This is a genomic window from Streptomyces sp. NBC_00989 (assembly GCF_045162655.1).
Lineage (GTDB): Bacteria > Actinomycetota > Actinomycetes > Streptomycetales > Streptomycetaceae > Streptomyces.
Genome location: NZ_CP108728.1, coordinates 5,819,774 through 6,048,219 on the forward strand (window position 1 = coordinate 5,819,774; position 228,446 = coordinate 6,048,219).

The window sequence follows — 228,446 nt, forward strand, 5'->3', positions numbered from 1 at the left end:
CGGCGCCGGCCGATACCGCCGCCGGGCAGCCCCGCACCGCGAACGGTGCCCGGTGGGCCCTGGCGGCCGCACTGCTCGGCTTCTTCGTGATGACGCTCGACGCCCTGATCGTCAACGTCGCGCTGCCCGAGATCGGGCGCGGCTTCGGCGGCGGGATGACGGGACTGCAGTGGGTGGTGGACGGCTACACGCTGATGTTCGCCGCGCTGCTGCTGTCCGCGGGGTCGGTGACCGACCGGATCGGTGCGCGACAGGCGTTCGGGGCCGGGCTCGTGGTGTTCACCGTCGCCTCGGCGGCCTGCGGCTTCGCACCCGACCTGGGCGTGCTGATCCTGGCGCGGCTGGTGCAGGGCGCGGGCGCCGCGGTGATCGTGCCGGCCTCGCTCGCGCTGATCCGCGAGGCGTTCCCCGACCCGGCCGCGCGTGCCCGGGCGATCTCCGTGTGGGCGATGGGCGGCTCGGTGGGCGCCGCGGCCGGACCGGTGCTGGGCGGTGTGCTGAGCGAACTCAACTGGCGGATGATCTTCTTCGTCAATCTGCCGGTCGGTGTACTGGCACTGTTCATGCTCACCCGGACCGCCCGCTCGCCCCGCCAGAGTGACGCCCCGTTCGACTGGACCGGGCAGATCGCCGCGGTGGCGGCCATGGGCGGCCTGACGTACGCGGCGATCGAGGCCGGCGCGGTCGGTGTGGGCGCGCCGCGCGTGCTGCTCGCACTGGCCGTCGCCATGACGGCCGCGGCGGTCTTCCTGGTCGCCCAGGCGCGCGGCCGCAACCCGATGGTGCCGCTGGAGCTCCTGCGCGCCCGGACGATGGCGCTCTCGGCGACCATAGGGTTCGCGCTCAACGTCGGCTTCTACGGGATGATCTTCCTGCTCGGCCTGTACCTCCAGCAGGAACAGGACCTGTCGCCGATGGCCACCGGGCTGGCGTTCCTGCCGATGACGCTGCTGACCGCGGTCGTCAGCCCGACGGCCGCCCGACTCGCCGCGCGATTCGGGCCGCGCATGCCGATCATCACGGGGCAGCTCCTGATGGCCGCAGGCCTGGTGATGCTCTGCGTTCCGCCGGCGTCGGCGCCCGCCTGGCTGCTGGTCCTGCTGATGATCCCGGTGGGAACCGGCGGCGGCCTCGCCGTACCGGCGGTGACCTCGCTGCTCCTCGACCGGATTCCCGCCCAGCGCGCGGGCACCGCGAGCGGCGTACTGAACGCCTCCCGCCAGCTCGGTGGCGCCCTGTCCGTGGCCGTCTTCGGCGCGCTGGTCTCGAACCACACCCACTTCCTGCACGGACTACGCACCAGCCTCCTGATCGCCGCACTGCTGGTGGTCCTGACCGCGGCGGCCTCCGTACTCCTCAAGGAGAAGACCTCATGACCGCGACATCGGCGACATCGGCCTGGACGAGCCAGGAGCTCGACAGCATCGAACGCGCGGAGGAACTGGAGATCGCGTCCCTGCGGCGCGGCGGCGAGCTGGGCAGCCGGCGGACGATCTGGGTGGTCAGGGTCGACGACGGCATCTACGTCCGCTCCGTCAACGGCCCCGGCTCCGACTGGTACCGCGGCACCCGGGCCCGCCAGGAAGGCCGTATCCAGGCTGGCGGGGTCGCCAAGGACGTCACGATCATCGACGCCGACGACAAGGTCAACGACGCCGTGGACGCCGCCTACCGGACCAAGTACGGGCACTACGCCGCGTACATCGTCAAGGCCATCACAAGCGCCGAGGCGAGCTCCACCACGATGCGTCTCGAACCCCGCTGACCGAATTCCCTTACGGATAACCGCAGTTGAACCAGAACCACCAGACCGGAGAAACCATGCTCACCGTCAACGCGTACGCCGCCACATCCGCCACCGAACCCCTGGTCCCGACCACCGTCGAGCGTCGTGACGTCGGCCCACACGACGTCCTCATCGAGATCAAGTTCGCCGGCATCTGCCACTCCGACATCAGTAACGCCCGCAGCGAGTGGGGCCCGTCGACCTACCCCCTGGTCCCGGGCCACGAGATCGCCGGCGTGGTCACCGAGGTCGGTGCCGAGGTCACCCGGCACTCGGTCGGCGACCGGGTCGGCGTGGGCTGCATGGTCAACTCCTGCCGTGAGTGCGAGTCGTGTCTACGGGGCGAGGAGCAGTACTGCCTCAAGGGCAACACCCTCACCTACGGCTCCGTCGACAAGGACGGCACGATCACGCAGGGCGGATACTCCACCCACGTCGTGGTGACCGAGGACTTCGTCGTAGGGATTCCCGAGGGCATCAACCTCGACGAGGCCGCCCCGCTGCTGTGCGCGGGCATCACCACCTACTCCCCGTTGCGGCGCTGGGGCGCGGGCCCGGGCAAGAAGGTCGCCGTCATCGGTCTCGGCGGACTCGGCCACATGGCCGTGAAGCTCGCACACGCGATGGGCGCCGAGGTCACCGTGCTGTCGCAGTCGCTGAAGAAGATGGACGACGGCCTGCGCCTGGGCGCTGACCACTACTACGCCACCAGCGATCCGGCGACCTTCGAGCAGCTGGCCGGCACCTTCGACCTCATCGTCAACACGGTCAGCGCGAAGCTCGACCTCGACGCCTACCTCGGCCTGCTGGCCGTGAACGGCGCCCTGGTCAACGTCGGCGCCGCCGCCGAGCCGCTGTCGCTCAACGTGTTCTCGCTGATCATGCGCGGCCGCTCCTACGCCGGTTCCCTGATCGGCGGCATCCGCGAGACCCAGGAGATGCTCGACTTCTGCGCCGAGCACGGCATCGGCTCCGAGATCGAGGTCATCCCGGCGGAGAAGATCAACGAGGCGTACGAGCGTGTTCTCGCCTCCGACGTGCGCTACCGGTTCGTCATCGACACCTCGACGCTGGCCTGACCCGCGGCCACGGCCACGTCGACCTGAGACCACCCCGTACGAGGAGCCGCGCCCCCGAAGCCCTCGTACGGGGTGCCGCGTGAGGGGCCCTGACACACCCTGGAACGTCGATTCCCGGCATGGCACGGTCTGCCGTGGTGCGAGAACAGTGACCAGGCTCGATGCTCGTTGAAGATCCTCCTGCACCCGCAGGAATCCGCCTCCCCGTGTCCCTTGCCCGCCCCGCAGACACAGCCGCACGAGAACCGAGGAGATGACCGGATGACCACCACCGCTCCCTGGACCGACGACGAACTCGACCGGGTCGGAGCGGCCGAGGAACTGGATGTCGCCTCCCGGCGGCCGGACGGCGAGCTGGGCAGCCGGCGCACCATCTGGGTCGTGCGCGTGGGCGATGGCATCTACGTCCGTTCCGTCAACGGCCCCACCTCGGCCTGGTTCCGTGGCACCCGAGCCCGTCACGAGGGCCGTGTCGAAGCGGGCGGGGTTGAGAAGGACGTGGCGTTCGAGGACGTCGACGGCGAGATCAACGACGCGGTCGACGCCGCATACCGCAGCAAGTACGGGCGCTACTCGGCCAACACCATCCAGCGCATCACGAGCTCCACCGCGGGCTCGACGACCATGCGGCTCCTGCCTCGCTGAACGCCGCAGGAGAAAAGCAAATGTGCACTGTCGACGCCCATGCCGCTCAGTCACCCGGCGAACCCCTCACTCCGACCACGGTCGGACGCCGTGATTCCGGCTCCCTCGACCGCGCGCGGTCGGTCATCCGACTCCTGACCCGGCTGAAAGACATCCCGTGATCGGTCTCGAACTCGTCGTGGTACTTGGCGTGGCGGTGCTCGTGGGCAACGCCGCTGGTGACCGCTACCGGATCGCCCCACCTGTCATGCTGCTGCTCTTCGGCGCACTGCTCGGCTTCGTGCCCGCGCTGCGCGAGGTGGAACTGCCGCCGGAGGCGGTGCTGCTCATCTTCCTGCCGGTGCTGCTGTACTGGGAGAGCCTGACCACCTCCCTGCGGGAGATCCGGCGCGATCTGCGCGGCATCATCCTGATGAGCACCGTGCTGGTCATCGGCACCGCCGGCGCGGTGGCAACCGTGGCACACCAACTGGGCCTGGCCTGGGGACCCGCATGGGTGCTGGGCGCGGCCGTGGCCCCCACCGACGCGACCGCCGTCGGCGTCCTCGCCAAAGCACTGCCCCGCCGCAACGTCACCCTGCTGCGCGCCGAGAGCCTCATCAACGACGGCACCGCGCTGGTGGTGTTCGGGCTGGCCGTCGGCATCACGGTCGGCGACGAACACTTCACCCTCCCGCACGTCACCTGGCTGTTCGCCGTCTCCTACCTCGGCGGAGCCGCGGCCGGAGCCTTCATCGCATGGCTGGTGATCAGGGCTCGGCGGGTCTTCGACGACCCGCTGCTGGGCAACGTCGCCATGATCCTCACCCCCTTCACCGCCTATCTCCTCGCCGAACTCATCCACGCCTCCGGCGTCCTCGCGGCCGTTTCCGCCGGGCTGATCATGAGCCAGGCCGGACCGCGCATGGCCGCCGCCGCGATGCGCCGCCAGGCGGAGGAGTTCTGGTCGCTGGCCACCTTCCTGCTCAACGGCTCCCTGTTCGTCCTCGTCGGCCTGCAGGCACAGGCGGCCGTACGCGAACTGCACGGCAGTGACCTCACCCGCGCCCTCATCGCCGTCGCGGCCGTCTCCGCCGTCCTCATCGCCGCGCGCTTCGCCTTCAACTTCACCGTCCCCTACCTGATCCGCCTCCTCGACCGCCGTCCCCAGCAGCGGCTGCGCCGCATGAACTACCGCGCCCGGGTGGTCACCTCGATCGCCGGATTCCGAGGCGCGGTCTCACTGGCCGTGGCCCTTTCGGTGCCGACGGCGCTCGACTCCGGCGTGCCCTTCCCGGACCGGGACACGATCGTCTTCGTCACCTCAGGAGTCATCGTCACCACCCTGGTCCTGCAGGGACTGCTGCTTCCGGCCGTGGTGCGCTGGGCCCGGCTGCCACGCGACACCTCGGTGGAGGAGGAGCGCTTCCTCGCCGAAACGACCGCCACGGAGGAGGCCCTCAAAGCCCTCCCCGCGCTCGCCGAGGAACTGAACACGGACCCGGCGGTCACCGAACGCATGCGCGAGGAGTACGAGACCCACCTGCTCGTCGTCCGTGCCGGGGACGGCGAGACCGACGACGAGGACGAGGACGTCCTGCGCCACGACCGGCACTACACCGCACTGCGTTTGGCCCTGCTGGCCCACAAACGCGCCACAGTGCTCCGCCTCCGCGACGACCACGAGATCGACGACACCGTGCTGCGCCAGGTCCAGCGCCGTCTCGATCTGGAGGAAGTACGGCTGTCCCGACGGCCGGCCGCCGAATGACCCCCATCAGGACAGGAGAAACCATGCCCGTATCCCCGGACGCGAACGCCCGCGACGAGGTCCTGGCCGCCTACCGCGCCCACCTGCGGGCGATGGCCGACGGCGACACCGACGCCCTGGACGACCTGCTCGACGACGGCTTCACCCTTACGCACATCACCGGATACCAGCAGCCCAAGGCCGAGTGGCTGTCCCAGATGCGGGCCGGCCAGTTCGTCTACCACCGCGTGACCGAGAAGAACGTCACCGTCGACGTGGAGGGCGACTCTGCCCGCCTCGTCGGCCGCATCGTCACCGAAGCGACGGTCTACGGCACCCACGCCGACTGGCCGCTGCAATTCATCATGGACTGGGCCCGGGGCGGCGAAGAGTGGATCGCCCTGCGCTCCGTGGCGACAACCTGGTGACCCCTGCGTGGCCAGCGTGCCGGGGCGAGGCACGACGGGCGGGTTCCTCACAGCTGAATGTCTGCACGGACCCGAGTACCTTCTAGTCCACATGGCGTCCGCCTCACCGAGTGTGACGCCCCGTCAGGAATAACGTCACACAACGCGAGGCGGGCCACGGCTTTCGTGAACCGTTCGGATCAGAGGTACTTGGCGTAGAAGTCCGTCAGCTTCGCGAGGACCTGCGGGACGAACTCCGGCTTGTCGTAGAGGTCGATGTGGGTGGCGCCGTCGATGACGAACACCTCCTTGGGCTCCTTCGCCTGGGCGACGGCCTCCTCGCTGAAGTAGCGGGTGTCCGCCTTGGAGCCGGCGATCATCAGCAGCGGCCGCGGCGAGATCGACTCGACGTGGGTGAAGGCGTCAAACGCCATCTGCTTGTCCAGGCTGGTGAAGACGTACTTCCCCGGCGCGTTGGGGTGATGCCCGCGGGGGGTGCAGTAGTAGTCGTAGCCCTCGCGGTACAGCTCCGGTGTGTCCGGCGTGATCTCGTCGGCGGACGCGGGCACGAAGTTGATCATGCGGAGGGGCACGCCCGCCGCCTCCTTGGTGCGCTGCTCGCCGATCTCCTTGAGCCGCTGCACGCGGAACTCCTCGGAGAACAGCCCGCGCGGCACGCCCTCACGGCGGGCCGAGCCGACGTTGAACGCGCTGACGGTGCCGACGGCCTTGATCCGCGCCTCGGTCTGCGCCGCGTTGACGGTGTAGCCGCCGCCCGCGCAGATACCCAGGGCGCCGATGCGGTCCGGGGCGACCTGCGTGTGGTTGCTGAGGTAGTCGACAGCGCAGCGGATGTCCTCGACTCGGTCGCCGGGGACCTCGTACAGGCGCGGCTCACCGCCGCTCTCGCCGTAGTGGGAGGCGTCGTAGGCCAGGGTGATGAAGCCCTGTTCGGCGAGCTTCTCGGCGTACAGGCCGGAGGTCTGCTCCTTGACGCCACCGAAGGGGTGGGTGGCGACGATGGCGGCATAGGTCTTGCTTTCGTCGAAGCCCGGGGGCAGGAAGAGGTTGCCCACGACCTGGTGCGTGCCGTGCGGGAAGCTGACCTTCTGGGTGGTGACGGCGTCGTTCTGGGTCATCGGGACAGGCCCTTCCTGGCGAGGAAGTCGGAGATCTGGTCGGCGATCTGGATGTTGTTGAGGTCCGAGAAGAGGAAGTGTGAGTTGCCGGTGATGCCGATCTCCGGGAGGTGGACGAGGGTGGCGTCGCCGCCGTGGCGGTTGAGGGCATCGACGAAGAGGCGGGCCATCGCGAGCCGGACGCGCCAGTTGTCCCTGCCGGCGATGTCGGTCGGCTCGATCGGGATGTTGTCGCCGTAGTAGACGACGATGGGGACCTTCGTCAGCCGCTGGAAGTCCTTCAGCGGTACGGCCTCGCCCGCGAGGGTGCCCGCGGAGCTCGGCATCGGGTCGGGTACTTCGCCCTCCGGGAAGACGAAGCCGCTGCCCGGCTCCAGCGCGACGACGGCCTTGATGTTCTTGTTCCTCATCGTCGTGTGCCAGCCGAAGCCGCCGGCGTGCGAGTGGGTGATGAGGATGCCCGGGCCGATCTCGTCGAAGAGCGCCGAGACTCCGTCGGCGAGGACCTCGCCGTCGATGGGGCCGGTGTCGGGGAGCATCGACCGGAAGAACTGCTCGCGCGCTTCCGGGCCCTGCGGGAACTGGCCGCCCGGGTAGGTGTCGGGCCACAGGCCGAACCGGAACTGGTTGTAGAACCACTGGTCGGACGTCGAGGCATCGGTGGCGGTACTCACCGTGGTCTGCCCGGCACTGCCCCGGCGCGGCTGGTCGAGGGTGTACACGGTGAACCGGCGGCGCAGGAAGAGGGTCTGGAAGCCTTCGCGCCCGTCCGGAGTGGTTCCCCAGCCGGTCCCGGACTGCTTGTAGCCGTGCCACAGCACCAGCGGCAGGGTGCGTGCGCGCACCGGCTTCTGGAAGAAGACACGGGCGTGGTCGCCGTGCAGCGTCTGGCCGGCGGGGTTGGTCGGGTTGCGGGGATCGAAGGTCCCGGGTGTGGTGATCACGGTGCCGCCGACCGCGAAGCCGCCCTGTTCCTGGATCGTCAGCGGTGCGGAACCACCCCGGCCTCCGCCCGCTCCGGATGCCTGCGCGTCGGTGGCCAGTCCGACCGCCGGTACCGCGGCGGCCGCGGTGAGCCCCATGACGATGTCTCTACGCTTCACGGCCGTTTCCTTCGTACTCGTCGTCACTTACGTGCTCGCCCCACTCGACGTCGGGCACGGCGGGATCTCCCGTGCTGTCCGACAGGGCGAGATGGGTCATGAAGTGGTCGGGGGCGGCACCGTGCCAGTGCCATTCGCCCGGGGGTGTGTGGACGGTGTCGCCGAGCCGCATCACCAGGACCTCGCCACCGCGGCTCTGCACCAGGCCGACGCCCTCGGTGACATGCAGGGTCTGCCCGAGCGTGTGCCGGTGCCAGGCGGTACGGGCGCAGGGCGCGAACCGCACCACGGCCGCCCGCACTCGTGAAGGCGCCTGGGCCTCCGTGATCGTGTCCACCCACACTTCGCCGGTGAACCGTTCCACAGGGGCCTTGGCCGAGGGCTTCCTGTCGAGGAACCTCATGGGACCCCGGCCCCGCTACTTCGTCTCGTCTTCGACGATGGCCTTGAGCTGGGTGAGCGCGCCCATCCCGCTCGGCCATCCGGCATAGAAGGCCAGATGGGTAAGGGCTTCGACGAGTTCGTCCCTGGTCAGCCCGTTCTCCAGCGCCAGCCGCAGATGGCTGTTCAACTGCTCGGGACGGTATGTCGCAGCCAGCACGGAGACGGTGATCAGGCTGCGATCCCGCGGGGACAGGCCCTCGCGCTTCCACACGTCACCGAACAGCACGTCGTCGGTCAACTGAACCATCTTCGGCGCGAGGTCACCGAGCAACTGCTGTGCCCGCGAGGGTTCCTGTGCCATGTGTGTGCCGCCCTTCTTCGTATTTCGTCTCGCGCTCGACGCCATCGGACGGCAGTGTCGGGCTCGATGCCCGCTGTACCACTTGAGCTGCGGCGGGCCGACCGACCCGCGCGTCGGCGGTCCGGCACCTCCGTGCGGGGGAGGGCGTGGCCTGCGCCTGAAAACTCAGCCGCTGCCCTGAATCACAGCTCCCGATTCGGTAACTTCGCGACGCGGCGAAGGTCCGGCGACCGGGGGCATTTCACGCGGATGACGTCGTTGCCCGGACAAGTGATCTTCGTTTCGCGTACAGCTTGCTCGACGCTGACGGCGCGTGACAGACCGTGCCGTGCCGGGGAGCAGCGTTCAGGGGCATGACAGGGCCCCTCAGAGGTTCGGCGGGCGAGCGCACACTGGTCGGTTTCACGTACCTGTTTCCCACCGCGACCGCATCCCGCGGCCTGGTCACCACCAGCGCGTTGCACTGCGCGCTCAATCAGGACAAGACCTGCAGCACGCCTTGGACGGAACTCCCGCCGAGCATCTGAGGGCAACACACAGGACCTGAGAGACACAGATCCCCCCATGCGTGTCTCCCTTGCCGGCTTCCCTTGTGCGTGTCTCGGCATCCCAGCCGGACAGGTCCCACTCGCCACGGGGTACTTGCGCAGGAGCCGACGCCACCACAACCGGCGCACATCCCTGTGCTGCTGAGCCTGGCCATTCCCCGCGCCCTGTAGTCAGGGACGGCCCTCCGAAGCGTCGCTATCCACTCCGTTCTTCCCTCCACAGCCCTGTCTCCGTCATCCGCTACCCGTTGCAATCAAGGGCAGCTTCCGGCCCTGGGTGCATACCCTCCTCGCCCAGGGATTGCGAGATACCAGGGCGAGACTGACAGACCCTACGGAAGAACCCGGTACGCCAGGTCAGCGCATTTGTGCCGAGCAACCAGCTCCGTCGCCGCCTTGGATGCACTGCTCTCCATGCCGTGCAACCCCATGTACTGCATGCGCAGCTCAGGCGGACCTCCACCGCGCTGGCCGGCCCTGTCCAGGCACAAGTCCTACGCCCACCAGAGCCTCCGGATCAGCCACCCATTACCCATGGCAAGCACAGAGGCCCCTTCCCAACGCGCCCTACCGCCTGACAGAGCAATTGACCCCGGCCATGACACTCACGACACAGGCCCCACGACAGGGCTACCTCTCCATGCACGATGGAAAGAACAGGGATCACCGGCTCAGGGAACAGAGAAGCATGAAACAAAAGGTAATTCCCCTTGCGGAAATTACCTCCGCACCACAGGACAGGGAATGCAAGCCGGACGAAGCAGTCCTGCCTTTCGAGCGAGACAGCGAAACGTTCCTCCACCCCAGACAGGCCTTGGATAACAAAACGGGAATTTTCGATAACGTTCGCGCAGGTAACCCGACAGGTAATTGACCTTGTCGCTACTTCGAGTGAAGCACCCCTTGCGATCGGGGTAACTTATGCACTCTCATAGGTAGGGTTCTGCAATGATCGAAACCCTTCCATGGGAAGAAGTAGCCGGGAATCCCGACAAGTACATCCAGCTCCTGGAGGAGAAGGAGGTCGAACTGCAGCGCGATACATTCAAGGTCCGCCAAGAGCTTCGCCTCGTACGTCAGGTAAAGAAGCAGATGCAGATCGCAGACGAGTGGCGGACAACAGGCATCCCCGAGCAGCGCCAGCCCGACACCGACTCCGAAGACGCCGAGACGACGGCAGCAGCCAGCGGTTTTCAGGTCGCGCCCCGTAAGACTCGCATCCTGCGGCTCATGGCCCAGGACCCTATGCGGCAGTGGAAAGCACTGGAAGTAGCCAACGCCCTCAACGAAGCGCACAAGATCAAGAGTGTTCGCGTGGCAGCGGATGAACTGGCAAAGGCCGGATCTCTGATCAAGCTCCCGAACGCCTTCTACCAGTACGCACCACCTCAGCAGCCTTAAACATAAGAAGGCCGCCACCAAGGAGTCCAGTCCAAGGTGACGGCCAACGGCGACGAACCCACCTAGAACCTTCCACAGCGCCGGATCAGTTCGTCACGTTGCATTTTACGAGCGGCCGAGGGCCGCCGGTAGCGCACGACGAAATATGGTCCTGCCCTTCGCCCGAAGGGATGACCGCCGCGATGTTCGCCTTCGAACAGCCATTCCGTGCCCCACGTCCGTATACCGGCGGCTCCCCGCAGCGGCCCGTTTCACACATTCCGCCCCGGCCACAGATCGCAATCCAGCGCTTTTTCGAGGTTGGCAATGGTCAGCAGGTCGGGCCACGCCTCACCGGCGAGCGCCTTGGCGATCGTGTAGCGGGCGACACCGCTCTCGCGCGACAACTGGGCGACGGACCAGCCCCGCTGTTCGAGCGCGGCCTTGAGCCGGGCAGCCACGGCCTGGGCGACCCGCGCCCCGTGATGCTCCTCCATGACGGCCTCAGGCCACACACCGCCGGCGCGGTACGCGCGCGGCGGCAGTCGGCGGGCATCTCCTTGGGGCATGAGGTGAAGTCTGACCCATCCGGTCCTCCCCGGTCGCGCGCGGCTGCTGCCACGGCTACATGTTATTCGAATAACATCCCTCCGGCTGGGGTGTTGGTTTGGCGACATGTGATGAGTCAGCGGATTGATGCCTACGGCCCGTCCGGCTCCCCCGCGGGGTGGAGCCGCGTCGGCGACGAAGTGCGCCGTGTCATCCGCCTCGCCGATCCCCTGCTGCCCTACCAAGCCCGTGAACTGCTCTCCGCGCTGGCTCAGTTGGCGCTCTTCTGCAACGGCGAGGGCCTTCCCGAAAAGGCCGAGGTGTGGCTCTCCCGGGAGGTGATCGAGAGGTTCATCGCGGTCGGCTGCCCCACCGTGAAGGACGGCACCCGCGGCAACTACCGGACCAGGCTCCTGCGGCTCAGCGAAATCGTCCTGGGCGGCGAATGCAGGACCGGGAAACCCGCCAAGCTGTCGGCCTCGGTTCCCAACAGCCCGTACAGCCGGACCGAGCTCGCGGACCTGTGGGGCTGGGTCGACGGACAGCCGACCGAGGAACTTCGCTGGGGCTGCAAGACACTCATGGCACTCGGGCTCGGTGTGGGCCTCGACTCACCGGAGATCATCCCGCTGCGCGTCCACGACGTCCGCAGAGCCCCAGGAGGTAGCGGCCCGGTCGTCGTGGCCACTCGCGGCCCCCGGAAGCGGGAAATCCTCTGCCGCCGTCCCTGGGAGGGGGTCCTGGCCTCCGCTGCCGACCGTCTTGAGACGGCGGGCGCCGCGCAGTATCTGTTTCGCCCCAACTCCTACAGCCGCGGCACCAACACCGTCACGAACTTCCTGGCCCGCGCCCAGCCCAGCCCGAACGTCCCGCGCCTCGTCATGGGCCGCCTCAGAGCCACGTGGCTGGCCGAACTCTTCGAAGAGCGGCTTCCCATCACCGTCATCGTGGCGGCGGCCGGCGTCGACACCCTCCACGGCCTCTCCCGCATCCTGCCGTTCCTGCGACCCGTCCCCGCCGAAGAAGCCGCCCGCCTGCTACGAGGCAGCCAATGACAGCGCCACGCAGTCAGCCGAGCGACCGCCACGAGCGCCTCCTGGCGATGCGCACCGAGCGCCGGTTCATCGACGACGCCGACGTCGAGGCCGCGATCGAGGAAGTCGACAACAGCCAACTCGTCCCCCTGCTGGAGGAGTTCGTCCACCTCCCGCGAGGCCGCCACCGCACCCTGCACCTCAGAAACCTCCTGATCGGCCTCCAGATCTGCACCCAGGACACCGGCGGCAAGATCGTCCTGGAACGGGTCACGGACATCCTGTACTTCCGCATCAGCCCGCGACTGCGCGCCCGGCTCGACATATCCGAGTACGAAGACCACGACCAGGGATTCGAGGCGGCATACGCCGTGGTCCGGCGAATCTTCCACGCGATGAAAGACGCGATGAACCCGTCCCCGCTGCCGCCCAACGGGCACCTCTCACGCGAGGAGGCGAACGCGCTGACGGCGGCAGCCGATGTCGTCGAGCTGGCGGAACGGGAGCGGCGTCTGGCCCTGTTCACCGAGTTCGTCCTGGACGCCTCCGTACGCCCTCTCCACAGCCTCCTGGCGGAGCTGGCGGAGGTCTCCATGGGTATCGACGCCACCCCTGTCCGCACGTTCTCCCGCGGCCGTGCCACGAACGGGCCCGAGCTCGCCACCGACCCCGACGCCGGCTGGTACGTACGCGACGGCGACCACCGGGACCCCGATGCATCGGTCTCCGACTCCATGCGCCCGCCTCCGCAGCCCGCCAAGAAGGGCAAAGCCCCGACCTCCAAGCGCAAGATGAAGACCTCGCTCAAGAAGAAGTATCTCTACGGCTACGACGCCCACCTCATCGTGACCCGTGACACCGAACACGACGCCGTGCTCCTCGACGACGGCACCCCGAACCCCGACGTCCTCCCGGCCCTCGTCCTCGGTGTCGCCCTCGACAAACCCGGGCAACGCCCCGCCTACAACGGCATGAAGATCCTCGACCGGCTCCAGGAACGTGGATACAAACCCGGCTACCTCGCCGGCGACCGCGCCTACAACAACTCCGAGCCCACGGAGTGGCAGATCCCTGTCCGGGCCATGGGCTACAAGCCCGTTTACGACTACCGGGGAGACCAGCTCGGCAAGCAGGGAGGAACGGAAGGCGCGATCCTCGTCGAGGGCCGCTGGTACTGCCCTTCCATGCCAAAGCCCTTGATCAACGCCACCATCGACCTGTACGCCGAACGCATCGACCGGGAGACCTGGGTCCGGCTGATCGCCGCCCGCCGGGGCTACCGCCTCATGCCGAAACAGAACGCCGATGACGACGGCTTCCAGCGGATGATGTGCCCCGCCGAAGCGGGAAAGGCCCAGTGCCTCATCAAGCCCCACACCCTGGGTCGCGGCATCCACCTCCCCCTTATCGACCCGAAACCCAGCCCAGCGGGCCCGGTCAAGGTCTGCCGCCAGAACGCCGTCACCGTCAGCCCGGAAGCCGGCGCCAAGCAGTGGCAGGTCCTGGAGTACGGCGGTCCGGAATGGCAGAAGGTCTACTTCCGGCTCCGCAACAGCGTCGAGGGTTACAACGGTTACGCCAAGAATCCCCTCGCCGAAGGCATCGAAGCCGCAGGCTCACGCCGCATCCGCGGCATCGCGGCCCAGACGATCCTCCTGGCCTTCCAACTCGCCCACGCGAACCGCCGCAAGATCAAGAAGTGGCTTGAGACGCTCGCACTCGGCGGTGAGCGTCCCCGCCGTCGTACGCATCACAGGCGGAAGACCGCAGAGCGCAAGGTCTGGACACCCACCGGACATCTGGCGCCGGCCTCCTGACCCCAGTCGGCACCACCCCAGCACCACCCGGAAAACAACCAGCAGCAACGAAGCAGGGCCCCGACCGTGAGATACCTCACCGCCGGGGCCCTGCCGCGTCCTCGTCCGAGCCATAGCCCGGCACACAAACGAGAAACGGGCTCTCACCATGACTTCCGTCACTGGCGAGAGCCCGTTTCGTCGGTTTCTCTCTGTGCGCGAGGGGGGAGTTGAACCCCCACGCCCTTTCGGGCACTGGAACCTGAATCCAGCGCGTCTGCCTATTCCGCCACCCGCGCATTGGGTGTGTCCTCGGGCCCTTCCCGCAAGGGGCTGGCGCCTTCCGACATGCAGAAGATTAGCACGGTGCACGGGGTGGATTCACATCCCTTTCCCCTGAGCAGGACCCTCCGCCCGCCCTGAGCAGAACCCCCCGAGCGAGGCCCCCGTCACCCTCCATCGGCTCTCACCTGCCCTCCTCACCCGCTCCTCCCGCGACCCCGGCCCCACCCGGCGAACAGCCGTCGAACACTCACCGAACACCCCCACCGCCCCCCCTACGTATCAACGTGGACCGGTTCACGTATCAACCTCGTACCGGTAACAGCCATCTCCCCAGGAGGCGGCCAAGGTCCACAGTCAGGTGCGGGACACTTGTCTGCGGCCCCCTCTACGATCCTGGGCAGGAGTACTGACAGGAGTAGTGGCAGAAGGAGTTCGACCGGGCCGACAAGGGGGAACCAGCCGATTTACCGGCGCGTGGATACGATCAGTAAGCAGTACCAAGGCAGTCAGCACGACAATCACCACGACAGCCGGCCCGGCGGTCGGTACGACAGCCAGTGCGGCAACGACGGAGGAGGTGCCCCATGGGAGTCCTGAAGAAGTTCGAGCAACGCCTCGAAGGTCTGGTCAACGGCACCTTCGCCAAGGTGTTCAAGTCCGAGGTCCAGCCCGTCGAGATCGCCGGCGCGCTCCAGCGGGAGTGCGACAACAACGCGACGATCTGGAACCGCGACCGGACCGTCGTACCCAACGACTTCATCGTGGAGCTGAGCACGCCGGACTTCGAGCGGCTCAGCCCCTACTCCGGCCAGCTCGGTGACGAGCTCGCCGGCATGGTGCGCGACTACGCCAAGCAGCAGCGCTACACCTTCATGGGACCCATCAAGGTCCATCTGGAGAAGGCGGACGACCTCGACACCGGTCTGTACCGGGTGCGCAGCCGTACGCTCGCCTCCTCCACCAACCAGCAGGCTCCCGGCACCCCCGCTCCGGCGGCACCGCCGGCAGCGGGACGGCCCGGCGGCTACGGCTATCCGGCCGCCGCCGCCGCGCCCGCGAGCGCCCCGCCTCCCATGCCGGCCGCACCGCCGCCCGGCGGCCGCGGCTCGGCGCCGTACCTCCAGCCCGCGCCCGCCGCCCCGGCGGCCGGGGTGCGGATGCGGTACTGGGTGGAGATCAACGGCGCCCGCCATCAGATCTCCCGCGCGACGTTGGTGATGGGCCGCAGCACCGAAGCCGACGTGCGGATCGACGACCCCGGCGTATCCCGCCGGCACTGTGAGATCCGGACCGGAACGCCCTCGGTGATCCAGGATCTCGGGTCCACCAACGGCATCGTGGTGGACGGGCAGCACACCACCCGCGCTACGCTCCGCGACGGCTCGCGGATCGTCGTGGGCAGCACCACCATCATTTACCGGCAAGCCGAAGGGTGAAGCGGGGGCAATGTCAGAGCTGACCCTCACGGTCATGCGGCTGGGTTTCCTGGCCGTACTGTGGCTGTTCGTGATCGTGGCCGTGCAGGTCATCCGCAGCGACCTGTTCGGAACGCGTGTCACACAGCGCGGCTCGCGACGGGAAGCCGGACGACCGCAGCAGCAGGCCGCCCGGCAGGCGGCGCCTCCGCAGCAGCGCCAGCAGCAGCCGAGCGGGGGCGGCCGGCAGCGCCGTAACGCCCCCACCAAACTCGTCGTCAGTGAGGGAATCCTCACCGGCACCACCGTCGCGCTCCAGGGCCAGACCATCACCCTGGGCCGGGCGCACGATTCGACGATCGTGCTGGACGACGACTACGCGTCCAGCCGCCATGCCAGGATCTACCCGGACCGCGACGGCCAGTGGATCGTCGAGGACCTCGGATCCACGAACGGCACGTACCTGGACCGGTCCCGGCTGACGACCCCCACACCGATTCCGCTGGGCGCGCCGATCCGCATCGGCAAGACCGTCATCGAGCTGCGGAAGTAGTACAGACAATGAGCGAGCGGAGCGAGCACGCAGCGGCGGACCGCCTGGCGGACCCCGGCGCGCTCCCGACCGGAGGGTGGGCACCGTGCGGATGTACCCGGAGCCGACGGGCGAGGTGCGCATGAGTCTGTCACTGCGCTTCGCCGCCGGATCGCACAAAGGCATGATCCGCGAGGGCAACGAGGACTCCGGCTACGCCGGTCCACGCCTCCTCGCGATCGCGGACGGGATGGGCGGCCAGGCCGCCGGTGAGGTCGCCTCCTCCGAGGTGATCTCCACCATCGTCTCGCTCGACGACGACGTGCCGGGCTCCGACATCCTCACCTCGCTCGGCACCGCCGTGCAGCGGGCCAACGACCAGTTGCGCATGATGGTCGAGGAGGACCCCCAGCTGGAGGGCATGGGCACCACGCTCACCGCCCTGCTGTGGACCGGGCAGCGCCTCGGCCTCGTCCATGTCGGCGACTCCCGCGCCTACTTGCTGCGCGACGGCGTGCTGACCCAGATCACCCAGGACCACACCTGGGTGCAGCGGCTGGTCGACGAGGGCCGGATCACCGAGGAAGAGGCCACCACTCACCCGCAGCGCGCGCTCCTCATGCGCGCGCTCGGCAGTGGCGACCACGTCGAGCCGGACCTGTCGATCCGTGAGGTCCGCGCCGGCGACCGGTACTTGATCTGTTCCGACGGGCTGTCAGGAGTCGTCTCCCACCAGACGATGGAGGACACCCTCGCCAGCTACCAGGGCCCCCAGGAGACCGTGCAGGAGCTGATCCAGCTCGCGCTGCGCGGTGGCGGCCCCGACAACATCACGGTGATCATCGCCGACGTCCTCGACCTCGACACCGGCGACACCCTCGCCGCGCAGCTGTCGGACACGCCGGTCATCGTCGGCGCGGTCGCCGAGAACCAGCTCCACCAGCACGACAACGGCATCATGCAGACCCCGGCCGGCCGCGCCTCCGGGCTCGGCCGCCAGGTGCCCGGACAGAACGGCGGGGGCGGCGAGTTCGGCCCGCCCGGCTCCGGAGACACCACCGGCTACGCCCCCGAGGGCAGCTTCGGGGACTACTCCGACGACGACTTCGTGAAGCCCTCCAGGGGCCGCAAGTGGTTCAAGAGATCCTTCTACACCGTGCTCGCGCTCGCGGTCATCGGCGGCGGCCTGTACGGCGGCTGGCGCTGGACACAGACGCAGTACTTCGTCGGCGCCAACGGCGAACACGTCGCGCTGTACCGGGGCATCAGCCAGGATCTCGCCTGGGTCTCGCTGTCGAAGGTGGAGAAGGACCACCCCGACATCGAACTCAAGTACCTGCCGCCGTACCAGCAGAAGCAGGTCAAGGCGACGATCGCCGAGGGCGGTCTCCAGGACGCCCAGAAGAAGATCGCCGACCTCGCCGTGCAGGCCTCCGCGTGCAAGAAGGAGTCCGAGCGCGAGAGTGCCGCCGGCAAGCCCGGTGGCACCACGGGAACCACCAGCACCTCGCTCACGTCCAAGGCCACGCCGAAGCCGTCTCCTTCGACCACGACTTCGACGTCCCCGTCCCCGACCCCGTCTGCGACTCCCAGCCCCGGTCCCAGCCTTTCGGAGGAAGAGCAGCAGGTCGTCTCGCAGTGCAGCAAGTAATAGGCAAGCCGTGAGAGGCCCCGTCACACGATGAGCAGTTCTACCAACACGCCGTCGCACCACACGTCCACGATCGGCTCCATCGGCGCACCGAGCCGGCGCAACACCGAGCTGGCGCTCCTGGTGTTCGCGGTCGTCATCCCGGTGTTCGCCTACGCCAACGTGGGCCTGGCCATCAACGACCAGGTGCCGTCCGGGCTGCTGAGTTACGGCCTGGGCCTCGGCCTGCTGGCCGGCGTCGCACACCTGGCCGTACGCAAGTTCGCGCCGTACGCGGACCCGCTGCTGCTGCCGTTGGCGACGCTGCTGAACGGCATGGGACTCGTCATCATCTGGCGGCTCGACCAGTCGAAGCTGCTCCAGTCCATCAACCAGGCGGGCAACGCGGCGCCGCGCCAGCTGCTGTACACCGCGATGGGCATCGGACTGTTCGCCGTCGTCCTGATCTTCCTCAAGGACCACCGCGCCCTCCAGCGCTACACGTACATCTCCATGGTCGGCGCGCTCGTCCTGCTGCTGCTGCCGCTGGTGCCGGGCCTCGGCGCCAACATCTACGGCGCGAAGATCTGGATCTCGGTCGGCGGATTCTCCATCCAGCCCGGTGAGTTCGCGAAGATCGTCCTCGCGATCTTCTTCGCCGGCTACCTGATGGTGAAGCGCGACGCGCTCGCCCTGGCCAGCCGCCGCTTCATGGGCCTGTACCTGCCCCGCGGCCGCGACCTCGGCCCGATCCTGGTCGTCTGGTTCATCTCGATCCTGATCCTGGTCTTCGAGACCGACCTCGGAACGTCGCTGCTGTTCTTCGGAATGTTCATCATCATGCTGTACGTCGCCACCGAGCGGACCAGCTGGATCGTCTTCGGTCTGCTGATGTCCGCGGCCGGCGCGGTCGGCGTGGCCAGCTTCGAATCGCACGTCCAGCAGCGCGTCCAGGCCTGGCTCAACCCGATGAAGGAGTACACGCTCAGCAAGACCGTCGCCGGGCACTCCGCGCAGTCGATGGAGGCCCTGTGGGCCTTCGGCTCGGGCGGCACGCTCGGCACCGGTCTCGGCCAGGGCCACTCGGACCTCATCCGGTTCGCCGCCAACTCCGACTTCATCCTCGCCACCTTCGGCGAGGAACTGGGCCTCGCCGGCGTCATGGCGATCCTGCTCCTGTACGGCCTGATCGTGGAGCGCGGTGTCCGCACCGCCCTCGCCGCCCGTGACCCGTTCGGCAAGCTCCTCGCCGTCGGCCTCTCCGGCGGCATGGCCCTCCAGGTCTTCGTCGTCGCGGGCGGCGTGATGGGCCTGATCCCGCTGACCGGTATGACGATGCCCTTCGTGGCGTACGGCGGTTCCTCCGTCATCGCCAACTGGGCCCTCATCGGCATCCTGATCCGCATCAGCGACACCGCCCGCCGCCCGGCCCCCGCGCCGGCCCCCAGCCCCGACGCCGAGATGACCCAGGTGGTCCGCCCGTCATGAACAAGCCCCTGCGCCGGATCGCGCTCTTCTGCGGCCTCCTGGTCCTCACGCTGTTGCTGCGCGACAACTGGCTCCAGTACGTCAAGGCCGACAGCCTCAAGGACGACGACAACAACCGCCGTGTCACGATCGCCCGTTACGCGACCCCACGCGGCGACATCATCGTCGACGGCGACCCGATCACCGGTTCCACCGAGACCAGCACCTCCGGGCTGAACGACCTGAAGTACAAGCGCACCTACAAGAACGGCGCGATGTGGGCGCCGGTCACCGGATACGCCTCGCAGGCCTTCGGCGCCAACCAGCTGGAGTCCATCGAGGACGGCATCCTCTCCGGCACCGACGACCGGCTCTTCTTCCGCAACACCCTCGACATGATCACGGGCAAGGCGAAGTCGGGCGGCAACGTCGTCACCACCCTCAACGAGGCCGCGCAGAAGGCCGCGTGGAAGGGTCTGACGAAGCAGGGCGGCAAGGGCGCGGTCGTCGCCCTCGACCCGTCCACCGGCAAGATCCTGGCGCTGGCGTCCTACCCGTCGTACGACCCGTCGTCGTTCGCCGGGAACTCCACCACCACGGACTCCAAGGCCTGGCAGAAGCTCCAGAAGAAGTACGACCCGGACGACCCGATGCTCAACCGGGCGCTGCGCGAGACCTACCCGCCGGGCTCCACCTTCAAGGTGGTCACCGCGGCCGCAGCCCTGGAGAACAACCTGTACTCGTCCGCCGACTCGGCGACCGACTCGCCGCTGCCCTACATCATGAAGGGCACCACGACCGAGCTGAAGAACGAGGGCAACATCCCCTGCAAGAACGCGACCATGCGCGTCGCGCTGCAGTACTCCTGCAACACGGTCTTCGGCAAGATCGGCTCGGACCTCGGCAACGACAAGATGCTGGCCGAGGCCAAGGAGTTCGGCTTCGACTCCGAGCAGTTCACGCCGATCCGCTCCAGCGCCTCGGTCTTCTCCGACAAGATGAACTCCTCGCAGACCGCGCTGTCCTCGATCGGCCAGTACAACACCGCCGCGACCCCGCTCCAGATGGCGATGGTCGCCTCCGCGGTCGCCAACGACGGCAAGCTGATGAAGCCGTACATGGTCGACAAGCTCCAGTCGTCGAACCTCGACACCATCGCGCAGACCGAGCCGGAGGAGTTGAGCCAGCCGCTCTCCTCGAAGAACGCGCAGGTCCTTCAGTCGATGATGGAGACGGTCGTCGACAAGGGCACCGGCACGAACGCGAAGATCAGCGGCGTCACCGTCGGCGGCAAGACCGGCACCGCGCAGCACGGTGTCGCCAACAGCGAGAACCCGTACGCCTGGTTCGTCTCGTACGCCAAGCTCCCCGACGGCAGTTCGCCGGTCGCCGTGGCCGTGGTCATCGAGGACTCCAGCGCCAACCGTGACGACATCTCCGGCGGCGGTCTCGCGGCCCCGATCGCGAAGAGTGTCATGGAGGCGGTCATCGACAGCAAGAAGTGACTCCGCTCACGTCCCCTTCACATCGGTGCACGTTGCGATACCGGTCCTGTATCGGGTGACGGGCTTGGCCAGGTCACACAAAGCCAGCCGGGTACGGTAGGCCCGGACGGCTAGCCTCCGACCGCACATCCGTGCGGGTCGGGACCGACGGAGAGGGCTGGTAGGGAACTATGGAAGAGCCGCGTCGCCTCGGCGGCCGGTACGAGCTGGGCCAGGTGCTCGGCCGTGGTGGCATGGCGGAGGTCTACCTCGCCCATGACACACGCCTCGGCCGCACGGTGGCGGTGAAGACGCTGCGCGTCGACCTTGCGCGCGACCCTTCCTTCCAGGCCCGGTTCCGCCGGGAGGCCCAGTCGGCCGCCTCGCTCAACCATCCCGCGATCGTCGCGGTCTACGACACGGGCGAGGACTACGTCGACGGGGTCTCGATCCCGTACATCGTCATGGAGTACGTCGACGGTTCGACGCTCCGTGAGCTGCTCCACAGCGGCCGCAAGCTGCTGCCGGAGCGCTCGATGGAGATGACCATCGGCATCCTCCAGGCCCTGGAGTACTCGCACCGCAACGGCATCGTCCACCGCGACATCAAGCCGGCCAACGTCATGCTGACGCGCACCGGCCAGGTCAAGGTGATGGACTTCGGCATCGCCCGCGCCATGGGCGACTCCGGCATGACGATGACCCAGACGTCCGCGGTGATCGGCACCGCCCAGTACCTCTCCCCGGAGCAGGCGAAGGGCGAACAGGTCGACGCCCGCTCGGACCTCTACTCGACGGGCTGCCTCCTCTACGAACTCCTGACCGTACGGCCGCCGTTCGTGGGCGACTCCCCGGTCGCGGTCGCGTACCAGCATGTGCGGGAGGAGCCGCAGCCCCCGTCCGTCTTCGACCCCGAGATCACGCCCGAGATGGACGCGATCGTCCTGCGGGCCCTGGTCAAGGACCCCAACTACCGCTACCAGTCGGCCGACGACATGCGCATCGACATCGAGGCCTGCCTCGACGGCCAGCCGGTCGCGGCGACGGCGGCGATGGGTTCGGTCGGCTACGGCGGCTACGGCGACGACCAGCCGACGACGGCCCTGCGCTCCGACGCCGGCGCCACGACGATGCTGCCCCCCATGAACCCGGACGACGGCGGCTTCGGCTACGACGACCGCCCCGACCGGCGCCGCCAGCAGAAGAAGAAGACGAACACGTCGACGATCCTGCTGGTCGTGGCGGCGGTCCTGGTGCTGGTGGGCGCGATCCTGATCGGGAAGTGGGCGTTCAGCGGGAACGGCGGCGCGGACAAACCGTTCGCGGCCCCGAACTTCGTCGGCCAGACCTACGCCAGCGCGCAGACCATGGCCGTCAACTCCGGTCTGAAGCTGGCGGAGCCCACCCGCAAGGCCTGCGAGAACGCGCCGAAGGGCAGCGTCTGCTCGCAGGACCCGAAGGCGAACACCGACGTCAACAAGGGCGACACCATCAACCTGGTCGTCTCGACCGGCGCCCCGAAGGTCGTCGTACCGAGTGTCGTCGGCCAGAGCTTCGACGACGCCTCCGAGACGCTCTCCGGCGACAAGTACCAGTTCAAGGTGGAGAAGAAGGAGAAGGTGTCCGGCGAGGACCCCGGCACGGTCCTGGAGCAGGACCCCGTCCTCGGCACGGAGGTCCAGAAGGGCACCACGATCACCCTGACCGTCGCGAAGGCCGAGGAGAAGTCCACGGTCCCGGACGTCAGCGGCAAGAGCTGTGACGACGCCAAGGCGCAGATGCAGCAGAACAACCTCGTCGGCAACTGCACCGAGGTGGCGACCACCGACACGAACCTGAACGGCAAGGTCGTCGCGACCACGCCGTCGGCCGGGACGCAGGTCGACAAGAACTCGTCGGTCAACATCCAGATCGGCAAGGTCTCCCAGACCCAGGTCCCGAACGTCGTTACCCAGACAGTGAAGAACGCCAAGCAGATCCTGCAGGAGAACGGCTTCAACAACATCCAGTTCGCCGACGGCAGCGATCAGAGCGACAACGCGATCGTGACCGGGATCGACCCGGGCGCGGGCAACGCGGTCGACCCGAGCAACACGACGATCACCCTCACCACCGTGGGCACCGGCAACAACAACGGCAACAACGGCGGTGGTGGCTTCTTCGGGGGCAACTCCGGATAGCGGCACCGGTACGACATGACGGAGCCCCGGCACCCTGAGAAGGGTGCCGGGGCTCTTTCGCGTCCGGCGCCACCAGGCCCAGTCGACAACCGATGCGGCCCAACTCCCTTGCGGCTCAAAGACGTTGGTCGAAAAACCGCTGGCACTAAATGATCTTTCCCGCATAGTCTCCAGCCGATCACAGCCCAACCAGGAGGAGAATCATGCGCAAGGTACTCGGAGCACTCGCGGCAACCGCCGCCATCGTCGCGTCCGGCGTTGTGTTCGCGCCCGCGGCGAGCGCCGCCGGCTACGGCTGTGCCGGATCGGAGATCGACACCTACCCGGTGAAGACCTCGGGAGGAACCCAGTACGCCACGATCCACCTGTACTTCGATTCTTCGACAGACAAGAACTGCGCGGTGACGGTGGTCACCGCCGCCGGCGGCTCCGGAACCTCCGAGACGACCATGGCGAGCATTTCGGAGTGTTCGGGAACCACCCTCAGCAGCTGCGTCGGTGGGGCGATCATCACCAAGGCCGACGTCGGAAGCTACGCGTCCTACGCAGGGCCGGTGACAGTCCCCGGAGGGGGCCACTGCGTTCTCGTGTCCGGTTCTCGCACGCACAACGGCGTGGTTGCCGGAAATCAGTACGGCCCTGTGCACTGCTGACCTCGGTCCAATGCCAGAGCCCCGGCACCCTGAGAAGGGCGCCGGGGCTCTTTCGTTCGTGCGGTGCGCTACGACCCTGCCGTCAGCGAAGCTCCTTCGGCGGTGTCCGCGCGCTGTCCACCTTGTCGACGCGGACCAGCTCGCCCCACACCACATACCGGTACCGGGACGTGTACACCGGCGTGCAGGTCGTCAGGGTGATGTAGTGGCCGGCCTTCTTCTTGCCGGACTCCGCGGGGATCTGGGCGAGGGTCTTGACGTTGTACTTCGAGGTCTCGGGAAGGATGTCGTAGACCTTGTAGACGTACCAGTCGTCCTTCGTCTCGAAGACGATCGGGTCGCCCTTCTTGAGCTTGTCGATGTTGTGGAACTTGGCGCCGTGGCCGTCGCGGTGGGCGGCGAGGGTGAAGTTGCCGTTCTTGCCGGTGGTGGGGAGGGCGGACTTGACCGGGTCGGTGTAGTAGCCGGCGACGCCGTCGTTCAGGACGCTCGTCTCGGTGCCCTTCTCGACCAGCACCTCGCCGTTCTTCATGGCGGGCACGTGCAGGAAGCCGATGCCGTCCTTGGTGTCGAGTGCGCCGGGGCCGGTGTCCTTGTCCTTGGACCAGTTGTTCCGGACCTTGTCGCCCTGTTTGTCGGCCGTGCGGTCGGCGACGACGTTCGTCCACCACAGGGAGTAGACGACGAACAGGCCGAGGATCAGGCCCGCCGTGATGAGGAGTTCACCGAAGAGGCTGACCGCCGTCGCGACCGGGCCGGTGCCGCGGGGGCGGTCCGGTGGGGGCGCGGGGGTGTCGGTCTGCTCGTCGGTGTCGTCGGTGGTCGCTGCCACGTTCATCTGCCCTTACTCGATGAGCGCATCCGGCTTGCCCTTGCTGCGCGGCCGTTCCTCGACCATCTTGCCCCAGACGATCAGCCGGTACTTGCTGGTGAACTCCGGCGTACAGGTCGTCAGCGTGATGTAGCGGCCGGGCTTGGTGAAGCCCGAGCCCTTGGGGATGGGGTCGATGACACTGGTGTTGCTCGGCGCCGTCACGGGCAGCGTCTTCGTCATCTTGTAGACGTAGTAGGTGGACTGGGTCTCCACCACGACCTCGTCGCCCGGCTTGAGCTGGTTGATGTACCGGAACGGTTCGCCATGGGTGTTGCGGTGCGCGGCGAGCGCGAAGTTGCCGGTCTTCGCGTCCGGCATCGCGGTCTTGAGGGAGCCCTCGCTGTAGTGCCCGACCATCCCCTTGTCGAGCACCTTCTTGTTGCTGACGCCCTCGGCGATCGGCGCCACCACGTCCAGCTTGGGGATGTGCAGGATGGCGAAGCCCTGCCCCGGCGAGAACTCTCCCGGAGCGCGCTTGCCGGTCGCCCAGTCGTTCTGCAGCTGACTCGCCTCGCTGCCGGCCTGCGCGTGCGCCCGTACGTTCGTCCACCACAACTGGTAGGTGACGAACAGCAGCATCAGCACGCCGGTGGTGATGAACACCTCGCCGATCGCCCGGCTCGCGACGACCGCGGCACCCGGCTTGTTCGCCCGCTGCCGCCGCCGCGCCTCGACCCGCGAGAGGCCCGTGCCGGCACGGGTTTCCGAGACCTCGGTGGTCTCCTCCGCCGCCCCGCCGGCCCCATGACGCCCGTGGCGCCCCTTGGCGGCCTTTCTCCGGGCCGCACGCCCGCCCGTCGGGGTTCCTGTGGCGGAGGGGGCGGATGGGGCGCCAGACGCCGATATGGACCGGCCGTGGCCCGTCCGCTCCGGCGAGAGGTCCGCTATCCGCAGCGCCACGGTCTCTTCGTCGATCGGACCGTACGGCACCCCGGGCGCACCCTGCGCCTGCGCGCCGTGCCACTGCTCGAACCCGCCCTGCTCCGCGTACGACTGCTCCCCGTACGCGGCCTCGGACTCGCGCTCGGGGCGCAGCGCGGTCACGCCGTGGCCCTGCCCACCACCGGGGCGAGCCCCGCCGACCTCGCCACGGCACCCTGGTCGCCGCACTCCACCAGCCAGTTGGCCAGCATCCGGTGCCCGTGCTCGGTGAGCACCGACTCCGGGTGGAACTGGACGCCCTCGACGGGCAGTTCGCGGTGGCGCAGGCCCATGATGATGCCGTCGTGCGTCCGGGCGGTGACTTCCAGCTCGGCCGGGACCGTACCCGGCTCGGCCGCCAGCGAGTGGTAGCGGGTCGCCGTGAAGGGCGAGGGCAGTCCGGCGAAGACGCCCTTGCCCTCGTGCTCGACGAGCGAGGTCTTGCCGTGCAGCAGCTCGGGGGCGCGGTCCACGACACCGCCGTAGGCCACCTGCATCGACTGCATGCCGAGGCAGACGCCGAAGACGGGTACGCCGGTCGAGGCGCAGTGCCGCACCATCTCGATGCAGACGCCGGCCTCCTCGGGGGTGCCGGGGCCGGGCGAGAGGAGGACGCCGTCGAAGCCGTCCTGGGCGTGCGTGGTCGACACCTCGTCGTTGCGCAGCACCTCGCACTCGGCGCCCAGCTGGTACAGGTACTGGACCAGGTTGAAGACGAAGCTGTCGTAGTTGTCGACGACGAGAATCCGTGCGCTCACTGGTTGTCCACCGTCACATCGTTGAAGGGCAGCAGCGGTTCGGCCCACGGGAAGACGTACTGGAACAGGATGTAGACCACGGCCAGGGCCAGCACGAGCGAAATCAACGCCCTCACCCACGCGTTCCCCGGCAGATGCCGCCAGATCCAGCCGTACATGCCGTCCCTTCCGTCGCGCCACGGCACCGGACTCACGCCGTACGTCACCAGACTAACGGCGCAGCGCGGCTGGTCTCCCGGCCTCCACAGGCTGTGTGGAGTCGAGATGGGCCCAGACGATCAGCCGGTGGCTGTGCCCCCACTCCGGATCGCACGTGGTCAGCGTGAGATAGCGGCCCGAGGCCGTGTACCCGGACTTACGTGGCACAGGATCGATCACCTCAATGTCGGTGGGAACGGTTTTGTAAGGCCCTTTGTCGATCCGATACGTGAACCAGGTGGTCCCGTCCGTCAGCACCACCGCGTCACCCGCACGCAGTTTCGGAAAGTTCACGAAGGGGTCGCCGTACGTCCGCCTGTGCCCCGCCACCGCGAAGTTGCCGACCTGCCCCAGCCGCGCGGTGTTCGCGTAGTGACCGAGCCCCTTCTTGAGGGTGCTCACGTCGGTGTCCTCAAGGACGGGCTTGTTCCACGTGAAACCAAGCCGCGGGATGTACATGATCGCGAAGGGCTTGCCGTCCTTGTACGCGGCCGGCCGCGCCGGAGCGGGCGAGGCGGCGGGCGCCGGTGCGGGGGATGCCTTGGGGTGCGCGGTCTGCTGCGACCACTGGTTCTGCAGCTGGTCGATCTGGTCGCTCATCGTGCGGTCGGCCTTCACGCCGGTCCAGAACAGCACGTAGACCACGAAGAGGACGATCAGGGTGCCTACGGTGATGAAGAGTTCGCTGACGCTCCTGACGATCACGCGCACCGGCAGCTCCCGTACGGCCGCTTACTCCACTGGCTTCTACTCCACTGGCTTCGCGTAGTGCAGATCCACTGTGCCCGAGTACCCGGGAAGAGTCACCGTCCCGTCGTCGGTCACTTTCCAGCCGAGCCCGTAGACGTCGACGTACACCTTGTAGTTCTGGATCGCCTTGGACGCCGTCAGCGCCGCCTGCAACTTCCCCGGATCCCCGACCGCCGTGATCTTGTACGGCGGTGAGTAGACCCGGCCCTGGAGGATCAGGGTGTTGCCCACGCAGCGCACGGCGCTGGTCGAGATCAGCCGCTGGTCCATGACCTTGATGCCCTTGGCGCCGCCCTGCCAGAGGGCGTTCACCACGGCCTGGAGGTCCTGCTGGTGGATGACCAGGTAGTCGGGCTGCGGCTCGGGGTAGCCGGGGAGCTTGGCGGTGGCGTTGGGCGGGGCGTCGTTCAGGGTGACGGTGACGGCCTTGCCCTTGAGCTGCTGCGCGCCCGCGGTCCGCTCCAGCTTGGTGAGCTTCTCGTCGTCGGCGCCCGTGCTGGTGTCGTCCTCCTTGCGGAGGGCGTCGACCTCGTCGCGCAGGACTCCGTTGGCGTCGTTCAGCCGGCCGTTCTTCTGGCTGCGGGCCTGGATCAGGTCGGACAGCTTCAGCAGGGAGGCGTCCGTACGGATGTTGGTGCCCTTGGCCGTGTTGAAACTGGTGAAGAAGATGAGCCCCGCGAGGGCGAAGACGGCCACCGTGAGAATCCGCATGGGACGGAAACGGCGGATACGGGCGGGACTGGTACCCGTCCCGGGGGAGTCGGCAGAATTGCTCAACGTACCCTTATCTCCTTCGGCGCCGCGGAAGCACTACGCTAACGGACGCCCGGGGGAGCACTCAGTGTCCCCTTGTACGCTGCCCCGGAGCCCGCCCCAGTTCCCTGCGCGGCCACGCAGCGCATCGACAGGAGAGACCCTCGTGCCGAAGTCACGTATCCGCAAGAAGGCCGACTACACGCCGCCGCCGGCGAAGACGGCGACCGCCATCAAGTTGAACAGCCGTGCCTGGGTCGCGCCGGTCATGCTGGCCATGTTCGTCATCGGGCTGGCCTGGATCGTCGTCTTCTACGTCACCGACGGTTCCATGCCCATCGACAGCCTGGACAACTGGAACATCGTGGTGGGCTTCGGCTTCATCGCCGCCGGGTTCGGCGTCTCCACACAGTGGAAGTAGCGGCACAAGCAGCGGTCGAAGCTGCGGCCACCACCCGGTGAACGCAGCTCTGCCCACGACTTTCCGCTGAGTTATCCACAGGCCAGAGAAGTATCCACAGCAGGCCTGGGGAAAAAGAACGACGATCTGTGGATAACCCACCGGGTGTTGACGCTGGTGTGACTGACACACCGGCAACCGCAAGCCTGTTCGCCCCCTGCCTGACCTGCATAAACACGGGTCAGCGACAGGGGGCACAGCTGTTCCCGCACGGTATGCACAAGATCCGCCACGCACTGTGGACAACGGTTTGATATCAGCTGAGCTGAGCCGTCCTGATCAGCGTCAACACCACGACGATCACGAGTACGACGGCACACGTCCCGTACTGGATCAGGGCCCGCCGCTCACGCGGGGCGTGCACCATCGCGTACCCGGTGATCACACCGGCGACGAGGCCGCCGATGTGGGCCTGCCAGGCGATGTTCGCCCAGCCGAAGGTGAAGATCAGGTTGATCACCAGCAGGGCGATGACCGGGCGCATGTCGTACCTGAGCCGGCGCATCAGAACCGCGGTCGCGCCGAACAGCCCGAAGATCGCGCCGGAGGCACCGAGCGAGGCCTGATTCGGAGCGCCGAGGAGATAGGTGAGCGCACTCCCCGCGAGGCCCGAGACGAAGTACAGGGCGAGATAGCGAGCGCGGCCGAGGGCCGCCTCCAGGGGGCCGCCGATCCACCACAGGCTCATCATGTTGAAGATGATGTGGATCGGGCTGGCGTGCAGGAACATCGCGGTCAGCAGCCGGTACCACTGCCCCGCGGAGACACCGTCGTACGGCGGGAAGCCGTTGTCCGAGACCTTGCCGACCAGGTCGAGATGGTCGGTGAACTGGTCACCCACCGTCAGCTGGACCAGATAGAAGGCGACGCAGAGACCGATCAGGATCTTGGTCACGAGCCGCGGATCCGCCGCCACCGTGCCACCGGCGATCGTGCGGGGCTGGGCCGCGGTCGGGGTGTGCCCCGTACCGGAGCCGCCGCGGACGCACTCGGGGCACTGGAACCCGACGGAGGCGCTCACCATGCACTCGGGGCAGATCGGGCGCTCGCAGCGGGTGCAGCGGACGCCGGTCTCACGGTCCGGGTGCCGGTAACAGACCGGCAGACTCTGGGCATCCTGGGGCCGCTGTTCCTCCGGGCCCTGCGGGCTGCCTGGCGCCTGGTCCATGGGGTCCCCTCAATCCTTCGTACGCAATGCACCGCCCCGCCCATCCTTACGGACGAGCGGGGCGTTTGGTTCCCGGCGGTAAGTCCTAGCGGGTCTCGACGACGACCGACTCGATGATGACGTCCTCGTCCGGGCGGTCGGTACGCGGGTTGGTCTTGGTGGACGCGATGGCGTCCACGACCTTCTGGCTCGCCGCGTCGGTGATCTCACCGAAGATGGTGTGCTTGCGGGTCAGCCAGGCCGTCGGGGAGACGGTGACGAAGAACTGCGAACCGTTGGTGCCCGGCCCGGCGTTGGCCATGGCCAGCAGGTAGGGCTTGTCGAAGCGCAGGTCGGGGTGGAACTCGTCCTCGAACTGGTATCCGGGGCCACCCGTGCCGTTGCCCAGCGGGTCCCCGCCCTGAATCATGAAGCCGCTGATCACGCGGTGGAAGACAGTGCCGTCGTAGAGCTTGGCCGCGGCCTTCACCCCGGTCTCGGGGTTGGTCCACACACGCTCGCCGGTGGCGAGCTCGACGAAGTTCTTGACCGTCTTGGGCGCGTGGTTCGGCAGAAGCCGGACTTCGATGTCGCCGAGGCTGGTCTTCAGGGTGGCGTAGAGCTGCTCGGCCACGATCTGCCTTCCGTTGTCTTCCTGTGACCCCCAGATCCTCGCACGCTCGCCGTGCCCCGTCGGCCGACGGCCTTCTCTCGGGGCAATTCCACAGGATCCGCTTGCGGAAAACCGGCCGAGTGGGTCCCGGACAGGGGCATGGGGCGGGGATCCGTGGCATTGTCGACGACAAGCTCCCGTTCCCCCGGATTCATCCGATATCGCACGTGATCGTGACCCGGATGCCCGCCCTCTACATGCCCCGTGGTCCGTTGGCATGCATGATCCGTAAATGGGTGGATAGACGAAATACCGTACCGCCACCGAGGAGGAGGAACCCCGTGACCCGCATCGACAGCGTGCGCTCCGCGACCGGTTCGGCGAAGGACAGCGTGCTGCACGCCGCGGAAGTGGTGGCGCCCTACGCCGACACGGCCAAGGACAGGGCTTCGTACTACGCCCATGAGGCTCGCGTACGACTCGCGCCCAAGGTATCGCTGGCCGCAGACCAGGCCCGCGTCCAGTACGACGCCCACGTCGTGCCGCGCCTGGAGCAGGCCCGCACTCATGTACCGCCGAAGGTCGACCAGGCCGCCCAGGAGGCCGCCGTCCGTACCCGCAAGGCTGCCCAGCAGGCCGCCGAGTACTCACGGCCCAGGATCGAGCAGGCGGTCGCCGCCGCAGGCCCGGTCAAGGACGAGGCCGCCGCACGCGGTGCGGCCGCGTTCGCCGCGCTGCGCGGCCAGGTCTCGCCCAAGGAGATCCAGAAGCTGGTCCGCAAGCACGAGCGGCGGGCGAGGGCCGGCCGGCTCGCGAAGGGGCTGGCCGTTCTGGGCATCCTGGCGGGCGGTGCTTTCGCCGCCTGGAAGTGGTGGGACAAGCAGGCCAACCCGGACTGGCTGGTCGAGCCGCCCGTCGCGACCGAGGTGCCCGAGTCGGGGCGACTCACCTCGGTGGACGGCACCGCCCAGGCCGTACTCGACCCCGAGGTCGAGGCCAAGCAGGCCGAGGACGAGGCCGCGGAGAACGACGAACAGCGCTGACGTCCGACGCACTTTCAACATCGCCGTGGGGCAGGAGACTTGAGGGTCTCCTGCCCCACGGCGATGTTTCACGTGGAACAGTCCCGGGCCCAGGCGAAGGTCCTGATTTCTTGATTTACGCAAGTTGCCGCGATGACGTTTGCAACGCCCCAGGTGTACAAGCAGCGCACAGACTCCCTTAACGGACCGCACACCCCTGATTACACGGCCGCATTCACACCAGCTCACACACCTCCCGCACACGCGGGCACACCATCCGCACATCATGCCGCCGACGGGTAGGACACCCCGCCGACTCCATCCGGTACCGATATTTGCGCAAACAACTGCAACGAAGAGTCGCCCCATACGTGACGCACGTCACCTCAAGGGCACAAAGAAACACCGGCCGGACGCCACTGAGGGCGACCGGCCGGTGCGGGATGTGGAGCCTAGGGGAGTCGAACCCCTGACATCTGCCATGCAAAGACAGCGCTCTACCAACTGAGCTAAGGCCCCGCTAGAGAAGCGTCCGACCGGCAGAACCACACACCGGCGGGCTTCGGGGACCAGCGTACCGGGTCACCCCGGGTATCTCGCAAAAACTTGGGGGTCCCGGTGAACGACCACTCTCCGTAAGATGCTCGGCGTGGTTCGCTAGAGCGAACCGCGGTTTTGGGGAAGCGATGGGGAGACGCAATGGACGCCGCACAGCAGGAAGCCACCGCCAGAGCGCGGGAGCTGCAGCGGAATTGGTACGGGGAGCCTTTGGGGGCGCTCTTCCGTAAGCTCATCGACGATCTTGGGCTCAACCAGGCTCGTCTGGCAGGGGTGTTGGGACTGTCCGCGCCGATGTTGTCCCAGCTGATGAGCGGTCAGCGGGCGAAGATCGGCAATCCCGCGGTGGTCCAGCGGGTGCAGTTGCTGCAGGACCTGGCGGGACAGGTCGCGGACGGCAGCGTGAGCGCGGCCGAGGCGACCGAGCGCATGGACGAGATCAAGAAGTCCCAGGGGGGCTCGGTGCTCAGCAACACCACGACCACGACGAGCAGTTCGGGAGCGCCCACGGTCAAGCGGGTGGTCCGCGAGATCCAGTCGCTGCTGCGCTCGGTGGCCGCCGCGGGCGACATCATCGACGCGGCGGACACCCTCGCCCCGACCCACCCCGAACTGGCAGAGTTCCTCCGGGTGTACGGCGCCGGCCGCACCTCGGACGCGGTCGCGCACTACCAGTCCCACCAGAGCTGAGCCCCACGGCCCGGCCGCCGATCGGGGGTTCGGCAGCCGGGCACGTGGCCGGCGAGGGGCACGAGGGGGTCGTGTCACTCACCGGCAGCACGTGCGGAACAGCCACGGGCAAGTGCCGCAAGAGGGAGTGCCACAAGGGGGAGTCGTATCGCTCGTCTCGGGGGAAGCAACGGGGGTAGCCGAAGGGGGAGGAGCAACGCACAGCCATGGGTGAGGTCTTCGCCGGCCGGTACGAACTGGTCGACCCGATCGGGCGCGGCGGTGTCGGCGCGGTCTGGCGCGCCTGGGACCACCGGCGTCGCCGCTATGTGGCCGCCAAGGTCCTGCAACAGAGCGACGCGCACTCGCTGCTGCGCTTCGTCCGGGAACAGGCGCTGCGGATCGACCACCCCCATGTGCTCGCACCGGCCAGCTGGGCCGCCGACGACGACAAGGTCCTGTTCACCATGGACCTGGTGGCCGGCGGTTCGCTCGTCCATCTCATCGGGGACTACGGCCCCCTGCCCCCCGCGTTCGTCTGCACGCTGCTCGACCAGCTCCTCTCCGGTCTCGCCGCGGTGCACGCGGAAGGTGTCGTGCACCGTGACATCAAGCCCGCCAACCTGCTCCTCGAAGCCACCGGCACGGCCCGTCCCCGCCTGCGCCTGTCCGACTTCGGCATCGCGATGCGGCTGGGCGAGGCACGCCTGACGGAGACCAACCTCGTGGTGGGGACGCCGGGTTACCTCGCGCCCGAGCAGATGATGGGCGCCGAACCGGACTTCCCCGCCGACCTGTTCGCCGTAGGACTGGTGGCCCTGTATCTGCTGGAGGGGGCCAAGCCGGATGCCAAGGCGCTTGTGCAGTACTTCGCGGAGCATGGGACCCCGGGGGCGCCCAAGGGCATTCCCGAGCCGCTGTGGCAGGTCGTGGCGATGCTGCTGCAGCCCGATCCGCAGGCCCGCTTCCGGACGGCCACGGGGGCGCGCAAGGCGCTCGCGGCGGCCGCGGAGCTGTTGCCCGAGCCCGGCCCCGACGACGAGTTGATCGAGATCTTCGACCAGATCGGGCCGCTTCCTTCGGAGTTCGCGCCCGCGGGTCCGCTGAAGCGGGCATCCGGGGTGGACACGGGGTCGACGACGACTCCCTCGTCGGCCGGGTCGCCCGAACCCGAGAACGACCTGGGCGCCGGTGTCAGCGGTGTCGGGAGCGTCAACGGCGAGGCTCCCGACTCGGCCTGGCCCGGCACGGACTCCGTACCCGTGGATCCGCGACAGGGCATCGTCTCCCAACCGACCCCAACTCCGGCTCCGCCGACTTCCCCTCCGCCGTCCCCGTCCCCGATGTCGGACACCGGCAGCTTCCATCTGCCGCCCCCGCAGGCCCCGTACGGACAACAGACGGACCAGGCACAGGCGGACCAGGCCCACCAGGGCGGCCGGTACCAACCGCCCATGCACCCCTCGTACGCCTCCCCCCACGACCTCACGCATGTCCTGTCCTCCCCCCAGCCGCGTGCTGATCCCTCTACTGCTTCATACACCGCTCAGGTCCCGCAGGTTCCACCGTCGGCGCCACCGGTTCCGCAGCACCGCGGCAGGCGGGCACGGCGCCGTCCCGGGCCGCCCGCGAAGGTGGTCGTCCCGGTCCTGCTGCTCGCGCTGGCCTGTTATGCGGTGGGGTTCTGGGCGCTTGCCCACGTCTGAGGAACGGGGGCCGACGGGGGCTACGGCGTGGCCGTCGAAGCCCGGCGCCTGGCCGACACCGTCCACACGCCGAGCGTCGCCAGCAGCACGGTGCCCGCGCCGATCCCGGCGACCGCGAGCACCTTCATCGCGGCGTCGCCGCCTCCCCCGACGCTCCCCGGCCCCGTCACGGCCGCCGCGCGGTCCTGTGCGGTGACGTCGAAGACGTTCCGGGGCTCGGGCCGGTCCACGTACCCGGGACCGGCGTGCTCCGTACCGGCGACGCGCACGCGCAACGTCACCGGGAACGGCCCCTGGCCGAAGTCGTCGGCCAGTTCCGCGTCGAGGTGCACGACGAGGTAGTACGACCCGGCGAAGCGCATCCCGTTCTCGTGGTCGACGACGGAGTAGCGGTTGCGGTACTCGACGGGCGGCAGGGGCTCCAGCGCCACCGACCTCTCGCCGCCCCGGTAACCGAGGCCCGCCTCGTCGACGGAGGCGCGCACGGGGTTGTAGAGCGCCAGGTCCAGCGCGCGGTTCACATAGCCGCTGCCGCCGTCCGTAGCGCCCAACTCGGCGGTGACGGACAGCTGTTGGCCCCAGTCGACCGGCACCTTGTAGAAGAGGGTCCGGCCGGGCCCGATGTCGTCCCGCCACGCGCCCTGTCCGACGGCGACCGCCCCGGCGAAGCCGGAACCGCCCGCGCGGTGCCGGGCCTCCCCCGTGACGGCCTCGGGCGACGCGGAGTTCCACTCCTGAGGTGCCTCGGTCGCGCCGACCTGTGCCAGCGAGGGTTCGGAGACCGCGGTGAGTTCCAGGCCCCAGGTGTCCGACGAGGAGTCCGACGCGTCGACCCGCTCGACGAGCACGTAGTACCTGCCGCCGCCCTTGCACAGGGCCTTGCCCGCCTCCCGCACGGCCCACGCAGCCACGGGGTGAGGACTCCGGCCGGCCCCGAAGGTGGCGCTCCGGTGCGTGCAGCCGGTGCCCTTGGAGTTCCGCATCGACACCTTGATGCCGTCGGTGGCGGCGACGGTGGTGCCCGCCGGGGGCACGGCGGTCACGGACACGTAGACGTTCGACGTGTCATCGAGATCAAGGCCGTAGTAGACACTGGCCCCCTTCGAGAGGGAACTCCGGTACGTCCCACCGGGTTTCAGGTCTACGGCGTCGGCGGTGCCGGTCGCTCCGTCGACGGCCCGGTCGCTCTGGTCGTAGCCATAGGAGCCGGCTGACCCGGCAGCCGTGGCGGGCCGGCCCGTGAGGGCGACCGTCGCGCACAGCACGGCGGTGAGGACCAGGACACGTCGTACGGCCCCAGCGACGGGCGTACGGCCGCCCTCTGCCCGCGTCCGCCACCACGCCGTACGCCGCCCCATCACGCGCCACCCCTCGTCGTTGCTCCGGACGTGGCCCATCCTGCCCCGCACGCGCGCGTGGCATCCGGGCAATCCGAGCGAGCGTCCGAAACTCCCGGGTCGTGGCGGCCGTACCGGCACAGGGGTGGGAGCGCAACACAAAGCCCCGACCGCCAGGCGGCCGGGGCTTGCTCAGAACTGGATCTCGGTACTCAGGAACCCGTGGGCACGGAGTCGGTCGCCTCCGTCCACAGGTCCTGCTCGGCGCGATCCGCCTGGATCTGGCGGTACACGAGGAGACCGCCGATGGCAGCCAGTGCGACCAGGAGAAGCTTCTTCACCGCGCGACCTCGTCTTTCTTTGACGTAGGGGGACCTCTGTCGCCCGACTATACACACCGACCGAGACCGATCGGTGACCTGCGTCCGAGGCCAACTCCCGCCCGGGACAACCCAGTAGGAGCGGACGCGACCGCTCCGATCGGAGGGTGATCACACCTCCACGGACGGTTACTTCGCCCTCCTTTCGCGCATCTTCAGCCGTTTTCTGGCCTCTTGCACCCATCCGAGTGGTGTTCATCAGAACATCGACGCGCCATGGGCGTCGGTCCACCACTTCGCGACCCCCATACACATCATGAGGAAAGTACGCAAATCGCCCAACCTGAAAGTGAGGGGCCATGGCCCAGATCAAGGTCATGAAGTTGTGGAACGCCTTCGTCACCGGCTTCCTGGCACTGTGCACGGCGCTCGGACTCATCACGGTCACCGCGACGGCCGCCGCCGCGACTCCGCGGACCGAGACGGCCAACACCAGCGCGGTCGCCCAGACGACGACACCGGCGCTCTCCCCCTGGACCTTCACCAGGTCCCTGCCCCCCACGATGAAGCAACGCATCCGCGCCGAGGCCCACGGCAAGTCCCCCAGCTGCCGCCACCGCCCGCCGACGGACACGGACGAGACCACGGAGACGGCCGACGCGACCGAGCCGGACCACGCCGAGCCGGCGGCACCGCTCCAGCGCTGACCTCAGTCCCTCCAGCACCACCCCGGGCCCCTTCAGCACCGACCTGCGCGCCGACACCCCGGCCCACGAGTCTGCCTGGCCTCACCTGACTTGCTCGATCTGCCCGACCTGCCCGACCGTCCGCCCTCTCTGACTCAGCGGCGAACTTGCGTACAAAGCTCCAGAGACAACACAAAGGACCCCGAAAACCCCTGGCCCATCACGGTCGGGGGTCTTCTGGCGTGCCCACGGCTCATCCTTCCCCGGCCCCACCGAACGGCCCGTCCGTGCGGACCAGAATCCCGGGGCAGTCCGGATCGACCACCCCTGTGTAGTGATTGGTCCAGAAGTCCCGCCGGGTGCGCGGCAGGGGCACTTCCACAAGCCGGCCGTCGTGGATCATCCACAGACCAAAGCAGTCGTCCTCCTCATCGTGGATCAGTACCTGAACGGTGTGCGGCGACGGCCAGGGCAGCGACTCGAGGTGTCCCAGCAGTCCGGCCCATCGGCTCCGTCGCACGAACTCGATGGCCCAACCGCCGAACATGCCGTGGCCGATGTCGACGAACACACCCGTCCACGGGCGCCTTTCGTCCCGCTCGGTCAGCGGTTTCATGACGTCTTCTGCGTCCCTGGCCAACACGACGACCTCGGCGAATCTGCTCATGGGCGAGTATCACCGGCCGCTGCGGGGGCACAGCAATCGAGTTTCGCCCCGAGCCTGAACCGTCCTCCCCGTGGACGCCAAAAACCCCCAACCGCAACCGGTTGGGGGTCTTCGTGCTGGTGGGGCTAACAGGATTTGAACCTGTGGCCTCATCCTTATCAGGGATGCGCTCTAACCAACTGAGCTATAGCCCCGCCGCGCTTTGCGGAGTGTGTCCCGCGCGCTGACTCCTGAAGATTAGCGCACGACATGGGCAGTCCCAAAATCGATAGTCACAGGACCGTCGGGAGGGGTTTCAACGCGCGTTCACCCGACTTCTCGCCCGTCCTGTCGTCCGCCTGCCTACTCGTCCTCGGCGAGCGTCAGCTCGATGCCGCCGACGAAGCCGGCGGAGAGGTTGTAGATGAACGCGCCGAGCGTCGCGAGGGCCGTGGCCAGGACGACGTCGATGACCGCGATGATCCCCGAGAACGTCAGGACGTGCGGGAGGGAGAGGAAGGACTGCAGGTCGAAGCCGTTCGACTCGTTCGAGCCGGTCGCCTCCGAGATCGTGCCGCCGACCGTCGAGAAGACCCCCATCGCGTCCATGACCATCCACAGCACCGCGGACGCCACGACCGTGCAGATGCCCAGCGCGATGGAGAGCAGGAAGCTGACCTTCATCACCGACCACGGGTCGGCCTTGGCCACCCGCAGCCGCGCCTTACGGGTGCGCGGCGCGGTACGCGCGCCCGTGCGAGGACGCCGTACGGCACCGCTCTGGGCGGCGGCGGGCGCCTGCGTGGGGTAGGCCTGCGGCGGGTGGTACGGCCCCGCGGCCTGCTGCGGCTGACGCTCCCCCGGCAGGGGCGAACCCGGCAGCGGGGACCCCGCGGGCGGCGTGGCCGGCGGGGCGGGCTGGGCCGGCGCCTGGCCCTGGGCCGGAGCCTTGGCACCGGGCGCGGCCGGGCCCGCACCGGCCGACTGCTGCTGGGTCTGCGGACCTCGGGTGTCCGTCACAGTTCCCCCCTGGGATCCATGCGTGTCGGACGCGTGCGCGTCCGCCTTCTTCACGTCGATCGCCCGCAGTTGGGTCGTGTGCGGATCTGTCGCGTTCGCGGCGGAGCCACGGCCGCCGCCGTCCGTGTCCGTACCGGTCGATCCGGCGCCCGTGGCTCCGCTCACGATGACTCTCTCCTCGTGCTACTCGTCCGAGGGTGCGTCACCCTCGTCCGTGCCGGTGGTCGCGACACCCTCGGTGGTCTCGTCGACGGCTTCGTCGCCGACGACTTCCTCCGCCTCGGATCCCGCCTCGGCGTTACGAGCGATACCGACGACGGCATCGCGCTTGCCCAGGTTGATCAGTTGGACGCCCATGGTGTCACGGCCCGTCTCCCTGACCTCGTTGACTCGCGTACGAATCACACCGCCGGACAGCGTGATGGCGAGGATCTCGTCGGTCTCCTCGACCACCAGCGCGCCGACGAGAGAACCGCGGTCCTCGACGATCTTGGCGGCCTTGATACCCAGGCCGCCGCGACCCTGGACGCGGTACTCGTCGACGGCGGTCCGCTTCGCGTACCCGCCGTCTGTGGCAGTGAACACGAACGTACCGGGTCGAACAACATTCATCGAGAGAAGCTGGTCGCTCTCGCGGAAACTCATGCCCTTGACACCGGAGGTCGCACGCCCCATGGGGCGTAGTGCGTCGTCCGTGGCCGTGAACCTGATCGACTGTGCCTTCTTGCTGATCAGCAGCAGATCGTCCTCGGACGAGACGAGTTCGGCGCCGATCAGTTCGTCGTCGGAACCGTCCTCCGTCTCACGGAGGTTGATCGCGATGACACCGCCGGAGCGGGGCGAATCGTAATCCTTCAGAGGCGTCTTCTTCACCAAGCCTCCCTTGGTCGCGAGGACCAGGTAGGGAGCCGCTTCGTAGTCGCGGATCGCGAGGATCTCGGCGATCGCCTCGTCCGGCTGGAAGGCGAGCAGGTTCGCGACGTGCTGCCCGCGCGCGTCCCGGCCGGCGTCGGGGAGTTCGTACGCCTTCGCGCGGTAGACGCGGCCCTTGTTGGTGAAGAACAGCAGCCAGTGGTGGGTCGTCGACACGAAGAAGTGGTCGACGATGTCGTCTTCCTTGAGCTTCGTGCCGCGAACGCCCTTGCCGCCGCGCTTCTGCGAGCGGTAGTCGTCCGCCTTGGTGCGCTTGACGTAGCCGCCGCGCGAGATGGTGACGACGATGTCCTCTTCGGCGATGAGGTCCTCGATGGACATGTCGCCGTCGAAGGGCACCAGCATCGTCTTGCGGTCGTCGCCGAACTTCTCGACGATCGCGGCGAGTTCCTCGCTGACGATGCCGCGTTGGCGGACCGGGGAGGCGAGGATCGCGTTGTACTCGGTGATCTTCGCCTGGAGTTCGTCGTGCTCCTGGATGATCTTCTGGCGCTCCAGGGCGGCCAGTCGGCGGAGCTGCATCTCCAGGATGGCGTTCGCCTGGATCTCGTCGATCTCCAGGAGGGCCATCAGGCCCGTGCGCGCGATGTCGACGGTGTCGCTGCGCCGGATCAGCGCGATGACCTCGTCGATGGCGTCCAGGGCCTTCAGGAGGCCACGCAGGATGTGCGCCCGCTCCTCGGCCTTGCGCAGCCGGAACTTCGTCCGGCGGACGATGACCTCGATCTGGTGCGCCACCCAGTGCCGGATGAACGCGTCCAGGGAGAGGGTCCTCGGCACACCGTCGACCAGGGCCAGCATGTTGGCGCTGAAGTTGGACTGCAGATCCGTGTGCTTGTAGAGGTTGTTCAGTACGACCTTGGCGACCGCGTCCCTCTTCAGGACGATGACGAGGCGCTGGCCGGTACGGGACGACGTCTCGTCACGGACGTCCGCGATGCCGCCGACCTTGCCGTCCTTCACCAGGTCGGCGATCTTCTGCGCGAGGTTGTCGGGGTTGGTCTGGTAGGGGAGTTCGGTGACCACCAGGCACTGGCGGTTCTGGATCTCCTCGACCTCGACGACCGCGCGCATGGTGATCGAGCCACGCCCGGTGCGGTACGCCTCCTCGATGCCCTTGCGGCCGACGACGAGCGCGCCGGTCGGGAAGTCGGGGCCCTTGATGCGCTCGATCAGCGCGTCGAGCAGCTCCTCGTGCGAGGCCTCGGGGTTCTCCAGGCACCACTGGGCGCCCGCCGCGACCTCACGGAGGTTGTGCGGCGGGATGTTGGTGGCCATGCCGACCGCGATGCCTGCCGAGCCGTTGATCAGCAGGTTCGGGAAGCGGGCCGGCAGGACGGTCGGCTCCTGGGAGCGGCCGTCGTAGTTGTCCGTGAAGTCGACGGTCTCCTCGTCGATGTCACGGACCATCTCCATGGACAGCGGCGCCAGCTTGCACTCGGTGTAGCGCATGGCGGCGGCGGGGTCGTTGCCCGGAGAGCCGAAGTTGCCGTTCGAGTCCACCAGCGGCATCCGCATCGACCACGGCTGCGCGAGGCGGACCAGCGCGTCGTAGATCGAGGAGTCGCCGTGCGGGTGGTAGTTGCCCATGACGTCGCCGACGACACGGGCGCACTTGTAGAAGCCCTTCTCGGGCCGGTAGCCGCCGTCGTACATGGCGTACAGGACGCGGCGGTGGACGGGCTTGAGGCCGTCACGGACGTCGGGCAGGGCTCGCGACACGATGACGGACATCGCGTAGTCGAGGTACGAGCGCTGCATCTCCGTCTCGAGCCCGACGGGCTCGACGCGCTGGGTGATGACGCCCTCTTCAGGCGTACTGGGAGTGTTCTCGTCGGCCATTGCTGGTGAAGATCCTTCCTGATGCGGTCAGCTGAGACCGACTCAGATGTCGAGGAAGCGGACGTCCTTGGCGTTGCGCTGGATGAACTGGCGGCGCGCCTCGACGTCCTCGCCCATGAGGACCGAGAACAGGTCGTCGGCCTGCGCGGCGTCGTCCAGGGTGACCTGGCCGAGGACGCGGTGCTCCTGGTCCATCGTGGTGATGCGCAGCTCCTCGGCGTTCATCTCGCCGAGACCCTTGAAGCGCTGGATCGAGTCTTCCCTGATGCGCTTGCCGCTCTGTCGGCCCAGCTCGATCAGGGCGTCGCGCTCACGGTCCGAGTACGCGTACTCGAAGTCGTCACGGCCCCACTTGATCTTGTACAGCGGGGGACGCGACAGGAACACGTGCCCGGCCTCGACCAGCGGCCGCATGAAGCGGAACAGGAAGGTCAGCAGCAGCGTGCTGATGTGCTGACCGTCGACGTCGGCGTCCGCCATCAGGATGATCTTGTGATAGCGCAGCCTGGCGATGTCGAAGTCCTCGTGGACTCCGGTGCCGAAGGCGGAGATCAGTGCCTGGATCTCCTGGTTCTGCAGGATCTTGTCGATCCTGGCCTTCTCGACGTTGAGGATCTTTCCCCGGATCGGGAGGATCGCCTGGTACTGCGGGTTCCGGCCGGACTTGGCCGAGCCGCCGGCGGAGTCACCCTCGACGATGAAGATCTCGCACTTGGTGGGGTCGTTCGACTGGCAGTCGGACAGCTTGCCCGGCAGGGACGCCGTCTCCAGGAGGCCCTTGCGACGGGTGAGGTCGCGGGCCTTGCGGGCCGCCACGCGCGCGGTGGCCGCCTGGATGCCCTTGCGGATGATGTCCGAGGCTTCGTTCGGGTTGCGGTCCAGCCAGTCGTTGAGGTGCTCGTAGACCGCCTTCTGTACGAAGGTCTTCGCTTCGGTGTTGCCGAGCTTGGTCTTGGTCTGGCCCTCGAACTGCGGCTCGGCCAGCTTCACCGAGATGATCGCGGTCAGACCCTCGCGGATGTCGTCGCCCGTGAGGTTGTCGTCCTTCTCGCGGAGCAGCTTCTTGTCGCGCGCGTACTTGTTGATCAGTGACGTCAGCGCGGCCCGGAAGCCCTCTTCGTGCGTGCCGCCCTCGTGCGTGTGGATGATGTTGGCGAAGGAGTACACACCCTCGCTGTAACCGCTGTTCCACTGCATCGCGACCTCGAGGGACAGGCTCTTGTCCTTGTCCTCCGCCTCCAGGTCGATGACGGTCGGGTGCACCACGTCCCCCTTGCGGGAGTTGAGGTACGTCACGTAGTCGACGATGCCGCCCTCGTAGTGGTACGTGACGGTCTTGACGTCGTCCTTCTCGTCCGCACCCGCCTCGTCGGCACCGGCCGTGGCCTTCGCCAGCTCGCGCTCGTCAGTGAGTTTGATGGTCAAACCCTTGTTGAGGAACGCCATCTCCTGGAAGCGCCGCGACAGCGTCTCGAAGGAGTACTCGGTGGTCTCGAAGATGTCCGGGTCGGCCCAGAAGGTGACCGAGGTGCCGGTCTCGTCCGTGGCCTCGTGCTGCGCGAGCGGGGCGGTCGGAACGCCCAGCTTGTAGTCCTGCGTCCAGCGGTATCCGTCCGTCCTGACCTCGACGGCGACCTTGCTGGACAGCGCGTTCACCACGGACACGCCCACGCCGTGCAGACCGCCGGAGACCGCGTAACCGCCGCCCCCGAACTTGCCGCCCGCGTGCAGCACCGTCAGCACGACCTCGATGGCCGGCTTGCCCTCGGACGGGACGATGCCCACCGGGATGCCTCGGCCGTTGTCGATGACGCGCACGCCACCGTCGTGAAGGATCGTGACGTCGATCGTGTCCGCGTGGCCGGCCAGCGCCTCGTCGACGGAGTTGTCGACCACTTCCTGCACGAGGTGGTGCAGGCCGCGCTCGCCGGTCGAGCCGATGTACATACCGGGTCGCTTGCGGACCGCGTCCAGACCCTCGAGCACGGTGATCGCGCTGGCGTCGTACGAGGCGGTGACCTCGCCGTTCGAGGTGTGAGACCCGCCGTTGGCGCCGGCGTCGGTGGACGGGATGTTCTCGTTGGGGTTGCCGGAATCGGCCACGAAGCGCCCTTTCTGGCACAGCACAAGCCAGGCTCAGGCTGGTGGCCGGAGCGGCTGCGGCGTGTTGCGTTGGTAAGCCTTAGTCAGCGTTGCTCGGTGTCTGTCCCACAAGTGGGGCGGGATTGGTTCCAGTCTACCGGTAGCGCCGACATGGATGGGGGTTTGCCGGTACCTGAGTCCTCATGTGCCGCCCTCAACCGGTCTCTCCCGACTCCCCATATACGGAACGGGGCTCAAAGAGGCTCACGGAGGCACTCAGCGCTTCCGGGTGTCAACCCTTTGCTACTCCGGGGTCAGGTCGGTATTCGCAACCGCGTCCGTTCACCCGCCGGAGCCCGCGCTGTGATGTCAGTCACCCATAGGTGTCGCCGGGACCCGTGCTGCCGGGAGCGCGCAGGGGACCGTAGCGGCGGGGCGGCCCACCGGGGCCGTTCACCTTGAGGAGCTTCACCGTGCCGTGCCCCAGGTCCTCGTTCAGCCGGGCCACCAGCTGCGGGGCGAGCAGGCGCAGGTTCGTCGCCCAGGCCGTCGAATCGCAGCGCACGATCAGGACCCGCTCGTCCTCGTCGTACTTCTCCGGAACGCAGTGATTGGCCAGGTCCTCGCCGACGATCTGCGGCCAGCGGCCCATCACCCCGCCCACCGCGGCCGGCGTCTCCCAGCCGCGCTCGTTCAGCAGCCGGTTGATCGCAGCACCGAGTGCCATCGGGTCGCGGCCGTCGGCGCGCGCGCCGGAGCGCAGACCACCGCGCCGCGCCTGCTTCTTCTGCTGCGCCGCGTCCCCACGCGCGCGTGCCTGTTCCTTCGCGGCGCGCAACGCCACGCGCGCGAGGTCGACGCCGGAGGGCTCGGCGGCCTTCTTGGGCGCGGGTTCCCCGGCCGGGGGCTGATCCGTCGTCATACGCGCTCCACCGCCCCCTCCGCCACGCTGTACCGCGTCCCCGCCAGGACGTGCGGCACGTCGTCGTCGACCGCCGCGGTCACCAGCACCTGCTCACCGGGCGCCACCAGCTCGGCCAGCCGCTCCCGACGCCGCGTGTCCAGCTCCGCGAACACGTCGTCGAGCACAAGCACGGGCTCGTTGCCCTCCCCTCGGAGCAGGTCGTACGACGCGAGCCGCAACGCCAGCGCATACGACCAGGACTCGCCGTGCGAGGCATACCCCTTGGCGGGCAACTGACCGAGTTTGAGAACCAGATCGTCCCGATGCGGTCCTACGAGGGTGACGCCCCGCTCGATCTCCTGCTTGCGCGCCTCCGCGATCGCCGCCATCAACTGCTCGTAGAGGTCCTCACGCGTGTGTGCCTCGCCGGGCGCCGACGGCTTGTACTCCAGGGCCACCGGGCCGCCACCGGGCGCCAGTTGCTCGTACGCCTTGTCCGCGAGGGGCTGCACCGCGGCGATCAGATCCAGCCGCTGGGCGAGCAACTCGGCCCCCACGCGCGCGAGGTGCTGATCCCACACGTCGAGCGTGGAGAGGTCCATCGACCGCCCGCCGTGCCGCCGCGCCAACGCGGCCGACTTCAGCAGGGTGTTGCGCTGCTTGAGCACCCGCTCGTAGTCGGAACGGACACCGGCCATGCGCGGAGAGCGCGCGGTGATCAGCTCGTCCAGAAACCGCCGCCGCTCCCCGGGATCACCCTTCACCAGAGCGAGATCCTCGGGCGCGAACAGCACGGTCCGTACGATGCCCAGCACGTCACGGGGTCTGACCTGCGAGGACCGGTTGATGCGGGCGCGGTTGGCGCGGCCGGGGTTCAGCTCCAGCTCGACCAGCTGCTGCCGCTCACCCTGCCTGACCTGCGCCCGGATGATCGCGCGTTCGGCGCCCATGCGGACGAGGGGAGCGTCGGAGGAGACGCGGTGACTGCCCAGGGTGGCGAGATAGCCGATGGCCTCGACGAGGTTCGTCTTGCCCTGCCCGTTGGGCCCCACGAACGCGGTGACGCCGGGGTCGAGCGGGACGTCGACCCCGGCATACGAGCGGAAGTCGGCCAGCGACAGATGCGTGACGTGCATGGTCGTTCGCCGACCTCCCCCAGGTTGTGGATCCACGGGCCGCGGCCTGTGGATCTGTGGATTACTTCGTCTCGACCGCGTGGCCGCCGAACTGGTTGCGCAGCGCCGCGATCATCTTCATCTGCGGCGAGTCGTCCTGGCGCGACGCGAACCGCGCGAAGAGGGAGGCCGTGATCGCGGGCAGCGGCACGGCGTTGTCGATGGCGGCCTCGACGGTCCAGCGGCCCTCGCCGGAGTCCTCGGCGTAGCCCTTGAGCTTGTCGAGGTGCTCGTCGTCGTCCAGGGCGTTGACGGCGAGGTCGAGCAGCCAGGAGCGGATGACGGTGCCCTCCTGCCAGGAGCGGAAGACCTCGCGGACGTCCGTCACCGAGTCGACCTTCTCCAGCAGCTCCCAGCCCTCGGCATAGGCCTGCATCATGGCGTACTCGATGCCGTTGTGGACCATCTTCGAGAAGTGGCCCGCGCCGACCTTTCCGGCGTGCACGAAGCCGAACTCGCCCTCGGGCTTGAGCGCGTCGAAGACGGGCTGGACCTTGGCGATGTTCTCGGGGTCGCCGCCGACCATCAGGGCGTAGCCGTTCTGAAGGCCCCAGACGCCGCCTGAGACGCCCGCGTCGACGAAGCCGATGCCCTTGGCACCCAGCTCCTCCGCGTGCTTCTCGTCGTCCGTCCAGCGGGAGTTGCCGCCGTCCACGACGACGTCGCCGGGCTCCAGGAGCTCCGCCAGCTCGTCGACGGTGGCCTGGGTCGGGGCGCCGGCCGGGACCATCACCCACACCACGCGCGGGCCCTTGAGCTTGCCCACAAGTTCTTCCAGGCTGTGGACATCGGCGAGGTCCGGGTTGCGGTCGTATCCGATGACGGTGTGGCCTGCGCGGCGGATGCGCTCGCGCATGTTGCCGCCCATCTTGCCGAGGCCGACGAGACCGAGCTCCATCAGTTGTTCCTTAGGGTGCGACGTGGCATGAAGGCACTTGCGTACCTGTGTCCGAGCCTAAACCCGGACGGTCATGCACACCTGTGGGCATACGCGCTCAGACGTATGCCCCGACCTGCGGTGGTCTCGTCGACGCCGATCAGCCGCTGAGGCGGACCGGCATGATCAGGTACTTGTAGGCCTCGTCCGCCTCGGCGTCCAGGGCCGGCTTGCCGCTGAGCAGCGCCGGCTTCGTGGAGGTCGTGAACGACAACTGGGCGACCGGGGAGTCGATCGCGCTCAGTCCGTCCAGCAGGAACGTCGGGTTGAAGGCGATCGACACGTCGTCGCCCTCAAGGTTCGCGTCGACCCGCTCCACAGCCTGTGCGTCGTCGCTCGAACCGGCCTCCAGGATCAGCACGCCCTGCTCGAAGCTCAGCCGCACCGGGGTGTTGCGCTCGGCGACCAGGGCCACGCGCTTGACGGCCTCCACGAAGGGGGCGGTCTCGATCACGGCGATGGAGTTGAACTCCGTCGGGAACAGCGAGCGGTACTTCGGGAGGTCGCCCTCCAGGAGGCGGGTCGTCGTACGGCGACCGGCGCCCTCGAAGCCGATGAGCCCCTCGCCCGCGCCGGAGCCGGACAGCGCCAGGATCACGCTGTCGCCGCTCGTGAGGGCCTTGGCGGTGTCCAGGAGCGTCTTGGCGGGCACCAGGGCGACCGCGGACGCCTCCGGGTTCTCCGGCTTCCACAGGAACTCGCGGACCGCGAAGCGGTAGCGGTCGGTGGACGCCAGCGTCACCGTGTCGCCCTCGATCTCGATGCGCACACCGGTGAGGACGGGCAGCGTGTCGTCACGGCCGGCCGCGATGGCCACCTGGGCGGCCGCCGAGGCGAACACCTCACCGGGGACGGTGCCGGTCGCGCCCGGCATCTGCGGCAGCGCCGGGTACTCCTCCACAGGGAGTGTGTGCAGGGTGAAGCGCGAGGAGCCGCAGACCACCGTCGCCCGTACACCGTCTGTGGAAATCTCGACCGGCCGGTTCGGCAGGGCGCGGCAGATGTCGGCGAGCAGTCGGCCGGAGACGAGGACCGTGCCCTCTTCCTCGACCTCCGCGTCGACCGACACGCGCGCGGAGACCTCGTAGTCGAAGCTGGACAGGCTCAGCTGCCCCTCCTCGGACTTCAGCAGGAGGCCGGCGAGGACCGGCGCCGGCGGACGGGCCGGGAGGCTGCGTGCCGCCCAGGCCACTGCCTCCGCGAGTACGTCGCGTTCCACCCGGATCTTCACTGTTGCCGCCTCCTGCTGTTGCCGGCGCTTCTCGGCCTGCGTGGCTTCGTCGTCTGTCTCGGTGTCGTCGGTCCCTGTGAGGGGAAGGACACCGGGGAACAGTCTGACGCACGGCACTGACAGTAGGTGCCTATCGGGGTCAAGTCGTGACGAGGGGCTGTCGGGCGACGAATCGCGAGTTGTGCACAGGCCCCGCTTCGAAACGGTTTCCCAGCTCTCTCTAGTTGCTAGTAGTAGTAGGGGCTGTGGATACCGTGGATAACCGCGTTTTCGCAGCTCAGGGCGGGAATTTTGTCCACCGACCCTGTGGGCGACGGCGGTGGACAACCTCGGGTTTCTGTGGAGAACGGAAAGTTCTGCACACCCCATGCACAGCCGAGGGCCACTTCTCCCCAGCACCGTCCCCAGCTTTACCCACCTTTCCCACAGCCCAACCCGGCACCTTCGTGTGACGCCTTTCACTCGACACGGTGAGGTGGCGCGTTGCGTTGCCGAACAGTGGACAGCGGTGTGGAGAAGCTGGAGATCGCTGGGGACAACCGGCCCCAGCCTGTGGGTTGTCGGTGGACAACTTGATCCACAGCCTGGGGATCAAGGATTCGTCCACAGCCTGTGGATATCTTTTGTCCACGAATCCACAAGCACTTGACCTGGTCTGATGGTCCCTCACTCACGGCGCCTGTGGACACGATCTGGACAACTTCACAGTCCCCAGGATGTGGACGGAAGAAAGTCGCCGAATCTGTGGAGGACGGCCGTAACCCGGCGGGTATTCGAACAGTTGGTGGCGGACCCGTGGGCGCGGAAGGACGGCGAACGTCGTCCGGATCGGCTCCGGAGAGGCGCCGGATCGACTTCGGAGGGGCCTCGGACCGCTTCGGAGCGGCTTCAGAGAGACCACAGACAGACCTCAGAGAGGCTCCAGGGCGGCACCACATCGGCTGCGCATCCGCTGTGGATCGCCTCCGGACGATTCCCTGATGCCGTCGGGACGTCTTCGGGACGCACTCTCCTCCCCGCCCGCAGAAGCGCCTTCCTCCCCCTCCGGGCGCCGTCCCGACCGCCTCCCGGCAAGCCGAAAGGCGCCCTGGGAGAGATCCCTGGGCGCCCTTCGGGTCGTAACTCCGCGGCTGTCAGCCGTTCTTGATGCGGTTGGTCAGTTCGGTGACCTGGTTGTAGATCGAGCGGCGCTCGGCCATCAGTGCGCGGATCTTGCGGTCGGCGTGCATGACCGTGGTGTGGTCGCGGCCGCCGAACTGCGCGCCGATCTTCGGCAGCGAGAGGTCGGTCAGTTCGCGGCACACGTACATGGCGATCTGGCGGGCCGTGACCAGCTGGCGGCCGCGTGAACTGCCGCACAGGTCCTCGACCGTGATGCCGAAGTAGTCGGCGGTCGCTCCCATGATCGCCGTCGCGGTGATCTCCGGTGTCGAGTCCTCGCCGCCCGGGATCAGGTCCTTGAGGACGATCTCGGTGAGACCGAGGTCGACGGGCTGCCGGTTGAGCGACGCGAACGCCGTCACCCGGATCAGCGCCCCCTCCAGCTCGCGGATGTTCCGCGAGATGCGGGAGGCGATGAACTCCAGGACCTCCGGCGGGGCGTTGAGCTGCTCCTGCACCGCCTTCTTACGAAGGATGGCGATACGGGTCTCCAGCTCGGGCGGCTGGACATCGGTGGTCAGGCCCCACTCGAAACGGTTCCGCAGCCGGTCCTCCAGCGTCACCAGCTGCCTGGGCGGCCGGTCGGAGGACAGCACGATCTGCTTGTTGGCGTTGTGGAGCGTGTTGAAGGTGTGGAAGAACTCCTCCTGCGTCGACTCCTTGTCCGCGAGGAACTGGATGTCGTCGACAAGAAGGATGTCCATCTCGCGGTACCGCTTGCGGAAGCTGTCGCCCTTGCCGTCGCGGATCGAGTTGATGAACTCGTTGGTGAACTCCTCCGAGCTCACGTACCGCACACGCGTGCCGGGATACAGGCTCCGCGCGTAGTGCCCGATCGCGTGCAGCAGGTGCGTCTTGCCGAGCCCCGACTCCCCATAGATGAAAAGGGGGTTGTACGCCTTCGCGGGCGCCTCGGCGACGGCGACCGCGGCCGCGTGCGCGAAACGGTTCGAGGCACCGATGACGAAGGTGTCGAAGAGGTACTTCGGGTTCAGGCGCGCGGTCGGTTCCCCCGGGCCCGCCGCCGGCGCGGGCTTGGAGCCCAGCGGTCCCGGACCGCCGCGGTGCACGTGACCGGAGTTGGCGGGCGGGTGCGAGTCGGACAGGTCGCGCCGCGCGTCGCGCTGGCTGTACTCCGCGCGGGACTTCTCGTACTCGGCCCGCGACTGTTCGTACTCGGCGCGCTGCTGCTCGTACGACGGACGCTCCATCGACTGCGGGCGGTAATCCTGCGCCGGCGGCGCGTACTGGTCCTGCTGCGACTGGTACGAGTCCTGCGGCGGACCGTACTTGTCCTTGGCCGGTGCCCCGTACTGGTCCTGGGACGGCGGTCCGTACTGGTCCTGCGGCGGCGACGCGTACGGGTCCCGCTCCGGGAAGCCGAGTCGCTGCTGCTGCCAGCCGTAGTCGTCCTGCGCGGGCCGCGGCCAGGCGCCCGGCTCGGGGCGCTGGTACTCCGACGGATAGGCGGGGCGGGCGGTGGGCAGCTGGTCGCCGGGGCCGCCCGGGAGCGGCTCGGCGCGATGACGGCCGTAGCCCCCCTCGTAGGGGTCCCGGCTCTGCTCGGGTTCCTCGTAGCGCCGCTGGGGCTGCGAGGGGGGTGCCGGCGGGCCGGGGGGCTCGCCCGCGGAGTCGTCGACGGTGATCGCGATGCGGATCGGCCGGCCGCACTCGCGGCTCAGCGTCTCGCTGACGATCGGGGCGAGGCGGCCTTCGAGGACGCCTTTCGCAAACTCGTTCGGTACGGCGAGCAAGGCTGTGTCGGCGACGAGTGCCAGGGGCTGGCAGCGCCGGATCCAGTGCTCGTCCTTGGTCTCGACACCCTGCCCACGCCCCTCACCGAGAAGTTGCTCCAGCACTCGTGGCCACACTGCGGCAAGATCGGCAGGTACGTCAGCCACAGGGCACGCTCTCTCACGGGTCCCACGAACGTGTGGTTCGCGGACGGGACGGGATGTACATCGGGTGGGGCGCTCGGGAAAAAGGTGTGGGGCGGGGGACAAAGGAACGAATCGGAGTCCAGCCACGGTAGTCAGGGCGACGGGTGCGGTTCAAGTTGTTGTCCCCAGCCTGTGGATAGTGTCTCCTCGTGACCCTTGGTTTGACCGGATGGCGTAGCCCCGCGTACCGTGACCAGGTCGAGTTGTCGATGGCTGCTGCCGCCTGCCTCCGATGGGCACAGATCGCTTCGAGGTGATCGGGAAGCGGTGCACTCGGGCGTTACTGCGAGCTACTCGTGGGCGCACGGTGACAGCCAGGCCGGCACCCGCCACCACCGATTTATTTCTGGAGCCCCCTCGTGAGCAAGCGCACCTTCCAGCCGAACAACCGTCGCCGGGCCAAGACCCACGGCTTCCGCCTGCGGATGCGTACCCGTGCCGGTCGCGCGATTCTCGCGAACCGTCGTGGCAAGGGTCGCGCCAGCCTGTCCGCCTGATCCCGATCAGGTCATGACGTCGTGCTGCCTACCGAGCATCGGCTGAGGCGGCGCGAAGACTTCGCGACCGCGGTACGACGGGGTCGCCGGGCCGGCCGCCCGCTTCTCGTCGTCCACTTTCGTAGCGGTGCCACGGACCCGCACGCGCCAGGGGAGAGCGCTCCCCCGACGCGTGCGGGTTTCGTCGTCAGCAAGGCAGTGGGCGGCGCCGTGGTGCGCAACAAGGTGAAGCGCAGACTCCGTCATCTGATGCGCGAGCGAGTCGCCCTGTTTCCCCCCGGTAGCCTGGTAGTCGTACGAGCGCTGCCCGGAGCGGGCGACGCCGACCATGCACAGCTGGCCCAAGACCTGGATGCCGCCGTTCAGCGGCTGCTGGGAGGGGGCGCGCGATGAAGTACCCGCTACTGGCGCTGATCAAGCTGTACCAGTGGACGATCAGTCCCTTGCTAGGGCCGGTCTGCAAGTACTACCCGTCGTGCTCCCACTACGGCTATACGGCCATAGACCGGCACGGTGCGATCAAGGGCACAGCGCTCACGGCCTGGCGCATCCTGCGCTGCAATCCGTGGTCGCTCGGCGGTGTGGACCATGTCCCACCGCGCAAGCGTCCGCGGTGGCACGAGATGCTGCGGGGCGCATGGCGCGCACGCAAGGGCGGGACCTCCGCCGCCGAAACGGCCACTGAAGGGCTGAGTCCTTCGAGCCCGGCCGCAGAGACACCGTCCCATGCCCAAGGAGCATGATTAGTGGACACGATTGCCAGTCTTTTCAGCTTCATCACGACACCCGTTTCTTGGGTCATCGTCCAGTTCCACTCGGTGTACGGGAAGGTTTTCGGTCCCGACACGGGCTGGGCCTGGGGCCTGTCCATCGTGTCCCTGGTGATCCTGATCCGCATCTGTCTGATCCCGCTCTTCGTGAAGCAGATCAAGGCGACCCGGGCCATGCAGACCCTGCAGCCCGAGATGAAGAAGATCCAGGAACGCTACAAGAACGACAAGCAGCGTCAGTCCGAAGAGATGATGAAGCTGTACAAGGAGTCGGGTACCAACCCGCTCTCCTCGTGCCTTCCCATCCTGGCGCAGTCCCCGTTCTTCTTCGCCCTGTACCACGTGCTCAACGGCATCGCGACGGGCTCGACGATCGGCGTCATCAACGACTCGCTGCTCGCCAGCGCGCGTAAGGCGCACATCTTCGGTGCCCCGCTGGCCGCGAAGTTCACGGACGGCAGCAGCAAGGTCGAGGCGCTCGGTGCCACGCTGACCGACGTCCGGGTCGTCACCGCGATCATGATCGTGATGATGTCGGCGTCGCAGTTCTACACGCAGCGCCAGCTGATGACGAAGAACGTCGACACCACCGTGAAGACACCGTTCATGCAGCAGCAGAAGATGCTGATGTACGTCTTCCCGGTCATGTTCGCCATCTTCGGCATCAACTTCCCCGTCGGTGTCCTCGTCTACTGGCTGACCACCAACGTGTGGACCATGGGCCAGCAGATGTACGTCATCCACAACAACCCGACCCCGGGTTCCAAGGCCCAGGCCGCTTACCTGGAGCGCCTCACCAAGCACGTCACGCACCACGAGAAGACCCGCAGCCGGGGCGAGAAGGCCATCGTCAAGGCGATCGTCTCCAAGGGCCGTGACCGCAACGAGTTCGAGCGCAAGTTCATCAACAGCCTCACCAAGGTGGGCCTCGTGGCCCAGCCCGACGGCACCGTGGCGAAGGGTGAGAGCACGGCTGTGGAGTCCGAGGACGGTACGCCGACCACGGCCACCACTCCCAGGCGTCAGCAGCCCAAGCGGCAGACCAAGGCCCAGCGCCAGTCCGCCGCCGCGAAGGCGGCCGACGAGAGTGCTGAGAACGCGGTCGAAGACGCCGAGCCGAAGACCTCGCTGACCAAGTCGGACGAGCCCGAGGACGCCAAGCCCGCCACCGCTGCGAAGAAGCCCGCCCCGAAGCCCGCCGGCGGTACCCGCAGCAAGGCCCAGTCCGGACAGCGCAAGGGTCCGCAGCGGCCCAAGTCCCCGTCCAAGAAGTAAGAAGGAGTCCATCCCGTGACGGAAGGCACCACCTCCGCCGCCGCTGCCGAGGGTGCAGACACCCTGTCCCGCCTGGAGCAGGAGGGCGAGATCGCGGCGGACTACCTCGAGGGTCTGCTGGACATCGCCGATCTCGACGGCGACATCGACATGGATGTCGAGGCCGATCGCGCCGCTGTCTCGATCATCAGCGACAGCAGCGGCCGTGACCTCCAGAAGCTCGTCGGCCGTGACGGTGAGGTGCTGGAGGCGCTCCAGGAGCTCACCCGCCTGGCCGTGCACCGGGAGACTGGGGACCGCAGCCGGCTGATGCTGGACATCGCGGGCTACCGGGCCAAGAAGCGCACCGAGCTCTCCGAGCTGGGCGCCAAGGCAGCGGCCGACGTGAAGAACACCGGCGAGCCGGTGAAGCTGAACCCGATGACCCCGTTCGAGCGCAAGGTCGTGCACGACGCGGTCAAGGCCGCGGGCCTGCGCAGCGAGTCGGAGGGCGAGGAGCCGCAGCGCTTCGTCGTCGTGCTTCCCGCCTGATCGGTTCCTACGTTCCACCGGCCCCGTCTGTTGAGCAGACGGGGCCGAACTTTGTCAGCCTGATAGTCCTGTAGTTCTGGTGGTCCTGATGGTCAGCGCCCAATGCGCTTTTGCGGTACGGAAGGACGGTCCCCCGTGACGGAGGCAGCGGAGCTTCCCCCCGCGCCCGAGCAGGCGCGCGAGGTGTTCGGCGATCGCTTCGAGGATGCGGTCCGATACGCCGAGCTGCTCGCCGACGCGGGTGTGCAGCGCGGCCTGATCGGCCCACGTGAGGTGCCCCGGCTGTGGGAACGGCACCTGCTGAACTGTGCGGTCCTCTCGGAGGTCGTGCCGGACGGAGTGACGGTGTGCGACGTCGGCTCCGGCGCCGGCCTCCCGGGCATTCCCCTGGCCTTGGTCCGCGAGGACATCAAGATCACCCTGCTCGAACCGCTCCTCCGCCGTACGACCTTCCTCACCGAGGTCGTCGAACTCCTGGGCCTCGACCACGTCACTGTCGTGCGAGGACGCGCCGAGGAGGTCATGGGCACCCTGCAACCGGTCCATGTGGTGACGGCCCGCGCCGTGGCTCCGCTGGAGCGACTGGCGACCTGGGGCATCCCGCTACTGCGCCCGTACGGCGAGATGCTCGCACTCAAGGGGGACACGGCCGAGGAGGAGCTCAAGAGTGCGGCGACCGTACTCAGCAAGCTCGGAGCCGTGGAGACGTCCATCCTTCATGTCGGCGAAGGCATCGTCGATCCGCTGTCCACGGTGGTTCGTGTCGAGGTCGGAGAGAGCCCCGGCGGGGTTCGCTTCGCGGCGAAGCGGGCCAAGGCGGCTCGTACAGGCCGCACCCGTCGGCGTCGTTAAGGCTGTCTCGGCGCTGAGACGGGTCGGTCTCAGCGCTTGAGGTGCGTCGGTGTCAGCGTGTGAAGCGCGTCGCTGATCCGCACTGACGACGAAACTTACTCCACACAAGCTGCCTAACCTACGCATGCCGGAGTGTCGCGGACAGTTCGGCCTCGGCTGCTGTGCATCGTGTTTCACGTGAAACGTCGCTCACTGCTACACGGCATCATCGGTCGCACTCGCGCCGCGGCCGAACCCCGCGACCGGAAGCCTCTCGGATCACTCGGAGAGGGCACGGAGTTGTCCACAGAGGTGGAATTCTCCACAGAACAACAGGCCTCACTGGTTCACGACCCTGAAGACATGGGAGGCTCTGTTCATTGCGAGCCTGAAGTCGAGGAGAGTGAATCCTTGCGGTCCGACGCCAACATCGCGGGACCGATGACCGATCCGGTCCCCGGTCCCCGTACCGAGTCGATGGGGGAGGATGTTTCACGTGAAACACCGCCCCCTATGGACGACACTCCCATCGGTCGTGCTGCCCAACTGGCGGTGGAAGCTCTAGGTCGTGCCGGCGAGGGCCTGCCACGTCCTGAGCAGACCCGCATCATGGTCGTCGCCAACCAGAAGGGCGGGGTGGGCAAGACGACGACGACCGTCAATCTTGCCGCTTCGCTGGCACTGCACGGTGCCCGTGTTCTGGTGGTCGACCTCGACCCACAGGGCAACGCGTCCACGGCACTGGGGATCGACCATCACGCGGAAGTTCCTTCCATCTATGACGTGTTGGTCGACAGCAGGCCTCTCTCCGAGGTCGTGCAGCCGGTCCCCGATGTCGAGGGTCTCTTCTGTGCCCCTGCCACGATCGATCTCGCCGGTGCGGAGATCGAGCTGGTATCCCTGGTGGCACGTGAGAGCAGACTGCAGCGGGCGATTCAGGCCTACGAGCAGCCGCTGGACTACATCCTCATCGACTGTCCGCCGTCACTCGGCCTGTTGACGGTTAACGCGCTGGTCGCCGGCGCGGAGGTCCTCATCCCGATCCAGTGCGAGTACTACGCGCTGGAAGGCCTCGGACAGTTGCTCCGCAACGTCGACCTGGTGCGGGGGCACCTCAACCCCAACCTGCATGTGTCGACCATCCTGCTCACCATGTACGACGGCCGGACGCGTCTCGCGTCCCAGGTCGCGGACGAGGTGCGCAGCCACTTCGGCGACGAGGTGCTGCGGACGAGCATTCCCCGCTCGGTCCGTATCTCCGAGGCACCGAGTTATGGGCAGACGGTACTGACCTACGATCCCGGATCGAGCGGTGCCCTCTCCTACTTTGAGGCAGCAAGGGAAATCGCGCTGAAGGGTGTGGGCGTCAGCTACGACGCACCGCATGCGCACATCGGCGCTCAGAGCGACCAGAGCATGGTGGAGGGCATCCAGTGAGTGAGCGACGGAGGGGTTTGGGCCGTGGGCTCGGCGCACTGATCCCCGCAGCCCCGACCGGGGAGAAGACGGTGGCGTCGGCCGCGATGGGGTCCGCGTCCCCGACGACCGTCCCGGTCATCACCGGCGACCGAGGGGTGGCCGCGGCGAAGGTCACCACACTGCCGCCGGTTTCCTACGACATGGAGGAGCCGTCGTCGAACGGCGCCGTGGAGACGTTCGCGCCTCCCATCGGTGCCCACTTCGCCGAACTGCCCCTCGACTCCATCACGCCGAACTCCCGTCAGCCGCGTGAGGTCTTCGACGAGGACGCGCTGCAAGAACTCGTCACCTCCATCAAGGAGGTCGGCCTCCTCCAGCCCGTCGTCGTACGGCAGATCGGCCCGACGAGCTACGAGCTCATCATGGGCGAGCGGCGCTGGCGGGCCTGCCGTGAGGCGGGCCTGGACGCGATCCCGGCGATCGTGCGGGCGACGGACGACGAGAAGCTTCTCCTGGACGCCCTCCTGGAGAACCTGCACCGCGCCCAGCTGAACCCGCTCGAAGAGGCGGCCGCCTACGACCAGTTGCTCAAGGACTTCAACTGCACGCACGACCAGTTGGCGGACCGCATCGGGCGTTCGCGTCCGCAGGTCTCCAACACCCTGCGTCTGCTGAAGCTCTCGCCGTCGGTCCAGCGCCGTGTCGCCGCCGGAGTCCTCTCCGCCGGTCACGCCCGGGCGCTGCTCTCCGTCGACGACTCGGAGGAGCAGGAGCGGCTGGCCCACCGGATCGTGGCCGAGGGGCTCTCGGTGCGGGCCGTCGAGGAGATCGTGCACCTGATGGATTCGCGGCCCCAGACTGCTCAGCGTTCCAAGGGACCGCGGGCTGGCGCTCTGGTCTCCCCGGCGCTGTCCGATCTCGCCACGCGTCTCTCTGATCGCTTCGAGACCCGGGTGAAGGTCGACCTGGGCCAGAAGAAGGGCAAGATCACTGTCGAGTTCGCCTCGATGGAGGACCTTGAGCGGATCCTCGGTTCGCTGGCTCCGGGCGAGGGCCCGGTCCTGCAGAGGAGCCTGCTCGACGACGAGTCGGAGGACGAGGCCTGAGCCGTCCTGTCGACGGCATGGGTTCTCGTCCGACCAGCAGAGCGGGTCGTGTCCGGTGTGTACCGGAACGCGGCCCGCTCTTTGCTTTCTGTCGGTATCGATGCAATCGCATCATGGATACGATGCGTTCGGGTATGGCACATCCACCTGGCAGCACCTCTTAGGGGAGGCGGGGGCCATGCGAACGGTGAGCCGCACCGGACTGGTGAGCGCGGGTCTGGGCCTGGGGGCGGTCGGCGGGTTCGTCGGCAGTCTGCTCAGGGAACGCAGCGCTCTGACAGCCGCCCGCGGCGCCGCGGGCGAAGGAAGCGAGGATCAGCCTTCATGGGGCGTCGGCTCGTACCGCTCACGCTGGACAACCTCCCGGACATTCCCAACCGTTGTCAGTCGTGCGTCTTCTGGGAGCTGGACCCCGTCAGAGGGCAAGCCGCGCTAAAGACAGGCACGGCGTCGGTGGAGAAGGAAGCCTGGATCTCCGCCGTCCTCCTGGACTGGGGCTCCTGCGGGCGGGTCGTCTACGTCGATGACGTGCCGGTCGGTTTCGTCCTCTACGCGCCTCCCGCCTACGTCCCCCGCTCGACGGCATTTCCCACGAGCCCCGTCTCACCGGACGCCGTGCAACTGATGACGTCGTTCATCATGCCGGGCTACCAGGGGCAGGGACTGGGCCGAGTCATGGTTCAGACGGTCGCCAAGGATCTGCTGCGGCGGGGCTTCAAGGCGATCGAGGCCTTCGGCGATGCGCACTCAAAAGAGGCGGCCTGCGTCCTGCCCGCCGATCATCTGCTCGCCGTGGGCTTCAAGACGGTCCGTCAGCATCCCACCTATCCACGGCTGAGGCTGGAGCTGCGTACGACGCTCTCGTGGAAGGAAGACGTGGAGATGGCGCTCGACCGGCTGCTCGGGGCCGTACAGAAGGAACCAGCGCTTCGACCGCTCTAAAGCGAAGAGGCCGACTCCACGGAGTCGGCCTCTTCGTGTTTCACGTGAAACACGGTTTCACGTGAAACATCACTTGCTGGCGATGAACTCGTCGAGGTCGCGAAGGATCGCGGCCTTCGGCTTGGCGCCGACGATGGTCTTGGCGACCTCGCCACCCTGGTAGACGTTCAGGGTCGGGATGGACATGACGCCGTACCTGGCGGCCGTCGCCGGGTTCTCGTCGATGTTGAGCTTGACGATCTCGATCTGGTCGCCGTGCTCGGCGGCGATGGCTTCGAGGGACGGAGCGATCTGGCGGCACGGACCGCACCAGGAAGCCCAGAAGTCCACCAGGACGGGCTTGTCGCTCTTGAGGACGTCCTCGTCGAAGGAAGCGTCGGTCACATTCTTCAGAGTGCCGGCCACGGCGGGCTCCTTAACTTGATCGTGCGGTGGGGAGGATGGGGGTCAGACGGTGGTCTTCGCGGGCTCCGCCTTCTCCTCGTCCGCGAGAGCGGAGAGGAAACGCTCGGCGTCCAGAGCGGCGGAGCACCCGGTGCCGGCAGCGGTGATCGCCTGGCGGTAGGTGTGGTCGACGACGTCACCGGCGCCGAAGACACCGGTCAGGTTGGTGTGGGTCGAGGGCGCCTCGACCTTCAGGTAGCCCTCCCCGTCCAGGTCCAGCTGGCCCTTGAAGAGCTCCGTGCGGGGGTCGTGGCCGATCGCGATGAACAGGCCTGTCACCGCCAGGTCCGAGAGTTCCCCGGTCTTCAGGTTGCGCAGCTTGAGGCCGGCGAGCTTGGGGTCGCCCTCGATCTCGGCGACCTCGCTGTCCCAGACGAACTTGATCTTCGGGTCGGCGAAGGCGCGCTCCTGCATCGCCTTGGAGGCGCGCAGGCTGTCCCGACGGTGGACGATCGTCACGGACTTGGCGAAGCGGGAGAGGAAGGTCGCCTCCTCCATCGCCGTGTCGCCACCACCGATGACGGCGATGTCCTGGTCCTTGAAGAAGAACCCGTCACAGGTGGCACACCAGGAGACACCCCGGCCGGAGAGCGCGTCCTCGTTCGGCAGGCCCAGCTTGCGGTGCTGGGAGCCGGTGGTGACGATGACGGCCTTCGCCTGGTGCACGGTGCCGGAGGTGTCCGTGACGGTCTTGATCTCACCGGTCAGGTCGACGGAGACCACGTCGTCCGGGATCAGCTCGGCGCCGAAGCGCTCGGCCTGGGCGCGCATGTTGTCCATGAGCTCGGGGCCCATGATGCCGTCCTGGAAGCCCGGGAAGTTCTCGACCTCGGTGGTGTTCATCAGCGCGCCACCGGCGGTGACGGCACCTTCGAACACCAGCGGCTTCAGCGACGCGCGCGCGGTGTAGAGCGCCGCCGTGTAGCCGGCGGGCCCGGAGCCGATGATGATCACGTTTCGGACGTCGCTCACGGCTTGGTTCCTCGTCTCTGGACTGCGTCAGTACGACCGGCGGGAGCCCCCTGTCGGAGCCTCCACACCACCCAACGGATCCTACGGGGCCCGCATTCCCGCTGTGTCCGGGCACACGGAGACGGCACACGGCAGGGAATCGCCACGGAGGATGGAGAGGAGGCGTCCGGACTCAGGAATGCGGGAACGACCGCGTCAGAAGGACCTTGCCAGGAGTGAATGTCTGGCTGCTCACGCAGGCCGCGTCGACGACGTAGGCCGTGACCCGGCTGTTGTCGGAAGCGTCGGGCAGCACCACGAGATAGGCGGCGGTCCCGTTGTAGGTGCCCTTCTTGAAACCGAGGACATCCGTGTTGCCACGGTCGACGCCCTGCCGGATGCAGTCCGGGATGGAGCCGGACGGCTCGATCAGGGTCTTGGGAGTCTTGATGGAAGACTCCGCGCCGCCGGGGTCGGACGCGACGTTCCAGGGCTTCTCGCTGTTGGCGCCCTGACTTGTGGACGACTTGGTGGAGAGAAGATCCGAGACCTCGCTCTGCAGCTTCCCCTTGGAGAAGGTGTCCGCAGAGCTGGTCGAGTTCCCCCGAGCCGTGTCGGACGACTTGTGGTCGCCCAGCGACTGGATGAACAGCGAGCCGGCTCCCAGAACGGCCGCGGTGAACACGGCTCCCAGGACGATCCTCCCGCGGCGTCCGACGCGCTTCCGTTCCTTGCGTTCCCTGTTGCGTCCGGGACCGGTCGCCGCGTGTGCGTGTCCTGACGGGCGATCCGTCGTAGGCGATGTTTCACGTGAAACATGCGTCCCGGTGTACTCGCCGTCCTCGTCCGATGTGGCTCGGGACGCACTCACCAATGTTGGCGCGGCCAGGGACTCGGGGGCGGTGGAACCCAGTAGGGCCTCCGCGGCGAGGGCTGCGTCGATGCGGCCCGCGATCTCGGCCGGCATGCGCGGTGGTCCGGGCAGGGTGCCCAGCAGACCCCGGATCTCCTCCAGCGAGTCGTGGACGTCCGCACAGAGTTCGCACTCGTCCAGATGCCGTCGTACCTCGGCTCCCCTGGACGGCGGGAGAAGGCCCTCGGTGAGGTCGGAGATCTCCGCGACGTCCGGGTGCCCGGCCGTGTCTGTCGTGGATGTCACGCTCGCCCACCTCCGCCCTTCACAGCAGCTGAATCGCTCGGCCCTGCATCCTTGGGACCCGCGTCGTGGGGTCCCGCGTCGTGGGGTCCCGCTGCCGGTGGGACGGATGTCCCCTGCGCCCGGTTCCGTCCTGCGCCCGGTTCCTTGCCGTCACCGGCTCTTTCCGGCCGTAGATGGGTGAGCAGCGGCAGCAGTCTGGCTCTTCCGCGGGCGCAGCGGCTCTTCACCGTGCCGGTCGGCACATCGAGGATCTGGGCGGCCTCGGCGACGGGGTAGCCCTGCATGTCCACGAGGACGAGGGCGGCACGCTGGTCGGGCGGGAGGGTGCCCAGGGCTTCCAGCAGTTGGCGGTGCAGGTCGTTGCGCTCCGCGGGAGCCGCAGCCGACTCGTGCGGTTCCAGGAGTTGTTCCAGGCGCTCGGTGTCGTCGACCGGGGACGTCTTCCTGGAGGCCGCCTTGCGGGCGCGGTCCAGGCAGGCGTTCACCGTGATGCGGTGCAGCCAGGTTGTGACGGCCGACTGGCCGCGGAAGGTGTGAGCGGCCCGGTAGGCGGAGACGAGGGCGTCCTGGACCGCGTCAGCGGCCTCCTCGCGGTCTCCCAGCGTGCGCAGGGCCACAGCCCAGAGGCGGTCGCGGTGCCGCCGGACGAGCTCGCCGAAGGCGTCCGGGTCGCCTTCGACATGGCGGGCGAGCAGATCCTGATCGCTCGTTCCGTCGTATCGGGCGCCTTCCGCCATCGGACCCCCTCCCCCTCCGGTGAGACGTCAGCCCGTGAACTTCACGTCGGTGATGGCCTGCTTGTAGCCGGCGTCGCTGTACCGGTCACTGGCTGCGTGCGGCAGAGCGGTGAGCCAGACAAGAACGTACCGGGTCTTCACGTGCTTGGTGACCTTCACCGTCGCACTGGTCCCGGTCGTCGTGACGGTGCCGATCTGCGTCATGGAATCCAGCGAGGAGGGCGACAACGAGTCGGACGCGTACAGCTTCACCGTCGTGTGGTCGCCGCTGTAGTAGAGCCCTATGGTCGCCGTGGAGACGTCCTGGGCCGAACCGAGGTCGTAGACGATGCCCACGCCCGGCTTGTACGGCGCGAGCACCGGGCCCCCTACGAAGCTGGAGGTCCGCCAGTACGTCGACGCGTCGCCGTCGTAGGTCTTGCCGACGTCGCCCGGATGCTGGGCGTCGCCCTTCGCCACGAACTCCTGGGCGTCCTGGATGGAGAGCGTCTTGACCGGCTTGGTCTTGTCGCCGCTCTTGTCGTTCCCGTCCGTCGTCTGCGTCTGCTTCGTGTCCTCGGACTTGTTGCCCTGGTCCATGAGTGCGTCCGCGAGCTGCCAACTGCCCAGGCCCAGCGCGGCGATCAGCAGCGCGGACACGGCCCACTTGAGGGCCTTGCCGGTGCGGCTCTGCAGCGGGGGCGGCGGAGTCGACAGGACTTGGGTGGCACCGGGATGCGCCGACGGGCGGCCGTACGTGCCCTGTTGGTACGTCGTGCGCTGGTACTCGGGCGGTGCGGTGAACGTCGGCTCCGGCGGGCGGATGCGGGGCATCTCGCCGATCGCCTTCACTAGTTCCTCCGGCGTGGTGCACGCCGACTCGTGCCGCGAGGCCGTGGCACCGTCGTTGGCGAGCGCGCGCATGGCGAGCTCCGACAGACCGCGGTGGACACCGGCACGCACCTGGTCGGGGGCGATGAGACCGACGCCCTTGGGCAGCCCGGACAGGCCGTAGGCGTCGTCTTCGTACGGCCAGCGCTGGGTGAGCGCCGCGTACAGCAGGGCGCCGATCGCCTCCGTGTCCGTGCGCTGCGGAGTGTCCGAACTGATGCCGCGCAGCGCCGCGTTGACGGCCAGACCGCGGATGCGCCACTGGCCGGACGAGGTGCGCAGCACGGCGTTCGGGTTCAGGCGCAGATGGGCGAGGCCCTCGCGGTGCGCTGCGGCCATGGCCGAGGCGATCTGACTGACCATCTGGTAGGCGTCGTGCACCTCCAGCGGGCCGGGGGCCAGAAGCGCCGTCAGTTCCGTGGCGTCGGGCAGCCATTCGTGCACGACGTAGACGAGGTCGTTCTCCTCCACGGCGTCCAGGACCTGGACGAAGCGGGGATCACCCAGCAGCGCCGAGGAGCGGGCCGCGGCCAGCACCGAGCGGGCCCTCGCATGGTCCGCGGGCAGGATGTGGACGCCGACGGCACGGCGGAGTTTCTCGTCCACCGCGCGCCAACTGCTGAAGCCGTCCAGACGGGTGACGCACTCTTCGAGGCGATAACGTCTGGCGAGCTTGTGACCGCTGTGCAGTTCGGGAGGCGAGGCCTTCTCGGTTTCCTCGATCCCGCCGCTCCCCTGTGCCTTGTCGCTCTCCGTGTCCCGCTCCGGGTTCTGGGCCACCCCGTCGGCCGTGGACTGGTCCGCCTTGGCGGTCAGCGGCTCGTCGCCGCTGTTGTCTGCCACGTCGACGGCAGCCGTGCTCCGTTCCGCCACCGTCGCTCCTGCCTCCCCATCCGTTGCACGCTGTCCGACGCCGAAACCAATTGTGCCCACAGTCTGCCGCTATGCACGACACACAGCGGCGGACGATGGTTGTGCGTGTGCCCCCGCCTCAACGCCCCAAGCGCCCGCGCACCATGCCCACGAGGGAGTTGAGCTCCTCGATGCGCATGCGGCGGGCCGCGACGTAAAAGATTCCGAGCAGTACGGCACCGCCCACCAGAAGGGCGGCGAACGAGCCGACGACCCCCTGGCCGAGCGTATGACCGATCCCGTAGCAGGCCGCACCACTGAGCAGTGCGGCCGGCACGGAGGCGATACAGAGCCGAGCGTACGTCCGCAGGACGCGCGCGCCGTCCAGGTCGCCGTTCAACCGCTTGCGCAGCCGGTTCCAGGCGACGCCGACACCGATGGCGTACGCGAGGCCGTACGAGGCCGCCATGCCGACCACGGCCCAGCGGGCCGGGAGGACGAAGTAGCAGGTCACTGAGGCGCCGGCGTTGACGGCGGCCACGATGACCGTGTTGTAGAAGGGAGTTCGGGTGTCCTCGTACGCGTAGAAGGCGCGCAGGACGACGTACTGCACCGAGTACGGGATCAGGCCGAGGGCGAAGGCCATCAGCATGAAGCCCATGTTGGTGGCCTCGCTGGTCCCCGAGGAACCGAAGATCAGGGTGCACATCGGGATGCCGAGCGAGAGCAGCCCGAAGGCGATCGGCACGATCGCCACAGCGGTCGTGCGCAGCCCCTGGGAGATGTCGTCGCGGACGGCACCTCCGTCGCCCTCCGCCGCCGAACGCGAGATGCGCGGCAGCAGCGCGGCCATCAGGGAGACGGTGATGATCGCCTGCGGCAGGCCCCAGATGAGCTGCGCGTTGGCGTAGGCGGCGAAGCCCGTGCCGTCGACCGGCGAGGACTTGCCCGCGGCGGTGGACAGTTGGGACACGACGATCGCGCCGGCCTGGTTGGCGAGGACGAAGAGGACGGTCCACTTGGCGAGCGTCGCGGCCTTGCCGAGACCGTGTCCGCGCCAGTCGAAGCGCAACCGCAGCCGGAAACCGGTCTCCCGCAGATACGGGATCATCGCGAGCGCCTGGACGACCAGGCCGAGCAGCACACCGATGCCGAGCAGCCGCTGGCCCTCCGGCGGGATGTTCGTGACCTTCATGCCGGAGTTCGCGGAGGTGCCGTACACCCAGATGAACATGCCGAGCGTCACGATGATGACGATGTTGTTGAGGACCGGGGTCCACATCATCGCGCCGAACTTGCCGCGCGCGTTCAGGATCTGGCCCATCACGACGTGGACGCCCATGAAGAAGATCGAGGGCAGGAAGTAGCGGACGAAGGTGACGCCCACCTCGTTGGCCGCCGGGTCGTTGGCCACCGAGTCGGACAACAGACGGATCAGGAGGGGCGCCGCGACGACCGCGAGGGCGGTGAGTGCGCCCAACGCCACCATGACGAGGGTCAGCAGGCGGTTGGCGAACGCCTCACCGCCGTCGTCGTCCTCCTTCATGGCACGCACGAGCTGCGGCACGAAGACGGAGTTGAGGCCACCGCCCACGGTCAGGATGTAGATCATCGTCGGCAACTGGTAGGCGACCTGGAAGGTGTCGCCCAGCATGCCGACACCCAGCGCCGAGACGATCAGCGCGGAGCGGACGAAGCCGGTCAGGCGGGAGACCATCGTGCCCGCCGCCATCACGGCGCTCGACTTCAGCAGACCGGTGGCCTTCCCGCCCTTCTTGGCGGCGGCCGCGGGCGCCGGTGCCGTCGGGGTGAGCTGCATCGTGGCGTCGGACATCGGCGCCGGGGACGGCGCGGTGGGCGCCTGGCCCGAGGGCGGTGCCGGGGACGGGCCGGGGACCGCCGGGGAGTCCATCTGCGGACGTCCTCCGCCCTGGCCCTGGTCCCGGAAGAGATGCGCGAAGGCGTCCGGCTCGTGGTGCTCCTCGCCGGCCCCGGTCACCAGGTCGTCCACGCCCACGAACTGGGTCGTCCGGGCGTCGTCGCCGTAGGGCAGGTACTGGGTCGGGCCCTCCGGCTCGGGCGCCGGGGTCTGCGCCCACACCCGGGGGTCCGGGGCGTAGGGGGACTGGGGCGGCTGTGCGTAGAGCGGGGGCTGCGGCTGGTACGTGCCCGGAGGCGGCGGAGGGTGCGCGGCGCGGTCGTAGAGCGCCTCGGCGACCGGATCCTGGGCGGAGAGGTCCTGCGCCCGGTAGGGGTCCTGGTCGTAGGCGTCCTGGAGGTACATGTCCGCGGGGGGCTGCGGCGGCACCTGGCCGTGTTCGGGCGGCGGACCCTCGGGGTAGCCCGAGCCGCCCGCGCCCTGACCGCGGTCACCGTCGTACGGCGCGTTCATGGTTACCCCACCTCATCGTCCCCGGGCCCACCGGCCACGACATCGCTCAACGGTCCACTCTCTCACCCGTGCCGGACGGGTCGGCGCTTTCCGGTGCGGTGTCCGGTGTCGGGTCACTCGGGTGCTCCGGGTCGTCTGCCCGGGGCGGAGTGCCTGACTCCTCCGTGAGACGGTCCTGGGGGCCGTCGGGGTTCTCCAGGCCGTCGGTTTCCTCGGCCGCCCCGTCGTCGGGTCCGTCGGGACCCTCTTCCTCTGCCTGGCGGGCGACGGCGCGCTTGCGGTGCGTGTACATCCGGAAGCCGGCGAGGACGAGCAGCAGGACACCGCCGCCGATGACCAGCATGACGGTGGCCGTGACCTCGGTGACCTTCACGTCGAAGTTGACGGCCTGCCCGTACTCCTGGCCGTCCTCTGTGTACAGCTGGGCGATCACGCCCACCTTGCCGTTGGCGTTGGCCGACGTGGTGAACTTCACGGACTGGCTGTGCCCGCCGTTGACCGTGACCTGCTGCTCCCAGTAGGCCTTGCCGCCGATCTTCAGCCGCGTGGGATTCGTCGAAGTGAGGCGCAGCACCAGGTGCTCGACGCCCTGCACCAGGTTGTTCTGCACGGTCACGGGGATCGTGGCGCTGCGGCCCGAGAGCTTGGTCTCGGACTTGTCGATCAGCTTCACCTGGTTGGTGAGGTCTTCGAGGTAATCCAGCACGCTCTGGCGGAAGTTCGCCGCCTCGCCCGCCTGCCCCCGCCACGACGTGGACATCTCACGGTTCATGGCCCGCCCGAACGGGGTCACGACCCGGGACTCGTCGGTGAGGATCACCCGGAAGTTGTCGAGCTTGTCCTGGGTGCTCGCGATCTGCTCGAAGGCCGACTTCGGCAGCTCCTGCTTGCGCTGCGAGGAGGGGTACGAGGAGGACGGCGGAATCTTCGTGGTGGCGTTCGGGTCGGGCTTGGCCTTGGCCGCCGCGGCGAGTCCCTGCGACTCGTCCCAGGTGCTGCCCTGGAGGGTCGTCAGCGCCTCGGCCATCGTCTGGGCCTGGCTTCCGGTCGGCATGCGCTGCGGGGCGACGACGATGCTGCGCTGCTTGTCCGTCTGCAGGTCGAGCGCCAGGCTCTGGGCCAGGAACCGCTGCTCGGCGAGCGTGGCGGCCCCGGCCGTCGTGAGGTCGCCCTCGAACGCCGTCGAGAGCCGTGCGTCCGCGACCACCGCCGTCGTACCGCCGCCGATGGGGCGGGCGGCGGAGGGCGTGTACGACAGGCCGCCGGTCTCCTGGAGGCTGTCGCTGCGGGCGATCACCTTGTCGGCGCCGGCCGAGGTGGCGACCTTGATGATCGACGGGTCCACGGCGCCGCTCACCGGCCACGCGAAGTCCGTGGTCGGTGTCACGTGGAGCACCGTCTCCACGGTGCTCGCGGCGACGTCCGTGGCGTCCTTGAGATGACTCAGCGAGCCGGTGACGCTGGTGCCGTTGTGGGCCAGGGACGCCAGGTCCGGGTCGGCGAAGGGGAGGGCGACGACCTCCTTGCCCGCGACCGCAGACTGCAGCTCGGCGAGCCACGCCTTGGCGACCGCCTGGTGGGTACCCGTCGTCGTGGTGTCGCCGTCACCCTGGATCTTGTAGCTGCTGGTCATCGCGTCGACCGAGGCCAGCAGGTCCGGGTCGATCACCCAGGTGACGTCGAGATCCTTGCCCAGCGACAGCATCTGGTCGAGGCGGCCGCCCGGGGCGAGCTCCTTGGCGAGGTCGTCGTTGAGGAAGACCGGAGTCTGCTGCTCGTTGGAACCCGTCTGCGCCGTCATGTGGACGCCGGAGACCAGCGGCCACAGATATGTCGTCTTCGTCTTCGTGTCCGCCTCGTCGGGCTGCCACGGCAGGAACGTCCGCTGGATGCCCAGCACCTGCTCCCACGGCTGCGCGGAGGTCTGGCCGGAGAGCGAGACACCGAGCGGGTAGACACCGTCGTCACCGAGGTCCAGCTTGTCGACCGGCACCGAGAGGGTGAAGGGCTCGGCGACGCCCGGAGTGAGCTTGGCGAACTTCTCGGTGTACTTGTCGTCGATCTCCGAGCCGTCGACGCCCTGGACGTAGTCGGTGCGCTTGGCGACGGTGTCGATCGCGGAGCGGGTGCTCAGCGCCTGTCCCAGGCGCAGGCCCACATGGGCGTCCGTGACCGTCTGCTTGCCGTTGTTCGTCATCGTCCCGGAGACGGTCAGGGTGTCCCCGTCCGTGGGGATGCTGGGGCTGAGCGTGTCCACGGAGACGGACACCGTCTGCGAGCCGGAGGCGGCCTGCGCGGACGTCTGCTCGTCCGCACCGGCGGGCGCGGCGGCGGACAACTGGAGGAGGCCGGCCAGCAGAGGCGCCCCGGCGAGCAGTACGCCGGTGCGCCGCAGCCACCGGCGGGCAGGTGAGGGACACGTCCCCTGGAAGTCTGCCGCCTCGGCCACGCGCTCGCCCGTCCCTCGTCATCGTCAGTGGTCGTCGCAATGTGCGTCCACGCATGGTAACGATGCGCGCTGAGGGGAAGTGCCGCGGACTGCTCCACAAGATCGGAGAACAGCACCGGACCGCCCCGTATGTGCCCGTATAAAGGGGAGCACTCATGTACGTCGCAAGGGCAGTGCTTGCACGGGTATCGGCGGACGTGTCCGTGCACATTTAATGGAGGCGCTCGCGGTGGCCGGGGCCACGTACCCTTTTCTGTTGTGCCGAACGCCAACGAAGACAACACCAGTGCCCTGAGCCAGGTGCAGCACCGCGCGGTGAGCGAGCTGCTGCGGGTGGCTCCCGTCGCCGACGACCTCGCCCGCCGCTTCCAGGAGGCCGGGTTCTCTCTCGCCCTGGTCGGCGGGTCGGTCCGGGACGCGCTGCTCGAGCGGCTCGGCAACGACCTGGACTTTACGACCGACGCACGCCCCGAGGACGTACTGAAGATCGTCCGGCCGTGGGCGGACGCCGTGTGGGAGGTCGGGATCGCCTTCGGCACCGTGGGGGCGCAGAAGGACGGCTACCAGATCGAGGTGACCACGTATCGGTCCGAGGCGTACGACCGCACCTCGCGCAAGCCTGAGGTGTCGTACGGCGACTCCATCGAAGAGGACCTCGTCCGGCGTGACTTCACGGTGAACGCGATGGCCGTCGCGCTCCCGGAGAAGGAGTTCATCGACCCCCACGGCGGCCTCGAAGACCTGGCGGCCCGGGTGCTGCGGACCCCCGGCACTCCCGAGGCGTCCTTCTCGGACGATCCCCTGCGGATGATGCGGGCGGCGCGCTTTGCCGCGCAGCTCGACTTCGAGGTCGCTCCCGAGGTCGTCGTCGCGATGACGGAGATGTCCGGGCGGATCGAGATCGTCTCGGCCGAGCGGGTGCGGGACGAGCTGAACAAGCTGATCCTCTCCGCACACCCCCGCAAGGGGCTGGCTCTCCTGGTCGACACCGGGCTCGCCGACCACGTCCTGCCCGAGCTTCCCGCCCTCCGTCTGGAGAGCGATGAGCACCACCGGCACAAGGACGTCTACGAACACACGCTGATCGTTCTGGAGCAGGCGATCGAACTGGAGGAGAACGGTCCCGACCTGACCCTCCGCCTGGCCGCCCTGCTGCACGACATCGGCAAGCCGCGCACCCGCCGTTTCGAGAACGACGGCCGGGTCTCGTTCCACCACCACGAGGTGGTCGGCGCGAAGATGACCAAGAAACGCATGCTGGCGCTCAAATACTCCAACGACCTGGTGAAGGACGTCTCGCGTCTCGTCGAACTCCATCTGCGTTTCCACGGCTACGGCACCGGCGAGTGGACCGACTCCGCCGTCCGCCGCTACGTCCGTGACGCAGGCCCGCTCCTCGGCCGCCTCCACAAGCTGACCCGCTCGGACTGCACCACACGGAACAAGCGCAGGGCCGCCGCGCTGTCCCGCGCGTACGACGGTCTGGAGGAGCGCATCGCCCAACTTCAGGAGCAGGAGGAGCTGGACTCGATCCGTCCCGACCTCGACGGCAACCAGATCATGGAGATCCTGGACGTCACACCGGGGCCGGTCATCGGCCGTGCCTACAAGTTTTTGCTGGAACTGCGGCTGGAGAACGGGCCGATGGAGCATGACGCGGCCGTGGCCGCACTCAAGGAGTGGTGGGCCTCGGAGAGCTGAGGTCGTGGAACGGGGTCATGTTTCACGTGAAACATGACCCCGGGACAGCATCAGGGGCGGTGTTTCACGTGAAACATGAGACACCGCCCCTCGCCACATCTGCCTTACTTCGAGTAGTCCTTCAGGCAGAGCAGGAAGTCGCTGCCCTTGCCGGTCTGGGTGTACTGGTACTGGAAGTCCTTGGCGGCCGCCGCGCACTTGGTGTCGGCCTCGGTTCGGGAGTAGTTGCCACTCACCTTGGCCAGCACGATGAACTCGGCCTTCGAGTCGCTGCACTTCACGACCTCGAGCTTCGGGTCGGTGTCGCTGGTACTGCCGCGGTGCATGCAGTCGCCGACCTTCGCGGTGTCCGCGTCGTTCTGGCTCGATATGTAGCTGAAGATGGCCGCACCGGCGGCGATCACGATGACGACGGCGAGCCGGATCATCTTGAAGCTGAACTTGCGCTTCGGCTGCGGGGGGACCGGAGCGTACGGGGCCGCGCCCTGGGGCGGGAAGCCGGGCTGACCGGGCTGCTGCGGGTAGCCGCCTTGGGGCGGGTACGGAGCCTGGGGCTGACCCTGCGGCGGGTACGGCGCCGGAGTCTGAGGCTGGCCGTAGGGCTGCTGGTCCTGGGCGTAGGGATTCGGGCCCTGGGCGTACGGGTTTGGGCTCTGAGGCGGCGGAGTAGTCACTGGGGTCCCCCCTGGAACGTGGACACATGGCACGACCTGACCCTTGGTCCGGCGTGCGGCATGATGCGAAATAAGACGCCCGTAAGCTACCTGCCCCCACTGACACTGCCGCGGCCCGGAGCGGCTCCGTATCAGTGATGTGACACTTTCCGGCGCTCAAAGCGGGCCATAGTCACAGCAACCGCTCCGTAGACGACGGCCACGGTGACCACCAGGGCCGCTGATCGACCGTCAGGGGGCAGCATCAGCGCGGCCATCGCGGCGGCGCCGACGAAAGCAACGTTGAACAGTACGTCGTAGACGGAGAAGATCCGGCCCCGGAAGCCGTCGTCGACGGAGAACTGCACGATCGTGTCCGTGGCGATCTTCGCGCCCTGTGTGGTCAGGCCCAGGACGAACGCTGCCGCCAGCATGGGGGCGGTGGTGAACGGGAGGCCGAGGGCCGGTTCCAGGAGTGCGGCGCCCGCGGCGCACGCCGCGATCCAGCGGCCGGGGCCGAGTCGTCCCGCGGCCCAGGGTGTCACCACGGCCGCCACGAAGAAGCCGGCGCCGGACACCCCCAACGCCAGCGCCAGCAGGCGTAGTCCGCTGTCCGGGGTCGAGGAGAGGGCGTACCGGCAGAGCATCAGCAGCAGGACCGTCAGGGCGCCGTAGCAGAAGCGCATCAGGGTCATCGCGGCGAGCGCCCAGACCGCCTCTCGGCGCTGTGGCGCGGCGAGATGGCGTACCGCCGCCGTCAGGTCCCGGGCGGTGCCGGCGAGTGCTGTGGCGAGGCGGGGGTGGGTCAAGGCGCGGTCGGGGCCGAGGAGTTCGGGGGCCATGCGCAGGGACGTGAGGGCCGCGCACAGGTAGAGGGCCGCTCCCAGCAGCACCACCGCGGCGTCGGTGTCCGCGACCAGCAGCCGTACGAGGAAGGCGAGGCCGCCGCCCAGCGTCGCCGCCAGTGTTCCGGCCGTGGGGGAAAGGGAGTTGGCGACGACCAGGCGTTCGTCGTCGACCACGCGCGGGAGGGCGGCGGACAGGCCGGCGAGGACGAAGCGGTTGACCGCGGTGACGCACAGGGCGGAGACGTAGAAGAGCCAGTCCGGGACGTGGCTCAGCATCAGGACGGCGGTGGCGGCGGCCAGCAGGGCGCGCAGCAGGTTGCCGTAGAGGAAGACCTGGCGGCGGCGCCAGCGGTCCAGGAGGACGCCCGCGAAGGGGCCGATGAGGGAGTACGGGAGGAGCAGGACCGCCATCGCGGAGGCGATCGCGGCGGCCGAGGTCTGTTTCTCCGGCGAGAAGACGACGTAGGCGGCGAGTGCGACCTGGTAGACACCGTCCGCGCCCTGGGAGAGGAGGCGTACGGCGAGCAGGCGCCGGAAGCCCTGGAAGCGCAGGAGGATGCGCAGGTCACGGACGACGGCCATGGGCACAGCCTCACATACGAGGAGGGTCCCCGGGCGGAATGCCCGGGGACCCTCGACGACCGAACCGGTAACGGGTCCTAGCGCTCGACCTCGCCCTTGATGAACTTCTCGACGTTGGCGTAGGCCTCGTCGTCGAAGTACTGGACCGGCGGGGACTTCATGAAGTAGCTCGACGCGGAGAGGATCGGGCCGCCGATGCCGCGGTCCTTGGCGATCTTCGCGGCGCGCAGGGCGTCGATGATGACACCCGCGGAGTTCGGGGAGTCCCAGACCTCGAGCTTGTACTCCAGGTTCAGCGGGACGTCGCCGAACGCGCGGCCCTCGAGGCGGACGTAGGCCCACTTGCGGTCGTCGAGCCACTGGACATAGTCCGACGGGCCGATGTGGACGTTCTTCTCGCCCAGGTCGCGGTCCGGGATCTGCGAGGTGACGGCCTGCGTCTTCGAGATCTTCTTGGACTCGAGGCGGTCGCGCTCCAGCATGTTCTTGAAGTCCATGTTGCCGCCGACGTTGAGCTGCATCGTGCGCTCAAGACGGACACCGCGGTCCTCGAACAGCTTCGCCATCACGCGGTGCGTGATGGTGGCGCCGACCTGGGACTTGATGTCGTCGCCGACGATCGGGACACCGGCCTCGGTGAACTTGTCCGCCCACTCCTTGGTGCCGGCGATGAAGACCGGGAGGGCGTTGACGAAGGCGACCTTGGCGTCGATGGCGCACTGGGCGTAGAACTTCGCCGCGTCCTCGGAACCGACGGGCAGGTAGCAGATCAGGACGTCGACCTGCTTGTCCTTGAGGATCTGGACCACGTCGACCGGTGTCTCGTCGGACTCCTCGATCGTCATGCGGTAGTACATGCCCAGGCCGTCGAGAGTGTGACCGCGCTGGACCGTGACGCCCTTGTTCGGGACGTCGCAGATCTTGATGGTGTTGTTCTCACTGGCACCGATGGCGTCGGAGAGGTCGAGGCCGACCTTCTTCGCGTCGACGTCGAACGCGGCGACGAACTCGACGTCACCGACGTGGTACTCGCCGAACTGGACGTGCATCAGGCCGGGCACCTTGGCCGCCGGGTCGGCGTCCCTGTAGTACTCGACGCCCTGTACCAGCGAGGCGGCGCAGTTGCCCACGCCGACGATGGCTACGCGAACCGAACCCATTCCGGTTGCTCCCTGTGTGTGCGAGGTGAGGCCCTGACTGGACCTCATGTGGTGGTTTCGTCGGACGGATCCGGCCCGGGGGTGGCGCCCCCGAGCCGGGGCAGGCCGCCCGACTCCCCAGATGTGCTGTCCTGCTGAGCGGAGCCTCCGGAGGCGGGACCCTTGAGGTCCCGTCCGGCTCGCTCGCTCTCGATGAGCTCGTTCAGCCAGCGCACTTCGCGCTCCACGGACTCCATTCCGTGGCGCTGCAGCTCAAGCGTGTAGTCGTCGAGGCGCTCGCGGGTCCGCGCCAAGGAGGTACGCATCTTGTCGAGACGCTCCTCCAGCCGGCTGCGGCGACCCTCCAGTACGCGCATGCGTACGTCGCGTGACGTCTGCCCGAAGAAGGCGAAACGAGCGGCGAAGTGTTCGTCCTCGTACGCGTCGGGCCCCGTCTGCGAGAGCAGTTCCTCGAAGTGTTCCTTACCTTCCGCCGTCAACCGGTAGACGATCTTGGCGCGACGTCCCGCGAGGGTGGCGGTAAGGGCGTCCTCGGGGGTGTTCCCCGTCTCCTCGATCAACCAGCCATTGGCGACCAGCGTCTTGAGGCAGGGGTAGAGCGTCCCGTAGCTGAACGCACGGAACACACCCAGTGACGTATTGAGTCGTTTGCGCAGCTCATAGCCGTGCATCGGGGATTCGCGGAGCAGGCCGAGGATGGCGAACTCGAGGATGCCTGAGCGTCGGCTCATCGTCGCCCCCTTCCTGTCCGCGGTCCGACCGTGACGGCCTTTATGCCGAGCTGATGTATCGACTCGATACATCCAGACGATAGAACGGCCTTCCGGATGCGACAAGTGGGGAGATGGTGACCGCCGTCACATCACTGATTCGTTGGAATCAAGTTGCCTGATTTGGGGTGAACTTCGGGGCTAAGCAGGTTTTGACGGTGCGTAGTCTGTGCGGCATGCACACCACCGGGAACCAAGTGACGCGTGGGGGCGTCGACGTCCCCGGTGCGGTACGGATGAATGCAGAACCGACCACATCCGTACTTCGGGGGGACCGGAAACTAGCCGCCGTTTCCAGGCGCGCACGGATGCGCCTGCCCGAGGAGTAATCGTTCGATGAGCGAGCACCGTCGCAAACCGCCGCAGCCGCAGGGAGGCGGACGTGCCGCGGCCCGACGCGGCCAGTCCGGACCGACCTCCGGCCGCCGCGCGGCACCGCGAGGCGCCACCACCGGGTCTCCCTCCGACTCCTATGGGTCGAACCCCGCAGAGCCGGGGGGTGAAGAGCGCCAGTTCGGCAGCCGCGCCGAAGCCCGTCGGGCTGCGCAGAGAGGCGGCGGCGGCCGTCGTAGAGAGCCCGCCGGTCAAGGTCCCGGCGGCCCGAACGGGCCCGGCCGGGGCAGAGGTCGCGCTCCCGCGCCCGGCAAGAAGCGGTTCATCGACTATCCGCGCTTCGACAAGTACGGATGGCGCCGCTGGATGCCCTCCTGGAGGCTTGTCTCCGGCCTGTGTCTGTTCTTCTTCGGCAGCCTGGTGGCTGCGGTCGGCGTCGGCTACGCCATGGTCGGCATCCCCAGCGAGAACACCGCGGCCAAGTCGCAGAACAACGTCTACTACTGGTCCAACGGCGATCAGATGGTCGCCACGGGCACCGGGGCGAACCGTCAGAACATCACCATCGCCCAGATCCCCGAGGCCATGCAGTGGTCGGTGATCTCGGCCGAGAACAAGAGCTTCTACACGGACTCGGGCGTCGACCCCATGGGCATCGCCCGGGCCCTCGCCAACATGGCCAAGGGCGGTCAGACACAGGGTGGTTCGACGATCACCCAGCAGTTCGTCAAGAACACCTACCTGAGCCAGGAACAGACGGTCACCCGTAAGTTCAAGGAGATGTTCATCTCCATCAAGGTGGGCACGCAGCTCAGCAAGCAGCAGGTTCTGCAGGGCTACCTGAACACCTCGTACTACGGCCGCGGCGCCTACGGCATACAGGCCGCCGCGCAGACCTACTACGGCGTGGACGCGGTCAAGCTGACGCCGAGTCAGTGCGCCTTCCTGGCGGCCCTGTTGAAGGGCCCGACGTACTACGACCCGATCGGCGCCACGAGCATCGACCCTGCGGCGGACGCCAAGTCCAACACCGCCCGCTCCAAGGCTCGTTGGAGCTGGATCCTCGAGCAGATGCACGACGACAAGCGCATCACCGACGCCGAGTACCAGACAGCCATCAAGAAGTACCCCATGCCTCAGGGCTTGAAGGCGACCAAGGGCATGACCGGCCAGATCAGCTACCTGGTGGACACGGCCAAGAAGTACGTCCTGAACCACTCGAACATCTCGCAGACCGAGTTCGACCAGGGCGGCTATCAGATCTACACGACCTTCCAGAAGGACAAGGTCAACGAACTGAGCGCGGCCGTGAAGAAGATCCAGAAGGACCGCATCGATCCGAAGAAGCGTGACCTGGACAAGTACGTCCAGTTCGGCGCGGCGTCGGTGGTGCCCAAGGACGGAGCGATCGTCGCCCTGTACGGCGGCGACGGCTACGAGAACGGCCACTTCACCAACAACGCCGACACCTCGGGTGTCCCGGTGGGGTCGACCTGGAAGCCGTTCGTGCTCGCCGCCGCCATGGAGTACGGCACGTACAAGACCGACGGCGTCGGTATCTCGCCGCTCAGCAAGTACAACGGCGACGACCATCTCAAGGTCAGAAACCAGGACGGCACGTATGTCCTGAACAAGGACAACTCGATCTTCTACCAGAACAACGAGAGCAAATACCCCTGGGGTTACATCACGCTCCGCAAGGCGATGGAGCAGTCCATCAACACGCCGTTCGTGCAGTTGGGCATGGATGTGGGGAACTCGAAGGTGCGGGACGTGGCCAAGGCGTCCGGGATACTGGACGACAGTTTCGCCACGCTGAACCCGTCCTTCGCCATCGGTACCTCGACCCCCAGCGCGATCCGGATGGCTGACGCGTACGCAACGTTCGCAGCGTCCGGCAAGCAGGCGGACCCCTACTCGGTGACGGCCGTGAAGCAGGGGGGACAGCCGGTGTCCGGTTTCGCCAAGCCGGCCGTGAAGCAGGTGATGCCGGAGAACGTGGCGAACAACGTCACGAACACCCTGGAGAACGTCATCCAGAACGGTACGGCCGAGAACGCGAAGGTTCTGGGCCGCTCGGCGGCCGGCAAGACCGGTACCACCGACAGCAACAAGTCGGCCTGGTTCGTCGGTTACACCCAGCAGCTCTCGACGTCGATCGCGATGTTCAGGGAGAACCCCAAGGACGCTCAGCTCCTCTCCATGAACGGCACGGCAGGCGTGGCGTCCATCCATGGTGGTGACATTCCGACGGCGGTGTGGACCGAGTACATGGAGGCCGCTCTGAAGGGGAAGTCCGACCCCGGCTTCCCGGACGCCACCAAGATCGACAAGGTGTCGAACGAGGACGGCGCTCCGACGCCCACTCCGACGCCCGTAGTGACGCCGAGCGAGACGCCCAGCGAGACGCCGAGTGAAACGCCCAGCGAGACGCCGAGCACGACACCTTCCGCGACCGAGTCGTGCCAGTTCAGCTGGCAGTGCAGCGACGACGGTGGCACCGACGGAGGCGCGACGTCCTCGCCGACGGACACGGCCACTGCTACCGAATCCAGTGGCACCAGTAGAGGCAGCGACAATGGGGGCATCTTCGGAGGCTCAACCGGCTAGCTGTCATATCGCCTATGAAGGGTGTTTCACGTGAAACACCCTTCATGGAATGTTTCACGTGAAACGAGGGCCGCCGCACCCACGAGGTGCGGCGGCCCTCGGCGTACACCTAGGTGCGTACGGCAGGATGTGCCCCATGCCCAGTGCAGAACTGACGCCCACGAGCGTGCACGAGCCGGATCCGGTACGGCCGACCAAGGACGACCAGGTCGCCGCCGCCGGTAGTGAACTGATCGGTGGCCCCATCGGCCGGCGTGCTCTCCTGGGGACGTCCTGGTGGACTCCCGTACGGGTCGTCGCGTTGGTGGCGATCGGTGTCTTCGCCCTCGGCCTGGTCCAGAAGGCGCCCTGCTACAACAGCGGTTGGTTCTTCGGGGCCAGCTCGCAGTACACGCACGCGTGCTACTCGGACATCCCGCACCTCTATCAGGGGCGCGGTTTCGCCGACGGGCTCGTGCCGTACTTCGACAAGCTGCCCGGCGACATGCAGTACCTCGAATACCCGGTGCTGACCGGTGTGTTCATGGAGGTGGCCGCCTGGCTCACACCGGGCAGCGGCAGCATCCAGCACCAGGAACAGTGGTACTGGATGGTCAACGCCGGAATGCTGATGGCGTGCGCGGCCGTCATCGTCGTATGCATCAGCCGCACGCACGCCCGTCGTCCCTGGGACGGCCTGCTGGTTGCCCTGGCGCCCGCCTTCGCGCTGACCGCGACCATCAACTGGGACCTGCTGGCGGTCGCTCTGACGGCCGCGGCGATGCTGATGTGGTCTCGGGGCCGTTCCCTCGCGTTCGGCGTCCTGTTGGGCCTCGCAACGGCCGCCAAGCTGTATCCCGTCTTCCTGCTCGGCCCGTTGTTCCTGCTGTGCTGGCGCGCGGGCAAGTGGCGGGACTTCGGGAAGGCGCTGGGAGGAACTGCCGTCGCCTGGCTGGCGGTCAACCTGCCCGTGATGCTCTTCGCCTTCGACGGCTGGTCGAAGTTCTACACGTTCAGTCAGGAACGGGGCGTCGACTTCGGGTCCTTCTGGCTGATCCTGGCCCAGAACTCCACCGACCCGCTCAGCACCGACACCGTCAACACGTTCGCCACCCTGCTGATGCTGCTGTGCTGCGGAGGCATCGCGGCACTCACGATGACCGCTCCGCGCCGGCCGCGCTTCGCCCAACTGGCCTTCCTGATCGTCGCGGCGTTCATCCTGACCAACAAGGTCTACTCGCCGCAGTACGTGTTGTGGCTGGTCCCCCTGGCGGTGCTGGCCCGGCCGAAGTGGCGGGACTTCCTGATCTGGCAGGCGTGCGAGGTGGCGTACTTCCTGGGGATCTGGCTGTACCTCGCGTACACGACCAGCGGAGACGCCCACAAGGGCCTGCCGACCGACGGCTACCACTGGGCCATCGGCCTGCACCTGCTGGGCACGCTCTACCTGTGCGCCGTGATCGTGCGCGACATCCTCATGCCGGAACGGGACGTGGTGCGCCTGGCGGGCGACGACGATCCCTCGGGAGGTGTGCTCGACAGGGCGGAAGACGTCTTCGTCCTCGGTGCCGCGGCACGTCCGGGGCGGCACGCGGCCCCCTTCGAGGGACCGCAGGTGGAGTGGGGCAGCGAGGGGCCGGCAGGCCGTTCGCTCTGAGCGAACAGGCGCCGACTGCGCACGGAGCGACCATGCGAAAGGCCGTACACGGAAGGTTCCGTGTACGGCCTTTCAGCTGTTCCGGAGGGGCTCAGCGGTCCACGATGCGGTCGAACTGCGTGGTGGTGTGCCGCAGATGGGCCACCAGTTCCTCGCCGACCTTCGGCTCCGCCGCTTCCACCGGCACGAACAGGATCGACACCTGCATGTGCGGTGGCTCGGCGAACCAGCGCTGCTTGCCGTCCCAGACGAACGGAGAAAGGTTCCGGTTGACCGTGGCCAGGCCCGCGCGGGCGACGCCCTTGGCGCGCGGCATGACGCCGTGGAGCGCCTTGGGGGCCTCCAGGCCCACGCCGTGCGACGTACCGCCCGCCACGACGACCAGATAGCCGTCAGAGGCCGCCTTCTGCTGCCGGTAGCCGAAGCGGTCGCCCTTGGAGACCCGGGTGACGTCCAGGACCGCCCCGCGGTACTGGGTGGCCTCGTGGTCCCCCAGCCACAGCCGGGTGCCGATACGGGCCCGGAAGCGGGTCTGCGGGAACTGCCGCTGCAGCCGGGCGAGTTCCTCGGCCTTGAGGTGGCTGACGAACATCGTGTGGAGCGGCAGCCGCGCGGCGCGCAGGCGGTCCATCCAGCCGATGACCTCCTCGACGGCGTCCGAGCCGTCGGTGCGGTCCAGCGGGAGGTGGATGGCGAAGCCCTCCAGGCGCACGTTCTCTATGGCCGAGTGCAGCTGCGGCAGTTCCTGCTCGCTGACGCCGTGACGCTTCATCGAGGACATCACCTCGATGACCACACGGGCACCCACCAGGCCGTACACACCGTCGATGGACGACACCGAGCGGATGACCCGATCCGGCAGCGGCACGGGCTCCTCGCCGCGGCGGTACGGCGTCAGCACCAGCAGGTCACCGCCGAACCAGTCCTTGATCCGGGCGGCCTCGTACGTCGTGCCGACGGCGAGGACGTCCGCGCCGAGCCGCGTCGCCTCCTCCGCCAGCCGCTCGTGCCCGAAGCCGTAGCCGTTGCCCTTGCAGACCGGGACGAGCCCGGGGAACTGCTCGGCAACGTGCTTGTGATGCGCCCGCCAGCGCGCGGTGTCGACGTAGAGCGTGAGCGCCATGGCCGGACCTGGAACCTTTCGGGTGGCTGCGGTGTATCAGAAGTATGGAAGCTGTCGACGTCATCGAAGCGAGGACCGTGAGGTCAGCGGCGCGACATGTAGATGTCGAGCGCCTTGTGGAGCAGCTTGTTGAGCGGGAAGTCCCACTCGCCGAGGTACTCGGCGGCCTGCCCGCCGGTGCCCACCTTGAACTGGATCAGACCGAAGAGGTGGTCGGTCTCGTCCAGCGAGTCGGAGATCCCGCGCAGGTCGTAGACGGTGGCGCCGAGCGCGTAGGCGTCGCGCAGCATCCGCCACTGCATCGCGTTCGAGGGCCGGACCTCCCGCCCGATGTTGTCGGAGGCGCCGTAGGAGTACCAGACGTGTCCGCCGACCACGAGCATCGTCGCCGCCGACAGGTTCACCCCGTCGTGCCGGGCGAAGTACAGCCGCATCCGGTTGGGGTCCTCGGTGTTGAGAGCCGTCCACATGCGCTGGAAGTACGACAGCGGGCGGGGCCTGAAGTGGTCGCGCAGCGCGGTGATCTCGTACAGCCGCTGCCATTCCTCGAGGTCGTGGTAACCGCCCTGGACGACCTCGACACCGGCCTTCTCGGCCTTCTTGATGTTGCGGCGCCACAGCTGGTTGAAGTTCTTGTGGACCTCTTCGAGGGAGCGGTTCGCCAGCGGCACCTGGTAGACGTAGCGCGGCTGGACATCGCCGAAGCCGGCGCCACCGTCCTCACCCTGCTGCCAGCCCATACGGCGCAGCTTGTCGGCCACCTCGAAGGCGCGGGGTTCGATGAAGTCGGCCTCGATGTCCCGCAGTCGCTTCACATCGGGGTTCTGGATGCCGGCCTTGATGGAGACGGCCTCCCAGCGCCGAATGATGACCGGCGGGCCCATCTTCACCGAGAAGGCGCCCTGGTGCTTGAGGTGGGCCAGCATCGGCTGGAGCCAGTCGTCCAGATTCGGCGCGAACCAGTTGATGACCGGGCCCTCGGGCAGATAGGCCAAGTACCGCTTGATCTTGGGGAGTTGGCGGTAGAGGACCAGGCCCGCGCCGACCAGCTCACCGGTCTTCTCGTCGATCCAGCCGAGGCTCTCGGAGCGCCACTCCGCCTTCACGTCAGCCCAGGCCGGGACCTGCATGTGGCTCGCCGAGGGCAGGCTCTGGATGAATGCCAGATGCTGCTCACGGCTGATGGTCCTCAGGGTCAGGCTCATTCGGGGCGCTCCTCGGGCTGGTGTGTCCCCATGGGTACAGGGGCTCCGGCTCTCGCGCCGAAGCCTACTGCGCCTTGCGAGCGCCCCGACTGGGCGTATGCAACCTTCGCCTCGGCCTGTTGGCCGCCAAGGCGTTCCGTGCTGTTTTACGCGGAGTTCGGACTACGGCGTCGGGGCCGTCAGCTTCTGGGCCGTCGGCTTTCGGGCCGTCAGCTGATGATGCCGCCGAACAGGCCGCCGTGCGCCATGCCGAGGAAGAATCCGACACCCGCGGCACCGAGACCCAGGATCAGGCCGAAGCGCTCCCTCGTCGTCTCGGAGATCCACTGCCCGTACGCGCCCGTGAGGATCCCCACCAGACCGGCCCATGAGCTGAGCAGATGCAGATTGTGGAAGAAGCCCGTGATGAACGCGGTCAGCCCGAGCACCACGGTCACCGCGAGCAGAGTGTCCTGGAGCGGATGGGGCTTGCCGTCGGTGGCGAAGAGAGAACCGGCGGTGTTGGGTCGCAATGCCTGTGCCATGTGGCACCTCCTGCGGAAGGCGGCGCATCGTCGCGCCGGACGCACCCGATGTGTACAGATTGACGCTCTCCGCCACCGGATTTCAACCGGAAGCCGGTGTGCGGGTACTCTGTACCCTCTGCACTGGTGTCTGCCCATGTCACGACTCGGAATCCCTGCGAAGGGCACCCGATGTCAGTGGCGGCTGTTTTACTGGCACACACTGTTGCTTACGCATCACAACCCTCCTGCCACGGATCGACCGTGGCCGTTGAGTCCAAAGGAGGTGGGTTCCACATGCGTCACTACGAGGTGATGGTCATCCTCGACCCCGATCTGGAGGAGCGCGCTGTCTCCCCCCTGATCGAGAACTTCCTCTCCGTCGTCCGTGAGGGCAACGGAAAGGTCGAGAAGGTCGACACCTGGGGCCGTCGTCGTCTCTCGTACGAGATCAAGAAGAAGCCCGAGGGCATCTACTCGGTCATCGACCTGCAGGCCGAGCCTGCGGTCGTCAAGGAGCTCGACCGCCAGATGAACCTGAACGAGTCGGTCCTCCGGACCAAGGTCCTCCGCCCCGAGACCCACTGAGCATCTAGCTCAGCTGGTCTCGGGATTCGAGTAGCAGCACCAAGCAGCCAGCAGCAAACCCGCCGAGAGGTTCCCCCATGGCAGGCGAGACCGTCATCACGGTCGTCGGCAATCTTGTCGACGACCCCGAGCTGCGCTTCACCCCGTCCGGTGCGGCGGTCGCGAAGTTCCGTGTCGCGTCCACTCCCCGCACCTTCGACCGCCAGACGAACGAGTGGAAGGACGGCGAAAGCCTCTTCCTCACCTGCTCGGTCTGGCGTCAGGCGGCGGAGAACGTCGCGGAATCGCTTCAGCGAGGCATGCGCGTCATCGTGCAGGGCCGGCTGAAGCAGCGGTCCTACGAGGACCGTGAGGGCGTCAAGCGCACGGTCTACGAACTGGACGTCGAAGAAGTCGGCGCCAGCCTGCGCAGTGCCACTGCCAAGGTCACCAAGACCGCCGGTGGCGCTCGCGGTGGCCAGGGCGGCGGCTTTGGCGGTGGCGGTGGCGGCGGTCAGGGTGGCGGCAGCTGGGGTGGAAACTCCGGCGGCGGTCAGCCGGCCGGCGGCGCTCCCGCCGACGACCCGTGGGCCACCGGCGCTCCTGCCGGTGGAAACCAGGGCGGCGGCGGTGGCGGCTGGGGTGGAAACTCCGGCGGCGCCAGCGGTGGCGGTGGCGGCGGCTACTCGGACGAACCCCCCTTCTAGGCCTTCGGGCCGAGGGTGGGTCGTACCCACACTTCTTGATCACACAGGAGATACACCATGGCGAAGCCGCCTGTGCGCAAGCCGAAGAAGAAGGTCTGCGCATTCTGCAAGGACAAGGTCCAGTACGTGGACTACAAGGACACGAACATGCTGCGGAAGTTCATTTCCGACCGCGGCAAGATCCGTGCCCGCCGCGTGACCGGCAACTGCACGCAGCACCAGCGTGACGTCGCCACGGCTGTGAAGAACAGCCGTGAGATGGCGCTGCTGCCCTACACCTCCACCGCGCGATAAGGGAAGGGTGACCGACTAATGAAGATCATCCTCACCCACGAGGTCTCCGGCCTCGGTGCCGCGGGCGACGTCGTCGACGTCAAGGACGGTTACGCTCGCAACTACCTGATCCCGCGGAAGTTCGCTATCCGCTGGACCAAGGGTGGCGAGAAGGACGTCGAGCAGATCCGTCGTGCTCGCAAGATCCACGAGATCCAGACCATCGAGCAGGCCAACTCCGTGAAGGCCCAGCTCGAGGGTGTCAAGGTTCGTCTGGCCGTCCGCTCCGGCGACGCCGGTCGTCTCTTCGGTTCCGTCACCCCGGCCGACATCGCTTCCGCGATCAAGGCTTCCGGTGGCCCCGAGGTCGACAAGCGTCGCATCGAGCTGTCTGCCCCGATCAAGACCCTGGGCGCCCACGAGACGTCCGTGCGTCTGCACCCCGAGGTTGCCGCCAAGGTCAACATCGAGGTCATCGCAGCCTGATCGCTGCACTCGGCACAGCTGAGAGAGGGGCCGCACCCGTTGGGGTGTGGCCCCTCTGCTGTGTTCGGGACGGGACACGGTCCCTGTGGTGGGTTCGGGATCAGACGCGGTCTGGCCCATGGTTGTGCATTCGGGGGCGGCGCTACGGCGCTCATGTTTCACGTGAAACATGACAGTGCGCGGTGTTTCACGTGAAACGGTCAGCGGGTCGCGCCCGTGACGACCCAGCGTCCCGAATGGGCACGCAGCAGGAGTGTCAGCATGCGCACCGCCATCATCAGGGTCATCGCTCCCCAAAGTGCGGTCAGTCCGGCGCCGAGGGTTGGTACGAGCAGGGCCACTGGAGCGAAGACGGCCAGGGTCACCACCATCGCGCCTGCGAGATACGGCCCGTCTCCCGCACCCATCAGCACTCCGTCCAGGACGAAGACGACACCGCAGATCGGCTGTGAGAGGGCCACCATGATCAAGGCGGGGAGGGCGGTGTCCTTGACGGTGGGGTCACTGGTGAACAGAGGGAGGAAAAGCGGGCGGGACAGGATCACCAGGAGACCGAGCACCACTCCGACGGCGATCCCCCACTGCACCATGCGACGGCATGCGGCTCGGGCGCCCTGTGGGTCGTTCGCGCCGAGGTAGCGACCGATGATGGCCTGGCCCGCGATCGCGATGGCGTCGAGTGCGAAGGCCAGCAGAGACCAAAGGGACAGGATGATCTGGTGCGCGGCGATGTCGGCGTCCCCGAGGCGGGCCGCGACGGCTGTGGCGATCAGGAGGATCGCTCTCAGGGAGAGCGTGCGCACGAGGAGAGGCGCGCCGGCCTGGGCCGAGGCGCGTATCCCCGAGGCGTCCGGGCTGAGAGAGGCGCCGTGTCGGCGGGCTCCGCGGATGACCACGACGAGATACACGGCAGCCATGCCCCATTGGGCGATGACGGTGCCCCAGGCGGAACCGGCGATGCCGAGGTCGGCGCCGTAGACGAGGCCTACGTTGAGGATGCCGTTGGCGACGAAGCCTGAGACGGCGACGTAGAGCGGTGTCTTGGTGTTCTGGAGTCCGCGCAGGACTCCGGTGGCCGCGAGGACGATCAGCATGGCCGGTATGCCGATGGAGGAGATTCGCAGATAGGTCGTCGCGTAGGGGGCGGCGGTGTCCGAGGCGCCGAAGAGGTCGATGAGGGCGGGTGCCGAAGGGAGGACGACGGCTATGACGGTGGCGCCGATCAGCAGAGCGAGCCAGATGCCGTCCATGCCCTGGCGGATGGCGGCCTGGAGATCACCCGCGCCGACGCGTCGGGCGACGGCCGCCGTGGTGGCGTAGGCGAGGAAGACGAAGACGCTCACGGCTGTCATCAGGAGGGCGGATGCCACTCCGAGTCCGGCGAGTTGTGCCGTGCCGAGATGGCCGACGATCGCGCTGTCGGCCATGACGAAAAGGGGCTCGGCGACGAGTGCGCCGAAGGCCGGGACGGCCAGCGTGACGATCTCTCGGTCGTGCTGTCGTCGGGTGGCCTTGGTGGCCGCGGGAGCCTGTGTCATGAGCACTAATCTAATCGTCCACAGGTAAGAGATGCAATTGCTTTGTGACCCTTACCTCCGATCTCGCCTCGTGTCCTCTCGCGCACTGTTCGAAGCGATCTTGGTCCGATGTGGAAAGTTTTTCTTCTGCACAGCCGGTGGATGGGAAAGATGCAGGTCAGATTGGTTGCGATGGAAGTGGCGAGGTCTTGTTCACAGGGCTGTCCACCGGGTCGTGCACAGGTTTTGGCAGGTTCTCCACAGCATCAGGGCCGTCGTCCACATGGCCTGTGGATAACCAGATTGGCTGACGGTGCCCGCGGGCCTACGGTGGACCGGCGCCTGCTCCCTGTGTCGGCCTGAGAAACATCACAAAACCGACGCGCCCGTACCGGAGTTGGGCGCTTCATTTGTCAGTGCCGTGCCGTAGAAATAAGGGGCACGGCGAGGTCCGCTCGACGGACGGGAGGAGGTGGCTCGGTGAGTATTTCCGAGCCCTTGGACGACCCGTGGGCCGAGAGCGGTCCAAGTGATCGTCTGCCCGCTTCCCGACGACGAGGTGAGGGAGGCCGCGGCCGGGACGAACAGCACGACCGCGGCAGGGAGGGCGGCGAGTGGGAGGGCGCGGGTTCGGCCTTCGAACGCGTGCCGCCGCAGGACCTCGATGCCGAGCAGTCCGTGCTCGGCGGCATGCTCCTGTCCAAGGACGCCATCGCCGACGTCGTCGAAGTCCTCAAGGGCCACGACTTCTACAAACCCGCGCACGAGACGATCTACCAGGCGATCCTCGACGTCTACGCCAAGGGCGAGCCGGCCGACCCGATCACCATCGCGGCCGAACTCACCAAGCGCGGTGAGATCAACAAGGTCGGCGGCGCATCGTATCTGCACACGCTCGTCCAGACCGTTCCCACGGCGGCGAACGCCGAGTACTACGCGGAGATCGTCCACGAGCGCGCCGTCCTGCGCCGCCTGGTCGAGGCCGGCACCCGCATCACCCAGATGGGATACGCGGCCGACGACGACGTCGACGAGATCGTCAACCGGGCCCAGGCCGAGATCTACGCGGTCACCGAGCAGCGGACCAGCGAGGACTACCTTCCGCTCGGCGACATCATGGAGGGCGCGCTCGACGAGATCGAGGCGATCGGCTCACGCAGCGGCGAGATGACGGGTGTGCCCACCGGGTTCACCGACCTCGACTCGCTCACCAACGGTCTGCACCCGGGCCAGATGATCGTCATCGCGGCCCGTCCCGCCATGGGTAAGTCCACACTCGCGCTCGACTTCGCCCGCGCGGCGTCGATCAAGAACAACCTCCCGAGCGTGATCTTCTCCCTCGAAATGGGGCGCAATGAGATCGCGATGCGCCTGCTGTCCGCCGAGGCCCGTGTCGCCCTGCACCACATGCGCTCCGGCACCATGACCGACGAGGACTGGACGCGGCTGGCGCGCCGGATGCCCGAGGTGTCGTCGGCACCGCTCTACATCGACGACTCACCGAACCTGTCGATGATGGAGATCCGCGCGAAGTGCCGTCGGCTCAAGCAGCGCAGCGACATCAAGCTGGTGATCATCGACTATCTGCAGCTGATGCAGGCCGGTGGCTCCAAGCGCCAGGAGAGCCGTCAGCAGGAGGTCTCGGACATGTCCCGAAACCTCAAGCTCCTGGCCAAGGAGCTGGAGGTCCCGGTGATCGCGCTCTCGCAGCTGAACCGTGGTCCCGAGCAGCGCACGGACAAGAAGCCGATGGTGTCCGACCTGCGTGAGTCCGGCTCCATCGAGCAGGACGCGGACATGGTCATCCTGCTGCACCGCGAGGACGCGTACGAGAAGGAGTCCCCGCGCGCGGGCGAGGCCGACATCATCGTGGGCAAGCACCGTAACGGCCCGACGGCGACGATCACCGTCGCCTTCCAGGGCCACTACTCACGCTTCGTGGACATGGCTCAGACGTGACCTGACGGCAACGGATGGCGGGTCCCAAAAGACTTGGCAGAATCTCACGGCAGTTGGCAGATGGACGGCAGGAATGCCACTGCCATGAGACTCGCAGTCGCGTGGGTGCTGCTGCTCAGCGCCTCGTCTCGTACCTGGTCAGGACCACGCCGCCGGAAAGCGTCCGCGTCTCCACCAGGTTCAGGTTCACCCAGCTGTCCAGCGCGGTGAAGAACGGTGTGCCGCCGCCCACCAGGACCGGATGGGTGGCGATCACGTACTCGTCGATCAGCCCGGCGCGCATGGCAGCCCCGGCGAGCGTCGCGCCGCCGATGCTCATCGGGCCGCCGTCCTCGGCCTTGAGCCGGGTGATCTCGGCGATCGCGTCACCGGTGACCAGGCGGGTGTTCCAGTCGACCTTGTCGATCGTCGAGGAGAACACCACCTTTGGTGTGTCCCGCCAGTTCCGCGCGAACTCGATCTCCGCCGGGGTGGCGTCGGGCTGCTGGTCACCGGTGGGCCAGTAGGAGCTCATCGCCTCCCACAGCTTGCGCCCGTACAGCGAAAGGCCAGTCGCCTGGTCGTGGTCGAGCCACCACTGGAACAGCTCGTCGCTCGGCGGTCCACTCCAGCCGATGTCGTCGCCGGCCGCGGCGATGTAGCCGTCCAGGGTCAGGTTCATGCCGTAGATCAGTTTCCGCATGGCCCAGCCTTCCGTCCGTGGGTGTCCGGTGTATGGACCAGAGCGGCGCGGGAAACTCATCGGTGCGCGATCTGGGCTCGCCGGTAGTCCTGGTGCTCGGGGCTCAGCGTGGTGTACTCGGCCGACTCGGACAAGCCGCCTGATCTCGACCTCGACCTCGACCTCGACCTCGACCTCGCGAGGAAATGCCACGGATTTGAGGCCGGTCATGGGTGACAAGGCCGTGAGCCCGCCGAGAACGTCCAGGTCACGCAAGATCGACATGTCACGAGTGGCGAGAGCCTGTGGCGACTGCCGACGGCTGCTCCGGTGCCGTGTCCTGAGAAATGTGCTCGACGTACGGCCGTCCCGCCGGATGGACTGGGGGCATGACGACATCTCAGGACGACTTGCTTCCCGGTACGCGCCGGGCGCTGCTGCATCGGATCGCCGTGGCCCAGGCCGACGGGCGGGCGCCGTCGTTGGTCGCGACGGTGGTGCGGGGCGGGCGGGCGGTGTGGCACGGCGCGCGGACCTCGGTGGACGGGCACGGGCCGGACGAGAACGTGCAGTACAGGATCGGCTCGATCACCAAGACGTTCACCGCCGTCCTGGTCCTGCGGCTGCGCGACGAGGGCGTCCTCGACCTCGGTGACCCGCTGGAGAAGCATCTGCCGGGCACCGGCGCGGGGGAGGCCACCATCGCCCAACTGCTCGCGCACACAGGCGGGTTGGCGGCCGAATCGCCCGAGCCCTGGTGGGAGCGGACGCCGGGTTCCCTGCGTCCGGAGCTCCGCGATGTGCTGGGTGACCAGCCTCTGCTGCATCCGGTCGGCCGCCGGTTCCACTATTCGAACCCCGGCTACACGGTGTTGGGCGCGCTCGTGGAGGAGCTGCGCGGTGCGCCGTGGGAGGACGTACTCCGGCGGGAAGTGCTCGAACCCCTGGGCCTCGGCCGTACGAGTGCTCAGCCGCAGGCGCCGCACGCGGGTGGCTGGGCGGTGCATCCGTGGGCCGATGCGCTGCTGCCGGAACCCGCTGAGGACCTCGGCCGTATGGCACCGGCCGGTCAACTCTGGTCCACCACCGGCGACTTGGCGCGGTTCGCCATCTTCTTGGCCAACGGAGACGACCGGGTTCTGAGCGCGGAGTCCGTACGGGAGATGCGGACCCCAGCGGCACCGGCCGAGGCGGCCGACGTCGTGGACGGTGCCGCCTATGGTCTCGGCCTACAGATCCAGCACCGCGATGGCCGGCTGCTCGTCGGCCATTCCGGATCGCTGCCCGGCTTCCTGGCGAATCTCACCATCAGCCTGGCCGACGACGTCGCGGCCGTCGTGCTGGCCAACTGCACCTCGGGTCCCCTGCTGTCATCGGTGGGCGCCGATCTCGTCCGGATCGTCGCCGAGGCCGAGCCGCGGATTCCCGAGCCATGGCGCCCGATGCCCGAAATCGACGTCGAGGCACTGGAGTTGGCGGGTCAGTGGTACTGGGGCACGCACGGTTTCGCCCTGCGGCTGACCGCTGACGGCGGGGCCTCACTGGAACCGCTGGCAGGCAGCGGCCGCCGTTCGCGTTTCCGGGCCAACGGTGACGGCACTTGGACCGGCCTGGAGGGCTACTACGCCGGAGAGCTCCTACGGCCCGTACGGCGCCCGGACGGTTCCCTGACCCACCTCGACCTCGGATCGTTCGTCTTCACGCGTCAGCCGTACGACGAGAGCGGTTCTGTGCCGGGCGGGGTGGACCCGGAGGGATGGCGGGGGATCCGCTAGCCGCTGCAGCCGGGGAGGCGTCGTGTTTCACGTGAAACATGTCGCCTCCCGCTATCGGCAGGACACCTCGCCTTCTTCAGAGCGGGAGCTTGAAGCCCACGTGTGAGGCGGTGAAGCCGAGCCGCTCGTAGAACCGGTGGGCGTCGGTACGGGTGACGTCAGAGGTCAGCTGAACCAACTGGCAGCCCTGGCGGCGCGATTCGGCGATCGCCCACTCGATGAGCTGTGTACCCAGGCCGCTGCCCCGCTCGTCCGCGTGGATGCGTACCGCCTCGATGATCGAGCGGGTGGCGCCCTTGCGGGACAGCCCCGGAATGACGGTGAGCTGGAGGGTGCCGACGACGCGGCCCTCACGCACGGCGACGACGAGATGCTGGTTCGGGTCGGCGGCCAGGCGGTCCAGCGCGGCCAGGTAGGGCGTCAGGTCGTCCGGTGACTCGCGCTCGGAACCCAGGGTGTCGTCGGCGAGCATGGCGACGATGGCGGGGACGTCCTCGGTGACTGCGGCCCGTATTTCAAGATCTCCCATGGCCACACCTTAGGCAGAGGGGTGCGGTGCGGGCCGGACCTACGCGGGCACGTTCATCGACTCCACGACCCGGACCAGTGGCGCCAGTTCGGGGTTCGTGGCCGCTGCGTCGAGTGCCTCGCGCAGGGCGGTGTCGTTGGTCGGGCGGGCCTCTTCGAGCAGCGTGAGGCCTGCCTCGGAAACGTTCGTGTAGATGCCCCGTCGGTCGGTCGGGCACAGGTAGCGCGCGAGCAGGCCGCGGTCCTCGAGCCGGGTGACCAGCCGGGTGGTGGCGCTCTGGCTGAGGACGACCGCGTCGGCGACCTGCCGCATCTGCAGATGGCCCCCGTCACCGTCGTGCTGTCGGCTGAGCACGTCGAGCAGCGAGTACTCACGCATGCTCAGGTCGTGCTTGGCCTGCAGGGCGCGCTCGATGTGCGTCTCGATCCCCCCGTGCAGAAGGGAAAGGGCGCACCAGCCCTGGGCGAGGGCGGTGAGTGCGGGGTCCGTCGCTGTCATTGGCGTTTCCTCCGTCCCGGAACGGCTGAACCCAGGATAGAGCACAGGTGAAATAGTCCGCGCTTGCATATAGCCCGCGTCTGCAACTATTGTGAACGCACGCAAAGCGCTCCTGCAATCTTCTGGGAAGGGTACCTCCACATGCCTCTCGCGCTTCTGGCCCTCGCGATCGGGGCCTTCGGAATCGGAACGACCGAGTTCGTGATCATGGGGCTGCTGCCCCAGGTCGCGGGTGACTTCGGGGTCTCCATCCCCACCGCGGGACTGCTGGTCACCGGCTACGCGCTGGGTGTGGTGATCGGCGCTCCGCTGATGACCGTGCTCGGCACCAAGGTGCCCCGCAAGCGGATGCTGATGCTGCTGATGGGCCTGTTCATCCTCGGCAACCTGCTCTCTGCCGTCGCCCCCAGCTTCTCCGTGATGCTGATCCGCCGCGTGGTCGCTTCGCTCGCCCACGGTGCCTTCTTCGGCATCGGCTCGGTCGTCGCGGCCGAGTTGGTCGCCCCGGACAAGAAGGCCGGAGCCATCGCGATGATGTTCACCGGACTGACCGTCGCCAATGTCATCGGCGTCCCGCTGGGCACCCTCGTCGGGCAGTCCGTCGGCTGGCGCGTCACCTTCGCCATCGTCGCGGGCCTCGGTGTGATCGGCCTGGCCGGTATCGCCAAGCTGGTGCCCGACCTGCCCAAGCCCGAGGGCGTACGACTGCGGCACGAACTGGCCGCCTTCAAGAACACCCAGGTCCTGCTCGCCATGGCGATGACCGTCCTCGGCTTCGGCGGCGTCTTCGCGGCCATCACCTACATCGCGCCGATGATGACCCACGTCGCCGGCTTCGCCGACGGCTCCGTCACCTGGCTGCTCGTCCTCTTCGGCCTCGGCATGGTCGGTGGCAACCTCGTCGGCGGCAAGTTCGCCGACCGCGCCCTGATGCCCATGCTGTACGTCTCGCTGGGCGCCCTGGCCGTCGTGCTCGCGCTCTTCACGGTCACCGCGCACAACAAGATCGCGGCAGCCGTCACCATCGCCCTCATCGGTGCCCTGGGCTTCGCCACCGTGCCGCCGCTGCAGAAGCGGGTCCTCGACCAGGCACACGGTGCCCCGACGCTGGCCTCCGCCGTGAACATCGGCGCCTTCAACCTCGGCAACGCGCTGTCCGCCTGGCTCGGCGGCATCGTCATCGCGGCCGGCTTCGGCTACACCGCCCCCAACTGGGTCGGCGCCGTCCTCGCCGCGGCCGCCCTGGTCCTCGCGATCCTCTCGGCCGCCCTGGAGCGCCGCACCAGCGCCCGTGGCGCCGTCGTCGCGGCCGGTACGCCGAGTGAGCAGCGGGCCGCTGTCCACCACTGACCCCGCCAGGCCGGAGCGGGGAGACGCGGGGCCAGGGCCGTCCCCATGCACCTGCGCCGACCTCGGCCGTCCGACCGACAGGCGGTCTCGGCCATCTGACCAACACCTGAAACAGCAACACACGCAAGGAGAAACCCTGATGAGCACCACTACCGCCGTGGCCCCGCTGACCATCCAGGACGCCGAAGCGCTCGTCGCCGAGGCCCGTCGTGCCGCGGAGGCCGCCGGAGTCACCGTGAGCATCACCGTGCTGGACGCGGGCGGCCATCTGCTCGCCTTCCGGCGGGACGACCAGGCCGTGCTGATCTCCGGGGAGACCAGCACCCGCAAGGCGTACACCGCACTTCAGCTGAACGCGCCCACCGCCGACCTCGTCGACGCCGTCCAGCCCGGAGGCCTCTTCCACACCCTGCCCACCGCGCTCGACCGGCCGCTGCTGTTCATCGCGGGCGGCATCCCCGTCCACCGTGAGGGCCGGCTGATCGGAGCGATCGGTATCGGTGGCGGTGCGCCCGCGCAGGACCACGGCTTCGCCCAGGCGGCCGTAGAGACGCTTGCCTGACGTTTGGCGATGACGGCAACGCCGGTTCCCGAACAGGTCGGGAGCCGGCGTTCCTCGTACCCGGAAGCTGTCAGCCGGCCGCGACCGTGAGTGGAGCGAACCGTCGTGTCCAGTCGCCGGGCAGCTCCGCGATGCCGTACGTCATCACGGTGTTGAAGGCGGAGGAGACTAGGCCGCGTTCCTTCGCCCAGGACAGCAGGTCTTCGTGGCGTACGTCGATGTCGGTGCGCAGGGGACGGTCGGTGCGGGCGGCGAGCGATGCGAGGAGGGCCTTCGCCGTATCCGTGTCCTGTGCGATCAGTGGGCCCACGACCTGGGTGTCCATGTTGGGCCAGGCGGCCGCGTAGCCGACGATCCGGCCGTTCTCCTCCGCCACCCTCAACTGATCGGCGAAAGCGGGCAGTCGCGCGATGAGGGGCGTGCGATCGGTGCCGAACACCGCCTCGTCCAGGCGCAGGATGCCGGTGAGGTCCTCGGCCGTGGCCGCACGGGTGGCGATCCCGGATTCCGATGCGTCAGGTGTGAAGTGCCCGAGCAGCATCTCGGCTCGGCCGGTCGCCTTGAAGCCGAGTTCCTCGTAGAGCGGGCGGCCGTACGGCGTCGCATGCAGGGTCAGTGGTGTGGTGCCCATCGCCGAGACCAGGTGCTGCATCAGCCGGCGTCCCACGCCCTGACGGGCGTACCGCTCGGCGACCAGAACCATGCCGATCGCAACCAGATCCGGACGGTCCTGTGGGCCGTACTCCGTGGTGACGCATGCCGCGAGGAGGCCGCCCTCCGGAGCGTCGATGCCGTAGCCCTTCCCGGCGCTGAGGAGGAAGCCCCACTTGTGTTCCTCGCGTGGCCACCCCCGGTCCTCGGACAAGTCGGCGCAGGCGAGGCGATCGCGGAGCGTCAGCCGGCGGATGGGCAGAGCGGCGAGGGAAGGAGTCGGCACGCAGGTCAGGCTGTCTGACGTGCGTTGTCGGCGTCCACCTGTTTCCGGTGAGACGTACGTGCTTTTGGCCATGTCGTGATCAGCGGCACAACGTACCGACAGAAGCCGGATGTTTCACGTGAAACACCGGCGAACGGCGAGCATCCGGCGGCCTCGCGGACGGTGCCACAGGTCCGCCCACTAACCTCGTGGCTCATGGTGAGACTTCATCTCTTCGACCTCGACGGCACTTTGCTGCACGGAACCAGCGCGCCCCTGGAGATCTCCCGTCAACTCGGTCTGGAATCCGAGACGGTGGAACTCGAGCAGGCGATCTCGGCCGGGTTGATCGGGCCACCGGAGTATGCAACCCGCGTGTACACACTGTGGGCGGAGCTCACCGAGGCGCATGTGGCGGCGGCCTTCGAAGAGGCCCCTTGGCTGGCGCGTATCCGTGAGGTCTGGGCCGAGATCAGGAGTGCCGGCGAATACTGCGCCGTCGTATCGCTCTCGCCCTCCTTCTTTGTGGAACGGCTCACGGGCTGGGGTGCCCACGCGGCACACGGATCGCTGTTCCCCGCCGTGCCGTTCACCGCGCCGTCCATGGACCTGGGCGGAGTTCTCAACTCCGCTGCCAAGGTGGTGATCGCGGATCGGCTGTGTGAGGAGTTCGGGGTGACGAGGGCGGACTGCGTCGCGTACGGCGACTCGATGTCGGACAAGGACCTGTTCGGAGCCGTGCCCGTCTCCGTCGCGGTCAACGCGGATCGGCATCTGTCAGGCCTCGCGACCCATTCCTATGAGGGGCGTGATCTGTGGGATGCCTACGAATTGGTGCGCGGCGCCCGGTAGTTGAGGGAATCGATGGTTCGCCCCTCCCCTTGTTCGCGGGGGAGTGAGGCGGCATTTGTGTGCGGAGCACGGGCCGGTAGGGTCGACTCCGGTTCTTGTCCGGATCTGGACGCCGCGCGAGAGTACTGCGGGCAATGTCACACTCTCGCCTTACTTGTCCGTACGCAGTGCGAATGTGGGTTGGATATGGCTGTATCGGCAGCTTGACCGAACGGGGAGAAACAAGCCGTCCGCGCGGAACGCACGAAGGTTCCGGCTGAGGAAGCGCGCAGACCGACCGAAAGATGTTCGAGGCGAGGCACACCATGGACGCTCCGACCACCGCGTCGGCCGACAACGGCACGTCCGGCGGCAGCGGCGGAGGCGGCTGGTTCACTCCGCGCAAGCAGCCGGAGGTGCCTCCGGGCGAAGAGCGTGGGAGGGCGGCGGGACGGCGTCCGGCCGTGTTGCGTCCAGTTCGCAGGGGCGCGGCAGCGGGGAGCAAAAAGCCTTCGCCCACGGAGAGTTCGGCTCCAGCGGGCTCAGCTGGCGAAACGGCGCCATCAACTCCACCGGCTCCGGGTGGCGACGCTGGCACGTCCCATCCGGACGGGCACGTCGCTCAGCGGGACGTAGCGCCAGGGCAGGAGCGAATACCGTTGGCCGTGACCGTCCAGCAGCACTCAACTCCCGTCCAGCCCATGGCTCCCCCCGCCCAGCCCATGGCTCCCGCCCCCGCGCCGGCAGCCCCCGCGCCTCTCGCACCGCAGCCCGCCGCACCCGCTCAGACCGTCGCCGAGGCACCCCCAGCCGCCCCCGTACCCGTGCGCCTGCCCGCTCAGCGTTCATCCGGCCCCGCCACCGAGAAGGCCTCGCCGGACGCCGTACTCATCCGCCGGACCATGACCGAAGTCGGCCCGGTGGCCGACAAAGTCACCTCGTACTTCTACGCGCTGCTCTTCGTGCGCCATCCCGAGCTGCGGTCGCTGTTCCCGGCCGCGATGGACACCCAGCGGGACCGGCTGCTCAAGGCGCTGCTCACCGCCGCCGAGCACATCGACAACACCGAGGTCCTCGTCGCGTATCTGCAGAACCTCGGCCGCGGGCACCGCAAGTACGGCACCCGGCCCGAGCACTACCCGGCCGTCGGCGAGTGCCTCATCGGCGCGCTGAACAAGTACGCCTCCGCCGTCTGGGACCCGGAGACGGAGGCGGCCTGGGTACGGGCGTACACGACGATTTCGCAGGTCATGATCGACGCGGCCGCGGCGGACGAACTGCGCGCCCCGGCCTGGTGGCACGCGGAGGTCGTCACCCATGACCTCAGGACCCGGGACGTCGCCGTCGTCACCCTCCGTCCGGACCAGCCCTATCCCTTCCTCGCCGGGCAGTACACGAGCCTGGAGACGCCCTGGTGGCCGCGGATCTGGCGGCACTACTCCTTCGCCTCGGCGCCCCGCTCGGACGGGCTGCTGACCTTCCACGTGAAGGCCGTCCCGGCGGGCTGGGTCTCGAACGCCCTGGTGCACCGCGCCCGGCCCGGTGACGTCATCCGGCTCGGGCCGCCGGCCGGCTCGATGACCGTGGACCACACCACCGACAGTGGACTGCTCTGCGTCGGCGGCGGCACCGGCATAGCGCCGATCAAGGCACTGGTCGAGGACGTCGCCGAACGCGGCGAGCGGCGACCGGTGGAGGTGTTCTACGGCGCCCGCACCGACCACGACCTCTATGACATCGACACGATGCTCAGGCTCCAGCAGTCGCATCCGTGGCTCACGCTCCGGCCGATCGTCGACCGGCAGGGGAACCTCCAACTCCCTGATGCCATACGCACGTACGGACCGTGGAACGAGTACGACGCCTACGTCTCCGGTCCGCCCGGAATGATCCGCAGCGGTGTCGACGCGCTGCGGGACGCCGGTTTCCCTTCGGAGCGCATACGGCATGACTCGGTCGAGGAGTTGGTGGCCGCCGGGGACTGACCCGGTGCCGGAGGCGTCAGCCCAGGTCGGGGGCGTGCATCGCGAGGACCCCTTCGATGTTGCCGTCCAGGTAGTGCCGTAGGGACAGGGGCACGAGGTGGACGGACGCGATGCCCACCCGGGTGAACGGCACTCTGACGATCTCGTACTCGCCGAGAGGCTCGTCCACTTCGGGGCCGTGGCGTAGCGCCGGGTCCATGGACTCCAGGTGGCAGACGAAGAAGTGCTGCACCTTGACGCCGGTCGAGGCCGCGTCCGCGCCGATGTGCTCGACGGTGTCCACGAAGCAGGGCACCACATCGGTGATCTTGGCGCCGAGTTCCTCGTACACCTCCCGGTGCAGGGCGTCGACGACGGTGGTGTCCCCGGGTTCGACCCCGCCACCGGGCGTGACCCAGTAGGGATCGACACCTGGCTTGGTGCGCTTGATGAGGATCAGGGCGTCGCCGTCGAGGAGAACGGCACGTGCGGTGCGCTTGACCACGGGTCGGACGGTCATGGGAGGAATGTGGCCCGGCTGGTTCCACGTGAAACATCGCACGACGTCACCTTGACGACTCGGAGCGTGATGTTTCACGTGGAACCAGCGGGTTCGCTACGGAACGCCGACAAAGTACCTGGTCAGCCCCAGTGGGCGGCAGCCCGCTGGAGCCACTCGTGGGCGCGGGCGATGTGCGGCATCGCGAGAGTGCCGGTGCGCACCACCAGGAAATACGTCCGCAGCGGCGGAACCGCGGGTTCGTGGAGCGGGACGACCTCGCCGCGTTTCAGTGCCAGGGCGCACAGATAGCGGGGCAGCACCGCGAGCCCGGCGCCCGCGGTCGCGCAGGCGAGGACCGCACGCAGGTCCGGCACGATCACGGTGCCCGGCGCGGGTGGGCGGGAGTCGAAGACAGAGGCCCAGTACCGGGAGACGAAGGGCAGTGACTCGTGGACCTCGATCACGGGGAGCTCGTCCAGGGCGGGCGCGTCCTTGGGGCCGAGCCTCGCGGAGTCGAGCTGCTCGGCCCGGTGCGGGGCGGCGATCAGGACGTGCTCCTCGTCGCAGAGCGTTGTCGCGGTGAGTAGAGCACCTCGCGGACGGGCCGTACTGATGGCCAGATCATGATGTCCGGCGGCCAGTCCCTCCAGGCTCTCCTCGGCGTTCCCGAAGGACGCCCGCAGCGCGAAGCCCTGGCCGTCGTCGCCGGTCAGCTCCGTGAGCGCGGGCAGCGCCCGCTCGGCGATGAACTCGGGGGGTCCGGCGAGATGCAGGGTGCGCAGCGAGGCGTCGTTGTCGGGGCCCGTCTCGGCTATCTCCACGAGGGCGTCGAGATGGGGTGCGGCCTTGTGCGCGAGTTCGTCGCCCATGGTCGTGGGGGTGACCCCGCGGGCCTGGCGCAGGAACAGGGGGCGGCCCAACTGCCGTTCCAGGGTGCGGATCTGGGACGTCACCGCCGGCTGCGAGAGACCGAGCAGAGCTGCGGCACGGGTGAAGGAGCCGGCCCGGTGCACGGTCACGAAGGTGCGCAGCAAGGCCAGATCCATGGCACGCACGCTCCTTTCCCCACCCTTCCTCCGGCCCCGGGCAGGGCCCAACTATAAATAAGTCGATAGGTCGCTGTCGCTACTGTGATTGGACACTGACACAGAGTCAACTAGCCTTGTGCGCGCGGTTCTTCGCGCGCAGAACCGAGGACGGTCCGAGCCACGAGGGGGGAGGCTCGGACCGTCCGTTGTGCGTAGCCGGACACCGACCGGCGGTACGTAAAGCGGTCACCGCGCCGACTCGTCCAGCGCACGCAGCACATCGGCCACCAGGTCCTCGGGGTCCTCGGCACCGACCGAGAGACGAACGAAGCCCTCCGGTACCGCGTCCCCTCCCCAGCGTCCCCGCCGTTCGGCGGTGGAGCGCACCCCGCCGAAGCTCGTCGCGTCGTCCACGAGCCGCAGTGCGTCGAGAAAACGCTCGGCACGCGTGCGCGTGGGCAGCGTGAACGAAACCACACACCCGTAGCGCCGCATCTGCTGCGAGGCGATCTTGTACGAGGGGTCGTCGGGCAGCCCCGGATAACGCAGGCCCGTCACGTCGGTCCGTTCGCGCAGGGCCTTCGCGAGGATCAGCGCGGTGGCGTTCTGCCGGTCTACCCGCAGCTGGAGCGTGGCGATCGAACGGTGCGCGAGCCAGGCCTCCATGGGCCCGGGAATCGCGCCGACGACCTTGCGCCAGCGCCGTACGGCGGCCATCGCGGCGGCGTCGGTCCCGGCGACGTACCCGAGGAGGACGTCCCCGTGCCCGGTGAGCTGCTTCGTGCCGCTCGCCACGGCGAAGTCGGCGCCGAGTTCCAGCGGGCGCTGCCCCAGGGGCGAGGCGAGGGTGTTGTCGACGGCCACGAGAGCGCCACGCGCGTGTGCCGCCTCGGCCAGCCGCCGTACGTCACACACGTCGAGCCCGGGGTTCGACGGGGTCTCCAGCCACAGCAGCTTGGCGCCGTCGAGGAGGTCCAGCTGGGCGTCCCCGCCGGTCGGCGCGGTGCGCACCTCGATGCCGTACGCCTCCAACTGCTCGCGCACCAGGGGGAGTACCTGGTAGCCGTCGTCGGGCAGGACGGCCGCGTCGCCGGCGCGCAGCTGGGAGAAGAGCACCGACGAGATGGCGGCCATGCCGGAGGCGAACACGAGCGTCTCGACGCCGTCCTGCCCGGGCGCCTCCAGCTCGCCGATGGCGCGCTCCAGGTGGGTCCAGGTCGGGTTCTCGTCGCGGCCGTACTTGTACGGGCCCGTCGCCTCACCCGGGAGATGGAAGTGCGCGGCGAACACCGGCCCGGGAAGTGTCGGTTCGTACTTGACCGGCTCGGGCAGACCGGCCCGCACCGCGCGCGTGCCGTCCCCGCCGCCGCTCCCGATGCCTCCGCCCGTAGCGGAATCACTCATATCGCTCGTCCTTCCGCTTCCTCACGCACCGCGGCGAGCAGTCCCGTGCTCGCCGCCTCCACCATCTCAAGACACTCCTCGAAGCCGTCCATGCCCCCGTAGTACGGATCCGGTACGTCGAGGTCGTCGCCGGCGTCCGGGTCGTAGGAGCGAAGGAGGCGGACCTTCTGGGCGTCCTCCTCGGTCGGGGCGAGGCGGCGCAGGGTCTTGCGGTGGCCGGAGTCGAGGGCGATGACGAGGTCCAGGCGGGAGAACCAGGAGGCCTGGAACCGGCGGGCGGCATGGTCGGTGCCGTAGCCGTGCTCCTCCAGGACGGCGACGGCGCGCGGGTCGGCGCCGTCGCCGTCGTGCCAGCCGTCCGTGCCCGCGCTGTCGACCTCGACCAGGCCGTCGAGCCCGGCTTCCGCCACCCGCGCGCGGAAGACCGATTCGGCCATCGGCGAACGGCAGATGTTCCCGGTGCAGACGAAGCTGACGCGGTACGTCATCGCGCGCTCAGTCCCCCTCGGGCAGGACGACGTTGAGCGCCCAGGAGACGACCGAGATGATGAGGCCGCCCAGGACGGCGGTCCAGAAGCCCTCGACATGGAAACTCAGGTCGAACTTGTCGGCCAGCCACGAGGTGAGCATCAGCATCAGCGCGTTGACCACCAGGGTGATCAGACCGAGGGTCAGGATGAACAGCGGGAAGGTCAGCACCTTGACGATCGGCTTGACCAGGAAGTTCACCAGGCCGAAGACCAGGGCGACCAGGAGCAGTGTCCATACCTTCTTGAAGGTGCTGTCACCGGTCAGGGTGATCTTGTCGAGGAGCCATACGGCGACCGCCAGGGCACCCGCGTTGGCGATCGTCTTGACTAGGAAATTCTTCATGTGTCTGATCGTGACAGAAGAGATCGACTCCGAGCGTGGACGAGGGCGATGAAGGCATTCCGGTTGGATGAACTGGAGGCGGAGCGCGCCGCCAACGATGGCGCGTACCTGCAGTTCCTGCGCGAGAAGAACATGTCGGTCGGCCTGTACGCGCTCGACTCCGGTGAGCACGACCGGCAGCAGCCGCACAACCAGGACGAGGTGTACTTCGTGGTGAGCGGCCGGGCCGCGATCACCGTCGGCATGGAGACCACCCAGGTGGCGCGCGGCAGTGTGGTCTATGTGCCGGCCGGAGTGGCCCACAAGTTCCACCACATCAGCGAGGACCTGCGGGTGCTCGTGGTGTTCTCGCCCCCCGAGGCCTGAACCTTCCTGAGGCCCGGCTCTCCACCCGAAGCCTGACCCGCGTCTCAGGGTTCCCTAGGGGAACGGTCAGGGGAGGACAAGGGATGCGAGGCCCCCGTTCGGCCTTCGCCCGCCCTAGCATCGGGTGCAGGACATCAGAGATCCGGTGCGGGAGTGCCGGACACCGACGGGACCCGGTACGAGCGACGGGCGGAGAGGTACAGGACGAGGACAATGCGAGAGATCTTCGCGGGACTGCCGTGGTGGGTGAAGTGGGTCGCGGTGCCGGTCATCGCCCTGGTCGTGTTCGGCGGCCTGATAGCGACCGTCGTGAGCATCGTCATCGGACTGCTCTTCAAGCTGCTGGTCTTCGTGGCGCTGGTCGGCGGAGTGATCTACGTCGTGCGGAAGTTCACGTCGAGCTCCTCCTCACGCGGCGACTGGTGAGGCACTGACGGGCAACCGGTGATCGGTAACAGGAATCACCGGTTCCCTCGGGCGGGGGAAGTTTCCCGGACAGGCCGTCTGCGGGTGGTGGCGGGCGGTTAAAGTCCGGAATTCGACGCGGGGACGAACCCCGCGGGCGGCGCACCCCCTCCCCGTGTTCCCCGCACGGGCTGCCCCCTCGCGCTCCGGGAGTGACCCTTGGCCACGGTTGACACCGCACCCGTAGAACCACACGCACGCCCCACCCACCCCGTACTGCCCACGTGGCCGCGCTCAGTCGCGGTCCCCACACAACTGCGGCCGGTGTCACAGCAAGGTCCGGCAGCACAGCAAGGTCCGGTGGCACAGCTTCGCCCCGTGGCGGCCCCGCCACGGCAACGCTCCTCCACGACCGTCGAGGCCGCCGGGCAACAGCAGTCCGCCGCCACCCTCATCGGCTCCGTCCAACGGGCCATGCGCCTGCTGGAGTCCGTCGCCGGACACGGACGCGGAGCCCCCGCCAAGCAACTGGCCCGCGAGACGGGCCTCGCCCTCCCCACGGCGTACCACCTGCTGCGCACCCTCGTGCACGAGGGCTACCTCCGCCGCGACAAGGGGCTGTTCTTCCTGGGGGAGGCGGCCGAGCGGCTGAGCAGCAGCGGGGCGCAGGAGAAACGTCGCAGCACGATCGTCGACGCGCTCGCGCACTGGCGGGATTCGATCGGTGTCCCGGTGTACTACGCGATGTACCGCGACGGCGAGATCGAGGTCCTGTGCGTCTCCGACACCTCCGGCAATCCGGCGGTCGAGGAATGGGCGGACTTCCGTGAGACGGGGCACGCGCACGCGATCGGTCAGTGTCTGCTGGCCCAGTTGGACGAGGACGTCCGCCGCGACCACCTCGACCGCTACCCCGTGCAGTCCCTCACGCCGTACACCGTGCGCGACGACCACTCCCTGTTGCGGCGCCTGGACCGGATGGGGCGGACGGAGCTGGTGGTGGAGCGTCAGGAGTACGCGCTGGGGACGGTCTGCGCGGCGATTCCGATCACGCTCGGCGCCACGGCCGCCACGATGGCCATCTCCCTGCCCGCGCATCAGGCCGACCGGCTGCCGGCCGCGGCCCGGCAGTTGCAGACCGAGGTCGGCAGGCTTCTGGGGTCGCTCGCGCTCTCTATCAGTATCTGAAAACTTACTCCTTGTGATCTAACGTGTACGTTCAGCAATATTCCTTCAGTGTCACGGGGATCATTCCCGGCCAGACAACGGCAGTTGACGGGATAGGCGATGCGCGAGTCCGTACAGGCAGAGGTCATGATGAGCTTCCTCGTCTCCGAGGAGCTCTCCTTCCGTATCCCGGTCGAGCTGGGCTACGAGACGTGCGATCCGTACGCCGTGCGGCTGACCTTCCATTTGCCGGGAGATGCCCCGGTGACCTGGACCTTCGGCCGGGAGCTGCTGATCGACGGGCTGGGCATGGCGTGCGGGGAAGGTGACGTGCGGATCGAGCCCGTCGACCCCGAGACGCTGGGCGAGGTGCTGATCCGGCTTCAGGTGGGCGGCGACCAGGCGCTGTTCCGCACCGGCGCGGCACCGCTCGTGGCGTTCCTCGACCGTACCGACCGGCTGGTTCCGCTCGGTCAGGAGGGCGCCCTCGCGGACTTCGACACCCACCTCGACGAGGCGCTGGACCGCATCCTGGCGGAGGAGCAGAGCGCCGGGTGACGTGTTGTGTCGGCGGCGAGGGGCGGGGAGTTGGCGTAACGCTTCGCCACGGGCTCTGAAGCCGCTGGAGGCGCCGTGAGCCCTTGAAGGTTCTCCGGGCCCGGCGATCCGCAGTAACGCTTCTGCGCGGCCCTCTGGACCGGTTCTCGCCGCCCACCGCAGTGCTTCCGGCGCTCAGTGTGTGCGCCGCTCAGTGCTTGCGGCGCCGGCCCTTCCCGCCGCGCGCCGTCGCGGGCTTGGCACTCGGCGCCGCCGTGGCCGTCGTAGCCGTATCCGCTGCGGTCGCACCCGCCGGAACCGCCTCGGGCCCCGGGCGGTCCGCCGAGACCACCAGGGCCGCGAGGGCCGTGGTGACCGGTACCGACGCGACCAGGCCGATCGAGCCCACCAGCGTGCGCACGATCTCCTCGGCGACCAACTCGCTGTTGGCGACCGCCCCCACGCTGCTCTGCGCGATGGAGAAGAGCAGCAGCAGGGGCAGGGCCGCGCCCGCGTAGGCGAGGACGAGCGTGTTGACGACGGATGCGATGTGGTCGCGGCCGATGCGGATGCCGGCGCGGTACAGCCCGCGCCAGCCCATCGACGGGTTGGCCTCGTGCAGCTCCCAGACCGCCGACGTCTGCGTGACCGTCACATCGTCGAGCACGCCGAGCGAACCGATGATGACGCCGGCGAGCAGCAGACCGCTCATGTCGATCGACGGGTACAGCCCGTGGATCAGGCCCGTGTTGTCGTCCGTGTTGCCGGTCAGCGCGGCCCAGCCGATGAACACCGAGCCCAGGACGCCGATCAGCACCAGCGACATCAGGGTGCCGAGCACCGCCACGGACGTACGGGCCGACAGGCCGTGGCACATGTAGAGGGCGATCAGCATGATGGCGCTCGATCCGACCACCGCCACGATCAGCGGGTTCGAGCCGTGCAGGATCGCGGGCAGGATGAAGAAGTTCAGGATCATGAAGCTGATGGCCAGCGCGACCAGCGCCATGACACCGCGCAGCCGGCCCACCACCACGACGGCCAGGGCGAAGATCCCGGCGAGCAGCGCCATCGGGAACTTACGGTTCACATCGGTGACGGAGTACTGCAGATCCCTGGGCGCGGAGGGCTCGTACGCGACCACGACCTTCTCGCCCTGATGCAACTGCCGTGACTGGTCGGGCTGCACGATCTCCGTGAACGTACGACCCTTGTCCTTGCCGGTGGAGACCGTGACCGTGGCCTTCTTGCAGGTGCCGGCGGCCTCCTGGGCGGCCGAGGAGCCCTCGGCGGTGGAGGTGTCGCCGGTCGAGCCCCCGCCCGAGGCGTTCACCGACGCGCAGCTCACGCTGACGACCTTGGTGACCGTCGCCTGCTGTGTCTGCCGGTCGAAGCCGACGCCGGTGCGCTTGTGCGACGGGGCGCCGCCGGGCCAGAGCACCACCATGCCGACCACGACCGCCACCGTGAACGGGATCAGGATCGCCGCGATGACCTTCCGCAGATGCCGGGAGACGGGGGCTGCGGGGCCATGGCTGTGGGAATGACCGTGCCCACCGCCCGCGCCGGAACCGTGTCCGCTGTCCCCACCCGGTCCGTGCCCGCCGTCCCCACCCGATCCGTGGTCGTGCCCGGAACCGGAACCGTGGTCGTGGCCGGATCCCTGGTCGTGGCCATGCGGCGGCCCGGTCGGCGGGAACGGGGGCTGCTGTGTCGTGGTCACCGCCCGATCATCGCAAGAACGCCGGGGGCCCACTGTTCAGCGCGCCACTTATGACGCTAGCGTGGAGGCACCTTTGCACACGCGGGAGCTCGGAGCACCGGGCTGAGAGGGCGCTGACCTTCGTCTCTGCGATGTTTCACGGGAAACGTCACCCGAATCGAGTGATGTTTCACATGAAACATCGGCTGACGGAAGCCGCTGCGTCGACCGCCGAACCTGTTACCGGGTAATGCCGGCGTAGGGAGTAGGTCTCATGACCAACAAGGACGCACGCACGCCTGCCTTCAGCCAGGACGAACAGCCCATTCCGGGCGAAGAGTCCGCACGGGCCGAGCTGTTCACACCGGCCCAGCAGTCCGCGGAGGCCGGGAAGTCCATCGGCTGGCACAAGGGGTACGTCGCGGGTTCGCGCCCCGATCTGCGGGTGCCGGTCCGTCAGGTGCACCTCACCAACGGGGAGTCGGTGACGCTGTACGACACCTCCGGCCCGTACACCGATCCGCTCGTCGACACCGACGTCCGCAGGGGGCTGGCGCCGCTGCGGGAGAACTGGATCATCGCGCGCGGCGACACCGAGCAGTACGCGGGCCGCCCGGTCCGCCCCGAGGACGACGGGATCAAGCACACCTCACCGCGCGGTGGCCTGCGCAACCTCGACGCGGTCTTCCCGGGGCGGCCGCGTCAGCCGCGGCGCGGACGGGAGGGCACGCCGGTCACGCAACTCGCCTATGCGCGACGGGGTGAGATCACGCCCGAGATGGAGTTCGTGGCCGTACGGGAGAACGTCGCACCCGAGGTGGTCCGCGAGGAGATCGCGGCCGGGCGGGCGGTGCTGCCGGCCAACGTCAACCATCCCGAGATCGAGCCGATGATCATCGGCAAGCGGTTCCTGGTGAAAGTCAACGCCAACATCGGCAATTCCGCGGTCACTTCCTCCATCGAGGAGGAGGTCGAGAAGATGACCTGGGCGACCCGCTGGGGTGCCGACACGGTCATGGACCTGTCCACCGGCCGCAACATCCACACCACCCGCGAGTGGGTGCTGCGCAACTCCCCCGTCCCCATCGGCACGGTGCCGCTCTATCAGGCGCTCGAAAAGGTCGACGGCCGCGCCGAGGAGCTGACCTGGGACATCTACAAGGACACGGTCGTCGAACAGGCCGAACAGGGCGTGGACTACATGACCGTCCACGCGGGCGTGCGACTGCCGTTCGTACCGCTGACGGCGAACCGCAAGACGGGCATCGTCTCGCGCGGCGGCTCGATCATGGCGGCCTGGTGCCTGGCGCACCACAAGGAATCGTTCCTGTACGAGAACTTCGAGGAGCTGTGCGAGATTCTCGCCGCTTACGACGTCACGTACTCGCTCGGCGACGGCCTGCGGCCGGGTTCGATCGCGGACGCCAACGACGCGGCGCAGTTCGCTGAGTTGAGGACGCTCGGGGAACTCAACACGATCGCGAAGCGTTTCAACGTACAGACCATGATCGAGGGCCCGGGACATGTCCCGATGCACAAGATCAAGGAGAACATCGACCTTCAGCAGGAGATCTGTGATGAAGCTCCGTTCTATACGCTCGGCCCGCTGACGACGGACGTCGCGCCGGCGTACGACCACATCACCTCCGGCATCGGTGCCGCGATGATCGCCTGGTGGGGCACGGCCATGCTCTGCTATGTCACGCCCAAGGAGCACTTGGGCCTGCCCAATCGTGACGACGTCAAGACCGGCGTCATCACCTACAAGATCGCCGCCCACGCAGCCGACCTCGCCAAGGGGCACCCCGGTGCGCAGGAATGGGACGACGCGCTGTCCGACGCCCGCTTCGAGTTCCGCTGGGAGGACCAGTTCAACCTGGCTCTCGACCCGGACACGGCACGGGAGTTCCACGACGAGACGCTTCCGGCGGAGCCGGCCAAGACGGCGCACTTCTGCTCGATGTGCGGGCCGAAGTTCTGCTCGATGAAGATCTCCCAGGACATCCGCCGTGAGCACGGTGGCACCAAGGCGGAGGTCGAGGAGGGCATGGCCCGGAAGTCGCAGGAGTTCGCTGCGGCGGGCAACCGGGTGTACCTGCCGATCGCCGACTGACGACAACCGTCTAGCTCTCTGGTGCACCTTCGGCAGGCCTGGCGCACAGGGCGTGGTCGATGAGGACCCCCGTCGCGTGGTTGAGGGCGGTCAGGTCTGGCGGCGCGGTGGTGGTCGTGATGGAGACGGTCACCGCCCGCCTGCCGTCCGCGGTCACTGCGGGGCGGGTGTTGGTGCCTGCGCCGTCGCCCTCGTGTGTGTAGTAGTAACCGCCGCAGGAGAGGGGGATCTCGCGGAGGCCGAGGCCGTAGGTTCCCTCGGGCATCTCGGCCACGTCCTCCGGGTCGTCGGTTCGTTCGACGGTCCGGCGCATCTCGCGCCACTCCTCGGCGGGGAGCAGCCGGCCGCCGACCAGGGCACGGAAGAAGGTGTTCAGGTCGGCGGAGGTGCTCACCACACCGGAGTCCGCGGTGTGCTGGAGGCTGTGGTCGGTGACGTCGAGGCGCTTGCCGTCGGCGGTCGTCAGGTAGGCGTTCACGTGCGGGTCGGGCAGGAACGGGTCGAGCCCGGGGATGGTGGTGTTCCGCAGGCCCAGCTTCGCGATCACCCGGTGTTCGACCAGGTCCCGCCAGCTCGCGCCGCCGGCCTTCTCCGCGATCATCCCGGCCAGCAGGTAGTTGGTGTTGGAGTACGCCCAGCGGGTGGGCCCGCCCGGCTGGGGCACGAACACCGGCCGGTGCTTCATCGCCACCGCGACCAGGTCGGCGGTGGGGGTGGCGTCGTAGCGGTTCTCGTCGAAGTGGTTGATCAGCGCGTCCTGGATCTCCGGGTCGTCGACGTAGTCGTACAGGCCGCTGGTCTGGCGGAGCAGGTCGCGGACGGTGATGCGGCTGCCGTCGTTGCCGTTGCCCGAGACGACCGACGGGAGCCAGCGTTCGACGGTGTCGTCGAGCGACAGGCGCTTCTCCGCGACGAGTTGCAGGACCACGGTCGCCACGAACGTCTTCGTCGTGCTCGCCACGCGGAAGTGCGCGTTCCAGGGGACCGGGTCCGCGGAGTCGGCCGTCCGGGTGCCGATGCGTGCCATGAGCGGCGGGCCGTTCGGCCCGTCGACCCTGGCCAGCACGTTCACATCGCCGCCGCCGGCCTTTCGTACGGCTGCGAGGTCGTGGCGGAGCGTGCGCTCCGTGTAGGAGGGCCTCGCCGCTGTGTGCCCTCCGGTGGCGGTTGCCGCCAGGGGTGAGCCCAGTGCGATGAGTGCTGCTGCCAGCACGGTGGCTCCGGCCTTCTTCGACGACGGCATCTGCGTGGTCGTATCCCCCGGTGTTCTGGTTCCTGGTCGGTGACGATCACCAGCCAACCGGAGCTGTCGGCGCGAGGGGATGGGACTGTCCTCCGGATGAGGGGTGCACCTGCCCCCCTCAAGGCCTACGGGTTCACCCCCGCCCGTAGATTCGCCCGAGGAGTGGAGCTGCTCCGGGGGATGTGGTGTTGTGAGTTGGGGGACTGGGGGGGATGGGGACCGTGATTCTTCTGCAGGTGACGGACGAGGCGCAGTCGTTGGTGTGGGACGGCGATGATCTGGTCGATGTCGTGGGTGGTCGGCGGTGGGGGCCTGATGGTGTGGAGCGCCGGGTTTCGGTCGACCATGGGTATTCCTTCGACCGGAGCGTCAGCTCTCCGTCCGGCCGCTTCACCGTGGTCTACGACGAGCGGGGCACCGAGGCACTGTTGCTGGAGGGCGATCGGCCGGTCCGTGAGCTGGCGCGCAATGACGACTACGCCGAGGACTTCGACTATCCGGTCGCCCTCGGGGTGCTGCGGGACGGCCGTGAGGTACTGGTGCACTGCCCGGACCAGTACGACCTCCTTGAGATCGAGGACGCGGAATCCGGAGAACGGCTCACGGTCGGCGACCGTACGCAGAACGACGTCCTCCACTCGCGGCTGGCGGTGTCTCCGGGTGGGACCCATCTGTTGTCGGCGGGCTGGGTGTGGCATCCGTACGGGATCGTCGAAGTATTCGACCTGGAACGGGCGTTGACGGAACCCGCTGTGCTCGACGCCCTTGGCGTGCCGACTTTCTACCCGGGCAACAGTTCCGAGGTGATCGCGGGCTGCTGGCTCGACGGTGACCGCGTGGCGGTGGCGACCGGGGAGGAGTTCGTCGACGAGGAGGAGACCGCGGCGAGCGCAGGCCTGGGTAGACGGCAGTTGGGCGTATGGTCGCTCGCCGAGAAGCGGTGGGTGCATCGCAACAGGGTCGACTTCCACATCGGCACGCTGATCCCGCGGGGTGACACGGTCGTCTCGCTGTACGGGCATCCGCGGCTGATCGATGTCACGACGGGGGCGTCGACGGCGGAATGGCCGGCCGTGGAGGTGCCGAGCAGGGAGGGGAGTTACGGAGTCACCCACATCCCGACGCCGGTCGCGGCACTGCACCCGGACGGCATCCGACTGGCTGTCGCCCAGCCGGAGAGCATCGCGGTCATCACGCTTCCCGGGACGGGTCGCTGACCGGCGCAGCGCGCAGCCGACCCTCTGACCTGGTGACCGGGTGTTCGGCTTGCGCTCCCCTGGGTGGGGGCGCAAGCCGAGGGGCTACTCCGGCTGGTGTTCTGGCCCCCCGAAGTCCGGGCTCGAGAAGTCCGGGCTGCTGAAGCTCGGGCGGTGCCCCGGTTCCGGGCCGTCGTCCGGGCTGGAGAAGCCCGGTCGGTCGTAGCCGAGGTGCGGCATGCGACTCGGTCCCCGGGGTGTCGTACGGCGCAGTGTCGCCGTGCCCGGAGCCGCGAGCGCCTCCTGGAGGAACGGCAGGATGCCGCGTTCCAGGAGGGCGTCGTGCCAGGCGTCCCTGGCGCGGGCCACTTCGCCGCCCGACTCGCCGTAGGGGCCGGTGTCGGGTGAGGGCCTGTTGCGCAGGGCGGTGAGCAGCAGGCCGACGGCGGCGACGAGGATCGCCGCGGCGGTCATGGCGCCGAACACCCATCCGGCGGTCAGCATGGTCTTGGCGAACGCCGGTTCGGGGCTGAGCATCTTGAGGATGTAGCCCACGAGCAGGAATATCGCCGCGGCCGTGCCGGCCAGGACGGGGGTGAGGACGGCGGCGACGGCGATGGCGCCCGCACCCTCGGCCGCCTCCCCCAGGGTGGTGGCGAGCCCCATCGCGCCCACGCCGCCCGGCTCCGCGGAGCCGGTCTCGCGGACGGTCGACGGGGTGGACGACGCCGGCTGGCGCAGTTCCTCGCGGACCTTCACGTAGTGCTGGTACTCGGTCGCCGCGGCCGCCGTGATGAGCGCGGTGGCGTTCAGCGCCATGGTGCGCAGCTGTTCGGGGTTGAGCCGCTGACCGACAGCGGCCAGTTCCGGGCGGGTAGGGGCGGAGCGCAGCGCCTCGTCGAGGATCCGCTCGTACTCCTGGCGGTCCTCGCTGTGCAGGTGCTGCGGAACGCTGTTCATGTGCATCCCCCGATGCTCCGTAGGGCTTGGGGCTCGCATGCCAACGAGCCGTCGGGCAGAAACGGAGGGGAGCCTGCTACGGATAAGCCGATGGTAGAGCGGCGACGGCACACGGTGACAGGGGGTTTCCAGAAATTGGCCCTGGCCAGCGCTGTCGTCCGCCGGTCCTCCGAGGGGGACGTCTGCCCGGATAACGCTCAGATATCCAACGGCAGTTGCTGGACCAGCAGTTTTCCGGCCATGGTCACGCCACCGTCCATCGCGATGGCGAGTCCCTCGGCGTAGACGTGCGGTCCCTCGACCACGGGACCGGCGCTGTCCTCGCCGTCTTCGGAGCCCACGTCGCCCAGGAGATAGGGAATCGGGCTGTGTCCGTGCACGATCCGGGTCCCGCCGTACATGTCGAGCAGGGAGCGGACGTGGTCGGCGCCGCCCTCGTCGCGGAAGGAGAAGCGCTTGGTCAACTTGCGGAACACGTCCCAGACCTCGTCCGCGTCGTTGCGCGTGAGGGTCTCGCGGACGTTGTCGTTGACCGCCTCGATCGAGTCGCCGTAGTCGAGGTAGGCGGTGGTGTCGGAGTGGACGAGCAGGTGGCCGTCGACCTGCTCCATGGCGTCCAGCCGGGCCATCCACTGCAGGTGGACGTCCTGGAGGCGGTCCATGTCGGTCTTCTGGCCGCCGTTCAGCAACCAGGCCGCCTGGAAGGTGGCGGTGCCCGCGCCGGAATTGACGGGGGTGTCGCCGAACCGCTTCGCGCCGAGCAGCAGGAGCTCGTGGTTGCCCATGAGCGCCTTGCAGTAGCCGCCGGCCGCGGCGGCCTCGGCGGACAGCCGCATCACCAGGTCGATGACGCCGATGCCGTCGGGTCCGCGATCGGTGAAGTCGCCGAGGAACCACAGCCGCGCGGTGCCCGCGCACCAGCTGCCCGCGGCGTCGATCAGGCCCTTCTCCCGCAGTGCGGCCACCAGTTCGTCGAGGTAACCGTGCACATCCCCTACGACGAACAGCGGACCGGGACCCTCCGTCTGCTGCGGGACGGCCACCGACGCCGGGTCCACCGCGACCTGAACCGTGTCACCCCGATTGATGACGGGCAGATCGCGCTGAGTGGGTGTGTAGCCCTCCGGATAGACCTCGTCGAAGGCCTCGTCAAAGGCCTCCTCGTCGGGTCGTACGGCCTCGCCGGACTGCGCGCTGTCGGCGTACGGACCGGTCTCGTGGACGTACGCGGGTACCCGGAAGTCGCGCAACGTCGCCGTCCGCTCCATCTCGGGTCCCTGACCGGCCCCCTGAGTCATCGACCCCTCCACCATCGCGCCGCAGCTGCACCGCGTCGGACTGCCTGGTCGCAGCGGCCCGCGGTGTCGTGGGCCCATCATAGGAATGCGGATCGCGCCATGTGATGACCCAGGGGTGCTGAATCAGAGCAGGACTCCGGTTCACCGCGGCTTTCGCCCCGATTGGGCAGGGCTTCGGCCGTTGGCCGTCTGCTTGACGCCGGTTGGTTCGCGCCGTCAGGGCGGCTGGATTTCGCCGGTGGGCGCGCTTCGGCGGGGCTGATACAGGGCTGGTGCGGAGCGCTTGGGCGGAGGTCGGCTCCGGCCCACTGCCCGGGGCCGATACCGGGCGCTCACCCCGATGTGGATGGCAGGCGCGGGCCACGACGCCGGTTTCCTGCTCCGCGCCGGTCCCCACCACTGACTGCCCTGCCCAACCTGGTGCCGTCCCCGGTACGCCCTGCGCGCCACGGTGCCGGTCTCGCCGCTTGTCCTGCCAACCCACGGCATCGGTCCCACCGCTTGTCCTGCCGGCCCACGGCACAGGTCCAACCGCCCGTCCTGCTGGCCTACGACAGCGGTTCCACGGTCCGTCCTGCCGGCCCACGGCACTGGTTCCACGGCCCGTCCTGTTGGCTTACGACATCGCTTCCGCCGCCGCCCTGCCGACCCACCGCACCGGTTTCACGGCCCGTCCTGCCGCCCCTCGGCGCCGGGTGGGAGCCCCGGCGCCGAGGGGCCCGTCACGGGCACCTGAGGGGGGTCCTGCGCGCACGCGGGCCGAGGGGAGCCCCCGGTTCCGCTCGGCCATCTCCGTGGCTCCTGATGGCACCGCCGTGGCCGCGCCCGTGGTTTCCACGGCATCCGGTGCGAGTGCTCAGGGCCCGGCTTCGGACGGACCGGGGTGGCGGGTGGGAGTTCCGGCACGGGTCCCGCCCTTGACGGTCACCGGTCCCGCCCCTGACGGTCACCCGGCGGGAGTGTCCGACACCGAGCCGCCCTCCGGCGGCACTGGACAGGAACCGGCACCGAGCCTCACAGGCACCCGGAACAAGCCCGGCCCCCGCCTCCGCCCGTCCACGGCACCCGATGGGACTCCGGCCCCCCACGCCGAACCCCGCTTGGACGGCCCCGGCCCTGCCCCCCCCGGAGGCCCCCCGAGGCCCCCGACTTCACTTCCCCTCAGGCGACCGAGGCGGACTCACCGTCGTCCGTGGCGGACGCCGCTGGGACGACGTCCGCACGATCAGTTCCGTCGGTATCACCTGCTCGATCGGCAGGTCGGACTCGACCCCCTCGATCGCGTCGATGAGGAGTTGCACGACCGCCGTACCGATCCGCCGCGGCTTCAGGGACAGCGTCGTGACCGGCGGCTCGGTGTTCGCGTACACCGTGGACTCGCTGCAGCACACGAGCAGCAGATCCTCCGGCACCCGCATCCCGTAGCGACGGGCCGCCGCCAGCAGATCCGTGCCGTTGGGGTCGAACAGGCCGTAGACCGCGTCGGGCCGGTCGGGCCGGGCGAGCAACCGGTCGGCGGCGACGGCCCCCGCGCACGGATCGTGCGCCGGATACGACTCGTACACCGGATCCTGGCCCACCCGCTCGCACCAACGCAGGTATGCGGTGGTCGAGAGGTGGGTGTACGTGTCCGTGCTCGTGCCCGTGAGCAGGCCGATCCGGCGGGCGCCGGCGTCGGCCAGGTGGTCCAGGATGCCCAGGACCGCGGCCTCGTGATCGTTGTCGACCCAGGCGGTCACCGGGAGCGAGCCGGCCGGGCGGCCGTCGGAGACGACCGGTAAACCCTGCCGGACCAGCTCGCTGACCACCGGGTCCTGGTCGGACGGGTCGATGACGACCGTGCCGTCCAGGGCGACGTTCGACCACACGTCGTGGCGCGAGGTCGCCGGGAGGATCACGAGGGCGTAGCCGCGGGCGAGCGCGGCCGAGGTGGCGGCCCGCGCCATCTCGGCGAAGTACGCGAACTCGGTGAAGGTGAAAGGTTCATCCCCATACGTCGTCACGGTCAGGCCGATGAGGCCCGACTTGCCGGTACGGAGCGTGCGAGCCGCCGCTGAGGGCCGATAGCCCAGCCGGTCGGCGACTTCGCGGACATGGCGTCGGGTGGCGTCCGGGAGCCGGCCCTTGCCGTTGAGGGCGTCGGAGACGGTCGTGATGGAGACTCCGGCCGCGGCGGCCACGTCTCTGATTCCCGCCCGGCCCGGCCGGCTTCCTCGACGAGAGGTTTCCGCGCGGCTCACCTGGTGCTTCCCTGCTGCTGTCATGGCGAGCCGATAGTAGGGCTCATGCGGTGGGGTAGTGCGGACGCATATGCACGCGTTGACAGGCACGTTTCTGCAAGGTCAGAAGGGGTCAACTACCTTAGAAACAAAGTCAGTTAAACGATGCAATGGCATTACGTGACTTGTCGGCGCGCATGGGCCTGCCAAGCCCCCCATGTTTCGAAGAGGTCTCAACTCACCTGTACGAGGGATGCGCGCCACGGCGCGAGCTACCAGCGCATAGATATATGTACAGCGCGCCCCCGGTTCGTGCGCCTTCGTACGGTGTTGCCCCTGATGTGGATGTGACGCGTGGGGCGATCCCGACGGACTCCCCACAGGCACCCGGAGGCTGCTCGCGCGGACACCGGAGGTTGCTCACGCGTACGGGATCTGTACGCGCCGGCGTCGAATCCTCATATGGTGAGCAGTATTGAAAGCCGGTGGTGCCGGTGGTGGTCACAAGGAGGACTGCGGTGAGCGAGACGAGCCCGAAGCTGCGCGCCGAGCTGGAGGGTATCCCCACCTACAAGCCGGGCAAGCCCGCCTCGGCGGACGGTCCGGTGGCCTACAAGCTGTCCTCCAACGAGAACCCGTACCCCCCGCTGCCCGGCGTGATGGAGAGCGTCACCGCGGCGGCTCTGAACTTCAACCGGTACCCCGACATGGCGTGCACCGGCCTGATGAACGAGCTGGCGGAACGGTTCGGCGTCCCCGTCTCCCACCTGGCCACCGGCACCGGCTCGGTCGGCGTCGCCCAGCAGCTGATCCAGGCGACGGCCGGACCCGGCGACGAGGTCATGTACGCCTGGCGGTCCTTCGAGGCGTACCCGATCATCACGCGGGTCAGCGGCGCCACGGCGGTGCAGGTGCCGCTGACCCCGGGCGACGTGCACGACCTGGACGCGATGGCCGACGCCATCACCGACCGCACCCGGCTGATCTTCGTCTGCAACCCCAACAACCCGACGGGCACGGTCGTACGCCGGGCCGAGCTGGAGCGCTTCCTGGACCGGGTGCCCGGCGATGTGCTCGTAGTACTGGATGAGGCGTACCGGGAGTTCATCCGGGACATGGAGGTGCCGGACGGCGTCCAGCTCTACCGCGACCGGCCGAACGTCTGCGTCCTGCGGACCTTCTCCAAGGCCTACGGCCTCGCCGGGCTGCGGGTCGGTTTCGCGATCGCCCACGAGCCGGTGGCGGCGGCGCTGCGCAAGACGGCGGTGCCCTTCGGTGTGAGCCAGCTCGCGCAGGACGCGGCGGTCGCCTCGCTGCGCGCCGAGGACGAACTGCTCGGCCGGGTCGGCTCGTTGGTGTCCGAGCGCACCCGCGTGGTCGACACACTGCGCGCCCAGGGCTGGACGGTCCCGGAGACCCAGGCCAACTTCGTGTGGCTACGACTGGGGGAGCGCACGCTCGACTTCGCGGCGGCCTGCGACCAGGCGGGTGTGGTGGTACGGCCGTTCGCGGGCGAGGGCGCGCGGATCACGATCGGGGAGACCGAGGGGAACGACATCTTCCTGAAGGTGGCGGAGGGGTTCCGCAAGGAGCTCTAGCCGTCTCCGGCGGTGTGGTTCGTCACGCCTGCCGATGTGAGGATTCGTAACGAGTGACGTCAGGGGGGTTGCCATAGGGGGACCCCCCTTCGTAATGGGCTTCCGAACGGGACCCCCCTTCCGCTGCCGAAAATCCGTACGTCATAATAGCTTGTGAATGTGAACGCGTTCACAAGCGTGTCCCGGTTCGTCCCATGATGTGTGCGACAAAAGGGGCAAACTGCCGCTGTACCACGGCGACGTAAGGAGACTGACGACGTGGAATTGGCTCTGGCGCCGGAGACACTGGCGCGATGGCAGTTCGGCATCACCACCGTCTACCACTTCCTGTTCGTCCCGCTGACGATCTCGCTCGCCGCTCTCACGGCCGGGCTGCAGACCGCGTGGGTGCGCACGGAGAAGGAGAAGTACCTCAGGGCCACCAAGTTCTGGGGCAAGCTCTTCCTGATCAACATCGCCATGGGCGTCGTCACGGGCATCGTGCAGGAGTTCCAGTTCGGCATGAACTGGTCCGCCTACTCGCGGTTCGTCGGTGACATCTTCGGTGCCCCGCTCGCCTTCGAGGCGCTGATCGCGTTCTTCTTCGAGTCCACCTTCATCGGGCTGTGGATCTTCGGCTGGGACAAGCTGCCCAAACGGATCCACCTGGCCTGCATCTGGATGGTCTCGATCGGCACGATCCTGTCGGCGTACTTCATCCTCGCGGCCAACTCGTGGATGCAGCACCCCGTCGGCTACCGGATCAACAAGGCGAAGGGCCGTGCCGAACTCACCGACTTCTGGCACGTGCTGACCCAGAACACCGCGCTCGCGCAGGCCTTCCACACGCTCTCCGCGTCCTTCCTGACCGGCGGCGCGTTCATGGTCGGCATCGCGGCCTTCCACCTGTTCCGCAAGAAGCACATCGCCGTGATGAAGAGCTCGCTGCGGCTGGGCCTGGTCACCGTCGCCATCGCCGGCCTGCTCACCGCCGTCAGCGGCGACACCCTCGGCAAGGTCATGTTCAAGCAGCAGCCGATGAAGATGGCGTCCGCCGAGGCCCTGTGGGACGGCCAGGACTCCGCGCCGTTCTCGATCTTCGCCTACGGCGACGTCAGCAAGGGCCACAACAGCGTCGAGCTGTCCATCCCCGGGATACTGTCGTTCCTCGCCGACGACGACTTCAGCTCGTACGTCCCCGGCATCAACGACACCAACAAGGCCGAGCAGGCCAAGTACGGTCCCGGCGACTACCGGCCCATCATCCCCGTCACCTTCTGGGCGTTCCGCTGGATGATCGGCTTCGGCATGGCGTCCTTCGCGATCGGCCTGGCCGGACTCTGGCTGACCCGCAAGAAGTTCATGCTGGCTCCCCATCTGCGGGTCGGTGACGACGAGGTGCCGAACGTCGTCCTCTTCAAGAACAAGACCCTCGGCCCGAAACTCACCAAGCTCTACTGGCTGGTGTCGATCTGGACCCTCGGCTTCCCCCTGATCGCCAACTCCTGGGGCTGGATCTTCACCGAGATGGGCCGCCAGCCCTGGGTCGTCTACGGCCTCTTCCAGACCCGCGACGCGGTCTCCCCCAGCGTCTCCCAGGGTGAGGTCCTCACCTCGATGATCGTCTTCACCTCGCTCTACGCGATCCTCGCCGTCATCGAGGTCAAGCTGCTCGCGAAGTACGTCAAGGCCGGCCCGCCCGAACTCACCGAGGCCGACCTCAACCCGCCCACGAAGATCGGCGGCGACTCCCAGGACGCCGACAAGCCGATGGCCTTCTCGTACTAGGCCGAGGGAGCTGCAACAGTCATGGAACTGCACGACGTCTGGTTCGTCCTCATCGCCGTCCTGTGGACCGGCTACTTCTTCCTGGAGGGCTTCGACTTCGGGGTCGGCATCCTCACCAAGCTGCTCGCCCGGAACCGCACCGAGAAGCGGGTGCTGATCAACACGATCGGCCCGGTCTGGGACGGCAACGAGGTCTGGCTGCTCACGGCCGGCGGCGCGACCTTCGCCGCCTTCCCCGAGTGGTACGCCACCCTTTTCTCCGGCTTCTACCTCGCCCTGCTGATCATCCTGGTCTGCCTGATCGTCAGGGGCGTCGCCTTCGAGTACCGGGCGAAGCGGCCCGAGGAGAACTGGCAGCGCAACTGGGAGACGGCGATCTTCTGGACCTCGCTGCTCCCCGCGTTCCTGTGGGGCGTGGCCTTCGGCAACATCGTGCACGGCGTGAAGATCGACAAGAACTTCGAGTACGCCGGCACCTTCTGGGACCTGCTCAACCCGTACGCCATCCTCGGCGGCCTCGTCACGCTGACGCTCTTCACCTTCCACGGCGCGGTGTTCACGGCCCTCAAGACCGTCGGGGACATCCGGGTGCGGGCGCGGAAGCTGGCCCTTCAAGTCGGTCTCGTCACCGCCCTGTTGGCGCTGGCCTTCCTGATCTGGACCCAGATCGACAGCGGTGACGGCAAGAGTCTGGTCGCGCTGATCGTGGCCGTCGTCGCACTCGTCGCGGCGCTGGGAGCGATTCAACTCGGGCGTGAGGGCTGGTCGTTCGCGTTCTCCGGCCTCACCATCGTGGCGGCCGTCGCGATGCTCTTCCTGTCGCTCTTCCCGAACGTCATGCCGTCCTCGCTCAACCCGGACTGGAACCTCACGGTCACCAACGCCTCGTCGAGCCCGTACACCCTGAAGATCATGACCTGGTGCGCGGGGATCGCCACACCGATTGTGCTGCTCTACCAGAGCTGGACGTACTGGGTGTTCCGCAAGCGGATCGGTACGCAGCACATCGCCGAGGCAGCGCACTGAGCCTGAGTCCGAGCGCCGAGTCCGAGCATTGAGTCCGACTAGGGGCATGTTTCACGTGAAACATGCCCCTAGGGCCCCGTCGAGAAGTCGGGACCGCTGCGAAGCCGGGACCTCCCGAGAAGAGGGTGTGTTTCACGTGAAACCGATCGACCCACGTCTGCTCCGCTACGCCCGCGCCACCCACCTCTTCCTGATGGCGGTCGTCGGTCTGGGCGCCCTCGGTGCGGTGCTGGTCATCACGCAGGCGATGCTCATCGCCGAGGTCGTGGTCGGTGCCTTCCAGCACCGGATGTCCGTCGGTGAACTCGGCACTCCCCTGCTGCTGTTGGTGGCCGTCGCCGCCGGCCGCGCGCTGGTCTCCTGGCTCACCGAACTCGCCGCCCACCGCGCCAGCGCCGCCGTGAAGTCGGAGCTACGGCGACGGCTGCTGGAGCGTTCCGTGGAGCTGGGCCCCGGCTGGCTGAGCGGGCAGCGGACCGGTTCGCTGGTCGCCCTCGCCACGCGGGGTATCGATGCTCTCGACGACTACTTCTCGCGCTATCTCCCGCAGTTGGGGCTCGCGGTGGTCGTCCCGGTGGCGGTGCTGGCGCGGATCGTCACCGAGGACTGGGTGTCGGCGGCGATCATCGTCGGCACGCTGCCGCTCATCCCGCTCTTCATGGTGATGATCGGCTGGGCCACGCAGTCCCGGATGGACCGGCAGTGGCAGTTGCTCTCCCGGCTTTCCGGGCACTTCCTGGACGTGGTCGCGGGGCTGCCGACCCTGAAGGTGTTCGGCCGGGCCAAGGCACAGGCCGACTCGATCCGACGCATCACCGGCGAGTACCGGCAGGCGACCATGCGGACGCTGCGGATCGCCTTCGTCTCCTCCTTCGCTCTGGAGTTGCTCGCCACACTCTCCGTGGCCCTGGTCGCCGTGACGATCGGCATGCGCCTCGTCCATGGCGACATGGACCTCTACATCGGTCTCGTCGTCCTCGTCCTCGCACCCGAGGCGTACCTGCCGCTGCGTCAGGTGGGCGCGCAGTACCACGCGGCCGCTGAGGGCCTCGCGGCGGCCGAGGAGATCTTCTCGGTACTGGAGACACCGGTACCGGCCTCCGGCACCACCGAAGTGCCGTCGGACGCCCTGGCCTTCGAGGGCGTGACGGTCCGTTATCCCGGGCGGTCCGCGGACGCCGTGTCGGACACGTCCTTCGCCGTGGAACCCGGAGAGACGGTCGCCCTCGTCGGACCGAGCGGCTCGGGCAAGTCCACTCTGCTGAACGCCCTGTTGGGGTTCGTCCGGCCCACTGAGGGCCGGGTGCGCGTCGGGGGAGTCGATCTCACCGACGTCGACCTGGAGCGGTGGCGGTCCCGAATCGCCTGGGTGCCGCAACGCCCGCAGTTGTACGCCGGGACGATCGCCGAGAACGTACGGCTCGCCCGCCCCGACGCCGACGACACAGCCGTACGGCGGGCGTTGGCCGATGCGGGCGCCCTGGACTTCGTGGACGCGCTGCCCGAGGGCATCGGGACCGTGCTCGGTGAGGACGGGGCCGGGCTGTCCGCCGGGCAGCGGCAGCGGCTCGCACTCGCCCGGGCCTTCCTCGCCGACCGGCCCGTGCTCCTCCTCGACGAACCGACGGCCGCGCTGGACGGAGCGACCGAGGCCGAAGTGGTGGAAGCGGTACGGCGGTTGGCGGTCGGGCGGACGGTCCTGCTCGTGGTGCACCGGCCGGCGCTGCTGGCGGTGGCCGACCGGGTGGTGCGGGTGACGGAGGGCACGGCCGCGATGCGCGCGGAGACCCTGCCTGCGGCCACCGGTACGGACCTGGGCTCGTCGGAGACACCGGTGAATCCCGTGGCCCTCGACGAGCCCGGGACGCGACTCCCGGCGCACACGGGTGGCGTCCTCTCCCGGGTCCGTGCCATGTCCGGTGCCCGGCGCGGACGCCTCGCCCTGGCGCTGCTGCTCGGAAGTCTCGCGCTGGGCAGCGCCGTTGGGCTCATGGGTACCTCGGGGTGGCTGATCTCGCGGGCCTCGCAGCAGCCGCCCGTGCTGTACCTGATGGTGGCCGTGACGGCGACCCGGACCTTCGGGATCGGGCGGGCCGTGTTCCGGTACGCGGAGCGGCTCGTCTCGCACGACGCGGTCCTGCGGATGCTGGCCGACACCCGGGTCGCCGTCTACCGGCGCCTCGAACGGCTCGCGCCCGCCGGGCTGCGCGACACCCGGCGCGGCGATCTGCTCTCCCGGCTCGTCGCCGACGTGGACGCGCTCCAGGACTACTGGCTGCGCTGGCTGCTGCCCGCCGGGGTCGCGGTCACCGTCTCCGCCGCGACGGTCGGCTTCACGGCGTGGCTGCTCCCCGAGGCCGGTGCCGCCCTCGGGGTCGGTCTCCTCGCGGCCGGCGTCGGCGTCCCCCTCGTCACCGGTGCGGTGGCCCGCCGTGCCGAACGGCGGCTGGCCCCCGCCCGCGGAGCGCTCGCCACCCGCGTGACCGAACTGCTCACCGGAACCGCCGAGTTGACGGTCGCCGGCGCGCTGCCCGCCCGTACGGCGGAGGCCAAGCGAGCCGATGGCGTCCTCACCCGGATCGCCTCCCGAGCCGCCACCGCCACCGCCCTCGGCGACGGCCTCACCGCGCTGATCTCGGGCCTGACCGTCGCCGCCACCGCCCTCGTCGCAGCCCAGGCCGTCGCCGCGGGACGGCTCAGCGGTGTTCTCACGGCCGTCGTCGTCCTCACCCCGCTCGCCGCCTTCGAGGCCGTCCTCGGACTGCCCCTCGCCGTGCAGTACCGGCAGCGGGTCCGCAAGAGCGCCGAGCGCGTGTACGAGGTACTGGACGCCCCCGAGCCCGTACGGGAACCGGAGCGGCCCCGCCAGGCACCCGCGACACCCTTCCCGCTCGTCGTACAGGGGCTGGCCGCCCGGCACACCGGGCAGGACCGGGACGCACTCACCGGGCTCGACCTGACGTTGGAGAAGGGCCGCCGGGTCGCCGTGGTCGGCACCTCCGGGTCCGGCAAGACGACGCTGGCGCAGGTGCTGCTGCGCTTCCTCGACGTGGACGCCGGCACGTACACGCTGGCCGGTGTGGACGCGTACGCCCTGGACGGCGACGACGTACGACGGCTCGTCGGGCTGTGTGCCCAGGACGCGCATCTCTTCGACAGCTCGGTGCGCGAGAACCTGCTCCTCGCGAAGAAGGACGCGACCGAGGACGAACTGCGGGCCGTGCTGGAGCGGGCCCGGCTCCTCGACTGGGCCGACGGGCTGCCCGACGGCCTGGACACCCTCGTCGGTGAGCACGGGGCGCGGCTGTCCGGCGGGCAGCGGCAGCGGCTGGCGCTCGCCCGCGCCCTGCTTGCCGACTTCCCGGTCCTCGTGCTCGACGAGCCCGCCGAACACCTGGACCTGGCCACCGCCGACGCGCTCACCGCCGATCTGCTGGCTGCCACGGAGGGCCGTACGACACTGCTGATCACGCACCGGCTCGCGGGCCTGGAGGACGTGGACGAGGTGATCGTGCTGGACGAAGGACGTGTGGTGCAGCGGGGACCGTACGCCGGACTGGCCTCGGTGGAGGGGCCGTTGCGGGGGATGGCGGAGCGGGAGGCGGAGTCGGAGCTGCTGGTGGCGGCCGGCTAGGAGGGCTCGTCGCCGATCCGCTCGACTTTCCGTGACAAAGGGGACTAATTAGGCTCGGTGTATGTCAGCCACCCCGCGTCTTGGTCCCCCGTCCCCCTCCCCGGGACCCTCGGCCGAACTGGCTGCCCGCGTGCCGCAGTTGCTCGCGGCGATGCGGTCCGTGGGGAGCGGGCTCGAACTGCACTCCACGCTGGAGCGGATCTGCGAGGCGGCGGCCACGCTGACGGACGCCCGCTACGCGGGGATCGGTGTCGTCGACGAGGACGGTGACGCGCTTGCCGACTTCGTCTTCCACGGGGTCGACGAGGGGACCGCGCGGCGCATCGGGCGGTTTCCCGACGGGCACAAGGGGCTGCTCGGCACGCTCATCCGGGAGTCGGGGCCGGTGCGGCTGGCGGATGTGAGCGAGGATCCGCGGTCCTGGGGTTTTCCCGAGCACCATCCGCGGATGCGTGGCTTTCTCGGTGTTCCCATCCGCGTCCAGGGAGAGGTCTTCGGGAACCTCTATCTGGGCGAGAAGCGCGGCGGGGGCCCCTTCAACGACTACGACGTCAACATGGTCCGGGTGCTGGCGACCGAGGCCGGTATCGCCATCGGCAACGCCCGGCTGTACGAGGCCGCCAAGCAGCGTGAGCGGTGGATCGACGGGTCGGTGGCCGTCACGACCGCCCTGCTGTCCGGTGGGGACGCCGAGGACGCGTTGCAGGTCGTCGCGGAACGGGCCCGCCGGCTGTCCGGTTCGGCGGCCGGGATCGTGCTGCTGCCCGCCGACGGGGGCGGCATGGAGATCGTCGCCGTGTCCTCGGAACAGCCGTCGGACCAGCTCGGCAGGGTCGTTCACCGGGACAGCGAGATCGTCGCCCAACTCCTTGACGGACAGCCGGTGTTCGTGGCGGACGCGGCCACCGATCCCCGTATGCTCAGCGCCCTCGCGCGCGCGTACGGGCCGATCATGGCGCTGCCCCTGCAGAGCGGAGGGCGCGTCCTGGGTGCCCTGGTCACGCCCCGCGCGCAGGGCGAGCGGACCTTCACGGAGGCCGAGCGCACCCTCGCGACCCAGTTCGCCTCGCAGGCCGCCCTCGCGCTGATGATGGCCGAGGCGCAGCGCGACCGGGAGCGGCTCGCGGTGTACGAGGACCGCGACCGCATCGCCCGCGACCTGCACGACCTGGTCATCCAACGGCTGTTCGCCACCGGGATGATGCTGGAGAGCGCCCAGCGCGGGTCGCTCGTCCCCGAGATTCGGCACGGCGTGGGAAACGCCGTCGACGAACTCGACGTCACCATCCAGGAGATCCGCACCGCGATCTTCGCGCTCCAGCAGGGCCCCGCCGAGGCGCCCTCCGGGCTGCGCACGCGGGTGCTGCGGGAGATCAACATGGCGGCCGTGCCGCTCGGTTTCCAGCCCGCGCACCGTTTCGTCGGCGCGGTCGACACGACGGTCGGCGACCTCACCGGCAAGAACCTCATCGCGGCCCTGCGCGAGGCCCTCTCCAACGCGTTCCGGCACGCGGAGGCGGCCCGGATCGAGGTCGTCGTCGACGCGACCGCGACCCTGCCGGACGGCCGGCCCGGCGTACGGCTCACCGTCGCGGACGACGGCGTCGGCATCCCCGCGGGCGGTCGGCGCAGCGGCCTCCAGAACCTCAAACGCCGGGCCGAATCCCTGGGTGGCGACAGCTCGTACGGGCCGGGCATCGGCGAGGACGGCGGCGGTACGACGGTGGTGTGGCAGGCGCCCCACTGAGCCCTGCCGGGATCCTGTCCAGTGCGGCTTCCGTCGAGCCCTGTCGGACACCTGCCCGCCGCGGCTCCCGCTGAGCCGTTCGCAGCAACGCGTCCCCCATGCGTACGACTTGAACAGGGCCTTCGTCCGCCGCGCGGGTCACGATCGCTGACATGCGCTCATCTCGCCGTTATCCGCTGCTCGTTCCGGTGCTGCTGTGCGCGCTCGCCGTCCTGGCGGCCCGCCCCGGCGACGACGACTCCCAGGCCGCCGCCGGTGCCAGCGCGCAGGTGGCGCGGCTGTACCAGGACGCGGCCCTCGCGACCCAGCAGTACGAGGCCGGGCGGCGGGACGCCGACGCGCAACGGGCCCGCGCCCAACGGGTCGAGGCCCAACTGGCCGGCGAACGGCGGGAGATCGCACGGCTGCACGAGGACCTGGGCCGGATCGCCCGCGCCCAGTACCGCAGCGGCGGCGGTGTCCCGATGGCCGCCCGGATCATCCTCGCGGACAGCCCCGAGGACCTGATGCGCGATCAGCACGTCTTCTCCCAGGCGGATCTCGCCGTCGGCAACGCGATCGGCAGGAGCCACCGGGCCGAGGTACGGCTCGCCGGCGACGAGGCGAGAGCCGCGTCGGCGTGGCGGACGCTGGAGAAGCGGAACGCCGAACTCGCCGACCTGAAGCAGGGCATCCAGCGGAAACTCGACGAGGCGCGCGGCCAGTTGCAGGGCCAGGCGGACGCCTCGGTCGCGGCGGGCACCTGCCGGGGCGCCGTCCGCCTCGACCAGCCGCCGACCCATGTCACCGACCCGTGGGTCGCGCCGGTGGAGCCCGTCGAACTCTCCGCGGGGTTCGGCAGCGGCGGCTCCCGCTGGGCGAACCGGCACACGGGCCAGGACTTCGCGGTGCCCATCGGCACGCCGGTGCGGGCGGCCGGAGCGGGCCGGGTGGTGCGGGTGTCCTGCGGGGGCGCCTTCGGCATCGAGATCGTCATCGAGCACCCGGGCGGCTACTACACGCAGTACGCCCATCTCGCCGCAGTCACCGTCGACCAGGGGGACCGCGTCACCACCGGCCAGTGGATCGCCCAGTCCGGCACGACCGGCAACTCCACCGGCCCGCATCTGCACTTCGAGGTGCGGGTCACCCCGGAGATGGGATCGGCGGTCGATCCCGTGCCCTGGCTGGCACAGCGGGGAGTCCCTGTCGGCTAGGGCGCTTGTCGCTCACGTAAGGGGCGCGCTCCAGGACGGCGCCCGTTACTGCCCGGCCGCCGTCATCGCCGTTCGGCCAGCATCCGCTCGATGACGACCGCCACACCGTCCTCGTTGTTGTCGACGGTCCGCCCGGAGGCCGCGGCGAGCACGGCGGGGTGCGCGTTGCCCATCGCGTACGACTGTCCCGCCCAGGTGAGCATCTCGACGTCGTTCGGCATGTCCCCGAAGGCGACGACCTCCTCGGGCGCGATACCGCGCTCCGCGCAGCACAGGGCGAGCGTGCTCGCCTTGGAGACGCCGGGCCCGCTGATCTCCAGCAGGGCGCTGGGGCTGGAGCGGGTGACGTTCGCGCGGTCGCCGAGGGCGAGGCGGGCGACGTTCAGGAAGACGTCCGGGTCCAGCTCGGCATGGAACGCGAGGATCTTCAGCACCGGCTCGTCGGCCCCCAGGGCGTCCGCCGCCAGGAGTTTCTCGGCGGGTGCGAGGGTGTCGGGGATCTCCAGGTGCAGCTTCGGATACGCCGGCTCCTGGTAGAAGCCGTAGGTCTGCTCGATCGCGTACACCGTCCCGGGCGCCGCCTCGCGCACCAGGCGTACGGCGTCGAGGGCGTTCTCCCGGGCCAGTTCGCGGACCTTCACGAAGCGGTGGGCGCCGGGGCCGCCGTGCAGGTCGACCACGGCGGCGCCGTTGCCGCAGATCGCCAGGCCGTGGCCGTGGACGTGGTCGCTGACGACGTCCATCCAGCGGGCCGGGCGGCCGGTGACGAAGAAGACCTCGATACCCGCCTCCTCGGCCGCCGCCAGGGCGGCCACCGTGCGAGGGGACACTGACTTGTCGTCGCGCAGCAGGGTGCCGTCCAGGTCGGTGGCGATCAGTCGGGGCGGGACGGCGGAGGCCGGGGTCTCGGGCTGTCGAGTCGCTGAGGTCACCGGGCCATTCTCCCGCATATGCCCGCACGATCGTGCGGGAGTGCGCACAGGTGAGTGGTTACCGCCCCTACCAGGGCCGTTGTGCTCCCTGGTACCCGCCGAGCCGTGGTGCGGACTCAGCGGAGCTGCGTCGGAGCCTCCATGGCGATCTGCTCGAAGACCTTCTCGTCCGCGGCGAAGTCGGAGTCCGGGATCGGCCAGTGGATCACGATGTCGGTGAAGCCCAGTTCCTGGTGCCGGCCCGCGAAATCGACGAAGGCGTCGAGGGACTCCAGCGGGCGGCCGCGGTCCGGGGTGAAACCGGTGAGCAGGATCTTGTCGATCGCGGATGTGTCCCGGCCGATCGCGGCACAGGCATCGGTCAGCTTCTCGACCTGCCCGCGAATGGCGTGAACCGACTGCTCAGGGGTGCCGTTCTCGAACAGCTTGGGATCGCCGGTGGTCACCCACGCCTGTCCGTAGCGGGCGGCGAGCTTCAGCCCGCGCGGACCGGTGGCGGCCACCGCGAAGGGCAGCCGGGGCCGCTGCACACAGCCCGGGATGTTGCGCGCCTCGTGCGCCGAGTAGAAGTCGCCCTTGTACGACACCGAGTCCTCGGTGAGCAGCCGGTCCAGCAGCGGAACGAACTCCCCGAGCCGGTCGGCACGCTCACGCGGGGTCCACGGCTCCTGCCCGAGCGCCGTGGCGTCGAAGCCGGTGCCGCCCGCGCCGATGCCGAGGGTGACCCGGCCGTCGGAGACGTCGTCGAGGGAGATGAGCTCCTTGGCGAGGGTCACCGGGTGCCGGAAATTCGGCGACGTGACGAGGGTGCCCAGACGCATCCGCTCGGTGACGGCCGCGGCGGCGGTCAGTGTCGGTACGGCGCCGAACCACGGGCCGTCCCGGAAGGTGCGCCAGGACAGGTGGTCGTAGGTGAAACCGGTGTGGAAGCCGAGCTGCTCCGCGCGCTGCCAGGACTCGCGGCTCCCCTCGTTCCAGCGGCGGTACGGGAGGATCACGGTGCTCAGGCGCAGGCTCATGATTCCCAGGCTATGCCGACGTCCGTGTTTCACGTGAAACCGTCACTGTATGCGGCTGTTGAGCCACGGTGTGAGGGCGATCATCGAGATCCACTCCTTGTGCGTCCGGTCGCGGGGCAGCGGGACGACCAGATGGCAACTGGGCGGGAAACGGCGGGCCTTGACGTAGGCGTGGCCGTCGAAGACGGAGCGGAGGAAGGCGGGGACGTCGTCGCGGGCGATGTCTGGGCAGTCGATGCCCTCGACCGTGATCAGCGCGTCGTCCTCGGGGTAGAGCCGCACGCTCACCCGCGGCAGTCCGCCGAACTCGACGAAGGCCTCGTGCGGGAGGGAACCGTCCGGGTCGGTGGTGACGCCGAAGCCCGCGGAGGTGCGGCGGGAGGTCTGGTCGGCGCCGATGTCATGGGTGACCTCGATCTCACGCGCGTACTCGGCCGCGATGGCGCGGAGGACGGTGACGGCGGCCTCGGTGCTCGGGAAGTGGTCCATACCACTGATCATGCCGGGGGTGGTGTCGCCGAGGCCATGCCGGGGCAGTACTCCTCGGGCCGTGCGGGGTCAGTGGGATGCGGGGAACCGCAGATACCGCACGGGTACCGCCTCCGTGAGCCACACCCCGTTCTCGCTGACCCGGAAGACGTGACCGTCCCGCTGCATGGCGCCGGCATCCACGGAGAGCACGACCGGCCGCCCGCGGCGGGCACCCACGCGGGTCGCGGTCTCCCGGTCGGCGGAGAGGTGCACGGCGTGGCGGTTCATGGGCCTGAGCCCCTCGGCCCGGATCGCGTCCAGGGTGCGCGCGACCGTGCCGTGGAAGAGGTACGGCGGCGGGGTGGCCGGGGGCAGTCCGAGGTCGACCTCGATGCTGTGGCCCTGGCTGGCGCGGATCCGGGTGCCCTCGATCGCGAAGCGGCGCTTGTCGTTCGTGGCCACCACGTGGTCGAGTTCCTGACGGCTGAACCGGACCCCGTGCGCGGCACAGGCGGCGATCAGCGTGTCGATCTCGACCCAGCCGGCTTCGTCGAGGGTGAGCCCGATCCGCTCGGGTTGGTGGCGCAGGTGCTTGGAGAGGTACTTCGACACCTTCACGGTGCGTCTTTCATCCATCCGCTCAGCATGACGGGAGAGACGTGGATCACGCATTTTATTTTGCGGCCGATGTTTGATCCACAACCAACTGTAGTTATCCACAGGGGAATTGGTGTTTCTGTGGACAACTCCCTGTCATGTCACACCTGTTCGTCAAGATCGGCTGGGGGGCCGCCCCTTGGCATGAGCGCATCCAACGCCCTTGCCCGCAGCTCCCGTTCGGCCGCCAGCGCGATGAACTCGGCCGCCTTCGCCGGACCAACCAACGCTTCCACGGCCCGCATTGTCGTCTCGGGCACGGCCACGGAACGTGACGAGGACACGGACCGCGAAGGCTCCGCCGTCCCGAGGTGCCGGCGCAGCGACCGGTTGGCGAACAGGCGCATGGCGCGGGCGAGTTCGGCGTCCACGGTCTGCTGCGCGAGGGGCCGCAGTCGTCGTACGAGAGAGGCCGCCTCCGTGGCATCCGCGTCCGTCGGACGGTGTGGACCGTCGAGGTAGCGGGCGAAGACGTGCTCGGTGGTGAACTCCAGGAAACGGGAGGCGATGTGCTCGACCTGGACCCTCAACTCCCGTAGGTGGGAAGAGATCGCGGGCAGGGGAACCCCGGATGCGTACAACTCGACGGCTACGGCCAGCTCTTGAGGGCTCGGCACGAGGAAGGAGTCGGTGTCTCCGGGGACCGGCTCGAGTACGCCGAGTTCGACGGCCTCGGCGACGGCCGCGTCGTCCGGGCTGCCGCCGAAGCGCTGCTCCAACTCGGCGCGCGAGATCCGTACCGCCTCCTCGTCGGTCCACGGCCCGTCGACCTCGGCGGCCAGCCCGAGCACCCCGCCCAGACCCCGGCCCGCGTCCCACGCGTCCAGCAACTCCTTGATGGAGGCCAGGCCGTAGCCGCGGTCGAGCAGGTCAGCGATCTGCCGGAGCCGGGCGAGATGGACATCGGCGTACACGTTGGCCCGCCCGCGCCGCTCGGGACGGGGGAGCAGACCGCGGTCCTGGTAGGCACGGATCGTCCGGACGGTGGCCCCGCTGAGATGCGCGAGGTCTTCTATGCGGTAGGCGACCTTGCTGGGGCCGGAGTTGAGGCCGGGGCTGGAGTTGGAATTGAGGTTGGGGCTGGGGCCGGGGCTGGGGTTGAGGTTGATGTTGGGGCCGGAGTGGGACGCGGCCCCGGACGCAGGCTCGGAGCGGGATGCCGCCGAATCCGGCCTGGTCCCGGCACCGGATGTGGCCGTTGAATCGATCCTGGTCCCGGACGCGGCCCCTGAAACGGACCCGGTTCCGGACGCAGGCTCGGAGCGGGACGCCGCCGAATCAGACCCGGTCTCGGAACCGGATGTGGCCGCCGAATCAGACCCGGTCCCGGACTCGGAACCGAACGCGGTCCCGGACCCGGTCTCCGACCCGGGCGCGGTCCCAGAACCGGGCCCAGCCCCCGAACGAGACGCCGCCGCAGAACCGGCCCCCGCCCCGACACCAGAGCCGACCGCTTCCCTCCCCTCGCCCCCACGCGCCTGGGAATTCCCCTCGCCCCCACCCGCCCGGGGATTCATCTCACCCACACGCGCCCAGGAACTCCCCTCACCCCCACCCGCCCCCGACCTCACGCAACCCCCGCCCGTGCCGCCGGTGACCTTCTCAGGTACTCCACCGCGCGGTTCAACGATCCCTCCCGCGACGGATGGTAGGAGCGCCGCAGATAGCGGGGGACGGCCGCGCCGAGTGAGCGCCAGGTGGGCAACAGGCCTTTGCGTACGGCTCTGTTGTGTTCGGTGAGCGAGTAGCGGACGCGGCCCGCGAGTTGGGGGTCGTGGCGTATCAAGTAGGCCGTGCCCCAGGCCCACAGGGCGAGCATCACGGGCGCCGTCGCCGCCATGCCGGCGACCCGGCGGGCGTAGCGGGGGAGGCCGTGGCCTCCGCAGTGCTGGAACATGTCGAAGGCGACCGCGCGGTGTTCGACCTCCTCCGCGCCGTGCCAGCGCAGCAGGTCCAGCATGATCTCGTCGGCGCCGGCCCGGTCGAGGCCCTCCGCGGTCAGGATCCAGTCGCCCAGCACCGCCGTGAACTGCTCGATCGCCGCGACGACCGCCAGCCGGAACCGCAGCCACTCCCGCTCCGGCAACGGCGCGCCGAACGGCGGGCGTTCGCCGAGCAGCCGTTCGAAGAGGAAGTCGACGTGCCGGGTGAAGTCCCCGGTGTCGAACCGCTGGGCCGTGAGCTGGTCCAGCACGTGCGCGTGCTGGACGCTGTGCGTGGCCTCCTGGCCCATGAACCCCTTGACGTCCGCGCGGAGTTGAGGGTCCTCGACCAGCGGCAGACCCTCCTTGAGGACCTTCACGAACCACCGCTCCCCCGCCGGCAACAGCAGATGCAGGACGTTGAGGACATGCGTGGCGGTCGGCTCGTCCGGTATCCAGTGCAGGGGCGTGCGCGACCAGTCGAAGGAGACCCGGCGGGGCGCGATCGTGTGGTGCTCGTCCGCGGAGGTCACAGCGGCGGCTCCAGGCGGGCCATCGCCCGCAACGCGCGCGGGGCGAACCGGGACATCAGATGGGCGCCGCGCGCCTCCGGGGTGACGGGCACGACGGCCTCGTTGCGGACGACCGCCCGCAGGATCGCGTCGGCGACCTTCTCCGGCGGGTAGTTGCGCAGCCCGTAGAGCCGCGACGACCTCTTCTGGCGCCGCTTCTCCTCGGCGGCGTCGACCCCGGCGAAGTGCGCGGTCGAGGTGATGTTGGTGTTGACGAGGCCGGGGCATATCGCCGAGACGCCGATCCCCTGCCCGGACAGCTCCGCGCGCAGGCACTCGCTGAGCATCAGTACGGCGGCCTTGGAGGTGCTGTAGGCGGGCAGTGCCTTGGAGGGCTGGAACGCCGCCGCCGACGCGGTGTTGACGATGTGGCCGCCCTGCCCGCGCTCGGCCATCTGTTTCCCGAAGAGGCGGCAGCCGTGGATCACGCCCCACAGGTTGACGTCCAGGACCTTCTTCCAGTCCTCCGGGGTGGTGTCGAAGAAGGAACCGGAGAGTCCGATTCCGGCGTTGTTCACCAGGACGTCGACCACGCCGTACTCGGCGGCGACCTTCGCGGCGAGCTTCTCCATGGCCTGCTCGTCGGAGACGTCGACCGTCTCGGCCCAGGCCTCGGGGGCGCCGATCAGCCGGGCCAACTCGGCGGTGCGGGCGGCACTCTCCGCATCGCGGTCCACGGCCACCACGCGCGCGCCGGACTCGGCGAACGCGAACGCCGTGGCCCGCCCGATGCCGCTGCCCGCACCCGTGACCAGCACGAGCTGCCCGCCGAACCGCTGGACGTACTTGCCGGTCGCCGGCGTCGACCTGGGGCGCTCGCCCTCATGAGTGGTCACGAACTCCGTGATCCAGGACGCCAGTTGATCGGGCCGCGTGCGTGGGATCCAGTGCTTGGCCGGGAGCGTGCGGCGCACCAGCCCTGGCGCCCACAGCTCCAGTTCGTCGTAGAGCCGCTCCGACAGGAACGCGTCCCCCAGGGGCGTGACGAGCTGCACGGGCGCGTGCGCGTACGCGTCGGGGCGTGGCCTGCGCAGCCTCGCCCGGACGTTGTCCCGGTACAGCCAGGCGCCGTGGGCCGCGTCCTGGGGCAGTGAATAAGTCGGGTAGTCGCCGCGCGGGATCTTCTCGACGCGCTCCAGGATCTTCGGCCAGCGTTTGCCCAGGGGGCCGCGCCAGGCGAGTTCGGGCAGCACGGGCGTGTGCAGCAGGTACACGTACCAGGACTTGGCGCCCTGGCCGAGGAGTTGGCCGACGCGGCGCGGGGTGGGCCGGGTCAGACGCTTGTTGATCCAGTGCCCGAAGTGGTCGAGGGACGGCCCGGACATCGACGTGAAGGAGGCGATCCGGCCCACCGTGCGCTCGACGGTGACGAACTCCCAGGACTGCACCGAGCCCCAGTCGTGCCCCACCAGGTGCACCGGCCGGTCCGGGCTGACCGCGTCCGCGACCGCCAGGAAGTCGTCCGTGAGCTTCTCCAGGGTGAACCCGCCCCGCAGCGGTTCCGGGGCCGTCGACCTGCCGTGGCCCCGGACGTCGTAGAGCACGACGTGGAAGCGGTCCGCGAGCCGGGACGCGACCTCGGACCACACCTCCTTGCTGTCGGGATAGCCGTGCACCAGGACGACCGTGGGGCGCGAGGGGTCCCCCAACTCGGCCACGCACAGCTCGACTCCGCCCGTCCGCACCCAGCGCTCGCGCGCACCCTCAAGCGTCACTTGTCCTCCGCCCAGCGCCGCACGTGCGGCAGATCGTCGTCCAGCCAGAAGGCGCTCTGTTCGGGGTCCTTGGAGTCGGTGACGACCAGGATCTCCTCGAACTTGGCGCCCGTGCCCCGGAATCCGAGATGCGGTTCGACCGCCCACAGGCCCGGATGCGGGGGATGGTCGGAGAAGCGGTACGGCGACCACAGCGGGGACCAGCCGTCGCGGTGGCCGTGCAGCGCGTCGCTCGCGAGGCCCTTCAGGGACTGGGTGCCGAACCCGAACAGCCGCGGGGACCAAGGGCGTTCGGCGACCCGGTCGACCTTGTGCGCGATCACGCCGAAGGGATACGCGCGGTGCCGGTTGGCGTAGCCCTGGCGGACCATGAGGCGGTCCACGTCCTCGTAGATCTCGCGCAGCGGGCGCCGCTCGCGCACCTCGCGCAGGAGCAGCGCGCGATGCGCCTCCAGGTCGGTCATCAGCCGGTCCTGCACCGGGTTGGCTCCCAGGGAGCCCGAGTAGCCGATGTCGGCCGTGAAGCCCTTGTACACGGGGGCCATGTCCAGGATGAACGGCATCCCGGGCTCAAGGCGGCGGCCCGTGGGGAAGAACTGGAGCGGCACCCGGAAGTTCGTGAACGCCGTGCGGTCGCCGAACCAGGCGAAGGGCAGATGGAACCAGTCCCGCACACCCCTCGCGTGCAGCCACGACCGCTGCATCCGCGCCGCGTCGCGCTCGCTCACTCCGGGCTCCAGCCGGGCCGCGACGGCTTCGGCGCACTCGTACGCCAGCCGCTGGACCTCCCTGAACCCCCGCAGTTCCGCGGAGAGTTCGCGTGTCACCGCCGTAGTCATGCCACCGCCCCACCTGTCCACATTGACTGCGGTACGTGCTCGTAACTTGACACTCGTGAATGTGACAGTTGTTAGAGGCTGCGTCAATAGGCTTGATCTCTACCTGTGGATAACCGCGAGGGCCGGTCGCGTAGCTCTCAAGTAGGGGCATCCCCTACGGACCCGTACGTCTGGAGTCTGACGCGAGTACAGCTCTGCGGGGTGACGACCGGAGTGGCCCGGGTCACTACCTTCGTAGACGTGACTGTGATCGCGACCGAAAGCCTGAGCAAGCGGTTCCCACGGGTGACCGCGCTTGACCGGCTCTCCGTGGACGTCGGCCCCGGTGTGACGGGGCTCGTCGGTGCCAACGGAGCCGGCAAGTCGACCTTGATCAAGATCCTGCTGGGTCTGTCCCCCGCCTCCGAGGGCCGAGCCGAAGTGCTCGGCCTCGATGTCGCCACCAAGGGTGCCGACATCCGCGAGCGCGTCGGGTACATGCCGGAGCACGACTGTCTGCCGCCCGACGTCTCGGCCACCGAGTTCGTCGTCCACATGGCGCGCATGTCCGGCCTGCCGCCCACCGCGGCCCGCGAGCGCACCGCGGACACCCTGCGCCATGTCGGTCTGTACGAGGAGCGCTACCGCCCCATCGGCGGTTACTCGACGGGCATGAAGCAGCGCGTCAAGCTCGCGCAGGCCCTCGTCCACGACCCGCAGCTGGTCTTCCTGGACGAGCCGACCAACGGCCTCGACCCGGTCGGCCGCGACGAGATGCTCGGCCTCATCCGCCGCATCTACACGGACTTCGGCATCTCGGTGCTGGTGACCTCGCACCTGCTGGGCGAGCTGGAGCGCACCTGCGACCACGTGATCGTGGTCGACGGCGGCAAGCTCCTGCGCTCCAGCTCCACCACGGACTTCACCCAGACCACGACGACCCTGGCGATCGAGGTCACCGACACCGACGAGCACCCGGACGGCACCCGCGCGGTGCGCGAAGCGCTCCACGCGCGCGGGGTGGACACCCACGACAGCAGCGGCCTGCCGGGCGCGGGCCACGTCCTCCTCCTGACGGCCACGGGCGAGGAGACGTACGACGTGATCCGGGACGTCATCGCGGACCTCGGCCTCGGCCTGGTGCGCATGGAGCAGCGCAGGCATCACATCTCCGAGGTCTTCACCGACACCGGCACCGACACGGGTGCCGGCAGCGACGCAGAGCGGAAGGAGGCCGTAGGCCATGGCAATTGACCAGCCCCTGGTCCCCCAGCCGGGCGACCAGACCCGTATCCACAACATCGGCTACCGCAACTACAACGGCCCCCGTCTGGGCCGCGCCTACGCCCGCCGCTCCCTCTACTCGCAGTCCCTGCGCGGCTCCTACGGCCTCGGCCGCTCGGTGAAGTCCAAGGTCCTGCCGATGCTGCTGTTCGTGGTCATGTGCGTGCCCGCGGCCATCATGGTGGCCGTCGCGGTCGCCACGAAGGCCAAGGACCTGCCCGTCGACTACACCCGCTACGCGATCATCATGCAGGCCGTCATCAGCCTCTACGTCGCCTCGCAGGCACCCCAGTCCGTCTCGCGCGACCTGCGCTTCAAGACCGTACCGCTGTACTTCTCGCGGCCGATCGAGACCGCCGACTACGTGCGGGCCAAGTACGCGGCCCTGGCCTCGGCCATGTTCATCCTGACCGCGGCCCCGCTGATCGTGCTCTACGTAGGAGCGTTGCTCGCGAAGCTCGACTTCGCCGACCAGACCAAGGGCTTCGCCCAGGGACTCGTCTCGGTGACCCTCCTCTCGCTGCTCTTCGCCGGCATCGGCCTGGTCATCGCCGCGGTCACCCCGCGCCGCGGCTTCGGCATCGCGGCCGTCATCGCCGTACTGACCATCTCCTACGGCGCGGTCTCCACCCTCCAGGCGATCGCCGACGCCCAGAACGCCACGAACGCCATCCCCTGGATCGGCCTCTTCTCGCCCGTCACCCTCATCGACGGTCTGCAATCGGCCTTCCTGGGCGCGACATCGGCGTTCCCCGGAGGCGTCGGCCCCACCCACGGAGAAGGCGTCGTCTACGTCCTCGCCGTCCTGGGCCTCATCGCCGCGACCTACGGCCTCCTGATCCGCCGCTACCGGAAGGTGGGCCTGTGACCACGCTCTCCATCGACCACGTCTCCCGCTGGTTCGGCAACGTGGTCGCCGTCAACGACATCACCATGACCGTCGGCCCCGGAGTCACCGGGCTGCTCGGCCCCAACGGCGCCGGAAAGTCCACCCTCATCAACATGATGGGCGGCTTCCTCGCCCCCTCCACCGGCACCGTCACCCTCGACGGCCAGCAGGTGTGGCGCAACGAACAGATCTACAAGCACATCGGCATCGTCCCCGAGCGCGAGGCGATGTACGACTTCCTCACCGGACGCGAATTCGTCGTGGCCAACGCCGAGTTGCACGGCCTCGGAGCCAAGGCGGCCCAACGGGCGCTCGCCACGGTCGAGATGGAGTACGCGCAGGACCGCAAGATCTCGACGTACTCCAAGGGCATGCGGCAGCGCGTGAAGATGGCGTCCGCCCTGGTCCACGACCCCTCGCTGCTCCTGCTCGACGAGCCGTTCAACGGCATGGACCCGCGCCAGCGCATGCAGCTCATGGACCTGCTGCGGCGGATGGGCGACGAGGGCCGCACGGTGCTGTTCTCGTCCCACATCCTCGAAGAGGTCGAGCAACTCGCCTGGCACATCGAGGTGGTGGTGGCCGGCAGGCACGCGGCCAGCGGCGACTTCCGCAAGATCCGCCGCCTGATGACCGACCGCCCGCACCGCTACCTGGTCCGCTCCAGCGACGACCGTGCCCTCGCGGCCGCGCTGATCGCCGACCCGTCGACGTCCGGCATCGAGGTCGACCTGGCCGAGGGCGCGCTGCGCGTCCAGGCCGTCGACTTCGGCCGGTTCACGGTCCTGCTGCCCCGGGTGGCCAAGGACCACGGCATCCGGCTGCTCACGGTCTCGCCGTCCGACGAGTCCCTCGAGTCCGTCTTCTCGTATCTCGTCGCGGCGTAGGAGGCCAAAGAGATGTACGACCCCACAGTCGCCCGACTCACCTACCGGGCCCTGCTCGGCCGGCGCCGGGCCCTCATCCTGGGCGCCCTGCCCTTCCTGCTGATCGCGATCTCCGTGGTGGTGCGCGGCCTCACCGGCGCCGACGACCAGACCGCGGTCGACGTCCTGGGCGGATTCGGCCTCGCCACGATGGTGCCGATCATCGGCGTCATCGCGGGCACCGGCGCCATCGGACCGGAGATCGACGACGGCTCCGTGGTGTACCTGCTGTCCAAGCCGCTGAAGCGGCCCACGATCATCTTCACCAAGCTGATCGTGGCGGTCGCCGTCACCATGGTGTTCTCGGCGGTCCCCATGCTGATCGCCGGCCTCATCCTCAACGGCAACGGCCAGCAGATCGCCGTCGCCTACACGGTGGCCGCCCTGGTCGCCTCCATCGCCTACGCGGCACTCTTCCTGCTGCTCGGCACGGTCTCGCGGCACGCGGTGGTCTTCGGACTCGTCTACGCCCTCGTCTGGGAAGCCCTGTTCGGCTCCCTGGTCGCCGGCGCCCGCACGCTCAGCGTCCAGCAGTGGTCCCTGGCCGTCGCCCACAAGGTCGCCGGCGGAGACCTGGTCACCTCGGACGTCGGACTGACCACGGCGACGGTGTTCCTCGTCGCGGTCACCTTCGGAGCCACCTGGTACGCCGGACAGAAGCTGCGCTCGCTGAAGCTCGCCGGCGAGGAATGACAGGTCCTGATCTTGACGGGGGCTTCATCTCTGTCCGGGCACACTGGGCAAAGAGGACGCACGGCTAGGAGGAACGGGGATGGCCGGAGAGGCGACATACGGCGGCGACCACGCGGAATCGGGGGACGGCTGGGACAAGTTGGTCCTGGACGACGACTTCATACGGTCCGCCGAGACGGCCGAGCCGTCCGCCCGGGCCCGGATGCTCGCGGCGCGCTGGCGCAACGAGTCGCCCGAGCCCCAGCCCTGGCGCTCGGACGAGCCGCCCGCGGGCTGGTTCTTCAGCAAGGCGCGTCGGCGCAAGTGGCGGCGGCGGTAGGCGTCGCACGGCTGCCCTTTTATTCGGTGGCGCCCAACTCGGCGTACAGGCACAGTTGTTGTGTCGACGCCGGATCAGCCGGCGCCACTTACCGGGAGAGGAGCTGGACGATGTCGATGCACGACAGGACGTCCAACTCCCTTCAGGGCAGCCCGCGGCGGTCTCCGGAGTAGTTACCCTCCGTCGAGTCGCCCACCACGGGGAGCTGCCCGGGGCGGCCGCTTCGAGCACGCGACTCATTATCGCGTGGGCCGCCCTCCCTTTCGCCCCCGCTACCGGGGGCATTCTGCTGGGGCGGTTGCCCACACCTACGCGAGCAACCGCTCCAGCACCACCGCGATCCCGTCCTCCTCGTTGGAGGTCGTCACCTCGTCCGCCACAGCCTTGAGTTCCTCATGCGCGTTGGCCATCGCCACGCTGTGGGACGCCCACGCGAACATCGCGATGTCGTTGGGCATGTCGCCGAAGGCGATCGTGTCGGCGGCCTTCAGGCCCAGGCGGCGTGCCGCGATGGACAGGCCCGTGGCCTTGGACAGGCCGAGCGGCAGCAGCTCGACGATGCCCGCACCGGCCATCGCGACGCCGACGAATCCGCCCGCGGCCTCGCGCGCCGCATCGGCGAGTTCGTCGTCCGTGAGGGTCGGGTGCTGGATGTAGATCTTGTTCAGGGGCGCGGTCCACAGGTCGGACGCGTCCGTGAACGGGGTCGAGGGGAGCTTGCCCGTCACCGCGTACCCGGGGCCGACCAGCACATCGCCGTCCAGGCCGTCCCGGCTCGCGGCCAGGAACAGCGGGCCGACCTCCGCCTCGATCTTGGCGAGGGCCACCCCGGCGAGCTGGCGGTCCAGGGTGACCGAGGTCAGCAGGCGGTGCTCCCCGGCGTCGTAGACCTGGGCGCCCTGGGCGCAGACCGCGAGGCCCTCGTAGCCGAGGTCGTCGAGGATGTGCCGGGTCCAGGGGGCCGCGCGGCCCGTCACCACGATGTGTGCCGCGCCCGCCGCGGTGGCCGCGGCGAGGGCGTCACGGGTGCGCCCGGAGATCGACTCGTCGGAGCGCAGGAGCGTTCCGTCGAGGTCGGTCGCGATCAGCCGGTAAGGGAAGTCCGCCGTCACTTGGCGACCGGCGTCAGGACCTCACGGCCGCCCAGGTACGGGCGCAGCACCTCGGGCACGCGCACGGAACCGTCGGGCAGCTGGTGGTTCTCCAGGATCGCCACGATCGTGCGCGGTACGGCGCACAGCGTGCCGTTGAGCGTGGCCAGCGGCTGCACCTTCTTGCCGTCGCGCAGCCGCACGGACAGCCGGCGGGCCTGGAAGCTGTCGCAGTTGGAGGCCGAGGTCAGCTCGCGGTACTTGCCCTGGGTCGGGATCCACGCCTCGCAGTCGAACTTGCGGGACGCCGACGAACCGAGGTCGCCCGAGGCCACGTCGATGACCTGGAAGGGCAGTTCGAGGGCGGTGAGCCACTGCTTCTCCCAGTCCAGGAGCCGCTGGTGCTCGTTCTCCGCGTCCTCGGGGAGGACGTACGAGAACATCTCGACCTTGTCGAACTGGTGCACGCGGAAGATGCCACGCGTGTCCTTGCCGTACGTGCCGGCCTCGCGGCGGAAGCACGGGGAGAAGCCCGCGTAGCGCAGCGGGAGCTTGTCCGCGTCGAGGATCTCGTCCATGTGGTAGGCGGCGAGGGGGACCTCGGAGGTGCCGACCAGGTAGTAGTCGTCCTTCTCCAGGTGGTACACGTTCTCCGCGGCCTGGCCGAGGAAGCCGGTGCCCTCCATGGCGCGCGGGCGGACCAGCGCCGGGGTCAGCATCGGGATGAAGCCGGCCTCCGTGGCCTGCGCGATCGCCGCGTTGACGAGCGCCAGCTCCAGGAGGGCGCCGACGCCGGTGAGGTAGTAGAAGCGCGAGCCGGAGACCTTGGCGCCGCGCTCGACGTCGATGGCGCCCAGCGCCTCGCCGAGCTCCAGGTGGTCCTTGGGCTCGAAGCCCTCGGCGGCGAAGTCGCGGATCGTGCCGTGCGTCTCCAGGACGACGAAGTCCTCCTCGCCGCCCACGGGCACGTCGGGGTGCACGAGGTTGCCGAGCTGGAGCGCGAGGCGCTTGGTCTCCTCGTCCGCCTCGTGCTGCTCGGCGTCGGCCGCCTTGACGTCGGCGGCGAGCTGGCCCGTCTTCTTGAGCAGCTCGGCCTTCTCGTCCGCGGAGGCCTTGGAGATGAGCTTGCCGATGCTCTTCTGCTCGGAACGCAGCTCGTCGAAGCGGATGCCGGACGACCTGCGTCGCTCGTCGGCGGACAGGAGAGCGTCGACGAGCGCGACGTCCTCTCCACGGGCGCGCTGGGACGCGCGCACACGGTCGGGGTCCTCACGGAGCAGGCGAAGGTCAATCACGCGGACCAGGCTACCGGTGACGGGTTCCGGCTCACGACTCGGTATTCCGAACTACGGCTTACATCCAGTTATGGGGTAATTGCGAAGAGTGTTGAGGCGGGTCGATCCGTGTCAATGAAAAGGCGTCCCGCTCCCTGGAACGGGGCAGGCGCGAGGCGGCCTGTTGACCCGAATCCCTTGGGGGAAACGGGACTTGAGGTCGCGGTTGTCCACAGGAATCCACATCCCGGAAGAGTTATCCACAGGCTGTGCGAAAGATCTGTGGACATCGAAAGTGATCATTTCCAGCGGGTTTCGCGAGACGGGTAATTCCTGTCCCAAACGCACCTCCCAACCACTTTGGGGTGGAAATGTGTCGCTCCATAGGATTGCCCGAAGGAAACAGGTGGACGAAGAGTGACCTACGTGCCGGTGGACGAGTCGACGGCCTGTAGGGAGATTTGTCGACTGGATCGCACTTCGTTGTCGACTTGTCCCCAGGTCGAGAAGTGGGCCTGTGGATAACTTCTGTGGATAACGAAGATACGCAGGTAGTACCGGGCCGCTGCGCGGGTACTGCCGGTCAGAAACGCCCGTCCTGGCAGTGCGCGACCCAGTCGGCCGCGGCCAGGAACTCCTCGTCCGAGGTGCCCGGGAACAGCGGCCGCACCCCGTCCACGCCGACGTCGGCGCGCGGGTACGAACCGAGGTAGCGCACCTGCAGGCAGATCCGCTTGAGCCCGGTCAGCGCCTCGGCGACCCGGCGGTCGGAGATGTGTCCCTCGGCGTCGATGCAGAAGCAGTAGTTGCCGATGCCGGCGCCGGTCGGGCGGGACTGGAGCAGCATGAGGTTGATGCCCCGGGTGGCGAACTCGCCCAGCAGGTCGCGCAGCCCGCCGGGATGGTCGTCGCGCTGCCAGATCACGACCGACGTCTTGTCCGCGCCGGTCGGGGCCGCGGGGCGGGCGGGCCTGCCCACCAGCACGAACCGGGTCTGCGCGTTCTCCGCGTCGTGGATCTCGGTCTCCAGGGCCTCGAGACCGTACCGGGCGGCGGCGAACTCACCGGCGAAGGCGGCGTCGTAGCGACCCTCCTGGACCAGGCGGGCGGCGTCCGCGTTCGAGGCCGCCGACTCCCACAGGGCGTCCGGGAGGTTCGCCTTCATCCAGTTGCGGACCTGCGGCTGGGCGGCGGGGTGCGCGGAGACCGTCTTGATGTCGGAGATCTTCGTGCCCGGCCTGACCAGCAGCGCGAAGGTGATCGACAGCAGCACCTCGCGGTAGATCATCAGTGGCGCGCCCGCGACCAGCTCGTCCAGGGTGGTGGTGATGCCGCCCTCGACGGAGTTCTCGATCGGCACGAACGCGGCCTCGGCCTCGCCGGTGCGCACCGCGTCCAGCGCGGACTGCACCGACACGTACGGGATCAGCTCCCGGGTGGCCGCCTCGGGAAGCGTCCGCAGGGCGACTTCGGTGAAGGTGCCCTCAGGGCCGAGATACGCGTAGCTGGCTGGCATGACCTCACCCTAATGGCCCTTGCCAAACCCGGGGCACGCTTCCTGACCCACCACTCCATAGGGCGACGGCCTCACCCCTCCAGCAACCGCTGCCCCACGTACTCGCCCTCCGCCGCCCCGCCCGGCACCGCGAACAAGCCGCTCGCCTCATGGCGGATGTACGTCGACAGGGCATCACCACGATCGAGTTTCCGCTGCACGGTGACGAAGCCCCGCAACGGATCGGCCTGCCAGCAGACGAAGAGGAGCCCGGCGTCCGGGGTGCCGTCGGCGGCGATGCCGTCGTGGTACGAGAAGGGGCGCCGCAGCATCGCCGCGCCGCCGTTCTGGTCGGGCCGGGCGATCCGGGCGTGCGCGTTGATGGGGACGGCCAGGGCGCCCTTCGCGTCGGTCTTCTCCAGGTCCATCGCGGTCGTCTCACCGCCCCCGGACAGCGCCGCCCCATTGGACTTGCGGCGCCCGACGACGTTCTCCTGGGCGCCGGTCGAGAGCTTCTCCCAGTCGTCCAGGAGCATGCGGATACGGCGTACGACGGCGTAGGAGCCGTTCGCCATCCACGCCGGGTCGGTCGAACCGGACGCCGGCACGAAGATGCGCTTGTCGAAGTCGGACTCGGTCGGCTTGGGGTTGCGGGTGCCGTCGAGCTGGCCCATCAGGTTGCGGGCCGTCATCTTGTGGGCCGTCGCGCCCGGCGTCCGGTTGAAGCCGTTCATCTGCCAGCGGACCTTGGCCGCGCTGCCCGCGTCCTTCTGGATCGTGCGCAGGGCGTGGAAGGCGACCAGCGCGTCATTGGCACCGATCTGCACCCACAGGTCGCCGTTGCTGCGCGTCTTGTCGAGATGGTCGGAGGAGAAGTCGGGCAGCGGGTCGAGGGAGACAGGGCGCTGCTTCTCCAGACCCGTACGGGAGAAGAAGGAGTTGCCGAAGCCGAAGGTGATCGTCAGCGACGAGGGTCCCGCGTCCCGGGCGACATCCGTGTCGTCCTGCGCCGCCGCCTCGCCCGCCATCAGCCGCTGCGCGGTCGTCGACCAGCGGCGCAGCAGGGCCGCCGCCTCCTTGCGGCTCGCGCCCGCCGCCAGGTCGAAGGCGACGAGATGGCCGCGCGCCTGGAGGCCCTCGGTGATGCCGGGCTGATGTTTCCCGTGAAACATTGCCATGTCCTCGCCGAGCGAGGTGAGCGGTGTGGCACCGGCGGGCGCGGCCGCGTACCCCACGGCCCCGCCCGCCGCACCGAGCACGAGCCCGGTGGCACCGGCCGTACCGAGGAGCCGTCGGCGGGAAATGCCCTCCCCTGGGGAGGCGTTTTCGGAAACGGCCTCCCCAGGAGGTGCTTCTACGGTCCGGGCCTCGGGAATGGACTGGTCAGGCATGGCGTGGTTCAGCCGATCTGCGCGTTCTTGTCGACGGTCGTCTGGTCGATGTCGGAGGTCCGCACGGTCACCGAGATCTTCCAGTCGCCCGCCATGGGGATCTGGATTCCGTTCGCGGCCCAGTGCCCGGTGGCGATGCGGTCGGGCGTCACGGGCAGCGGGCCGATCTTCTTCGCGGCGAGGGTGAAGGCGACCTTCACCTCGGGCACGTCGAAGGCCCGGCCGTTGGGGCGCTGCACATAGACGTGCATCTCGTTGCCGCCCACCCGCGCGGGGTCGAGGTCGAGCCGGATGACGCCCTTGCCGTCCGTGCCGCCGGTGTCGAAGGACATGTCCAGGGTCAGGGCGCCGGCGGACGACGAGGAGGAGGAAGAGGAGGAGGCCTTGGCCGCCTTGGCGTCCTCCTCCGTGCGGCCCGGTTCGGTGGTCGTCAGGGCCGTGGTGACGGCGAGGACGACGACGGCGACGGCGGCCTCGGCGAGCACCGAGCGGCGCAGCCCGAAGCGGACCGGGTCGGCGTCCCGCAGCCGCTTCCGCAGGGCGGTGTCCACGGCGGTCCGCTGACGGGCGAGTTGGGCGGCGCGCCGGGAGGCACCGGCCGACTCGGAATCGGCGCCCTTGGTGGACGCGGTCTCGTCGGAGTCGGCCTCGGCGGCCGCGGTGCTGCTGGCGACACCGGTCTTGGCAGAGGTCGTAGCGCTGGAGGCACTGGCCTCGGCGGACGCCGTGGCGCTGGAGTCGGCGGTCTTCGTGGACGCGCTGACGTGTGCCTTCTCCTTCTCCTTCTCCTTCTCCTTTTCCGGCGCGCGTTCCTCGACGGCTGTCGTGGCCGTCGCGGTGGTCTCCGCCAGCCGTCCGGTCCAGCGTCGCGAGATCGACGCGATGCCGACGAGCAGCGCCACGAGGCCGATCTTCACGAGCAGCAGCTGCCCGTAGCCGGTGTCGGTGAACGCCGACCAGGAGCCGAGCTGGCGCCAGGACTGGTAGATGCCGGTCGCGACAAGCGCGAGGACGCTGCCGAACGCGATGCGCGAGAAGTTCTGTACGGCGGTCCGCCCGACCTGGTTGTCGGCGGGCGCCCGGTAGAGCGAGATGAGGAGGGCGGAGAGGCCGCCGAGCCAGAGTGCGACGGCCAGCAGGTGGACGACGTCGACGGGCATCGCGATGCCGGGCTGCAGCCCGGTCGAGGCGTGCTCGGCCAGCGCCCAGCTCGCGGCGAGCCCGGCGGCCACCACACCGCCGCCGATCGCGAGACCGAAGGTGAGGTCCCGCTTCTCCTCGTCCTCCCGCTTGTCGTACGCCCCGAAGAGCACGGCGATGAACAGCGCGGCGGCGGCGAGCAGCAGCAGCCGGGAGACGAGGGCGGCACCCGTCTTGGTCTGGAGGACCTGGCCGAGGAGGTTCAGGTCGAAGATGTCGCCGACCTTCCCGCTGGTCGTGTACGAGCCGCGCAGGAGCAGCAGCCAGAGCGTGGCCCCGGTGAGCGAGACCCAGCCGGAGACGACCAGCCGCTGGAGGGCGCGCACTCCGGCGCCGCGCTGCCAGCAGGCCAGGACGAAGGCGGCGCCGCCCACCATGACGATGAAGCCGGCGTACGACATGTAGCGCCCGAAGCCGTACAGCCCGCCGACGAGTCCGCCGCCCACGTCCTGGTCGGAGACCGAGACGGTGGTCTTGGAGGGGGCGCCGACGGAGAACGTGAAGGCGCCGGCCACGGGGTGGCTGTCGGCCGACACGACCTGCCAGGCCACCGTGTACGTGCCGTCGGGCAGGCCGCTGCGGACCTGGATGGCGTACGTCGTACCGCTGATGTTCGACGGTTTGCCGACGTCGACGCGTTTGCCCTTCGGGTTGAGCACGCGCAGCGAGTCGTCGTTCGTCGACACCTTCTCGGAGAAGGTGAGCGAGATCTGCGTCGGAGCCTTGTCGACCACCACCCCCGAACTGGGGTCGCTGCCGGTCAGCGCGGCGTGCGCGGAGGCCGTACCCGCCCCGGCGAAGAGCATGCCGGTGACGGCCAGGAGCAGCAGCACCAGATTGCGGACGCGGGGGGTGATGGTCGTCTTCAAGGTGGGGTCCCTCCCTCAGTGCCCGGTCGTGGGGTTGTACGTCGCCGACTTCACGGGCATCTCAACCGTGAGAGGGCCGGACTTGGCAAAGTGCAGCTTCACGGTCACGCTGTCGCCCTGCTTCAGGGTGTGCTTCAGCTTGTCGAACATCAGGTGGTTGCCCCCGCTCTTGAACACGAGTTGACCGTGTGCGGGCACATCGAGGGACTTCACCTCCTCCATCGCCTGGCCGACCGTCTCGTGCACGGAGACCGGGCCGAGGTCGCTGGTGACGGAGGTCAACTCGTCCTTCGCGCCCCCCTTGTTGGCGATGTCCAGGAAGCCCGCCGCCATGTCCGAGACCGGCTGGGGCATGTAGGCGGAGCTGACGGAGAGCTGGGCCTTCGTGTCGTCCGAGCCGCCGCAGCCGGTGAGGACCAGCGCCCCCGCCAGCACCACGACACCGGACGCGACCGCGTGTCTCACGGGTTCTCCCCCTTGATGATCTTGGGGAGGTCCTTGGTGTAGTCGTCGACGGTGGTGTCCTGGCCGTAGAGCAGGTAGCCGCCGTTGGTCTTCGGGGAGAACGCGACGACCTGGGTGCCGTGGACGGAGACGAGCTTGCCGTTCTTGTCCTTCGAGGTCGGCTCGATGGAGATCCCGATCGAGCGGGCGCCGGCCTGGATGGTGGCGAAGTCGCCGGTCAGGCCGACGAACTGGGTGTCGATGCCCTTGAGCCACTTGCCGAGCTCGGAGGGGGTGTCGCGGGCCGGGTCGGTGGTGACGAACACGACGAGCAGCTTGTCCTGCTCGGCCTTGGGCAGGGACTTCTTGGCGACGGCGATGTTGTTCATCGTCAGCGGGCAGATGTCGGGGCAGTGGGTGTAGCCGAAGTAGATCAGCGTCGGCCGGCCCTTGGACTCCGCCCGGAAGTCGTACTTCTTGCCGTGCGTGTCCGTGAGGACCAGGTCCGGCTTCTCGAACGGGGTGTCGAGCACGGTGGCGGCCTGTGTCGCGGTGTCCTCGGAGACCACGGAGACGGGGCTCTGGCCGCCGTCGCCGCTCCCGCAGGCGGAGAGCGTCAGGGTGGCGGCGGCGAGCAGAACGGCCGCCGCGAACGTCTTCTTGCGCATAGAGAAATGTCCCAGTTGTGAGAGCTCCGGCGCGCACCGGGGTCGGACGCAAGAGTCGCACGGACCCCTGTGCGCGCCATGAGTGACGGGCCTCAGACGGTCGTACGCCGTCGGCCGGCGAGAACGCCGTACGCCACGCCCGCCGCGCCGACGGCGATGCCGACCACGCCGAGGACGCGGGCGGTGGTGTCGGAGGAGTCGGCGGACGACGAGGTGGAGTCGCTGGCGGTGGTCTCGGTCTTCGCGTCCTTGTCGGAGGCGTCCTCGGCGGTCGCGCCGGAGGCCGGGGCGGCGGTCAGCGCGAGCGTCGGAGCCGGGTTCTCGGGCTCCTCCTCGCCGTCCTTCTGCACCTCGATCCAGCGCACGACCTGCTTGTCGGAGTATGTCTGCAGCGCCTTGAAGACGAGCTGGTCGGCGTCCGTGGGCAGCATGCCGACGGAGACCGGGAACTTCTGGAAGTAGCCCGGCTCGACGCCCTTGCCGGTCGCGGTCCAGGTGACCTTGGTGACGGCCTCGGTGATCGTCTCGCCGTGCATTTCGGCCGGCTTGGCGAGCTTCGACTTGGTGACCTTGACCGTCCAGCCGCTGATCGGCTCCGGCATCACGGAGGCCAGCGGGTGGTCGGTCGGGAAGTTCACTTCCAGCTTGGTGGTCGAGGCGTCGTCACGCTCGTTCGGGACCTTGAAGTCGACGACCGCGTAGCCGCCCTTGACGGCCGCGCCCTCCGGCTGCACGGAGACGTGCGCGAAGGCGGGGGAGGAGAGGACGAGCACGGCCGAGCCGGCGACGGCAGCGGCGGCGGCGATACGAGAGGTCTTCATGGAAAGGAGCACTCCACTTCGAGTTCGAGTGAGTTCCGGTGGTGAAGAGGGGGCGCGTGGTTCCCCGGGTGAAGCAGGGGTTTCCCGGCTGGGAAAGACGGGCACGCGCGTGTGCCGCACGACGGCGGCCTCTCCACGCACGGAAGGAGTGCGGTGGTGGTCGCGTCGCGTCAGGCGGCGAGGGTGAGTGCGGCGGCGGGTGGCCCGCGGCGGATCACCGAGTGCTGGAGCGCGGTGGTGTGCGGCGCGGGCGGCGCGAACAGGGCGGTACGACGCGGGCGCGGGCCCGCCTCGGGCGCCCCCGGCAGCCCGGCCCGCAGGGCGCGCACCAGGGCGAGGGCCCCGCGCAGCGACCGTACGAGCGCCCCTTCCGCGACTCCGTGCGCCGACAGTTCCATCAGGCGCAGCAGCGCCAGGTCCCCGCGCCGCAGCAGCCAGCCCGCGGCGAGCGCCGCGAGGACGTGACCGAGCAGCATCGACAGGGACGGGAATAGCGACATGGAGGAAGCGGCGGAGGTGGACATGGCGTCCGCCGGGTGATGCATCGACCCCATGGAACTCATGGAGCCCGTCGAGCCCATCGAGCCCGAAGTCGGCAGCAGCCGCGCGTCGGTCAGGATCTGCTGGGCCTGCGCCGGGCTGATCGCCGCGGCGGTGGTCCCGCACAGGAGATGCGCGGCGCGCGCGACGAGCGTGGCGTCGGACGCGGACAAGGTGCCCGTGGCCGACGTACCGGCGGCCGTCTGGCCGAGCCCGAACAGCGTGTGCAGCACGGTCTGTCCGACCGCGAGCAGTGCCGCGATCCCCGGCAGCGAGCGCTCACGCCCGGCGAGCGGGGCCACGACGAGGAACGTGACGAGGAAGCCCGCGCCCAGTGTCCACAGCGGAACGGTGGCGCAGGAGGCGATCGCATGACCGGCCGCGGCCAGCACGACACAGACCGCGGCGAACACCGCGGCCCGCAGGACCCGGAGTTCACCTCCGGAGCGCGCCGTACGTGGGTGGGGGGCAGTCATGGCGGGCTCATCATCGCACCGGCCGTATCGCCGCCATACGGCAGGTCCGCAACATCGGGGCCGTAGTGTGTCGTACGTCACAAAGCTCACTCTCCGACGTGAGCTACCTCCGGATACACCAATTACGTTTGGGACACATCCCCCATATGGGCGGCATCACGTCAACTCCGTGCTTACACAGGGGCACTGGCGGCAATAGGTATCACTATGTCGAGCCGCGGCCGGGAGGCTGGAGCATGAGCATCTGGTGGTCACTCCATCTGAGGCGCGAGGCCGCGAGCGTGCCACTCGCCCGGCGACTGTTCCTCGGCACGATGGAGACCGCGGGCGTCGACCCGGACATCTCCTACGACCTCTCCGTCGCCCTCAGCGAGGCGTGCGCCAACGCCGTCGAGCACGGCGGCGACACCGCGCACGGCACGACCTCGGAGGCGTACCGGGTCACCGCGTACCTCGACGGCGAGAAGTGTCGTATCGAAGTCGCGGACTCGGGCCCCGGATTCGCCCGCACGCAGTCCGTCAGACCGGCGCCGAGCGAGGCCGAGAACGGCCGCGGCCTGTGTCTCATCCAGGAGCTCGCCGACCACGTCCACATCGGCAACAAACCGGGTGTGGGCGGCGCGGTGGTGAGCTTCGACAAGATCCTGAAGTGGCGGAAGGACGCGCCGCTGATGGCGGTGTAGCGCGTCGGGGCGCGTGGTTCCGGCCGACTTCAGCTTTCTGAGGATTCTTACCTTGCGCACAGCGCACGCCCATCTCCTTGAGGGCGGCCGTCCCTAGTTTCGTGATCATGACGGGAAACCACAGAGACAAAACCATCAGCCGGCGGCGCGCCCTCGCGGTGACCGGCGGGACGGTCGCGGCCGGCGGGCTGGTGGCCGCCGGCTTCCAGTCGGCGTTCGCCGACACCGCGGACACGACGGCCGACGCGGACGCGACGGCCTCGGCGAGTTCGACCGGCAGCGAGTGCATGACGCTGATGACGAGCGTCACGGAGGGCCCCTACTACCTCGACGGTGCCTTGGTGCGCAAGGACATCACCGAGGGCAAGGCGGGTGTCCCGCTCACCCTGCGCCTGACCGTCGTCGACGCCACGGACGGCTGCACCCCGGTCAAGGGCGCGGCCGTGGAGATCTGGCACTGCGACGCCTGGGGCTACTACTCCGGCTACACCACCGCCAACCCCGGCGGCTCGGCCCCCGCGGAGAGCGAGGAGGGCGACTCCGCCAACGACCAGACGTACCTGCGGGGTTACCAGGTCGCCAACGCCAACGGGGTCGTCAAGTTCGAGACGATCTTCCCGGGCTGGTACACGCCCCGCACCTGCCACATCCACGTCAAGGTGCACACCGGCGGCGAGAAGGAGGACGGCACCTACGAGGGCGGCAAGGTCAACTACACCGGCCAGCTGTTCTTCGCCGACGACATCGCCGAGGAGATCTTCACCCTCGACCCGTACTCCAAGCACACGGGCTCGTACACCGTCCTCGCCGACGACATGGTCTACGACGGCGGTGGCGCGACCAGCGGCCTCCTCACCCTCAAGGCCGTGCACAAGAAGGACCCGTCCAAGGGGTACAAGGGTTCGCTGACCCTCGGCGTCGACCCGGACGCCGAGAGCACGGGCGCGGGCAGCGGCGGAGGCGGTACGCCCCCGAGCGACGCCCCGACGGGCACGCCGCCCAGCGACAGCCCCTCCCCTTCGGCCTCCGCCTCCTCGTAAGGTACGACGATGCAGAGCCGCGAGGACGATGCACTGGCGCGGGCCGCCGTGGACGCGCTCACCGGGCAACTGGCCCTGGCTCCCAAGCCGGGACTGCCCGACCCGCGCGACCTGGCCGCCCGCACGACCCGCGTGGACCACCGCGCCCTGCGCTGGTCCGCCAAGGCACTGACACCCGGCCTCGCGGCGATGGCGGCGGCCGCCCGCCGCACGGGCGAGCCGACTCCCGTGCTGCGCGCGGAACTCGGCGCGATCGGCCGCTGCACGGAACACTCCGTCGCGCTCGCGGGCGGCGGCCACCGCGGCGCCCTGTGGGCACTCGGCCTCCTGGTCGCGGCGGCCGCCCTGGACCCGCGGGCCGGGGCCAAGGACGTCGCCGCGACCGCGAAGCGCATCGCCGCCCACCCCGACCGACGCGCCCCGCGCAGAGCCTCGCGCGGCTCCTCGATCTCGGCGAAGTACGGCGCGGCCGGTGCGCGGGGCGAGGCGAAGGCCGGATTCCCGCACGTACGGCGGGCGTTGGACACCCTCGCCACGACCCGCGCGGCCGGGGCGACGGAGACACAGGCGCGCCTCGACGCGCTGCTCACGGTGATGTGCACCCTCCAGGACACCGAACTCCTGCACGCCGTGGGCCCGTTGGGCCTGCGGCACGTCCAGGCGGGCGCCCGCGGCGTCCTGGAGGCGGGCGGTACGGCGACGACGGCGGGTGCGGAGGCCCTGGCCGCCTTCGACACCGACCTGCACGCACGCGCGTGGAGCCCTCGCGGAAGTGCGGGGCTCCTGGCGGGCGCGCTGTTCCTGGACTCTCTCCCGGTCAACTCACTGGCGTGGGCGGCCTGAACCTGAAGAGGACCGGTGCCGGTCACCCACCGGTGCGGGCGGCGTGACCGGACCGGTGCCGGCCAACTCGCCAGTGCCGGTGACGTGACCGGACCCGTGTCGGTCAACTCGCCAGTGCGGGTTGCCTGTTCACCTCACCCGCCTCGCCCTCCTCGTCGGTCTCCCGACCGGCGGCGGCCGCCCTCCGCACCGCCGGCCCCATCGCGTACGACGCCACCACGGTCGCCCCGCCCAGCAGCAGCCAGCCCGGCGTCCCCCACTCCAGGAGGAGGGACGTCAGCACCAGGGGACCCATCGTCCTGGCCACGGTGACGCCGGTGCCGAAGAAGCCCTGGTACTCGCCCACCCGGTCGGCCGGCGCCAGGTCGAAGGAGAGCTGCCAGGAACCCGCCGACTGCCCCATCTCGGCGGCTACTTGGAGCACCGCCCCGACCACCAGCGCCCCCACGGCCACCCACGGCGACGCGCCCGCCGACAGCGCGAACACCGCGCAGGCCGCCAGCATGATCCAGCCGGACCGCCGCACCGCGCGCGTGGCCGACGCGAGCCCCGTGATCCCGCGGGCCGTGCGCACCTGGAAGACCATCACCGCACCGGTGTTGAGCACGAACAGCGCGGAGACCAGCCAGGTCGGCGCGTCCGTCCGCTCCGCGATCCACAGCGGCAGCCCGAGGCTGAGCAACGGCATCCGCAGCAGCAGCACGGTGTTGAGCAGCGTGACGACGACGTACGGCCGGTCCCGCAGCACACCGAGACCGCCCGCCTTCCGCACCTGGACGCCCCGCACCGACGGCAGCCGCACCAGCAACCCCGCGCACACCAGGAAACTCACCGCGTCCAGCGCGAACACCCCGAGGTACGCCGACCGCGTCCCCGCCCGCAGCGCGAGCCCGCCGAGGCCCGCGCCCACCGCGAGACCGGCGTTCAGCGTCGACTGGAGGTGTGCCAGCAGCCCGGTCCGCTCCCCGGCGGACACCAGCCCCGCCAGCAGCGCCTGCCGGGCCGCCGCGAGCCCCGACTGCGCGGACGCGTAGGCACACGCGGCGATCACGAACGGCACGAATCCCCGTACGACGAGGAAGGACGCCACCGCGAGCCCCGTCGCCAGCGCCAGCAGCACCGCCGTACCGCGCGGTCCACGCCGGTCGGCCAGCCGCCCCAGCGGCACCCCGACCAGCGAACCGACGGCCCACGCGAGGGTGAGCCCGAGGCCCACGCGCGCGGGGGCGAGCCCGACGACGCGGGTGAAGTACAGCGCCGAGGTCACGTAGTAGGCGCCGTCGCCGACCGAGTTGGTCAACTGGGCGAGTGCGAGGGTGCGTTGCGGGCCCGCGGGCGGGACGAGTGAGTTCGTCATGCCTACGACGGTAGAGCTCGGTTGGACCCGTCAGAAGGCCCAATCGGTCGCTCTGTCATTGGCCCAATCCGGCACCTCGCCCGGCCCTCGCAGGTCCCCTCCAGAAACCCGCCCGGCTCCCCTCGCGCACCCTCACGCCCCCTCCAGCACCCGCCCCAACGCCTCCAACGCCTCCGGATACACCCGCTCCCGAGGCGTCCCGTAGCCCACGACCAGCCCCTGCGGCCGCCCGGCGGGCCCGTCCCCGTCCTCGCCCGCCGCATGCCAGTGCTCACCGAGCCGCCCGACCGCGAGCCCTTCCCTCTCGGAGCGCGCGAGCACGGTCTCCTCGTCGGTCACCTCCACGAGCGCGTGCAGCCCCGCCGCGATGCCGTAAACGTTTGCGTGCGCCCCCAGCCGGCCGAGGAGCTGGTCGCGGCGGCGCCGGTACCGCAGTCGGCACGCGCGCACGTGACGGTCGTAGGCATGGCTGTCGATCAGTTCGGCGAGCGCCAACTGGCCGATGGTCTCGGTGTGGTGGTCGCTGTGCAGCTTGGCGTCGGCGACCGCGTCGACGAGGTGGGGCGGCAGCACCATCCAGCCGAGCCGCAGCGCGGGCCCGAGCGTCTTGGAGGCGGTCCCCAGGTACACGACCTGGCCGGGTGCCATCCCCTGGAGCGCGCCCACGGGCTGGCGGTCGTAGCGGAACTCCCCGTCGTAGTCGTCCTCGACGATCAGGCCCCCACGCGCGCGTGCCCAGTCGGTCAGCGCCCGTCGGCGCTCCGGGTGCAGGGTGACGCCGGTCGGGTACTGGTGGGCCGGTGTCACCACCACGGCCGCCGCGTCCCCCAAGTCCTCGGCGCGGGCGCCCCGTTCGTCGACCCGTACGGGCACCACGCGCCCGCCGTTGTGCCGCACCACCTCCCGGTGGAACGGCAGCCCCGGGTCCTCCATGGCGACCTCGGCGACCCCACGGACCGCCGCCGCGTCCAGCACGCGCGTGAGGAGCGCGAGTCCCTGTACATACCCGGACGTGATCACGATCCGCTCCGGCGGCGCGATCACCCCGCGCGCCCGCCCTAGATATCCCGACAGCGCGGTGCGCAGTTCGATACGGCCGCGCGGATCTCCGTAGTCGTACGCCAAGGAGGGTGCCGTCGCGATGGCGCGGCGCAGCGAGCGCAGCCAGGCCGCCGCCGGGAACATGCCGACGTCGGGGCTGCCGGGCCGCAGGTCGAAACGGGGTACACGCGCGCGTGCCGCCGCGCCCGGTGCCTCCGCGTCGACGGAGGGCAGCCGCGCGACCTGGGTGCCCGAGCCCTGTTGCGCGGTCAGGTAGCCCTCGGCGACGAGCTGGTCGTAGGCCGCCTTCGCGGTGCCCCGGGAGACGCCGAGTTCGGTCGCGAGGCGCCGGGTGGCGGGGAGGCGGGTCCCCGGGGCGAGCCGGCCGTCGCGTACGGCGTCCCGGAGGGCGCGTTCGAGGCCGACCCGGCGGCCTCCCCCGGGGTCGGGTTCCAGGTGCAGATCGACCCCGACGCCGGACCAGAAGTCGTTCACGAAAAAGCCCTCCCCCTAGGCGCGTTCATGAAAGAAGCCCTCCCCCTAGGCATGCGATCGGCACACGAATGGCCGGGCACCGCAGGTGTGCCCGGCCATCAGTCTTCTATCAGGTGTCCGCTGTCGACTGTCAGCCCTTGAGGGACGCCATCCAGCTCTCGACCTCGGCCGAGGTGCGGGGCAGGCCGTCGGACAGGTTCCGGTTGCCGTCCTCGGTGACGAGGATGTCGTCCTCGATGCGGACGCCGATGCCGCGGTACTCCTCGGGGACGGTCAGGTCGTCCGCCTGGAAGTACAGGCCGGGCTCCACCGTGAGGACCATGCCGGGCTCCAGGGTGCCCTCGACGTACGTCTCGGTCCGCGCGGCGGCGCAGTCGTGGACGTCCATGCCGAGCATGTGGCCCGTGCCGTGCAGCGTCCACCGGCGCTGGAGACCCAGCTCCAGGACGCGCTCCACGGGACCCTCGACAAGACCCCACTCGACGATCTTCTCGGCCAGCACGCGCTGCGCCGCGTCGTGGAAGTCGCGGTACTTGCCGCCCGGCTGCACCGCCGCGATACCGGCCTCCTGGGCCTCGTACACGGCGTCGTAGACCTGCTTCTGGATCTCGGTGAAGCGGCCGTTGACCGGCAGCGTGCGCGTCACGTCGGCGGTGTACAGGGTGTGCGTCTCGACGCCGGCGTCCAGGAGGAGCAGGTCGCCGGAGCGGACCGGGCCGTCGTTGCGCACCCAGTGCAGGGTGGTGGCGTGCGGGCCCGCGGCGCAGATCGAGCCGTAGCCGACGTCGTTGCCCTCCACGCGCGCGCGGAGGAAGAACGTGCCCTCGATGTAGCGCTCGCTCGTGGCCTCGGCCTTGTCGAGGACCTTGACCACGTCCTCGAAGCCGCGGACCGTCGAGTCGACGGCCTTCTGCAGCTCGCCGACCTCGAACTCGTCCTTGACCAGGCGGGCTTCGGAGAGGAAGACCCGCAGCTCCTCGTCGCGCTCGGCGGTGACCTTGTCGGTCAGCGCGGCCTCGATGCCGGCGTCGTAGCTCCGTACGACGCGTACCGGGCCGGTGGCCTCGCGCAGGGCGTCGGCCAGCTCGCGGACGTCGGAGGCGGGGATGCCGTAGAGCTTCCCGGCCTCGGTGAGGGAGTGGCGGCGGCCGACCCACAGCTCGCCCTGGCCGGAGAGCCAGAACTCGCCGTTCTCGCGGTCGGAGCGCGGCAGGAGGTAGATCGTCGCCTTGTGGCCCTCGGTGGCCGGCTCCAGGACGAGGACGCCGTCCTCGGTGAGGTTGCCCGTCAGGTACGCGTACTCGACCGATGCCCGGAAGGGGTACTCGGTGTCGTTCGAGCGGGTCTTCAGGTTGCCCGCGGGGATCACCAGGCGCTCGCCCGGGAAGCGCGCGGAGAGCGCGGCGCGGCGGCGGGCGGTGTGCTCGGCCTGCTCGACGGGCCGCAGATCGTGCAGCTCGGTGTCGGCCCAGCCGGACTTCATGCTCTCGGCCAACTCGTCGGACACGCCCGGGTACAAGCCGTTCTTCCGCTTCTTGATGGGCTCCTCAGGCTCCGCTTCCGGGGTCTCCGGATTGAGCTCGTCGGCCACGGTCATCCTCCTAGATACGGCACTGGACCCCGTCCATCGTACGGTCGTACGGAAGGGGGCCCAGGGCCGTATGGCCTGTTACACATGGCGTCCGCGCGACTACTCGAAACGGGCCGCCAGAAGGACGACGTCCTCGTCGCTGTCGGCCGTGTCGAGGCCGTCCGGCAGGACCGTCCGCAGGACGTGCTCGGCGATCTGGGCCGGGTCGTCGCGCAGCGCCTTGGGGACGCTCGCCGCCGCCGCGTGGAGGCGGGCGAAGGCGCGGTCCATGGGGTCGCCGGTGCGGTGCAGCAGCCCGTCCGTGTAGAGCAGCACCGTCTCGCCGGGCTCCGCCTCCACCTCCACGCTCGGCGCCTCCCAGCAGGCCAGCATGCCCAGGGGCGCGGAGACGGAGGTCTCCACGAACTCCGTGCGCCGCTCGCCGACCAGCAGCGGCGGGCTGTGTCCGGCGCCGGCCAGGGTGATCTTGCGCAGCGCGGGCTCGCAGTAGGCGAACAGGGCGGTGGCCGAGCGGGCGGGTTCGGTGAGCCTGAGGAGGAGTTCGAGGTCGGACAGGACCGCGACCGGGTCCTCGCCCTCCATCACCGCGTACGCCCGCAGGGACGCGCGGAGCCGGCCCATCGCGGCGATCGCGCTCGGCCCGGAGCCGGTCACCGAGCCGACCGCGAGGCCGAGCGCGGCATCGGGCAGCGGCAGCGCGTCGTACCAGTCGCCGCCGCCGCGCGGACCCGTGCGGTGCAGCGCGGCGAGCTGCACGCCGCCCACGCGGGGGAGCCGGGACGGCAGCAGCTCCTCGGCGATGGTCGTCATGCACGCACGCGTGCGCTCGACTTCGAGGACCCGGGCCAGATGCTCGGTGGCGTACCGGGCGTACAGGCCGACGAGATGGCGCTGCCGCTCGATCGGTTCGGCGGGCTCGTCGTACAGCCACACGGCGGCGCCAAGCCGGCCGGCCGCGTCGGTCGCCAGGGGCAGCGCGTAACTGGCCGCGTAGCCCAGGCGTACGGCGACCTCGCGGTGGCGCGGGTCGAGGGCGTCCTCGGCGAACAGGTCGGGGTGGACGATCTCGCCGCCCTCGCCGCCGGGAGCGCCGACAGGACCGTCGAGGAGCTGGCCGTAGGACATCTCCCCGCGCGGGACGGTCTCGATGTGGCCGAGGTCGGAGCGGGCGAGGCCCAGGCCGATGGTGGTGTCGGGGCCCAGGCCGTCGCCGGGTTCGAGGACGACGAGTCCGCGGCGGGCGCCCACCAGGGCGGCTCCGGCGCGCAGCAGCTCCTGGAGTGCTTCGTCGAGTGCGTCCGTGCGTGCCAGCCGCTCCGTGAGTTCATGGAGGGTCGTGAGATCGGACACCCAGCCGGCGAGACGGTCCTGGAGCAGGGCACTTGGCGCGTTCGGAGCGGTATCCGGCGGGTTCTGGGTGTTCGAGGAGGGGCTTGGTGGGGTACCGGTGGCGGCAGGCGCGGGCGCGACAGTGTGTGCGGGCGAGGGAACCGTTGAATCGATTCCAGCCACTTTCGAAGGGTGCGGGGCGTTCATGGCGTCCGGCTTTCCGACCGGTGCGTATTGCTCAAAAGCATCGCAAACCCCCATGTCATTCTGCGCCGCTGGCAGTGTCTCCACATGTACACGCACTCGTGAGGGGATGTCCAGCATTGTCCTGCTGGGATTCCTGGTGTCCATGGGTTCGCCGGGGGTATTTCGCTCTCCTCTTGCGGATTGGCAAAGTTGGCTTAAAACTGCATCAGGGGACGGTCCATTGCGGTCGACTGGGTTTGCTCGACGGAGCGTCACAGCGGTCGTGATGGGTACGTACTCGGAGAAGGCCAGGGGTGGCTGGGGGCCACCCGGAACCTGGTGAAGGACCCGGGCGTCTTAACCACCGACGATCGTGCCCCATCCTCCCGTGGCGGAGGCGGAGAGAACTACGCGGGACGGCAAAACGCCAGACTTCGCCACCCCCAATCGCCACGCCCATGCTTTTCAAGCACGCACGGGTTCCCCTTGCCGAAGGCAGGGGTGTGATGCGCCAACAGGTACGCACAGTGAAGTGATCGACACATGGTGTGATGTGGTCCTCGGTGTTGCCAGCGGTGCAACGGAAAGGAACGAGCGCTCATGCGCGAGATCCTCGGAAAGCGACGCAGGCTCCTGTCCAGGCGAGACAACAGGAGGTCTGAGATGCTCAGCGCGGCCCTGACCTTCGCGACAGAATGGCAATGGCCCGTCCTCCCGGGCGTGGCACCGGATCCCCAAGGACGCGCTCTCTGCGGCTGTCCGGATCCGGAGTGCACGGTCCCCGGCGCACACCCCTTCGACCCCGGCCTCCTCGCGGCCACCACCGACGCCCGCATGGTGCGCTGGTGGTGGGGCAACCGACCCGCCGCCCCGATCGTCCTCGCCACCGGCGACAAGGCTCCCTGCGCGGTCAGCCTGCCCGCACCCGCGGCCTCCCGGGCCCTCGCCGCGCTCGACCGCCAGGGCATGCGCCTCGGCCCGGTCGTCGCCGCGCCGACCCGCTGGTCGCTGCTCGTCAAGCCGTACTCCCTGGAGCAGTTGGGCGAGCTGCTCTACGCCAAGGACCACGTCCCCGGCTCGCTCCGCTTCCACGGCGAGGGCGGCTATCTCGCCCTGCCCCCCTCCGAGACCGGCCAGGGCCAGATCCGCTGGGAGCGCGCACCACTGCCCGGCTCGTCCTCGCCCTGGGTGCCCGACGTCGAGGCCGTGGTCGACGCCGTGGTCGAGGCCCTCACTCGTACGGGTGTGAGCGCGCCCGAGTTGTAGGGGTGTCGGGCGTGCGCGGGACATGGCGCCCGTAGTAGGTCGTTATCTTCCGCTGTATGAACCTTCGTCTGCTCGCCCTCGCGGGCGTCGCGGTGTGCGCGGTCGCGCTGCCGCTGGCCGTGGCGTCCGCGGGACCCGTACGCGACGAGGGTCACGCGGTCGTACGGTCCCTGGTCCACTCCCCGGATTCCACCGACGCCTCCGGCGGCGACGCCAAGGCGCCGTCCGTCGCGCCCTCGCCCGGCCGCTCCCCGCTGACGCTCGGCCTGGGACTGGCGACGGCGGCCCGCTGCGGACCCGAACTCTCCTCCCCCGACGGCATCGAGGCGCAGACCTGTGTCATGACGCAGGGTGAGGACACCTGGGCGCGCACCTACTACCGCAACGCGACCGGCGACGACCTGGACGCGGTGCTGAGCCTCATGGGTCCGGCGGACCGCACCGTGCAGATGCACTGCGTCGTGGCGGCCGAGGACGAGCCCGCGCTGTGCGAGACACCCCGGGAGCGGACACGGGGCGAGCTGGGGGCCTACACGGCCGTGGCAGAGTTCGCCGGGCGGAGTGGGACCGGGCCGCTGCTGCTGCGCTCGGGGAGCAACTCCTCGGCGCCTACGGCGAGTTGACGGACGGCATCGTTCCGTACACGCGGGCCGGGCATGAAAAGACCCGGTTGCTGGCGACGGGGGATGCACCAGCAACCGGGCTACTCGAACGGTAACAAGAGATCGGCGGTTAGCAAATTCGATCTCGGCTATTCGGACACCGACTTCCCTTTCACAACGGGGAGTTGTGACAGGAGTCACCCGAGTGAACAGGCCTGTTGCGGCTGAACGGTCGGTCAGTCGAACCCTTGGCCCATTCCGGGTGTCAGCTCAGCGTGACCTGCCGGTTGGTGAGGCCGCCCCGCGCGCGGCGCTCGTCCGCGGTGAGCGGTGTCTCCGTGGCCAGCGCGGCGGTGAGGCGCTCGGCGAACTCGGCGGCCGGCTTCTCGATGTCGTCCGCGCCCAGTCCGCTCGGCAGGTCCCAGACGGGCACGGTCAGCCCGTGAGCACGGAAGGACCCCACGAGACGGGTGCCTTCACCGAGACTCGAGCGGCCCGCCGCGTGCAGCCGGGCGAGACCGTCCAGAAGCTGCTCCTCCGGGTACGGCATGACCCAGCGCAAATGGTTCTTGTCCGGCGTCTCGCACCAGTACGCGGCGTCCACGCCCTGGAGCTTCACGGTCGGGATGGCGGCGGCGTTGGCGCGCTCCAGGGAGGCGGTCACCTCCGGCGCCGCGTTCTCCGCCTCGGGGACCCAGAATTCGAAGCCCGGGTGCACAACTGGCTCGAACGCGCCTTCCGGGTCGAGCAGGTCCTGAAGTCGCGGACCGCCGGCCGGTGCGCGGCGGGCCTGCACCGGAGTACCCGGCTCGGCGGCCAGCGCGCGCTGGAGGGTGTCGGCGAGGTCGCGGCTGATGTCGCCGGAGGCCGTGTCGTTCTGGAGGCCGAGCAGCACCGAGCCGTCGTCCCGGCGCAGGGCCGGCCAGGCCATCGGCAGCACCGTGGCGAGCGTGACCGACGGGACTCCCTCGGGGAGACCGCCCGTCAGGGGCAGGGCGACCGTGGCCGCGGGCACCAGCTCGCGCAGCGCGACCCAGTCGCCCTCGCCGGGCAGCCCCTCGAAGGGGCGCTGCACCAGCTCGGTCACCGCGTGGGCGGCGGCCCGGCCGTGGCAGGCCTTGTAGCGGCGGCCGCTGCCGCAGGGGCAGGGTTCGCGGGCACCGACGACCGGAAAGTCTCCATCAGCGCCCGCGGCGCGGGCCCCGTCGCTGAGCTGCGGCCGCTTGGCCGTGGTCTGGGGGCGCTTCTTGGCCATCGTGGGTGTCTCCCGGTTACGGCTCGTCTCGTACGGGCGGGAGCCTAGCCGTTCACGCCATGACCGACGGGAGCCTGTGGACAACCCGGCGGGTGTGGACAGGTGCCGACCGGCTGATCAGTCCAGGTCGTCGAACGCGTCCGCGAACTCCAGGCGGGGGATCGCGGCGGCCGCGGAGACCGTGGGGGTGGTGACGCGCGTAGCGAAGTCGTGACGTCGGTGTCCGGCATCCGGATCGGGGACGTCGTCCTGCACGACGACCCACACCGTGACCTCGCCCCGGGTGTCGTCCCGGACGCCCCAGTCGTCGGCCAGTGCGGTGATGATGTTCAGCCCGCGTCCGCCGCGCGCCGTCACCGACGGGGTGGCCGGAGCCGGGCGGGTCGGGCCGCCGCCGTCCGTCACCTCGACCGTGAGCCGTCCGCCCGTGTCCACGCGCCAGGCGCACCGGACGTCGCCGTCACCGGCCAGGGCGTCGCCCAGGGGCCGGCCGTGCTTGCACGCGTTGCTCAGGAGTTCGGAGAGGATCAGTACGGCATCGTCGATGACCGCTTCCGACACACCGCCCGTGCGCAGCTGATCGCGCATGCGATGTCTTGCTTCCCCCACGCCCGCAGGGCCATGGGATACGGCCATGCTCGACGACGTGGGCACCTCTTGTGCCACCACCAACGCCACCCCCGAGACCTCCTTCGCCCCACGCCACGGTGTGGATGCCCCATTGGCCTGTACCGGAAACCGGCCAATCCACGTTCAGTGACGCATTCGCAACGATCGAACACGGACCGAACGCGCCGGTGCACTCCCTGTAATCGAGTGGCTTGTTTTCGATGGTGTGGCCGGGTTCGGAGGATGGTGCAGGTGGGGTGCCCGGGTCAAGGGGTGTTTAGGGGTCTTTATGAGGTTCTTTAATGTTCCCGGCCGAGCTGGCTCAGAACGGCCCCCGGCCGGTTGGTGATGATGGCGTCAATGCCCAGGTCAACGCAGAGATCGACGTCCTCGGGCTCGTTGACGGTCCACACGTGCACCTGGTGACCGGCGTTTTTCAGCCGCTCGATGTACGCAGGGTGATTGCGCACGATCCGGATCGAGGGGCCTGCGATCCGGACACCGGCCGGAAGTCGACCGTCCCTCAGGCGGGGCGAGAGGAACTGCAGCAGGTACACCGTCGGCAGCGTCGGCGAGGCCGCCCGCACCCGGTGCAGCGAGCGTGCCGAGAAGCTCATGACCCGTACCGGGGAGTCGGCGGCGGAGGCCGGGGCGTCCAGGCCGAAGCGCTTCAGGAGCACCAGCAGCCGTTCCTCGACCTGTCCCGCCCAGCGCGTCGGGTGCTTCGTCTCGATGGCCAGCTCCACCCGCCGGCCCGCGTCCGCGACGAGTTCGAGCAGCCGCTCCAGGGTGAGCACCGAGGTGTCCTCGCGGTCCTCCGGGAGGTGCTCCCAGTCGGGCTCCTCGTCCCGCGTCGTCCGGGAGTCGCGGCCCTTCCAGGAACCGAAGTCGAGGGTGGCCAGATCGGCGAGCTCCAGCGCCGAGACCGCCCCGCGCCCGTTCGACGTCCGGTTGACGCGGCGGTCGTGCACACAGACGAGATGGCCGTCGGCGGTCAGCCGTACATCGCATTCGAGGGCGTCCGCACCGTCCTCGATCGCCTTCTTGTAGGCGGCCAGGGTGTGCTCGGGGGCCTCTTCGGAGGCTCCGCGGTGGGCGACGACTTGGATCCGGTGCTGCCGTGCGAGGGTCACCGCGTCATGGTGCCACCGCCAAGGGGTACACGTGGAACCAAGAACGTGTAGGTATACGCCTTTTTGGTGTGAATGACACCTTATAAAGGATCGCCATGAACCCACAGGCACCGCTTATGGTGCCCTGACGGCCGGTGGGAAAAGCTGACGGCATACAAAAGTACATGCACAGCTGTTTCGCGCCGGACCGATCGACAAGCGTGAAGAGTGTGACCGCATGCTTCCGAGAACAACAGCCGTGGACCGAGGAGAAGAGCTGTGAGCACCGAGAACGAGGGCACTGAGGTACCCCCGGCCCCGTCTGCACCTCCTGTGCCGGTGGAATCTCCCGCAGCTTCCCCGCAGGCGGCCGCGGCCGAGGGGAGCGCGCCCACGACGCAGCTCCCGCCGGTGCCTCCGGGCGCCCCGCAGGACACGCCGTACGCCGGCCCCGCGCCCGCCTACGCCGCCGCGCCCCCGCAGGGCACGGGATCCGCTCCCGACGCCGCCTGGCCGCCCCCGCCGCCCGCCACCCCGTCGTACGCCGACGCAGGCACGGGCACGGGCGGGTACGGCGGCGAGGGCGTCGGCGGATACGGCGGCGACACGGCCGCCGGTGCGGGCGGGTACGGAGGCGACGGCTGGGGCACCCCGTACCAGCAGCCCGCGCCCAAGAAGCCCGGCAGCGGACGCGGCGGCCTGATCGCCGCGGTGCTGATCGCCGCGCTGGTCGCCGGCGGCCTGGGCGGCGGCCTCGGCTACACGCTGGCCAAGGACAACGACGACAACAGCAACTCCACCACCGTCTCCGCCGACACCGGCAGCAGCGCCTCCGTGAAGCGCAGCCCGGGCACCATCGCGGCGGTCGCCGCCAAGTCCCTGCCCAGCACGGTCACCATCGAGGCCGAGAGCACCAGCGGCGAGGGCGGCACGGGCACGGGCTTCGTGTTCGACACCCAGGGCCACATCGTCACCAACAACCACGTCGTCGCCGACGCGGTCGACGGCGGCAAGCTCACGGCGACCTTCCCGGACGGCAAGAAGTACGACGCCGAGATCGTCGGCCACGCCCAGGGCTACGACGTCGCGGTCATCAAGCTGAAGAACGCCCCCGGCAACCTGAAGCCGCTCGCCCTCGGCGACTCGGACAAGGTGGCCGTCGGCGACGAGACCATCGCGATCGGCGCCCCCTTCGGCCTGTCCAACACGGTGACCACGGGCATCATCAGCGCCAAGAACCGCCCGGTGGCCTCCAGCGACGGCAGCTCCACCAGCAAGGCGTCGTACATGAGCGCCCTGCAGACCGACGCCTCGATCAACCCCGGCAACTCGGGCGGCCCGCTGCTCGACGCCCAGGGCTCGGTCATCGGCATCAACTCCGCGATCCAGTCGACCAGTAGCGGCGGCCTCGGCTCCACCAGCCAGTCCGGCTCGATCGGCCTGGGCTTCGCCATCCCGATCAACCAGGCGAAGTACGTCGCCCAGCAGCTGATCAAGACCGGCAAGCCGGTGTACGCCAAGATCGGCGCCTCCGTCTCCCTGGAGGACAGCACCGCCGGCGCGACGATCACCGCCGAGGGCGTCAGCGGCTCCTCCTCGGTGGAGGCCGGCGGCCCCGCGGCCAAGGCGGGCCTCAAGGCCGGCGACGTCATCACCAAGCTCGACGACTCGGTGATCGACAGCGGCCCGACCCTCATCGGCGAGATCTGGACCCACAAGCCGGGCGACAAGGTCAAGATCACGTACAAGCGCGGCGGTACGGAGCACACGACCGACCTGACCCTGGGATCGAGGGTCGGCGACAGCTGATGCGACTGACGCAACTGACGTAGCGTCATATGGTCGGCCGATCGGGCCGGGTGAGGACTCTCCTCGCCCGGCCCGATCGTTTTGTGCCCTCCACGCGTGCGTGCACCACGAGGGAACCGGATTCCTCCCTGCGGCGAAGTACGGGTGAAAGCCCAGTCTTCATCTGCGTGTTCGCATCGACGAGAGGAGCCCCGATGACCGTCGGACCAGGCGTCAGGGTGGGGCAGGACAGTGACGCCTCGGTGATCGAACGGTCGTGGGATGAGCCCGAGGCATTCGCCGTGCTCTTCGACCGCCACGCCGACTCGGTGCACCGTTACGCGGCGCGCCGGCTCGGCACGGAGGTCGCCGAGGACCTGATGGCGGAGACGTTCACCACCGCGTTCCAGCAGCGCTTCCGGTACAACACGGAACTGGCCGACGCCCGCCCGTGGTTGTTCGGCATCGCGACCAACCTCATAGGCCGGCACCGGCGCGCCGAGGCCCGACGGCTGAAGGCGATCGGCCGGCTGCCGACGGCCGCACCCGCCGCCGGCGCCGAGGACACCGTCGCCGACCGGGTGGCCGCGAAGGTCAGCGCACAGGCCGTACGGGGCGAACTGGCCCTGGCCATGGCCCGGTTGCCCGCCAGGCACCGGGACGTGCTGCTGCTGGTCGCGTGGGCCGACCTCGGCTACGAGGAGGTCGCACGCGCCCTGGAGGTACCGGTGGGGACGGTCCGGTCACGGCTGCACAGGGCTCGCAGAAAACTTCGCGACGCATTGGGCGGATCCGATCCGACAGCCTTCCGAGAGGAATCCGACGATGAGTGAACCGAGGAACGAACTCCACCTCCTGAGGGAGTGGGACGCGGACACACCCCCGCTCACGGACCCCGCACGCGCGCGTGCCCGCTTCCGCCTCCACCAGGCGATGCTCCAGCCCACCACCCTCGCCCCCGCGACCGTACGACGCCGTCCGGTCCTGCGGATGGCGGTGGCGGGCGTCGCGGCCGCCGCGGTGGCGACGGGCGTCGTGATCGCCCAGAACGACAGCGAGTCCTCGCCCCGCACCCAGCCGGTGAGCGCGAGCACCGTGCTGCGCGGCGCGGCGGCCGAGGAACGCCGACTGGAGAAGCCGATCGCTCCGCGTGACGACCAGTTCATCTACACGAAGGAGATCATCAAGGAGATCCCGATCGGGGGTGGTGGCCGGACCCGGACGTACGTGGACGAGAGCTGGGACTCGGTCGACGGCTCCAAGAGGTCCTACGTCAGCGAACTGGGCCAGAAGCAATGGGTTCCGGTGTACCCGCCGAACCAGACCAACTGGCCGCCGAGCAGGTGGGCCCTGCTCAAGCAACTGCCCACCGATCCGGCCAAGTTGCTGATCGCGCTCCGCGACGGCCCTGGAAAGCCGGACTACAACAGGCCGATGAAGGCCGCCGACTGGCCGATGACCCAGTTCCTCGTCTCCAGCCTGCTCCGCACCTCCGTCCTGCCGAAGGGGCTACGCTCCGCGGCCTACGAGGCGCTCGCCACCGTCCCCGGCATCAAGGTCCTGCCCCACCAGAAGGACGCCGACGGCCGCGTGGGCATCGGCATCCAGTACGTGGGACCCTCCGGAACCCCCTGGGCACACGGCGGACCGGTCCTGGTCTTCGACGCGAAGACGTACCGGTACCTCGGGATGCACAACCGGCGGGCGGCGGCCGGGCCGTCGTACGAACAGTGGTCGTACGTCGCGGCGACTGGCGTGGTGGACCGGGTGATGCAGCGCCCGTAGTGAGGGTGATGTGCAGGTAGGCAGGGGTGCCGCGCACGAGGCGGCATCCCTGTTCCACGCCGGGAGTTGGTGGGGAAGAACCACGGACGTGGGCCCGCGGCGTGGGAAATCATGAACCATGCGACCGGACGGCTGGTACCTCACCGAAGACCTGGACGACTTCCTCGCCGGAGGCGGTGACTTCCTGCGCTCGCGTCCCGCCCCGCACACCACGGCGTTGACGGTGATGGAGCGACTGCGAACGCACGGATCGGCCGAACACGGCGACGGGGCCGCCCTGTTCGGCCGGCTGGAACGAGCGGGCGGCGTCGACGCCACCTTCTACCGCCTCCCGTCCCGCGGCCTGGCACCCACCTCCCTCACCCCCGGGCAGGCCGACACCCTCGCCGCCCACCTGGCGGACCTCGGGCACTCCCTGCCCTACGTCACCGCGGACCAGAGCACCGCGACCGCGTTCGCGGAGGCATGGCGGCGGCACACGGGCGCTACGTCCACACTCCGCGTCCGGCTCCACCTGTACCGCCTCGGCACACTCACGCCGCAGGAGCCGGTCCCGGAGGGCCGAGGCCGGGTCGCACGCTCGGAGGACCACGCCCAAGTCGTCCACTGGTGCCACGAGTTCGCCGCCGCCGTCGACGAAGTCCTCCCCGACTCCTGGGCCGACACCCGCTTCGCGGACAAGCACTTCACGTTCTGGGAGACCCCGGACGGCACTCCGGTCTCCATCGCGGGCTCGACCTCGAAGATCGGCGGCATGGTCCGCGTGGACCCCGTCTACACCCCGGCCCACCTCCGAGGCCGCGGCTACGCGGGCGCCGTGACGGCCGAGGTGACCAGAGCCGCACTGACCACGGGCGCCACGGACGTCGTCCTCTTCACGGACCCGGGCAACCCCACCAGCAACGCGCTCTACCAACGCCTCGGGTACGTCCGGATCACCGATTGGGCCGTGTACGACTTCTCGGGCGCCGCGGCACAGTAGCCGCGGCCCCGACCCCCTACATGCCGAGACCGAACCGGCAGCTCAGGGTCTGCCGGCCACCTTCCCCGTGACCCGGACCCGCACCATCGCGTACTTGTCGCTGAGCACCTTCGGCCCGATGGTGTACGGATGCCTGGCGTAGTCCGGGTACTTGCCATACTCAGGGGCGTCCTTCACCGAGCAGACGCTGCATCCGAGGACCTTCACGCCTGCCGGCACGTTCAGGAGCCTGACCCCGGTGACGGAGATGGCCTGCTGGGAGATGTTCCTCGCCAGGGGGGGGAAGGCCAGCCGCCAGCCGGTAGATGTCGCCGACCTTCACAGGTGATGCCTCGGTCTGTGGACCATGGCCCCACCATCCGGCTCGATCCCGGTACGCTGTACCCGCTCCGTCCCTGGTGGGCGCGTGCGCAGGTGGGTTGCCCGAGCGGCCTAAGGGAACGGTCTTGAAAACCGTCGTCGCAGCGATGTGACCGTGGGTTCAAATCCCACACCCACCGCAGACAGACGAGCGGCCCCTGACCGGGTACATCGGTCAGGGGCCGCTCGTGGTCGGTCCTAGAGTTCTTCGTCGCGCTCCAGAACCAGACTGACCGGGCCGTCCTCGAGGCTGATACCGGGCTCAAGGTGTACGTGGTAGCCGTCCCGGTGTTCGGGCTCGGCGAGGCCGATGAGCGTTTCGGCGAGATTCCGCAGGCCGGCGGCGTTGCCCGCCACGGTGATCTCGCTGTCGGCGCCATACACCTTGATACGAGGTTCTTCCATACGGTGACGCTACAGCGGGAGTTCGCGGGTCCCGTCTGAGCCCCGACCGGCAACTGGCAACCGGCAACGCCGAGTTCACGGCCGATGCCCCGTCATCCGTGCCGCCGACGCGATCGTCGCCCGGGCCTCCCGCTCCGACAGGCCCGTGCCCAGGGCCGCTTCGACCAGGGGGTCGACGAGGGCGGGGCCGATGTCGTTCTCGTAGGCGCGGCAGGCTGCCCAGAAGAGGCGGGTGTTGCGTTGGCCCTCGTGGGCGGCGAGGACGAACTGGACCAGGCCCTGGCCGTGTTGGCCGGTCGAGGTGGGGGTGGGGTGGTTCGTGCGGGGTGGGGGGAGGAGCAGGCGCAGGAGTGACGGGGGGCAGGGCGCGGGGGCCAGGTGGGCGGTGGCCGGGGCGGCGCCGTAGAGGCCGTGGTCGGTGCGGGAGCCGGGGCCCACCAGGTAGCCGCCGGCGCCGCGGATGTCGATGCCGGGGGCGAGCCGGCCCGCGGAGTTGGGGACGACCACGTCGGGCGGGCCGCTGAGCCAGAGGTGGCGGCCGCCGCTGGGGGTCAGGACGACGACGGTCTCGGGGATCGTGAACAGGTGGCGGAGGGCGAGTTCGCGCAGCGCGGACGAGGAGTCCGTGCCGGACTTGGTGTCGAGGTCGACACCGATCAGGTGGTGCGGCGGCAGTCCGCACGCGATGCCGTAGCCGGTGGCCCAGGGCGCGGCGGCGAACAGTTCGCGGATGCGCGCAGGGTCGGACGAGGCGTCGTACACCCCGTGGCCGAGGCGTCCGCACTCGCCGTGGCAGCGCGGGTGGAGGGCGTCCGGTGCCTCTGCCGTGCCCGCCTCGCCCGCCGGGGGTGACGGGTCGTCGCGGTGCGGGGAGCGCAGGGCCGGGAGTTTTGTGCGGGACAGGGGGATGACGGCCAGTCCGCGTTCGGCGGCTGACAGGGCGTGTGCGAGGGCCAGCGTCGTGGCCTGCCGGTCGGTGGTGGCCATGCCTCCATGTTCGTACGAGTGTTCGAAAAAAGGAAGGGGGAGAGGCGGCGACTCGCCGAGTCGCGCGGATTGGCCGGAAATGTGGAGGAACGCTTCGCCTCATGGGGCGCCCGGCGTGAGCTGTCCGTACTGCCCTGAACTGCGGCTTCGGGGCGGTCAAAGGGGTTTATCGACTTGTCATCACGCTTCAGGGGGAATAACCGCTTCCGGTCTGGTTCGCCGGGGATTCGGTGGGCAACTCTGGTTCCGCGACGTCGTGCACAACACCGAGGCGGTCGGCCAACTGCCCTGGTAGAAGCCGTACTTCATGTGCGTCCGGCTACCAAGCCGATACGCAACCCGTTCTGGAGGAACAACATGGCAAGCATCCGTACCGCCCGCGTCATCGCCGCCGTCTCCGCCCTCCCGCTGGCAGCCGCCCTCTTCACCGGCGTCGCGGCGGCGGACAACGGCGCCATCGCGGGCAACGGATCGAACGCGGGTGTGGCGACCGTCAGCGGCAGCGGGGTCGGGCACGACAACAAGGGCAACTCGTCCACCACACAGCAGCAGGCGGTCGGCTCGGGGGCCTCGAACCAGAGCAACACCGCCCAGGTCAACGGCTCCGCGTTCACCGCCATCAACCAGGGAAACAAGAACGTCGCCGTCAACTTCGCCAACTTCTGGTAGCCGCGCCCGACTTCCACGCGGGGATGCGCGGGGGTGTGTGAGGTGTGCTCTCTGGGGTTGTAACGCGCCTGCGCGGTGGTGCTTCGGCACCGCCGCGCAGGCGTTTTTCGTGCGCCACGCGTGCGCGCCCGGGCGGATGGACCGCTGTGCCGTAACGACCTTGACAGTGCACGGCATCTGACGGACAGTCAGAAACCCCCGTCCGTACGACGCCTACGACACCTACGTTGCCTACGACGCCCACGTCGCCCCGGAGGTCCGCCGCCGTGTACCTCGCCCCCACCCCCCGCCAGCGGCGGTTGCGCGCCGAACTCCGCTCGTACTTCGCCGACTTGATGCCGGACGGGCCACCTGGCACGGACGACCCCCAGGGCCAGCGGGCCCTGCTGCGCCGCATCGGCGGCGACGGCTGGCTGGGGCTGGGCTGGCCGGTCGAGTACGGCGGTCAAGGGCGGGGCGCGGACGAGCAGTTCGTGTTCTTCGACGAGGCCTACCGCGCGGGCGCACCCGTCTCGATGGTCACCCTGAACACCGTCGGACCGACCCTCATGAAGTACGGCAGCGAGGAGCAGAAGGCCGCCCTCCTGCCGGGCATCCAGCGCGGGGAACTCGTCTTCGCGATCGGCTACAGCGAACCGTCGGCCGGCACGGATCTCGCGTCCCTGCGCACGCGCGCGGTACGTGACGAGCGGGGCTGGCTGATCGACGGGCAGAAGATCTTCACCTCCAACGCCCACAACGCCGACTGGATCTGGCTCGCCTGCCGCACCGACCCCGAGGCGCCCAAACACCGCGGCATCTCGATCATCCTCGTCCCGACCGACGCGCCCGGCTTCTCGTGGACCCCGATCGAGACGGTGGGCGGGCAGCGGACGACGGCCACGTACTACGACGGGGTCCGCGTCCCGGCCGGCAACCTCGTCGGCGCGGAGAACGAGGGCTGGTCCCTCATCACCAACCAGCTCAACCACGAGCGGGTCGCCCTCGCCGCGACCGGAATGCAGGCCGAGGAGTTCTACGCGGCCGTGCTGACCGCAGCCCGCACGCCCGATCCGGTGACGGGGCGGCGCCGGGTTGACGAGCCGTGGGTGCGTTCACAGCTGGCCGAGGCACATGCCCGGCTGGCGGCAACACGCCTGCTCAACTGGCGTTTGGTGGGTGATGTCGGGGCGGGTCGGCTGGCCCCCGGCGACGCGAGCGGCGTGAAAGTCGTGGGAACCGAATCGACGGTGGCGGTGTACCGAATATGTCAGCACATCGCCGGGGCGGACGGACCGGCGGGACTGGCAGGACTGGTGCGTTCGGGCTCGCCGGGTGCTTTCGGTGACGGCGAGCTGGAGCGGTTGAACAGGGCGGCTCAGATCAACACGTTCGGGGGCGGGGTGAGCGAGGTGCAGCGGGAGATCGTCGCGACGATGCGGCTCGGGATGACGAGGGGGCGGAGGTGAGCACGGTGGTCGACGAGCTGGAGGCGCGGCTCAAGACGTACGAGGGGCGTGCGGCCGCCGTCGCGGGCAGGGGGAAGGACCCCGTCAACGAGCCGATGATCAGGCACTGGTGCGAGGCGATGGGCGACACGAATCCGGCGTACGCGGGCCCGGACGCCGTCGCCCCGCCCACCATGCTCCAGGCATGGACCATGGGCGGCCTCTCCGGCCATACGGGACGCACGGGTGCCTACGACGAGCTGTTCGACCTCCTCGACACGGCGGGCTGCACCTCGGTGGTCGCCACGGACTGCGAGCAGGAGTACGTACGGCCCCTGCGGCCGGGCGACGAGGTCACGTTCGACGCGGTGATCGAGTCGGTGTCGGACCGCAAGACGACGAAGCTGGGCACGGGGTACTTCGTCACGACACGCATGGACGTCCGGGTGGGCCCGGACCTCGTCGGCACCCACCGCTTCCGCATCCTCAAGTACGCCCCCGCACGCCAGAAGGGGAAGCCGAAGGAGGAGGAACGGGAGGACGGGAAACGGGAGGACGGGAAACGGGAGGACGGGAAACGGGAGGACGGGAAACGGGAGGACGGGAAACGGGAGGACGGGAAACGGGAGGGGACGGTGGCCCGCGCGCGGCGGCCCCGGCCCGTCGTCAACCGGGACAACGCCGGTTTCTGGGAGGGCGTGCAGCGGCACCGACTCCTCATCCAGCGCTGCACGCACTGCGGAACACTGCGCCACCCCTGGCTGCCGGGCTGCAACGCCTGCGGCGGCCTGGACTGGGACACGGTCGAGGCGAGCGGCGAGGGCACGGTCTACTCGTACGTGGTGATGCACCACCCGCCCTTCCCCGCCTTTGATCCGCCGTACGCGGTCGGGTTGATCGAGCTGGCGGAAGGCGTGCGGATCGTGAGCAACGTGGTCGGGGTGCCGTACGACAAGGTCCGCATCGGGCTGCCGGTGCGGCTCGAATTCCGGCGCTACGACGAACCGCGGGGGCACGACGACGAGGACGGCCCGCTGATCCTCCCCGTCTTCCGGGTCCAGGAAGGCGGAGCAGCCGGACAAGGCGGAGAGGGCGAGGTGGGCTGACATGGACTTCACGCCCACGGAGGAGCAGGCGGCGGCCCGTGACCTGGCCGCCCGGATCTTCGGCGACCTCGCGACCCCCGAGCGGCTCACGGCGGCCGGGACGGACAGCGATCCCGAGCTGTGGAAGGCCCTGTGCGCGGCCGGACTGGTGGGCGCAGTCGAGGAGTTGGGCCTGCTCGGACTCGTGCTCCTCCTGGAGGAACAGGGCCGGACGACCGCCCAGGTGCCTTTCGCGTCGACCTGTGTGTACGGGCTGCTGGCGGTCGCCGCCCATGGTTCACCCGAGCAGCGGGAGCGGTTGTTGCCGGGGGTCGTGGACGGGTCGGTGGTGGTGTGCGGGGCGTTTCCGGCGCAGGGGGGTGTACGGGCCTCTGCGCAGGGTGAGTTGAGCGGGACGGTCCCTGTCGTCCCCTGGTTGCGCGACGCCACGCATGTCCTGGTCGCCGACGATCAGCGGGGGTTGTGGCTGACCCCGGTCGCGGAGGCCGCGCGTGTCGAGGCGGTCGAGTTGACGGCGCCCTGGTCGGCGGGGCGGCTGACGCTGGACGGGGCATCGGCGGAGCGGCTCGGTGCGAAGGGTGTTCACCTTGGTGTGGCGGGCGTTCACCCCAGTGTCCAGGTCGAGCAGCTCCAGCCCCCACCCCCAACTCCCTCCCCCTACGCCGACGTTCTGGCCACCGCCCGTACCGCCTTCGCGGGGTTGCAGGCCGGGGTGTGTGCCGGTTCGCTCGCTCGGGCTGTGGCGCATGTGAACACCCGGGAGCAGTTCGGGCGGCCGTTGGCCACGCGGCAGGCGGTCCAACTCCGGGCGGCCGACGCGCACATGGACATCGAGGCGATACGCGTGACGGCGTACGAGGCGGCCTGGCGGCGCGACGTGGGACTGCCGTACACCACGCACGCGCTCACCACCGCCTGGTGGGCGTCCGAGGCGGGCCAGCGCGTCGTCCACACGGGGCAGCATCTGCATGGCGGGGCGGGAGCCGACCTGGACCATCCGGTGCACCGGCACTTCCTCTGGGGCCGGCAGCTGGACGCGTACCTGGGTGGCGGGGGCGAAGTGCTGCAAGAACTGGGGGAGTTGATCGTCGATGAGGAGGTGCAGCCATGAGGGCAGGTGAGGAGTTGCCCCCGCTGGAGATCGAGATCACCCGCACCCTGATCGTCGCCGGAGCCGTCGCCTCCCGTGACTACCAGGACGTGCACCACGACGCGGAGGCAGCGCGGCAGAAGGGCTCCCCCGACATCTTCATGAACATCCTGACGACGAACGGTCTGGTCGGCCGCTACATCACGGACCACTTCGGACCGGGAGCCACTCTCCGCAAGGTGGCGATACGGCTCGGCGCGCCCAACTACCCGGGCGACACGATGGTGTTGACCGGCAGGGTCGAGGAGACGGACGGCGACACCGCGACGGTGCGGGTGCTCGGGGCGAACGGCATCGGCAGGCATGTGACAGGCACGGTGACGGTCACCGTAAGACCGGCGGACGCGGACACGGACGCCGACGCCGACGCCGACGAGGTCACCGTAGGCACCAGGGAGGCCGGATGAGTGCCCGTACCCGCGACACCCTCGGGGGGCAGGCGGCGATCGTCGGGATCGGGGCGACGGAGTTCTCCAAGGACTCGGGGCGCAGTGAGCTGCGGCTGGCGGTGGAGGCGGTGCGGGCCGCGTTGGACGACGCGGGGCTGACGCCGGCGGACGTGGACGGGATGGTCACGTTCACGATGGACACCAACCCGGAGATCACCGTGGCCCAGGCCTGCGGGATCGGCGAGCTGTCCTTCTTCTCCCGGGTCCACTACGGCGGCGGCGCGGCCTGCGCGACCGTCCAGCAGGCGGCGCTGGCCGTGGCGGCGGGGATCGCGGAGGTGGTGGTCTGCTACCGCGCCTTCAACGAGCGGTCGGGGCGCAGATTCGGCTCGGGCGTGACACACCGGGAGCCGTCGGCGGAGGGCGCGGCGCTCGGCTGGTCGCTGCCGTTCGGACTGCTCACGCCGGCGTCGTGGGTGGCGATGGCGGCGCAGCGGTATCTGCACACGTACGGGCTCACGCCGGAGGTGTTCGGGCAGGTGGCGGTGGTGGACCGCAAGTACGCGGCGACGAACCCGGCGGCGTACTTCCACGGCAGACCGATCACGCTCGCCGAGCACGCGGCCTCGCGGTGGATCGTGGAGCCGCTCAGGCTGCTGGACTGCTGCCAGGAGACGGACGGCGCGCAGGCGATCGTCGTCACGTCGGTGGAGCGGGCCCGCGACCTGCCGCGTCCGCCCGCTGTCATCGCGGCGGCAGCGCAGGGTGCCGGGCGGGCGCAGGAGCAGATGACCAGTTTCTACCGGGACGATCTGACCGGGCTTCCGGAGATGGGCGTGGTCGCGCGGCAGTTGTGGCGGACGGCGGGGCTGGGCCCGGAGGACATGGACGTGGCGATCCTGTACGACCACTTCACGCCGTTCGTGCTGATGCAGCTGGAGGAGTTCGGGTTCTGCGGGCAGGGGGAGGCGGCGGACTTCGTGGCCGAGGAGCGGTTGCCGATCAACACGCACGGCGGACAGCTCGGGGAGGCGTATCTGCACGGGATGAACGGGATCGCGGAAGGGGTCCGACAGCTGCGCGGCACCGCCGTGAACCAGATACCGGGTGCGGAGCGGGTCCTGGTGACGGCGGGGACGGGGGTGCCGACGTCGGGGCTGGTGCTCACGGCACCTGCGACGCCCACGACCCCGGCCGCCTCGGCAGCAGCTTCCACGGCCCTTACGGCACCGGCGTCCGGCACTGGGCTCGCAGTCCCGGCGTCCCGCACTGGGCTCGCAGCCTCGGCGTCCGGCACCGGGCTCGCAGTCCCGGCGACTCGCCCCGGGCTCACAGCCCCAGCGTCCCCCGCCGAGCTCACAGCCCCAGCGACCCCACCAGGCTCACAGCCCCGACCGACCTGACAACCCCCGCCGCCTCAACAGCTCCTACCACCTACACCACCCAGACCACCCAGACCAGCCAAACAACCCATATTGCCCCTGTCGCCCCCACCGCCCGTACTTCGGACGGGTGAGCCCCCAGGGGTAAACCCGCAGTACATGTCAGCTGCTCGTCCACCTTCAGGAGGTGGAGCCAGCCCCACCCCTACAACCTGAGGCGGAGTCGGCTTCGGGACCTGCGGCCGATCCGCAGGAGTGGGGGTCCCTCATAGCGTGGAGCCATGACCACAGCCGTCTGCACCAGCGCTTCGAACGCCGTCGCACGGGCCGCCGAACGGGCCGATGCCCGGACCACGACACGGCCCGGCACTCGCCCCGCCGCACGTCCGGCCGTACGCCCGGCCACTCGGCCCGCCGCACGGGCTGCGCAGACCCAGCCGACCACCACCGCCCTCACGTACCCGTCGTTCTCGTCGTACATGAGGGCCAGGCAGCCCGTGCTGCTGCGTACCGCGCGGTCGCTGACCGCGAACGCGTGCGACGCGGAGGACCTGTTGCAGACCGCGCTGACCAAGACGTATGTCGCCTGGGAGCGGATCGAGGACCACCGCGCGCTGGACGGCTATGTCCGCCGGGCTCTGTTGAACACGCGGACCTCGCAGTGGCGCAAGCGCAAGGTCGACGAGTTCGCGTGCGACGAACTGCCCGAGCCGGAGACGGTCGGCGGCGCGGAGGACCCGGCCGAGCAGCAGGCGCTGCACGACGCGATGTGGCGGGCGATCGCGAAGCTGCCGGAGCGGCAGCGGGCGATGGTGGTCCTCCGGTACTACGAGGACCTCAGCGAGGTGCAGACGGCCGAGGTGCTCGGGGTGTCCGTGGGCACGGTGAAGTCGGCGGTGTCGCGGGCGCTCGGCAAGCTGCGCGAGGACCCGGAGCTGGTTCTCGCCCGATAGAACCGGATGGAACCCATAGAACCCATAGAACCCGACTGAACCAGTTGGAACCCGGCGGAAGCAGGCGCGGGGATGTGATCGATCACCCAGCCCTAGTGACATACCGTGCGGTATGTGCGCAGAATCAGCGCATCCCTTACTACCGCGTAGGCAATGTCGCCCCGGGAGGACGCCGTGCTGAGCACCATGCAGGACGTACCGCTGCTGATCTCCAGGATTCTGGCCCACGGGTCCACGGTCCATGGAACATCGCAGGTGATCAGCTGGACCGGTGAGGGAGAGCCGGAGCGCCGTTCCTTCGCGGAGATCGGTGCCCGCGCGGCCCAACTGGCGCACGCCCTGCGCGAGGACCTGGGCGTGGTGGACGGCGAGCGTACGGCGACCTTCATGTGGAACAACGCCGTCCACGTCGAGGCCTACTTCGCGATCCCCGCCATGGGCGCGGTGCTGCACACGCTCAACCTCCGCCTTCCGCCTGAGCAGTTGGCGTGGATCGTCAACCACGCGGCGGACCGGGTGGTGATCGTCAACGGTTCGCTGATCCCGCTGCTCGCCCCGCTGCTGTCCAAGCTGCCCACGGTCGAGCACATCGTCGTCTCCGGGCCCGGTGACCGCACCCCCCTCGACGGCGCCCACGCGCAAGTGCACGAGTACGAGGAACTCATCGCCGGCAAGCCGACGACGTACGACTGGCCCGAGCTGGACGAACGCCAGGCCGCCGCGATGTGTTACACCTCCGGCACGACGGGCGACCCCAAGGGCGTGGTGTTCAGCCACCGTTCGATCTACCTGCACTCCATGCAGGTCAACATGACCCAGTCGATGGGCCTCACGGACCAGGACACGTCACTGGTCGTGGTGCCCCAATTCCACGTGAACGCATGGGGGTTGCCGCACGCCACCTTCATGACCGGCGTGAACATGCTGATGCCGGACCGCTTCCTGCAGCCCGCCCCGCTCGCCGAGATGATCGAGAGCCAGCGCCCGACGCACGCGGCGGCCGTGCCCACCATCTGGCAGGGCCTGCTCGCCGAACTGACCGCCAAGCCCCGCGATGTCTCGTCGCTCACCCAGGTCACCATCGGCGGTTCGGCCTGCCCGCCCGCCCTCATGGCGGCCTTCGACGAACTGGGCATGCGGGTCTGCCACGCCTGGGGCATGACGGAGACGTCCCCGCTGGGCACGGTCTCGCGCCCGCCGGCCGAAGCGGTCGGTACGGAGCGGGAGTTCGAGTACCGGCTGACCCAGGGCCGTTTCCCGACGAGCGTCGAGGCCCGGCTCACCGGCCCCGGCGGCGAGCGGCTGCCCTTCGACGGCGAGTCGGCGGGCGAGCTGGAGGTGCGCGGCCCGTGGATCGCGGGCGCCTACTACAACGGCCCGGACGCCGAACCCCTGCGCCCCGCCGACAAGTTCAGCGAGGACGGCTGGCTCAAGACGGGTGACGTCGGCACGATCTCCCCCGACGGCTTCCTCACCCTCACCGACCGCGCCAAGGACGTCATCAAGTCCGGCGGCGAGTGGATCTCCTCCGTCGACCTGGAGAACGCCCTGATGTCCCACCCGGACGTCACCGAGGCCGCCGTGGTCGCCGTACCGGACGAGAAGTGGGGGGAGCGTCCGCTGGCGACCGTCGTCCTGCGGGAGGGTTCCACCGCCGACTTCGCGTCCCTGCGAGCCTTCCTCGCCTCCGACACCTGCAAGATCGCCAAGTGGCAGCTCCCCGAACGCTGGACGATCATCGAGTCGGTACCGAAGACGAGCGTCGGCAAGTTCGACAAGAAGGTGCTGCGCAGGCAGTACGCCGCCGGTGACCTGGACGTCACCAAGCTCTGACCGCCCGCCCGTTCACCCGTCCACCCGTTCACGCCGATCCGCCGGGCAGGGCGCCCCACGGCCCCTGCCCGGCGTACGTCCTCTGCCCGGCGTACGGCCACGTCATCGTCGTAGAAGAAGTCACCGGCGGGCAGGCGAAGAACTCACCGCCGCCGCGCGCCCGTAGCCGTGGAAACCCACCCGATCACCAGCCACACCCCCGCCACCGCGCACACCCCGCCCCAGCCCCAGTGGCTGAAGGCCGGTCCCGCGAGGGCCGAGGCGAGGGCGCCGCCCGTGAAGCCGGCGACGACGTACGCGGTGTTGGCGGTCGCCGGGGTGGAGGTGGTGGTGAGGGCGAGGGTCTGGTTGGCGACGTGGGAGGCGACCAGGGCCGCGTGGACGGCGATCGCGGCCACGAACAGCGCCCACAGCATGTGCCCGCCCAGCCAGAACAGCGGCACGGACACGGCCGCGAGCACATACGCGGACCGTACGACCCTGCCCGCGCCGAACCGGTCGACGAATCCGCCCGCGAGCGGAGCCACCGCGCTGGCCGCCAGCCCGAAGAGCCCGAACAGCCCGGCGGTCGCGGTCGAGAAGCCGTAGGAACCGCCGGTCGTATTCGTCAGCAGCAGCGCGAGAGTGGTCCACAACGCGCTCCACGCGCCGAACATCCCCGCCTGGCGCAGGCACGCGCGCCACAGGTCGGGCGAGCTGCGGACCAGGCCTGGCAGGGCGGCGAGGCCGGCGAACAGCGGGCCGGAGCCGCGGCGCTGCTCGGACGGGAGGACGTACGCGGTGGCGAGGCCGAGGAGGAGGGTCAGGGCGGCCGAGCCGATGAACACGACCCGCCAGCCGTAGGCCTGGCCGACCAGGCTGCCGACGACGCGTGCGGCCACGATGCCGGTGAACAGGCCCGCTATGACGGCCGCGACATGGCGGGCGCGGTGATGGGCGGGGGCGCGTTCGGCGACCAGCGGGACGAGGAGTTGCGGGACGACGGTCGCGGCGGCCGCGACGAAGACGGCGACCGCGAGGGCGGCGGTCCCGGTGGCCGCGGCACCGGCGAGCAGGGCCGCCGTGGTGGCCACGGAGAGGGCGGCGACCAGGGGGCGCCGGTTCACGCGGTCGCCGAGCGGGGCGAAGAAGAGGAGGCCGGTGGCGTAGCCGAACTGCGCGACCGACGCGATCCAGGCCACGGCGGACGCCGTCGAGCCGAAGTCGTGGGCGATGAGGGGGAGCAGCGGGCCCGCGAGATAGATGTTGGCGGCGGTCACGGCGGTACAGACGGCGATGAGGACGAGGAAGAGGCGGCCGGAGGCCGCGGGGGCGCCCGGTTTCCGGGCGGGGGCCTGGGTGACGGTTGCGGAGGACATGAGCGGCGGCACTCCTTCAGACCTGCGGGACTTCGAGCCGACTCCAACAGTCGACCAGCGAGCAACTAACTAGTTGGTTGGCTGGAGGCTGGAACAGCATGCGGCGTCCCGGAATTCCCTGTCAACCAAATAGTTGGTTACCTTCGCCCGCCGAGTACGCTGGCCCCATGGGAGTCAGAGACCCCGAGGCCACCAAGGCCCGGATCTTCGAGGCGGCGGTCGCCGAGTTCGCCCGGCACGGCATCGCGGGCGCCCGTATCGACCGCATCGCCACCGAGGCCAAGGCCAACAAGCAGCTGATCTACGCCTACTTCGGCAACAAGGCGGAGCTGTTCACCCAGGTCCTCGGCAAGTCCATGCTCGACCTCGCCGTCGCGCTCCCCGTCGACCCGGACGACATCGAGGGCTGGATCGACCGCCTCATGGACTACCACGAGGCCCACCCCGAACTGCTCCGCCTCCTCTTCTGGGAGGGCCTGGAGTACGGCACCGCCGAACTGCCCGACGAGACCGAGCGCCGGCAGCACTACGCGTTCAAGGTCGCCGCGCTCCAGGACGGCCAGGACCGGGGTGTCGTGAGCGACGCGATCCCGGCCCGCGACCTGCTCTTCCTGCTGGTCGCGATGGCCAACTGGGGTGTCGTCGTACCGCAGATGCGCCGCGTCCTGGTGGGCGTGGACGACCCGGACCGGGACCGGCTCCGCGAGTCGATCAAGAAGGCGGCACGGCGACTGGTCGCCAAGTAGCCGCCCCCGACGGACAGTTGGCGATCGTCACCAACTGAACCCTGCCGTCGGCTAGTTGGTGCCGATCCGGGCCAACAGGTCGACGATCCGCGACTGGACCTCGGTACTCGTCGACCGCTCGGCGAGGAAGAGGACGGTCTCACCGGAGGCGAGCCGCGGCAGGTCGGCCTGATCCACCGCGGCCGTGTACACGACGAGCGGGGTGCGGTTGAGCTGCCCGTTCGCCCGCAGCCAGTCGACGATCCCGGCCCGCCGCTTGTGCACCTGCAACAGGTCCATGACGACGAGGTTCGGCCTCAACTGCCCAGCCAGAGTCACCGCGTCGGCGTCGCTCGCGGCCCGCGCCACCTGCATCCCACGCCGCTCCAGCGTCGCCGTCAGCGCCAGCGCGATCTCCGCGTGCTCCTCGATCAGCAGCACCCGCGGCGGATGCTGCTCACTGTCCCGCGGCGCGAGCGCCTTCAGCAGGACGGCGGGATCGGCGCCGTAGGCCGCCTCCCGCGTGGCCTGCCCGAGCCCGGCGGTCACCAGTACCGGCACCTCGGCCGCGACGGCCGCCTGCCGCAACGACTGAAGTGCCGTCCGCGTGATCGGCCCGGTCAACGGGTCCACGAACAGCGCCGCCGGGAACGCGGCGATCTGCGCGTCGACCTCCTCGCGCGAGTGCACGATGACGGGCCGGTACCCGCGGTCGCTCAGCGCCTGCGTGGTCGTCACGTCCGGCGCGGGCCACACGAGCAGCCGGCGCGGATTGTCGAGCGGCTCCGGGGGCAACTCGTCGTCTAGCGGCTGCGGCCTGGGGGTGTCCGCGATCTCGACAGCCCCGCCCGGCCCGTCCAGCGGCTCGGGCCCCTCGGCCGCGTTCTCGTCCGGTGCCCCTATGGCGTACGACCGCCCGGCCCCCTCGGTCATCTGCGCGAGCCGTGACTGCCCGGCCATGGAGGGCTGCGGCTGCTCACCCTGCGGATGCGCCCGGCCCCCCTGCTCCGCCGCCCCACCGGCGGGCTCGGGCCGCGTCCCCAACTTCCGTCGCCGCCCACCGGCGGTCGGCTGATGCGGCGGAGGAGTGGCGGTCGGCACCTGCACCTGAGCGGCCTGCCGCGTGAACGGCACCCCCTGCCCCAACGTCCGCACACTGATCGCCCGCCCCTGAGTGGAGTTGGGGTCGATGGGAGCGGCGGCCTCGGCGGGCAACGGCTGAGCGGCCCGCGCCTGCGCGGCGACGGGGGCACCGGGCACCGGCGTATTCGGGTTCGGGTTCGCGTTGGGGTTCGACTGCGGATTCGGTGCCACGTTCGGCGCTACGGCGCTGTCGGCGCCGTTCGCCGGAGCCGCACCGGGTGCGCCCGCGCCCGGGGCCGGCTGCGCGGCGGGCAGTGCCTGCGGCGGCACCGGCCCACCGGACTGGCCCTGAACCGGGGCGACTTGACCGGGGATGCCGTGCGGGGAGACGGGTTGTCCCTGGACGGGTGCGTTCTGACCCGGGATGCCCTGCGGCGGAATCGGCTGCCCGGGAACACCGGGAACACCGGGAACTCCTTGGCCCGGGATCCCTTGGCCGGGAAGCGCCTGGCCCTGGATCCCCTGACCCGGAATCCCCTGCGGCGAGACCGGCTGACCGGGGAGCCCCTGCCCCTGGATTCCTTGAGGGGAAACCGGCTGGCCGGGGTTGCCCTGCGGCAGGGCCGCCTGACCCGGGACGGGTTGTCCGGGCATGCCCTGGGCCGGGATGCCCTGCCCGGGAACCGCCTCGGCCGGCAACGGCTGCCCCGCCGGGATCTGTCCCGGAGCGGGAAGATTCTGCGCGGGAGCGAGCTGCATGGCCCCGCCGGGCTGCCCGGCGACCACCTGACCGGCGCCCGGTTGCCCAACTCCCTGCTGTCCTACGCCCTGTTGCTGCCCCGCACCGACCTGCGCCGGAATCCCCTGCTGCCCCTGCCCGGCCGTACCCTGCGCCGGAACCACCGCACCGGGTTGCCCCGGCCCCTGCACCTCGACGCCGGCCTGGACCGGCACCGACTCCACGGCCTGCGCCTGCGGTTGAGGCTGCGGCTGGGCAACTGCCCGACGCCGCCGCCCGGTTGGCGCGCCGGCGGGATGCGGCTGAGGCGGGGTGTGATCCTCGGACTGATCGACCGGAACGGCATCGTGCCGCCCGTCGTCACCGGGATGACCTGCGGGAACCCCACCAGGAACGCCCACGGGAACCTGCCCAGGCACAACCGGGACCCCCGGAGCACCCGGAACTCCCGGAGCCTGCGCAGCCGTAGCCCCAGCGACCTCCGGCGTCCGGTCGGCCTCGGCCGGCGGCAACGCGAACACCGTCCGCGCCCCCGCCTCCTGCGCCGCGGCCCGCTCGGCCGCCGCCGCCAACGCCCGCCGCCGACGCCCGGTCGGCTGCCCATCCTCGCCACCGGAGTCGCCGGTGTCGCCGGTGTCGTCGGCGGAGCCGCTCGCGGGCAACGCGGCCGGCAACGCCTGCCGCTGCTCAGCACCCACCGGCACACCCCGCGGCGACACGGTGCCACCAAGTCCCGTACCGGAAGCGGCAGTTCCAGCGGCATGCTCCGCCGCCGTCATCACAGCGCCTTCGGAGACACCCCCGGGCCCGCCCTCGGAATCACCGTCGGACTCATCCCCGGCCGCGCCTTCGGCAGCCCGCCCGCGCCGCCGCCCGGTACCACTGGCCGCACCGTCGCCGCCCGCTTCACCGGCCACCGCGACCGCCGCGGACTCGTCGCCCGCACGCCTTCTGCGCCGCCCGGTGGGCACGGCGGCCTCGCCACCGGAGCCGCCGGTGTCATCGGGCCCCGGCACCTCGCTCTCCAGGAACGCGTCCACGGAGGACCGCCGGGCCCGCCGCCGTCCGTTGTTGCCCGACGCCTGCTCGGGCAGGGCGAGTTCGGCCCCGCCCCCGCTCGCGGCCGGAGCGGCGACAGCGCCGGCCCCGCCTCCGATGGGGACCTCCAGCACATACGCGCTGCCGCTCATCCCCGGCACGTCGTGCGTCTGGAGCACACCGCCGTGCGCCCGCACGATCCCGCGCACGATCGGCTCGTGCACCGGGTCTCCCCCGGCATACGGCCCGCGCACCTCGATCCGTACGACCTCACCGCGCTGCGCGGCCGCCACGACGACCGTGTTGTCCAGGTAACCGCCCGCCGACACAGGCGAGTTGCCGGTCGCGTCGACGCCCGCGACATCCGCGACGAGGTGCGCGAGCGCGGTCGCGAGGAGCCCGGGGTCGACCTCGGCCTCGATGGGCGGCGCGTGCACGGCGAACTGCACCCGCCCGGGACCGATCAGCTCCACGGCCCCGTCGACACCGGCGGCGACGACGGCGTCCAGCATCACCTTCGTACGGGTGATGTCACCCTCGCCGGTCTCCAGCCGCTGGTAACCGAGCACGTTGTCGATGAGCTGCGTGATACGCGAGTACCCGGCCGAGAGGTGATGGAGAACCTGGTTGGCCTCGGGCCACAACTGGCCCGCGTCGTCGGCGGCCAACGCGGCCAGCTCGCGCCGCAGTTCGTCGAGGGGTCCGCGCAGCGAACGCCCGAGCAGCGTGAGCAACTGCTCGTGCCGCCCGGCGAGTTCCTCGAACCGGTCCTTCTCCCGCTCCCCGAGCGCGGCGTACCGCTCCTCGTTCGCGGCGAGTTCCTCCTCGTGCCGCTCCTGGAGTTCCTCGATCTCGGTGATGTGCTTCTGGCGCAGCGAGGTCAGCTCGGAGGCGTGCTCCTCGTCGATCCGCTCCAGTTGGTCCTGGTGCTGCTTGTCGGCGGCGTCCTTCTCCTCGGCGAGCGAGTCGTAGGGTCGCCGGTCGGTGAAGGTCATCACGGCGCCGACGAGCTGGTCGCCGTCGCGCACGGGTGCGGTGGTGAGGTCGACGGAGACCCGGTCCCCGTTCTTGGCGAACAGCACCTGCCCGCGCACCCGGTGCTTGCGCCCGGAGCGCAGGGTGTCGGCGAGCGGCGACTCCGCGTACGGGAACGGGGAGCCGTCCGCGCGCGAGTGCAGGACGAGGGTGTGCAGTTCCTTGCCGCCGAGGTCGCTGGCGCGGTAGCCGAGGATCTGGGCGGCGGCCGGATTGACGAGCACGACCCGCCCGTCCGTGTCCGTCCCCACGACACCCTCGGCGGCCGCGCGCAGGATCATCTCGGTCTGCCGCTGCGAACGGGCCAGCTCGGCCTCGGTGTCCACGGTCCCGGAGAGGTCGCGCACGACGAGCATCAGGAGTTCGTCGGAGGTGTAGCCGTAGCCGTCGTAGGCCTGCTGGCCGTCCTCGAGGTTGGCGCTGGTGACCTCGACGGGGAACTCGGAGCCGTCGGTGCGGCGGGCGGTCATGCGGGTCGGCTTGGTCCGGCCGCGCGGGTCCATCGAGTCGGGGCGGCGCATGGAACCGGGGATGAGCCGGGAGTCGAACTCCGGCAGCAGGTCCAGCAGTCCGCGCCCGACGAGCGCGGTGCCCGGTGCCTCGAAGGCTTCGAGCGCGATGGTGTTCGCGTTGACGACGGTCCCGTTGGCGTTGACCAGTACCAACGCGTCCGGGAGCGCGTCGAGTATGGCTGCGAGGCGAGCAGCGCCTCGGGATGGCCTGCTGCTCACGAGACGCTTCCTCCCTGTTACCGCACCTTGCCGACCGCGGAGGCCATCTTGCCAACCTGCCCGCGACGTGTCACGCGAGGGAGTCTAAGGGCAGTCCTTGTGCTCGCGGAGTGAGATGAGAGGGAGGTCGCACGGTGAAGTGACGTAGAACGTGTGACCGAGCACCGATCCCTGCCGTCTTCAGTGGGTACGGCCGAGTTCCGGCAGCAGCGGAACCATCCCGTTCCAGCGGGAGATCTCGCAGCCGTCGCTCCGGTCGTACGTCGCGTCGACGGGGCGTCCGGCCCAGGTGCCGGTGACATGGGCGGTGGCGGGGCCGCCGTAGAGCATCGTGCACATGCTGTCCGGGGGCACCGGGGCGAAGGGGTCCTTTCCCCACTGGGTGTTGCGGCCGACGGCCTCGCAGGCGCCGGTCACGTCCGGGTGGGTGCCGCCGCCGGGGTGGCAGTACAGCTCGTGCGTCCCGTCGGCCGCGCCGCCCGCGTGCCGGACGGTGACGGTGAGGTGGTCGCCGCCGGACCGGTCCTCGTCGCGGACGGGCGGTGGCGCGAGGGTGCGGGGCGCCGCGGGGGCGGCCTGCGCGCGGGCGGCGGCGGGCTGTGCGGCCAGCGAGCCGACGGTGGCGGCGGACGCGGCGGCGATCACGAGGAGACGGTTGACCTGCAACATGACCTGACTAACGCCCGCCGCCCCCGGACGTTGCGGACCCGGCGGCCGGCATCAACGGCTTTGCCCTGCGGCCCGCCTGCCTAGTACCGTGGGAGGCGATTGGTGACACCGCGCTCGTCTGTGTCATCATCTGCACGCACCTTCCGCGCTCGCGCGGGTGGGTTGTGCTGGAGGCGTCGCCTAGTCCGGTCTATGGCGCCGCACTGCTAATGCGGTTTGGGACGCAAATCCCATCGAGGGTTCAAATCCCTCCGCCTCCGCACCTCGTCGAAGCCCCGGTCCACATGGCCGGGGCTTCGGTCGTTCCCGGGCGTGTCCGCGAAGCCGTTCTCAGGCTGTTTTCGCAGCTCACAAGGGGTATGGCTAACGGATTTCACATGGCGGCGGCAGTCATGTAATGTTCTTCCTGTCGCCGCGAGCGGGCCGGAAGGGCCGGGAGCAGCGAAGGAAAACAAGAGAAAACAAGCACTCGTAGCTTAACGGATAGAGCATCTGACTACGGATCAGAAGGTTGCAGGTTCGAATCCTGCCGAGTGCACATCTGACGAGAGGCCCCGGAGTGATCCGGGGCCTCTCGCGTGTGCCCCGGTGGCTGTTTTTCGCGGGCCTGCGAAGGTTTCGGGGTGGGTCCGGGAAGGGCCAGGTCAGGGGCGTGAGGGGTACGTCCGGGGCGGCGCCGTGGTTCCCGGTTGCCCGATCTGTGATGAACAAGCGATGTGGACGGCCTCAGCGAGTGGCGTGTCTAGGCCCATACTGGAGTCAATGACAAAGCCAGCTGCACCGAAGCGCTATTTGCCCACCAGTCCCTTCAAGGCCCCGGCCGCGGCGGCACCCAAGCAGTTCGCCGTGGGCGACCAGGTCACACACGACATGTACGGCCTCGGCCGGGTCATCGGCATCGAGGACGGAATCGCGGTGCTCGTCGACTTCGGGTCGGTTCAGGAGCGCATCCTGAGTCCGTACGCCAAGATGAGCAAGCTGTAGGACCGCCGTGCCCGGTCACGGCACACCAGGTCCTAGCGGCCTGTAACGAACGGGAGACCTCTCATCGACCTGACCTCGCTGTTCTCCGCCCCGGAAGGGGCGACCCGCCATGCCAACGCGGGATCGCCCCCTCCGGCGACGAACCCCTTCCAGGCCCCGGACTTCGGGGAGGACGAGACGCTGCCGTTCGACGACGGGCAGGCACCCTTCTCGGACATGGACGAGGTTTTCCGCAGGGCGGGTTAGTCAGGGCGGGCTGGGCTTCCATGGGCACTGTCCGGCGAAGCCCGTCAACCATGTGCCAGTCCTCAGCGGTTTTTCAGTGATCCTTCGCCGGCCATCCGACGGCCCGGAAGACGGCGACGGGATCCAAGTAGTCGCGCCAGCGCGTCACTTTGCGGTCCTTGACGGTGATCACGGAGACGAAGTGGTTGTCGTAGGCCCGCCCGCTGTGCACAGCCCGTCCGTGCACCGCGTACTCGAGTACGACCACTGACGTCCCGGGGTCCCGGTGGACGGCCAGTTCGTTCGCGCTGTGCAGGATCATGACGTCGCCGTAGCCGCGGTACAGGTCGGCCACCGCCCCGCGTCCCTCGACCCGGCGCGGATAGCCGGGCACGGACACGACGTACTCCACGACCACGTCCTCGGCCAGGAGGTCGAAGAAGTGATCGCCGTCGACGAGGCCCGCGAGCCCCTCCTGGACGATCCGGAAGAACGGATCGAGCGCCGCGAACTCGCCCACAGTGATCACACCGTCGACGGCCTGCAGGTGCGCGGCGGTGCGGGCGGTCAATCCTCGTCCGGCGGGGGGTGATCCAGTCATGGCTCCATCGTGCGAGCACGGTGGGAGCGGATCAATGCGTGAATCGCTCGATTCATTACGTCGGACGCTCGAAAGAACGCTCACGGGGGCCGTCCGACTGATACTGAGCGGGTGGACATACTGCACGATCGCCTCGCGCGGGCCCGTGCCTCCGGTGCCGTCTTCGCGCGGACGGTGGCCGAGCCGCCGTGGGGACTGCGGCTGGCCGGGTCGATCCAACTGGCCGTGCACACCGTCGTACGGGGACGGGGCTGGCTGTGGCTGGACGATCCCGGTGGCTCGGTGGAACTGGTTCCGGGTGAGGTGACGCTCGTGCGCGGCGGCCCCGATCACCACATCGGGCACGAGCCGGGCGCGGACTGCCTGGAACCGGAGGAATTCCGGAACCGGCATGCGCGGGACGGGAGTTCGGAGGATCCGCGGGCGACGGTGTTCCTCTGCGGCGCGTACCGGTTCTCCGGTGACATCGGCGCCGGGCTGCTGGAGGCGCTGCCGCAGGTGCTGACGCTGTCGGCGGCGGTGGGTGATCCGTTGCGGGACGTGATCGGGCTGCTCTCCCACGAGTTGGCGACACCGGCGCCGGGCGAACCGGGCGGGCCCACCGTGCTGGACCGGCTCCTGGACGTCCTCCTGGTGCTCGCCATCCGCAACGACTTCCGGCGCAGCCCGAACGCGCCCCGCTGGTACCGGGCGTGCGCCGACCCCCGCCTGAACGCGGCACTCCAGGCCATCCACGAAGACGCCGGCCACCCCTGGACGGTCCCCCAACTCGCCGCGATCAGCGGCCTGTCGAGGGCGGCCTTCGCCCGCACCTTCCGCGACGCCCTCGGTCAGACGCCGATCCAGTACCTGACCGACTGGCGGATGGCGCTCGCCCGCGACCACCTGCGCACCGGCGAACTCACCCTCACGGCCATCGCCCGCTCGGTCGGTTACACCTCGCCCTACGCCTTCGCCGCGGCCTTCACCCGCAACCACGGCGAACCACCGGGCAGTTGGCGCCGACGGGAGTCACGCCTCGCGAACGACCCCCACCCGCAAGCCCATTGACACCCCCAGGGGGTCCGGTCCAGCCATGGTCACCCACCGCCAGGAGCACACCGCCCACTGGATCCGCTACTTCGCCGACCGCGGTCACGCACACGTCCGGCCGCTCGCCGCGGGTGTCGAGGGAGCCGTGTACCGCCTCGGTGACGGAACCGTCGGCAAGGTGTGGAGCGGACGGCGGCCGGTCGGGGTGCGGCTCATGCGGCGGGTCTACGAGGACATCGCCGGGCACGCCGCGCTGCTGCCCTTCGCCACGCCGGAGATCCTCGGCGTCGAGGAGCACGACGGCGTTCTGGTCACCTACGAACGGGAGTTGGGCGGCATCCCGTTGCGGAGCGACTCGGCGGTCGTGGCGCCGGGACGGGACTTGGCGGCCCGGGAGACCGACGCCCTGCTGACGGTGTTGCGCGGCCTGTCCGCCGTGCCCGCTACCGAGGCCATGCGGCGGCTCACCGTGCAGGGCGACGACCGGCCTCTCTGGAAGGGCCACACCCGCTTCCCCGACGCGCTCGCGGCCCTCGTCCGACGTGCCGTCCATCGCCACGGTGACCTGCTCGCCGCCCAGGTCCCCGACCTCGCGGGCATCGCGCACCGGACCGTGGACTCCCTGCGGGCGCTTCCCGACGGCGGCCCGGTCAGCGTCGTGCACGGCGACCTCGTGCCACCCAACATCCACGTCGACGACACCGGCACCCCTACGGCCGTACTCGACTTCGGCTTCTTCACCACGGCCGGCGACCCGGCCTTCGAGGCAGCGGTGGCAGCGGCCGTATCGGACGGTGGGCATGTCCCTTGGTGCGCCCGGCTGTTGAGGCGTGGGGTGTCTACGCCGCCGCGCTGAACGCGGGGGATGTCACCGGCGGGCGTACCGCGATCGTGACCGGCGTCGAGGTGGTGCGGTCGGCGAAGACGAACAGGCGGAGGAGCAGGAAGCGGCCGGTGCCGGCGAGGGCGGAGGCGGTGAGGTAGACGAGCTGTGCGGTGAGCATGCCGGGGGTGGGCTGGGCGGTGTGGAGGATCAGGATCGCCGCGGACGTCATCGCGTAGGCCGCCGTGGCCGAACCCGCCGACTGCCAGTGCTCGCGCCAGCCGGGGCGGCGGCCGGTGCCGAAGGTGAACAGGGCGTGCAGTTCGGTGCAGAGGATGGTCGAGGCGATCGTGATCAGCGCGTTCGCCGCCGCCCAGGGCATCAGCGCGGCCAGCAGCGGTACCGCCGCGCTGGACACGACCCCGACCCCGCCGCCGCACACCACGAACCTGACGAAGGAGGCGAACGGGCCGGGCTTCATGGGATGTCCCTCCGTACGGCGGCTGTCGGGCCTGCGCCGACCCTCGTGACCGGCTGAGGTCAACGATGCCGTCGTACGGGTCCGGGCACGATGAAGCGGTCTCCCGGACCGGTGGTGGAGTGGGCTGTACCTACGGGGTCGGGTTAGCCCCCGTACGCGCTCGTGCCGCAGGCCGGCTCACAACTCCTTGTCCCTGGCCCGGAGTTCCTCGATGTAGTCCTGCGCCAGCGTCGACGTCCGTGTGAACCAGTCGTTCAGTACGGCGATCTCGGCGGGGGAGTAGTCGGCGAACTGGGCGTTGAGGCGGTCGTAGTACGGGCCGTAGAGGGCGACGACGCGGGTCACCGCGGCCGGTACCGGGGCGACGCGGACGCGGCGGCGGTCGGCCGGGTCGGGGACGCGGGTGATGTAACCGGCGCGCTCCAGCCGGTTGAGGATGCCGGTCACCGCGCCCGTCGTGACGTGGACGTGTGCGGCGAGGTCGCCGGCGGTGAGGAGGTGCTCGCCGGACCGGATGACGTAGGCGAAACAGACGAGATCGGTGACGTTCAGGCCCAGTCGCTCGGCCATTTCCTGCTGGCCGAGCTGGGCGGTGGCGATGAGGGAGTCCATCGCGTCCAGCGCCTGGGCCGGGGTGGCGGTGGGGCGAGGCTTGGCTTGCATCGTTATTGCCTTAGCTCGTAAGAGGTTTCTACTCTAAACTTCTTAGCAGATGAGGTATCTGCTGTCCGTCCGGGCGTCGAGGGAGGCCACACATGAGCGCACATCAGTATGACGAGGGACATACGGTCGCGGGTTGGACCGGATTCGGTATCGCGACCGTCGGCACGACCGTCGCGGGGGTGGGGGTGTGCGCGGTGTCGGCCCCGCTGATCGCGGGCGGGCTGGCGATCGTCGCGGTGAGCGTCCTGGTCACCTGGGGGCTCCATCTCACCGGGTGGGGCAAGCCGCCCGGGCGGCGTGACCGGGCGGAGTGGGGGATGCGGGTGCGGGACCCGTTGGCGCGGGCGGGGCACGCCGGGTGTGTCGGGTGCAGGTTGGCGGGGCGGGGGAGGGCGGCCGAGGAGTACGCGGTCGTGCCCCGCGAGTCCGTCCCGGCCGGTGAGACCACGGGCTGACGCCGTTGTCAGTGGCGCCGTCTAATCTCGTGAGCGATGGCACAGACATCACGGGCATCACAGGCATGGAAGTGCTCGGGACTGCGGTGGGCGGCGGACGGTCCCGAGCTGAAGTGGGACGGCGGGCGCGCGAGCCCGTTGCCCCGGGGGAAGCGGGTGGCCTTCGAGGTCGCGGAAGGGGGCGGGCGGACATGTGTGGGGGCGCGGGGGAATCCCTGTCCGGTGCGGGCGGCCGTGCCGGAGCGGAGTACGGGGGCGCGGTGCGAGGAGTGCGCGCGCCTGGACCGGGCGCACTCGGTGGCCGCCGACACGATCGCGGACGACCCGCGGCCGTACCACGTATACCTGGCCTGGTTCGGCCCCGGCCTGCTCAAGGTCGGCATCACCGCCGAAGAGCGCGGCTCCGCCCGGCTCCTTGAACAGGGCGCGATCTGCTTCAGCTGGCTGGGCCTCGGCCCCCTGATGGCGGCCCGGCGCTCGGAGGAACTCCTGCGCGCCGCCCTCCGGGTACCGGACCGGATTCCCTACGGCGAGAAGCGCGCCGTACGGTCCGCGTTGCCGGACTCGGCCGCGGAGCGGGCCGCCGAGATCGCCGACCTGCACGCACGGGCCCTCGCGCTGCGCGAATGGCCGGAGTCGCTCCACCGCGAGCCGTACCGACCCGTGGACCACGTCGACGTCTTCGGCCTCGCGGAACTGCCGGCCGCCGTCGGCGAGGTGAGCGGGCTGGTCGCGGGCGGGGTGGTGAGCGGCGAGGTCGTCGCGGCGGCGGGACCGGACCTCCACCTCGCGACCGGGCGGGGGGTGGTCGTGCTGGACACACGGCTGATGACGGGGTGGGAGCTGATTCCGGCCGGGGGCGACGGGGGTGACAGGGCTGGCACGGGTGGATTTACCGTGCCGGTACGGGAGTTCAGGCGGGAAGTGCCGGGGGTGCAGGAGGGGTTGTTCTGAGACTTGCTCCGATGCACTGGTTGATCCGTTGGAGTGGTTGGAGCGACCGTGGTCGTCGAACCGGGAGGGAGCCGTTGTGGAAGTGCCCGTCACCGTCCAGTGGGTCCGGACCTCCTGGACGAAGCGGTCGCGTGGCGGTGAGGCCGCGGCGCGGAGGAACGCGATACCGGTCGGGTTCGCGCTGCCGGACGAGGTGGTGCTGGCGGAGAGGCGGCCGCCGCTCGCCCACACCGTCAAGGTGCGCGAGTGGGAGGACTTCACGCCGGGCGAGGGCCGGGCGGAGCTGAGGGACGTCGAGGTCTCGCTCCGCCGGGTGGACGGGCGGTTGCGGGTACTCCCCCGCGTGGACCCGCTGTTCGGGCTGCCGCCCAGGCCGCGCAGACCTCCGGCGGTGCGGCTCGTGCCAGGGCAGTGGGTCCGGTGGCAGCTCAACTACCGCTTCAGCAGCGCGGCCGGTGTGCGGGACTGGTCGTACTGGCTGGACACCTTCAACATCGCCTACGGGCCGGTGACCGACGAGGTGTTTCTGGGGACGCCCGACTTCCATGTGGATGAGCGGGGACCGGTTCGATAGGGAGGATCAAGACGTGGACGCTGAGGCGGCCGAAGCAACAGGAGCAGCCGAAACGGCGGAAGTCCAGGCGTTCTGGCGGCGGCTCGGGCTCCCCGGGCTGATCGACGTGCACACCCACTTCATGCCCGAGCGGGTGCTGCGCAAGGTCTGGGGTTACTTCGACGCGCTCGGGCCGGCGACCGGTGGAGTGCTCGAGTGGCCGATCACGTATCGGAAGGAGGAAGAGGAACGGGTCGCGCTGATAAGGGAGTTCGGGGTACGCGCTTTCACCGCCATGCTCTATCCGCACAAGCCCGGGATGGCCGAGTGGCTGAACGGCTGGGCCGTCGACTTCGCCGCGCGCACGCCCGACTGTCTGCACACCTCGACTCTCTTCCCGGAGCCGGGAGTCGAGGACTACGTCCAGCGGGCCCTCGATGCCGGCGCGCGGGTGTTCAAGGCGCATGTGCAGGTCGGGGCGTACGACCCGGCCGACGAACTCCTCGACCCCGCTTGGGGGTTGCTCGCCGAGGCGGGGACGCCGGTGGTGATCCACTGTGGTTCGGGGCCCGCGCCCGGCAAGCACACCGGGCCCGAGCCGATCGGGCGGGTACTGGCCAGACACCCCCGGTTGCGGCTGGTCGTCGCGCACATGGGGATGCCGGAGTACGAGGACTTCCTGGACCTGGCCGAGCGGTACGGGGAGGTGCGGCTGGACACGACGATGGCGTTCACGGACTTCAGCGAACGCCTCGCACCCTTCCCGCCCGGTGCGCTCCCCCGCCTCGCCGCCCTCGGCGACCGTGTGCTGCTCGGCAGCGACTTCCCGAACATTCCGTATCCGTACCTTCACCAGCTGCACGCCCTGGAGCGGCTGGACCTGGGCGAGGACTGGCTGCGCGCGGTCTGCCACGACAACGGGGCGCGGCTGTTCGGACTGTGAGGGCGAGCTGAGAGTCCCACGGGTACGGGTGATGCGTGGAGAACGTGGAGATGCGGGGGAGGTCGGGGCGGATGCGGGAGGGATGCACGGCTCCGTGACCGCAGGATGAGCGCTGGGCAAGCGGTTCCAAGGTGTTCCCTGAGTGGTCCCTGTGAGTTTCTCAGGAAAATCACAGACTCCGGAAAGCGTGTTCTTAGGGGACCCCGACAAGGTGTCCACTATGACCACGACCTCGCCCCAGGGGCGCACCGAACTGCTGAGGCCGGACGGGAGCCCCGTCCGAGTGCTTGTGGTGGACGACGAGCTGTCGATCACCGAGCTGCTGTCCATGGCCCTCCGATACGAGGGCTGGCAGATCCGTAGTGCGGGTGACGGGACCGGCGCGATCCAGACCGCGCGCGAGTTCCGGCCCGACGCAGTCGTCCTCGACATGATGCTGCCGGACATGGACGGCCTCACCGTTCTCGGACGGATGCGCAGAGAGCTGCCGGACGTGCCGGTGCTGTTCCTGACGGCGAAGGACGCCGTCGAGGACCGTATCGCCGGGCTCACCGCGGGCGGCGACGACTACGTCACCAAGCCCTTCAGCCTCGAAGAGGTCGTCGCCCGGCTGCGTGGACTGATCCGCCGCTCCGGTGCCGCCGACCGCCGCTCGGACTCCGTGCTGGTCGTGGGTGACCTCACCCTCGACGAGGACAGCCACGAGGTGTCGCGGGCCGGAGAGGGCATCCACCTCACCGCGACCGAGTTTGAGCTGTTGCGCTTCCTCATGCGTAATCCCCGGCGTGTACTCAGCAAAGCGCAGATCCTCGACCGTGTGTGGTCGTACGACTTCGGTGGGCAGGCCAATGTGGTCGAGCTCTACATCTCGTACCTGCGACGGAAGATCGACGCCGGACGTGAGCCGATGATCCACACCCGGCGTGGGGCCGGTTACCTGATCAAGCCCGCGGCGTCATGAGCGGGCGACGACGGCCGCGTGCGCAGAAGAAACGAGCGGGTAAGCCGCGCACCCTGCGGACCCGGCTCGTCGTCGCGTCCGTGACGCTGATCGCGGTGGTGTGCGCGGTGATCGGGACCGTGACGACGCTGGCGCTGCGGTCACATCTCTACGATCAGCTGGGCGACAAGCTGAACGAGGTCGCCGGGCGTGCGGCCGGGTTCGGCGGGGGGCCGCTCGGCGGTGCCCCGGACAAGGACGGCTCAGACCAGCAGAAGGCCACCGCCACCACGAGCCCGACCGGCCTGAACCTCACCGAGTTCGTCAGGCATGGCCCGCAGCCGGAGCGCACGGTTGTCGCCAAGGTCCAGAAGGGCATCATCACCAACGCCAAGTACGGTGAGAAGTCGGACGAAAGCACCGACATCAGCGGGATGAACGCCAACAACCTGACCACGGCCGCGCGCACCTCGCTCAACTCCGTGTCCCAGGACGGCAAGACCCACACCGTGGAGATCACCGGGCTGGGCGACTACCTCGTGAAGTTCGTCAACGGTGACAATGGCAGCTACTACGTCGCCATCCCCACCGCGGACACCGACGGGACTATCAACACCCTCATCCTCGTCGAGCTCAGCGTCACCGGCGCCGGCCTGGTCGCCGCCGCCATCGCCGGCTACGTCCTCGTCGGCGTGGCCACCCGACCCCTCCGCCGCGTGGCCTCCACCGCCACCCGTGTCTCCGAACTCCCCCTCCACACCGGCGAGGTCACCCTCAACGAACGTGTCCCCGAGTCCGAGACCGACCCGCACACCGAGGTCGGCCAGGTCGGAGCCGCGCTCAACAGAATGCTCGACCACGTGCACGGCGCCCTGCACGCCAGACAGCAGAGCGAGATGCGGGTACGGCAGTTCGTGGCCGACGCCAGTCATGAGCTGCGGACGCCCCTCGCCTCCATCCGGGGTTACGCGGAGCTGACCCGGCGCGGGCGTGAACAGACCGGGCCCGACACCAAGCACGCCCTCGGGAGAATCGAGTCCGAGGCCGGACGCATGACCCTCCTCGTGGAGGATCTGCTGCTCCTCGCCCGGCTCGACGCGGGCAGACCGCTCCAGTTCGACCAGACCGACCTCATCCCGCTCGTCGTGGACACCATCAGCGACTCGCGCGCGGCCGGCATGGACCACAACTGGCGGCTCGACCTGCCCGACGAACCGGCCCTCGTGTCGGCGGACGCGGCCCGCATCCAGCAGGTGCTCATCAACCTGCTGGGCAACGCCCGCAAGCACACACCGCCCGGTACGACGATCACCGCACGCGTGCAGCGGCGCGGCCCGTGGATGTGCGTGGACGTCGAGGACAACGGCCAGGGCATCCCGCCCGATTTGCTGCCGCATGTCTTCGAGCGGTTCGCGCGCGGCGACTCGGCGCGTTCCCGCTCCACGGGATCGACGGGTCTGGGCCTCGCCATCGTGCAGGCGGTCGCGACCGCGCACGGCGGCGCCGTCACCGTGGACAGCATTCCCGGACGCACTGTGTTCACCGTGCATCTGCCCGCGCTGGCACCCGCTGTGCCCACGCCCGCCCCCGAAACGAATTGGCAATCGCACTCACAGGCACAGCACAGTGCCACCACATGGGTGCAACAGGGCGCTTGAGGAGAGTCGGTTCCATGCGAACCGACACTTCTCCCGGCACCCTGCCGGCGCGGGAGCACCTCCCGGCCGGAGACGCCGGTACGCCTGTCCTGGACGTAGTGATCCCCGTCTACAACGAGGAGAAGGACCTCCAGCCATGTGTGCTCAGACTGCACGAGCACCTCAAGCGCACGTTCCCGTACGCGTTCCGCATCACCATCGCGGACAACGCGTCGATCGACACCACCCCTCAGGTGGCCGCGCGGCTGGAGTCGGACATCCCGGAGGTCAGGTCCTTCCGGCTGGAGCAGAAGGGGCGCGGTCGAGCACTGCGCACCGTCTGGTCCGCCTCGGACGCCCCGATCCTCGCCTACATGGACGTCGACCTCTCCACCGACCTCAACGCGCTGCTCCCCCTGGTGGCGCCGCTGATCTCGGGTCACTCCGACCTGGCGATCGGTTCCCGGCTGGCCCGCTCGTCGCGTGTCGTGCGTGGCGCCAAGCGCGAGTTCATCAGCCGTACCTACAACCTGATCCTGCGCGGCTCGCTCCAGGCCCGCTTCTCCGACGCCCAGTGCGGATTCAAGGCGATCCGGCGTGATGTGGCCCAGGCGCTGCTGCCGCTCGTCGAGGACACCGGCTGGTTCTTCGACACCGAGATGCTGGTGCTGGCCGAGCGTGCCGGACTCCGTATCCACGAGGTGCCGGTCGACTGGGTCGACGACCCGAACTCGACCGTCCACATCGTCAGGACGGCGACCGAGGACCTGAAGGGAGTGTGGCGGGTGGGCAAGGCCCTGGCCTCCGGTTCGCTGCCGCTCGACCGTGTCACGCGGCCCTTCGGCGACGACCCCCGCGACCGCGACATCCAGGACGTGCCCAAGGGGCTGGCCCGCCAGCTCGTCGGGTTCTGCGTGGTCGGCGGTCTCTCCACCCTCTTCTACCTGGTCCTCTACAGCGCCTTCCGGCAGTTCGGCGGCTCACAGATCGCCAACGCGCTCGCGCTGCTGGTCTCGGCGGTCGCCAACACCGCCGCGAACCGCCGGCTGACCTTCGGGGTCCGCGGCCGGGGCGGCGCCGTCCGCCACCAGGCGCAGGGCCTCGTCGTCTTCGCCATCGGCCTCGCGCTGACCAGTGGTTCGCTCGCCGCGCTGAACGCGGCCAGCAGCAACCCGGCGCACTCCACCGAACTCGCGGTCCTGGTGGCCGCCAACCTCGCCGCGACCGTCCTCCGCTTTCTGCTCTTCCGCGCCTGGGTGTTCCCGGACCGCGGCGACAGCGCCGAGGAGTCGACGGTCGTAGCCCTCAACACCCCTTCGTCGCCGACCTGTTCGACGGCCTCGCACCACCCGCAGAACCCGCAGTACCCCGGTTCGTACGCCCCGCTGCCGCAGCGTCAGCCGCAGCAGAGCGCGTACGAGACCACCCCGAACACCACCCAGTTCCGCGCCGGTGAAGCCGCGGACGGCACCTGGAGGGACGCGACGATGCAGTTGCAGCCGGTGCGTCCCCACGACACCGATCCGAGGGACCCCCGATGACCACCGACACCGATCAGACGACCTACCCGGGAGGAGGCAGCCCCTCGTCCTGGGGGCCGCCTACCGGTGACAGCGACACCGGCAGGGACACGGCCGTGGCCGAGCCGGTGGCGACCGAGGACACCCCGGCCCCCCAGGCCGGTGAGCCCAAGCAGCCGCTCGGGCGCCGCCTGTGGCGCGGCCGGCCCGAGGACCCGCGCTGGGCACGCCCCGCCTTCTGGGGCATGCTGCTCGCGACCGCGCTGCTCTACCTCTACAACCTGAGCGCGTCCGGCTACTCCAACTCCTTCTACTCGGCGGCCGTTCAGGCCGGCAGCAAGAGCTGGAAGGCGTTCCTGTTCGGCTCGCTCGACGCGGGCAACGCGATCACCGTCGACAAGCCCTCGGCCTTCCTGTGGCCGATGGAGATCTCGGTCCGCGTCTTCGGCCTCAACTCGTGGGCGATCCTGGTCCCCGAGGTCCTCATGGGTGTCGGCACGGTCGCGGTCGTCTACGCGGCGGTACGGCGTCGGCACAGCCCCCAGGCCGGTCTGATCGCGGGCGCCGTGCTGGCGCTCACCCCGGTCGCCGCGCTGATGTTCCGCTTCAACAACCCTGACGCGGCGCTGGCGTTGCTGATGGCGGCCGCCTGCTACCTCGTCGTCCGGGCCCTGGAGGACGGCCGTACGAAGTGGCTGGTGTGGGCCGGAGTGGCGATCGGCTTCGCGTTCCTGTCGAAGACGTTGCAGGCCTTCCTGATCCTGCCGCCGCTGGCCATCGTCTACGCGGTGTGCGCGCCGGTGAGCGTGAAGAAGAGGTTCGCCCAACTGGGCCTGGCCACGGGCGCGTTGGTCGTCGCGGCCGGCTGGTGGGTGGCGCTCGTCGAGCTGTGGCCGGCGTCCTCGCGCCCCTACATCGGCGGCTCGCAGAACAACAGCTTCCTTGAACTGACCTTCGGCTACAACGGGTTCGGCCGCCTCAGCGGCGACGAGACCGGCAGCGTCGGAGGCGGCGGTGGCGGCGGCGGCGGTACCGGCCAGTGGGGTGCCACCGGCTGGGACCGGATGTTCAACTCCGAGATCGGCAGCCAGATCTCCTGGCTGCTGCCCACCGCGCTGATCCTGCTCGTCGCGGGCCTGGTGGCCACGCGCAAGCTCAACCGCACGTCGGTCAGGCGCAGTTCGATGCTCGTGTGGGGCGGCTCGCTGGTGACGACCCTGGTCGTCTTCAGCTACATGGCCGGCATCTTCCACCAGTACTACACGATCGCGCTGGCCCCCTACATGGCCGCCGTCATCGGCATCGGCGCCGGCTCCCTGTGGGAGAGGCGCGGCGAGATCTGGGCGTCGATCACCCTCGCGGCAGCGGTGGTCGCGGCGGGTGTCTGGGGCTACGTGCTCCTCAACCGCACCTCCGACTACCTGCCCTGGCTGAAGTGGCTGGTCCTCCTCGGCTCCCTGGCCGGCGCGCTCGGCCTGATCTTCGTGGCGAAGATCGGCCGCCAACTCGCCCTCGCGGCAGTCGGCTTGAGCATCGTGGCAGGCCTGGCGGGCCCGGCGGCGTACACCCTCTCCACGGTCAACTCCGCGCACACCGGCTCCATCCCGACGGCCGGTCCGGCCGGCGCCAGCATGATGGGTGGCGGCGGCGGTCCGGGCGGCGGTGGCGGTCGCGGCGGCTTCGGCGGCGGCAACCGCACCGGCGGCACGGGCACCATGCCCGGTCAGCAGGGCGGCAACGGCGGCACCACCCAGAACCAGGGCGGCGGCTTCCCCGGCGGCGGTACGGGCACGATGCCCGGCGGCGGTACGGGCACCACACCCGGTGGCGGCGGTACGACCCAGAACCAGGGCGGCGGCTTCGGCGGCCAGACCGGCGACGGTGGCGGCATGGGCGGCGGCGGTGGCGTCGGCGGCCTGCTCAACGGCGCGACGGTCACCTCCGCGGCGAAGAAGCTCCTCCAGACGGACGCGAGCAAGTACACCTGGGTCGCCGCGTCCATCGGCTCCCAGAACGCCGCGAGCTACCAACTCGCCACCGGCGACCCGGTGATGGCGATCGGCGGCTTCAACGGCACCGACCCGTCGCCGACGCTGGCCCAGTTCAAGAAGTACGTGGCGGACGGCAAGATCCACTACTTCATCTCGGGCGGCACCGGAATGGGCGGCAGCAGCACGGGCAGCTCCTCGCAGATCTCCTCGTGGGTCGAGAAGAACTACAAGAAGGTGACGGTCGGTTCGGCCACCTTCTACGACCTGACGCAGAAGACGAGCAGCTGACGGTTCTCCACTGATCAGGGGCGGTGACCACACGGTCACCGCCCCTCTTCGTGTCTGCCGTATCTCTGTTGTACGCCGTATAGGACCTGTTCTACGGTGTACAACATGCCGACTTCCCCAGCCTCCCAAGGCGTCCAAGGCACCCAAGGCCTCCAGGGCCACCCCCAGCGCTGGATCGTGCTCGGAGTCATCTGCCTGGCGCAGCTCACCGTGCTGCTCGACAACACCGTCCTGAACGTCGCGATCCCCTCGCTCACCCGCGAACTCGACGCGAGCACCGCGGACATCCAGTGGATGATCAACGCGTACTCGCTGGTGCAGTCGGGGTTGCTCCTGACGGCGGGCAGCGCGGCCGACCGGTACGGCCGTAAGAAGATGCTGATCGCGGGTCTCGTGCTGTTCGGCGTGGGTTCGCTGGTGGCCGGACTCGCCCAGTCCACAGGGCAGTTGATCGCCGCGAGGGCCGGAATGGGCGTGGGTGGGGCGCTGCTCATCACGACCACCCTGGCCGTCGTGATGCAGATCTTCGCCCCCGAGGAACAGCCGAAGGCGATCGGCATCTGGGCCGCGGTCAACGCCCTCGGCTTCGCGACCGGCCCGCTCCTCGGCGGCTTCATGCTGAACCACTTCTGGTGGGGCGCGATCTTCCTGATCAACATCCCGGTCGCGGCACTCGCGCTGGTAGCGGCGGTGGCCCTCGTCCCCGAGTCGAAGAACCCGCGCGGCGACCGCCCCGACCTCCTGGGCGCCCTGCTCTCCACCATCGGCATGGCCGCGCTGGTCTACGCGATCATCTCCGGCCCGGCGCACGGCTGGACGTCCGGGCGGGTGCTGCTCACCGGCGCGGTGGCGATCGTGGTGTTGGCGGCCTTCGCGTACTGGGAGAACCGTGTCCCGTACCCGATGCTCGACCTGTACTTCTTCCGCGACCGCCGCTTCACGGGCGCGGTCACCGGGGTGGTCCTCATCACCTTCGGCATGGCCGGCTCGCTCTTCCTGCTCACCCAGCACCTCCAATTCGTCCTTGGCTACGGCCCGTTGGAGGCGGGTGTCCGTACGGCGCCGCTCGCTCTGGCGATCGTCGCGCTCAACTTCTCGGGGCTGGCGGCGAAGTGGACGAAGCGGCTCGGGGCACCGGTTTCCATCGGCCTGGGGATGGTGCTGATGTCGGCGGGGCTGGTGTCGATCGCGTCGCTTGCGCCCGCGGGGTACACGGGGACTTTGGTGGGACTGTTGCTGATCGGGGCGGGGGCGGCGATCGCCAACCCGGCGATGGCTCACGCGATCATGAGTGCGATTCCGCCGGAGAAGGCGGGGGTCGGGGCCGGGATCAACGGGACGTTGGGGGAGTTCGGGAACGGGCTGGGCGTCGCGGTGTTGGGGGCGGTGCTGAGTTCCCGGTTCGCGGCGGTGTCCCTGCCGGTCGGCTTGGCGGCGGCGACTTCGGCCGAGGAGAGGCGGAGGGTGACCGATTCCTTCGCTGCGGGGCTGGAGGCCAGCCAGTTGGTGGGGGCGGTCGCTGTTTTGGTCGGAGGGTTGCTCGCTGCGGCGTTGTTGTGGCGGGCGGAGCGGGCAGACTCGGAGGTGGTGGTCGCTCAGTAGTGTCTGCGGGTGGGTTGTGGCCGGTCGCGCTCACGCGGCGGAAGCCGCATATGTCACAGCCCCGCGCCCCTGATTACAGTGATCCGGGATCTGGATCTTGAGGAAGGTGCGTCATGGCCAAGGCAACCCCGTCGACAGGGCGTTCTGCGCGCACCAGCGTCTGGCTCGAGACGAAGACGCGCCGGGGCGGGCGCGGCGGCGGGCAGCCCTCCGGCCTCGATCGCACCCGCATCACCGAAGTCACCGTGAGACTGCTGGACGCCGAAGGCCTGGCCAAGTTCTCGATGCGGAGGCTCGCCGCCGAGCTGAACGTGACCGCGATGTCCGTCTACTGGTACGTCGACACCAAGGACGACCTCCTCGAACTCGCCCTGGACGCCGCTTTCGGGGAGTTGCGGTTGCCCGATCCGGAGGCCGAGGGCGAGGAGTGGCGCGACCAACTCCGCATGCTGGCAACGGAGTACAGGTCCCTGCTGGTCCGCCACCCCTGGCTGTCGCCGCTGGCCGGTACCTTCCTCAACATCGGGCCGAACTCCCTGGCCTTCTCCCGTGTCGTACAGCGCGTGATCCGCCGCACGGACCTGCCGGAACACGGCCTGACGGGCGCGATCTCGGCGGTCTTCCAGTTCGTGTACGGCTACGGCACGATCGAGGGCCACTTCTTCGCCCGCGTCGCCGACACCGGCATGACCCCCGACGACTACTTCCGCCACGCCATGACCACGTTCGACGGGGCCCCGACAACCGCCGAGGTCGTGGAGGAGTCCAAGCAACTCATGGCGGCCCGGGGCGGCGACACGGTCGCGGAGATGATGAACCGCGACTTCACCTTCGCCCTGGACCTGCTGGTGGCGGGCATCGAGGCGATGGTGAAACGAGACGGCGGCACCAAATAGCCCGTCCGGCGTTTGAGGACGAGGCCCCTTCAGGGCCGACGGGGGGTCTGGGGGCGGAGCCCCCAGCACCACCTCAGCCCTCTACGAGCCGCGCCGGAAAACCGCCGGTGGCAACCGGTCCCCAATTCTCCGGTGTGATCCGAATGATCGACTTCCCCTGCTTCACCATCGCCGCCCGGTACTCGTCCCAGTCGGGGTGCTCCCCGGAGATGTTCCGGAAGTACTCGACGAGGGCTTCCACGGACTCCGGTGAGTCGATGACCTCGGCCGTGCCGTCGATCTGGACCCACGGGTCGTTCCACTCGTCGCTCAGGACGACGATGCTGACCCGGGGATCCCGCTTGGCGTTACGGGTCTTGGCCCGCTCGGGGTACGTGGAGACGACGATCCGCCCGGAGTCGTCCACCCCACAGGTCAGCGGCGAAGCCTGAGCGCTGCCGTCGGCCCGCCGGGTCAGCAGCAGCGCGCGATGGCGGGGTCGTACGAAGTCCAGCAGCTCGTCCAGGCTGACTTTGGTGTTGGTCGCGATGTTCGGTGCCATACGCCCAGCCTAGGCGCACGGCCCCCGCTCACGCCTGCGGCAGCGACTCCCCCTGCACCGCCTGGACGTCCAGCTCGACCTTGAGCGTCGTACCGATCGCCGCGATGCCCGCCTGGACGACCTGGTTGTAGTTCATCGCGAAGTCCTCGCGGTGCAGTTCCGTGGTCGCCCGGAACGCGGCGCGCGTGCCGCCCCAGGGGTCGGCTCCGGTGCCGAGGTAGGCGAGGTCGAGGGCGACCGGTCGTACGACACCGTGGAGGGTCAGCTCGCCGGAGACGGTCCAGCGGTCGGAGCCGGCCGGGGTCAGCCCCGTCGAGGAGTAGGTGATCTCCGGGTAGCGGGCCACGTCCAGGAAGTCCGCCGAGCGCAGGTGGTCGTCGCGCATGCCGTTGCCGGTGTCGATGGACGCGGCCCGGATGACCGCCTCCACCCGGGACTTGGCGATGTCGTCGGGCGCGATCTCGACCGTGGCGGCGAAGTCGGTGAACCGCCCGCGCACGCTGGAGATCCCCAGGTGCTGGGCGACCGCGCCGACCGTGGAGTGGGCGGGGTCGACCGTCCAGGGCCCGGGCGGCGGCAACTCCGTACCGCCCTGCCGCGCCAGCGTCACCGTGCCGACCTCGGCCCGCCCTCCCCCAGAGGGGGGACCCCCAGCGGTGACGATCGCGGTGGCGGCCGCGGGCGCGTACCCGACGGCCGTGACGATCACGGTGTACGGCCCGGGCGCCAGCGGGTTCACGTCCCGCACCGCCCCCTCCGCGTCCGCCTCGGCCCGCAGCACCTGCGTCCCGGTCATGTCGGTCACCGTGACGACCGCGTGCGACACGGCCCATCCGTCGCGGGTACGGATCTTCGCGGTCAGTCCCATGTCCCTCTAACTCCCAGCCGTACAACCGTGGATCGGTAGAAACAGAACCGGCCCGCGCAACGCGCCTCCGCTCGGGACGCGTTGCGCGGACCGGGGTGTCAACTACTCGCCGGGGTGGGCGAGTTCGATGTCGTGGCCGTCGGCTCCGCGGCCGTTCACCGTGAGGGCGGTCGCGACCGGCGGGTAGCCCGTCGCGATCACCGTGTACTCGCCGCCGCTCAGGTCGGTGAAGGCGTACGCCCCGTCCGGACCGGTCGTGGCGGTGCCGACCACGTTGCCCGCCGCGTCCACGAGGGTGACGCGCGCGTCGGCCAGCGGGCCGTGCGGGGCGCGGACCACGCCCAGAACCTGCGCGCCGGAGTCCAGGTCGATCTCGACCCGGGTGACCCCGGTGCCGCCGACCTCGACGGGCAGCGCGCGCGGCCGGTACCCGGCGGCGTTCACCGCGACGGTCACGGCCCCGGGCACCAGCTCCGCGAAGGCGAACTCGCCCTGCTCACCGGTGATTCCGCTGGACAGCAGGTCGCCGCGCACATCCGTCACGATGACCATCGCGTCCTTGACGGGCAGCCCCGTCTCGGCCGCCCGCACGAGCCCGTTCAGCCCGCTGGTACCGCTCAACAGCACGTCGTACGACACCGGTTCGGCGCCGTTGACGACGACCGTGGACGCCTGCGGCTGGAAGCCGTCGGCGGAGGCGATCAGGACGTACGAGCCGACGCTCGGCGCGTCCAGCGCGTAGGAGCCGTTCGCCTGCGTGACCGAGCGGCCCAACTGGCGTCCCCCGAGGGAGATCAGGGTGACGGCGGCCTGCGGCACGGGCGCGCTCTCGGCACCGCGGACGAAGCCCCGGACGGGAATCCCACCCGAGAGGGGTGTGGAGTCGGATGCGGTCACGGGTGCGGTCTCCTCCCCCACCACCGTTGCCACGGCGGCGAGTTGCTCAGTTCCTTCAGTGGCCCAACTCGGCGTCTTCTGCTCGGCAGGCGCGGGGATCTCCGCCGCGTCCAGCACGCCCACGGCCTCCTCGGCCGCCTGGGCCAGCCCGCCGGAGGTCCGCAGCGGGACCTCCTTGATGAACATCACGACGAGGAAGGAGATGAGCGCGAAGGGCGCCGCGTACAGGAACACATCGGCGATGCCGTGGCCGTAGGCGCTCTCCAGCCAGGTGCGGACCGTGCTGGGCAGGGCGTCCATGTCGGGCAGCGCGCTGCTGCCGACGGCCTTCGCGGCGGCGGCCTGCGACTGCGGGTCCAGGGAGGCGACGGTGTCCTTGGCGTAGTGCGTGATCCGGCCGGACATGACCGAGCCGAGCACGCCGACGCCGACCGCGCCGCCGAGCGAGCGGAAGAAGCTCACCGTGGAGGAGGCCGCGCCGAGGTCCTTCGGGGTGACCTGGTTCTGCGTGGACAGCACGAGGTTCTGCATCATCGTGCCGACGCCGATGCCCAACATGGCCATGTAGATGGACAGTTCCCAGTACGGGGTGTCGTAGCGCATCAGGCCGAGCAGGCCCAGACCGGCGGTGAGGAAGAGACCGCCGGCGACCAGCCAGCCCTTCCAGCGGCCGGTCTTGGTGATGAAGCGGCCGGAGACCATCGACGCGACGAACAGTCCGCCGATCATCGGGATCGTCATGACACCGGACATCGTCGGGGACTTGTCGCGGGCCAGCTGGAAGTACTGGGAGAAGAAGACCGTGCCCGAGTACATGCCGACGCCGACGAACAGCGAGGCCAGCGAAGCGAGCGAGACGGTGCGGTTGCGGAACAGGCGCAGCGGGATGATCGGCTCGCTCGCCCGCGTCTCGGTGAACACGAACAGCAGCGCCAGCACGACCGTGCCGCCCACCATCGCGTACGTCTGCCACGACAGCCACTCGTACTTGTCGTCGGCGAAGGTCACCCAGACCAGCAGCAGCGAGGCGGCCGCGGTGATGAAGAAGGCGCCGGTCCAGTCGACCTTGACCTTCCGCTTGGCGACCGGGAGGTTCAGCGTCTTCTGGAGCACGACCAGCGCGATCAGCGCGAACGGGATACCGACGAACAGGCAGTAGCGCCAGCCGAGCCACGAGGTGTCGGTGATCACGCCACCGAGCAGCGGACCGCCCACGGTCGCCACGGCGAAGGTGGCACCGGTGTAGCCGGAGTACCGGCCGCGCTCGCGCGGGGCGATCATCGCGGCCATCACGACCTGGACGAGGGCGGAGAGACCGCCGGCGCCGAGGCCCTGGATGACACGGGCGCCGATCAGCATCGCCGGGTTCTGCGCGAGGCCCGCGACGACCGATCCGATGATGTAGATGACCAGGGATATCTGGACCAGGGCCTTCTTGCTGACCAGGTCGGCCATCTTGCCCCACAGCGGCACCGATGCCGTCATGGAGAGCAGGGCCGCGGTGACGACCCAGGTGTAGGCCTCCTGGCCGCCGCCCAGGCTGCCGATGATGGTCGGCAGGGCGTTGGTGACGATCGTCGACGAGATGATCGCGGCGAACAGGCCGAGCAGCAGCCCGGAGAGCGCCTCCATGATCTGCCGGTGCGTCATCGGAGCGCCGTCGGGGGCAGCGGGGGATGCCCCTCCGTGCTTGGCGTGAGCCCGCACACCGGCTGGTGTGGTCGTTGCCATGAGCTTCCTTTTCTTCCGTGCTTATGCGGGTGTACGGGTGGTGTGTTCGAGTTCGTGGTGGGGGGAGTGGGGGGCTTCGGCCCCGACGGGAGGGGGCGGGGGCTGTGCGGCTCGGCAGTCGTCGAAGCTCGCCCGGAGCCGGGTCATCAGCCCGATCAGCTGCCCGACCTCCTCGTCGCTCCAGTCGCTCAGCCGGTCGGCGAGCAACTGGGCGGTCCGTCGCGACAGTTCGTCCACCTGGGCCCAGCCGCTGGGGGTGAGGCGCAGGATGCGGGAGCGTTTGTCCGCGGGGTCGGGGGAGCGTTCGATCCAGCCCCGGTCGGCGACGTGCGCGACATGGCGGCTGGTCACGGACATGTCGACGGCGAGCAGCTCCGCGAGCCTGCTGATGCGCATGTCGCCGTGCCGGCCGAGGAGAGTCAGTACGGCCACGGAGCCGGCGGGACAGTCGGACGGCAGGACCCGCCCCAACTCCCTGCGTACGGCGCCGAAGGCACTGAACTGACGGATCAGCTCCTCGTACTGCGCCTGCTCGGCCATCACACCTCCCATGTTCGTTGCTTGGGGCAACCATAAGAGCGTAAGAGAGGTTGGTTGCTACAGGCAAATAAAACGGCCGAGTGCGAGACAAAAAGTTGGCAAAGGCAAGCATTTCTGAACGTAAATCCGCAGGTGGGAAACCCTGTCCGAGGCCCCGCGCTTGGGTGTCCCCCGGGGATTCGCTAGTGTCTCGGCCCATGGCAAACACCCAGGGCCCCGAGGGCAACTACGACCCCGCCGGCAGCACCCAGATGTTCCGTGCCTTCGTCGACGAGACCCCACAGGGCGGCGCGCCGCAGGCCGCACCCACGGCCTCGGCCGGACCCCGCGTCGGCCTGATCATCGGCGTCGTGGTCGCCGTGCTGGTCGTGGCGGCGGTGGCCTACCTGGCCTTCATGTAACTCCGACCGCGTCACCTGGGCGGTGGTCTACCGGTCCGACCCCAAGGGCAACCGGTAGACCGTCGACTCCCGCACCCGGAACCCGAGCCGCTCGTACAGGCGGTTCGCCGCGACACGGTCCGGCCGCGAGGTGAGATCGACGGTCCGCGCCCCGGCCTCCCGGCCGATCCGCAGTGCCTGCTCGATGAGCAGCGCGGCGATCCCCCGCCCCCGGGCCGAGCTGTCGACGACGACGTCCTCGACGCGCCCGCGCAACCCGGACGGCACGGGAGACATCACCAGCGTGAGAGTGCCGACGATCGCGCCCTCGACTCGCGCGACCAGCACGGTGTTCGTCGCGCACGAGACCAGCCGCTCGACCGCTGCCCGGTCGAGGATCTCGGCCGTCGAGGACAACTGCGGCAGCAACCGCCCGAACGCGCCCACGAGTTCCTCGGTCGCCTCGCGCACGATCTCCACCTGAACGTCCATGCCGCGGAGCCTATCGACCGGCTCCGGCCCGCCCTACTTCCACGCGACCGTCACGTCCCGCGTCTCGATGTGCATCCCCAGTGGCACGCGCCAGGCGTCGACGCACACGGTCCAGGTCTTGTCCTTGCGCCCGTTCGCCGTGATCGGCACGGGAAGCTGCTCGGTGGAGTCGATCGTCGCCCAGTCGATCCCGAGGGCGCCGATGATGTGCGTCCCGAACGTCACCGTGCCCGAACGCACCGCCGTGCCCCCGGAGTTGCGGAAGCCCAGGGTGACGTCCTCGCACCAGCGCTGATCCGTGGCCTCGCGCACGGGGTCGCCCCAGCTGAGGGCGGCGGGGGTGGCGGGAGCCCTCGTAGGAACGGCAGTTGGGGTCGGTGACGGTGAAGGGGCGCTGCTACGACGGGACTTGGCGCCCGTGGGTGAAGAGGTGGCCGGTGGAGATGCCGAAGTCTCCCTGGTGTCCGGTGATTTGCCGGCTGCGGGTGACCTCGGGGCGTCGAGCGGCACCAGCGTGACGCTCCCGGTCGGGCGTACCGCCGTGGCCGATGGGCGGGGCGGGCCGACCGCCACGTAGCCGCCGTCACTGTTGGCCGCGCAGGCGGTCAGGAATGCGGCGAGGCAGGCGACGGCCGCCGACGCGTCCAGGAGGGCGCACCGGCGGCCACGTGTCCGGGTCGCTCGGAGCATCGCGCCATGGTGGCTGACACTCCGTCAAATAGGAACCCTTGTGACCCTGTTGGGGGTCAGTCCGAGATCAGGCCCTCGCGGAGCGTCGAGAGGGTGCGGGTCAGCAGCCGGGAGACGTGCATCTGGGAGATGCCGACCTCCTCGCCGATCTGCGACTGGGTCATGTTGGCGAAGAAGCGCAACATGATGATCCGGCGCTCACGGGGCGGCAGTTTGGCGAGGAGGGGCTTCAGGGACTCCCGGTACTCCACGCCTTCCAGGGCCGTGTCCTCGTAGCCGAGGCGGTCCGCCAGCGAGCCCTCGCCGCCGTCGTCCTCGGGGGCCGGGGAGTCGAGCGAGGAGGCCGTGTACGCGTTGCCGACCGCGAGGCCGTCGACGACGTCCTCCTCGGACACGCCCAGGACCGCGGCGAGTTCGGGGACGGTCGGCGACCGGTCCAGCTTCTGGGAGAGCTCGTCGCTGGCCTTCGTGAGGGCCAGCCGCAGCTCCTGAAGGCGACGCGGGACACGCACCGACCACGACGTGTCGCGGAAGAAGCGCTTGATCTCGCCCACGACGGTCGGCATCGCGAACGTCGGGAACTCCACCCCGCGTTCGCAGTCGAACCGGTCGATCGCCTTGATCAGGCCGATCGTGCCGACCTGGACGATGTCCTCCATCGGCTCGTTGCGGGAGCGGAAACGCGCGGAGGCGTACCGCACGAGCGGGAGGTTGAGCTCGATGAGGGTGTCCCGGACGTAACCACGCTCGGGGCTGTTCTCGTCGAGTGCGGCGAGCCGCAGGAAGAGGGAGCGGGACAGGGTGCGGGTGTCGATGGCTCCCGTGGTCGGGAGGGCCGGGGCCGGTACGGCGGGTACGGCCTCAAGGACCGTAACGGCGTCGAGTGCGGGCTCAGCGTCGCTCTTGGTGAGCGTGAGCACCTTCGAGCTGCCCTGGTCTGCGGACATGCCACCCCCTTTGGGTCGCGGGACGGTCGCGGCGATCGCCCCCGTCTGGGGAGCGGTGCCTTCACCTGAATACCGGAGCCGGGGCCACGGCAAACGCGCTTCCCGCAGAATGTCACATGTCGGCAACACGCTGTAGTGACATGTCGACATGTCTGTGACGAATCAGCCCTGGAAACAGGGGGTCTGACGGCTTTTCAGCGCAGAACTGTCGGGAAAGGGCCCCGTGAGCGATTCGTTCGTACCGGTGACAGCTCGCTCAGGCTTTCGGTTATGCCCCGATACGGCTCCGCCAGGGGTTCCGATACGGGTGGATACGGCCGGATGCGGCCCGCTTCGGCTGCTACGCCTCGATGCGGTTCGCGGAGCGCAGCCGCTGGAAGCTGCGCGCGAGGAGCCGGGAGACGTGCATCTGGGAGACGCCGAGCTCCGCGCTGATCTGCGACTGGGTGAGGTTGCTGTAGTAGCGCAGCAGCAGGATCCGCTGTTCCCGCTCGGGGAGTTGGACGAGGAGGTGGCGGACGAGGTCGCGGTGTTCCACGCCGTCCAGGGCCGGGTCCTCGTAGCCGAGCCGGTCGAGCAGGCCGGGCAGTCCGTCGCCCTCCTGGGCGGCCTCCAGGGAGGTCGCGTGGTACGACCGGCCGGCCTCGATGCAGGACAGCACCTCGTCCTCGCCGATGCGCAGCCGCTCGGCGATCTCGGCGGTGGTCGGGGTGCGCCCGAAGGCGGTCGTCAGGTCCTCGGTCGCCGCGTTGACCTGCACCCACAACTCGTGCAGCCGGCGCGGGACATGGACCGTGCGGACGTTGTCACGGAAGTACCGCTTGATCTCGCCGATGACGGTCGGCATCGCGAACGTCGGGAACTGCACGCCTCGGTCCGGGTCGAAGCGGTCGATGGCGTTGATCAGACCGATGGTGCCGACCTGGACGACGTCCTCCATCGGCTCGTTGCGGGAGCGGAAACGCGCGGCCGCGTAGCGCACGAGCGGGATGTTCGCCTCGATGAGCGCCCCGCGTACCCGGTTGTGCTCCGGCGTGCCCGGCTGGAGCCCCTTGAGCTGGCCGAAGAGCACCTGGGTGAGGGCCCGGGTGTCCGCGCCGCGGCTGCGCGGCGGAGCGGCTGCCACGGGGGTCTGGGCGGGCGCCTCGTCCTGGGGCGGCGCTGTACTGGCCGACACGGTCAACGCCACACCTCTTCAATAGGTCAACTTCAATAGGTCAACTCATCCGTCAAAAGCGGTCATAGCATCACAAGACATGTGCACTGTGTGCAAGCACCGCCTAATACCGTGTTAAGCCGTGTTGAGCAACAAAAGCCCCCTGCCGTGACGGCAGGGGGCTCCGCGGGGGGTTTCGAGCTGACGGGCTCAGACCTCGTAGTCGGCGATCACCCATGTGGCGAACTCGCGCCACAGCGCGACGCCGGCCTGGTGCGCCGGGTGCTCGATGTACCGCTTCAGGGCGTCGGGGTCGTCGGCCGCCGAGTTGATCGCGAAGTCGTAGGCGATGGGGCGGTCGCTGATGTTCCAGCCCAGCTCCCAGAAGCGCAGTTCCTCGATCAGGTCGCCGAGCGGGCGGAACGCCTCGACGCCGGCCACGACGCGCGGGTCGTCGCGCTCGACACCCTCGTTGAGCTTGAAGAGGACGAGGTGGCGGATCATCTGCGCGCTCCTGGTGGGTGGTTGGCTACTGCGCCCCGTCGGCCAGCCAGGTCATGAAGTCGCCGATGGCCTTCGCGGCGTCCGATATGCCCTCGAAGCCTATCTGGACGTAGTCGGCCGCCTTGGACGGGTCCGTGATGATCACGTACAGCGCGAAGACCACGAGCAAATAGACGGCGATCTTCTTAGCGTTCACCGCCATCGCGGCCTCCCCTGTGACTCCGTGCCCGTGGGCCCCCTGTTGCCGGCGGTGAGTGTAACCTTCACGGCCCTTTTTTGGATCAATCAGGGATCAACCAGGGGGCAACGGCCCGCAGGTGAGGGGCTGTTGCCGGCATCACGCACGAAGGGCCCCGTCTCTCGACGGGGCCCTTCAGAAGCGGTAGCGGAGGGATTTGAACCCTCGGTGACTTGCGCCACACTCGCTTTCGAGGCGAGCTCCTTCGGCCGCTCGGACACGCTACCGAGAGAGACCTTACAACAAGGTGGGGCGTGGTTTGAAATCGGTAATCGGAGGCCTGCGACGGGTCCTGCTACCGATCCCGCTACCGGTCCCGGAAGAACTCCGTGAGCAGGTGGGCGCACTCGTCCGCGAGGACGCCCTCGATCACCTCGGGGCGGTGGTTGAGCCGCCGGTCGCGGACGACGTCGAAGAGCGAGCCGGCCGCGCCCGCCTTCTCGTCGCGGGCGCCGTAGACGACCCGGTCGACCCGGGACTGCACCAGCGCGCCCGCGCACATCGTGCAGGGTTCGAGGGTGACGACGAGTGTGCAGCCCGACAGCCGCCACTCGCCGGTCTCCGCCGCCGCGCGCCGGATCGCGAGGACCTCGGCGTGCGCCGTCGGATCGCCGGTGGCCTCGCGTTCGTTGTGCCCGGTGGCGAGCACGGTCGTACCGTCCGGGGACAGTACGACCGCGCCGACCGGGACGTCGCCGCCCCGGGCGGCCGCTCCGGCCGCGTCCAGGGCGAGCCGCATAGCGGCCCGCCAGCGGTCGCCTACCGGGTCCGGAGTCCCTTCTGTGCGTGCTGTGGTCAGCGGACGGTCTCCAGGACCTCCGAGGCCCCCAGGGCCTCGGCGATGGAGCTCAGCGCGTCGTCGGCGTCCAGGAGACGCAGTTCCTTCTCGCCGACGCCCAGGTCGTCGAGGATCTGGACGTCGCCGACGGGGCTGTGCGGAACGGCCTCGGCCGAGGAGGTGCCGGCCTCGTCGTCGTCCTCCCCGTCCTCGCTTTGAGGATCACCGTCCTCGGTACCGTCGAGGTCGAGGGAGTCCAGGTCGACGACATCGTCGTCGTCCGGATCCCGTCCGAGCAGCTCGTCGGTGAGCAGGATCTCGCCGTACGAGCTGCGGGCTGCGGCAGCGGCGTCCGAGACGTAGATCCGGGGGTCCTCCTCGCCGTCGATGCGGACGACGCCGAACCAGGCGTCCTCCTGCTCGATGAGCACCAGCACCGTGTCGTCCTCGGGCGAGGCTTCACGGGCCAGTTCGGCCAGATCCGACAGGCTCTCGACATCGTCGAGCTCTGTGTCGCTCGCTTCCCACCCGTCTTCGGTGCGCGCGAGCAGTGCGGCGAAGTACACCGTGACTCTCCCACTGGTCATAGGTGTGCCGGTTGGGGGTCCCCCCGGCTGAGGTTGCGGGCGGGGAGAGCTCGTGCTCCGAGCCCCACCCACTCGGAATCGTGGCAGAAACAAGGCGTCCAGGGGACGTCTTCGGCTCCCTGTGTCCGCCCGTTTTGATCGACCACCAGCGGGATCGTACGCGGCGATCGCCTTGCACACGCACCCGGTTGGCCTTACAAGCTGCTGTGAGACAGGCCTCGACTACCAGCGGAACGTGCGCATACGCATGGCGTGGCGCAGCCGGGCGACCTTGGCGCGCCGGGGCTGGACCCGGTCGCGCAGCTCGCGCGCCTCGGTCAGCTCGCGCAGGAACTGGGCCCGGCGCCGCCTGCGCGCGGCATCGCTCTCCCGGTTCTCCTGCTGCGACGGGTCCTCGTGGGACTCACGGTCAGGCATCGGTTCACCACCCCGTTCCGTCCTTCCCACTTTCCCCCGGACGGGCGGTTTGATGCCAGTGCGGGCGGGATCGGGGCCGGTGGGCGGGCTGATCGCGGCCGGCGCGGGCGGGGACCGCGGCCGCCGCGGGCCCCGGCTACTGTTGTGGACATGCGTCTCCACGTCGTCGACCACCCCCTGGTCGCCCACAAACTCACCACGCTGCGCGACCAGCGCACCGACTCCGCGACCTTCCGCCGCCTCGCCGACGAGCTGGTCACCCTGCTCGCCTACGAGGCCACGCGCGACGTGCGCACCGAACAGGTCGACATCACGACGCCGGTCGCCTCGACCACCGGCGTCAAGCTGTCCTACCCGCGCCCCCTGGTCGTGCCGATCCTGCGGGCCGGCCTCGGCATGCTGGACGGCATGGTCCGCCTGCTGCCCTCCGCCGAGGTGGGCTTCATGGGCATGGTGCGCAACGAGGAGACCCTCCAGGCGTCCACGTACGCCACGCGCATGCCCGAGGACCTCTCCGGCCGCCAGGTGTACGTCCTGGACCCGATGCTGGCCACCGGCGGCACCCTGGTCGCCGCGATCCGCGAGCTGATCAAGCGCGGCGCCGACGATGTGACGGCCGTGGTGCTGCTCGCCGCCCCCGAGGGCGTCGAGATCATGGAGCGCGAGCTGGCGGGCACCCCGGTGACCGTCGTGACCGCCTCGGTCGACGAGCGCCTGAACGAGCACGGCTACATCGTCCCGGGCCTGGGCGACGCGGGCGACCGCCTGTACGGCGCGGCCGAGTAAGTCTCCATCGACACCCGATTCCCGTACGGCTCTTACCTGCCGTACGGGAATCGGGTGTTGTCGTACGACCGCTCTCCTACGACTGCTCTCGTACGGCTACGAGCACGCCTTCGGTGACGCACTGGCCGTCGGCTCGGGTCCGGCCAGCGCGGCCAGGGCCTCGTCGGCGGCCGCCTTCGCCGTGAGGTTCTTGAAGGCGGTGCCGATGACGAGGTCGACGGCGGTGCCCTTGCGGGTGGCCTCGGTGCGCCGCTCGGCGCCGGTGAGCTGGGTGGCGAGGACGGGCAGCGAGGTGTCGAGGGCGGAGGCGGGGCCGAGCAGCACGCCGGTGCCCTTGACCTTCTTGTCCCACTGCGCGGACGCGTTGCCCACGTCCCCGATCTTGAAGCCGCGCTTCTTCAGCTCGTCGGCGGTCGACTTGGCGAGGCCGCTGCGGGGCGTGGCGTTGTAGACGTTCACGGTGATCTGGGCCGGCTTCGGTACGGCGGCGCCCGCCTTCGTGCTCGCGGAGGGGCCGGCCTTGGTCGCGCAGGCGGCCTTGGGACCGGCCGCCGCGGCCTGCTTGCCGCCACCGGTGAAGACGTCGATGAGCTGCAACGTGCCCCACCCGCCCACACCCAGTACGGCGACGGAGGCGACCATCATGAGGACGAGCTTCCCGCGGCGCCGCGGACGGCGCATGCGCGGGTATTTGTCCCCCGTGATCCGGTACTGGCCGCCCATGCCTGGGGGAGTCAGCATGCTCATGAGCGCAGCGTAGTGCGCCCGGGCGACGATGCCTACTAGATGATCATTCGACAGCGCCGAGACCAACCCGAAAGGACGAACGGTCCACCGGAAGGCGACCGTCCGAGCCCACGTCCGGGGCCTGGTGAAGGGTGCCGCTAGTCCAGTTCGAGGACGCGCGCGTGGAGCACCTGGCGCTGTTGCAGCGCGGCGCGGACCGCCCGGTGCAGGCCGTCCTCCAGGTACAGGTCGCCCTGCCACTTCACGACATGCGCGAAGAGGTCGCCGTAGAAGGTCGAGTCCTCGGCGAGGAGCGTTTCCAGGTCGAGCTGGCCCTTGGTCGTCACGAGTTGATCGAGGCGGACCGGGCGCGGCGCGACATCCGCCCACTGCCGGGTGCTCTCCCGGCCGTGGTCGGGGTACGGCCGGCCGTTTCCGATGCGCTTGAAGATCACACGGAAAGCCTACCGGTCATGACGTTCCGGGCGCAGCCATGGAGACGGAGTGCGACGCTGGAAAAGATGCCGTAAAGCCGGGCAAAACGGGAACAGGGGCCTGATATGAGTGACAGCGAGACGATCGCCGCCGGGTACGCCTTCACAGGACCTGCACTCGACCTGGGTGCCCTGCTGTGGGACGGGGCCTGTCTGCCCGACGCGCAGATCCGCATCCCCCTCCCGATGCTCAACCGCCACGGCCTGGTCGCCGGCGCCACCGGCACCGGCAAGACCAAGACCCTCCAGCTCATCGCCGAGCAGCTCTCGGCACAGGGCGTGCCGGTGTTCCTCGCGGACGTGAAGGGCGATGTGTCCGGGATCTCGGCGCCCGGCGTCACGAACGACAAGGTCGCGGGCAGGGCGGCGGAGGTGCGGCAGCAGTGGACGGCTACCGGCTTCCCGGCGGAGTTCTACGCCCTCGGCGGCATCGGCCACGGCATCCCCGTCCGGGCCACGATCACCGGGTTCGGCCCGGTGCTGCTGTCCAAGGTGCTCCAGCTCAACCAGACCCAGGAGCAGTCCCTCGGCCTGATCTTCCACTACGCCGACACCAAGGGCCTGGAGCTGATCGACCTCAAGGACCTGCGGGCGGTCGTCACCTTCCTCACCTCCGACGAGGGCAAGCCGGAACTGAAGAACATCGGCGGCCTCTCCACCGCCACGGCCGGCGTGATCCTGCGCTCCCTCACCGCCTTCGAGGCGCAGGGCATGGCCGACTTCTTCGGTGAGCCGGACTTCGACACGAGTGAGCTGCTACGCACGGCGCCGGACGGCCGGGGCATGGTCTCCGTCCTCGAACTGCCCGCCGTACAGGACAAACCGCAGCTCTTCTCGACCTTCCTGATGTGGATGCTCGCCGACCTCTTCCACGACCTCCCGGAGGTCGGAGACGCCGACAAGCCGAAGCTCGTCTTCTTCTTCGACGAGGCGCATCTGCTCTTCAACGACGCGTCCAAGGCCTTCCTGGACTCCATCACGCAGACCGTCCGTCTCATTCGCTCGAAAGGGGTCGGCGTCTTCTTCGTGACGCAGACCCCGAAGGACGTACCCGGCGACGTCCTCGCCCAGCTCGGCAACCGCGTCCAGCACGCGCTCCGCGCCTTCACCCCGGACGACCAGAAGGCGCTGAAGGCGACGGTCAAGACCTTCCCGAACTCCTCCTACGACCTGGAGGAGATCCTCACGGGCCTCGGCACAGGCGAGGCCGTGGTGACGGTCCTGAGCGAGAACGGCGCCCCGACCCCGGTCGCGGTGACCCGCCTGCGCGCCCCCGAGTCCCTGATGGGCCCGATCGACGCGGCGACCCTCGACGCGGCGGTCAAGTCCTCGTCCCTCTACGGCCGTTACGCACAGGCTGTGGACCGCGAGTCGGCGTACGAGAAGCTCACGACGGCGGAACGGCAGCCGCAGCCGCAGGAGAAGCCGAAGGCGGCAGCGAAGGAGGCTCCGCCCAAGGAGGACGAATCGATGGTCCAACAGGTCGTCGGCAGCGGCATGTTCAAGTCCCTGGCGCGTTCCGTCGGCACCCAGATCGGCCGCGAGATCACCCGCTCGCTCTTCGGTACGGCCCGGCGGAAGCGCTAGCCCCCGCCGGGCCGTTCTGCCTACGGCAGGTCAGCGCGCCCGTTCCTCGGGGGGCCGCTGCGGCTCGGGTCGGCGGACTTCCGGCTTGGGCGCGTTGCGGGCGGCCTCCGCGCGCAACAGGGCGCGCAGGACCGCGTACGGGTCGATGGGCATGGCTGTGTTCCTAGCGTCGCGGTGACGGATTGACCTCGGGGGACGGCCGGTCCGTCAGCAGCGCAGGACCACGGTGCGCAGGGCGCGCAGGGTGTACGGCGGCCAGGGCGGCGCGGGGAAGGCGCGGGCCTGGGGGTCCGGGGACGCCGGGTGCGGAGCGGGTGCGGGGCGCAGTGGCGCGGCGGGCCGGTGGACGGCGGGGGAGAGGGGCCGTAGGGCGGCGGTCGGGTCGAGGACGTCGTACTCGATGGTCGTCTCGGCGGACGACGCGGCCGGTGTCGCGCGCATCTCGGCGTGGGTGCCAGGGACGAGCAGGGCGAGCAGCAGCACGAGGGCCCGCAGCCAGACGCGGCTGCGGGGGAGGCTTCGTGCGGGGCTCACCCTCGTGCTCATGGAAGGTCATCTCCCAGCGGCCGTACGGCGTTCATCGCGGCGGGCGCGGAAACCGCCCGCACGGCCTACCAACGACGTTCACAGGGACTGGGGCACCTTCTTGGCGTGGCTCCTCATCCGGACGGCCGTGACGATCTCGACGACGCCGACCGCGACCAGCCAGATACCGCAGACCAGGGTGAGGACGGCGACCGAGCGGAAGGGCGAGTCGATCAGCACGATGCCGGCGATGAAGGTGACGATCCCGAGGAAGATCTGCCAGCCGCGCGCGGGCATCGCCTTGTCGTGGACGGCGGCCAGGGTCTGGGTGATGCCCCGGATCAGCCAGCCGATGCCGATCCACAGGGCGAGCAGCAGGATCGACTGCATCGGCCCGCGGAAGCAGAACAGGCCCAGCACGATCGACAGCGCGCCGCTGATGAACGCCAGCACGCGCAGCGAGGTCGCCCGGTGCGTGCCGAAGGCGGCGACCAGCTGGAAGACGCCGCTGATCAGCAGGTAGACGCCGAAGAGGATGCCGGCCGCGAAGAGGGACGCGCCGGGCCATACGAGGACCAGCACGCCGAGGATGAGGGAAGCGACGCCGGTGAGCAGAACGACCTGCCAGGCGGCTTTGGAGAGGGCGAAGAGGGGCCCTTCGAGTTCCTGCTCGTCATGCGGGGGGCGCGGGACACGGGTGTCGTGGGCGCGGCGGTCGTCGAACTCCGGGCCCCAGGAGGGGCCGCTCGGTGCCTCGGTCATGGTCCATGTTTTGACCGGGCACGGACGGCCCGCCACCGGGGCGGGCCACCTGGCTGACGGGGGTGCGGGGGCCGGCCGGCGGATGCCGACGAGGTTGTCGGGCGCTGGACGGGTGGTTTGGGCCGTGTGCGGAGTACGGGTCGGCGGGGGCCGGTCGCGCAGTTCCCCGCGCCCCTGGGAGATGGGGGCCGGGCGGGGTGTAGTGGCGGGGGGCTGCTCGTCGGTGGGCGGTTGCCGGGTGGAGGCTGACGCGGTTACTTGCCGCCGGCTGCCTTCGCCGCCTTGGCCGCGGCCTTCATCTCCTGCTTGTGGGCGCGGACCTTGGCCAGCGACTCGGGCCCGGTGATGTCGGCGACGGAGCGGTAGGACTTCGCCTCGCCATAGGCACCGGCGGCCTCGCGCCAGCCCTTGGGCGTGACCCCGAGCTGCTTGCCGAGCAGGGCGAGGAAGATCTGCGCCTTCTGCTTCCCGAACCCGGGCAGCTCCTCAAGCCGCTTGAGCAGCCCGGCTCCCGTGCCGACGCCCTCCCAGACGCCGCTCGCGTCCCCGTCGTAGTGCTCGACGAGGTACTGGCACAGCTGCTGGATCCGCTTGGCCATGGACCCCGGGTAGCGGTGCACGGCCGGCTTCTCGGAGAGCAGCGCGGCGAAGGCCTCGGGGTCCTGTGCGGCGATCTCCCGCGCGTCCAGATCGGTGGCCCCGAGCCGGTCGGCGATCGTCCGCGGCCCCTTGAACGCCCACTCCATCGGCACCTGCTGGTCGAGCAGCATCCCGACCAGCGCGGCGAGCGGGGAGCGGCCGAGGAGTTCGTCGGCTTCGGGGTCCTGGGCGAGGTGAAGGGTGACGTCCATGACCCCGATGATGCCTCCGCGCGGGTCAGAGCTCCACGTGAGGACTGGTGAACACCCCGCCGAAGTAGCCCTTCACGTCGTGCACGGTGATGCCGGCGCTCCTGCCGCAGATGTTGGCCGAGCCGTTCGGCACCGGGCCCGAGGCCGAGCCGCGGGCGACCCAGACGCAGCCGTCGCTGTTCTCCGTGGGGGCTCCTACGACCGTCTCGGCCTTGCCGTCCTTGTTCAGGTCGGCGAGGTGGACGGCCGCGCCGAACTGGTCCCCGGTCTCGACCGCGCCGGGCACGCCCGCCGTGTCCTGGGTGTATCCGGCGGCCTTGGCGGTCGTCAGGCCGGCGGCGGAGCCGCGCAGCAGGACCGCGGTGCCGGCCATCTTGTGCGTGCCGACGGCTTCGCCGGGGGCGCCGACGAGGACGTCGGCGTACTTGTCGCCGTCGACGTTCCCGATGGCGATCGACTGGCCGAACATGTCACCGTTCTCGGCGGCGCCGGGCACGCCCGCGGTGTCCTGCTGGTAGACCACCGGCTTCTGGTCTGCGGTGATGCCCTTCGCGCTGCCGTAGAGGACCTGGATCTCGCCGCCGCGGTGGGCCCAGCCGGCCGGGCCGCCGGACATGGAGTCGTCGTACGAGATGCCGGTGACGAGATCGCCGAAGCCGTCGCCGTTGACGTCCCCGATCGCGCCGGCGTGGCCGTCGGCGAGGGGAAGTTCGACGGGCTTGGGCAAGGACGGCAGGGGGTTGTCGGTGGCCATGCCGGGATAGAAGAGCACGGGGCCGCGCAGGTCGAGGTCCGTGGGTCCGGGCAGCCAGAACTGCTCGGCCCTGCCGTCGCCGTTGACATCGCCCACGACTACGCCTCGGGCGCCCCCGAGATTCATGTCGTCGACGGCGTGGGTCGCCTTGCCCGCGCGGGTGAAGGGCCCGGTGTAGGTGGCGGCGTCGCAGCCGGAGCCGACGCTCAGCTCCGGGGCGCCGTCGCCGTTCAGGTCCCCGGTGGCCAGGGCCTTCCCGAAGCCGCAGTACGTCCTGCCCTCGCCGTAGCCGGCCGGCGGGGAGACGGTCGAGCCGCCCTTCAGACCGCTCGGCCCGCCCCACACGACGGTCACGGTCCCCCGCAGCTCCTTGCTGCCGACCGCCTCACGCGGTGCTCCGACGATCAGGTCGGCGTACCCGTCCCGGTCGAGGTCGGCACTGGCCACGCTTCTGCCGAAGTCGTCCTCGTCCTCCGGGTCGCCGGGAACCCCGGCCGTCGCCTGGGTGACGACCGTCCTGCGGGTGGCGGTGACCGACGACGCCGAGCCGTACAGCACGACGACCGCGCCGGCCTCGTCCACGGCGCCGTTGGCGGCGCTCGGCGCCCCGACCGCGAGGTCCCGGTACCCGTCCCCGTTGAAGTCGTCCTGCACGGCGGCCGTGTTGGCCCCCTTGTAGGGCGAGGCGGCCGACGACGACGCCGAAGTGAGCGGGACGGCGACGGCGACGGCGGCGAGCACGACGGTCGCGGCGACAGCTCTGTGCAAGGGGGGACTCCTCGGTCGGGACATCAGGCGTACGCCTGGACACGCGAGGCGTTCGAATGGTTGTACGCCGTGCGTCGCGTCCCGCGGTCGTGACCTGCCGTTATGGCCGCCAGTACCCCAACGCGTGCACCCGCTCCCGCCGCACACCCAGTTCCTTGCGGACGTACGACGACAGCCCCCGCGTCGTCGCCGTGTCGCAGGTGATCCAGACGTAGGGGTCGGCGCTGCCCTTCAGCAGGTCGGGGAGTTCCGCGCGTACGCGGTCGGCCAGTCGGCCCCGGGGGTGGTGGCGGACCTCGTGGAGGGCCGGGTCGGTGCGGAAGGGGAGGTCGTCGGAGTCGCCCTCGAACCAGACCGTCGCCGGGACCGTCGAACCCACCGCTCCCAGCAGGGAGTTGATGGCGGGCAGCGACGCCGGGTCGCCGATCGCGAAGAGGTGGGAGGGGGCCGGGTCGGGCGTCTCGAAGCCCGTGCCCTGGACCGTCGCCTCGATGGTGTCGCCGGGCTTCGCGGCCCGCGCCCAGTCGCTCGCACACCCCTCGTGGAGGGCGAATTCGAGGCCGAACGTGCCGGCCGCCGGGTCGGGGTCGACCAGGGTGTACGCCCGCTGGTGCGGCTTGCCGGCGTTGTCGAACCAGAGGCGGACCCACATCGTGGGGTGGACGCCGGTCGCCGCGAGCATGCCGCCGTCGGTGAGGCGGAGGCGGCGGTAGCGCGGCGTGACGTCCTCGGCCCTCGTCACGGTGAACTCGTAGTCCTTCGCGCGCAGCAGTCTGAGAACCGCGCCCTCCCAACCGCGCCCCTGCACCATCGTCTCTTCACCCTTCGCGTACGCTTTCCTCATCAGTAACTAAGGTAAGGCTAACCTAAAAGCTGCCGGGAAACAGGCAGTCCTGATACGGAAGGGCCACAGGGTGACGACCGAGATCTACCGCGATGCCTGGGGAATCCCCCATCTGCGCGCCGGCACCGCCGACGAACTCGCCCGCGCCCAGGGCCGGGTCACCGCGCTCGACCGCGCCTGGCAGATCGAGGTCGAACGCCACCGCGCGCAGGGCACGTCGGCCTCCTTCCTCGGCCTCCACGCCCTGCCCTGGGACCTCTTCGCCCGCCGCGCCCGCCTCGACGACACGGCGAGACGTTGTTTCGCGGCCCTGGAGCGGCGGGACCCGGGGACTGCGCGCTGGGTACGGGCGTATGTCGACGGGGTCAACGAGGGTCTGGCGGCGGGCGCCCCGACCCCGGAGTTCGCCAAGTCCGGCCTCACCCCCGGCCGTTGGGACCCCTGGACTCCCCTCGGGGTCTGGCTAGCCACGCACATTCTCTTCGCAGGGTTTCCGGCCAAGCTCTGGCGTGAGGAGGCGATACGGCATCTCGGGGCGGACGCCGTCGGGCTGTTCGCCACCGACGGGCCCGGTACCTCCGGCAGCAACGGCTGGCTGGTGGGTGGGGAACGGACCACGACCGGGCGGGCCGTGCTCGCCGGTGATCCGCACCGGTTCATCGAGGAACCCGGCGTCTACCAGCAAGTCCACCTCTCCTGCCCGGAGTTCGACGTCGTCGGCCTCACCGTGCCCGGCGTCCCCGGCATCGCCCACTTCGGGCACACCGGCACCGTCGCCTGGGCCATCACCAACGCCATGGCCGACTACCAGGACCTCTACCGGGAACGGCTGCGGCGCACCGGCGCCGGGGTGGAAGCCCTTGACCCGGACGGCAGTTGGCGGCGCGCGGCCCGGTACACGGAGACCATCGAGGTGGCCGGCGAGGAGCCCGTCGAGGTCGAGGTCATCGAGACCGAACGCGGGCCCGTCGTCATCGGCGGGCCGGAAGGCCTTGAGGGCGGAGTCACCGTGCCGGTCGGCGTCCCGCCCCTCGCCGTCAGCCTGCGCTACCCGCCCCGCGTCACCGACGACCTCGGCTTCACCGCCCTGCTCCCCCTCCTCCGCGCCCGCCAAGTCGCCGACGTGGACCGGGCGTTCGACGACTGGGCCGAACCCGTCAACGTCGTCCAGGCCGCCGACACCGAGGGCGGCCTGCTGCACCGGGTCGCGGGCAAGGTGCCGTCGCGCGCCGAGGCCAACCGCACCCGGCTCGTCCCCGCCTGGGAACCCGGCCACGCGTGGACGGGCTGGCACGAACCGCTCCGCGGCCACCTCACCGACGACGGCATCGCCGTCATGGCCAACCAGCGCGGCCCCGCCACCCCGCTCGGCGTCGAGTTCGCCCCGAGCCACCGCGCCGACCGCATCACCGCGCTGCTCGCCGAACGCGAGAAGTGGTCCGCCGCCGACATGCCCGCGATCCACATGGACACCCATCTCGGCTCCGCCGCCCCCCTGTTGGACCACCTGGCCGCCCTCACCGCCCTCACCCCCGAGGCCTCCGCGCTCCGCGACCGACTGCTGACCTGGGACCGCCGCATGGACGCCGACAGCACCGACGCCGCCGCCTACGCGGCCGTGCGCGGCGCGGTCGTACGACGGCTCGCGGCGCACCCGGCGTTCGCCGCGCTGGCCGAACCGCCCGCGTACCCGGAGGTCTTCCTGCCCTGGCTCGCACTGCTCCCGCGCGTCGCCTTCGCGCTCGAACACCTGCTGAGCGCACGGGAGTTGTACGACATCGACCGGCCGGAGCTCGTACGGGCGGCGGTCGAGGAGGCCGCCGCCAAGCCGACCGGCACGTGGGGTGACACCCATCGCCTCACCCCCTGGCGGGCGTTCGGCGGGACCCCGACCCCCGGGCCCGGCCTGTCCGGTGACCACGACTGCGTGCTGTGCACCTCCGCCGTCCCCGGGCTCACCGATCTGAGCGCGCGGGGCCCGGCGGCCCGGTTCGTATGGGACCTGGCCCGGCGGGAGGACAGCCTGTGGGTGGTGCCGTCGGGGGCGTCAGGGGTGGCCGGTTCACCGCACCACCGCGATCAACTGCCCTTGTGGCTCAAGGGAGATCTGGTCCCGGTGATCACCGACTTCACCCGCCTCGAACCCCACGAGGAGACCGCCCCCGCTCGCCCGCCCGTCCACTCACAACACATCGCCGGCTTCGGCACCGTCCGCGTCCGCCCCCTCGACCCCGTCGCCGACGCCGGGACGGTCCACCGCTGGGTCAGTGAGCAACGCGCCGCGTTCTGGGGCATGAACGGCCTCACCCAGTCCCAAGTCACCGAGATCTACGCCCACATGGACACCCTCGACACCCACCACGCCCACCTCGTGCTCCGCGACACCGAACCCGTCGCGCTCCTCCAGACCTACGACCCCGCCGCCGACCGCGTCGGCGACTGCTACGCCGTAGAACCCGGAGACGTCGGCATCCACCTCCTCCTCGCACCCGCCGGACCGGACGGTGAACGGCCCGGCTGGTCGGCGGCGCTGATGGGTGTCCTCGCCTCCTACGTCCTGCTCGGTCTGGACCGGCGCCGGGTCGTGGTCGACCCGGACGTACGGAACGAGAAGGCGATCGCGCGGTTCCTGCGGCAGGGGTTCGTGGCGGGCCCGAGGGTCGTCCTGCCGGAGGTGGACATCCCGGACGTGTTCATCCCCGAAAAGCACGCTCAACTGGCGTTTCTCCCTCGCGAGGTGGCCTTCCCGTAGCCTGCCGAAGTGACCGCAGTGACCCCGGAAGACCTCGTCGCCCACTACCGCCTGGAGCCGATCCCCCGCGAGGGCGGCCTGTTCCGCCAGACCTGGGCGGGCCCGGAGCGGTCCGACGGCCGCCCGGAGGGCACGGCGATCGTCGCCCTGCTGACCGTGCCCGACTTCTCGGCCCTGCACCGCCTGCCCGGCGACGAGGTCTGGCACTTCTACCTCGGCGACCCGCTCGAACTCCTGCTCCTCGCCCCAGACGGCACGTCGAGCACGGCGGTCCTCGGGCCGGACCTGCGGCACGGCCAGCACCTCCAGTTCACCGTGCCCGGGGGCACCTGGATGGGGGCGCGGGTGGTGGCGGGCGGCGCGTGGACGTTCTTCGGCTGCACGATGGCACCCGGCTTCACCTACGACGGCTACGAGCACGGCGACGCGGGCGAGCTGACCGCCCGCTACGCCCGCACCCCGGCCGAGGCCGCCCGCATCACCGGGCTGTGCCGCCCGTGAGCGGCCTGCTGGAGGGCCAGTTCGCCCTGGTCACGGGCGCGAGCGGCGGCATCGGCCGGGGCATCGCGCTGCGGTTCGCTCAGGAGGGGGCGGCGGGGGTCGCGGTCCACTGTCGTACGGCGACGGAGGCGGCCGGTGAAGTCGCCTCCCGCGTAAGGGAGTCGGGCGCCCTGGCCGTCGTACTGCAAGCCGATCTGACCGACGAGGACGCCTGCCGCGGACTGGTCCGCGAGGCAGCCGAATGGGCCGGCGGACGGCTCACGGCACTGGTCAACAACGCGGGCGTACAACCGACGCAACCACTGCCCGGGATGACGGCCGCGGACTGGCGGACGGTCGTCGACACCAACCTGACCAGCGTCTTCGCGTGCACACAGGCGGCGGCCGAGGGGATGGGACGACACGGCGCCGGCGGCACGGTGACGCACATCGCGTCGATCGAGGCGAGCGCCCCGGCCGCGCTCCACGCGCACTACGCCGCGTCCAAGGCCGCCGTCGTCATGCACGCGCGGTCGGCGGCCCTGGAGTACGGCCCGTACGGCATCCGCGTCAACACGGTCTCGCCCGGTCTGATCGACCGGGAGGGGCTGGCGGCGGCCTGGCCGGACGGGGTGCGGAGGTGGCGGGAGGCGGCACCGACGGGGCGGCTTGGGCGGCCGGAGGACGTCGGGGACGCGTGCGTGTTCCTGGCCTCGCGCCTCGCGTCCTGGGTCACCGGGCACGACCTGGTCGTCGACGGCGGAGTGACGGCGCGGCCCACATGGTGAGTCATAGGCGCCGTACGTCCGTACATAACCCGAGGCCTGCAAGTCCGAAGACGGAGATGTGACGTGCGCCGACGACGGAATGAGGGACAGGGTTTTGGATACGACGGAGGCGGTGGCGGAGGCTCCGGACGGGGCGCCCGGCGAGGAGTTCAAGGGCTGGTGCTGCTGGGCTCCCTGCTGGTCCTGCTCCTCCTCGGCACCGCGGGCACCGCGTCCGCGCACGCCGCCCTCGAATCCACCGACCCCGCCGACGGCAGCGTCCTCAAGTCCGCCCCCCGCTCCGTCACCCTCACCTTCTCCGAGTCCGTAGCCCTGCTCGACGACTCCTTCCGCGTCTACGACCCCGACAACCGGCGGGTGAAGACGAGTTCGGCGCACCACGCGAAGGACGCGGGCGACACGGCGAGCGTCACGCTCCCCGCCGGTCTCGGCACCGGCACCTTCACGGTCGCCTGGCGCGTGGTCTCGGCGGACAGCCACCCGGTCTCGGGCGCTTTCACCTTCTCCATAGGCAAGCCCTCCGCCACCACCACCCCCATCTCCACGGCCCCGACCGAGGACCCCCTCACCGCCAGCCTGTACGACATAGCCCGCTACTTCGCGTACATAGCCGCGGCCCTCCTCATCGGCACCGCCACCTTCGTCACCCTCTGCCGCCCCCCGAACTCCGCCGTCCTCAACAAGCCGATCCTGGCTGGCTGGTGGACCCTGCTTGCGGCAACCCTGGTCCTGCTCCTCCTCAGGTCCCCCTACGAGGCGGGCACCGGCCTGGCCACGGCCTTCGAGCCCTCCGCGATTCCGAAGACGCTGACGTCCCGCCCCGGTCTGGCACTCACGGCCCGCCTGCTCCTCCTCGCCGCGACAGCCGCGTTCTTCCTACGACTTCGGGGCCGGGAGCGGTTCGGACGGCCGGCCCTGGGGACGGGTGCCGTCCTCGCCGTCGGCCTGGCGCTGACCTGGGCATCGGCGGAGCACGCGTCCGCCGGCATCCAGGTGCCGGTGGCGATGACCTCGGCGGTCCTGCACCTGCTCGCGATGTCGGTGTGGCTGGGCGGCCTGACGGCCCTGCTCACCGTCCTCTACCGCTCGCCGAACCTCGATCCGGCCCCGGTGGCCCGCTTCTCCCGGCTCGCCTTCGCCTCGGTCACGGTCCTGGTCGTCACCGGCGTCTACCAGTCCTGGCGCGGCCTCGGTTCCTGGAACGCCCTCACCGAGACGTCGTACGGCCGCATCCTGCTCGTGAAACTCGGCGCGGTGGTACTGCTGCTCGCGGTGGCGGGGTGGTCGCGTCGCTGGACGGGGCGGATGGTGGGGGCGGAAGTACGGCTCCGGGTACCGGAGTTGGTACGGGCGGGGGCGGACGGGGCGGCGACGGTCTCCACCGGTGACGTCACGGGCGAAGGCACCGATGAGACCGGCGACGGTTCCAAGGACGGGTCCGGCAGCTCTTCGAACCGGGCCGACAACTCTTCGAGCCGAGGCGGCAGCTCTTCGAACCCGGGTGACGGCTCCCAGGACCGCCACCGCCGCGGCCTCCGCCGCTCGGTGCTCTTCGAAGTCGCCGTCGGTGTCGTCGTGTTGGTGATCACCACCCTCCTGACCAACACCCTCCCCGGCCGCGCGGCGGCGGAGGCACAGCGGACGGCGACGCCGGCCGACATACCGGCGGCCTCCGTCACCACCGTCCCCTTCGCCGTCGGCAACGCGGGCGGCAAGGTACAGATCACCCTCGACCCCGGACGCGTCGGCCTGAACTCGGTCGAAGCGGTCGTCTACGGCCCCGACGGCGGCTTCGCCACCGTCCCCGAACTCCGCCTCTCCTTCACCCTCCCGGCCCAGAAGATCGGCCCCCTCGACGCCAACGTCAAGGACGAGGGCGGCTATTGGGGCACCAACACCCTCAACCTGCCGATCGCCGGCACCTGGACGATGAAGGTCACGGTCAGGACGTCGGACGTGGACCAGGTGAGTGTGTCGCGGCAGGTGCGGATCGTGCGGTAGACGCGGATCCGTGGGGGCGGCGGGGATCGTGCGGTGGGCGGGGTTCGCGGGCCGTGGATCAGAGCCGCGGGCCGAGCCGCTCCACCCACGCCGATATCGCGGCCGCGATCAACTCCGGCTGGTCCTCCGGTGTGTGGTGGCCGGCCACGGCATCCGAGTGCTCGATCTCCAGGGCGGCGATGTTCGCCGCGCACCAGGCGATGACGTTCTCGTGCATCATCGTCCCCGGCCCGGGTGTGAACGTGAGCAGCAGCTTGGGTACGTCCGGGCTGGACCTCAGCCACTCGTCATAGGCCTCGATCCTGGTCACGACATCGGCGGGTTCGCCGCCCAGGGGCATCGAGCGCGGCCAGCGCAGGAGAGGGCGTCGGCTCTCCCGGGTCGGATACGGCTTGCGGTAGGCGGCGAGGTCGGCCGGGGTGAGCGGGGTCACGGAGGCGGCGGGCAGGGCCTGTTCGATGAAGGCGTTCTGGTCGAGGATCATGGCCTCGCCCACGCCCTCCGTCCTGATCGCCCGGAACAGCTCCCGGCCGCCCTCGGGGAACTCCTCCCAGGTCATCGGCTTGACGATGGTCTCGGTGAACGCGATGCCCCGCACCCGGCCGGGATGGCGCGCGGCCCAGTCGAAGCCCAGGGCGCCGCCCCAGTCGTGCCCGACCAGCACCACGTCCGACAGCCCGAGCGCGTCGAACCAGGCGTCCAGGTACCGGGCGTGGTCGGCGAAGGAGTACGCGATCTCCGGCTTGCCCGAGTCGCCCATGCCGATGAGGTCCGGCGCCAGCAGCCGCCCGGTACCGACGCCCGGCATGACGTTCCGCCACAGGTACGACGAGGTCGGGTTGCCGTGCAGGAACACGATCGGTGGCCCGGTGCCCGACTCCCGGTGGGACATGGCCGAGTCGAGTACGCGGGTGGAGTGGACTTCGGCGGTCACCGGAACGCCGCCGCGTTCCGCTCGGCCCAGGCCGCGAAGGTGCCCGGTGCCCGTCCCAGCACCCGCTCGACGTCGGGGCTCACGCGCTGCTCCTCCTCGGTCGGTTCACCGAGCAGCGCCAACGTGCCCTCGACCACGGGCAGCGGCATGAACCGGGCCATCAACTCATGGGCCTCCGCACGGGTTTGCTCCGTGAACGTCACCGGCTCGCCGAGCGCGCTCGCTATCGCCGCCGCCCGCGCGCGAGGTGTCGTCGGCTCGGGGCCGGTGAGGGTGTAGGTCGCGCCCGTGTGCGTTGTCCGATGCGTGTCCGTGTGCGTGTGCGTGGTCGTGTTCGCGTCGCTGAGCAGTACGGCGGCAGCGACCGCGGCCACGTCGTCGGGGTCCACGAACGGCAGGCCCACATCACCGAAGGGCGCCGCAGCCGTGCGCCGAGCGTGGATCGATTCGGCCCATGCGAACGCGTTGCTGTCCAGCCCGCCCGACCGCAGGATCGTCCAGTCGAGCCCCGACTCCCGTACGGCCGCCTCGAATCGACGCGGATGCGCGTACGCCTCAGGACGGGTCCCGGCCCCCTGCGAGGACAGCAGCACCACCTTCCGGACACCGGCGGACTTGGCCGCGTCCAGAATGTCGTACGGCCGCTCGCCCGCCACCAGCAGGAACAGCGCCTCCGCCCCCTCGAACGCGCCCCGCAGCCCGTCCGGTTCGGCCAGGTCGGCGGCCACCGTGCGCGGCCCGCTGATGTGCCGGGCCACGGCCGTCACCGGGACCTGGTCCTCCGTGAGCATCCGCACCAGCGCTCGCCCGACGTTCCCGGTCGCACCCGTCACCACGATCATGTCGCTACCCCCGTCATGTGTGAGTTAGTTGGCTGACTAACTCCGTCGAGAAGAAGCTAGCACGACCGACCTGTCGTTTGTCTATAGTTAGTCAGGTGACTGACTCAAAGGATTCCCGGCCCGCCCGGCCCGCCGCCGTCGGCAAACGGCAGCGTCTGACGACCGCCACCGCCCGGGTCCTGCACGAGCAGGGCGTGGAGCGCACGACCATCGCCGACATCGCCCGCGCCGCCGACGTCCCGACGGGCAACGTCTACTACTACTTCAAGACCAAGGACGAGCTGATCGAGGCGGCCCTCTCCGAGCACACCGGCAACCTGGAGACCCTGACCGCGCGGCTCGACCAGCTACCCGGCCCGCGCGAACGCCTCAAGGCCCTCATCGGCGGCTGGGTCGACCAGCGCGACATGGCGGCCCGCCACGGCTGCCCCATGGGCACCCTCGCCGTAGAGCTGGACAAGCGCTACGAGGACGGCCTCGATCTGGCGGCGGGCCAGGTCATACGGCGGCTGCTGGACTGGGTGGCGGAGCAGTACCGGCAGCTCGGCGCGGCCGACCCCGAGGGTCTTGCCGTGACGCTGATCGGCGCGTATCAGGGCATGTCCCTGCTCTCCAACGCGTTGCGCGACCCGGAGATCATGACGCGTGAAGGGACCCGGCTCATAAGGGAGTTGGACGGTCTGGATGGTCTGAACGGTGTGGACAGCCGGGTCTGAGAGCCGTCAGCGCTGTCCCCGGATGCGCTGTGCGACCTCGCTGTTCTCGGTCTCCCACCAGGGGCGTACGAGATCGGGCCCTTCAGTAGAAGCCCCTGTTTCAGCCCCCGTCGCAGCCCTTGTCGCAGTCCCCGTCGAGGTCTCCATGGACGCCGTCCGGACCACTTCCAGTTCCGTGTCCAGACGCCGGTCCAGCGCGACCGTCTCGGCGCGTTCGGTGCGGGCCCACTGGACCAGGATCGCGAGGAGGAAGGGGAGGGCGACCAGTTCGGCGATGCTGACCATCGCGCCGCCGCCGAGCTGTTGGTCGTGCTGGACGTCGGGGGCCCAGGAGGGGGAGTGGTTCAGGTACCAGGCCCCGGCGATCAGCGTGCCGTGGGTCATCACCACGATGCCGGGTACCGCGTCGATGATCCCGTCGACGAACACCAGCCCCGCCCGCACCGGATGCGTGCACCAGACGGGCAGCGCCTCCTCCCGGGTGAGCACCGGCAGCACGAACAGGCTCCCGGCGAGCAGCAGATGGAGGTACATCAGCTGGTGCAGCCAGTTGTCGGCCAGGGCGGTCTCGAAGTACGGCGTGAAGTAGATCGTCAGCTCGGTCGCCAGCACCAGGGCCGTACTGACCAGGGGAAACGTGAGCAGCCGGAACAGCCGGCCGGTCATCGCCCCCTGTGCGCGGGCGGCGGCGCGTTCGGGTAGGGCGCGCAGGGCCAGCCGTAGCGGATCGCCGAGGGCCAGGCCGAGCGGGGCGATCAGGTCGAGGAGGACGTTCTGGACGGCGGCCGGCCAGAACAGCACGCGGTCGTACACGGCGAGCGCGGACATCGTCGCGACCACGAGCGTGCCGAGGCCCAGCAGCGCGAACGCGGCGGTCCGCGCCACCGGCCACGCCTCGCCGCGCCGCCTCAGGCGCAGGACGCCCCAGCCGTACAGGCCGCCGAGGAGTACGACGACCAGCAGCGCGGGGACGTCCGCCTGCCACGAGGAGAACAGCCGTCCCACGGTGAGCTGCGGCGGGTTCTCCATCGCGATCTACCTCCACGGCCGGTCGGCCGGTTCCGCCCGGTTCTGTCGGATCTGCCGCAGCACTCTATGCGGCGGGGCGGCACGCCGTGGACCCGCCCCCGTGCCCCGGTCGGCACGACCGTTTCTTGAACGACAATCACAGCGACAGCGGCAACAATGAACGACCGCACGGGACAGCGAACCAACGGACCAGCGGAACGACAGACCAGCGGAACAACGGGACGAACGAGACAGCGGGGTGGCAGTGGTGGATCGTTCGCCGGGCGGGACTTCGGCGCCGGTCGAGGTGCGCATCCGCATGACGGTGTGGCAACGCGTAACTCCCTTTCTGCCGACGGTCGTCATGACGGCGGCCCTCTTCACCACGTCCAGGGCCGAGATGTCGCCCCCGGGCGGGCTGACCGGCCTGGTGACGTTCTGGATCGTCCTGCTGGCGCTCGCCGCCGTGCTCCCCGCCTACTTCGGCGTCACCCTCACCCCGTCCGCGGCCGTGGTCCGCAACGTGCGCCGCCGGACCATCCCCTGGGCCGACATCCAGGCCGTCCGGACCGAATCCGTCCTGGGCGTCAGGTCGGTCGTCCTCTACGAAGCGGACGGCCGCCGCACCCACCTACGGGCCCCCACCACCGGATACCTCGCCTGGGACCGTCGCTTCGAGGAGAAGTTCCACACCATAGGAACCTGGTGGCAGACCCACCGAGGCCCCGACTGGACCCCGATCCCACCCCCACCGGCCTGGTGGAACACCCCAACCGGCACATCATCGTCGACGGCACGACCTACGTGAAGGCTGGACCCCGACGACCCCCGACGACCCCCGGCGCCCCGTTCCACCTGAACCTCTCCACCGGCTTCACGCCCTCACCCTGAGCTGATGAACCGGACGGTCAGTACGGTCAGCCGTCAGCCACCCCCCGCCCCCGACAACAGATGCGGCGCATAAGCCGCCACCGCATCCAACACCTCCCCCTTCGACGGATTCACCATCGCCCGCCCCGCCACAGTCACCGTCGGCACAGTCTCGTTCCCGTCCGCGACGGAGCGGACGAACGCGGCCGCGTCAGGGTCCCGCCAGATGTTCACCTTGGTGAACTGGAGCCGGGTGAGCCGGAGTTGGGCGAGAAGCTTCATGCAGTACGGACACATGGGCCGCCAGTAGACGACGACACCACCGGGCTCTTCGGACTCAGACACGTCTCTCCCCCTCGCGCTCGCCCTCGTTCCCCCGCTCGCCGGTCGGATACCGCACCGGCGCCGAACCATCATGCTCGGCAGCCGCGGTATGCAGAAGCCGGTGAAGGAAATAGGCGGACGCGGGCGGCAGCACCGGCGTGCACGGCGTGTAGACCGCCAACTTCCGCACCGTACCGGGGTCGTTCAGCGGCCGTGTCACCAGTCGCCCGAAGGCCATCAGCGGCAGCATCAGCCGGGGTACGACACTGACGCCGAGCCCCGCCGAGATCATGCCCGCCGCCGTACCCACCTCCCGGGTCTCGGTCACGTTCGTCGGCCGGACCCCCGCCTGCTCGAAGGACAGATCCGCGAGCCGCCGTACGCTGCTGGACGGCGTGAAGGCGACGAACGGTTGCTGGGCGAGGTTGTTCCAGGTCACGGACGCGCGCTCGGCGAGCGGATGGCCCGCCTGGAGTACGGCCAACACCGGTTCCTCGCGCAGGGGTTGGCCGCGCACCTGAGGGTCCGCGTTACCGCCCTCCGCGATCGCCAGGGCGCCCGCACTCGGCAGATCGGCGGGGGGACGCCCTTTGTGGATGAGCTGCCGGTGTGGGTGTCGCCTTGGTGGAATTCCGGG

212 protein-coding genes, 7 tRNA genes, 1 pseudogene and 1 riboswitch (2 of these 221 running past the window's edge) are annotated in these 228,446 nt (G+C 69.5%); of the genes and pseudogenes, 104 read left to right on the plus strand and 116 right to left on the minus strand.

Annotation, left to right across the window (positions count from 1 at the left end):
* The 6 genes from OG714_RS25650 to OG714_RS25675 all read left to right on the plus strand — a co-directional run.
* Positions 1-1,376 carry the 3' portion of an MFS transporter gene (locus OG714_RS25650; RefSeq protein WP_406124389.1) on the plus strand. The gene continues 31 nt to the left of window position 1, outside the view, so only the last 1,376 of its 1,407 coding nucleotides appear in the window; its start codon lies off the left edge, out of view; its stop codon occupies positions 1,374-1,376.
* Positions 1,373-1,765, plus strand: coding sequence for a DUF2255 family protein (locus OG714_RS25655; RefSeq protein WP_406124390.1), 393 nt, complete (start codon positions 1,373-1,375; stop codon positions 1,763-1,765). The genes OG714_RS25650 and OG714_RS25655 overlap by 4 nt, the downstream gene beginning before the upstream one ends.
* Before the next feature lie 56 nt (positions 1,766-1,821).
* On the plus strand, positions 1,822-2,865 hold the full coding sequence (locus OG714_RS25660) for an NAD(P)-dependent alcohol dehydrogenase (RefSeq protein ID WP_406124392.1): 1,044 nt from the start codon (positions 1,822-1,824) through the stop codon (positions 2,863-2,865).
* 261 nt (positions 2,866-3,126) lie between these two features.
* Positions 3,127-3,510: a DUF2255 family protein gene (locus tag OG714_RS25665; protein ID WP_406124394.1), complete on the plus strand. Its 384-nt coding sequence runs from the start codon at positions 3,127-3,129 to the stop codon at positions 3,508-3,510.
* 157 nt (positions 3,511-3,667) lie between these two features.
* The gene (locus OG714_RS25670) at positions 3,668-5,260 is read left to right on the plus strand and encodes a Na+/H+ antiporter (RefSeq protein ID WP_406124396.1); all 1,593 of its coding nucleotides are present in this window, start codon (positions 3,668-3,670) and stop codon (positions 5,258-5,260) included.
* A 23-nt stretch (positions 5,261-5,283) separates the two neighbouring features.
* The gene (locus OG714_RS25675; RefSeq protein WP_406124398.1) at positions 5,284-5,667 is read left to right on the plus strand and encodes a nuclear transport factor 2 family protein; all 384 of its coding nucleotides are present in this window, start codon (positions 5,284-5,286) and stop codon (positions 5,665-5,667) included.
* A gap of 179 nt (positions 5,668-5,846) precedes the next feature.
* Here the strand turns inward: OG714_RS25675 and OG714_RS25680 are convergent, their stop codons facing one another.
* From OG714_RS25680 to OG714_RS25695, 4 genes are read right to left on the minus strand one after another with little or no spacing between them, the layout of a single operon-like run.
* Positions 5,847-6,785: an alpha/beta hydrolase gene (locus OG714_RS25680; protein WP_406124400.1), complete on the minus strand. Its 939-nt coding sequence runs from the start codon at positions 6,783-6,785 to the stop codon at positions 5,847-5,849.
* Positions 6,782-7,888 (minus strand): alpha/beta hydrolase, encoded by a 1,107-nt coding sequence (locus OG714_RS25685; RefSeq protein WP_406124401.1) that lies wholly within the window; start codon positions 7,886-7,888, stop codon positions 6,782-6,784. The genes OG714_RS25680 and OG714_RS25685 overlap by 4 nt, the downstream gene beginning before the upstream one ends.
* On the minus strand, positions 7,878-8,291 hold the full coding sequence (locus tag OG714_RS25690) for a cupin domain-containing protein (protein ID WP_406124403.1): 414 nt from the start codon (positions 8,289-8,291) through the stop codon (positions 7,878-7,880). Before OG714_RS25690 ends, OG714_RS25685 begins: the two co-directional genes overlap by 11 nt.
* 15 nt (positions 8,292-8,306) lie before the next feature.
* Positions 8,307-8,633 carry a carboxymuconolactone decarboxylase family protein gene (locus tag OG714_RS25695; RefSeq protein WP_406124405.1) on the minus strand — a complete coding sequence of 109 codons (327 nt, stop codon included), beginning with the start codon at positions 8,631-8,633 and terminating at the stop codon, positions 8,307-8,309.
* A 353-nt stretch (positions 8,634-8,986) separates the two neighbouring features.
* Between OG714_RS25695 and OG714_RS25700 the strand changes: the two genes are divergently transcribed.
* Together OG714_RS25700 and OG714_RS25705 are read left to right on the plus strand one after the other, a co-directional pair.
* Positions 8,987-9,160, plus strand: a complete 174-nt coding sequence (locus OG714_RS25700; RefSeq protein ID WP_406124406.1) for a hypothetical protein — start codon at positions 8,987-8,989, stop codon at positions 9,158-9,160.
* 969 nt (positions 9,161-10,129) lie between these two features.
* The gene (locus tag OG714_RS25705) at positions 10,130-10,582 is read left to right on the plus strand and encodes a hypothetical protein (protein WP_406124408.1); all 453 of its coding nucleotides are present in this window, start codon (positions 10,130-10,132) and stop codon (positions 10,580-10,582) included.
* A gap of 251 nt (positions 10,583-10,833) precedes the next feature.
* Here OG714_RS25705 and OG714_RS25710 read toward each other — a convergent pair whose 3' ends face one another.
* The gene (locus OG714_RS25710) at positions 10,834-11,130 is read right to left on the minus strand and encodes a helix-turn-helix domain-containing protein (protein WP_406124409.1); all 297 of its coding nucleotides are present in this window, start codon (positions 11,128-11,130) and stop codon (positions 10,834-10,836) included.
* A 111-nt stretch (positions 11,131-11,241) separates the two neighbouring features.
* On the opposite strand from OG714_RS25710, the gene OG714_RS25715 reads away from it, so the two are divergent.
* A complete protein-coding gene (locus OG714_RS25715; protein ID WP_406124411.1) occupies positions 11,242-12,165 on the plus strand; it encodes a hypothetical protein in 924 nt (307 codons plus the stop codon).
* The gene (locus tag OG714_RS25720) at positions 12,162-13,961 is read left to right on the plus strand and encodes a hypothetical protein (protein ID WP_406124413.1); all 1,800 of its coding nucleotides are present in this window, start codon (positions 12,162-12,164) and stop codon (positions 13,959-13,961) included. Before OG714_RS25715 ends, OG714_RS25720 begins: the two co-directional genes overlap by 4 nt.
* A gap of 194 nt (positions 13,962-14,155) precedes the next feature.
* Here the strand turns inward: OG714_RS25720 and OG714_RS25725 are convergent.
* Positions 14,156-14,239 (minus strand) — tRNA-Leu (locus OG714_RS25725).
* Between the two features lie 570 nt (positions 14,240-14,809).
* Between OG714_RS25725 and OG714_RS25730 the strand changes: the two genes are divergently transcribed.
* From OG714_RS25730 to OG714_RS25760, 7 genes are all read left to right on the plus strand, one after another.
* On the plus strand, positions 14,810-15,661 hold the full coding sequence (locus tag OG714_RS25730; RefSeq protein ID WP_406124414.1) for an FhaA domain-containing protein: 852 nt from the start codon (positions 14,810-14,812) through the stop codon (positions 15,659-15,661).
* Positions 15,662-15,671: 10 nt separating this feature from the next.
* The gene (locus tag OG714_RS25735; RefSeq protein ID WP_384158059.1) at positions 15,672-16,193 is read left to right on the plus strand and encodes an FHA domain-containing protein; all 522 of its coding nucleotides are present in this window, start codon (positions 15,672-15,674) and stop codon (positions 16,191-16,193) included.
* Between the two features lie 91 nt (positions 16,194-16,284).
* A complete protein-coding gene (locus OG714_RS25740; protein ID WP_406131947.1) occupies positions 16,285-17,823 on the plus strand; it encodes a Stp1/IreP family PP2C-type Ser/Thr phosphatase in 1,539 nt (512 codons plus the stop codon).
* A gap of 30 nt (positions 17,824-17,853) precedes the next feature.
* Positions 17,854-19,290, plus strand: a complete 1,437-nt coding sequence (locus tag OG714_RS25745) for an FtsW/RodA/SpoVE family cell cycle protein (protein WP_406124416.1) — start codon at positions 17,854-17,856, stop codon at positions 19,288-19,290.
* A complete protein-coding gene (locus OG714_RS25750; protein WP_406124418.1) occupies positions 19,287-20,774 on the plus strand; it encodes a peptidoglycan D,D-transpeptidase FtsI family protein in 1,488 nt (495 codons plus the stop codon). Before OG714_RS25745 ends, OG714_RS25750 begins: the two co-directional genes overlap by 4 nt.
* 170 nt (positions 20,775-20,944) lie before the next feature.
* Positions 20,945-22,933 (plus strand): Stk1 family PASTA domain-containing Ser/Thr kinase, encoded by a 1,989-nt coding sequence (pknB, locus tag OG714_RS25755; RefSeq protein ID WP_406124420.1) that lies wholly within the window; start codon positions 20,945-20,947, stop codon positions 22,931-22,933.
* Between the two features lie 203 nt (positions 22,934-23,136).
* Positions 23,137-23,586, plus strand: coding sequence for a hypothetical protein (locus OG714_RS25760; protein WP_406124421.1), 450 nt, complete (start codon positions 23,137-23,139; stop codon positions 23,584-23,586).
* Between the two features lie 82 nt (positions 23,587-23,668).
* Here OG714_RS25760 and OG714_RS25765 read toward each other — a convergent pair whose 3' ends face one another.
* From OG714_RS25765 to OG714_RS25790, 6 genes are read right to left on the minus strand one after another with little or no spacing between them, the layout of a single operon-like run.
* Positions 23,669-24,424, minus strand: a complete 756-nt coding sequence (locus OG714_RS25765) for a class E sortase (protein WP_406124422.1) — start codon at positions 24,422-24,424, stop codon at positions 23,669-23,671.
* Positions 24,425-24,430: 6 nt separating this feature from the next.
* Positions 24,431-25,504 (minus strand): class E sortase, encoded by a 1,074-nt coding sequence (locus tag OG714_RS25770; protein ID WP_406124424.1) that lies wholly within the window; start codon positions 25,502-25,504, stop codon positions 24,431-24,433.
* A complete protein-coding gene (locus tag OG714_RS25775) occupies positions 25,501-26,139 on the minus strand; it encodes an aminodeoxychorismate/anthranilate synthase component II (protein WP_406124426.1) in 639 nt (212 codons plus the stop codon). Before OG714_RS25775 ends, OG714_RS25770 begins: the two co-directional genes overlap by 4 nt.
* On the minus strand, positions 26,136-26,345 hold the full coding sequence (locus OG714_RS25780; protein WP_200676935.1) for a hypothetical protein: 210 nt from the start codon (positions 26,343-26,345) through the stop codon (positions 26,136-26,138). Before OG714_RS25780 ends, OG714_RS25775 begins: the two co-directional genes overlap by 4 nt.
* 4 nt (positions 26,346-26,349) lie before the next feature.
* The gene (locus tag OG714_RS25785; RefSeq protein ID WP_406124428.1) at positions 26,350-27,048 is read right to left on the minus strand and encodes a class E sortase; all 699 of its coding nucleotides are present in this window, start codon (positions 27,046-27,048) and stop codon (positions 26,350-26,352) included.
* Between the two features lie 36 nt (positions 27,049-27,084).
* Positions 27,085-27,864 carry a DUF881 domain-containing protein gene (locus OG714_RS25790; protein ID WP_406124430.1) on the minus strand — a complete coding sequence of 260 codons (780 nt, stop codon included), beginning with the start codon at positions 27,862-27,864 and terminating at the stop codon, positions 27,085-27,087.
* Between the two features lie 142 nt (positions 27,865-28,006).
* Between OG714_RS25790 and crgA the strand changes: the two genes are divergently transcribed.
* Positions 28,007-28,261 carry a cell division protein CrgA gene (gene crgA, locus OG714_RS25795; RefSeq protein ID WP_019073554.1) on the plus strand — a complete coding sequence of 85 codons (255 nt, stop codon included), beginning with the start codon at positions 28,007-28,009 and terminating at the stop codon, positions 28,259-28,261.
* Positions 28,262-28,556: 295 nt separating this feature from the next.
* On the opposite strand, the gene OG714_RS25800 is transcribed toward crgA, so the two are convergent.
* The gene (locus OG714_RS25800; RefSeq protein WP_406124432.1) at positions 28,557-29,468 is read right to left on the minus strand and encodes a rhomboid family intramembrane serine protease; all 912 of its coding nucleotides are present in this window, start codon (positions 29,466-29,468) and stop codon (positions 28,557-28,559) included.
* An 85-nt stretch (positions 29,469-29,553) separates the two neighbouring features.
* Entirely contained in the window at positions 29,554-30,081 is a 528-nt protein-coding gene (locus tag OG714_RS25805) for a peptidylprolyl isomerase (RefSeq protein WP_406124434.1), read from the minus strand.
* Positions 30,082-30,401: 320 nt separating this feature from the next.
* On the opposite strand from OG714_RS25805, the gene OG714_RS25810 reads away from it, so the two are divergent.
* A complete protein-coding gene (locus OG714_RS25810; protein ID WP_406124435.1) occupies positions 30,402-31,103 on the plus strand; it encodes a DUF5324 family protein in 702 nt (233 codons plus the stop codon).
* A 425-nt stretch (positions 31,104-31,528) separates the two neighbouring features.
* Here the strand turns inward: OG714_RS25810 and OG714_RS25815 are convergent.
* A tRNA-Ala gene (locus tag OG714_RS25815) sits at positions 31,529-31,601 on the minus strand.
* Between the two features lie 180 nt (positions 31,602-31,781).
* On the opposite strand from OG714_RS25815, the gene OG714_RS25820 reads away from it, so the two are divergent.
* On the plus strand, positions 31,782-32,330 hold the full coding sequence (locus tag OG714_RS25820) for a DNA-binding protein (RefSeq protein ID WP_019055167.1): 549 nt from the start codon (positions 31,782-31,784) through the stop codon (positions 32,328-32,330).
* A gap of 206 nt (positions 32,331-32,536) precedes the next feature.
* Positions 32,537-34,015 (plus strand): protein kinase domain-containing protein, encoded by a 1,479-nt coding sequence (locus tag OG714_RS25825; RefSeq protein ID WP_406124437.1) that lies wholly within the window; start codon positions 32,537-32,539, stop codon positions 34,013-34,015.
* Between the two features lie 20 nt (positions 34,016-34,035).
* On the opposite strand, the gene OG714_RS25830 is transcribed toward OG714_RS25825, so the two are convergent.
* Positions 34,036-35,412 carry a hypothetical protein gene (locus OG714_RS25830; RefSeq protein ID WP_406124438.1) on the minus strand — a complete coding sequence of 459 codons (1,377 nt, stop codon included), beginning with the start codon at positions 35,410-35,412 and terminating at the stop codon, positions 34,036-34,038.
* 152 nt (positions 35,413-35,564) lie between these two features.
* On the minus strand, positions 35,565-35,693 hold the full coding sequence (locus OG714_RS25835) for a DLW-39 family protein (protein ID WP_003999697.1): 129 nt from the start codon (positions 35,691-35,693) through the stop codon (positions 35,565-35,567).
* Between the two features lie 338 nt (positions 35,694-36,031).
* Here OG714_RS25835 and OG714_RS25840 point away from each other — a divergent pair, with 338 nt between their 5' ends.
* Entirely contained in the window at positions 36,032-36,379 is a 348-nt protein-coding gene (locus OG714_RS25840; RefSeq protein ID WP_406124440.1) for a DUF6344 domain-containing protein, read from the plus strand.
* Between the two features lie 232 nt (positions 36,380-36,611).
* Here the strand turns inward: OG714_RS25840 and OG714_RS25845 are convergent, their stop codons facing one another.
* From OG714_RS25845 to dnaA, 10 genes are all read right to left on the minus strand, one after another.
* A complete protein-coding gene (locus OG714_RS25845; protein WP_406124442.1) occupies positions 36,612-37,025 on the minus strand; it encodes a hypothetical protein in 414 nt (137 codons plus the stop codon).
* Between the two features lie 117 nt (positions 37,026-37,142).
* Positions 37,143-37,219, minus strand: a tRNA-Ile gene (locus OG714_RS25850).
* Positions 37,220-37,367: 148 nt separating this feature from the next.
* Entirely contained in the window at positions 37,368-38,189 is an 822-nt protein-coding gene (locus OG714_RS25855; RefSeq protein WP_406124444.1) for a DUF3566 domain-containing protein, read from the minus strand.
* Positions 38,190-38,207: 18 nt separating this feature from the next.
* The gene (gyrA, locus tag OG714_RS25860; protein WP_406124446.1) at positions 38,208-40,799 is read right to left on the minus strand and encodes a DNA gyrase subunit A; all 2,592 of its coding nucleotides are present in this window, start codon (positions 40,797-40,799) and stop codon (positions 38,208-38,210) included.
* 42 nt (positions 40,800-40,841) lie between these two features.
* Positions 40,842-42,902 carry a DNA topoisomerase (ATP-hydrolyzing) subunit B gene (gyrB, locus tag OG714_RS25865; RefSeq protein WP_406124448.1) on the minus strand — a complete coding sequence of 687 codons (2,061 nt, stop codon included), beginning with the start codon at positions 42,900-42,902 and terminating at the stop codon, positions 40,842-40,844.
* Between the two features lie 352 nt (positions 42,903-43,254).
* The gene (locus tag OG714_RS25870; RefSeq protein WP_019055159.1) at positions 43,255-43,803 is read right to left on the minus strand and encodes a DUF721 domain-containing protein; all 549 of its coding nucleotides are present in this window, start codon (positions 43,801-43,803) and stop codon (positions 43,255-43,257) included.
* A complete protein-coding gene (gene recF, locus OG714_RS25875) occupies positions 43,800-44,921 on the minus strand; it encodes a DNA replication/repair protein RecF (protein WP_033285729.1) in 1,122 nt (373 codons plus the stop codon). Before recF ends, OG714_RS25870 begins: the two co-directional genes overlap by 4 nt.
* Before the next feature lie 61 nt (positions 44,922-44,982).
* Entirely contained in the window at positions 44,983-45,858 is an 876-nt protein-coding gene (gnd, locus tag OG714_RS25880; protein ID WP_406124451.1) for a phosphogluconate dehydrogenase (NAD(+)-dependent, decarboxylating), read from the minus strand.
* A 139-nt stretch (positions 45,859-45,997) separates the two neighbouring features.
* Positions 45,998-47,128 carry a DNA polymerase III subunit beta gene (gene dnaN, locus OG714_RS25885; RefSeq protein ID WP_019073352.1) on the minus strand — a complete coding sequence of 377 codons (1,131 nt, stop codon included), beginning with the start codon at positions 47,126-47,128 and terminating at the stop codon, positions 45,998-46,000.
* 1,133 nt (positions 47,129-48,261) lie between these two features.
* Complete coding sequence (dnaA, locus tag OG714_RS25890) at positions 48,262-50,190, minus strand: chromosomal replication initiator protein DnaA (protein WP_406124453.1); 1,929 nt, start codon at positions 50,188-50,190, stop codon at positions 48,262-48,264.
* 398 nt (positions 50,191-50,588) lie between these two features.
* Between dnaA and rpmH the strand changes: the two genes are divergently transcribed.
* The 9 genes from rpmH to OG714_RS25935 all read left to right on the plus strand — a co-directional run bounded on the left by rpmH (position 50,589) and on the right by OG714_RS25935 (position 57,600).
* A complete protein-coding gene (gene rpmH, locus OG714_RS25895) occupies positions 50,589-50,726 on the plus strand; it encodes a 50S ribosomal protein L34 (RefSeq protein WP_006381191.1) in 138 nt (45 codons plus the stop codon).
* Between the two features lie 21 nt (positions 50,727-50,747).
* Positions 50,748-51,119, plus strand: coding sequence for a ribonuclease P protein component (rnpA, locus tag OG714_RS25900; RefSeq protein ID WP_078532680.1), 372 nt, complete (start codon positions 50,748-50,750; stop codon positions 51,117-51,119).
* Positions 51,116-51,469, plus strand: a complete 354-nt coding sequence (yidD, locus tag OG714_RS25905) for a membrane protein insertion efficiency factor YidD (RefSeq protein WP_033285733.1) — start codon at positions 51,116-51,118, stop codon at positions 51,467-51,469. Before rnpA ends, yidD begins: the two co-directional genes overlap by 4 nt.
* 3 nt (positions 51,470-51,472) lie before the next feature.
* Positions 51,473-52,771 carry a membrane protein insertase YidC gene (gene yidC, locus OG714_RS25910; protein WP_406124456.1) on the plus strand — a complete coding sequence of 433 codons (1,299 nt, stop codon included), beginning with the start codon at positions 51,473-51,475 and terminating at the stop codon, positions 52,769-52,771.
* A gap of 15 nt (positions 52,772-52,786) precedes the next feature.
* Entirely contained in the window at positions 52,787-53,302 is a 516-nt protein-coding gene (locus OG714_RS25915) for a protein jag (RefSeq protein WP_406124458.1), read from the plus strand.
* Positions 53,303-53,437: 135 nt separating this feature from the next.
* On the plus strand, positions 53,438-54,154 hold the full coding sequence (rsmG, locus tag OG714_RS25920) for a 16S rRNA (guanine(527)-N(7))-methyltransferase RsmG (RefSeq protein ID WP_033285735.1): 717 nt from the start codon (positions 53,438-53,440) through the stop codon (positions 54,152-54,154).
* 342 nt (positions 54,155-54,496) lie between these two features.
* Positions 54,497-55,570, plus strand: a complete 1,074-nt coding sequence (locus OG714_RS25925) for a ParA family protein (RefSeq protein ID WP_078532690.1) — start codon at positions 54,497-54,499, stop codon at positions 55,568-55,570.
* A complete protein-coding gene (locus OG714_RS25930; protein ID WP_406124460.1) occupies positions 55,567-56,658 on the plus strand; it encodes a ParB/RepB/Spo0J family partition protein in 1,092 nt (363 codons plus the stop codon). Before OG714_RS25925 ends, OG714_RS25930 begins: the two co-directional genes overlap by 4 nt.
* Before the next feature lie 324 nt (positions 56,659-56,982).
* Positions 56,983-57,600 (plus strand): GNAT family N-acetyltransferase, encoded by a 618-nt coding sequence (locus OG714_RS25935; protein ID WP_406124461.1) that lies wholly within the window; start codon positions 56,983-56,985, stop codon positions 57,598-57,600.
* A gap of 69 nt (positions 57,601-57,669) precedes the next feature.
* Here OG714_RS25935 and trxA read toward each other — a convergent pair whose 3' ends face one another.
* The 7 genes from trxA to OG714_RS25970 form a co-directional block, all read right to left on the minus strand.
* Positions 57,670-58,005 carry a thioredoxin gene (gene trxA / locus OG714_RS25940; protein WP_317774927.1) on the minus strand — a complete coding sequence of 112 codons (336 nt, stop codon included), beginning with the start codon at positions 58,003-58,005 and terminating at the stop codon, positions 57,670-57,672.
* A 42-nt stretch (positions 58,006-58,047) separates the two neighbouring features.
* A complete protein-coding gene (trxB, locus tag OG714_RS25945) occupies positions 58,048-59,016 on the minus strand; it encodes a thioredoxin-disulfide reductase (protein WP_406124463.1) in 969 nt (322 codons plus the stop codon).
* 172 nt (positions 59,017-59,188) lie between these two features.
* A complete protein-coding gene (locus tag OG714_RS25950; protein ID WP_406124465.1) occupies positions 59,189-60,154 on the minus strand; it encodes an anti-sigma factor family protein in 966 nt (321 codons plus the stop codon).
* The gene (sigM, locus tag OG714_RS25955; protein WP_406124467.1) at positions 60,151-60,891 is read right to left on the minus strand and encodes an RNA polymerase sigma factor SigM; all 741 of its coding nucleotides are present in this window, start codon (positions 60,889-60,891) and stop codon (positions 60,151-60,153) included. The genes OG714_RS25950 and sigM overlap by 4 nt, the downstream gene beginning before the upstream one ends.
* Before the next feature lie 27 nt (positions 60,892-60,918).
* The gene (locus tag OG714_RS25960) at positions 60,919-62,634 is read right to left on the minus strand and encodes a protein kinase family protein (RefSeq protein WP_406124469.1); all 1,716 of its coding nucleotides are present in this window, start codon (positions 62,632-62,634) and stop codon (positions 60,919-60,921) included.
* Between the two features lie 118 nt (positions 62,635-62,752).
* Positions 62,753-65,005: a murein biosynthesis integral membrane protein MurJ gene (gene murJ / locus OG714_RS25965; RefSeq protein ID WP_406124471.1), complete on the minus strand. Its 2,253-nt coding sequence runs from the start codon at positions 65,003-65,005 to the stop codon at positions 62,753-62,755.
* 46 nt (positions 65,006-65,051) lie between these two features.
* Positions 65,052-67,454: a DUF6049 family protein gene (locus OG714_RS25970; protein WP_406124472.1), complete on the minus strand. Its 2,403-nt coding sequence runs from the start codon at positions 67,452-67,454 to the stop codon at positions 65,052-65,054.
* A 258-nt stretch (positions 67,455-67,712) separates the two neighbouring features.
* On the opposite strand from OG714_RS25970, the gene OG714_RS25975 reads away from it, so the two are divergent.
* Positions 67,713-69,155, plus strand: coding sequence for a CCA tRNA nucleotidyltransferase (locus tag OG714_RS25975; RefSeq protein ID WP_406124474.1), 1,443 nt, complete (start codon positions 67,713-67,715; stop codon positions 69,153-69,155).
* A gap of 104 nt (positions 69,156-69,259) precedes the next feature.
* Here the strand turns inward: OG714_RS25975 and OG714_RS25980 are convergent, their stop codons facing one another.
* From OG714_RS25980 to OG714_RS25995, 4 genes are all read right to left on the minus strand, one after another.
* On the minus strand, positions 69,260-69,829 hold the full coding sequence (locus OG714_RS25980) for a hypothetical protein (RefSeq protein ID WP_406124475.1): 570 nt from the start codon (positions 69,827-69,829) through the stop codon (positions 69,260-69,262).
* A 131-nt stretch (positions 69,830-69,960) separates the two neighbouring features.
* Positions 69,961-71,238 carry an MFS transporter gene (locus OG714_RS25985; RefSeq protein WP_406124477.1) on the minus strand — a complete coding sequence of 426 codons (1,278 nt, stop codon included), beginning with the start codon at positions 71,236-71,238 and terminating at the stop codon, positions 69,961-69,963.
* Between the two features lie 77 nt (positions 71,239-71,315).
* A complete protein-coding gene (locus tag OG714_RS25990) occupies positions 71,316-72,398 on the minus strand; it encodes an inositol-3-phosphate synthase (RefSeq protein WP_406124478.1) in 1,083 nt (360 codons plus the stop codon).
* Positions 72,399-72,442: 44 nt separating this feature from the next.
* The gene (locus tag OG714_RS25995; RefSeq protein WP_033285749.1) at positions 72,443-73,129 is read right to left on the minus strand and encodes a PadR family transcriptional regulator; all 687 of its coding nucleotides are present in this window, start codon (positions 73,127-73,129) and stop codon (positions 72,443-72,445) included.
* Positions 73,130-73,867: 738 nt separating this feature from the next.
* Between OG714_RS25995 and OG714_RS26000 the strand changes: the two genes are divergently transcribed.
* Complete coding sequence (locus OG714_RS26000; RefSeq protein WP_406131948.1) at positions 73,868-76,111, plus strand: transglycosylase domain-containing protein; 2,244 nt, start codon at positions 73,868-73,870, stop codon at positions 76,109-76,111.
* Between the two features lie 136 nt (positions 76,112-76,247).
* A complete protein-coding gene (locus OG714_RS26005) occupies positions 76,248-77,747 on the plus strand; it encodes a glycosyltransferase family 87 protein (protein WP_406124479.1) in 1,500 nt (499 codons plus the stop codon).
* Between the two features lie 91 nt (positions 77,748-77,838).
* Here the strand turns inward: OG714_RS26005 and OG714_RS26010 are convergent, their stop codons facing one another.
* From OG714_RS26010 to OG714_RS26020, 3 genes are all read right to left on the minus strand, one after another.
* Complete coding sequence (locus tag OG714_RS26010; RefSeq protein ID WP_406124481.1) at positions 77,839-78,870, minus strand: alanine racemase; 1,032 nt, start codon at positions 78,868-78,870, stop codon at positions 77,839-77,841.
* Between the two features lie 83 nt (positions 78,871-78,953).
* Positions 78,954-80,075 (minus strand): peptidoglycan bridge formation glycyltransferase FemA/FemB family protein, encoded by a 1,122-nt coding sequence (locus tag OG714_RS26015; RefSeq protein ID WP_327402809.1) that lies wholly within the window; start codon positions 80,073-80,075, stop codon positions 78,954-78,956.
* A 209-nt stretch (positions 80,076-80,284) separates the two neighbouring features.
* Positions 80,285-80,599 carry a hypothetical protein gene (locus OG714_RS26020; protein ID WP_406124483.1) on the minus strand — a complete coding sequence of 105 codons (315 nt, stop codon included), beginning with the start codon at positions 80,597-80,599 and terminating at the stop codon, positions 80,285-80,287.
* A 276-nt stretch (positions 80,600-80,875) separates the two neighbouring features.
* On the opposite strand from OG714_RS26020, the gene rpsF reads away from it, so the two are divergent.
* The 4 genes from rpsF to rplI all read left to right on the plus strand — a co-directional run bounded on the left by rpsF (position 80,876) and on the right by rplI (position 82,611).
* Positions 80,876-81,166, plus strand: coding sequence for a 30S ribosomal protein S6 (gene rpsF / locus OG714_RS26025; RefSeq protein WP_006604399.1), 291 nt, complete (start codon positions 80,876-80,878; stop codon positions 81,164-81,166).
* A gap of 77 nt (positions 81,167-81,243) precedes the next feature.
* Entirely contained in the window at positions 81,244-81,852 is a 609-nt protein-coding gene (locus OG714_RS26030) for a single-stranded DNA-binding protein (protein ID WP_266859286.1), read from the plus strand.
* Between the two features lie 57 nt (positions 81,853-81,909).
* The gene (rpsR, locus tag OG714_RS26035) at positions 81,910-82,146 is read left to right on the plus strand and encodes a 30S ribosomal protein S18 (protein ID WP_006381652.1); all 237 of its coding nucleotides are present in this window, start codon (positions 81,910-81,912) and stop codon (positions 82,144-82,146) included.
* An 18-nt stretch (positions 82,147-82,164) separates the two neighbouring features.
* Complete coding sequence (gene rplI / locus OG714_RS26040; protein ID WP_019073380.1) at positions 82,165-82,611, plus strand: 50S ribosomal protein L9; 447 nt, start codon at positions 82,165-82,167, stop codon at positions 82,609-82,611.
* 200 nt (positions 82,612-82,811) lie between these two features.
* Here the strand turns inward: rplI and OG714_RS26045 are convergent, their stop codons facing one another.
* A complete protein-coding gene (locus OG714_RS26045) occupies positions 82,812-84,149 on the minus strand; it encodes an MATE family efflux transporter (protein WP_406124486.1) in 1,338 nt (445 codons plus the stop codon).
* A gap of 459 nt (positions 84,150-84,608) precedes the next feature.
* Between OG714_RS26045 and dnaB the strand changes: the two genes are divergently transcribed.
* Positions 84,609-86,087 carry a replicative DNA helicase gene (dnaB, locus tag OG714_RS26050; protein WP_363094731.1) on the plus strand — a complete coding sequence of 493 codons (1,479 nt, stop codon included), beginning with the start codon at positions 84,609-84,611 and terminating at the stop codon, positions 86,085-86,087.
* A gap of 115 nt (positions 86,088-86,202) precedes the next feature.
* Here the strand turns inward: dnaB and OG714_RS26055 are convergent, their stop codons facing one another.
* Entirely contained in the window at positions 86,203-86,769 is a 567-nt protein-coding gene (locus tag OG714_RS26055) for a dihydrofolate reductase family protein (protein WP_406124488.1), read from the minus strand.
* Positions 86,770-87,137: 368 nt separating this feature from the next.
* Between OG714_RS26055 and OG714_RS26060 the strand changes: the two genes are divergently transcribed.
* Positions 87,138-88,523, plus strand: coding sequence for a serine hydrolase domain-containing protein (locus OG714_RS26060; protein WP_406124490.1), 1,386 nt, complete (start codon positions 87,138-87,140; stop codon positions 88,521-88,523).
* Positions 88,524-88,599: 76 nt separating this feature from the next.
* On the opposite strand, the gene OG714_RS26065 is transcribed toward OG714_RS26060, so the two are convergent.
* The gene (locus OG714_RS26065) at positions 88,600-89,052 is read right to left on the minus strand and encodes a GNAT family N-acetyltransferase (RefSeq protein WP_406124491.1); all 453 of its coding nucleotides are present in this window, start codon (positions 89,050-89,052) and stop codon (positions 88,600-88,602) included.
* A 39-nt stretch (positions 89,053-89,091) separates the two neighbouring features.
* Entirely contained in the window at positions 89,092-89,550 is a 459-nt protein-coding gene (locus tag OG714_RS26070; protein ID WP_406124493.1) for a MarR family winged helix-turn-helix transcriptional regulator, read from the minus strand.
* Between the two features lie 141 nt (positions 89,551-89,691).
* Between OG714_RS26070 and OG714_RS26075 the strand changes: the two genes are divergently transcribed.
* Positions 89,692-90,900, plus strand: coding sequence for an MFS transporter (locus OG714_RS26075; protein ID WP_406124495.1), 1,209 nt, complete (start codon positions 89,692-89,694; stop codon positions 90,898-90,900).
* 139 nt (positions 90,901-91,039) lie between these two features.
* The gene (locus OG714_RS26080) at positions 91,040-91,462 is read left to right on the plus strand and encodes a heme-binding protein (RefSeq protein ID WP_406124497.1); all 423 of its coding nucleotides are present in this window, start codon (positions 91,040-91,042) and stop codon (positions 91,460-91,462) included.
* Between the two features lie 70 nt (positions 91,463-91,532).
* Here the strand turns inward: OG714_RS26080 and OG714_RS26085 are convergent, their stop codons facing one another.
* Positions 91,533-92,399 carry a GNAT family N-acetyltransferase gene (locus OG714_RS26085; protein ID WP_406124498.1) on the minus strand — a complete coding sequence of 289 codons (867 nt, stop codon included), beginning with the start codon at positions 92,397-92,399 and terminating at the stop codon, positions 91,533-91,535.
* Positions 92,400-92,594: 195 nt separating this feature from the next.
* Here OG714_RS26085 and OG714_RS26090 point away from each other — a divergent pair, with 195 nt between their 5' ends.
* Both OG714_RS26090 and OG714_RS26095 read left to right on the plus strand, forming a co-directional pair.
* Positions 92,595-93,230, plus strand: coding sequence for an HAD family hydrolase (locus tag OG714_RS26090; protein WP_406124500.1), 636 nt, complete (start codon positions 92,595-92,597; stop codon positions 93,228-93,230).
* Positions 93,231-93,535: 305 nt separating this feature from the next.
* On the plus strand, positions 93,536-95,194 hold the full coding sequence (locus OG714_RS26095; RefSeq protein WP_406124502.1) for a globin domain-containing protein: 1,659 nt from the start codon (positions 93,536-93,538) through the stop codon (positions 95,192-95,194).
* A 16-nt stretch (positions 95,195-95,210) separates the two neighbouring features.
* On the opposite strand, the gene OG714_RS26100 is transcribed toward OG714_RS26095, so the two are convergent.
* The 5 genes from OG714_RS26100 to OG714_RS26120 all read right to left on the minus strand — a co-directional run bounded on the left by OG714_RS26100 (position 95,211) and on the right by OG714_RS26120 (position 98,980).
* The gene (locus OG714_RS26100) at positions 95,211-95,693 is read right to left on the minus strand and encodes an NUDIX domain-containing protein (protein ID WP_406124504.1); all 483 of its coding nucleotides are present in this window, start codon (positions 95,691-95,693) and stop codon (positions 95,211-95,213) included.
* 122 nt (positions 95,694-95,815) lie between these two features.
* Entirely contained in the window at positions 95,816-96,721 is a 906-nt protein-coding gene (locus OG714_RS26105; RefSeq protein ID WP_406124506.1) for a LysR family transcriptional regulator, read from the minus strand.
* 228 nt (positions 96,722-96,949) lie between these two features.
* The gene (locus OG714_RS26110; protein ID WP_406124508.1) at positions 96,950-98,107 is read right to left on the minus strand and encodes a cystathionine gamma-lyase; all 1,158 of its coding nucleotides are present in this window, start codon (positions 98,105-98,107) and stop codon (positions 96,950-96,952) included.
* Complete coding sequence (locus tag OG714_RS26115) at positions 98,104-98,595, minus strand: low molecular weight protein-tyrosine-phosphatase (RefSeq protein ID WP_406124509.1); 492 nt, start codon at positions 98,593-98,595, stop codon at positions 98,104-98,106. The genes OG714_RS26110 and OG714_RS26115 overlap by 4 nt, the downstream gene beginning before the upstream one ends.
* Before the next feature lie 7 nt (positions 98,596-98,602).
* Positions 98,603-98,980: a phage holin family protein gene (locus OG714_RS26120; protein ID WP_327402826.1), complete on the minus strand. Its 378-nt coding sequence runs from the start codon at positions 98,978-98,980 to the stop codon at positions 98,603-98,605.
* A gap of 48 nt (positions 98,981-99,028) precedes the next feature.
* On the opposite strand from OG714_RS26120, the gene OG714_RS26125 reads away from it, so the two are divergent.
* The 4 genes from OG714_RS26125 to OG714_RS26140 all read left to right on the plus strand — a co-directional run bounded on the left by OG714_RS26125 (position 99,029) and on the right by OG714_RS26140 (position 101,476).
* Positions 99,029-99,346, plus strand: a complete 318-nt coding sequence (locus tag OG714_RS26125; RefSeq protein ID WP_262060822.1) for a cupin domain-containing protein — start codon at positions 99,029-99,031, stop codon at positions 99,344-99,346.
* A 213-nt stretch (positions 99,347-99,559) separates the two neighbouring features.
* On the plus strand, positions 99,560-99,772 hold the full coding sequence (locus OG714_RS26130) for a DUF5326 family protein (RefSeq protein ID WP_019055111.1): 213 nt from the start codon (positions 99,560-99,562) through the stop codon (positions 99,770-99,772).
* Between the two features lie 357 nt (positions 99,773-100,129).
* Positions 100,130-100,939, plus strand: a complete 810-nt coding sequence (locus OG714_RS26135) for an IclR family transcriptional regulator (protein WP_406124512.1) — start codon at positions 100,130-100,132, stop codon at positions 100,937-100,939.
* 99 nt (positions 100,940-101,038) lie between these two features.
* Entirely contained in the window at positions 101,039-101,476 is a 438-nt protein-coding gene (locus OG714_RS26140; RefSeq protein WP_406124514.1) for an SsgA family sporulation/cell division regulator, read from the plus strand.
* A gap of 190 nt (positions 101,477-101,666) precedes the next feature.
* Here OG714_RS26140 and OG714_RS26145 read toward each other — a convergent pair whose 3' ends face one another.
* Positions 101,667-103,178, minus strand: coding sequence for a YibE/F family protein (locus tag OG714_RS26145; protein WP_406124515.1), 1,512 nt, complete (start codon positions 103,176-103,178; stop codon positions 101,667-101,669).
* 71 nt (positions 103,179-103,249) lie between these two features.
* Positions 103,250-103,439, plus strand: a riboswitch (TPP riboswitch).
* On the opposite strand from OG714_RS26145, the gene thiC reads away from it, so the two are divergent.
* Positions 103,432-105,270 carry a phosphomethylpyrimidine synthase ThiC gene (thiC, locus tag OG714_RS26150; protein WP_406124517.1) on the plus strand — a complete coding sequence of 613 codons (1,839 nt, stop codon included), beginning with the start codon at positions 103,432-103,434 and terminating at the stop codon, positions 105,268-105,270. Its footprint overlaps the riboswitch before it by 8 nt.
* 10 nt (positions 105,271-105,280) lie before the next feature.
* On the opposite strand, the gene OG714_RS26155 is transcribed toward thiC, so the two are convergent.
* Positions 105,281-106,513, minus strand: coding sequence for a serine hydrolase domain-containing protein (locus tag OG714_RS26155; RefSeq protein WP_406124519.1), 1,233 nt, complete (start codon positions 106,511-106,513; stop codon positions 105,281-105,283).
* Between the two features lie 212 nt (positions 106,514-106,725).
* Between OG714_RS26155 and OG714_RS26160 the strand changes: the two genes are divergently transcribed.
* The gene (locus tag OG714_RS26160) at positions 106,726-107,730 is read left to right on the plus strand and encodes a hypothetical protein (RefSeq protein ID WP_406124521.1); all 1,005 of its coding nucleotides are present in this window, start codon (positions 106,726-106,728) and stop codon (positions 107,728-107,730) included.
* Positions 107,731-107,814: 84 nt separating this feature from the next.
* Here OG714_RS26160 and OG714_RS26165 read toward each other — a convergent pair whose 3' ends face one another.
* From OG714_RS26165 to OG714_RS26175, 3 genes are all read right to left on the minus strand, one after another.
* Positions 107,815-108,675, minus strand: a complete 861-nt coding sequence (locus tag OG714_RS26165; protein WP_406124523.1) for a hypothetical protein — start codon at positions 108,673-108,675, stop codon at positions 107,815-107,817.
* A 191-nt stretch (positions 108,676-108,866) separates the two neighbouring features.
* Positions 108,867-109,982: a metallophosphoesterase gene (locus tag OG714_RS26170; RefSeq protein ID WP_406124525.1), complete on the minus strand. Its 1,116-nt coding sequence runs from the start codon at positions 109,980-109,982 to the stop codon at positions 108,867-108,869.
* Between the two features lie 1,136 nt (positions 109,983-111,118).
* Positions 111,119-112,231 (minus strand): LacI family DNA-binding transcriptional regulator, encoded by a 1,113-nt coding sequence (locus OG714_RS26175; protein ID WP_078622773.1) that lies wholly within the window; start codon positions 112,229-112,231, stop codon positions 111,119-111,121.
* A gap of 473 nt (positions 112,232-112,704) precedes the next feature.
* Here OG714_RS26175 and hisC point away from each other — a divergent pair, with 473 nt between their 5' ends.
* The 6 genes from hisC to OG714_RS26205 all read left to right on the plus strand — a co-directional run bounded on the left by hisC (position 112,705) and on the right by OG714_RS26205 (position 123,154).
* Positions 112,705-113,784, plus strand: a complete 1,080-nt coding sequence (hisC, locus tag OG714_RS26180; protein ID WP_406124527.1) for a histidinol-phosphate transaminase — start codon at positions 112,705-112,707, stop codon at positions 113,782-113,784.
* A gap of 258 nt (positions 113,785-114,042) precedes the next feature.
* Positions 114,043-115,551, plus strand: a complete 1,509-nt coding sequence (locus OG714_RS26185; RefSeq protein WP_406124529.1) for a cytochrome ubiquinol oxidase subunit I — start codon at positions 114,043-114,045, stop codon at positions 115,549-115,551.
* Between the two features lie 21 nt (positions 115,552-115,572).
* Positions 115,573-116,577, plus strand: coding sequence for a cytochrome d ubiquinol oxidase subunit II (gene cydB / locus OG714_RS26190; protein WP_406124531.1), 1,005 nt, complete (start codon positions 115,573-115,575; stop codon positions 116,575-116,577).
* A gap of 136 nt (positions 116,578-116,713) precedes the next feature.
* Positions 116,714-120,211, plus strand: a complete 3,498-nt coding sequence (cydD, locus tag OG714_RS26195) for a thiol reductant ABC exporter subunit CydD (protein WP_406124532.1) — start codon at positions 116,714-116,716, stop codon at positions 120,209-120,211.
* Positions 120,212-120,272: 61 nt separating this feature from the next.
* The gene (locus tag OG714_RS26200) at positions 120,273-121,958 is read left to right on the plus strand and encodes a GAF domain-containing sensor histidine kinase (RefSeq protein ID WP_406124533.1); all 1,686 of its coding nucleotides are present in this window, start codon (positions 120,273-120,275) and stop codon (positions 121,956-121,958) included.
* Positions 121,959-122,110: 152 nt separating this feature from the next.
* Positions 122,111-123,154 (plus strand): peptidoglycan DD-metalloendopeptidase family protein, encoded by a 1,044-nt coding sequence (locus OG714_RS26205; protein WP_406124534.1) that lies wholly within the window; start codon positions 122,111-122,113, stop codon positions 123,152-123,154.
* A 62-nt stretch (positions 123,155-123,216) separates the two neighbouring features.
* On the opposite strand, the gene OG714_RS26210 is transcribed toward OG714_RS26205, so the two are convergent.
* The 8 genes from OG714_RS26210 to OG714_RS26245 form a co-directional block, all read right to left on the minus strand.
* Positions 123,217-124,104, minus strand: coding sequence for a Cof-type HAD-IIB family hydrolase (locus tag OG714_RS26210; protein ID WP_406124535.1), 888 nt, complete (start codon positions 124,102-124,104; stop codon positions 123,217-123,219).
* Positions 124,105-124,202: 98 nt separating this feature from the next.
* Entirely contained in the window at positions 124,203-125,105 is a 903-nt protein-coding gene (locus OG714_RS26215; protein WP_406124537.1) for an LLM class flavin-dependent oxidoreductase, read from the minus strand.
* A gap of 42 nt (positions 125,106-125,147) precedes the next feature.
* Positions 125,148-125,594 carry a hypothetical protein gene (locus tag OG714_RS26220; RefSeq protein ID WP_406124538.1) on the minus strand — a complete coding sequence of 149 codons (447 nt, stop codon included), beginning with the start codon at positions 125,592-125,594 and terminating at the stop codon, positions 125,148-125,150.
* A gap of 69 nt (positions 125,595-125,663) precedes the next feature.
* Entirely contained in the window at positions 125,664-126,212 is a 549-nt protein-coding gene (locus OG714_RS26225; protein ID WP_406124540.1) for an RNA 2'-phosphotransferase, read from the minus strand.
* 122 nt (positions 126,213-126,334) lie between these two features.
* Positions 126,335-127,249 carry a MerR family transcriptional regulator gene (locus OG714_RS26230; protein WP_406131950.1) on the minus strand — a complete coding sequence of 305 codons (915 nt, stop codon included), beginning with the start codon at positions 127,247-127,249 and terminating at the stop codon, positions 126,335-126,337.
* A 551-nt stretch (positions 127,250-127,800) separates the two neighbouring features.
* A complete protein-coding gene (locus OG714_RS26235) occupies positions 127,801-128,688 on the minus strand; it encodes a metal-dependent hydrolase (protein ID WP_406124541.1) in 888 nt (295 codons plus the stop codon).
* Positions 128,685-130,442: an SDR family oxidoreductase gene (locus tag OG714_RS26240; RefSeq protein WP_406124542.1), complete on the minus strand. Its 1,758-nt coding sequence runs from the start codon at positions 130,440-130,442 to the stop codon at positions 128,685-128,687. Before OG714_RS26240 ends, OG714_RS26235 begins: the two co-directional genes overlap by 4 nt.
* A complete protein-coding gene (locus OG714_RS26245; RefSeq protein WP_406124544.1) occupies positions 130,439-131,281 on the minus strand; it encodes a M24 family metallopeptidase in 843 nt (280 codons plus the stop codon). Before OG714_RS26245 ends, OG714_RS26240 begins: the two co-directional genes overlap by 4 nt.
* A 246-nt stretch (positions 131,282-131,527) precedes the next feature.
* On the opposite strand from OG714_RS26245, the gene OG714_RS26250 reads away from it, so the two are divergent.
* The 5 genes from OG714_RS26250 to OG714_RS26270 all read left to right on the plus strand — a co-directional run bounded on the left by OG714_RS26250 (position 131,528) and on the right by OG714_RS26270 (position 135,371).
* Entirely contained in the window at positions 131,528-132,514 is a 987-nt protein-coding gene (locus OG714_RS26250) for an ABC transporter ATP-binding protein (RefSeq protein ID WP_406131951.1), read from the plus strand.
* Positions 132,504-133,412: an ABC transporter permease gene (locus OG714_RS26255; RefSeq protein ID WP_406124546.1), complete on the plus strand. Its 909-nt coding sequence runs from the start codon at positions 132,504-132,506 to the stop codon at positions 133,410-133,412. Before OG714_RS26250 ends, OG714_RS26255 begins: the two co-directional genes overlap by 11 nt.
* Positions 133,409-134,320: an ABC transporter ATP-binding protein gene (locus OG714_RS26260; RefSeq protein ID WP_406124547.1), complete on the plus strand. Its 912-nt coding sequence runs from the start codon at positions 133,409-133,411 to the stop codon at positions 134,318-134,320. The genes OG714_RS26255 and OG714_RS26260 overlap by 4 nt, the downstream gene beginning before the upstream one ends.
* A gap of 12 nt (positions 134,321-134,332) precedes the next feature.
* On the plus strand, positions 134,333-135,052 hold the full coding sequence (locus OG714_RS26265) for an ABC transporter permease (RefSeq protein WP_406124548.1): 720 nt from the start codon (positions 134,333-134,335) through the stop codon (positions 135,050-135,052).
* Positions 135,053-135,131: 79 nt separating this feature from the next.
* Positions 135,132-135,371 carry a hypothetical protein gene (locus OG714_RS26270; RefSeq protein ID WP_406124549.1) on the plus strand — a complete coding sequence of 80 codons (240 nt, stop codon included), beginning with the start codon at positions 135,132-135,134 and terminating at the stop codon, positions 135,369-135,371.
* Positions 135,372-135,679: 308 nt separating this feature from the next.
* Here the strand turns inward: OG714_RS26270 and OG714_RS26275 are convergent, their stop codons facing one another.
* The 9 genes from OG714_RS26275 to OG714_RS26315 form a co-directional block, all read right to left on the minus strand.
* Positions 135,680-136,483 (minus strand): HAD family hydrolase, encoded by an 804-nt coding sequence (locus OG714_RS26275; protein WP_406124551.1) that lies wholly within the window; start codon positions 136,481-136,483, stop codon positions 135,680-135,682.
* Entirely contained in the window at positions 136,480-137,757 is a 1,278-nt protein-coding gene (serS, locus tag OG714_RS26280) for a serine--tRNA ligase (protein WP_406124553.1), read from the minus strand. The genes OG714_RS26275 and serS overlap by 4 nt, the downstream gene beginning before the upstream one ends.
* Before the next feature lie 562 nt (positions 137,758-138,319).
* Positions 138,320-139,252 carry a prephenate dehydratase gene (gene pheA, locus OG714_RS26285; RefSeq protein WP_406124555.1) on the minus strand — a complete coding sequence of 311 codons (933 nt, stop codon included), beginning with the start codon at positions 139,250-139,252 and terminating at the stop codon, positions 138,320-138,322.
* A 71-nt stretch (positions 139,253-139,323) separates the two neighbouring features.
* Positions 139,324-140,622 (minus strand): iron uptake transporter deferrochelatase/peroxidase subunit, encoded by a 1,299-nt coding sequence (gene efeB / locus OG714_RS26290; RefSeq protein ID WP_406124557.1) that lies wholly within the window; start codon positions 140,620-140,622, stop codon positions 139,324-139,326.
* 8 nt (positions 140,623-140,630) lie between these two features.
* Positions 140,631-142,691: a copper resistance CopC/CopD family protein gene (locus OG714_RS26295; RefSeq protein WP_406124558.1), complete on the minus strand. Its 2,061-nt coding sequence runs from the start codon at positions 142,689-142,691 to the stop codon at positions 140,631-140,633.
* A gap of 15 nt (positions 142,692-142,706) precedes the next feature.
* Positions 142,707-143,156, minus strand: a complete 450-nt coding sequence (locus OG714_RS26300) for a copper chaperone PCu(A)C (protein ID WP_406124560.1) — start codon at positions 143,154-143,156, stop codon at positions 142,707-142,709.
* On the minus strand, positions 143,153-143,803 hold the full coding sequence (locus OG714_RS26305) for an SCO family protein (RefSeq protein ID WP_406124562.1): 651 nt from the start codon (positions 143,801-143,803) through the stop codon (positions 143,153-143,155). Before OG714_RS26305 ends, OG714_RS26300 begins: the two co-directional genes overlap by 4 nt.
* Before the next feature lie 92 nt (positions 143,804-143,895).
* The gene (locus OG714_RS26310; RefSeq protein ID WP_406124564.1) at positions 143,896-144,624 is read right to left on the minus strand and encodes a YcnI family protein; all 729 of its coding nucleotides are present in this window, start codon (positions 144,622-144,624) and stop codon (positions 143,896-143,898) included.
* A gap of 170 nt (positions 144,625-144,794) precedes the next feature.
* The gene (locus OG714_RS26315; protein WP_406124565.1) at positions 144,795-145,640 is read right to left on the minus strand and encodes a hypothetical protein; all 846 of its coding nucleotides are present in this window, start codon (positions 145,638-145,640) and stop codon (positions 144,795-144,797) included.
* Between the two features lie 236 nt (positions 145,641-145,876).
* On the opposite strand from OG714_RS26315, the gene OG714_RS26320 reads away from it, so the two are divergent.
* From OG714_RS26320 to OG714_RS26330, 3 genes are all read left to right on the plus strand, one after another.
* Positions 145,877-146,323, plus strand: coding sequence for an ATP-binding protein (locus OG714_RS26320; protein WP_406124567.1), 447 nt, complete (start codon positions 145,877-145,879; stop codon positions 146,321-146,323).
* Between the two features lie 107 nt (positions 146,324-146,430).
* Positions 146,431-147,363: an intradiol ring-cleavage dioxygenase gene (locus OG714_RS26325; protein ID WP_406124569.1), complete on the plus strand. Its 933-nt coding sequence runs from the start codon at positions 146,431-146,433 to the stop codon at positions 147,361-147,363.
* A gap of 9 nt (positions 147,364-147,372) precedes the next feature.
* Complete coding sequence (locus OG714_RS26330; RefSeq protein WP_406124571.1) at positions 147,373-148,206, plus strand: triphosphoribosyl-dephospho-CoA synthase; 834 nt, start codon at positions 147,373-147,375, stop codon at positions 148,204-148,206.
* A gap of 103 nt (positions 148,207-148,309) precedes the next feature.
* Here the strand turns inward: OG714_RS26330 and OG714_RS26335 are convergent, their stop codons facing one another.
* From OG714_RS26335 to OG714_RS26350, 4 genes are all read right to left on the minus strand, one after another.
* A complete protein-coding gene (locus tag OG714_RS26335) occupies positions 148,310-149,563 on the minus strand; it encodes an MFS transporter (RefSeq protein WP_406124573.1) in 1,254 nt (417 codons plus the stop codon).
* Positions 149,564-149,695: 132 nt separating this feature from the next.
* Positions 149,696-151,099, minus strand: a complete 1,404-nt coding sequence (locus OG714_RS26340) for a PLP-dependent aminotransferase family protein (RefSeq protein WP_406124575.1) — start codon at positions 151,097-151,099, stop codon at positions 149,696-149,698.
* 130 nt (positions 151,100-151,229) lie between these two features.
* Positions 151,230-152,696: an aminopeptidase P family protein gene (locus OG714_RS26345; protein WP_406124576.1), complete on the minus strand. Its 1,467-nt coding sequence runs from the start codon at positions 152,694-152,696 to the stop codon at positions 151,230-151,232.
* A 93-nt stretch (positions 152,697-152,789) separates the two neighbouring features.
* Positions 152,790-154,343, minus strand: a complete 1,554-nt coding sequence (locus OG714_RS26350) for a PP2C family protein-serine/threonine phosphatase (protein WP_406131953.1) — start codon at positions 154,341-154,343, stop codon at positions 152,790-152,792.
* A gap of 462 nt (positions 154,344-154,805) precedes the next feature.
* On the opposite strand from OG714_RS26350, the gene OG714_RS26355 reads away from it, so the two are divergent.
* Together OG714_RS26355 and OG714_RS26360 are read left to right on the plus strand one after the other, a co-directional pair.
* On the plus strand, positions 154,806-155,471 hold the full coding sequence (locus OG714_RS26355) for a bifunctional DNA primase/polymerase (RefSeq protein ID WP_406124578.1): 666 nt from the start codon (positions 154,806-154,808) through the stop codon (positions 155,469-155,471).
* A gap of 56 nt (positions 155,472-155,527) precedes the next feature.
* Positions 155,528-156,094 carry a hypothetical protein gene (locus tag OG714_RS26360; protein ID WP_406124580.1) on the plus strand — a complete coding sequence of 189 codons (567 nt, stop codon included), beginning with the start codon at positions 155,528-155,530 and terminating at the stop codon, positions 156,092-156,094.
* Between the two features lie 244 nt (positions 156,095-156,338).
* On the opposite strand, the gene OG714_RS26365 is transcribed toward OG714_RS26360, so the two are convergent.
* The 3 genes from OG714_RS26365 to OG714_RS26375 all read right to left on the minus strand — a co-directional run bounded on the left by OG714_RS26365 (position 156,339) and on the right by OG714_RS26375 (position 159,070).
* Positions 156,339-157,328, minus strand: a complete 990-nt coding sequence (locus tag OG714_RS26365) for a DUF5926 family protein (protein ID WP_406124581.1) — start codon at positions 157,326-157,328, stop codon at positions 156,339-156,341.
* A 117-nt stretch (positions 157,329-157,445) separates the two neighbouring features.
* Positions 157,446-158,006, minus strand: a complete 561-nt coding sequence (locus tag OG714_RS26370) for an ATP-binding protein (protein WP_406124583.1) — start codon at positions 158,004-158,006, stop codon at positions 157,446-157,448.
* Positions 158,007-158,236: 230 nt separating this feature from the next.
* Positions 158,237-159,070, minus strand: a complete 834-nt coding sequence (locus tag OG714_RS26375; RefSeq protein WP_406124585.1) for a glycerophosphodiester phosphodiesterase — start codon at positions 159,068-159,070, stop codon at positions 158,237-158,239.
* A gap of 258 nt (positions 159,071-159,328) precedes the next feature.
* On the opposite strand from OG714_RS26375, the gene OG714_RS26380 reads away from it, so the two are divergent.
* From OG714_RS26380 to OG714_RS26395, 4 genes are all read left to right on the plus strand, one after another.
* A complete protein-coding gene (locus OG714_RS26380) occupies positions 159,329-160,858 on the plus strand; it encodes a S1C family serine protease (protein WP_406124586.1) in 1,530 nt (509 codons plus the stop codon).
* A gap of 194 nt (positions 160,859-161,052) precedes the next feature.
* Positions 161,053-161,670: an RNA polymerase sigma factor gene (locus OG714_RS26385; protein WP_406124588.1), complete on the plus strand. Its 618-nt coding sequence runs from the start codon at positions 161,053-161,055 to the stop codon at positions 161,668-161,670.
* Positions 161,663-162,622, plus strand: a complete 960-nt coding sequence (locus tag OG714_RS26390) for a CU044_5270 family protein (protein WP_406124590.1) — start codon at positions 161,663-161,665, stop codon at positions 162,620-162,622. The genes OG714_RS26385 and OG714_RS26390 overlap by 8 nt, the downstream gene beginning before the upstream one ends.
* A 118-nt stretch (positions 162,623-162,740) precedes the next feature.
* The gene (locus OG714_RS26395) at positions 162,741-163,604 is read left to right on the plus strand and encodes a GNAT family N-acetyltransferase (RefSeq protein WP_406124591.1); all 864 of its coding nucleotides are present in this window, start codon (positions 162,741-162,743) and stop codon (positions 163,602-163,604) included.
* A 42-nt stretch (positions 163,605-163,646) separates the two neighbouring features.
* On the opposite strand, the gene OG714_RS26400 is transcribed toward OG714_RS26395, so the two are convergent.
* Complete coding sequence (locus tag OG714_RS26400) at positions 163,647-163,823, minus strand: hypothetical protein (protein WP_406124593.1); 177 nt, start codon at positions 163,821-163,823, stop codon at positions 163,647-163,649.
* Positions 163,824-164,017: 194 nt separating this feature from the next.
* Here OG714_RS26400 and OG714_RS26405 point away from each other — a divergent pair.
* Positions 164,018-164,104 (plus strand) — tRNA-Ser (locus OG714_RS26405).
* Positions 164,105-164,162: 58 nt separating this feature from the next.
* Here OG714_RS26405 and OG714_RS26410 read toward each other — a convergent pair.
* Both OG714_RS26410 and OG714_RS26415 read right to left on the minus strand, forming a co-directional pair.
* Positions 164,163-164,369, minus strand: coding sequence for a hypothetical protein (locus tag OG714_RS26410; protein WP_406124595.1), 207 nt, complete (start codon positions 164,367-164,369; stop codon positions 164,163-164,165).
* A 75-nt stretch (positions 164,370-164,444) separates the two neighbouring features.
* On the minus strand, positions 164,445-165,356 hold the full coding sequence (locus tag OG714_RS26415; protein WP_406124596.1) for a bifunctional DNA primase/polymerase: 912 nt from the start codon (positions 165,354-165,356) through the stop codon (positions 164,445-164,447).
* Positions 165,357-165,713: 357 nt separating this feature from the next.
* Here OG714_RS26415 and OG714_RS26420 point away from each other — a divergent pair, with 357 nt between their 5' ends.
* From OG714_RS26420 to OG714_RS26455, 8 genes and pseudogenes are all read left to right on the plus strand, one after another.
* Entirely contained in the window at positions 165,714-166,025 is a 312-nt protein-coding gene (locus OG714_RS26420) for a hypothetical protein (RefSeq protein WP_406124597.1), read from the plus strand.
* A 266-nt stretch (positions 166,026-166,291) separates the two neighbouring features.
* A complete protein-coding gene (locus OG714_RS26425) occupies positions 166,292-167,473 on the plus strand; it encodes an acyl-CoA dehydrogenase family protein (protein WP_406131954.1) in 1,182 nt (393 codons plus the stop codon).
* A complete protein-coding gene (locus OG714_RS26430; protein WP_406124599.1) occupies positions 167,470-168,558 on the plus strand; it encodes a bifunctional MaoC family dehydratase N-terminal/OB-fold nucleic acid binding domain-containing protein in 1,089 nt (362 codons plus the stop codon). The genes OG714_RS26425 and OG714_RS26430 overlap by 4 nt, the downstream gene beginning before the upstream one ends.
* 1 nt (position 168,559) lies before the next feature.
* Positions 168,560-169,669 carry an acyl-CoA dehydrogenase family protein gene (locus tag OG714_RS26435; RefSeq protein WP_406124601.1) on the plus strand — a complete coding sequence of 370 codons (1,110 nt, stop codon included), beginning with the start codon at positions 168,560-168,562 and terminating at the stop codon, positions 169,667-169,669.
* A complete protein-coding gene (locus OG714_RS26440; RefSeq protein ID WP_406124603.1) occupies positions 169,666-170,115 on the plus strand; it encodes a MaoC family dehydratase in 450 nt (149 codons plus the stop codon). Before OG714_RS26435 ends, OG714_RS26440 begins: the two co-directional genes overlap by 4 nt.
* Positions 170,112-171,269: pseudogene (locus OG714_RS26445) on the plus strand (lipid-transfer protein); the annotation flags it as partial. The gene OG714_RS26440 and the pseudogene OG714_RS26445, both read left to right, overlap by 4 nt.
* A gap of 491 nt (positions 171,270-171,760) precedes the next feature.
* Complete coding sequence (locus OG714_RS26450) at positions 171,761-172,432, plus strand: SigE family RNA polymerase sigma factor (RefSeq protein WP_406124604.1); 672 nt, start codon at positions 171,761-171,763, stop codon at positions 172,430-172,432.
* A gap of 153 nt (positions 172,433-172,585) precedes the next feature.
* Positions 172,586-174,265, plus strand: coding sequence for a long-chain fatty acid--CoA ligase (locus OG714_RS26455; RefSeq protein ID WP_406124606.1), 1,680 nt, complete (start codon positions 172,586-172,588; stop codon positions 174,263-174,265).
* Between the two features lie 143 nt (positions 174,266-174,408).
* On the opposite strand, the gene OG714_RS26460 is transcribed toward OG714_RS26455, so the two are convergent.
* Complete coding sequence (locus OG714_RS26460) at positions 174,409-175,623, minus strand: MFS transporter (RefSeq protein ID WP_406124608.1); 1,215 nt, start codon at positions 175,621-175,623, stop codon at positions 174,409-174,411.
* Between the two features lie 167 nt (positions 175,624-175,790).
* Between OG714_RS26460 and OG714_RS26465 the strand changes: the two genes are divergently transcribed.
* The gene (locus OG714_RS26465; RefSeq protein WP_406124610.1) at positions 175,791-176,369 is read left to right on the plus strand and encodes a TetR family transcriptional regulator; all 579 of its coding nucleotides are present in this window, start codon (positions 175,791-175,793) and stop codon (positions 176,367-176,369) included.
* A gap of 51 nt (positions 176,370-176,420) precedes the next feature.
* Here OG714_RS26465 and OG714_RS26470 read toward each other — a convergent pair whose 3' ends face one another.
* Both OG714_RS26470 and OG714_RS26475 read right to left on the minus strand, forming a co-directional pair.
* A complete protein-coding gene (locus OG714_RS26470; RefSeq protein ID WP_406124612.1) occupies positions 176,421-180,974 on the minus strand; it encodes a PAS domain-containing protein in 4,554 nt (1,517 codons plus the stop codon).
* Positions 180,975-181,154: 180 nt separating this feature from the next.
* Complete coding sequence (locus OG714_RS26475) at positions 181,155-181,643, minus strand: SSI family serine proteinase inhibitor (RefSeq protein ID WP_406124614.1); 489 nt, start codon at positions 181,641-181,643, stop codon at positions 181,155-181,157.
* A gap of 169 nt (positions 181,644-181,812) precedes the next feature.
* On the opposite strand from OG714_RS26475, the gene OG714_RS26480 reads away from it, so the two are divergent.
* The 3 genes from OG714_RS26480 to OG714_RS26490 all read left to right on the plus strand — a co-directional run bounded on the left by OG714_RS26480 (position 181,813) and on the right by OG714_RS26490 (position 182,627).
* Positions 181,813-181,903, plus strand: a tRNA-Ser gene (locus OG714_RS26480).
* A 205-nt stretch (positions 181,904-182,108) separates the two neighbouring features.
* Positions 182,109-182,181, plus strand: a tRNA-Arg gene (locus OG714_RS26485).
* Positions 182,182-182,405: 224 nt separating this feature from the next.
* Entirely contained in the window at positions 182,406-182,627 is a 222-nt protein-coding gene (locus OG714_RS26490) for a hypothetical protein (RefSeq protein ID WP_026150079.1), read from the plus strand.
* 319 nt (positions 182,628-182,946) lie between these two features.
* Here the strand turns inward: OG714_RS26490 and OG714_RS26495 are convergent, their stop codons facing one another.
* Positions 182,947-183,453: a nuclear transport factor 2 family protein gene (locus tag OG714_RS26495; protein ID WP_406124615.1), complete on the minus strand. Its 507-nt coding sequence runs from the start codon at positions 183,451-183,453 to the stop codon at positions 182,947-182,949.
* Between the two features lie 111 nt (positions 183,454-183,564).
* Between OG714_RS26495 and OG714_RS26500 the strand changes: the two genes are divergently transcribed.
* Positions 183,565-184,503: an AraC family transcriptional regulator gene (locus OG714_RS26500; RefSeq protein ID WP_406124617.1), complete on the plus strand. Its 939-nt coding sequence runs from the start codon at positions 183,565-183,567 to the stop codon at positions 184,501-184,503.
* A 25-nt stretch (positions 184,504-184,528) separates the two neighbouring features.
* Positions 184,529-185,341: a phosphotransferase family protein gene (locus OG714_RS26505; RefSeq protein WP_406124619.1), complete on the plus strand. Its 813-nt coding sequence runs from the start codon at positions 184,529-184,531 to the stop codon at positions 185,339-185,341.
* On the opposite strand, the gene OG714_RS26510 is transcribed toward OG714_RS26505, so the two are convergent.
* Together OG714_RS26510 and OG714_RS26515 are read right to left on the minus strand one after the other, a co-directional pair.
* A complete protein-coding gene (locus tag OG714_RS26510; protein WP_406124621.1) occupies positions 185,325-185,789 on the minus strand; it encodes a GtrA family protein in 465 nt (154 codons plus the stop codon). The genes OG714_RS26505 and OG714_RS26510 overlap by 17 nt on opposite strands.
* Before the next feature lie 177 nt (positions 185,790-185,966).
* Positions 185,967-186,452: a MarR family winged helix-turn-helix transcriptional regulator gene (locus OG714_RS26515; RefSeq protein ID WP_406124623.1), complete on the minus strand. Its 486-nt coding sequence runs from the start codon at positions 186,450-186,452 to the stop codon at positions 185,967-185,969.
* 92 nt (positions 186,453-186,544) lie between these two features.
* Here OG714_RS26515 and OG714_RS26520 point away from each other — a divergent pair, with 92 nt between their 5' ends.
* The 10 genes from OG714_RS26520 to OG714_RS26565 all read left to right on the plus strand — a co-directional run bounded on the left by OG714_RS26520 (position 186,545) and on the right by OG714_RS26565 (position 198,231).
* Positions 186,545-186,907, plus strand: a complete 363-nt coding sequence (locus OG714_RS26520) for an HGxxPAAW family protein (RefSeq protein WP_406124625.1) — start codon at positions 186,545-186,547, stop codon at positions 186,905-186,907.
* A 36-nt stretch (positions 186,908-186,943) separates the two neighbouring features.
* Positions 186,944-187,861, plus strand: coding sequence for a DUF2797 domain-containing protein (locus tag OG714_RS26525; protein WP_406124626.1), 918 nt, complete (start codon positions 186,944-186,946; stop codon positions 187,859-187,861).
* A gap of 82 nt (positions 187,862-187,943) precedes the next feature.
* Complete coding sequence (locus OG714_RS26530) at positions 187,944-188,435, plus strand: hypothetical protein (RefSeq protein WP_406131956.1); 492 nt, start codon at positions 187,944-187,946, stop codon at positions 188,433-188,435.
* A gap of 13 nt (positions 188,436-188,448) precedes the next feature.
* Positions 188,449-189,357 carry an amidohydrolase family protein gene (locus tag OG714_RS26535; protein ID WP_406124628.1) on the plus strand — a complete coding sequence of 303 codons (909 nt, stop codon included), beginning with the start codon at positions 188,449-188,451 and terminating at the stop codon, positions 189,355-189,357.
* A gap of 220 nt (positions 189,358-189,577) precedes the next feature.
* A complete protein-coding gene (locus OG714_RS26540; protein WP_019054929.1) occupies positions 189,578-190,318 on the plus strand; it encodes a response regulator transcription factor in 741 nt (246 codons plus the stop codon).
* Positions 190,315-191,955, plus strand: coding sequence for an ATP-binding protein (locus tag OG714_RS26545; RefSeq protein WP_406124630.1), 1,641 nt, complete (start codon positions 190,315-190,317; stop codon positions 191,953-191,955). The genes OG714_RS26540 and OG714_RS26545 overlap by 4 nt, the downstream gene beginning before the upstream one ends.
* Before the next feature lie 14 nt (positions 191,956-191,969).
* On the plus strand, positions 191,970-193,475 hold the full coding sequence (locus OG714_RS26550; RefSeq protein WP_406124632.1) for a glycosyltransferase: 1,506 nt from the start codon (positions 191,970-191,972) through the stop codon (positions 193,473-193,475).
* Positions 193,472-195,733 carry a glycosyltransferase family 39 protein gene (locus tag OG714_RS26555; protein ID WP_406124634.1) on the plus strand — a complete coding sequence of 754 codons (2,262 nt, stop codon included), beginning with the start codon at positions 193,472-193,474 and terminating at the stop codon, positions 195,731-195,733. The genes OG714_RS26550 and OG714_RS26555 overlap by 4 nt, the downstream gene beginning before the upstream one ends.
* Before the next feature lie 96 nt (positions 195,734-195,829).
* Positions 195,830-197,335: an MFS transporter gene (locus OG714_RS26560; protein ID WP_406124635.1), complete on the plus strand. Its 1,506-nt coding sequence runs from the start codon at positions 195,830-195,832 to the stop codon at positions 197,333-197,335.
* A gap of 113 nt (positions 197,336-197,448) precedes the next feature.
* Positions 197,449-198,231 (plus strand): TetR/AcrR family transcriptional regulator, encoded by a 783-nt coding sequence (locus OG714_RS26565; protein WP_406124637.1) that lies wholly within the window; start codon positions 197,449-197,451, stop codon positions 198,229-198,231.
* 73 nt (positions 198,232-198,304) lie between these two features.
* On the opposite strand, the gene OG714_RS26570 is transcribed toward OG714_RS26565, so the two are convergent.
* The 4 genes from OG714_RS26570 to OG714_RS26585 all read right to left on the minus strand — a co-directional run bounded on the left by OG714_RS26570 (position 198,305) and on the right by OG714_RS26585 (position 202,808).
* Complete coding sequence (locus tag OG714_RS26570) at positions 198,305-198,772, minus strand: PPOX class F420-dependent oxidoreductase (RefSeq protein WP_406124639.1); 468 nt, start codon at positions 198,770-198,772, stop codon at positions 198,305-198,307.
* Positions 198,773-198,800: 28 nt separating this feature from the next.
* Positions 198,801-199,640 (minus strand): YceI family protein, encoded by an 840-nt coding sequence (locus tag OG714_RS26575; RefSeq protein ID WP_406124641.1) that lies wholly within the window; start codon positions 199,638-199,640, stop codon positions 198,801-198,803.
* Positions 199,641-199,742: 102 nt separating this feature from the next.
* Positions 199,743-202,268, minus strand: a complete 2,526-nt coding sequence (locus OG714_RS26580) for an MFS transporter (protein WP_406124643.1) — start codon at positions 202,266-202,268, stop codon at positions 199,743-199,745.
* Between the two features lie 21 nt (positions 202,269-202,289).
* The gene (locus tag OG714_RS26585; protein ID WP_406131957.1) at positions 202,290-202,808 is read right to left on the minus strand and encodes a MarR family winged helix-turn-helix transcriptional regulator; all 519 of its coding nucleotides are present in this window, start codon (positions 202,806-202,808) and stop codon (positions 202,290-202,292) included.
* 197 nt (positions 202,809-203,005) lie between these two features.
* Here OG714_RS26585 and OG714_RS26590 point away from each other — a divergent pair, with 197 nt between their 5' ends.
* Entirely contained in the window at positions 203,006-203,209 is a 204-nt protein-coding gene (locus OG714_RS26590; protein WP_406124645.1) for a hypothetical protein, read from the plus strand.
* 27 nt (positions 203,210-203,236) lie between these two features.
* Here the strand turns inward: OG714_RS26590 and OG714_RS26595 are convergent, their stop codons facing one another.
* The 10 genes from OG714_RS26595 to OG714_RS26640 all read right to left on the minus strand — a co-directional run bounded on the left by OG714_RS26595 (position 203,237) and on the right by OG714_RS26640 (position 208,997).
* Positions 203,237-203,680, minus strand: coding sequence for a GNAT family N-acetyltransferase (locus OG714_RS26595; RefSeq protein WP_406124646.1), 444 nt, complete (start codon positions 203,678-203,680; stop codon positions 203,237-203,239).
* Positions 203,681-203,713: 33 nt separating this feature from the next.
* A complete protein-coding gene (locus tag OG714_RS26600) occupies positions 203,714-204,370 on the minus strand; it encodes a hypothetical protein (RefSeq protein ID WP_406124648.1) in 657 nt (218 codons plus the stop codon).
* 56 nt (positions 204,371-204,426) lie between these two features.
* The gene (locus OG714_RS26605; RefSeq protein ID WP_266859067.1) at positions 204,427-205,317 is read right to left on the minus strand and encodes an RNA polymerase sigma factor SigF; all 891 of its coding nucleotides are present in this window, start codon (positions 205,315-205,317) and stop codon (positions 204,427-204,429) included.
* A 340-nt stretch (positions 205,318-205,657) separates the two neighbouring features.
* Positions 205,658-206,506 (minus strand): RNA polymerase sigma factor SigF, encoded by an 849-nt coding sequence (locus OG714_RS26610; protein ID WP_406124651.1) that lies wholly within the window; start codon positions 206,504-206,506, stop codon positions 205,658-205,660.
* Between the two features lie 177 nt (positions 206,507-206,683).
* Positions 206,684-206,977 carry a Dabb family protein gene (locus OG714_RS26615; RefSeq protein ID WP_406124653.1) on the minus strand — a complete coding sequence of 98 codons (294 nt, stop codon included), beginning with the start codon at positions 206,975-206,977 and terminating at the stop codon, positions 206,684-206,686.
* 25 nt (positions 206,978-207,002) lie between these two features.
* The gene (locus OG714_RS26620; RefSeq protein WP_019054914.1) at positions 207,003-207,179 is read right to left on the minus strand and encodes a hypothetical protein; all 177 of its coding nucleotides are present in this window, start codon (positions 207,177-207,179) and stop codon (positions 207,003-207,005) included.
* Positions 207,180-207,357: 178 nt separating this feature from the next.
* Positions 207,358-207,442 (minus strand) — tRNA-Ser (locus OG714_RS26625).
* An 80-nt stretch (positions 207,443-207,522) separates the two neighbouring features.
* Positions 207,523-207,954, minus strand: coding sequence for a tRNA adenosine(34) deaminase TadA (gene tadA, locus OG714_RS26630; RefSeq protein WP_406124655.1), 432 nt, complete (start codon positions 207,952-207,954; stop codon positions 207,523-207,525).
* Between the two features lie 56 nt (positions 207,955-208,010).
* Positions 208,011-208,559 (minus strand): hypothetical protein, encoded by a 549-nt coding sequence (locus OG714_RS26635; RefSeq protein WP_406131958.1) that lies wholly within the window; start codon positions 208,557-208,559, stop codon positions 208,011-208,013.
* A 243-nt stretch (positions 208,560-208,802) separates the two neighbouring features.
* Complete coding sequence (locus OG714_RS26640; RefSeq protein ID WP_406124657.1) at positions 208,803-208,997, minus strand: hypothetical protein; 195 nt, start codon at positions 208,995-208,997, stop codon at positions 208,803-208,805.
* Between the two features lie 150 nt (positions 208,998-209,147).
* Between OG714_RS26640 and upp the strand changes: the two genes are divergently transcribed.
* A complete protein-coding gene (gene upp / locus OG714_RS26645; RefSeq protein WP_406124659.1) occupies positions 209,148-209,783 on the plus strand; it encodes a uracil phosphoribosyltransferase in 636 nt (211 codons plus the stop codon).
* 96 nt (positions 209,784-209,879) lie between these two features.
* Here the strand turns inward: upp and OG714_RS26650 are convergent, their stop codons facing one another.
* Entirely contained in the window at positions 209,880-210,506 is a 627-nt protein-coding gene (locus tag OG714_RS26650; protein ID WP_406131959.1) for a LytR C-terminal domain-containing protein, read from the minus strand.
* Positions 210,507-210,667: 161 nt separating this feature from the next.
* Entirely contained in the window at positions 210,668-210,964 is a 297-nt protein-coding gene (locus OG714_RS26655; RefSeq protein WP_003999914.1) for a type II toxin-antitoxin system VapB family antitoxin, read from the minus strand.
* Positions 210,965-211,069: 105 nt separating this feature from the next.
* Between OG714_RS26655 and OG714_RS26660 the strand changes: the two genes are divergently transcribed.
* A complete protein-coding gene (locus tag OG714_RS26660) occupies positions 211,070-212,590 on the plus strand; it encodes a helicase HerA-like domain-containing protein (RefSeq protein WP_406124661.1) in 1,521 nt (506 codons plus the stop codon).
* Positions 212,591-212,620: 30 nt separating this feature from the next.
* Here OG714_RS26660 and OG714_RS26665 read toward each other — a convergent pair whose 3' ends face one another.
* The 6 genes from OG714_RS26665 to OG714_RS26690 form a co-directional block, all read right to left on the minus strand.
* Positions 212,621-212,743 (minus strand): hypothetical protein, encoded by a 123-nt coding sequence (locus OG714_RS26665; RefSeq protein ID WP_405972869.1) that lies wholly within the window; start codon positions 212,741-212,743, stop codon positions 212,621-212,623.
* 54 nt (positions 212,744-212,797) lie between these two features.
* Positions 212,798-213,136, minus strand: a complete 339-nt coding sequence (locus OG714_RS26670; RefSeq protein ID WP_406124663.1) for a hypothetical protein — start codon at positions 213,134-213,136, stop codon at positions 212,798-212,800.
* 78 nt (positions 213,137-213,214) lie between these two features.
* Entirely contained in the window at positions 213,215-213,877 is a 663-nt protein-coding gene (locus tag OG714_RS26675; protein WP_406124665.1) for an HdeD family acid-resistance protein, read from the minus strand.
* Positions 213,878-214,131: 254 nt separating this feature from the next.
* Positions 214,132-214,728 (minus strand): HhH-GPD-type base excision DNA repair protein, encoded by a 597-nt coding sequence (locus OG714_RS26680; RefSeq protein WP_406124667.1) that lies wholly within the window; start codon positions 214,726-214,728, stop codon positions 214,132-214,134.
* A gap of 25 nt (positions 214,729-214,753) precedes the next feature.
* On the minus strand, positions 214,754-216,250 hold the full coding sequence (locus OG714_RS26685; protein WP_406124669.1) for a hypothetical protein: 1,497 nt from the start codon (positions 216,248-216,250) through the stop codon (positions 214,754-214,756).
* 100 nt (positions 216,251-216,350) lie between these two features.
* Positions 216,351-217,061: a siderophore-interacting protein gene (locus OG714_RS26690; protein WP_406131960.1), complete on the minus strand. Its 711-nt coding sequence runs from the start codon at positions 217,059-217,061 to the stop codon at positions 216,351-216,353.
* Between the two features lie 103 nt (positions 217,062-217,164).
* Between OG714_RS26690 and OG714_RS26695 the strand changes: the two genes are divergently transcribed.
* The 4 genes from OG714_RS26695 to OG714_RS26710 all read left to right on the plus strand — a co-directional run bounded on the left by OG714_RS26695 (position 217,165) and on the right by OG714_RS26710 (position 223,115).
* Entirely contained in the window at positions 217,165-219,846 is a 2,682-nt protein-coding gene (locus OG714_RS26695; protein ID WP_406124671.1) for a GNAT family N-acetyltransferase, read from the plus strand.
* 18 nt (positions 219,847-219,864) lie between these two features.
* Positions 219,865-220,347, plus strand: coding sequence for a cupin domain-containing protein (locus tag OG714_RS26700; RefSeq protein ID WP_406131961.1), 483 nt, complete (start codon positions 219,865-219,867; stop codon positions 220,345-220,347).
* Positions 220,335-221,114: an SDR family NAD(P)-dependent oxidoreductase gene (locus OG714_RS26705; protein ID WP_406124673.1), complete on the plus strand. Its 780-nt coding sequence runs from the start codon at positions 220,335-220,337 to the stop codon at positions 221,112-221,114. The genes OG714_RS26700 and OG714_RS26705 overlap by 13 nt, the downstream gene beginning before the upstream one ends.
* 159 nt (positions 221,115-221,273) lie before the next feature.
* Positions 221,274-223,115, plus strand: coding sequence for a copper resistance CopC/CopD family protein (locus OG714_RS26710; RefSeq protein ID WP_406124675.1), 1,842 nt, complete (start codon positions 221,274-221,276; stop codon positions 223,113-223,115).
* Positions 223,116-223,173: 58 nt separating this feature from the next.
* Here OG714_RS26710 and OG714_RS26715 read toward each other — a convergent pair whose 3' ends face one another.
* Together OG714_RS26715 and OG714_RS26720 are read right to left on the minus strand one after the other, a co-directional pair.
* Complete coding sequence (locus OG714_RS26715; RefSeq protein ID WP_406124677.1) at positions 223,174-224,049, minus strand: haloalkane dehalogenase; 876 nt, start codon at positions 224,047-224,049, stop codon at positions 223,174-223,176.
* On the minus strand, positions 224,046-224,891 hold the full coding sequence (locus OG714_RS26720; RefSeq protein WP_406124679.1) for an SDR family oxidoreductase: 846 nt from the start codon (positions 224,889-224,891) through the stop codon (positions 224,046-224,048). The genes OG714_RS26715 and OG714_RS26720 overlap by 4 nt, the downstream gene beginning before the upstream one ends.
* Before the next feature lie 95 nt (positions 224,892-224,986).
* On the opposite strand from OG714_RS26720, the gene OG714_RS26725 reads away from it, so the two are divergent.
* Complete coding sequence (locus tag OG714_RS26725; protein ID WP_406124680.1) at positions 224,987-225,607, plus strand: TetR/AcrR family transcriptional regulator; 621 nt, start codon at positions 224,987-224,989, stop codon at positions 225,605-225,607.
* 6 nt (positions 225,608-225,613) lie between these two features.
* Here the strand turns inward: OG714_RS26725 and OG714_RS26730 are convergent, their stop codons facing one another.
* Positions 225,614-226,636, minus strand: coding sequence for a cytochrome c oxidase assembly protein (locus OG714_RS26730; RefSeq protein WP_406124682.1), 1,023 nt, complete (start codon positions 226,634-226,636; stop codon positions 225,614-225,616).
* 247 nt (positions 226,637-226,883) lie between these two features.
* Between OG714_RS26730 and OG714_RS26735 the strand changes: the two genes are divergently transcribed.
* Positions 226,884-227,423 (plus strand): hypothetical protein, encoded by a 540-nt coding sequence (locus tag OG714_RS26735; protein WP_406124683.1) that lies wholly within the window; start codon positions 226,884-226,886, stop codon positions 227,421-227,423.
* Between the two features lie 116 nt (positions 227,424-227,539).
* On the opposite strand, the gene OG714_RS26740 is transcribed toward OG714_RS26735, so the two are convergent.
* On the minus strand, positions 227,540-227,830 hold the full coding sequence (locus OG714_RS26740; RefSeq protein WP_406124684.1) for a glutaredoxin domain-containing protein: 291 nt from the start codon (positions 227,828-227,830) through the stop codon (positions 227,540-227,542).
* On the minus strand, positions 227,823-228,446 hold the 3' portion of the coding sequence (locus tag OG714_RS26745) for a LysR substrate-binding domain-containing protein (RefSeq protein WP_406124686.1). 39 nt of this gene lie beyond the right edge of the window; only the last 624 of its 663 coding nucleotides appear in the window; the start codon falls outside the window, past its right edge; its stop codon occupies positions 227,823-227,825. Before OG714_RS26745 ends, OG714_RS26740 begins: the two co-directional genes overlap by 8 nt.

What these genes read in the sequence shown, in the direction of transcription:
- OG714_RS26320 (WP_406124567.1), top strand. Translation starts at nt 145,877, where the DNA reads ATGAGCATCTGGTGGTCACTCCATCTGAGGCGCGAGGCCGCGAGCGTG.
- OG714_RS26345 (WP_406124576.1), bottom strand. Translation starts at nt 152,696, where the DNA reads ATGACCGTGGCCGACGAGCTCAATCCGGAGACCCCGGAAGCGGAGCCT.
- OG714_RS26540 (WP_019054929.1), top strand. Translation starts at nt 189,578, where the DNA reads ATGACCACGACCTCGCCCCAGGGGCGCACCGAACTGCTGAGGCCGGAC.
- rpsF (WP_006604399.1), top strand. Translation starts at nt 80,876, where the DNA reads ATGCGTCACTACGAGGTGATGGTCATCCTCGACCCCGATCTGGAGGAG.
- OG714_RS25710 (WP_406124409.1), bottom strand. Translation starts at nt 11,130, where the DNA reads ATGCCCCAAGGAGATGCCCGCCGACTGCCGCCGCGCGCGTACCGCGCC.
- OG714_RS26605 (WP_266859067.1), bottom strand. Translation starts at nt 205,317, where the DNA reads ATGTCCGCAGACCAGGGCAGCTCGAAGGTGCTCACGCTCACCAAGAGC.
- rpsR (WP_006381652.1), top strand. Translation starts at nt 81,910, where the DNA reads ATGGCGAAGCCGCCTGTGCGCAAGCCGAAGAAGAAGGTCTGCGCATTC.
- OG714_RS26460 (WP_406124608.1), bottom strand. Translation starts at nt 175,623, where the DNA reads ATGTCCTCCGCAACCGTCACCCAGGCCCCCGCCCGGAAACCGGGCGCC.
- OG714_RS25765 (WP_406124422.1), bottom strand. Translation starts at nt 24,424, where the DNA reads ATGAACGTGGCAGCGACCACCGACGACACCGACGAGCAGACCGACACC.
- OG714_RS26200 (WP_406124533.1), top strand. Translation starts at nt 120,273, where the DNA reads ATGTCAGCCACCCCGCGTCTTGGTCCCCCGTCCCCCTCCCCGGGACCC.
- OG714_RS25695 (WP_406124405.1), bottom strand. Translation starts at nt 8,633, where the DNA reads ATGGCACAGGAACCCTCGCGGGCACAGCAGTTGCTCGGTGACCTCGCG.
- OG714_RS26175 (WP_078622773.1), bottom strand. Translation starts at nt 112,231, where the DNA reads ATGACAGCAGCAGGGAAGCACCAGGTGAGCCGCGCGGAAACCTCTCGT.
- OG714_RS26245 (WP_406124544.1), bottom strand. Translation starts at nt 131,281, where the DNA reads ATGACTACGGCGGTGACACGCGAACTCTCCGCGGAACTGCGGGGGTTC.
- OG714_RS26420 (WP_406124597.1), top strand. Translation starts at nt 165,714, where the DNA reads ATGGCAAGCATCCGTACCGCCCGCGTCATCGCCGCCGTCTCCGCCCTC.
- OG714_RS26130 (WP_019055111.1), top strand. Translation starts at nt 99,560, where the DNA reads ATGCGAGAGATCTTCGCGGGACTGCCGTGGTGGGTGAAGTGGGTCGCG.
- OG714_RS26155 (WP_406124519.1), bottom strand. Translation starts at nt 106,513, where the DNA reads ATGCCGTCGTCGAAGAAGGCCGGAGCCACCGTGCTGGCAGCAGCACTC.
- cydB (WP_406124531.1), top strand. Translation starts at nt 115,573, where the DNA reads ATGGAACTGCACGACGTCTGGTTCGTCCTCATCGCCGTCCTGTGGACC.
- OG714_RS25990 (WP_406124478.1), bottom strand. Translation starts at nt 72,398, where the DNA reads ATGGGTTCGGTTCGCGTAGCCATCGTCGGCGTGGGCAACTGCGCCGCC.
- OG714_RS25935 (WP_406124461.1), top strand. Translation starts at nt 56,983, where the DNA reads ATGGGGCGTCGGCTCGTACCGCTCACGCTGGACAACCTCCCGGACATT.
- OG714_RS26330 (WP_406124571.1), top strand. Translation starts at nt 147,373, where the DNA reads ATGCAGAGCCGCGAGGACGATGCACTGGCGCGGGCCGCCGTGGACGCG.
- OG714_RS26110 (WP_406124508.1), bottom strand. Translation starts at nt 98,107, where the DNA reads ATGAGTGATTCCGCTACGGGCGGAGGCATCGGGAGCGGCGGCGGGGAC.
- OG714_RS26390 (WP_406124590.1), top strand. Translation starts at nt 161,663, where the DNA reads ATGAGTGAACCGAGGAACGAACTCCACCTCCTGAGGGAGTGGGACGCG.
- OG714_RS25760 (WP_406124421.1), top strand. Translation starts at nt 23,137, where the DNA reads ATGCGCAAGGTACTCGGAGCACTCGCGGCAACCGCCGCCATCGTCGCG.
- OG714_RS26015 (WP_327402809.1), bottom strand. Translation starts at nt 80,075, where the DNA reads ATGAGCCTGACCCTGAGGACCATCAGCCGTGAGCAGCATCTGGCATTC.
- OG714_RS26475 (WP_406124614.1), bottom strand. Translation starts at nt 181,643, where the DNA reads ATGTTGCAGGTCAACCGTCTCCTCGTGATCGCCGCCGCGTCCGCCGCC.
- OG714_RS26690 (WP_406131960.1), bottom strand. Translation starts at nt 217,061, where the DNA reads ATGGTGCAGGGGCGCGGTTGGGAGGGCGCGGTTCTCAGACTGCTGCGC.
- OG714_RS26590 (WP_406124645.1), top strand. Translation starts at nt 203,006, where the DNA reads ATGGCAAACACCCAGGGCCCCGAGGGCAACTACGACCCCGCCGGCAGC.
- OG714_RS26555 (WP_406124634.1), top strand. Translation starts at nt 193,472, where the DNA reads ATGACCACCGACACCGATCAGACGACCTACCCGGGAGGAGGCAGCCCC.
- OG714_RS26325 (WP_406124569.1), top strand. Translation starts at nt 146,431, where the DNA reads ATGACGGGAAACCACAGAGACAAAACCATCAGCCGGCGGCGCGCCCTC.
- OG714_RS26570 (WP_406124639.1), bottom strand. Translation starts at nt 198,772, where the DNA reads ATGGCACCGAACATCGCGACCAACACCAAAGTCAGCCTGGACGAGCTG.
- pheA (WP_406124555.1), bottom strand. Translation starts at nt 139,252, where the DNA reads ATGCCAGCCAGCTACGCGTATCTCGGCCCTGAGGGCACCTTCACCGAA.
- OG714_RS25820 (WP_019055167.1), top strand. Translation starts at nt 31,782, where the DNA reads ATGGACGCCGCACAGCAGGAAGCCACCGCCAGAGCGCGGGAGCTGCAG.
- gyrA (WP_406124446.1), bottom strand. Translation starts at nt 40,799, where the DNA reads ATGGCCGACGAGAACACTCCCAGTACGCCTGAAGAGGGCGTCATCACC.
- OG714_RS25830 (WP_406124438.1), bottom strand. Translation starts at nt 35,412, where the DNA reads ATGGGCCACGTCCGGAGCAACGACGAGGGGTGGCGCGTGATGGGGCGG.
- OG714_RS25665 (WP_406124394.1), top strand. Translation starts at nt 3,127, where the DNA reads ATGACCACCACCGCTCCCTGGACCGACGACGAACTCGACCGGGTCGGA.
- OG714_RS26450 (WP_406124604.1), top strand. Translation starts at nt 171,761, where the DNA reads ATGACCACAGCCGTCTGCACCAGCGCTTCGAACGCCGTCGCACGGGCC.
- OG714_RS26315 (WP_406124565.1), bottom strand. Translation starts at nt 145,640, where the DNA reads ATGACTGCCCCCCACCCACGTACGGCGCGCTCCGGAGGTGAACTCCGG.
- OG714_RS26075 (WP_406124495.1), top strand. Translation starts at nt 89,692, where the DNA reads ATGCCTCTCGCGCTTCTGGCCCTCGCGATCGGGGCCTTCGGAATCGGA.
- OG714_RS25800 (WP_406124432.1), bottom strand. Translation starts at nt 29,468, where the DNA reads ATGGACCAGGCGCCAGGCAGCCCGCAGGGCCCGGAGGAACAGCGGCCC.
- efeB (WP_406124557.1), bottom strand. Translation starts at nt 140,622, where the DNA reads ATGCCTGACCAGTCCATTCCCGAGGCCCGGACCGTAGAAGCACCTCCT.
- OG714_RS26220 (WP_406124538.1), bottom strand. Translation starts at nt 125,594, where the DNA reads ATGGACCACTTCCCGAGCACCGAGGCCGCCGTCACCGTCCTCCGCGCC.
- OG714_RS25925 (WP_078532690.1), top strand. Translation starts at nt 54,497, where the DNA reads ATGGGAGGCTCTGTTCATTGCGAGCCTGAAGTCGAGGAGAGTGAATCC.
- OG714_RS26465 (WP_406124610.1), top strand. Translation starts at nt 175,791, where the DNA reads ATGGGAGTCAGAGACCCCGAGGCCACCAAGGCCCGGATCTTCGAGGCG.
- OG714_RS26010 (WP_406124481.1), bottom strand. Translation starts at nt 78,870, where the DNA reads ATGGCGCTCACGCTCTACGTCGACACCGCGCGCTGGCGGGCGCATCAC.
- OG714_RS26100 (WP_406124504.1), bottom strand. Translation starts at nt 95,693, where the DNA reads ATGACCGTCCGACCCGTGGTCAAGCGCACCGCACGTGCCGTTCTCCTC.
- OG714_RS26030 (WP_266859286.1), top strand. Translation starts at nt 81,244, where the DNA reads ATGGCAGGCGAGACCGTCATCACGGTCGTCGGCAATCTTGTCGACGAC.
- OG714_RS25705 (WP_406124408.1), top strand. Translation starts at nt 10,130, where the DNA reads ATGATCGAAACCCTTCCATGGGAAGAAGTAGCCGGGAATCCCGACAAG.
- OG714_RS25870 (WP_019055159.1), bottom strand. Translation starts at nt 43,803, where the DNA reads ATGACGACGGATCAGCCCCCGGCCGGGGAACCCGCGCCCAAGAAGGCC.
- OG714_RS26615 (WP_406124653.1), bottom strand. Translation starts at nt 206,977, where the DNA reads ATGATCCGCCACCTCGTCCTCTTCAAGCTCAACGAGGGTGTCGAGCGC.
- OG714_RS25655 (WP_406124390.1), top strand. Translation starts at nt 1,373, where the DNA reads ATGACCGCGACATCGGCGACATCGGCCTGGACGAGCCAGGAGCTCGAC.
- OG714_RS26455 (WP_406124606.1), top strand. Translation starts at nt 172,586, where the DNA reads ATGTCGCCCCGGGAGGACGCCGTGCTGAGCACCATGCAGGACGTACCG.
- tadA (WP_406124655.1), bottom strand. Translation starts at nt 207,954, where the DNA reads ATGCGGCTCGCCCTGGACGCGGCCGGAGCGGCCGCCCGGGGCGGCGAC.
- OG714_RS26415 (WP_406124596.1), bottom strand. Translation starts at nt 165,356, where the DNA reads ATGGCCACCACCGACCGGCAGGCCACGACGCTGGCCCTCGCACACGCC.
- OG714_RS26120 (WP_327402826.1), bottom strand. Translation starts at nt 98,980, where the DNA reads ATGAAGAATTTCCTAGTCAAGACGATCGCCAACGCGGGTGCCCTGGCG.
- OG714_RS25675 (WP_406124398.1), top strand. Translation starts at nt 5,284, where the DNA reads ATGCCCGTATCCCCGGACGCGAACGCCCGCGACGAGGTCCTGGCCGCC.
- murJ (WP_406124471.1), bottom strand. Translation starts at nt 65,005, where the DNA reads ATGAACGCGCCGTACGACGGTGACCGCGGTCAGGGCGCGGGCGGCTCG.
- OG714_RS25845 (WP_406124442.1), bottom strand. Translation starts at nt 37,025, where the DNA reads ATGAGCAGATTCGCCGAGGTCGTCGTGTTGGCCAGGGACGCAGAAGAC.
- OG714_RS26125 (WP_262060822.1), top strand. Translation starts at nt 99,029, where the DNA reads ATGAAGGCATTCCGGTTGGATGAACTGGAGGCGGAGCGCGCCGCCAAC.
- OG714_RS25995 (WP_033285749.1), bottom strand. Translation starts at nt 73,129, where the DNA reads ATGAGCCGACGCTCAGGCATCCTCGAGTTCGCCATCCTCGGCCTGCTC.
- OG714_RS26585 (WP_406131957.1), bottom strand. Translation starts at nt 202,808, where the DNA reads ATGGCCGAGCAGGCGCAGTACGAGGAGCTGATCCGTCAGTTCAGTGCC.
- OG714_RS25690 (WP_406124403.1), bottom strand. Translation starts at nt 8,291, where the DNA reads ATGAGGTTCCTCGACAGGAAGCCCTCGGCCAAGGCCCCTGTGGAACGG.
- OG714_RS25740 (WP_406131947.1), top strand. Translation starts at nt 16,285, where the DNA reads ATGTACCCGGAGCCGACGGGCGAGGTGCGCATGAGTCTGTCACTGCGC.
- pknB (WP_406124420.1), top strand. Translation starts at nt 20,945, where the DNA reads ATGGAAGAGCCGCGTCGCCTCGGCGGCCGGTACGAGCTGGGCCAGGTG.
- OG714_RS25700 (WP_406124406.1), top strand. Translation starts at nt 8,987, where the DNA reads ATGACAGGGCCCCTCAGAGGTTCGGCGGGCGAGCGCACACTGGTCGGT.
- OG714_RS26505 (WP_406124619.1), top strand. Translation starts at nt 184,529, where the DNA reads ATGGTCACCCACCGCCAGGAGCACACCGCCCACTGGATCCGCTACTTC.
- OG714_RS26065 (WP_406124491.1), bottom strand. Translation starts at nt 89,052, where the DNA reads ATGGGAGATCTTGAAATACGGGCCGCAGTCACCGAGGACGTCCCCGCC.
- OG714_RS25720 (WP_406124413.1), top strand. Translation starts at nt 12,162, where the DNA reads ATGACAGCGCCACGCAGTCAGCCGAGCGACCGCCACGAGCGCCTCCTG.
- OG714_RS26515 (WP_406124623.1), bottom strand. Translation starts at nt 186,452, where the DNA reads ATGCAAGCCAAGCCTCGCCCCACCGCCACCCCGGCCCAGGCGCTGGAC.
- OG714_RS26020 (WP_406124483.1), bottom strand. Translation starts at nt 80,599, where the DNA reads ATGGCACAGGCATTGCGACCCAACACCGCCGGTTCTCTCTTCGCCACC.
- OG714_RS26675 (WP_406124665.1), bottom strand. Translation starts at nt 213,877, where the DNA reads ATGACCGAGGCACCGAGCGGCCCCTCCTGGGGCCCGGAGTTCGACGAC.
- OG714_RS26105 (WP_406124506.1), bottom strand. Translation starts at nt 96,721, where the DNA reads ATGGATCTGGCCTTGCTGCGCACCTTCGTGACCGTGCACCGGGCCGGC.
- OG714_RS26640 (WP_406124657.1), bottom strand. Translation starts at nt 208,997, where the DNA reads ATGCCTGACCGTGAGTCCCACGAGGACCCGTCGCAGCAGGAGAACCGG.
- OG714_RS26045 (WP_406124486.1), bottom strand. Translation starts at nt 84,149, where the DNA reads ATGACACAGGCTCCCGCGGCCACCAAGGCCACCCGACGACAGCACGAC.
- OG714_RS26575 (WP_406124641.1), bottom strand. Translation starts at nt 199,640, where the DNA reads ATGGGACTGACCGCGAAGATCCGTACCCGCGACGGATGGGCCGTGTCG.
- gnd (WP_406124451.1), bottom strand. Translation starts at nt 45,858, where the DNA reads ATGGAGCTCGGTCTCGTCGGCCTCGGCAAGATGGGCGGCAACATGCGC.
- OG714_RS26495 (WP_406124615.1), bottom strand. Translation starts at nt 183,453, where the DNA reads ATGACTGGATCACCCCCCGCCGGACGAGGATTGACCGCCCGCACCGCC.
- OG714_RS26225 (WP_406124540.1), bottom strand. Translation starts at nt 126,212, where the DNA reads ATGGATGAAAGACGCACCGTGAAGGTGTCGAAGTACCTCTCCAAGCAC.
- OG714_RS26360 (WP_406124580.1), top strand. Translation starts at nt 155,528, where the DNA reads ATGAACCTTCGTCTGCTCGCCCTCGCGGGCGTCGCGGTGTGCGCGGTC.
- OG714_RS25660 (WP_406124392.1), top strand. Translation starts at nt 1,822, where the DNA reads ATGCTCACCGTCAACGCGTACGCCGCCACATCCGCCACCGAACCCCTG.
- sigM (WP_406124467.1), bottom strand. Translation starts at nt 60,891, where the DNA reads ATGGCGGAAGGCGCCCGATACGACGGAACGAGCGATCAGGATCTGCTC.
- OG714_RS26115 (WP_406124509.1), bottom strand. Translation starts at nt 98,595, where the DNA reads ATGACGTACCGCGTCAGCTTCGTCTGCACCGGGAACATCTGCCGTTCG.
- OG714_RS26670 (WP_406124663.1), bottom strand. Translation starts at nt 213,136, where the DNA reads ATGAGCACGAGGGTGAGCCCCGCACGAAGCCTCCCCCGCAGCCGCGTC.
- OG714_RS26265 (WP_406124548.1), top strand. Translation starts at nt 134,333, where the DNA reads ATGTACGACCCCACAGTCGCCCGACTCACCTACCGGGCCCTGCTCGGC.
- OG714_RS26660 (WP_406124661.1), top strand. Translation starts at nt 211,070, where the DNA reads ATGAGTGACAGCGAGACGATCGCCGCCGGGTACGCCTTCACAGGACCT.
- thiC (WP_406124517.1), top strand. Translation starts at nt 103,432, where the DNA reads ATGACCAACAAGGACGCACGCACGCCTGCCTTCAGCCAGGACGAACAG.
- OG714_RS26680 (WP_406124667.1), bottom strand. Translation starts at nt 214,728, where the DNA reads ATGGACGTCACCCTTCACCTCGCCCAGGACCCCGAAGCCGACGAACTC.
- OG714_RS26170 (WP_406124525.1), bottom strand. Translation starts at nt 109,982, where the DNA reads ATGGTGGAGGGGTCGATGACTCAGGGGGCCGGTCAGGGACCCGAGATG.
- OG714_RS26060 (WP_406124490.1), top strand. Translation starts at nt 87,138, where the DNA reads ATGACGACATCTCAGGACGACTTGCTTCCCGGTACGCGCCGGGCGCTG.
- OG714_RS26080 (WP_406124497.1), top strand. Translation starts at nt 91,040, where the DNA reads ATGAGCACCACTACCGCCGTGGCCCCGCTGACCATCCAGGACGCCGAA.
- OG714_RS26490 (WP_026150079.1), top strand. Translation starts at nt 182,406, where the DNA reads ATGACAAAGCCAGCTGCACCGAAGCGCTATTTGCCCACCAGTCCCTTC.
- OG714_RS25825 (WP_406124437.1), top strand. Translation starts at nt 32,537, where the DNA reads ATGGGTGAGGTCTTCGCCGGCCGGTACGAACTGGTCGACCCGATCGGG.
- OG714_RS26255 (WP_406124546.1), top strand. Translation starts at nt 132,504, where the DNA reads ATGGCAATTGACCAGCCCCTGGTCCCCCAGCCGGGCGACCAGACCCGT.
- OG714_RS25735 (WP_384158059.1), top strand. Translation starts at nt 15,672, where the DNA reads ATGTCAGAGCTGACCCTCACGGTCATGCGGCTGGGTTTCCTGGCCGTA.
- OG714_RS26520 (WP_406124625.1), top strand. Translation starts at nt 186,545, where the DNA reads ATGAGCGCACATCAGTATGACGAGGGACATACGGTCGCGGGTTGGACC.
- OG714_RS26410 (WP_406124595.1), bottom strand. Translation starts at nt 164,369, where the DNA reads ATGGAAGAACCTCGTATCAAGGTGTATGGCGCCGACAGCGAGATCACC.
- OG714_RS26350 (WP_406131953.1), bottom strand. Translation starts at nt 154,343, where the DNA reads ATGCTGGACATCCCCTCACGAGTGCGTGTACATGTGGAGACACTGCCA.
- OG714_RS26650 (WP_406131959.1), bottom strand. Translation starts at nt 210,506, where the DNA reads ATGGGCGGCCAGTACCGGATCACGGGGGACAAATACCCGCGCATGCGC.
- recF (WP_033285729.1), bottom strand. Translation starts at nt 44,921, where the DNA reads ATGCACGTCACGCATCTGTCGCTGGCCGACTTCCGCTCGTATGCCGGG.
- OG714_RS26510 (WP_406124621.1), bottom strand. Translation starts at nt 185,789, where the DNA reads ATGAAGCCCGGCCCGTTCGCCTCCTTCGTCAGGTTCGTGGTGTGCGGC.
- OG714_RS26620 (WP_019054914.1), bottom strand. Translation starts at nt 207,179, where the DNA reads ATGGCGGTGAACGCTAAGAAGATCGCCGTCTATTTGCTCGTGGTCTTC.
- OG714_RS26270 (WP_406124549.1), top strand. Translation starts at nt 135,132, where the DNA reads ATGGCCGGAGAGGCGACATACGGCGGCGACCACGCGGAATCGGGGGAC.
- OG714_RS26525 (WP_406124626.1), top strand. Translation starts at nt 186,944, where the DNA reads ATGGCACAGACATCACGGGCATCACAGGCATGGAAGTGCTCGGGACTG.
- OG714_RS26215 (WP_406124537.1), bottom strand. Translation starts at nt 125,105, where the DNA reads ATGAGCCTGCGCCTGAGCACCGTGATCCTCCCGTACCGCCGCTGGAAC.
- OG714_RS25715 (WP_406124411.1), top strand. Translation starts at nt 11,242, where the DNA reads ATGAGTCAGCGGATTGATGCCTACGGCCCGTCCGGCTCCCCCGCGGGG.
- OG714_RS26385 (WP_406124588.1), top strand. Translation starts at nt 161,053, where the DNA reads ATGACCGTCGGACCAGGCGTCAGGGTGGGGCAGGACAGTGACGCCTCG.
- OG714_RS26395 (WP_406124591.1), top strand. Translation starts at nt 162,741, where the DNA reads ATGCGACCGGACGGCTGGTACCTCACCGAAGACCTGGACGACTTCCTC.
- OG714_RS26550 (WP_406124632.1), top strand. Translation starts at nt 191,970, where the DNA reads ATGCGAACCGACACTTCTCCCGGCACCCTGCCGGCGCGGGAGCACCTC.
- yidD (WP_033285733.1), top strand. Translation starts at nt 51,116, where the DNA reads ATGAAGTACCCGCTACTGGCGCTGATCAAGCTGTACCAGTGGACGATC.
- OG714_RS26435 (WP_406124601.1), top strand. Translation starts at nt 168,560, where the DNA reads ATGGACTTCACGCCCACGGAGGAGCAGGCGGCGGCCCGTGACCTGGCC.
- OG714_RS25745 (WP_406124416.1), top strand. Translation starts at nt 17,854, where the DNA reads ATGAGCAGTTCTACCAACACGCCGTCGCACCACACGTCCACGATCGGC.
- OG714_RS26070 (WP_406124493.1), bottom strand. Translation starts at nt 89,550, where the DNA reads ATGACAGCGACGGACCCCGCACTCACCGCCCTCGCCCAGGGCTGGTGC.
- OG714_RS26580 (WP_406124643.1), bottom strand. Translation starts at nt 202,268, where the DNA reads ATGGCAACGACCACACCAGCCGGTGTGCGGGCTCACGCCAAGCACGGA.
- OG714_RS26365 (WP_406124581.1), bottom strand. Translation starts at nt 157,328, where the DNA reads ATGGCCAAGAAGCGCCCCCAGACCACGGCCAAGCGGCCGCAGCTCAGC.
- OG714_RS25730 (WP_406124414.1), top strand. Translation starts at nt 14,810, where the DNA reads ATGGGAGTCCTGAAGAAGTTCGAGCAACGCCTCGAAGGTCTGGTCAAC.
- OG714_RS26440 (WP_406124603.1), top strand. Translation starts at nt 169,666, where the DNA reads ATGAGGGCAGGTGAGGAGTTGCCCCCGCTGGAGATCGAGATCACCCGC.
- OG714_RS26165 (WP_406124523.1), bottom strand. Translation starts at nt 108,675, where the DNA reads ATGCACATGAACAGCGTTCCGCAGCACCTGCACAGCGAGGACCGCCAG.
- OG714_RS26140 (WP_406124514.1), top strand. Translation starts at nt 101,039, where the DNA reads ATGCGCGAGTCCGTACAGGCAGAGGTCATGATGAGCTTCCTCGTCTCC.
- OG714_RS26720 (WP_406124679.1), bottom strand. Translation starts at nt 224,891, where the DNA reads ATGATCGTGGTGACGGGTGCGACCGGGAACGTCGGGCGAGCGCTGGTG.
- rplI (WP_019073380.1), top strand. Translation starts at nt 82,165, where the DNA reads ATGAAGATCATCCTCACCCACGAGGTCTCCGGCCTCGGTGCCGCGGGC.
- OG714_RS25680 (WP_406124400.1), bottom strand. Translation starts at nt 6,785, where the DNA reads ATGACCCAGAACGACGCCGTCACCACCCAGAAGGTCAGCTTCCCGCAC.
- OG714_RS26565 (WP_406124637.1), top strand. Translation starts at nt 197,449, where the DNA reads ATGGCCAAGGCAACCCCGTCGACAGGGCGTTCTGCGCGCACCAGCGTC.
- OG714_RS26335 (WP_406124573.1), bottom strand. Translation starts at nt 149,563, where the DNA reads ATGACGAACTCACTCGTCCCGCCCGCGGGCCCGCAACGCACCCTCGCA.
- OG714_RS26000 (WP_406131948.1), top strand. Translation starts at nt 73,868, where the DNA reads ATGCCCTCCTGGAGGCTTGTCTCCGGCCTGTGTCTGTTCTTCTTCGGC.
- OG714_RS26160 (WP_406124521.1), top strand. Translation starts at nt 106,726, where the DNA reads ATGGGGACCGTGATTCTTCTGCAGGTGACGGACGAGGCGCAGTCGTTG.
- upp (WP_406124659.1), top strand. Translation starts at nt 209,148, where the DNA reads ATGCGTCTCCACGTCGTCGACCACCCCCTGGTCGCCCACAAACTCACC.
- OG714_RS26210 (WP_406124535.1), bottom strand. Translation starts at nt 124,104, where the DNA reads ATGCGGGAGAATGGCCCGGTGACCTCAGCGACTCGACAGCCCGAGACC.
- OG714_RS26665 (WP_405972869.1), bottom strand. Translation starts at nt 212,743, where the DNA reads ATGCCCATCGACCCGTACGCGGTCCTGCGCGCCCTGTTGCGCGCGGAG.
- OG714_RS26545 (WP_406124630.1), top strand. Translation starts at nt 190,315, where the DNA reads ATGAGCGGGCGACGACGGCCGCGTGCGCAGAAGAAACGAGCGGGTAAG.
- OG714_RS26730 (WP_406124682.1), bottom strand. Translation starts at nt 226,636, where the DNA reads ATGGAGAACCCGCCGCAGCTCACCGTGGGACGGCTGTTCTCCTCGTGG.
- OG714_RS26305 (WP_406124562.1), bottom strand. Translation starts at nt 143,803, where the DNA reads ATGCGCAAGAAGACGTTCGCGGCGGCCGTTCTGCTCGCCGCCGCCACC.
- OG714_RS26005 (WP_406124479.1), top strand. Translation starts at nt 76,248, where the DNA reads ATGCCCAGTGCAGAACTGACGCCCACGAGCGTGCACGAGCCGGATCCG.
- OG714_RS26205 (WP_406124534.1), top strand. Translation starts at nt 122,111, where the DNA reads ATGCGCTCATCTCGCCGTTATCCGCTGCTCGTTCCGGTGCTGCTGTGC.
- OG714_RS25840 (WP_406124440.1), top strand. Translation starts at nt 36,032, where the DNA reads ATGGCCCAGATCAAGGTCATGAAGTTGTGGAACGCCTTCGTCACCGGC.
- OG714_RS26090 (WP_406124500.1), top strand. Translation starts at nt 92,595, where the DNA reads ATGGTGAGACTTCATCTCTTCGACCTCGACGGCACTTTGCTGCACGGA.
- OG714_RS26595 (WP_406124646.1), bottom strand. Translation starts at nt 203,680, where the DNA reads ATGGACGTTCAGGTGGAGATCGTGCGCGAGGCGACCGAGGAACTCGTG.
- OG714_RS26600 (WP_406124648.1), bottom strand. Translation starts at nt 204,370, where the DNA reads ATGCTCCGAGCGACCCGGACACGTGGCCGCCGGTGCGCCCTCCTGGAC.
- OG714_RS25750 (WP_406124418.1), top strand. Translation starts at nt 19,287, where the DNA reads ATGAACAAGCCCCTGCGCCGGATCGCGCTCTTCTGCGGCCTCCTGGTC.
- OG714_RS26355 (WP_406124578.1), top strand. Translation starts at nt 154,806, where the DNA reads ATGCGCGAGATCCTCGGAAAGCGACGCAGGCTCCTGTCCAGGCGAGAC.
- OG714_RS26055 (WP_406124488.1), bottom strand. Translation starts at nt 86,769, where the DNA reads ATGCGGAAACTGATCTACGGCATGAACCTGACCCTGGACGGCTACATC.
- OG714_RS25985 (WP_406124477.1), bottom strand. Translation starts at nt 71,238, where the DNA reads ATGGCCGTCGTCCGTGACCTGCGCATCCTCCTGCGCTTCCAGGGCTTC.
- OG714_RS26310 (WP_406124564.1), bottom strand. Translation starts at nt 144,624, where the DNA reads ATGAAGACCTCTCGTATCGCCGCCGCCGCTGCCGTCGCCGGCTCGGCC.
- OG714_RS26095 (WP_406124502.1), top strand. Translation starts at nt 93,536, where the DNA reads ATGGACGCTCCGACCACCGCGTCGGCCGACAACGGCACGTCCGGCGGC.